Source organism: Rhodanobacter sp. DHB23, from assembly GCF_014842975.1.
In the GTDB taxonomy this organism is placed as follows: Bacteria; Pseudomonadota; Gammaproteobacteria; order Xanthomonadales; family Rhodanobacteraceae; genus Rhodanobacter_A.
The window spans coordinates 56483-283123 of the sequence record NZ_JACYXK010000026.1 but is presented as its reverse complement, the minus strand read 5'-3'; the positions used below and the strand labels follow the sequence as shown (position 1 = coordinate 283123).

Below are 226641 nucleotides of genomic sequence, written 5' to 3'. Positions count from 1 at the left end.
TTGCCAATAGCCGGGTAGCTCGATCCTGTCGCCCTGGACCGCGCCGCTGCGATAGGCATTGCGCAACCGGCCATCCTTGAAGCCGGGATCATGCGCGGCGGCCAGCAGCAGCGCATCGGCAATGCGCCGTGCCTGGCCCGGTTCACCGCAAGCGGTGAGGGCGATGCCGGCGAGTGCGTTGTCGTAGACGAAGGCCACGCCGGCGAGTGCGCGCGACGTGCCGCCGTCCTGCGCCACGGCGGGATAACTCGGCAGCAGCATGGGCCCGTCGCCAGGCACTGCCGCTGCAGCAGTGTGCAAGGCCTGGCAGCTGCTGTTCGCCAGCTGTTGCTGGCGGCTGTCCGCCGCGTGGCCTGGCGTGGTGGCGAGCATCGTGGAAAACAGTGCGACGCCGGCAGCGAAGTGTGTTCGCGCGAACATGCCGATCATTCTCCGTATTTTCGCCGGGCAGACGTCTAGCCGTCGCGTTCGGCCGCGTAAGGGTCGGCGATACCGAGCCTGGCAAGGATGCGTCTTTCCAGCGCCTCCATCACCTCGGCTTCGCCATCTTCGATATGGTCGTAGCCCAGCAGGTGCAACACGCCGTGCACGGTGAGGTGGGCCCAGTGGTCACGCTCCCGCTTGCCTTGTTCGGCGGCTTCGCGCGCCACCACGGGGGCGCAGATCACCATGTCGCCGATCAGCGGCAGCCTCAGTCCGGGCGGAAGGTCGGCCTCGAAGGAGAGCACGTTGGTGGCGTAGTCCTTGCCGCGGTAGTCGCGGTTGAGCGCGCGGCCCTCGTCGGCGTCGACGATGCGGATGGAAAGCTCGGTCGCCTTGCGCCGCTTCGCGCCGTGCAATGCGGCTTCCACCCAGCGGCGGAAGCTCGCGGGCGAGGGAAGGCCGGCGCGCGGCACCGCGTAGCCCACGTGGACGAGCGCGGGATTCGGGATACGGGATTCGGGATACGGAAGGGCGGGGCGAGGCATGGTGGGTATCCGTGACTGCGATGGAACTCAAGGTGCCGGTTTCGGCTTTTCCCGAATCCCGTATCCCGTATCCCGAATCTCGGCCTCATCCTCGAAGGCCTCGTAGGCGCGCACGATCTTCGCCACCAGCGGGTGGCGCACCACGTCGCGCGAGGTGAAGAAGGTGAAGCTGATGCCGTCGACGCCGCGCAGCACTTCCACTGCATGGCGCAGGCCGGAGCGCACGTTGCGCGGCAGGTCGACCTGGCTGACGTCGCCGGTGATCACCGCCACCGAGCCGAAGCCGATGCGGGTGAGGAACATCTTCATCTGCTCGACGGTGGTGTTCTGCGCCTCGTCGAGGATCACGTAGGAGTCGTTGAGCGTGCGACCGCGCATGTATGCCAGCGGGGCGATCTCGATCACGTTGCGCTCGATCAGCTTGGCGACCTTCTCGAAGCCGAGCATCTCGTACAGCGCGTCGTACAGCGGGCGCAGGTAGGGATCGACCTTCTGGCTGAGGTCGCCGGGCAGGAAGCCCAGCTTCTCGCCGGCCTCGACGGCGGGGCGCACCAGCAGCAGGCGCTGCACGCGGTTCGCTTCCAGCGCCTCCACCGCGCTGGCGACGGCGAGGTAGGTCTTGCCGGTGCCGGCCGGGCCTACGCCGAAGTTGATGTCGTGGCGCGCGATGGCGTGCAGGTAGCGCGCCTGGTTCGCGCCGCGGCCCTTGATCACGCCGCGCTTCACCTTGATGGCAACTTCCTGCGCGCCTTCGCCCGCGTCGCCGTTGAGCGCATCCACGCCGGATTCGGCCAGGTGCAGGTTGATCTTCGCACCGTTCAAGGTCTCGTTTTCGGTGACGGCATAGAGTGCGCGCAGCACCTTCTCGGCGCTGCGCGCGGCGGCTTCCTCGCCGATCGCCTTGAACAGGTTGCCGCGATGGTCGATCTCCACACCCAGGCGCAGCTCGATCTGGCGCAGGTGCTCGTCGAACGGCCCGCACAGGCTGGCGAGCCGGGCGTTGTCTTCCGGATCGAGGGCGAAGTCGCGTTCGTGGAGGCCGTTGGTCATGGGGCTGGCGTCATGCGTGTTGGCTTCTTTTGACTCCTCCCCCTGCTTGCAGGGGGAGGTTGGGAGGGGGTGTCTGGTGCTGGAAAAAGCGACCCCACCCCAACCCTCCCCAGCAGGCAGGGGAGGGGGTGAGATCAGGCAGCTTCCTCGGCCAGCGCGTGCACGCGGCCGCGCAGCGAGTTGGCCATGGCCTCGGTGACCAGCACGTCCACGAAGCGGCCGATCATGCGCGCGTCGCCGGGGAAGTTCACGTAGCGCATGTTCTCGGTGCGGCCGGCGAGTTCCTGCGGGTTCTTGGCGCTGGGCTTTTCCACCAGCACGCGCTGCACGGTGCCGACCATCGCCTCGTTGATCCGTTTCGCGTTGGCGTTGATCGTCGCCTGCAGGCGCTCCAGCCGCTGATGCTTCACCGCCATCGGGGTGTCGTCGGCGAGGCTGGCCGCCGGCGTGCCGGGGCGCGCGGAGAAGATGAAGCTGAAGCTCTGGTCGAAGCCGACGTCCTCGATCAGCTTCATGGTCTTGTCGAAATCCTCGTCGGTCTCGCCGGGGAAGCCCACGATGAAGTCGGACGACACGCAGATGTCCGGTCGCACCGCGCGCAGCTTGCGGATCTTCTGCTTGAACTCCAGCGCGGTGTAGCCGCGCTTCATCGCGCTGAGGATGCGGTCCGAGCCGGCCTGCACCGGCAGGTGCAGGAAGTTGGCGAGCTTGGGCACGCTGGCGTAGGCCTCGATCAGCGAGTCGGAGAACTCCAGCGGATGCGAGGTGGTGAAGCGGATACGGCCGATGCCGTCGATCTGCGCGATGGCATGGATCAGCACGGCGAGGTCGGCGATGCCGCCGTCGTGCATAGGGCCGCGGTAGGCGTTGACGTTCTGGCCCAGCAGGTTCACCTCGCGCACGCCTTGTTCCGCGAGCTGCGCCACTTCCACCAGCACGTCGTCGAACGGGCGGCTGATCTCGGTGCCGCGGGTGTAGGGCACCACGCAGTAGCTGCAGTATTTCGAGCAGCCTTCCATGATCGAGACGAAGGCAGTGGGGCCTTCGGCGCGCGGCTCGGGCAGCTTGTCGAACTTCTCGATCTCGGGGAAGGAGATGTCCACCTGCGGCTTGCCGCTTTCGCGGCGCGATTCGATCAGCGCGGGCAGGCGGTGCAGGGTCTGCGGGCCGAACACCAGGTCCACGAACGGTGCGCGCTTGATGATTGCCTCGCCCTCCTGCGACGCCACGCAGCCGCCCACGCCGATCAACACCGGCTTGCCGCCCTGCTTGTGCTCCTTCCAGCGGCCGAGCTGGCTGAACACCTTCTCCTGCGCCTTCTCGCGGATCGAGCAGGTGTTGACCAGGATCACGTCCGCCTCGGACTCGTCCTGGGTCAACTCCAGGCCGTGCGAGGCCTTGAGCACGTCGGCCATCTTGGCCGAGTCGTACTCGTTCATCTGGCAGCCGTGGGTCTTGATGAAAAGCTTGCCGCTCATGGTGCTGGTTACCGTGGTTGCGCGAGGCGCGGCGCGGGCTGCGCCGAACCGCGCATTTTACGCCGGCCAGCCGGTGTCCGCCATCGAGCGGGCTTGCCGGATCAGGGACTTGGGACGATCCCGTGCGCGGGCGTGGCGCACGGAACGATGCGGCCGCCCTTGGCGCCGGGGGCGCGCGGCGGCACACTGCCGCCATGTTCGACGCCGCGCGCCACAGGGGGAATGCCGGTCGCTCCGGCGCGGGTTCCCCGTCCACCCATTCGGTCCTTGCCCGGATCGCGTTCGGCTGCGCGTTGCTGGCCGCCGCGTTGTGGTGGCCGCAGGCACGGGCCGGCACCCTGTATCGCTGCACCGGCGCCAGCGGCGAGGCCGTGTTCACGGGCAGCACGGCGGGCTACCGGGATTGCCACAAGCTGGGCGATTACGCCGCGCCGGCGCGGCGGCAAGCCCCGGTTTCGCTGAAGGACGTGCGGGGCGTGGTGGTGGGCAGCCGCTCGCAGGCCGAGGTCGCCGCCGCCTTGCTGGCGACGGTCAAGGGCGGCGTGTTCACCACCGCGAACGCCCCGGCGGACGATGCGTTGCCGCTGGCCTCGGCGGTGCCGGTGGACCTGCGCGGACACTGGACCTATCGCCAGGCGAGCGACGGGGTCGCCGTCTTGCCCGGCGTGCCGGCCGCCACCGCGCCGGGCGACCGCGTGCTGCGTGGCGCGGTGTATCGCATCGCACGCGCCGACGGCAGCGTGGAATACACCAACATCCCGCCGGCCGGCCGCGCCGCGCAGACGGCGAAGATGCTGTTCACCTACATCGCCACCTGCTTCGCCTGCAACCTGCACTCGAACATCCACTGGGGCAGCGTGCCGCTCGACCTCACCGACTACGCCGATGCGATCCGCGCGGCCAGCGTGGAATACGGGGTGGACGAGGCCTTCATCCGCGCGATCATCCATGCCGAGAGCGCGTTCAATCCGCGTGCGATGTCGCTCAAGGGCGCGCAGGGACTGATGCAGTTGATGCCGGGCACCGCCGGCGACATGGGCGTGCTCGATGCGTTCGACAGCGGCCAGAACATCCGCGGCGGCGCGCGCTACCTCGCCCTGCTGCTGCGCGACTTCAATGGCGACGAGCACCTGGCCGCCGCGGCCTACAACGCCGGGCCTGGCGCGGTGCAGAAGTACAACGGCGTGCCGCCGTATGCGGAGACCCAGGTCTACGTGGAGCGCGTGGACACCTTGCGCAAGCGTTACGCGGTGGCACTGCATCCGCCGCTGGCAGTGGCCCAGCGGGGGTGATGGCTGGTCCGGGGTGGCGCAGGAGCGGCTTCAACCGCGGCTCGCGCCACGCGATCGCGGCTGAAGCCGCTACTACTCGTCGCTGGCGGTGGAGGTGTCCACGCTCATCGGCGGGCGCTCGGTCAGCTTGGCCGTGACGTGGAACGGACTGCCGTTGCGCAGGCCCGAGATCTCCACGCTGGTGCCGGGCTTGATCGCGGATTCGCGCCGGCGCAGGTCGGCCGGGTCGCGGATGTCGTCGTCGCCGATGCGCAGCAGGATGTCGTGCGGCTGGATGCCGGCCAGCGCGGCGGGGCTTCCCGGGTAGACGTCGGTCACCGAAGCGCCGCGCGCCGCAGCGGGCAAGCCGCCGTTGGCGGCCACCGGCACGAAGCTGTAGTCCGCGCCCAGCCAGCCGCGCACCACGTGGCCGGTGGCGACGATCTGGTCCAGCACGTTCTTGGCGGTGTCCGCCGGGATGGCGAAGCCGATGTTCTTGGTACTGGTGTTCCGGTTGATCAGCAGGGTGTTGATGCCCACCAGCTGGCCTTCGACGTTGACCAGCGCGCCGCCGGAATTGCCGGGGTTGATCGCCGCGTCGGTCTGGATGAAGTCCTCGGCGCTGGAGGCGTTCAACTGGCGGCCCATCGCGCTGAAGTCCTCGGCGCTGGAGACGTTCAACTGGCGGCCCACCGCGCTGACGATGCCCATCGACACGGTCTGGTTGAGGCCCAGCGGGTTGCCGATCGCCAGCACCACGTCGCCGGGGCGCGGCTTCTGTTCGGCGAGCTGGATCACCGGCAGGTTGCCGGCGTCGATCTTGAGCACCGCGAGGTCGGTCTCCTCGTCCGAGCCGACCACGTGGGCCTGCGCCACCCGGCCGTCGTACAGCAGCACCTGGATGTCGGTGGCATGCGAGATCACGTGGTAGTTGGTGAGCACGTAGCCCTGCGCGCTGACGATCACGCCCGAGCCCAGGGTCTGCTCGCGGCGTGCGTAGGTGGTGAGCGTGCCGCCGAGCATCTGCTGCAGGACGGGGTTGTCGTACATCTTGATCGCCGGCGCGTTGACGATCTTGTTGACGTAGATGTTCACCACCGATGGCGCCGCGGCGGCGACGGCATCGGCATACGAGGCCGGCGCGGGGGCGGCGGCCTGCGCGTTGGCCGCGGTGGCGCCGGGAAGATGCAATCGCGTGCGCAGGCGCTGGCCGCTGCTCGGCCAGAACAGGCCGATCACGAAGGCCGCGGCGAGGCCGACGACGACACAGCGGGCGAGGAAGGCGAGCGTGCCGGCGGCATGTTTCATGTCGTGCTACGGGTCCGTGACGGGCGGGCTGGCGGTAGGTTAGGCTTGCGACGGCAGGAGCGTCGAATAGCCGCAGCCCTTTTATTGTACGGTGTAGGGGCTGACGCTAGACTAACGCGATTCACAGGGGTTCCAATCTGATTGCTGGGCGCGAGCCCTTCTTGACGCAGCAAGTACCGGAGAGCCTGATGGCGAACGAAGTCGTCGATCATGGCCGCCGCCGGTTTCTCACGTCAGCCACCGCGGTGGTCGGTGGCGTGGGGATCGTGTCGGCAGCCGTGCCCTTCATCAAGTCGTGGGAACCCAGCGCGCGAGCCAAGGCCGCAGGGGCTCCGGTCACCCAATCCCTGAAGAAGATCGAATCCGGCCAGCAGTTGATCGTCGCCTGGCGCAGCCTGCCGGTGTTCATCGTCAACCGCACGCCGGACCAGCTGGCGACGCTGCCGAAGCAGGATCCGCGCCTCGTCGATCCCAAGTCCGACGGTTCCTCCGCCGACCAGCAGCCGAAGTACGCGCAGAACGGCACGCGCTCGATCAAGCCCGAATGGCTGGTGATGGTCGGCATCTGCACCCACCTTGGCTGCGTGCCGAACTACGTGGGCGAGATCAAGCCCGAGCCGTTCGACCCGGACTGGCAGGGCGGCTACTACTGCCCCTGCCACCACTCGCGCTACGACCTGGCCGGCCGCGTCTACCAGGGCGTGCCCGCGCCGAAGAACATGCAGATTCCGCCGTACCACTTCGTCGACGACACGACCGTGCAGATCGGCGTGGACCCGAAGGAGGGCGCGTGATGGCCAACGTATTCGCAAGCATCGGCGACTGGGTCAACGAGCGTGCGCCGGGCCTGATGCCCGTGTACCGCAAGCACATGACCGAGTACTACGCGCCGAAGAACTTCAACCTCTGGTACTACTTCGGTTCGCTCGCCTTGCTGGTGCTGGTCAACCAGATCGTCACCGGCATCTTCCTCACGATGAACTACGACCCGAGCGCGGCCGGCGCGTTCGACTCGGTGCAGTACATCATGCGCGACGTGGAGTGGGGCTGGCTGATCCGCTACATGCACACCACCGGCGCCTCGCTGTTCTTCGTGGTGGTGTTCCTGCACATGTTCCGCGGCATCATGTACGGCTCGTTCAAGAAGCCGCGCGAGCTGGTGTGGCTGCTCGGCATGCTGATCTTCCTGGTGCTGATGGCCGAGGCCTTCATGGGCTACGTGCTGCCGTGGGGCAACATGTCGTTCTGGGGCGCCAAGGTGATCGTGTCGCTGTTCGGCACCATCCCGAAGATCGGTCCTGCCCTGCAGGAGTGGATCATGGGCGACTTCCTGCCCGCCGACGCCACGCTCAACCGCTTCTTCGCGCTGCACGTGATCGCGCTGCCGATCGTGCTGCTGCTGCTGGTGGTGCTGCACCTGGCCGCGCTGCACGAGGTGGGTTCCAACAACCCGGACGGCGTGGACGTCAAGCACGGCCCCAAGGGCAACCGCTGGGACGCGCTGAAGCCGGCCGACGGCATCCCGTTCCACCCGTACTACACGGTGAAGGACCTGGTCGGCGTGGGCTTCTTCCTGCTGATCGCCGCCTTCATCATCTTCTTCGCGCCGACCTTCGGCGGCTGGTTCCTGGAGCACGACAACTCGATCGCGGCCAACAACCTGGTCACCCCCGCGCAGATCAAGCCGGTGTGGTACTTCACCGCCTTCTACGCCATCGTGCGCATGATCCCCTCGGCGTTCGGCACCGCGGTGTGGGGCGTGATCGGCATGTTCGGCTCGATCGCGCTGCTGTTCGCGCTGCCGTGGATCGACGCGGGTCCGGTCAAGTCGATCCGCTACCGCGGTACCGGCTACAAGGTGGCGCTCACGATCTTCGTGGTCGCGTTCCTGTGCCTGATGGCGATCGGCATGGACCTCACCGACGAATACTTCCCGAAGCTGTTCGGTGCCGGCATCGACATCACGCTGTGGGACAACGTCTTCGGCCGCATCATGACGCTGACCTACTTCGGCTTCTTCGTGTTCCTGTGGCTGTACACACACCTCGGCTGGGAAAAGACCAAGCCGGTTCCGGAGCGGGTGACGACGCATGACTAAGCCGACACTCCTGAAGCGACTCTTCCCCGCGTTCGCGCTGTCCCTGGGCCTGCTGCTGGCCGGCCAGCCGGCGGCGCACGCCGAGGACGACGGGCAGTTGATGGCGTCCGGCGCCAACATCCGCGACCAGGCCTCGCTGCAACGCGGCGCCAGGCTGTTCTTCAACTACTGCGTGGGCTGCCACTCGCTGAAGTACCTGCGCTACTCGCGCATGGCCGACGACCTCGGCCTGACCGAACAGCAGGTGATGCAGAACCTCGACTTCACCGGCGCCAAGTTCGACGACCCGGTGATCTCGCACATGCCGGCGGAAGATGCGGCCAAGTGGTTCGGCAAGGCACCGCCCGACCTCTCGCTGGAGGTCAGTGCAAAGGGTGCCGACTACATCTACACCTACCTCAACACCTTCTACCTCGACCCGAAGAGCCCGATCGGCTGGAACAACACCACGTTGCCGAACGCGGCGATGCCGTTCCCGCTGTGGGAGCTGCAGGGCGAGCAGACGGCGGTGACCAGGCCCGGTTCCGACGAGGTGGAGAAGCTGGAACTGGCCCACCCGGGCAAGCTGACCCCCGGCGAATACCAGCAGGCCACGCGTGACCTGGTGAATTTCCTGGAGTACGTTTCGGAGCCGGCCGCCTTGCAGCGGCACCACTATGGCGTCTGGGTGCTGTTGTTCCTGGCGCTGTTCACCCTGCTGGCCTACCTGCTCAAGAAGGAATACTGGAAAGACGTCCACTGACTTCCGGCAGCAACGCCCATCGAATGCGGCAGCCAGGGGCTGCCGCATTCGCGCAACCGCAACAGGAATACCGCGCATGGTTCCAAGCGCCCGCTCGCGCAACGCACTTACCCTCTACACCACGGCCGACGACGTCCAGTGTCATCGCGCCCGGCTGGTGCTGGCCGCCAAGGGCGTCAGCTACGAGCGCGTGCTGGTCGATCCGGGCAAGCCGCCGGAGGACCTGCTCGACCTCAACCCCTACGGCAGCACGCCCACCCTGGTGGATCGCGACCTGACCCTGTACGACGCCGGCGTGGTGTGCGAGTACCTCGACGAACGCTACCCGCATCCGCCGCTGATGCCGATCGACCCGCTTTCCCGGGCCCGGCTGCGCGTCGCCGCGGTGCGCATCGAGAAGGACTGGCTGGCCGAGGTGGATGTCATCCGTGCCGGTGGCCGTACCGCCGAGCCGGCGCGCAAGCGCCTGCGCGCGCACCTGCTGGCCGCGTTGCCGCTGTTCAAGGCGTCCAGGTTCTTCCTCAATCCAGAGATGAGCCTGGCCGACTGCCTGGTGGCGCCGGTGGTGTGGCGCCTGCCTTGGCTGGGCGTGGACCTGGGCCGCGAGGGCAAGCCGATCATGGATTACGGCGAACGCCTGTTCCACAGCCAGGGTTTTGCGCGCAGCATGACCGAGCAAGAAAAGGCCATGCGACCCTGATGAACGAAGCAGTGCAACCGATGACGTCCAACCGCCCCTACCTGCTGCGGGCGATCTACGACTGGATCAGCGACAACGGCCTGACCCCGTACCTGCTGATCGATGCCACCGGCGAAGGCGTGCGCGTGCCGCCGCAGGTGATCAAGAACGGCCAGGTGGTGCTCAACATCGCGATGCGCGCGGTGGCGAACCTGGAACTGGGCAACGACTGGATCGGCTTCTCCGCGCGCTTCTCCGGCGTGAGCCACGTGGTGCGCATCCCGGTGGGTTCGGTGCTGGCGCTGTACGCGCAGGAGAACGGGCAGGGGATGATGTTCCCGACCGACGAGGAAGGCGGCGACGCGCCGCCGCCCGCACCGGCGCCCGACGAACCGCCGTCCGGCCAGGGCGGTAGCGGCGACGACAAGCCCAAGCGCGGCGCCCCCTTCCTGCGCGTCATCAAGTAGGAGCGGCTTCAGCCGCGATCCACCCACGCTCCTAGTGCAGCGTATCGCCGCCCCCGGAACGCCGACGTGGCCGCAGCGGTATCACGTTGCCGCCGGACGCGGGTCCGTCATGCTGGTCGGCTGGCGGCTCGACCGGCGCGCGTCGTGGCTCCATGCCGGCGATCCGATCCGGTAGCGGGGATTCCGGTGGCGCGAGCACCACCGTAGGCAGCCGCAGCTCGCTGAGCGTATCGCCCAGCATCCACAGCGAAGCCTGTTCGCGATCCGCGCCGTCGATGCTCACTTCGAAGCCGTAGCAGCGCTCCAGCCGCAGGCGGCCGGCCACGCGACGCAGCCGCAGCGCGCGCAGGCCCACGGATTCGTCCAGCATCTGCAGGCCGTAGCGCTCGCATTGCTGGCGGGCCTCGCTGGCCGCGCGGTCGCGCGCGGCGCTCAGCTTCAGCCACGCGGCTATCGCGGCGACCAGCGCCAGCAGTATCAGCAGGTCACGGATGTTGCCCATGCCGGCAGTGTGTGGGCGGGCAGGGCGGTGCGCAAGTCAGCTCTGGTCCTTGCGATCATCCCTGATCGCAGAGATCAAACGGGCGGCCATCCCTGGCCGCACTTTTCAAACCACGCGCAGGCGCAGCGAAAGATCGACCGCGTGGACGTGCTTGGTCAGCGCGCCTACCGAGATGAAGTCGACGCCGGTGCGGGCGTAGCTGCCGATGGTGTCGAGGTCGACGTTGCCGGACACCTCCAGCGGCACGCGCCCGGCGGTGAGCCGCACGGCCTCGTGCATCAGCGGCACGTCGAAGTTGTCGAGCATGATGCGGTCCACGCCGGCGGCGAGTGCCTGCTGCAGTTCGTCGAGGTTCTCCACTTCGACTTCGAGCAGCAGGCCGGGATGCAGGCGGCGTGCCGCCATCACGGCCGGGGCGATGCCGCCGGCGGCAATGATGTGATTCTCCTTGACCAGGATCGCGTCGTACAGGCCGATGCGGTGGTTGTGGCCGCCGCCGCAGCGCACGGCGTACTTCTGCGCCAGGCGCAGGCCCGGCACGGTCTTGCGCGTGTCGAGCACGCGCGTGCCGGTGCCGGCCACGGCCGCCACGTAGGCAGCCGTGGCAGTGGCCGTGCCGGACAGCAACTGCAGGAAGTTCAGTGCCGAACGCTCGGCGCTGACCAGCGAACGGGCGTGGCCGGACAACCGGCAGAGCACCGTGCCGGGGGGTACGCGTGCTCCGTCGCGGACCTGCCAGTGGATTTGCACGGCGGGGTCCAGCTGCCTGAAGCAGGCGTCGAACCATGGCACGCCGGCGATCACCGCGTCGTCGCGGCAGGTGAGCGCGGCTTCGGCCACGGCATCGGCCGGCAGCAGGTCGGCGGTGGCGTCGCCCTTGCCGAGATCCTCGGCAAAGGCGCGCTCCACGTCGGCGATGATCAGTTCGGGGCCGGGTGGGTCGAACGGGAACGCGGGGCTCATCCTGCATCCGTGCCGTTGCTGGGCGCGTCGGACTGGCGCAGGCGGCTGACGATGGCGCTCATCGCGCGGTCGAACAGCGCATTGGTGGCCAGCACCTGGGCGTGGCCGCTGGCCAGCAGCACGGCCAGTTCCTGCGGCGAGTAATCCGCCACCTTCAGCCCGCGCCGGTTGACGAAGAGGTAGCGGCCGCTCATCGGGCTGATCCACGACAGCTTGGCGCGCACCATGGGCTCGTCGGGCAACTGGAACTCCAGCCATACGCCGGGCTGCAGCGCCTCCACCTGCTTCCACTCGGAACTGTCGGTGTCGACCGGCACGCTTTCCTCGGGCAACTCCTCCGGTTCGGCGTGCTGCTCGACGATGGGCTGGATGCTTTCCGGGATCGCGGCGACGGGAGCCGCTTCGGCGACGGCTGGCGTCACGGGAGCGGGATGGCGCGCCGGCTCGCCCAGCTGCTGGCCGTACCAGTCGCGCAGCTGGGCCAGCAGGCGCTCGATGTCCTGCGGCTGGAAGGCCACGTTGGCCAGGCCCTGGCGCAGCGCGCGTTCGATGCCCGGCAGCAGCTGGCGCAGCTGCTGGCGCGAAGCGGCGTCCGGCATCGGACGCGTGCTGGCGATGAAGTCGTCGACGAAGCGCAGGGCGTCGCGGAATTCGCCCGACTCCTCGCCCTGGCGCAGCAGCAGCAGCACCAGGTGGTTGGCCCAGGCGCGGGCCAGCACCTCGTGCACCAGCGGCGGCAGCTTGCGGCCGTCGATGCGCTCGACGATCTCGCGGGCGGCGCGGCGGCGAGCCTGCTCCAGCTTCTCGCGGCCGCGGGTGGACTCGGCCACGCGCTGCTCGGCCAGTTCGGAGCGGCGCCGGTTGGTTTCGATGAACTGCTGCAGGTCCAGCAGCAGGCGCTCGAAGATGCCGAGGTCGTCGTCGAACTCGTGCAGCAACTGGTCGACGATGCCCTTCATCTTGTCGTGCAGGCGGTTGTCGCGGTCGGACTCCGGCGACCAGCCCTTGGCCTGCTCGGCCAGCGCGTCGAGCAGGCGGCGTGCCGGGTGCTGACGATGCGCGAACAGCTTGCGGTCGAGGATCGCCGCCTTGAGGTAGGGAATCTGCAGCCGCGCCAGCAGCGCCTGCATCTCGGGCGGCAGGGTGTGGTCGTCGAGGATGAACTCGAACAGCATGCCGACCAGGTCGATGGTGTCCTCGTCGATGCCGGCGACGTGGCTGGGCCGCGCGCCGCGCAGCGCCCCGAGCTGGCCAAGCAGCTGTTCCTTGAGCTGCGAGACGGCCTCGCGGTCGAAGTTGCCGGTGCCGTCCACCATGGATGGCGACTGCTGGACGCTGCCGGCCGCCAACTGGGTCTGCAGCACGCTGAGCGCGCCCAGCAGCTCGTTGGCGGACGGGGGCGGCCCGCCAGCATTGCCGGCACGGGCCGTTGCGGGCGTTTCGCCGCCGCGCCGGGCGACGAACAGGTTGTGCAGGGTCTGCAGCAGTTCGACGGCGGCGGGGTCGGTCACCTCGTCCGCGCTGGCTCCGGTTGTCGCGGTCGCCGATGTCGTTGGCGCGGCGGTGCGCGACGCGCCGCCGCCGCGTGGCGCGGCGACGCGCAGTTGCGGCAGCACGCCGGCACGCGCCAGTGTCTCGTTCGCCTCGGCGTACAGTTCTTCCAGCGTGGACAGCACGTAGCGGTCGAACAGCTTGTAGATGAGCAGCTTGACGCGCATGTCCGCGGCAAGCTCCTTCAGCGCCAGGCGGAAGGCCTGCGACAGCGCCGACGGGGCGATCGGGTTGCTGGCATCCTCGATCTTGCGGCCGCCGCAGATCACCGAGAGGCGCTGGTTGATCGCGAACAGGTCGCGCGCCAACCGGCTCTCGTGCTTGCTGCCCATGCTGGTGATCGCCAGCGACTCCTCCAGTTCGGCGTCGGCCACCAGCGAAAGTTCGGCCATCGCGGGAGCCGCGGACGCGGCGGGCGTCGTCGCGGCGCGCCCGGCCAGGGCGCCCAGCTCGCGGTTCACCATGGCGAGGAAGCTGCGCTCGACCGCCGGCCGGCGCTTGCGCACCTCGCGCATGCCGTCGAAATAATGCGTCTGGGTGGCGTTGTTCTCGGCCTTCTCGGCGATGTCGAACAGCGCGTCGTCGACATGCTCGAACAGGTTGCCGAGGCACTGCTGCAGCCGCTTGCCGGCGATGCCACGCACGGCATTGAGCAGCTCGCCTACGCGCTCGCCCGTGGTGGCGTCGAGGCGTGACGCCAGCGGCACGATCTTTGGCGGTTCGAAGGCATCGGTCATGGCCATACCGGGAGTCTGTCGTTGGCGTGGAGGTGTCTTGCAGGCGGGCCGCCGGTCCGTCGGCGAGGGTTCATGGCGCGGGGGGCTGGCCTCAGGCGGCGGTCGGGAAATCGTGCAACTGGAGGGTGGCGATGCCTTCTTCCGGCAGCATCACGGGGATGCCGTCGGCCACCCGGTAGACCAGCTTGCGGTCGATCGTGATCAGGCCTTCGGCCAGGCGTTCATCCACGGCATGGCCGGCCGTCGTCAGCACGGCGCCGGTCGCGATGGCGCCATTGAGCGCGTCCAGCTCGGTGCGGCCGAGCAGGCGCAGCGGCGTCTTGCTGACGGGGCAGCACAGGATGTCGAGCAGGTGCTTGTCCATGGGCGAAATCGTTGCGGAACCGGAAAGCCCGTACAATAACCCCTTTTGGACGGCCGAACCATGACAGCAACGACGGAAACGCCGCGGGTGGGCGTGGTAATGGGCTCGCGTTCGGACTGGGAAACCATGGAGCACGCCGCCGCGGTGCTGACCGAGCTGGGCGTGGCGCACGAGGTGCAGGTGGTGTCCGCCCACCGCACGCCGGACCTGCTGTTCCGCTACGCCGAACAGGCGGCCGGACGCGGCATCCAGGTGATCGTGGCCGGCGCCGGCGGTGCCGCCCACCTGCCGGGCATGCTGGCGGCCAAGACCCGGCTGCCGGTATTCGGCGTGCCGGTGCAGTCCAAGGCGTTGAACGGCATGGATTCCCTGCTTTCCATCGCACAGATGCCGGCCGGCATCCCGGTGGGCACGCTGGCGATCGGCCGCGCCGGCGCGGTGAACGCGGGCCTGCTCGCCGCCGCGGTGCTGGCGCTGCACGATTCCCGCCTTGCGCAGGCGCTGGAACACTGGCGCGCCAGGCAGACGCAGGCCGTGCTCGACCAGCCGGATCCGCGCACATGAGCGAGTCGCGGCAGCCTGTGCTGGGCATCCTGGGTGGCGGCCAGCTGGCACGCATGCTGGCGCTGGCGGCTGCGCCGCTGGGCGTGAACAGCCTGGTGGTGGACAGCGCCGCCGATGCCTGCGCGGGCCAGGTGGCGCCGCTGGTCAGGGCGGACTGGACCGACTATGCCGCGCTGGAGGAATTCGCGCGCAAGGTCGACGTGGTCACCTTCGATTTCGAGAACGTGCCGGCCGAGACGGCGCAGTGGCTGGCCGGGCGCGTGGCGGTGTTCCCGAACCCGCGGGCGCTGGCGGTGGCGCAGGATCGCCTCGCCGAGAAAACCCTGTTCCGCGAGTGCGGCCTGGCCACGCCCGAATTCATGGCGGTGGGCGACCGCGCCGGCCTCGACCGTGCGCTGGCCGCGGTGGGCGCGCCGGCCATCCTCAAGACTCGTCGGCTGGGCTACGACGGCAAGGGCCAGTTCCGCCTGAAGTCGCTGGCCGATGCCGACGCGGCCTGGGCCGCGCTGGGTGCGCAGGCAGAGAAACACGGATTGATCCTGGAGGCCTTCGTGCCGTTCCAGCGCGAGCTGTCGGTGCTGGCGGTGCGTGGCCGCGACGGCGATTTCCGCACCTGGCCGCTGACCCGCAACTGGCACGTGGACGGCGTGCTGTCGATGAGCCTGGCGCCGGCGCCTGACATCGATGCGTTGCAGCCGCGCGCCACCGCGTTGGCGCGTACGCTGGCCGAGCGGCTGGACTACGTGGGCGTGTTCGCGCTGGAACTGTTCGTGAAGGACGGCGAGCTGCTTGGCAACGAGATGGCGCCGCGCGTGCACAACTCCGGCCACTGGACCATCGAGGGCGCACACACCAGCCAGTTCGAGAACCACGTGCGTGCCGTGCTCGGCCTGCCGCTGGGCGATACCGGCGCACGCGGGCAGTCGGCGATGTTCAACTGGATCGGCGAGCTGCCCGATCCGGCGCCGGTGTTGCGCGGCATCGATGCGCACTGGCACGACTACGGCAAGTCGGCGCGCGTCGGCCGCAAGGTGGGGCATGCCACGGTGTGCGCGCCGGATGCGAAGCAACTGGCGCAGCGGCTGGAGACCCTTGGGCGCGAGTTGAATCGCGAGGCGCAGGTGGCGCCGACGGTGGAAGCGTTGCGCGGATGAATTGTAGGAGCGCACCCTGTGCGCGAATGCCCTTGCTCTGATCCTGCATCAAAGCCATCGCGCACAGGGTGCGCTCCTGCGCAAGGCAAGCGAAAAAGCCGCGGTTTCCCGCGGCTTTTTCGTATCTGGCATTTGGAGGATCGAGGCAAGAGCGTTCGTGCCTGATGGTCAAAAAAGGGGCTCCTGCCCCTTTTTTGACTCGCCTGATCCGCAGGGCGAATCAGGCTCCGCTGCGCGTGCGCCCATCCATGGGCGGCGCGAAGCGCGTGAGCGCGCTCCTCAGCCCTGCATCGCCTTGGCGACTTCGGCCAGGTAGTCTTCCTGCACCTTCTCGATGCCTTCGCCCACGGCCAGGCGCACCACCGCGATCACGTCCGCGCCTTCCTTCTTCAGCGCGTCGCCCACGGTGACGTTGGTGTCCAGCACGTAGGGCTGGCCGACCAGGGTGACCTCGGAAACGATCTTGTTGATCTTGCCCGAGACGATCTTCTCCAGGATGTCGGCCGGCTTGTTCTTTTCCTTGTCCGACATCGCGGCCAGCGCGATTTCCTTTTCCTTGGCGATGAAGTCGGCGGGGACGTCCTCGGCCTTCACGTAGGGCGGGTTCATTGCTGCCACGTGCATGGCGATGCCCTTGGCCAGCTCGTCCGAGCCGCCCTTGAGCGCCACGATCACGCCGATCTTGCCGCCGTGCGAGTAGGTGGCCAGCGGGCCGTCGTTCTCGACGCGCGCCGCGCGGCGCACTTCGATCTTTTCGCCGATGGTCGCGGTCTGCGCCTTGGCGGCTTCCTCGATGCTGGTGGCGCCCGGGAACGCGGCGGCCTTCACGGCGTCGATGTCACCGGCGCTGGCCTGCAGGGCGGCCTCGGCGACGGCGTTGGTGAACTCGATGAAGTTCGGCGCCTTGGCGACGAAGTCGGTCTCGCTGTTGACCTCGACCAGCACGGCCTTGCCGTTGGCCTGGGCGGCGGTGACGCGACCTTCGGCGGCGATGCGGTCGGCCTTCTTCTCGGCCTTGACCATGCCGGTCTTGCGCAGCCACTCCATCGCGGCGTCGATGTCGCCGTTGTTCTCGACCAGCGCCTTCTTGCACTCCATCATGCCGGCGCCGGAACGCTCGCGCAGTTCCTTCACGAGTTGGGCGGAGATATTGCTCATCGGTATTCCTCGAATGCTTGAGGCGTCGTGACGGATCGCGCCACGACGCCGGGATGGGCCTTGTCGTTGTCACTGTGACGGCGGTTGCCCGCCGTCACATCGCCTTACTTGGCGTCGCGCGGGGCGCGGCCTTCGCGGCCACCGTCACGGCGCGGTGCACCGGCGCCCTTGCGGGGGGCGGCGTCACGCTCGCGGCGCGGGGCGGGCTTGCGCTCGCTGCGCTCGGCCTTCGCGACCGGGTTGCCTTCCTCGTCCAGCTCGACGAACTCGTCGGCGTCGCCCTGGGCAGCAGCCGGCGCGGCAGCCTTGCCTTCCAGGATCGAATCGGCGGCGGCGCGGGCGTACAGCTGGATCGCGCGGATCGCGTCGTCGTTGCCGGGGATCGCGTAATCCACCAGCTCCGGGTTGTAGTTGGTGTCGACCACCGCCACCACCGGGATGCCCAGCTTGCGGGCTTCCTGCACGGCGATGTCTTCGTGGCCGATGTCGATCACGAACAGCGCGTCGGGCAGGCGATTCATGTTCTTGATGCCGCCCAGCGAGTTCTGCAGCTTCTCGCGCTCGCGACGGCGGGCCAGCACTTCGTGCTTGACCAGCTTCTCGAAGCTGCCGTCGGTCTCGGCCGCTTCCAGCTCCTTGAGCTTGGCCACCGATTGCTTCACGGTGCGGAAGTTGGTGAGCATGCCGCCCAGCCAGCGCGCGGTGACGAAGGGCATGCCGGCGCGCGAGGCTTCCTCGGCCAGCGCCTCGCGGGCGGAGCGCTTGGTGCCCACGAACAGGATGGTGCCGCGCTTCTGCGCCAGACCCGACAGGAAGTTCATCGCGTCGGTGAACAGCGGCAGGGTCTTCTCGAGGTTGATGATGTGGATCTTGCCGCGGGCGCCGAAGATGTACGGACCCATCTTCGGATTCCAGTAACGGGTCTGGTGACCGAAATGCACGCCGGCTTCGAGCATTTCGCGCATGGTGACTTGAGCCATGGTGTAACTCCTTAACATTGGGCCTTTTCATGTGGCCCGGGGGTTGGGACCTCCACGCATCCCCGGCTTCGACCGCGGCAGCGAACGCTGCGCGCGGCACCCCGAAGAACGGTGCCGATGCGTGTGTGGCGTTGGGTTTGGGATGCTGCCGCGGCGCGGTTACAATCCCGTTTCGCCTTGCAGTGCGCGCCGCCCGAAAAGCTCGAGGACGGCCTGCAAAACTGTGAGATTGTAGCCGGTACGCCGGCGCGGCGGCAAGCTGCCTGCTGGGGCCGGGTTGATCGGCCGGGTACTGCCGCCATCTGGGTTCCCCATATGGCCATCACGTTGAAATCCCCGAAAGACCTCGAAGGCATGCGCGAGGCCGGCAAGCTGGCCGCCGAGGTGCTGGCGATGCTCAAGGAGCACGTCAAGCCCGGCGTCACCACCGAGGAGCTGGACCGGCTGGCCTACGAGCACATCGTCAACGTGCAGCAGGCGGTGCCGGCCAACGTGGGCTACCACGGCTTCCCGAAGACGCTGTGCACCTCGGTCAACCACGTGATCTGCCACGGCATCCCCAGCCCGGGCAAGGTGCTGAAGGACGGCGACATCGTCAACCTCGACGTCACCGTGATCAAGGACGGCTGGCACGGCGACACCAGCCGCATGTACTTCGTGGGCACGCCCTCGGTGCTGGCCAGGCGGCTGGTGGAGACCGCCCACGAGGCGATGATGCGCGGCATCCGCGCGGTGCGTCCCGGCGCCACGCTGGGCGACGTCGGCCATGCGATCCAGCAGCATGCCGAGGCGGCCGGCTTCTCCATCGTGCGCGAGTACTGCGGCCACGGCATCGGCAAGGTCTACCACGACGAGCCGCAGGTGCTGCACTACGGCAAGCCCGGCACCGGCGTGGAGCTGAAGGAAGGCATGACCTTCACCGTCGAGCCGATGGTCAACGCCGGCAAGCCGCAGACCAAGCAGCTGCCCGACGGCTGGACCGTGGTCACCAAGGACCATTCGCTCTCCGCGCAGTGGGAGCACACCATCGCGGTCACAGCCGACGGCTTCGAGATCCTCACGCCCTGGCCGGATGCCTGAAGAGCCGGGATCCGGGAGTAGGGATTCGGGATTCGTAGAGGGCGGCGGTGTCGCCAGTGTGCGGCATGTGATCGATGCGGCGTGGCAGACTGGCAGTTCCTTCCCGTCGCCCCGAATCCGCCGATGAGCGTTGCGCTTCCTCCCTTGCCGCGCCTGCCGCAGGCCGTGCCGCGCTCGGGCGTGTCCGTCGATGCGCGGCGCGCGCTGCGGCAGTTGCTGGGTGACGTGGGGCGCGACCTGGCCACGGCTTTCCGCGATGGGGCGGACGCCAGCGTGCTGGCGCGCCGGCGCGCCGAGGCGGTGGCGCGCATCGTCGTGCACGTGTGGATGGCCTGCCTGGGCGAGGTGAGCGGCGCGGCACTGTTCGCGGTGGGCGGCTTCGGCCGCGGCATGCTGTTCCCGCATTCCGACGTGGACCTGCTGGTGCTGGCCGAGCGCCCCGAGCCGGCACGCCTGCGTGCGCTGGAGCAGTGCTTCGCCACGCTGTGGGACGTGGGCCTCAAGGTGGGCCACGCGGTGCGCGCGCCGGCGCAGTGCCGCGCCCTGGCCGCCGAGGACGCCAGCGTGTTCACCAGCCTGCTCGATGCGCAGTGGATGGCGGGCGATGCGGCCCTGGAAGCCACGCTGCGCGCCATCGTGGACGATCCTGCGCTGTGGCCGCCGCGCGACTACCTCGCCGCGCGCCTGGCCGAGCGCGATGCCCGGCACGCGCGCCACAACGACACTTCCAGCAACCTCGAGCCCAACCTCAAGGACGGCCCCGGCGGCTTGCGCACGCTGGATTCGCTGCGCTGGCTGGGCCGCCGGCTGGCGCATGCCGGCGGCTTCGAGGCGATGCAGGACGCGGGCCTGCTCGATCCCGCCGAGCGCGCCAGCCTGTGCGACGCCGAAACCACGCTGCGGCGCTATCGCTGGGCCTTGCACCAGGAGGCGGGCCGGCCGGAAGAGCGCCTGCTGTTCGACTACCAGCGCGCACTGGCGGTACGGCTGGGCTTCGAGGACGAGCACGAGAAGAACCTCGGCGTCGAGCAGTTCATGCAGGGCTACTACCGCGCGGCCAGCCAGGTGGAGCGGCTGGGCGTGCAGATCGCCGAGCGCTTCGTCGAACTGCTGGAGCCGGCGGGCGAGGCGAAGCCGGTGGGCGAGGACTTCGTGCGCCACGGCACGCGGCTGGCGGCGCGCGATCCCGAACTGTTCACGCGGCGGCCGGCGGCGCTGGTGGAAATCTTCATCGCGAGGCTGGACGAGCCGGGTCTGATCGGCTTCTCCGCCGACACCATGCGGCGCATCCACCAGGCCACTGCGCAGCACGACGGCAGGCTGGCCGACGATCCCGCGGTGCTGGCGGCCTTCCTGCGCCTGCTCAGGCGCGGCGCGCCGGCGGTGGACGCGCTGTGGCGGATGAACCGGCACGGCCTGCTCGCCGCGATCCTGCCGGCGTTCGGCAAGGTGTTCGGGCGCATGCAGTACGACCTGTTCCACGTCTATACGGTGGACGAGCACACGCTGCGCGTGCTGCGCCAGATGGCGCGCTTCGCCGATCCCGATGCACGCCGCGAATTCCCCGTCGCCTGCGACGTCTGGGCCAGCCTGGGTCAGCCGGAGCTGATGCTGCTGGCCGGCCTGTTCCACGACATCGCCAAGGGCCGCGGCGGCGACCATTCCGTACTGGGCGAGGACGACGCGCGCGCGTTCTGCGCCAGGCTGGGCCTGCCCGCTGCCGACGGCGAGCGGGTGGCGTGGCTGGTGCGCTGGCACCTCCTGATGAGCACCACCGCGCAGCGGCAGGACATCACCGATCCCGAGGTGGTGCGCAAGTTCACCGACGCCGTGGGCGACCGCGAGCGGCTGGGACGGCTCTACCTGCTCACCGTGGCCGACATCATCGGCACCAGCCCGAAGCTGTGGAACGGCTGGAAGGACCGCCTGCTGGCCGACCTCTACGCGGCCGCGCGGCAGGCGTTGCGCAGCGATACGCGGCCGGGCCACGACGCCGCGGCACGCATCGACGCCTGCCGCGCGCAGGCGCTGATCCTGCTGCAGGACGAGGGCATCGCAGCGGCGACGGCCGAGCGCGCGTGGGGCGTGTTCCCGGCATCCAGTTTCCTGCGCCATCGCCCGGAACAGATCGCCTGGCAGACCGCGGCGATCGTGCGCGCGGACGGCGCGTGGCCGCTGGTCGCCGTGCACCCGCTGTCGGTGCGCGGCAGCACCGAGCTGTTCGTCTGCACGCCCGACCGCGACGGCCTGTTCGCCAGCGTCACCGCGATGCTGGACCGGCTGCACTTCTCGGTGGTGGAAGCGCGCATCCTCGGTTCCAGCGCCGGCATGGCGATGGACACCTTCCTGCTGCTGGAGGCGGACGGCCAGCAACCGGCCAACGCGGACCGCGCGGAAGAACTGCGCCAGCGCATGCATCGCGCGCTGGCGCAGGGCGGGCAGATCCTGCCGCCCCGGCGCAGCATGTCGCGCCAGCTGAAGCACTTCCAGATGCCGCCGCGCATCGACTTCCGGCAGGACGGCGGCCGCACGCGCATGGCCCTGGTATGCAGCGACCGCCCGGGCCTGCTGGCCGCGGTGGCGCAGGTGCTGGTGGCCTGCGACGTGCGCGTGCACGATGCCCGCATCGCCACCTTCGGCGAGCGCGTGGAGGATTTCTTCCAGCTCACCGACCGCCATGACGCGCCGCTGGACGAAGCACGGCAACAGGGATTGCGGCAGGCGTTGCTGGAACGGCTGGGCTAGGCGCCGGCGCGCGGCGCAGGTACGCCACCGCGGCAAGCCTCAGTCCGCCGCGTCGGCCCCCCACAGCGCTTCCATGCTCACGTCGAGGTTCAGGTTCCACAGGTTCGCCACCTCGACGATGCCGTGCGATTCCGCGTCGCCGCTGCGCCGGATCGGCGAAGCCAGGCGCAGGCCTTCCGGGGTGGTGAGCGAGGCCACCACGGGCTGGTGGCCGGCGTTGCCGCGCTGGACCACGATCGCGACCGAGCCGTTGCGCAGGCGTACGCCGGTGCCGGGCGGATAGACGCCCAGCGTCTTGATGAACACCCGGGCCAGTTGTTCGTCCAGCACGGCGTTCTCGTTGAGGAACAGCCAGCGCAGCGCCTGTTTCGGCTGCAGCGGCGAGCGGTGGTCGCGGCCGACGATGCGCGCGCAGTACACGTCCGCCATCGCCAGCAGGCGCGCGGCCTGGCCGATTTCCGCGCCGTGCTTGCCGGCGGGGTAGCCGCTGCCGTCGCCGCGTTCGTGGTGGTCGCGCACGGCATCCAGCCAGGTGGCGTCGTCGATGCCGAGTTCGCGCAGGCGCGCCACGCCGAGTTCGCAGTGCCCGCGCACCGCCGCCTTCTGGGCAGCGGTGAGCGAACCCTTGTGCGCGGCGAGTTCGTCCTGCAGGGCGGACATGCCGATGTTCATCGTCAGGGCGGCACGGACGGTGGAAGCCAGTTCGCCGGCATCGAACTCCAGCGCCATGCCGGTGATCTGGCAGGCGATCGCCACGTTCACCGCGTGACGGCTGCTGTAGGGGCCCTTGACGCACAGCAGGGCGCTGGCCAGCGCCACCTCGGGGTTGACCTCGCAGGCGACGCGCACCTGGATGGCGATGTCCGCCAGCGCGGCAGGGAAATCCGCCGGTGCGGGATCGGACAGCAAGGCATGCAGGCTGCGGCGTGCGCCCAGCACGCGCGCCAGCGGCGACGGCTGCGGTTCCAGCGGCTCCAGCGGCAAGGGGCCGCGGCATTCCTCCTCGGAGCCGTAGAACATGCCGTGCTGCAGCAGCAGGTCGCGCAGCGCATCGCTGGCGATGACCTGGCCGGAGCACAGCAGCAGCTTGCCCCGCGCGTCGTAGGCGTTGAAGCGCATGGGGCGGCCGACGATCAGCTCGCTAGTGTCGATGGGACGCCGCGGCACGGCTGCTCCTTCGGTTCGGTTGCGGTGGCGTGGAGGGTGTTCACTTCAGGGCTTCCGGCGGGTCGTTGCGGACCCACGACGCCAGGACGGGAAGCGGCCCTGGCCCGGGCAGGCGGGCGAGCGCCTCGCGCAGGGCGTCGACCACGTTGCCCGGCGGCGGCGAGGTCACCGGGGGCACGCCGACCCAGGCATTGCGGCCTTGCCGCTTGGCGGCGTACAGGCATTCGTCGGCGAGGTTCACCACCTGCTCCCAGTGCAGCTTTTCCAGTTCGCTGGCGAAGAACGGGTAGTTGGCAAAGCCGATCGAGCAGGTGAGCTGCACGTGCTGGCCGTCGCCGAGGTCGAAGCGCGCGGCGGCCACGGTCGCGCGGATGCGTTCGGCGAACAGCGGCCCGGCGTCCGCCGGGGCGGAGCGGGCCACGATCAGGAACTCCTCGCCGCCCATGCGCACGGGCGTGTCGGCGCCGCGGGTGGCCGACAGCAGCAGGTCGCGGAACTGCTGCAGCACGCGGTCGCCGCTGGAGTGGCCCCAGGTGTCGTTGATCCGCTTGAAGTGGTCGATGTCCACCATCAGGAACAGCAGGTGCATGGGCGGCTGGCCATGCTGCCGGGCGTGCTGGTGGGAGCGCCGCGCGCTGGCCAGGTCGGGCCCGATGTGCTCGCTGAGGTAGCGGCGGTTCTTCAGGCCGGTGAGCGGGTCGATCATGACCTGCCGCGCGAGCGCCTCGTTGGCCTGCTGCAATGCCTCGTTGGCCTGCGCCAGTTCGGCGGTGCGCTGCGCCACCAGGGTGGCCAGCGCCCGGTTGCGCCGGCGCAGCGTGGCCGAGCGCCACTGCATGAGCAGGCCCAGCAGCAGCGTGGCCGAGGCGATCCACAGCAGCCAGGCCCAGGTCGTGCGGTACCACGGCGGCAGGATGCGGAAGGCGAACGTGGCCTCCCGGCCCTGCTGGCCGTACACGTTGCGCGCGCGCACGTGGAAGCGGTAGAGGCCGTCGGGCAGGTTGGTGTAGTCGCGGTAGGTGCTGTCGTTCCACGGCGACCAGCCGTGATCCAGCCCCTGCAGCCATACCTGGTAGCGGGTGGCGTCGGACAGGGTGTAGCTGGGCAGGGCGAACTCGAAGCGGATCGAGTTCTGTTCCCAGGGGATCTCGGGCGGCCCCGCCGCCGCCGGGGCGTCGGTGGACAGCGCGCGGTTGTCCGATCCGGTCGCCCGGCGCAACAGCGTGGCCAACTGCGCGTCCCGCGGCATGGCGCGCGTGGATTCGTAGCGGAACAGGCCGGCGTCGCCGCCCATCCACACGGTGCCGTCGGCGTCGTCCAGGAACACGGAAATGTTGGTTCCCGTCAGCGGTTGCAGCGGCACGGCCTGCCAGCGCCAGCCCTGGGCGGCAGGCACGGCGTGGCGGACTTCCTTCGAGCCGGCGGCTGCGCCGGCATACATCCACAGTCCGCCGTCGTGGCCCTGGTGCAGCGTATCGATCTGCGGCGGCCCATGCGGGAACAGGCCGGCGAACGCCGCGTCGGGCACGAAGCGGTTGCCACCCTCGTCGAAACGATAGATGCCGTGCGCGGCGATGAAGTGCAGCGTGCCGTTGATGGCGACGATGTCGTTCTGCTCGGCCGGCAGGCCGGCCTCGTTGCCGTAGCGCTCGACCTTGGGGAGGCGCGGGTCGCGCGGGCCCTGCCAGTCCGGCGGCAGGCTCAGGCGGATCGCGCCGCCGCCCCACAGGCTCAGCCAGACATGGCCCGCCGCGTCCTGCCGGATGGTGCGCACCTGGTTCCGCACGCCGGGGATGTGGCCCTCGTCGACCCAGTGGCTGCCCTCGTATTTCAGCGTGCTGACGCCGTCCGGGCGGCCGACGAACACGCGCGAGGGATCGGTGGTGGACTGCCGCAGGGAAAGCGCCGGGGCCGCCAGTTCCGCCTGCGGCGGGGCAAGCAACTGCTGGAAGCCGCCGCCGGCCGTGGCGAACACGCCGGCATCGCTGGCGACCAGCATCTGGTCGCCGATCTCGGCGAAGCCCCAGATGACTCCCGGCACCTGCGGGATCTCCTCGAAATGGGGGTTGGTGCCCGCGACGAGTCGGTACAGGCCCTCGATGGATCCCGCGTAGAGCGTGCCGGCGTGGCGGTGCAGCGCCTGCACGCTGCCCGGCAGTCCGCTGATCCGGTCGTAGATGGTCAGCGGCGAGCCGATGTCGATGCGGGCGATGCCATAGCCTTCGGCAACCCACAGGCCGCCTTCGCGATCCTGCATCAGCGCCAGCACCGCGTTCGAGGACAGGCCGCTGTCGCGCGTCAGCGTGCGCAACAGGCGGCCCTGCGCGTCGAGCAGGAGCAGGCCGCTGCGCAGCGTGCCGACGGCGAGCCGGCCATCGGCCAGCCGGATGGCGTCGTACAGCTGGCCCTGCCGGATCGCCGCGTCGGCCTCGATGACCCAGGGGCGCCAGGTGCCGCCGTGGAGGACGAACCAGCCCTGGTTGCGCGTGCCGGCCAGCAGGTCGCCCGGCTGTGCGCCCGGGCCGCGCCATGCCAGCAGCGCGTAGATCCTCTCGTCGGCAAAGCGCCCGCTCCCGGGCACCAGCACCAGCTTGTCGCCGTCCAGCCGCATCAGGCCCACGCCCGTCTCGCGGATGTACAACCGGCCGTCGACCACGAAGCTGGTGTGGAAGGAGGTTGGCGGCTTCCACGTTTCCATGGCGCCGCCGCGGTAGCGGAACAGCGTCGTCGTCGTGGCGAAGACCACCCCGTCGGCCGTGACATGCGTGGCCCAGACGTCGGCGAAGTTGCGTTCGCCGGGCGGGATCCTGTCGCGCAGCGACACGAAGGCCAGTTGCCCGGTGGCGTCCGGCTGCAGGTAGCCCAGGTCGCCCACCGTGCCCATGTACATGCGGCCGTCCGCGCCCCGCGCCAGCGAACGCACCGTGGCGTGCTTGGGCGCGGTAATGCGCTGCCAGCGGGTGCTGTCCCAGATCAGCAGGGTGCCGTCGTCGTTGCCCACGTAGATCGCGCCCTGGCCATCCTGCGCCAGCGACCAGTTCTGCGCGCCGGCGCCGTAGCTCCTGGGGCTGAAGTTGTGGATGTAGTTCCGGCCTGCCTCGTAGGGCGTCGTCGCGGCGGTGGCCAGGGCGGGGGCGAGCCATGCCAGGGCGGCCAGCAGGCAGCACGCGACCAACGCCCGCGCGCGGGCGAGGTTTTGCGTTTGCTTGTCTATGGCGGCGGCCCTTTCATCCATTGCACCCTCGCGGCAGGCCGCGCAATCGGCTGGCTCTTGTCGCGGGAAATATCGGCCATCCGGCATGAATCTTGAGCGAAACGGCCCGTCCGCCGGTTTCGCCGCGCCGCGCGGGCGGGCACAATGGGCGTTCCCCACGACGGTTTGGACGTCCATTCGCCATGCAGAGCATCGAATCCCTGATCGACGACGCCTTCGAGCGCCGCAACGAGCTGACCCAGGCCGAGGTCGAGACCCACCTGCGACCCGCGCTGGGCCAGGTGCTGGACTTGCTCGAATCCGGCGAGCGCCGCGTGGCCGAGCCGGACGGGCAGGGCGGCTGGAAGGTCAACCAGTGGCTGAAGAAGGCGGTGCTGCTGTACTTCCGCATCAACGGCAACCGCGTGGTCGATGGTGGCCCGGCGCTGGCCTTCGACAAGGTGCCGCTGCGCTTCGCCCACGGCAACGACGCCGAGCTGCAGGACCTCGGCGCGCGCGTGGTGCCCGGCGCGCTGGTGCGCCGCGGCGCGCACATCGCCAGGGACGCGGTGCTGATGCCCAGCTACGTCAACATCGGCGCGCACGTGGGCGCCGGCACCATGGTCGACACCTGGGCCACGGTAGGCTCCTGCGCGCAGATCGGCGCGGGCGTGCACCTCTCCGGCGGCGTGGGCATCGGCGGCGTGCTGGAGCCGCTGCAGGCCAACCCCACCATCATCGAGGACCGCTGTTTCATCGGCGCGCGTTCCGAAGTGGTCGAAGGCGTGGTGGTGGAGCAGGGCAGCGTGATCGGCATGGGCGTGTTCCTCGGCCAGTCCACGCGCATCTACAACCGCGCCACCGGCGAGATCAGCTACGGCCGCGTGCCTGCCGGCAGCGTGGTGGTGGCCGGCAGCCTGCCCGCGAAGGACGGCTCGCACAGCCTGTACGCCGCGATCATCGTGAAGCAGGTGGACGAGAAGACCCGCGGCAAGACCTCGATCAACGAACTGCTGCGCAGCGGCGAGTAGGCGCACCCTGTGCGCGAACCTCAGCCTCCGATCGCCCACAGGGTGGGCTCCTACAGGAAATCCGCATGACCCAGCCAACCCTCTATGGCCTGCCCACCTGCGATACCTGCCGCAAGGCGCGCAACTGGCTGGACCGTTTCGAGGTGCCGTACACCTTCGTGGACTACCGCGCCAACCCGGTGCCGGCGGCCACGCTGAAGGCCTGGGCGGCACAGCTCGGCGGCTGGGAGGCATTGGTCAACAAGTCCTCCACCACCTGGCGCAACCTGCTGCCGCAGCGCAAGAACCCCGGCAGCGATCCGGAATGGACGCTGCTGCTGAAGGAATACCCGGCGCTGATCCGCCGCCCGGTGGTGCTGCAGGAAGGCGGCAGTATCAGCGTGGGTTTCAGCGACAACGGCTTCAAGAAGCTGTTCGGCCGCTGACGGATGCTCGTGCGCCTGTGCAAGGTCGCGGTGCTGGCGGCGATCGCGCTGTGGATCGCGCTGGTCGCCTTCGGCAACCTCGGCGACTACGGCAGCAACTGGCCGTTCGTGCAGCACGTGCTGGCGATGGATACGATCTTCCCTGACGCGCACATCCGCTACCGCGCCATCCGTTCGCCGCTGCTTCAGCATGCCGCCTATGCGCTGATCATCGCGCTCGAGGTGCTGGCTGCCGTGCTGTGCTGGCTGGGTGTGTGGCGGTTGTGGCGTGCGCGGCAGGGCACGGCCGCAGCATTCCAGCGGGCCAAGCGCATCGCCGTGCTGGGCCTGGCCACCGGCGTGCTGCTGTGGCTGGGCGGCTTCGTGGCGATCGGCGGCGAGTGGTTCGGCATGTGGATGTCCAGCCAGTGGAACGGCATCGAAAGCGCGTTCCGCTTCGCCATCGTGTTGCTGGCGATGCTGTTGTGGCTGGGGCAGCGCGACGACGAACTGGACGATTGAACCCGTGCCCGACCATCGCACACGCCGTTACCGCATCAACCTGCGCATCGAGCGCGACAACGCCGCGCTGTACGCGCGGCTGGCCGAGCTGGCCGCCGATCCGCGGCTGGCGCATGCGTACCGGCGCATCGCCGAGGGCGAGCGGAGCAATGCCGCGTTCTGGGAATCGCGCCTGCGCGAGCAGGGCGCGACCGTGCCGCCGCCGCGCACCGGCCTGCGCGTGCGCGCGCTGGGCTGGTTTGCGCGGGCCTTCGGCACCGAATTCGTGATGCCGACCGTGGTGCGGCTGGAGCATGCCGACCACGCCGCCACGCCGGTGGACCGCAGCGGCCACCGCGACCATTTCCTGCCGCCGCAAGCGCGCGTCGCGCGCGGCCACAACCATCGCGCGCAGAGCGGCAACACGCTGCGCGCGGCGGTGCTGGGCGCGAACGACGGCCTGGTCTCCAACGTCAGCCTGGTGATGGGCATGGCCGGCGCCGCTGCCAGCGACCGCGCCGTGCTGCTGGCCGGCCTGGCCGGGCTGGTTGCCGGCGCCTGCTCGATGGCGCTGGGCGAGTGGCTCAGCGTGAACAGCTCGCGCGAGTTCTACCAGGCGCAGATCACCGAGCGTGCGGAACGCCTTGCGGTGGCGCCGGAGGACGGCGTGAGCCACATCGCCGGCATCTACCGCGGGAAGGGGCTGGGCCGCGCCGAGGCCGAACACCTGGCCGAGCATCTCACCGAGACACCACGCGCCGCGCTGGATACCGTGGTGCGCGAGGACCTGGGCGTCGATCCCTCCGAGCTGGGTGGCTCGGCGTGGAGCGCCGCACTGTCCTCGTTCTGCCTGTTCGCGTTCGGCGCCGCGTTCCCGGTGGCGCCGTACCTGTTCCTGCACGGGCATCCCGCGCTGCTCGGCAGCGCCGTCGCCGCGGCGGCGGGACTGGCGCTGATCGGTACCGGCACTTCGCTGTTCACCGGGCGCGGCATGCTGTTCTCGATCGCGCGGCAGTTCGCCATCACCGTGGCCGCGGCGGCGATCACCTACGGCGTGGGACACCTGCTGGGCACGGTGATCGCCGGCTGAGCGATGCCGGCGCGCTGCTATGCTGCGGCACCGCCTCCCCGTCCGATCCGCCACCATGTCCGATGTGCTCGAGCTTGCCTGCGAACTGATCCGCCGCCGCTCGGTGACGCCGGACGATGCGGGCTGCCAGGCGCTGCTGGCCGGACGGCTGCAGCGCGCGGGTTTCCGCATCCAGCACCTGCGCCATGGCGACGTGGACAACCTCTGGGCCGTGCATGGCGACGGCGGGCCGACCCTGGCCTTCCTCGGCCATACCGACGTGGTGCCCAGCGGGCCGGAAGCGGCCTGGCACAGTCCGCCGTTCGAGCCGGTCGTCCGGGACGGAAAGCTGTACGGCCGCGGCGCCGCCGACATGAAGGGCTCGGTGGCGGCGATGGTCGTGGCGCTGGAACGATTCGTGGCGGCGCAGCCCGGCCATGCGGGTCGCGTGGCGCTGCTGCTCACCAGCGATGAGGAAGGCCCGACCAACCTCGACGGCGTGCGCAAGGTGGCCGCGGGCTTCCGCGCCAGCGGCGAGCGCCTCGACTGGTGCGTGGTGGGCGAGCCGTCGGCGAAGGCGACGCTGGGCGACCTGATCCGGGTGGGGCGGCGCGGCTCGCTCTCCGGCACGCTGGTCGTGCGTGGCGTGCAGGGGCACGTGGCCTATCCGGAGAAGGCGCTGAACCCGATCCACGCCTTCGCGCCCGCGCTGGCCGAGCTGGCCGCCGGGCGCTGGGACGAAGGCAACGCGGATTTCCCGCCCACCTCGTTCCAGGTGTCCAACCTCAACGCGGGCACCGGCGCCAACAACGTGATCCCGGGCGAGCTCAGCGCGCTGATCAACTTCCGCTACTGCACGGCCAGTCGCGCCGAGGACCTGCGTGCGCGCACAGAAGCGGTGCTGCGCAGGCACGCGCTGGATTTCGCGCTGGACTGGAACCTGTCCGGCGAACCCTTCCTCACGCCACCGGGCGGCCGGCTGCGCGACGTGGTGGTGGGCGTGTGCCGCGACCTGTGCGGCATGGAGCCCGAGCAGAGCACCGGCGGCGGCACCTCGGACGGCCGCTTCATCGCCCCGCTGGGGGCCGAGGTGGTGGAGCTGGGGCCGGTCAACGCCACCATCCACAAGGTGGACGAGTGCGTGGACGTGGCCGGGCTGGAGCGTTTGCCGGACCTGTACCAGGCGATCTGCGAGCGTTTGCTGGCCGGCTGACCGCGGCGGTTTCCCACGTCATCCATTCCGGACGGAGGCAAGACATGCGTATCGAATTCCACGGCGCGGCAGGCGGTGAAGTCACCGGCTCCTGCCATCTGGTCGAAGCGGCCGGCAAGCGCATCCTGTTCGACTGCGGCATGGTGCAAGGCAGTCGTGACGCGGAGGCGCGCAATGCCGAGCCGTTCGCGTTCGATCCCGCTTCCATCGATGTGCTGGTGGTCAGCCATGCGCACATCGACCACATCGGCCGCGTGCCGCTGCTGGTGAAGCGCGGTTTCAAGGGGCCGATCTACGCGCAGGCGGCCACCTGCGACCTGTTCCCTATCATGCTGCTCGACGCCGCCTCGCTGTCCGAACACAGCGCCGAGTTCGAGAACCGCAAGCTTGCGCCGGGCCAGCCGGAAGTCGAGCCGCTGTACTCCGCCGCCGACGTCACCGCAGCGCAGCAGCAGCTTCATCCGCTGCCCTACGAGACGGACACCGGGATCCTGCCCGGCGTGACGCTGCGCCTGCACGAGGCGGGGCACATCCTCGGTTCGGCGATGCTGGAGCTGCGCGCGGATGGCCGCTCGATGCTGTTCACCGGCGACGTCGGCATGCCCGGCACGCCGATCCTGCGCGACCCTGCGCCGGCGCCGCGCACCGACCTGATCCTGATGGAATCCACCTACGGCGACCGCAACCACAAGGACCGCGCCGCCACTGTGGCCGAGCTGGGGCGGATCCTCGCCGCGGCGCGCGCCGACGGCGGCAACGTGGTGATCCCCGCGTTCGCGGTGGGGCGCAGCCAGGAGCTGCTGTACTGGTTCGCTGAACACTTCGAGGACTGGAGCCTCGCGCACTGGACGATCTTCCTCGACAGCCCGATGGCGGCCAAGGTGATGGCGGTCTACGACCACCACGAGGAGCTGTTCGATGCCGATGCCGCGAAGGTCTGGCAGGGCCGCATCAAGCCGTTCAAGCTGCCGAACCTGCGCGTCAGCGCGAGCGTGGACGACAGCAAGGCGATCAACCGCATCCACGGCGGCGCCATCATCATCGCCGGCTCCGGCATGGCCAACGGCGGGCGCGTGCGCCATCACCTGGCCAACAATCTCGGCAATGCGCACAACCACGTGATCTTCGTGGGCTACCAGGCCGCCGGCACGCTGGGCCGCCTGCTGGTCAACGGCGTGCCGCACGTGCACCTGTTCGGCAACGACATCACGGTACGCGCGCGGATCCATACCGTGGGCGGCCTGTCCGCCCACGCCGACCAGCAGGGGCTGCTGGACTGGTACGGTAGCAGTCCCAACCACCCGCCGGTGGCGCTGGCGCATGGCGAGAACCCGGCGCGGGAAGCCCTGGCGGCGGCGCTGAAGCAGCGCTACGGCACCGCGGTGACCTTGTCGCAGCCGGGCATGCAGCTCGACGTCTGAGCGCCTCGGCGCGGATCTTCGCGCCGCGCGTAATCGGCCGGCGCGCAGCCGACCAGGCGGCGGAAGTCGCGGATGAAATGGGCCTGGTCGTAGTAGCCGAGCGCCAGCGCCAGTTCGGCCCAGGCCTGTTCGCGGCCCGCCTGCAGCTGCGCCACTGCCTCATGCAGGCGATAGCGGGCGATCACCCACTTCGGGCTGGCGCCCACGTAGTCGCGGAACAGCCGCTGCAGCGCGCGCAGGCCCATGCCAGCGCGTTCGGCCAGCTGTTCGGCGCGCAGCAGTTCGCGATCGCCCGCGACCTGCGCCACCAGGGCACGCGCCTGTGCCGCAAGCGGGTCATGCGCTGGAGCCGTTGCCCGCAGCAGGGGCTCGACCCGTGCCACCATCGCGGCGATGTCCGGGCAGGCGGGGATGGCCGGCGCGATCGCGTCGATCCCGGCGCCGAACACCTCGCGCGCCGGCCGCGAGCGATTCGCCAGCGCCGCCACCGGGCTGCGCAGGAAGGCATGGAAGCCGCCGGCGGCGAACTTCACCCCGAACACGGTTTCGCGGCCTTCCAGCATGCGGCGGTAGCGCCCGCCGTGCACGCCCCACAAGCGTGCCTCGCCATGCTCGACGATCAGGTGCACATTCGGATGCGGCAGCGTTTCCTGCAGTTGCGGCGGGCGGCCGCGCAGGTCCCAGCGCACGCACCAGTAGTGCTCGACGAAGTCGGCCAGCAACGGCGCGGGCGCCTGCCGCGCGTGCTCGAGCACGCCCTCGTCGAAGCGCGTGTGCAGCACGCCGCGCGGGGCATCGGCCAATGCAGCGGAGGGATGTCGCGTTTTTCCAATCATCGTGGAACCGATGGTGCTGGAGTGCGTGGGCGCCAGCAGCGATCATCGCAGAGGCCGCGCCGGGATGTTCTGCCGGCGGCATCCGCCGCCCCTTATCTACGGAGACATGTGCCATGCAAGCGAGCGGTACGTTCACGGTGAAGCTGGAGCCGCAGCTACCTGCACCGTCGATCGCGGAGGCGGGACTGGGCCGCATGACCCTCGACAAGCGGTTCAGCGGCGATCTCGAGGCACACGGCCTGGGCGAGATGCTGGCGTACCGCAGCGCGGTGGACGGCTCGGCCGGTTACGTGGCAATGGAGCGCGTGACCGGTGCGCTGCACGGCCGGCGCGGCGCCTTCGTGTTGCAGCACTCGGGCACGATGGATCGCGGCGCGCCCGCGCTCGTCGTGAGCGTGGTGCCCGACTCGGGCACGGATGAACTGGCGGGACTGGCCGGAACGCTGGCGATCCACATCGACGCGCAGGGCGGGCACTCGTACACGTTCGACTACAGCCTGCCCTGAGCGCCCGCCTCAGCGCGCCGGCTCCAGCGTCAGCGTGTGCTGCGCAGGACCGGGCAGCAGCGGGGTGGGGCGGCCGAGCACCCAGTCCCGGTGGCCGGCGCCGTAGTACGGCGACAGCGGGTTGTCGCTCTGCCCGCCGGGCATCTCCAGGATGCCCTGTGCCTCGTGGCCGGGCGACACGGCCAGGCGCTCGGAGGCGCCGAAGCCGGGGCTCGCCACGCGCGGCATGTTGTCGTCGCCGGGCAGCTCGTCGTCGGGCATGTCGAGGAAGCGCGCCACGAAACCGGGCAGCGCGCGGGACAGCGGGTGGCGTATGCCGGCATGGTTGAGCTCGCCCCAGCGGCGCGCGGCCAGCCCGCCAGGCTGGCTGCCCCGCGTGGCGGCCACCCGGCGCGCGGCATCGAGCAGCAGCGCATGCCAGTCGGCGTATGCCGGATCGAGCAGGTTCACCGGCTGGCGCTGCACCAGCATCCACACCGCGGCCTCCGGGCTGCCCAGGCCGGGCCAGGCGAAATCGGGGTAGGCCGCCTTGACGCGGGCGGCGAACGGCGCCAGCACCGCGTCTTGCACTTCGCCGCGGAACGCGCGCACCAGGCGGTAGTCCACGCTGTCGGGATCGGCGCGACCGCTCCAGTCGGCAGTGAGTTCGCGCAGCTGGCGCAGCGCCGGCTCCCGCGTGCCGGCCAGGGTGTCCTGCAGCAGGTGCTGCCAGCGGGCGAGGAACACCGCGTTGTCGTCGAGCTGGATGTCGAGCAGGTCGCCGGGCGTGAAGAAGGCATGTGCGAACAGGTCGTCGCGGATCTGCCGCGCCCGCGCGCCGAGGTCGTGGCCGCCGTTGCCGAGCAGGGCCAGGGCGTCGCCGCCCACGGTGCGGTTGTTCGCCGTCCACAGCCGGCCATCGGCCGGGTCGAGCACGCGCGGGTATTGCGCAGGCGCGGCCCAGCCGGTCCAGCCGTTGCCGGGCAGCGACCAGTCGGCGGGCAGCCGCGGGTCGTAGCCGTTGCGCAGCGGCACGCCGTTGCCGGCGATGGTCCAGCCGACATGGCCGGCGGCGTCGGCCACCAGGATGTTCTGCGGCGGCATGCCGAAGGTGGGGGCGAGGTCCAGCGCGGCCGCGGTGCTGGCGACATGTTCCAGCTGCATCAGGTCGAGGTTGTAGGAGCGCGGTTCCTGCGCGATCCAGGCCAGCGCCAGCGGCGTGCCGTCGGTGTCCTTCGCCACGATCGGGCCCCAGCGCGTGTCTTCCACCTCCAGCGTGCGTGGCGCCGCGCCTTTCACACGGATGACCTCCTGGTGAGGCTGCAGGGAGGCCCAGCCTTCGGGCACCTTGTAGCGCGAGGGATCGTGCGGATCGCGCTGCACGCGCACCCAGTCCATCCAGTCGCCGTAGCTGTTGGTGAAGCCCCAGGCGATCTGGCCGTTGGAGCCGACCACCATCGCCGGCGTGCCGGGCAGGCTCACCCCGGCCACGTCGCGCTCGCCGTGCGGGGCGGCGGGGTCGGGGTAGCGCAGGCGGGTGCGGAACCAGATGTCGGGCACGCGCAGGGCCAGGTGCATGTCGTTCGCCAGCATCGCCGCGCCGGTGCCGGTAAGCGTACCGGCCACCGCGAAGTTGTTGCTGCCGGGGCGGCGCGCGTCGTGGCTGGGCGCGAGCACGGCGGCGAGGCCGGCGACCGGCTTCGCCGCGGGCAGGCGGCGAAGGTCGAAGGTGCCGGCATCGGGCGGCACCGGCTGCGGCGACAGCGGCCCGTCGAGCGGCGCCTCCCACCCGGGATCGGGCGCGAGCAGGAAATCCGCCAGTGCGCCGGGCAGCGCCGCATGCATCTCGGCGATGCGCAGCTCGCGCGTGTTGCGGCCGTCGTGGTTGAGGTCGAGGTACATCGCGGCGATCACCAGCAGCGTGTCCTCCGAGCGCCATGGCCGGGGCTGCGCCCGCAGCAGCAGGTACTCCCAGGGGCGCACGCGCAGCGCGGCGAGGCCGGCGTTGACGCCGTCGCGGTAGCGGTCGAGTTCCCGGCGCCGGACCGGCGGCAGCTGCGCGTAGGCCGCCACGGCCACCGCGCGCAGGCGATGGCGGCGATGCTCGAGGTCGGTGGGCAGCGCCACCGGGCCGAACAGTTCGGCCAGTTCGCCCGCGGCGACGCGGCGCGCCAGGTCCATCTCGAACCAGCGCTCCTGCGCATGCACGTAGCCCAGCGCGAAGTCGAGGTCGCCGCGGCTCCTGCCGCTGAGCGTGACCGTGCCCAGCGCGTCGCGCTGGATCTCGACGGGGGCCTGCACGCCGGCCACCCGCATCCCGCCATCGAGCCGGGCGCGGCTGCCGGCGAGCAGGTACCAGCCGGTGCCGAACGCGCCAAGCAGCAGGATGGCCACGGCGGCCAGCAGGCCGCGCCACCCGCGGAAGCGGCGCGCGTTCATTGCGGCACGAACACCGCGAAGATGCCCGCATAGGGCTTGACCAGGAAGGCCGGCGCGCCGGCGTAGCCTTCGCCTTCCACGAAGATCTGCGAGATGCTGCCGTCGAGGTACAACGCGTCGCGGCAGCCCAGCCTGTCGCGGAACAGCTGGGCGAAGCCATGGAAATTCACCGGCACTTCGCTCACCGCGAACACCACTTCGGTGGGCGATTTCGCGCACACGCCGCTGCGCCACTTCAGGCTGCCCGAATCGTCCACGAAACTGGGATTGATCCGGCCGTCGATCACCAGCATCGGGCCGGACTGCGTGGCCCAGCGTACCGGCTTGTGGTCGGCCTTGAACCCGGCACTGGTGCGCACCGCGGCATGCCCGTCGGGATAGATCGCGAAGACGCCGTTCGGCAGCAGCGAGAAGTTGCCCGAGGCCGGGTTGCCGTGCGCCATGTTCAGCGGCACCAGGGTCTTGCCGTCCTCCACGTACAGGCCCAGCGGCGCGTTCTGGCGGTCGTAGATGCCGGCGTTGGCGGCGAACAGCAGCTGCTGGCCGCGCGACTCGCCCCATTGCTGCAGCGTTTCGATGTCGCCGTAGGCGTCGCCGCTGTCCGGGTCGCGCCAGTGCAGGCTGAGCGGATCGCGTTTCAGGTCCAGCGTCACCACGCGGTAGTTCTGTCCGCCGAACACCAGTTCGCGGCTCACCGGCACGCGCGACGGTGCGCCGCAACCGGCCGTGCCCGCGAGCAGCGCCAGCAGCGGGAGCCGGCGCAGGAAACGGGCAGTGCAGCGGGGGCGAAACGTCGTGCGCATCCGCCGATGGTCGCCGCCCGGCGCGGGTCGATGCAAGCCTGCGCCGAGGCCCTGGCGGCACCCGCTAGAATGGCCGCTTTCCGCGGCCGTTTCGCCATGCCCTACACGCCCATCGTCGCCACGCTCGGCTACGTGCTTTCGCCCGACCGCACGCAGGTGCTGATGATCCACCGCAATGCGCGGCCCGACGACCAGCACCTGGGCAAGTACAACGGCCTGGGCGGCAAGATGGAGCCGGGCGAGGACATCGCCGCCTGCATGCGCCGCGAGATCCGCGAGGAGGCCGGCATCGACTGCCTGGCCATGCAGTTGCGCGGCACGCTCAATTGGCCCGGCTTCGGCAAGCAGGGCGAGGACTGGCTGGGCTTCATCTTCCTGGTCGACCGCTACGAAGGCACGCCGCTGGCCAGCAACCCCGAGGGCACGCTGGAATGGGTGGCGCGCGACCGGCTGATGGAACTGCCGATGTGGGAGGGCGACCGCCACTTCCTGCCGCTGGTGTTCGACGAGGACGCGCGCCCGTTCCACGGCGTGATGCCGTACCGGGACGGGCGCATGCAGTCGTGGTCGTACAGCCGGCTGTGAAGCCGGTGGCCGCGGATGCGGTGGCGCGGGTCATCCGCATCGTCGCCGCGGTGATCCGCGACGATGCGGGACGCACCCTGCTGGTGCGCAAGCAGGGCGCCACGGTGTTCCAGCAGCCCGGCGGCAAGCGCGATCCCGGCGATGCCGACGACCTCGCCACGCTGGCGCGCGAACTGCACGAGGAGCTCGGCTGCACGCTGCGTCCCGGTTCCGCGCGGTTCCTCTGCCGCGCCAGCGCGCCTGCAGCCAACGAGCCGGGCCACGTGGTGGAAGCCGATGTCCATGAAGTCGGCGTGGACGGCGAACCGCGCGTGCAGGCGGAGATCGCCGAATTGCGCTGGGTCGATCCCGCCGCGCCCGGCGTGCCGGTGGCGCGCTTGAGCCTGGAGCACATCCTGCCGCTGTTGCATGGCTGAATCGCGCGGCCGCGCCTTTCCCGCCGATCCCGAAACGCGGTGCGGGGTGGCTGGCCCGGTCGGGTAAAATGGCGGCCTTTTCCGCAAGGTCGCAGCATGTCCAGCATTCCTCCCTGCCCGCAGTGCGCGCTCGAGAACACCTATCCCGACGGCGGCAACTACGTCTGCGCCGATTGCGGCCACGAGTGGCCGCAGGTGGAGCAGGCTTCCGCCGAAGCCGCGCCGGTCGTGCGCGATTGCAACGGCAACGTGCTGGCGGCCGGCGACACCGTCGTCGTCATCAAGGACCTCAAGGTCAAGGGTTCATCGATCCCGCTGAAGCAGGGCACGCTGATCCGCAACATCCGCCTGGTCGAGGACGACGCCGAACACATCGAAGGTCATTCGGACAAGATCAAGGGCCTGGTGCTGAAAACCTGTTTCCTGCGCCAGGCGTGAGCGGCGTCCGGGGTCGTCGTGTCCTGGATCTGTCCACGATTTCCGCTGCGGGCCGGACAGGTGCACGGCGCACAGGGCGCCCCCGCAAGGATAGCCCTGGCGCGAGAGCCATCGCGGATCCGGACAGGCTTTACCAGCCGCGCCCGTGGAACTGCCCCTGGCTCACGCCGACGGAGAAGCTGACGCCGCCGCTGGGGTGGTCGCAGTCGCCGAGGTTCTTGGTGACGCTGACGGCACCGCTCTGGTAGCTCCCGCTGGTGTGGCTGCCGGACATCACGCCCATGCCCACGTCGCCGTGCACCTGGGGCTGGCCGTAGGTGGAGTCGTCGCAGGTTTGCGACGAGCTGGCGACGTGCTCGTCGGTGTTGCCCATGCGGCCGCTGGTGTCGCCGTAGTACGCGCCGGGCGCGCTGCCGGGCCTGGTCGTGCCGGCGGTGCCGGAACCGCTGGCGGGCTTGGCCGAGGTGCTGCTGGCGGCGGGCAGGTCGGAAGGCATGTTGTTGACCTGCGGCAGCTTGAGGTCGAGCGGCGGCGGCGCCTGGTTGGAAGTCGTCTGCGCCCAGGCCGTGCCGGCGAGCAGGCTGGTGACGAGCAGGGCGGTGGCGATGCGGGGGGTCTTCATGGGGGAGCTCCGGGGCTTGCCGCTGACAACGCGCGAGGCAGTGTCGGGGAATACAACCTTGGACGCCTCGGCGCGCGGATGGTTCCGCATCCCACGGCTCAGCGCACGCCCACCAGTTCCACGTCGAACACCAGCGCGGCGTTCGGCGGCACCGTGCCGCGGACGCCACGGCTGCCGTAGGCCAGTCGCGCGGGGATGACGAGGGTGCGCCTGCCGCCCACGTGCATGCCGCGGATGCCCTGGTCCCAGCCGGCGATCACCTCGCCCGCGCCCAGCGTGAAGCTGATCGGCTCGCCGTTCTCTTCCGAGCTGTCGAACTCGGCGCCGCGGTGGTCCTTCGCGCCGGCGTCGTACAGCCAGCCGGTGTAGTTCACCTGCACCACGTCGCCGTCGCGCGCCAGCGTGCCGGTGCCGACCACCCGGTCGGTCTTCTGCAGCAGCACGACCTGGTCCGCCGCCAGCGCGGGCAGGGCGAAGGTGGCGAAGGCGAGCACGGCGACGAGCAGCAGGCGACGCATGGTGGATTCCCCGGCGATGATGCGCGCAGTCTATCGGGATCAGCGCGCCAACTGGCCCTGCACCTCGTTGATCGAATCGCGGATGCGCTTGGAGAACACCGAATCGAGGTGGTGGATCAGCACCAGACGCTCGGTGGCGCGGGTCATCGCCACGTAGAGCAGGCGCGCCTCGTCCACTTCGCGCTGGCCCTCGTGCGGCAGCGAGCCGAGGCCGGGCACGATCACGAACGGGAATTCCAGGCCCTTGCAGGAGTGCATGGTGAGCAGCTTCACGCTGTCCTTGACCACGAACAGCGCCTGCTTGCCGCGTTCGTCGGCGAGGCTGGAGGGGATGGCGATGCGCTCCAGCGCCTCGTGCAGCTTCTCGCCTTCCCAGTTGTTGCGGTAGATCACCGCCATCTCGCCCCACGGGCGGCCGTGTGCGTGTTCGTCGCGCAGCTGGGCGATCAACGCGTCGAGCTGGGCGGCGGCGGTGTCGGTGCGGATCAGCTCGGGCAGCGGGCCGCGGCGGCCGGCGCTTTCCGGGGCGATCAGCGGCACGCCGTCGTCGTCCTCGACGCGCGCGGCGAGCAGCTCGCTGGCGAAGTTGCGCGCCACCGCGAGGATCTCCAGCGTGTTGCGGTAGTTGAGCTTGAGGATGGTGGTGCGGCCCTGCGCCTGCACGCCCAGGCTTTTCCAGCTGATGCGGCGGCGGTCGGCCTTGCCGTAGATGTTCTGCGCGTCGTCGTACAGCACCAGCAGCGAGTTGGTGGCGGGGTCGATCATCTGCACGATCAGCTTGTACCAGTCCGGCTCGAAGTCGTGGCCTTCGTCCACCAGCACGGCGCCGTACTGGAAGCGCGGGATCTGGCCCTTGTCCACGCCCTCGATCACCCGCTCCACCATCTTTTCGAAGAAGCGCTCGCCCTTGGGCGGCAGTTCCACGTGGTAGCTGGTCAGCATGCGCCGGCACCAGCGGTGGAAGTTGTAGACCTGCACCTTGTCGCCGAGGCCGCGCTCGCCGATGAGTTCTTCCAGCCGTGCCGCCAGCGCCTTGTTGTAGCAGAGCACCAGGATCGGCCGGCTCATCGAGCGCGCCAGCTGCATCGCGCGGAAGCCGAGGATCATGGTCTTGCCGGAGCCGGCCACGCCGTGGATGATGCGGTGCTCGTCGCCCAGCGAGCGCGCCAGCTGCTCCTGCTGCGCGTCCATCACCTTCACCAGGTCGGGGATTTCCAGCGCGCGCGCATCCTTGCCCTCGGCGGCGAACAAGCCGAACTGGCCGCTGCCCGGCTCCACGCGGATCTCCGGGAACAGGTGCCAGCGCACGCGGTCGATCTGCGGCAGGGTGAGCGCCACCGGGAACACCTGCGGGAACATCGCCCACAGCTGCTCCTGAAAGGCTTCGGGATCCACCGTCTCGTACAACTCGTCGCGGCAGATCGCGAGGTGAGCGGGAATCACCGCGTCCAGCCCGCCTTCCCCGAACTGCTTGCGCGTGATGTTGGCCAGCACCACGCCGTAGCCCCACGGCATGACCAGCTTGCCGGCGTAGCGGTGGCCTTCCGGGTTGCGCAGGGCCGGGTCGTTCTCCAGCACCACGCCGATTTCCAGCGCATAGGCGCGCGCCTGCAGCAGCGGGCTGGTTTCCCTGGCCAGGCCGCGCTCGGTGACCAGGGTGAACTGGGTCTTGTCGGCCTGACGGATGGTGTCGGCCTTCCAGTCCTTCACCTCCAGCACCAGCAGGCCGCGGCGCGGGTGGAACACCACGAAGTCGGGCTGGCGCTGCTTCAGGCCCACCGGCACGTCGTACCAGAGCAGGTAGTCGTCTTCGAGCTTCTGCTCCAGCCGTTCGGACACGCGCTTCTCGCCGCCGGTCATGCGCGGCAGGCAGCTGTTGCGGGAGGGAATGAGCGTGGCCATGCCGGTTTCCGTGGGGTGCTGGCCGGAAAGTAGCCGAACGATGCGGGCTGTCAACGGCAGGCGGACGCCCCCGTTTCGGGGCCTCGGGCACCGGGAAAGTGTGAACTGCGTCTCAAGAAGGCCGGGCATTTGCCGATAACACCCTGATATCGCGGAGGCCGGACCCTGGGGAGGGTGGATGCCTGTTCTGGTGCAGAGCTTGTCTTTGCTTGGCGCGATGCAGGCCGCGACCGTGGCGTTGATGCTGTGGCTGGGCGTGCATTCGGACGAAAGCCGGGCGGTGCGCAGCCTGCATCTGCGGGCCAGCGCGCTGGCGGTGGAAGCGTTGGGCTATGGCACGGTGGCGTTCGGGCATTACCTGCCCGCGGACGTCCCGACCCTGGGCGGCAATGCGCTCAACCTGCTGGCGCAGGCGATGAGCGTGATCGCGCTGCGCATGCTGCTGGGCGCCCCCTTGCGCTGGCGCGCCGCCGTCGTGGTGGGCGTGGTCGGCTGGACGGGCGTGGCCTGGTTCGCCGTCGTCCAGCCCGACTACCAGAGCCGCGTGCTGTGGGGCTCGGTGGCCATCGCCTGCAACCTCATGCTCAACATCGAGGCCCTGCTGCGCGGCCGCTCGGATGGCTGGTCGCGGGCGCGCCATGCGCTGCTGTGGATCTTCGTGCTGTCGTTGCTGCTGCTGGTGTGGCGCAACGGCATGCTGTGGCTGGGGGGCGCGCGGCTGGACAGCGTGCTCACGCCCAGCCCGACCAACGTGTTCTGGATGCTGCTGTCGGGCATGCAGTCGCTGTTCTACGGCCTGGGTTTCCTGCTGCTGTACAACGAACTGCTGCAGCGCCAGCTGCACGTCATGGCGCGCGTGGATTCATTGACCGGCGTGCCGAACCGCCTGGCCCTGGAGGAACGATTCACCGGCATGCTTGCCGCGGATGTGGCCACGCATATGCCGTTCTGCCTGCTGCTGCTGGACATCGACCACTTCAAGAGCGTGAACGACCGCTTCGGGCACGATTGCGGCGACAAGGCGCTGAAGACGCTGACGCGCCGCGTCCGCGACGTGCTGCGCGGCACCGACATGGTCGGCAGACTGGGCGGCGAGGAGTTCATCGTGCTGGCGCCGGACGTGGGTCGGGCCGCCGGCGAGGCGCTGGCGGAGCGGATCCGCGAAGCGGTGGCAGGCTCGCCGGTGAGCATCGACGGCCTCGACCTGCCGCTCACCGTTTCGGTGGGCGTGGCCGAGGCCGAGCTGCACGAGCGGGACATGTCCACCACGCTGCGGCGCGCCGACAAGGCGCTGTACGTCGCCAAGCACGGCGGCCGCAACCGGGTGGTGGTGGCGCCGGCGCCTGCCGGCGGCGTGGCACGATAGTCGCACCGGTTATTTGCAGAGCGCCGTGCATGGTGCTATTGATGGAACCCATGACCCACACCGCCCGCCAGTATTTTTGGTTTTATGGCTATCCGAAGCCGCTGGCGGAGGCATGGGTGCGATCGTCCTGACGAAACACTGAAACCCCATCCCGAAAGCCGCCAGCACCATCGAGGCGGCTTTTTTCATGGCCGCCGCAGCCCACACGAGGAACCGCCGCCATGTCCCACGCTTCCACCGATGACCTGCGCATACGCAGTATCCAGCCGCTCGCCACGCCGCTCGAGGTGATGGACGAGTACCCCGCCACGGATGCGGTACTGGATACCGTGGGCCATGCGCGCACCGCATTGCAGCGCATCCTCGACGGCGCGGACGACCGTCTCGCGGTGGTGATCGGCCCATGCTCCATCCACGATCCGCGCGCGGCGCTGGATTACGCGCGGCGGCTGGTGGAGCAGCGCAGGCATTTTGGCGGCGAGCTGGAAATCGTGATGCGCGTGTACTTCGAGAAGCCGCGCACCACCGTGGGCTGGAAGGGGCTGATCAACGACCCCGACCTCGACGGCAGCTTCCACATCAACAAGGGCCTGCGCGTCGCGCGCCAGCTGCTGTGCGGCATCAACGCGCTGGGCGTGCCGGCGGGCTGCGAATTCCTCGACATCATCTCGCCGCAATACCTCGCGGACCTGGTGGCCTGGGGCGCGATCGGCGCGCGCACCACCGAGAGCCAGCTGCACCGCGAGATGGCCTCGGGCCTGTCGTGCCCGGTGGGTTTCAAGAACGGCACCGACGGCAACGTGAAGATCGCGGTGGACGCGGTGCAGGCGGCCTCGCATCCGCATCATTTCCTCGCCGTGACCAAGCAGGGCCAGGCCGCCATCGCCGCCACCCGCGGCAACCGCGACTGCCACGTGATCCTGCGCGGCGGCAAGCTGCCGAATTACGACGCGGCGAGCGTGGAGGCGGCCTGCGGCGCCATCGCCAAGGCCGGCCTGCCGGCGCGGGTGATGATCGATGCCAGCCATGCGAACAGCAGCAAGAAGCCGGAAAACCAGCCGCTGGTGGTCGCCGACATCGCCGCGCAACTCGAGGCGGGCGAGCGGCGCATCGTGGGCGCGATGGTGGAAAGCCACCTCGTCGCCGGCCGCCAGGACCTGGTGGACGGCCAGCCGCTGACCTATGGCCAGAGCATCACCGACGGCTGCATCGGCTGGGACGAATCGGTGCGCGTGCTGGAGCAACTGGCCGCCGCCGTACGCCATCGCCGCGCGATGGCACGGAAGGGGCTGGCGGCATAAAACCCTTGGTTTTCGCATGCGATGGTGCGTGGGGCAGGGCAACCCGGAGGCCGCCTGCGGGAGCCTTGGCCGAGTCCCGCGGGCGTTATGCTTGACGCCAACGTCCATGGAGTCCGCCATGCATCTGGAGATTCACCACGACCCTGCCGCGCAACGCTTCGAGGTGCGGGTGGCAGGCGTGCACTGCCTGCTCGACTACGGGCTGGCCGGCAGCGTGATGACGATCACCCACACCCTGGTGCCGCCACCCGCCGGTGGGCGCGGCGTGGCCGGTGAACTGGTGCGCGCGGCACTGGAATTTGCACGTGGCGAGGGCCTGCTGGTGCGGCCCGCCTGCTCGTATGCCGCGGCCTGGATGGAGCGCCATCCCGATTACGCGGAGCTGCGCGCATGAGCCGCGGCGTGCCCGGCGGCAACGGAGCTGCGAAGACCCGGCGCTGGCGGCCGTTCCGCTATGTGACGGCGCGGCCGCGGCTCAGCGTGTCGTTCGTGGTCTTCGTGGCGACCGGTGCCATGCTGATCGCGCTAGGCCTGCGCGTGGCCAGCGCGATCCTGCTGGGCTTCGACCTGGCCGCGGTGGTCTATCTGTTGGCGCTGGCGCGGCTGTTCAATCATTCCACGCCCGCGCACATGCGGCTGCAGGCGAAGGCGCAGGACACCGGGCGCTGGGGCGTGCTGTGGAGCGCAGTGGTGCTTTCCGGTGTGGTGCTGGTGGCGCTGGGCACCGAGCTGCATGCGGCGAAGGGCGGCGGCCTGCCGGCATTGGGCATCGGTGCGCTCAGCGTGGTGCTGAGCTGGTTGTTCCTCAACATCATGTTCGCGCTGCACTACGCGCACGGCTACTACGGCGACTTCGGCGAGAAGCATGCCGGACTGGAATTCCCCGACACGCCCAGGCCCGACTACTGGGACTTCGCCTACTTCGCCATCGTGATCGGCATGACCTTCCAGGTCTCCGACGTGCAGATCAGCAGCCGCTACCTGCGCCGCGTGGCCCTGCTGCACAGCGTGATCGCGTTCTTCTTCAACGTGTTCATCATCGCCATCACGGTGAACATCGTGGCGGGGATGGGCGGCTGACGATACGTCGCAGGAGCACCCTGTGCGCGATGGTCTTGCACCTTGATCGAAGCGCAAGGCCATCGCGCACAGGGTGCGCTCCTGCCGGTCATCGTCGTGCCGGCCCGTCAGTCGCGGAAATTGTCGAACTGCAACGGCAGTTCCACGTCAGCCTTGCGCAGTGCCGCCATCGCCAGCTGCAGGTCGTCGCGCTTCTTGCCCGTCACGCGCAGCTTGTCGCCGTTGATCTGCGCCTCGACCTTGAGCTTGGCCTCCTTCAGTGTGGCCGCCAGCTTCTTCGCCACCGGCTGCTCGATGCCCTGCTTCACGGTGATCTTCTGCCGCGCGCCGGCCAGGTTGGTCTCCACCTCGCCGATGTCCAGCGCGCGGATGTCGATCTTCCGCGTGGTGAGCCGGCCGCGCAGGATGTCCAGCATCTGCTGCAACTGGAAATCGCTGGGCGCGGTGAGCAGGATCTCCGACTTCTCCAGCGCGAACTTCGCGTCCGATCCCTTGAAGTCGAAGCGGTTCGCCAGTTCGCGGTTGGCCTGGTCCACGGCGTTGGTGAGTTCGTGCTTGTCGACTTCGGAGATCACGTCGAAGGAAGGCATGGCGGCGGCTCGCGGATGTAATGAGGCGGAAAGTGTAAGCGATGCGACTGGGCGATAATGCGCGCCTATCCGCCCGTCATCTCGAAGAAAGCCGGGATCCAGTAGCGCCACTGTGCGCATAGACACTGGATCCGGCTTGCGCCGGGATGACGGGCAACAGCATGGCGGAGCCGGTATGGTGGTGGCTTGAAAACGGATGTATTGATCGTCGGCGCCGGCGCCGCGGGCCTGATGTGCGCGATCGCCGCGGGACGGCGCGGCCGCCGCGTGCTGGTGGTGGACCATGCGAACCGCGTCGGCAAGAAGATCCTGATGTCCGGCGGCGGGCGCTGCAACTTCACCAATACCGGCGCGTCGCCGGCGAACTACCTCAGCGCCAATCCGCATTTCGCCAAGTCCGCGCTGGCGCGCTACACACCGGCGGATTTCATCGGACTGGTGGAGCAGCACGGCATCGCTTACCACGAGAAGGAACTCGGCCAACTGTTCTGCGACGATTCGTCGAAGCAGATCGTGCGCCTGCTGCTGGACGAATGCGCCGCGGCGGGCGTGCGTATCGAGACCGGCTGCGGCGTCGAGCGCGTGCGCAGGACGGACGAGGGCTTCGCCGTGCTCACCGCGCGCGGCGAGGTGCATGCGGAGTCGCTGGTGGTGGCGACGGGCGGCCTGTCCATTCCCAGCATGGGCGCCACCGGCTTCGGCTACGAACTGGCGCGCCAGTTCGGCCATGCGGTGCTGCCTGTGCGCGCCGCACTGGTGCCGTTGACCCTGAGCGGCAAGCACCAGGAGCACTACGCCGACCTCGCCGGCGTGGCGCTGCCGGTGGCCGGGGCGCGCGTGGGCAAGCGCGCGTTCCGCGCGGGCCTGCTGTTTACACATCGCGGCCTGAGCGGTCCGTCCATCCTGCAGATTTCCTCGTATTGGCAGCCGGGCGACGACCTGCGGCTGGACCTTGCGCCGGATGCCGACCTGGGCGAATGGCTGGTGTCGCAGCGTGGTGCGCGTCCGGCGGCGGAGTTGAAGAACGTGCTGGCCGATGCCTTGCCCAAGCGCCTCGCGCAGCGCCTCTGCGAACACTGGTTCGCCAGTCGCCCGATACGCCAGTACCGCGACGCCGAACTGCAGGGCATCGGCCGCCAGTTGCACGACTGGCCCATCGTCGCCAGCGGCACCGAGGGCTACCGCACCGCCGAGGTGACGCTGGGCGGCGTGGATACCGACGGGCTTTCGTCTTCGACGATGCAATCGAAGCTGGTGCCCGGCCTCTACTTCATCGGCGAGGTGGTGGACGTCACCGGCTGGCTGGGTGGCTACAACTTCCAGTGGGCCTGGGCTTCCGGGCATGCAGCCGGCGAGGTTGCGTAGGAGCACCCTGTGCGCGATTGCCCTGATGCTTCGATCGAAGCGCAAGGCCATCGCGCACAGGGTGCTCCTACACATGGAGCCTTGTGGGCGGGAGCGGCGCGTCAGCGCTGCCGCTGCTGCAACCAGCGGTCGAGCTGGTTCGCGAATGCCTGCCTGTCGCGCGCGTGGAACGGCGCATGGCCGCCGGTGTCGATGCCGGCGCCGCGCAGTTCATCCATGAAATTGCGCATGGTCAGGCGCTGGGCAATCGTCTCGGGCGTGTGCAGTTCGCCGCGCGGGTCGAGGGCCAGGGCGCCCTTGTCGATCACCGCCGAGGCCAGTGGAATGTCCTGCGTCACCACCAGGTCGCCGGCCGCCACGCGGCGCGCGATCTCGTGGTCGGCCACGTCGAAGCCGCCGGGCACCTGCACCGCGCGCACGTGGCGCGAGGGCGGCGTGCGCAGGTACTGGTTCGCCACCAGGGTCACCATCACCTGCTCGCGCTCGGCGGCGCGGAACAGGATCTCCTTGATCGCCACCGGGCAGGCGTCGGCATCGACCAGGATCTGCGCGGCCGGGCTCACGCCGCGTTCCAGTGCAGCGCGCCGTCGACGATGGTGTGGGTGCGGCCGCCGACCCACACCGTGCCGTCCACGATGTGGACGACGAGCTGGGCGTCGTGGCCGATCTCGCGGCCCTGGCTCACGACATAGCCGCCGGCCAGTGGCCCGCACGGCTCGGCCTGCGCGATGTACGCAGCGATCAGGCCGTTGGCGGCACCGGAGGCGGGATCCTCGACGATGCCCACGCCGGCGGGAAAGGCGCGCACCACCAGCTGGTAGCCGGGATGCGTGCTGCGCGCGAACGCGCACAGGCCCATGCTGTCGCTGGCATGGGCCAGCGCGCCGATGGCGCCGTGGTCGGGTTTCCAGGCGCGCAGCGCGGCCTCGCTTTCCAGCTCGGCCAGCCACCAGCGGCGACCGCCGTCGACCAGCGCAGGCGGCAGGGTGCCGCAACCGGTGCCGGCCAACGCGGCGGCCAGCAGGGGATGCGCGTCGCGGCCGGTATCCAGCACGCGCTCGCCGGGGGATTTCAGCAGCAGGCGGCGATCCGCGCCTTCGCCCTCCACGCGCATCGGCAACACGCCGGCACCGCATTCCTGCCACAGCAGGCCGTCGACGGGGCGCGCCAACCCGCATTCCAGCACGGCGTGCGCGCTGCCCACGCTGGGGTGGCCGGCGAACGGGATCTCCTTGTGCGGCGTGAAGATGCGCACGCGGTAGCTGGCCGCCGGGTCGGCGGGCGGGAGCAGGAAGGTGGTTTCGACCAGGTTCGTCCAGCGCGCGAAGCGCTGCATCGCCTCGCCGCTCCACTGCTCCGCGCCGACCACCACGCCGAGGTGGTTGCCGCCACCATGTGTAGCCGCAAAGACGTCCAAATGAAGATAGCGAGGCGCGGGCATGGCGATGGGGTTCGTGGGGGAGCGCGCATGATAGTCGCGTCCGCCGGCCGGCGGGGCGTTTTGCCGCGGATTCGACAAGCGCCCGCGCTGCGGCCAAGATGCCGCCACCTCATCAGCCGGGCGCGGAACCGTTCATGCCGATCACCCTCATCATCCTCGCGATCACCTGCGTCGTCTCGTTCATGGCGTTCAAGAACGGGCGGCTGATGGACGACCTGATCCTGTGGCCGCCGGCGATCAGCCGCCGGCGCGAGTACCACCGGCTGGTGACGTACGGACTGGTGCATGCGGACTTCAACCACCTGCTCTTCAACATGATCACGCTGTTCTTCTTCGGGCGGCAGATGGAACGCTTCTACACGCTGGAGATGGGCGCGTTCGGTTTCGCGCTGTTCTACATCGGCGCGCTGGTGGTCTCGATCCTGCCCACGTATTTCCAGAACCGCGATAACCCGAATTACCGCAGCCTAGGCGCCTCGGGCGCGGTGTCGGCAGTGCTGTTCGCTTCCATCCTGTTACAACCTTGGTCAAAGATTTACTTGTATTTTGCGCTCGGCATTCCTGCGATCATCTACGCCGTGCTTTACATCACTTACTCGATCTACATGGACAAGCGCGGGCAGGGCAACGTCAACCACAGCGCGCACCTGTGGGGCGCGGCCTACGGCGTGGCGTTCACCCTGCTGGTGGAGCCGCAGGTGCTGTCCAGCTTCCTCGGCCAGCTGTCGCATCCGCGGTTCTGAGTCCAGGGTCGTTTGCGACCTCCTTGCCCGGCATCGCATCCCTGGATCGCAAACGGACTCTCAGCGCCGGTTCAAGCGGATCGGCGCAAGCTGGCATCATCGTCTCCCAAGGAGGCCGCGTCATGAAACGCCTGCTTTCCGGTATCGCCCTCGTCGCCCTGGCTGCATTGCTGTCGGGCTGCTACTACGAGCCGGGTTACGGCTACGTGCGGGCCACGCCGTATGCCGGTGCGGCCTATTACGGCAATGGCGTGGTCTACGGCGATGGCTACTACGCGACGCCGGGCTGGTACGGCTACGGCGGCTGGTACGACGGTTACGGCTACGGTTGTTGCTACGCCCCGGGGCTGGTCGGCGGCGGCGTGTGGTACGACCACTGGGGCCATCGCCACTATCGCGGCGGTTACTACGGGCATGGCACCGGCCACCCGGCGGGCGGCATGCACGGCCACGCGACCAGCCACGCCAGCAGCGCGCACCACTGAGCATTGCTGCGGCATGATGGCGGGATGATCCGCCAGCATGCCGCAGTCCGCCGTTTCCGTCCCGGGTATCTCGCGCTCGCGATGTTGAGCCTCGTGCTGTGTGCCTGCAGCAGCCTGCGCTACTACGCGCAGGCGGTGCGCGGGCAGGGCGGGCTGGTGTTGCGACGGCAGCCGGTGGGCAAGCTGGTGCACGACCCGGCGACCGATCCGAAACTTGCCGCACGCCTGTCGCTGGCACTCGCGGCGCGCGAATTCGCCTCGCGGAAACTGGGCCTGCCCGACAACCGCAGCTACACCACATATGTGGCCTTGCAGAAGCCTTACGTGGTGTGGAACGTGTTCGCCACGCCGCGTTATTCGGTGGAGGCCGTGCGCCACTGTTTTCCCGTCGCGGGTTGCGTGGCCTATCGCGGCTGGTTCGACGAGGCCACCGCCGAGGCCGATGCGGCACGCCTGCGCGGCGCAGGCGACGACGTGTGGGTGGGCGGCGTGTCGGCGTATTCCACGCTGGGCTGGTTTGCCGACCCCATCCTCTCCAGCATGCTGCGCTGGGGCGACGACGAACTGGCCGGCACGATCTTCCACGAGCTGGCACACCAGCTGATCTACGCCAAGGGCGACACGGCATTCAACGAATCCTTCGCCACCTTCGTGCAGGCCGAGGGCCTGCGCGAATGGCGTGCCTCGCGCGGGTTGCCGCCGGACGACGGTCGCCTGCAGGCGATGGACGATGGCTTCACCCAGCTGGTGCTGGACCTGCGCGACCACCTGCGGGCGCTTTATGCCGGTGGCGTGGACGTCGAGGCGATGGAGGCGGGCAAGCAACGCGAGATCGCCGCGTTCCGCCAGCGTTATGCGCAGTGGCGCGACGCGCACTGGCCGGGCGACCACCGCTACGACGCGTGGGTGGCCAGGCCCATCAACAACGCGCGGCTGTTGCCGTTCGGCCTGTACGACCAGTGGACGCCGGCCTTCGCCGCGCTGTTCCGCGAGGGCGGCGGGCAATGGCCGGTGTTCTATGCGCGCGTGCGGGCGCTTGCACGCGAACCGCAGGCGGCGCGCGACGCGGCACTCCATGCGCTGCTGCCTTGAGGGTCAGTGCGCAGCCTTGTGCTTCGCCATGTAGCGCAGGTAGTCCAGCACCGCATCGAGGTCGGCATCGCTGAGCGATTCCTGCGTGGGAAAACCCATCATCCGTGCTCCAGGCCAGCGGTGCAGCGACTGCGGGTTGCGGACGTAGCCGCGCAGCAAGTCGGCACGCAGGTACTCGGTGGGGCTGTACGGCAGGTTGAGGTCGGGCCCCAGTTTCGAATCCCCCTCGCCATTCATGGTGTGGCAGGCGAAGCAGGTGCGCTTGAACACGTCGAAGCCCTGGCGCACCGCGGCGGTCGCGTCGACCGCAGGCACCATGGCAGGAAAGCGCGCATCCACGCCCGGGAGCGTGCGGATCGCGGCCAACTGGTAAGGCCATTGCTCGGGGCTGACGTGCGCGCCCTGCGGGTGCGTCCACACCAGGTAGAACGGGCCGGCGTCTTTGGCGTTCTCGGCCAGCGCAGGCCAGGGCTGCGCGGGATCCTCCACCGCCAGCCATGCCTGCGAACCCTGCCGGTTGAGGAGCAGCGCGGCGGGGATCTCCGCCGCGAAGCCATCGGCGGCAACGAACTGCAGGTGCTGGCCCGCGCTCAGGCCGGGCAGCAGCGCAAGCAGCGGCACGGCGCGGTAGCGCATGGGGCGCTGGAACGCCACGTCGTCCGGTATCGCCACCGTGGTGGCGTCGGCGCGGTCGAGCAGTTCCGCGGTGCTCCAGGTTTTCGCGCCGTGGCCCAGGTCGATGCGCAACTCCGCCGCATGGACGGCCAGCGGCAGGCAGAGCCAGAGCAGGCAGCAGCAAAGCAGCGATTTCATGGTGGCACCGGAGATGGGTGGCGAGAGCCCTGCCGCCATCTTCGCATGCCGGCATCAGCGCGAGCCTGCATCGAGCCGCCGGGCCACGGCGGGACCGAGACCGCGCATGAAGGCCTCCACCGCAGCGGTGTAGTCCGATGGCAGGCCGAGTTGCTCGTTGATCTGCTCGTGCGACAGATCCTCGGGGCGCACCCGCGCGAGCGTGCCCAGGCCGGCGGCCTGGGCCACGAAGTGTCGCGCCTGCGGGCAGGAGTCCGCGCGTCGCGTCGAGCACACGGCGAGGAAGGGCGCGATGCGCGAATCGAGTTGCTGCTCGGGCGAGGCAGCCGCCCAGTTGGAAGGGTCGTTGCCGAAGGCGGCATCGTAGAGGCGCAGATGACGGCTTTGCATGATCCCCGCCACGTCGTAGGCCGCGCTGTCCAGCGCCACCGTCCCCAGCCAGGGCGTGGCCCCCTGCTGCAGCGCCAGCGACGGCGCGGCGCTGATGAGGCTCACCAGGTGCGCGCCTGCCGAGTGACCCATCAGGATGAAGCTTTGGCGGTCGCCGCCCCAGCTGGCGGCCATGCGCTGCGCGGTGGCCAGTGCGAGGCCAAGGTCCCGGGCCTGTTGCAAGGGTGTTGCCGCGGGTATCAGCGGGTAGTTGGCCGAGACCACGATGAAACCGCGGGGCACCCAGCGCACCACCTTGTTCTCGACCACCCTGGCGGCGGCCTTGTCGCCGAACGCCCACGCCCCGCCATGCACCAGGAAAATCACCGGCGCGTCGCGCACGGGTTGCCGGGGAAGGTAGACATCGAAGCGCTCTCGCGCATCGACGCCGTAAGCCACGTCGTGGATGGCGCGCACGCCTGGCGGCAGCACGGCCATGGCGTCTTGCGTACCCTGCTGCAGGCGGCGCTGCATCAGCGCCTGACGGAACAACCCCGTCTGCGCCGATGCCGATGGCGGGGCCAGCATGGCCACGGTGAGCGCACCGCAGAACATCGCTGGCCAGTTTTGGGATTTCATCGCTGCTCTCCCGGAAGGCACGCCGCTGCGTGGTGGCCCGCTGGCGATGACGATCGCCGGGCGCGCTGCCGAAGACTGTAGCGGCGATACAGGTATGGCATGGACGGGGCCCGCTTCGTCAGCGCGGGCAGGAAATGGTGTTGCCGCTGGGGTCGGTGCAGGTTCCGCTGTGGGTGATGCCCTGGCCCTTGGTGTAGCTCGTCTGGCCGGTGTAAGTGTCGCCGGCGCTGTTGGTGATGGTGCTGCCGTGGGTCGCGGTGCCGTTGGAAGCGGTGGTGCTGCCGTCGTAGCTGCCGCGTGCGCCGCTGGCCGTGGTCTGCCTGCTGCTGTTCCAGTCGCCCGAGCTGTCGCGCGCATGGTTGCCGCTGCTGCCGTAGGTGGCGCCAGCCGCGTTGCTGCCGCTGCGCTGGAAACTGCCCTGGGCAGAGCCGTCGGCATTGCGCGTGTAGCTGTTGCTGCCGGTGAAGCTGCCGCCGTCGACGCCATTGGCCAGGGTGCCGCCGCGGTGGCTGATGCTGCCATCCGGGTTCACCGAGGTCACCGAGCCGTGCGTCGCCGCGCCCTTGGCGCCGGAGACGCGGGTGGCGCGGAAGTGTTCGAGGCCGCCCTGGCCGTTGCCGGTCGTGCCGCCCACGTGGCCCACGGTGTTGCCGTTGCGCTGCACGCGGAAACCATGGATGCGCGCCTGGGCTGGCAGGGCCATGCCTGCGGCCAGCAGGCCGGCCAGGGCGAAGGAAGCGAGACGGATGGGGTGGCAAGTGTTCATCGCGGGACTCCGGTGCGGGGGAGGGCCGGCCGCTCCTCTGGGCGACCGGTGCAGTGCGACTCTCGCGCGGATGCGTCGCCAGAGTGTTTCCGTGCAGGTGCCAGATGTGAGCACCTGTTGCGGTTCCACCGTCCGGAAACAATTGCTTGCAATTGCCGCCACGGTCCGCTTGCCGTTGCCGCCGGGCGCGCGGGATAGTCGCGCCATGGACACCCCCCACATCCTTGTCGTCGACGACGACCTGCGCCTGCGCGACCTGCTGGAGCGTTACCTCGCCCAGCAGGGCTTCCACGTGCGTGGCGCCGCGCATGCCGCGGCCATGCATCGGGAGCTGGCCATGCACCACGTCGACCTGATCGTGCTCGACCTGATGTTGCCCGACGCCGATGGCCTCGAGCTGTGCCGCGTGCTGCGCGCCGAAGGCATGGACATGCCCGTGATCATGCTCACCGCGAAGGGCGACGAGGTGGACCGCATCGTGGGGCTGGAGATCGGCGCCGACGACTACCTGCCCAAGCCATGCAATCCGCGCGAGCTGGTGGCGCGAATCCGGGCCGTGTTGCGCCGTCGCCCGCGCGTCCCCGCGGGCGCGCCGCTGGCCGAACGCGAGCCGGTGTACTTCGGTCGCTTCAGCTTCGATCCGGCCAGCCGCCAGCTGCTCGACGGCGACGAGCCGATCAGGCTGACCAGCGGCGAGTTCGCCGTGCTGGCGGCCCTGGTGGGCCATCCGTACGAGACGCTCAGCCGCGAGCGCCTGATCGCGCTGGCGCGCGGACGGGACCACGAATCCTTCGACCGCAGCATCGACGTGATGGTGTCGCGGCTGCGGCGCTGCCTGGAGGATGACCCGCGGCGGCCGCGCTGGCTGCAGACGGTGTGGGGCAAGGGCTATGTGTTCGTGCCGGACGGCGCGGCGCGGGACGGGGAAGGCGCATGAACCGCAAACCCACCACTTTTGCACTGGTGCTGGCGCTGCTCGCGCTCGCCCTGCTGCTGGCGCTGGGCCTGTCCGCCGTGCTGTCGGTGCACTTCAACCGGCTGATCGCGGCCGATATCTACGGGCGCCTCGCCAGCGCCGCCGCGGTGACCACCGACGAGCTGGCGCAGCGCCACGATGCCGGGGCCGGGCGCGTACTGGCGCGCCTCGCCGGATGGGGCGTACGCGTGGAGACGGGGTCGCCACCGCCGTCCACGGTACGCGTGGCCCCGGTCGCACTGGCGGTGGGCAGGCAAGTCGGCGAGCAGCTGCGGCCTGATGACCCTGCGCGCGTGGTGGTCGTGCAGACTCCCGACACGCACATCTGGGTGCCCAGTGCCCATGTGCCCGGCCAATGGATCGTCATGAGCGAGCCGAGCAACCGGAGGCGCCTGCAGGCCTCGTCGGTGGGCATTGCCGTACTCGCCGGCCTGATCGCACTCGCACTCGCGGCCCTGCTCGCGCGCCTGTTGACGCAACCGATCGAACGGCTCGCCGGGAGCGCCGGTGCGTTGCTGGCGGGCGAGCCGGTGGCGTTGGACGGCAGCTCGCGCGAGGTCGAGCGCCTGGCCCAGGCGTTCCGCGAGGCGGGAGCGCGCCTGCGCGGCAGTGCCCGCGAACGCGAGCTGATGCTGGCCGGCATCTCGCACGACCTGCGCACGCCGCTGGCGAGGCTGCGGCTGGCGCTGGAGCTGGGCGATGCCGCCGACCTGCGGCGCCGCGAAGCGATGGTGTCCGACCTGGAGGAGCTCGACGCCGCGCTGGAACAATGCCTTGCCTTCGTGCGCGACGGGCGTGACGAAGCCCCCGGTGCCATCGACCTCGCCACCCTGGCAGGCCAACTGCTGGGCTCGCGCCAGGAGCCGGATGCCTGGCAACTGGACGGCCCCGACAGCCTGCGCGTGGTCGCGCGCCCCCGTCTGTTGCGCCGCGCGATCGGCAACCTGATGGACAACGCCGAGCGCCATGGTGCCGCGCCGTTCCGCGTGGCCATTGGCCGTGATGCGCGCGGTGTTTTCGTCAGCATCGTCGACAAGGGGTTGGGCGTGCCGGAATTGCTGCTGCCGCAACTGGGTCGGCCGTTCCTGCGCGGCGACCGTGCTCGCAGCACCGCCGGCACCGGCCTGGGCATCGGCATCGCCATGCGCGCCGCCGAGCTGCATGGCGGCGCGCTGGAGCTCGCCAATGTTTCCGGTGGCGGCTTCGTCGCCACCCTGCGCCTGCCCGACCCGCCCCCTTCGCACTGACGAGACCATGGCCATGCTTCCGATCGCCCGCTTCGCGCTGTCGTGCCTGCTGCTGTCGCTGGGCGCTCTCGCACCGGCGCTGGCCGGCGAGGACACGCCCCACACATTGCGCGCCGATGGACTCGAACGCAGCTACCTGGTGCACACGCCGCCCGGCAATGCGGATTCACCGCATCCGCTGCTGCTGGTTTTCCACGGCGGCGGCAGCGTTGCGCGCGGCATGCCGCGCTTCACCCACCTGGACGGGATCGCCGATCGCGCCGGCATGATCGTGGTCTATCCGCAGGGCGTGGATCGGCACTGGAACGACGGCCGCGACTCGATCAAGCGCAAGGTGGACGACGTGGGCTTCGTGCGCGCATTGCTGGACGCCATGGAGCGCGACTTCGCCGTGGACCGCTCGCGTATCTATGCCGCCGGGATCTCCAACGGCGCGATCTTCGTCGAGCGGCTGGCTTGCGACATGTCCGGCCGCATCGCCGGCATCGCCACCGTGGCCGGCACGTTGGCGCGGGACTACCAGCCGCAGTGCCAGCCGCAGTATCCGGTATCAGTCGTGCAGTTCGACGGCACCGCCGACCCGATCGTGCCCTACGCCGGCGGCGAGGTGACCAGCTTCGGCGGCCATGGCGAAGGAGGCCAGGTGCTTGCGGTCGATGCCACCGCCGCATTCTGGGCGCGCATGGATGGTTGCGCGGCGGCGGACGCACCGGTCCCGCTGCCGCCGCAGGCGCCGCTCGACCCCACGCGGGTGTTCCGCAGCCAGTGGGGCCCCTGCCGGGGTGGCCGTGCCGTGGTGCTTTATTCCATCCAGGAGGGCGGCCATACCTGGCCGGGCGGGCCACAATACCTGCCGAAGTTCATCGTGGGCCGCGCCAGCCGGCAGATCGACGCCAGCGAGACGATGGTGCGCTTCTTCCTCGATCACCCGCGCGCCGATTCCTTGGCGCGCGTCATGCCGACGCCGCCATTGCCGCGACTGGCTGGAAACTGAACCAGCCACAAAATTCCTGTCGGATTACCTTGAACTTCAGCTTCATCGGCTACACTAAGCCCATGTATCGCCGTGAGGCGAAAGGAGACGGGGCAAGACATCGCACCGTCGAGGGGTCGGCCCCTCTCTCCCCTCTTGACGCGCCGACCTGACGAATCCCGGTAGCTACTCCCCTGGCTACCGGGATTTTTTATGCCTGCGATTTGCCGGAGCCTTCATAATCGGCCACTTGGCGCGACTGGCGCCGCCGTGCCGTACGGGCGACGCATGATTGTCGAATCGCTGCTGGACACCGACCTCTACAAGTTCTCGATGATGCAGGTGGTGCTGCACCACTACCCGGCCGCGCAGGTCGAGTACCGTTTCAAGTGCCGCAACCCGGGCATCGACCTGGTGCCGTACATCGCCGAGATCCGCGCCGAGCTGGAGGCGCTGTGCGAACTGCGCTTCAGCACGGAGGAACTCGACTACCTGCGCGCGATGCGCTTCATCAAGAGCGACTTCGTGGACTTCCTGGGCCTGTTCCGGCTCAACGCGAAATACGTGACCATTGTGCCGGCCGAGGCCGGCAACGGCGAGATCGAGATCCGCATCAAGGGGCCGTGGCTGCACACCATCCTGTTCGAGGTGCCGCTGCTCGCCATCGTCAACGAGGTGTATTTCCGCAACACGCAACCGCGGCACGATCTCGCCGAAGGCCGGCGCCGGCTGCAGGAGAAGATCGCGCTGCTGCACGGCACGCCCGGCTACGAACACTGCCGCATCGCCGACTACGGCACGCGCCGGCGCTTCTCGCGCACCTGGCACGAGGAAGTGCTGGTGGCCTTGCGCGACGGCCTGGGTACGCAGCTCGCCGGCACCAGCAACGTGTGGTTCGCCATGCGGCTGGGCCTCGTCCCGCTGGGCACGCTGGCGCACGAATACCTGCAGGCGCACCAGGCGCTGGGCCCGCGCCTGCGCGATTCGCAGGTGGCCGCGCTGGAGGCCTGGGCGAAGGAGTATCGCGGCGACCTCGGCATCGCGCTGTCGGACGTCTATGGGCTGGACGCCTTCCTGCGCGACTTCGACATGTACTTCTGCAAGCTGTTCGACGGCGCGCGCCACGATTCCGGCGACCCGTTCGACTGGGGCGAGCGCATGCTGGCGCACTACCGCGACAACCGCGTCGACCCGCGCAGCAAGGTGCTGGTGTTCAGCGACGGACTGGACATCCCCAAGGTGATGCAGCTCTACGAACACTTCCGCGGCCGCTGCCTGCTGGCCTTCGGCGTGGGTACCAACCTCAGCAACGACACCGGGCCTACGCCGCTCAACATCGTGATCAAGATGATCCGCTGCAACGGCCAGCCGGTGGCCAAGCTCAGCGACTCGCCCGGCAAGAACATGTGCGAGGACGCGGCCTACGTGACCTACCTGCGGCAGGTGTTCGGCATCCCCGATCCCGGTTGACCCGCACGGCGGGTCCGCATCTTTCGCTGCCCGCCTTCGTAGGGGCGCACAGGGTGCTCCTACGATGAAGAGCCGGGGCTGGCCTGCCGCGCCAGCGCCCAGGCCACGTGTTCGCGCACGAGGGGCGAGGGATGGTCGGCACGCGCGTTGAGCGCCTCGCGCACCGCTATCGATCCCGGCGCGTTGCCCAGCGCCACCGCGATGTTGCGCAACCAGCCTTCGTAGCCGGTGCGGCGGATCGCCATGCCCTCGGTGCGCTTCAGGAACTCGTCCTCGCTCCATGCGAACAGCTCGACCAGCTTCGCGCCGTCGAGGCTGTGTCGTGGCGCGAAATCCGGTTCGGCGGCGTCCTGCGCGAACTTGTTCCACGGGCAGACCAACTGGCAGTCGTCGCAGCCGAAGATGCGGTTGCCCATCGGCGCGCGCAGTTCCTCGGGAATCGAACCCTTCAGTTCGATGGTGAGGTAGGAGATGCAACGGCGCGCATCGAGCCTGTATGGCGCGAGGATCGCCTGGGTGGGGCAGACGTCGATGCAGCGGCGGCAGGAGCCGCAGTGCGCGCTGGCCGGCTCGTCCACCGGCAGCGGCAGGTCGGTGTACAGCTCACCGAGGAAGAAGTACGAGCCCGCGCGGCGGTTGATCAGCACGGTGTGCTTGCCGATCCAGCCCAGCCCCGCGTTGCGCGCCAGCGCCTTTTCCAGCACCGGCGCGGAATCGACGTAGGCGCGGTAGCCGAAATCGCCGACCACGGCGTGGATGCGCCCGGCCAGTTTCTGCAGGCGGTTGCGCATCAGCTTGTGGTAGTCGCGGCCCAGCGCGTAGCGCGCCACGTAGCCGGCCTCGCCGTCGCGGATGACATCCCAGGCGTTGCGCGTGCCGGGCGGCACGTAGTCCATGCGCACCGAGATCACCCGCTGCGTGCCCGGCTCCAGCTCGGCCGGACGCGCGCGCTTTGTGCCGTGGCGCGCCATGTAGTCCATCTCGCCGTGGTGGCCGTCGGCCAGCCAGCTTGCCAGGTGCTGTTCGTCCTCGCCGAGCGTCACGCCGCTGATGCCGGCCTCGGCAAAGCCCAGTTCGCGCGCCCATCGCTTGATGTCGCGGGCGAGGGCGGCGTGGTCGATGGTGTTGCAGGTGGACATGCGTGCATTGTAGGCGGGCTACGCATGTCGCATGCCTATAATCCGTGCATGTCCGATTGCCCGCACAGCCATCAGCTCTACACGGTCGCGCAGGTGCGCGCGCTGGATCGCCATGCCATCGAGGTGCTGGGCGTGCCGGGTTTCGAGCTGATGCGGCGTGCGGCATGGGCGGCGCTGTCCGGCCTGCGCCGGCATTGGCCGCAGGCGCGGCGCATCGCCGTGCATTGCGGGCCGGGCAACAACGGCGGCGACGGTTTCCTGCTGGCCGTGCTGGCGCGCGAGGCGGGGCTGCTGGTGGACGTGCTGGCGCCGGGCGAGGTGTCCGCGGGTGATGACGCCGCCACGGCGCGGCAGGCGTGGCTGGATGCCGGCGGTGCCGTGCGCCCGTGGCGGTCGGGCGATGCCTTGCCCGCCGTCGATGTCCATGTCGATGCACTGTATGGCACCGGCCTGCGGCGCGCGCCGGAGACGGCGGTGGCGGCGCTGATCGAGGCGGTCAACGCCAGCGGCGTGCCCGTGCTGGCGCTGGACGTGCCTTCGGGACTGGATGCCGATACCGGCCAGATGCCCGGTGCGGCGATCCGTGCCGACCTCACGGTGAGCTTCATCGCCGCCAAGCGCGGCCTGCACACCGGTCGCGCCGCGAATGTCGTGGGCCAGCTGGAGCTGGACGTGCTGGGCCTGCCCGAGTCGCTGTGGCGCGACGTGCCGTGCGATGCGCAGCTGCTGGCGGCAACGGCCCTGCCGCCGCGTCCGCGCGACGCAAACAAGGGCGACAACGGGCACGTGCTGGCGATCGGCGGCGAACATGGCATGGCCGGCGCGATCCGCCTGAGCGGCGAGGCGGCGTTGCGTGCGGGCGCCGGCCTGGTCAGCGTGGCGACCCGTGCCGAACACCTGCTGGCGCTGAACGCCGCGCGCCCCGAATTGATGGCGCATGGCGTGGACGGCCCGCAGGCGCTGGAACCGTTGCTGGCCCGCGCCAGCGTGCTGGCGGTGGGTCCGGGCCTGGGGCGGGGCGCATGGGGCCACGCGCTGTGGCTCACCGCGCTGGACAGCGGCAAGCCGCTGGTGCTCGATGCCGACGGGCTCAACCTGCTGGCGCGCGAGCCGCGCCGCTTCACGCAGCCGGCGGTGCTGACGCCGCACCCTGGCGAGGCCGCGCGCCTGCTGGGCGGCACGGTGGCCGAGGTGGAGGCGGATCGTTTCGCCGCCGCGCGTTTGCTGGCGGACCGCTTCCGTGCCGTGGTGGTGCTGAAAGGTTCGGGCAGCCTGGTCGCCGACCCGAATGGACGTCTGGACGTCTGTCCATGGGGCAACCCCGGCATGGCCGCGGGCGGCATGGGCGATCTGCTCACCGGCATCGTCGCGGCGCTGCTGGCACAGGGCTGCGATGCCTGGCAGGCCGCCTGCCTCGGCGTCGGCCTGCATGCGCGCGCCGGCGACCGCGCGGCGCGGCAGGGCGAGCGCGGCCTGCTTGCCACCGACCTGCTGGCGCCGCTGCGCGCGCTGGGCAACGGAATCGACGCATGAGCGGACAGCTCTGGCCCCTGGCCGACGAGGCCGCCACCGATGCCCTGGGGCGCCGCTTCGCCGCCGAGCTGGCCGGCGGCGGCATGGTGGTGTACCTGCATGGCGACCTGGGAGCGGGCAAGACCACGTTCGCCCGCGCCCTGCTGGGTGCGCTGGAGGTGGGCGAGCGCATCAAGAGCCCTACCTACAGCCTGATCGAAGGCTATGCCGCCCAGGGCCGTCCGGCGTGGCATCTGGATCTCTACCGCATCGCCGATCCGGGCGAACTCGAATGGCTGGGACTGGACGCATTGTCCGATCCGGCGGCGCTGGTGCTGGTGGAGTGGCCCGAGCGTGGCCGTGGCGCCTTGCCGGCCCCCGATCTCACCCTGCACCTGGCCTATGCCGGTGCCGGCCGGCAGGCGCGGCTCGAGGCGCACAGCACACGCGGCAAGGATTTCCTGCAGCGCCTGCGTTGATCGTTGGCGCCAACTTGCTGTTTTTCCTTGGGAAATCTTCATGGCTCGGCGGCTTCATGGGGGCATGCGGCGGCGACTTGCGACCCATAGCTAGATGTCGACTGATGAATGATTCGCAGGTTATGGATATTCAAGGGAAAACTTCTTGCATTCCCGGATCGGCTGCGATTCAATGCGCCCCATGCGGGGATACCTGAACAGCTTGGGTGGGATAGTCGTCGTCGCTTTTGCCGCGGCGATGTCGCCCGTGGGCGCACACGCGGCCGACGTGACGGCGGCGCGTGTCTGGGCCGACGCCAGCCACACCCGGCTGGTGTTCGATCTGGACGCTAAGCCGGACTACCGCATCGATCGCCGGGACGACCAGGTCGTGGTGGATTTCACCCGCGGCAGGATCGCCAGCGGCTACACCGATCCGGCCGCGCATGGCCTGTTCCGCGGCATGAGCCGCAGCCAGCAGGGCGGGGGACTGCAGCTCACCGCGAAAGTGATGGCCGGCAGCAAGCTGCGCAGTTTCGTGCTTCCCCCCGGCGACGGCGGCCATTACCGGCTGGTGCTGGACCTGCTGCCGGGCGCGGGCACGGACGTGGCGGATGCCGCCCCGGCGGCGCCTGCTCCGGCTGCAGCCGCCAGGCCGGCCACCGCGCCGGTGGCCGATGACGACACCGGGCCGACACCGCCCGTGGTCGCGACGGTCAGCGACCGCCGCAGCGGCAGGAAGACCATCGGTTCGAGCCGGCAGGTCACCCAGCAGGCGGCGACGCTGCTGAACGGCCAGCGCAAGGTGGTGGTGTGCGTGGATGCCGGCCATGGCGGCAAGGATCCCGGTTCGCATGGCCCGGACGGCACGCTGGAGAAGAACGTCACCCTGGCGGTGGCGCGCGACCTCGCCGCGCAGATCAACAGGCAGCCGGGCATGAAGGCCATCCTCACCCGCGACGGCGACTACTTCATCCCGCTGGCGCGCCGCTACCAGATCGCGCGCGAGCACGACGCCGACCTGTTCGTGTCCATCCACGCCGATGCGTTCACCAGCGGCGATGCGCGCGGTTCCTCGGTATGGGTGCTGTCCTCGCGCGGCAAGAGCTCGGTGGCGGCGCAGATGCTGGCCGACCACGAAAACAGTTCCGACCTGATCGGCGGCGTGTCGCTGGACGACAAGAGCGACGGCCTCGCCAAGGTGCTGCTGGACATGCAGCAGGGCTGGGCGGTGCAGGCCAGCGACACGGTGGCCGGCAACGTGCTGAAGTCGCTGGCGCAGCTCGGCCCCACCCACCGCGGCTACGTGGAGCGCGCGAACTTCGTGGTGCTGCGTTCGCCCGACGTGCCTTCGATCCTGGTCGAGACGGCCTTCATCAGCAATCCCGCCGAGGAGCGCAAGCTGCGCGATCCCGACCACCAGCAGGCGCTGGCCTCGGCGGTGATGAGCGGCGTGAAGGGCTACTTCGAATCCACGCCGCCGCCGGGCACGTGGTTCGCGGCGCAGGCGGCACGCGGCAATGGCGTCGAGCTGGCTTCAGCCAGGGTCGGCCGGCCGGCCGACGATGCCGCCACCGCGGTCGCCGATGCCCCGGCCGCTGCCGACGCCGGCGTGCGCGACCTGCACCGCGTGGGCGAGGGCGAGAGCCTGCGCAGCATCGCGCGGCAATACGGCATCAGCGTCGGCGCGCTGAAGAACGCCAACCACATCGACGGCAACGTGGTGCGCACCGGCACCATGCTGGCCATTCCGTCGGGGTGAGCGCCGGCAACTGCTAAAATCCGCGGATGCCCGTCATCCGTCCGCTGCCCCCCGAGCTCATCAACCAGATCGCCGCCGGCGAGGTGATCGAGCGCCCCTCGTCCGTGGTCAAGGAACTGGTCGAGAACAGCCTCGACGCCGGCGCCAGCCGCATCGAGGTGGACATCGAACAGGGCGGTGCGCGGCTGATCCGCGTGCGCGACGACGGCGGCGGCATCGCACCCGACGAGCTGCCGCTGGCGGTGGCCTCGCACGCCACCAGCAAGATCGGCAGCTTCGACGATCTCGAACATGTCGCCAGCATGGGCTTCCGCGGCGAGGCGCTGGCCTCGGTGTCTTCGGTGGCGCGCTTCGCGCTCACCTCGCGCCAGCGCGAGGCCGACGCCGCGTTCCGCATCGAGGTGGACGGCGGCCGGCTGCAGGCCGCGCGTCCCGCGCAGCATCCGGCCGGCACCAGCGTGGAAGTGCGCGACCTGTTCTACAACGTGCCCGCGCGCAAGAAGTTCATGCGCGCCGAGCGCACCGAGTTCGCGCATATCGACGACCTGCTGAAGTCGCTGGCGCTGGCGCGCGGCTCGGTGGAATTCCGGCTCAGCCACAACGGCAAGCCGGTGCGCATCTGGAAGGCCGCGCGCGACGCGCAGGCGCAGCTGGCGCGCGTGGCCGAGGTGCTGGGCGAGGATTTCCCCGCGCAGAGCCTGCGCGTGGACCACGCTGCCGCCGGCATGCGGTTGTCCGGCTGGGTGGGCCTGCCCACCGCCTCGCGCTCGCAGGCCGACCAGCAGTATTTCTACGTCAATGGCCGGCTGGTGCGTGATCGCGTGGTGGCGCATGCGGTGCGCCAGGCGTATGCCGACGTGCTGTTCCATGGTCGCCATCCCGCCTTCGTGCTGTACCTGGAACTCGACCCCGCCGGCGTGGACGTCAACGTGCACCCGGCCAAGCACGAGGTGCGTTTCCGCGAGCAGCGGCTGGTGCACGATTTCCTGTTCCGCACACTGCACGAGGCCTTGTCGCAGACGCGCGCTGGGCAGGTGGAATCGCACGCGCAGGACGACGATGGCCGCCTGCACATGAGTACTGCTGCGAGCGCATCCGCGCCCGGCCTGCCGGCGATCGCCCGCATGTCGTCGTGGCCTGCGCGCGCCGAGCAGAATCGCCTTGCGCTGGGCGTGCGCGACGAACCGCTGGCGGACTACGCCGCGCTGCTGGGTGAGCCGCCGCGTGCGATGCCCGCCGCCGTCGCCATGCCGGCCGCGGAGGAGGGCGAGGCGCCGCCGCTGGGTTATGCCATCGCCCAGCTCAAGAGCATCTACGTGCTGGCCGAGAATGCGCAGGGCCTGGTGCTGGTGGACATGCACGCCGCGCACGAGCGCATCACCTACGAGAAGCTCAAGGCCGGTCGCTCCGGCAGCAACCTGCGTTCGCAGCTGCTGCTGGTGCCGCTCAACCTCGCGGTGAGCGCGAAGGAAGCCGCTGCTGCCGAGGAGCATGCCGACGCGCTGGCCGACTGGGGCCTGGAACTGTCGCGCAGCGGCCCCTCCGGCGTGGTGGTGCGGCGCATCCCCGCACTGCTCGAAGGTGCCGACGTGACCCGGCTCACCCGCGATGTGCTGGCCGAACTGGCCCAGCATGGCAGCTCGCGCCGCCTGCAGGAGCTGGAGAACGAACTGCTTTCCACCATGGCCTGCCATGGCTCGGTGCGCGCGGGGCGCCGCCTCACCCTGCCCGAAATGAATGCGTTGCTGCGCGAGATGGAAGCCACCGAGCGTTCCGGCCAGTGCAACCACGGCCGGCCTACCTGGACGCAGCTTTCCCTGTCGGAGCTGGACCGGTTGTTCATGCGCGGACGGTGAGGCTGCGCTTGCCCGCTTGGCATTTGGACGTCCATACTCGAACCTTCCATTGCCGCGGATCGTCCCCATGTTGCGAATCGCCGCTTTCCTGTTTGCCTCGTTCTTCGGAGTCGTTGCCGTGTCTTCCGCCGAAACCCCGTCGTCCTACACGCATGAAATCCAGCAATGGCGCACCGACCGTGTGGCACGGCTCACCGGGCCGGACGGCTGGCTCAGCCTGATCGGGCTGGAGTGGCTGCACGAAGGCGTGAACCGCGTGGGTAGCGCCGCCGGCAACGACATCGTGCTGAAGGCCGGCCCCGCGCAGCTCGGCACGGTGACGCTGGCGGCGGATGGCACGGTGCACATCGTGCTGGACGAGCACAGCGGCGCGACCATCGACGGAAAGTCCGTCGGCGAAGCCACCCTGGTCGACGACATGCATGCCGCCGCCGGCGCCGAACCCACCACGGTGCGCTTCGGCAACGCGAGCTTCTTCGTGATCGTCCGCGACAACCGCAAGGCGCTGCGCGTGAAGGACACCGACGCCGAGGCGCGGCGCGACTTCCTCGGCATCGACTATTTCCCGATCGACGCCGGCTGGCGCATCGAGGCCGAGTGGGTGCCCTTCGTGCCGGAACACGATCTCGAGATCGGCACGGCGATCGGCACCATCGACAAGGTGAAGGTACCCGGCAAGGCGGTGTTCCAGCGCGGTGGCCATACGTTCGAGCTGCTGCCCTACCAGGAGGAGCCGGACGGCGAGCTGTTCTTCGTGATCGCCGACAAGACCTCCGGCAAGGAGACCTATGGCGCCGCGCGCTTCCTGTACGCCGCGCTGCCTGCAGGCGGCTTGGCCAGGCCGGGCAGGGTGGTGCTGGATTTCAACAAGGCCTACAACCCGCCCTGTGCGTTCACGCCGTTCGCCACCTGCCCGCTGGCGCCGCCGGAGAACCGCCTCGACGTCGCGGTGACGGCGGGCGAGAAGAAATACGCCGGCGGCCACCACTGAAGCGCGGGTTCGTCATTCCGGTTTTCGCCGGAATGACGGTGAGGCGAGGTTTCAGCGTCCCTTGAACTGCGCCTTGCGCTTCTCCAGGAACGCACTCGTGCCCTCGCGCATGTCCTCGGTGGAGAACACCAGCGCGAAGCCCTGCGTCTCGAATTCCAGGCCCTGGTCGAGCGAAGCCTCGCCGCCCTGCAGCACCGCGTCGAGGATGCCGGCGGCGGCCAGCGGCGCGGCGGCGGCGAGCTGGTCGGCGAGCGCGTCGACGGTTTCGTCCAGCGCTTCGGGCGCCACCACGCGGTTGACGACCCCGAGTTCGTAGGCGCGCTGCGCGTTGACGGTCGCGCCGGTGAGGCACAGCTCCAGCGCGGCACTGCGGCCGGCGAGGCGCAGCAGGCGCTGGGTGCCGCCGAAGCCGGGGATCAGGCCGAGGTTGATCTCGGGCTGGCCGAACTTCGCCTTCTCGCTGGCCACGCGCAGGTGGCAGGCCATCGCCAGCTCCATGCCGCCACCCAGCGCGAAGCCCTGGATGCGCGCGACCACCGGCTTGCCGAGGCGCTCGATGCCGCTCATCAGGCGCTGGCCGGCGCGCGAGAAGCCTTGTGCCTGCACCGGTGTGTAGCCGTTCATCTCGGCGATGTCGGCGCCGGCCACGAAGGCCTTTTCGCCCGCGCCGGTCAGCACCACGGCGCGCACGGCATCGTCCTGTGCGGCCTGGGCGAAGGCGAGGGTCAGCTCGTTGAGCGTCTCGCGGTTCAGCGCGTTGAGCTTGTCGGGGCGGTTCACCGTGATGGTGCGCACCGCGCCGCGGTTGGCGATTTCCAGGTTGCGATAGGCCATGGGCCGACTCCAGTGCTGCCGAAACGCGCATGGTAGCAGCGGGAACCTTTGTGGCCGCCGGGTTTCTCATGCCACGGGCGCTGCACGCGCCATGCGAAACACTTACGATGTGGCGCTTCGGTGCGCGATGGAGAACGGCATGACTCGACTGCGTTGGCTGCTGCCCTGCCTGCTGCTGGCGGGCGTCGCGCATGCGCAGGGCCAGGCGCAGCCGGCGGCGCCGGTGAAGCTGGACAAGGCCAAGCTCTCGTACGCCATCGGCTACCAGATCGGCAGCCAGTTCGCCGCGGGCCGCAACCAGCCCGGCGTGCCGGAGATCGACATCGCCGCCTTGCAGCGCGCGATCCAGGACGCCTACGACAAGCGCCAGCCCGCCGTGTCGATGCAGGCGATGCACCAGCAGCTGCGCGCCTTCAACCAGCAGCTGCGCACCGACGCGCAGGCGGAATTCGAGCAGGTCGCCGCCGCCAACGCGCGCAAGAGCGCCGAATTCATGGCGCGCAATGCCAAGGCGTCCGGCGTGGTGTCGTTGCCTTCCGGCATCCAGTACTCGGTGATGAAGCGCGGCGACGGCACGGCCAGCCCCACGGTCACCAGCACGGTGGTGGTGAACTACCGCGGCATGCTGGTGGACGGCACCGAGTTCGACAGCACCTGGGCGCATGGCGCGCCGGTGAGCTTCGCGGTGGACCACGTGATCCCCGGCTGGCGCGACGTGATCCCGCGCATGCACGTGGGCGACCGCTGGAAGGTGGTGATCCCGCCGCAACTGGCCTACGGCAAGGAAGGCGCGCTGCCGCGCATCGGTCCCAACGAGGCGCTGGTGTTCGAGATCGAGCTGCTGGCGATCAAGTCGGCCACGCCGGACCAGGGCGCGCCCTGAGCGCCCGCTGCCCTGCTGCTAAAATGGCGGGGCATGTCGAACGAACCTCCTCCCGCGCCGCCGTCCCCGGCCACGCCGTGCATCGGCGTCTGCCAACTGGATCCACGGGGCTACTGCATCGGTTGCCGCCGCACGATCGATGAAATCGGCCGCTGGCGCAGCATGAGCGATGCCGAGCGCCTGCGCGTGATGCGTGACGTGCTGCCCCTGCGGGCACGCCCATGAACGCGGATTTGCTGCAGGCCCTGCTGCCCCTGTCCGCCCCGCCCGTCGCGCCGGGCTGGAACCACGCCGACATGAGCGAGCTGCTGGGCACCACCCGGCGCCGGCCGGCCGCGGTGCTGCTGGCCCTGCGCGATGGCGGGTCGCCCCGGCTGGTACTCACCGTGCGCACCAACGACCTGCCGTCGCACGCGGGGCAGGTGGCGCTGCCCGGCGGACGCATGGATCCCGGCGACGCCGATGCGCTGGCCACCGCGCTGCGCGAGAGCGAGGAAGAGATCGGCCTCGACCGCACCCTGGTGACGCCGCTGGGCTATCTCGACAATTTCGACACGATCAGCGGCTACCGCATCACGCCGGTGGTGGCGAGCATCGCCGGGCATGCCCGGTTGACGGCCGCGCCCGCCGAAGTCGCCGAAGTGTTCGAAGTGCCGCTGGCCTTTTTCCTGGACCCGGCCAACCTGCGCCGCTACACCATGGAGTTCCGCGGCCACCGCCGCGAGATGGTGGAGTTCGTGCATGACGGCCATCGCATCTGGGGCGCCACCGCGGCGATCCTGCTCAACCTGCTGAAGAGGATGGGGCGCGCATGAAGACCACATTGATTTCCGTAGCCGAACTCGCCGCGCTGCCGGCGGACGACGTATTGGTCGTCGACTGCCGCAAGGATCTCGCCGATCCGGCCAAGGGGCGGCGCGACTACCTTGCCGGCCACCTCCCCGGCGCCGTGTACGCCGAGCTGGACACCGACCTCTCCGATCTCTCGCTGCAGTCGCAAGGACTGGGACGCCATCCGCTGCCATCGGCGCAGGCGTTCTCCGCGGTACTCGGCCGCTGGGGCTGGCGGCCGGGCCTGCAGGTGGTGGCCTACGACGCGGCCAGCGGCGCCTTGGCCGCGGCGCGCCTGTGGTGGCTGCTGCGCTTTGCCGGCGAACCTGCCGTGGCGGTGCTCGATGGCGGTTATGCCGCGTGGCAGGCGGCCGGCCTGACGGTGGAAACCGCCGTGCCGCAGCGCGTGGCGACGTCGGTGGCCGTGCGCTTCGATCCGGCCCGGGTCGTGCTCGACCATGCCGCCCTGCACGCCGCGCCCGCGCCGCTGCTGGTCGACGCCCGCGCCGCGCCGCGCTACCGCGGCGACACCGAGCCGCTCGATCCCGTTGCCGGGCACGTGCCCGGTGCGCGCAATCGTCCCTTCGCCGACAACCTCGATGCCGATGGCCGCTTCAAGGGCGCGGCGGAGCTGCAGCGCGACTTTCTCGTCGTGCTGGGGGCGCGCGCACCGGCCGAAGTCGTGCACATGTGTGGCTCCGGCGTCACCGCCTGCCACAACCTGCTGGCGATGGAACACGCCGGCCTCGCCGGGTCGCGGCTCTATGCGCCGTCGTGGAGCGGCTGGGTGAGCGACCGCTCGCGGCCGGCAGCGAAGGGCGAGGAGTGACCGTCGCGTTCCGCCGCCTGCGTCGCGGGCGCGGCGGCATCGGGCTGGTCGCGGGAACACCGACCCACGGTACACGCGCATGAACACGCCTGCACGATCGAACGGCATCCGCATCGTCGGCTTCGAGCCGCGCTGGCGCGCGGCGTTCGCCACGCTCAACATCGAATGGCTGGAGCACTGGTTCGTGGTCGAGGACTACGACCGCGAAGTGCTGGGTCATCCCGAGCAGTACATCCTCGCGAACGGCGGCCACATCCTGTTCGCCATCGACGGGGACGGGCGGGCGCTCGGCACCGTCGCCCTGAAGCACGAGGGCGACGGCGTCTACGAACTCACCAAGATGGCGGTGTCGCCGGAGGCGCGCGGCCGCGGTGTCGGGCGCCTGCTGATGGACGCGGCGCTGGAGTTGTACCGCACGCTAGGCGCGCGCGAACTGTTCCTGGAATCCAGCAGCCTGCTCGGGCCGGCGCTGGCTCTGTATGAGAGCGTCGGCTTCCGCCACCACCCCGCGCCGCGCGCGGGGTCGCACTACGCGCGGGCGGATGTGCACATGATCTGGGAGCCTTGAACGGCCCTCAGCCCTTGCTCTTGAGCCTGGCCACCAGTGCCTGCAGGGTGGCCTGCGTCTGCGGATGGTAGAAACCTTCGATGAAGTCGTCGACGGGCAGCGCGTCCACGTCGGCGTAGGTGGCGATGAGGTCGGCGCGGGCGACGCGGCGGGTGGCGAGCATGGCGTGCGGGGGCAGGGCGAGCAGGTCGTTCATCCAGTGCACGGCGCGCGTCACCACCAGGTCGATGCCGGTGGTCTCGTCCACGAAGCCGCAGGCCAGCGCCTGCTGCGCGTCGACCATCGTGCCGGACACCAGCAGGCGCTCGGCACGGTAGGCGCCCACCACGCGGCGCAGCGCGAGCTGGATGCAGTCGGGCACGGCCAGGCCCACCTGCACCTCGTTGAGGCCGATCTTGTACGGGCCCTGCGCCATCACGCGGTAGTCGCTCATCAGCGCCATCACCGCGCCGCCGGCGGGGCTGTGGCCGGTGATCGCCGCGGCTACCGGCACCGGCGAGCAGGCCAGCGCGGCGGCGGTGGCGAAGAACTCGCGCCAGAAGGCGCGCACGCCGGTGCGATCCGCCTGCAGCAGCGCCGGTACGTCCACGCCGGCGGAAAACATGCCCGGCACGCCGGACAGCACGATGCCGCGCGTGCCATCGGCCACCGCCTTGTCCAGCGCGGTATGCAGCGCTTGCAACATCTCCAGGTTCAGCGCATTGACGGGCGCGCGCGCGAGGTGGATTTCGGCGACGGCGTCGTGAAGGATGGTTTCGATCATGGTGGCTCCGGGTTCTTCCGCTGCGGCAGGAGCGCACCCTGTGCGCGATTTGCTTTTGCTCCGATCAGGCATCGGAGCCATCGCGCACAGGGTGTGCTCCTGCGGTTTTCTTCAAGGTTGTGGATTTTGCTCCGTGCTCCAGGTGTAGTGCACGGCGTAGTCCAGCACGGCCTTGCCGTTGGCGGGCACGTCGACGCGGAATTCCAGCGTGTCGGTGGTCTGCCTGCTGGGCGGGGCGCTGGACGAGGCCAGCTTCCACTCGCGCCAGCGGCTGGGGTGTTCGCGCACGGTGACGGTGCGGGTGCTGTCGCCGGCGTTGGTGAGGGTGATGCGGAAGGTTTCGTCCATCGTGCGACCGGCCTTGTCCGCGTGGAACGCGGTGCGTTCGCGCGTGGCGCGCAGGTCGAAGGCGGTGCCCAGCGCGATGCTGGCGTCGCTGCCCTTGGGCGTGTCGTTGATGCGGCCCTCGCCGATGAATTGCGGCGTGCCGTGGCTGTCCTGCGTGAGCACGCGCAGGTAGCCGGCGGGCAGGCTGTCGAAGGCGGTGAACTTGAGCGTGCTGACGATGCTGTCGTTGCCGCTGCCGCTGTTGAAGTCGGGGCCGAGCATCGGTTGCGGCGGCTGCCAGGTGCCGCCGCTCTCGACGAGGTTGGTGCGTTCGCACGAAAGCGAACGTGTTTCGTACAGAGGCGCCTGGCTCACGCTGCCATCGGGCAGGTCCACTGGCGCGGGCAGGGTGTAGCTGCGGTAGTTGTCCATCTGCGCCTGCTGCGGCATCGGTGCGTCGGCGGCAAACGATTTCGCCGCCATCATCACCACCGGGCGCGGTGTGGAGGCCTTGGCGAAGTTCGGCTCGCCCGCGATCAAGGTGAGCTTCGCGTCGTTCCAGTCGCGGCCGCTGCGGTTGGCGATGCTGGCGCGCGATTCGAACTGCATGCGGCATGCACTGCCCGGCAGCAGCGTGGCGACGTAGGCGGCGCGCCAGCCGAGGCCGGCAGTGGGGTAGCTGAGCACGGCTTCGCTGTTGCCGCCGCGCGCGGCGTCCACGCGCAGGCGCAGGCTGGAACCGGTCGGGAAGTTGCCGCCGTTCACGCGCACGCCGGCGTACTGGCGGATCCAGGTCGTGCCCAGCGCGCTTTTGCCCAGGGCGCTTTCGATCATCAAGCCATCGTCGCCGACACGCTTCAACGTGCCCGTGGCAAGCGCCTCGCCGCCGTCCCCCAGCACGGTGACCTCGCGTCCGATCAGCCCGGTGAGCGCGGCGCTGCCGCCCTGGCCCAGCAGCAGGCGTTGCGAAACCACTTTCGCGTTGCCGTCGGGAAAGCCCAGCGCCAGCGCCTCGGCATCGAGTTGGTCGGGCAGGTCGCCGAGGGTGATGTCCTGCACGCCGGGCTGCAGGGCGAGCGTGCGCCGCTCGCGGATCACCGCGTAGCCGTCGCCGACATTGCCGTCGCCGCTGCTTGCGTACAGTGCCGCGTTGTCGCTGCGGTACAGCGTGATGTCGGTACCGCTCGCGGTGGGCGTGGCTGCGCCGGCAGGGGTGGCGATGGCCAGGCCGGCGATGCAGGCCAGGGCGACGGCGGACAGGGCAGGCTGGTTCATGGCGGGGCTCCTTGCAGGTCCGGAATCTTCTTGTAGGAGCGCACCCTGTGCGCGATGGCCTTGTGCTCCGGTCGAAGCGCAAGGCCATCGCGCACGGGGTGTGCTCCTACGCGGGGTCAGCGCTTCTGCATGGCCGTGCCGTAATGCAGGATGTCGGAGATTTCCGCGGTGGCCTTGCACAATGCCGCGATGGTGCGTTGCTGCGTCTGCGCCGAGGCGCGCTGCGCGATGAAGGGCACGGTGAGCGCGCAGACGGCGCGCCCGTGCTGCAGCACCGGTGCCGATATGTCGGTGACCGCGTCCACCACGTGGCTGCGCGCGCAGGCGTAGCCCTGGTTGCGCACCTGCCCGAGCTGGCGCACGAGCTTCTTGCGGTCGAGGTCGGCCTCCAGGCCGGCGATGATGTCCAGCCAGTGCTCGCGCAGCTGTTCGTCCTGGAAGGCCAGCAGCACGTGGCCGGAGGTGGATTGCGACATCGGCCGGCGGTGGCCGATGCGCACCACCAGCGCGATCTCGCCCGGCGGATCGGCGCGGGCGATCACCACGATCTGCTCGCGCGAGGGCACCACCAGGTGGCAGGCCTGCTCGGTGGTTTCGGCGAGGCGGTGCATCACCGGCAACGCGGCTTCGATCGCGCTTTTCACCGGCGGTTGCTCCATCGCCAGCCGGAACAGCTGCGGCGTGATGCAGTAGCCGCCGTCGCCTTCGGCGCGGGCGAGGTAGTCGCGTTCCTCCAGCACCTGCAGCATGCGGAAGATCTCGCCGCGCGAGCGGCCGACACCTTCGGAGATTTCCACGATGCTCAGCGGCTTGTGCGCGCTGGCCAGCAGTTCGAGGATGTCCAGGCCCTTGTCGAGGGCGGGAGCGCGGTATTTGGAGTCGGGTTTCGTCATGATGTCCCTAAGCTTGCCGCATGTGGTGTGGGACTTCCATGCGGGGCCGCATGCTGCAGTGCGTCTTTGTGCTGGTGAATAACTGTTTCATATTTGCACCATCGTGTCCGGCAGTGTGCAAGGCGCAACGGGAGATCGGGGTGGATGCACGAATGACGACGGAATACCCGGCCATGCCGGAAGCCGCAGCGCCGCAAGGCTTCTCCCGCTGGTTGCCGCTGTTCCTGATCGTGGGCCTGTTCTTCCTGTGGGGCGCCGCGAACAACCTCAACGACGTGCTGATCGCGCAGTTCAAGAAGGCCTTCGTGCTGGACGATTTCCAGGCCGGCCTGGTGCAGAGCGCGTTCTACCTCGGCTATTTCCTGGTGGCGATGCCCGCGGCGATGTTCATGCGCCGCTACGGCTACAAGCAGGCGGTGGTGCTGGGCCTGGTGCTGTACGGCGCTGGCGCGCTGCTGTTCTGGCCGGCGGCGGAACTGCATACCTATGGCGTTTTCCTGTTCGCGCTGTTCGTGATCGCCACCGGGCTGGCCTTCCTGGAAACCTCGGCCAACCCGCTGATGACCGTGCTGGGCTCGCCCGATGGCGCGACGCGCCGGCTCAATTTCGCGCAGGCATTCAATCCGCTGGGCTCGATCGCCGGCGTGCTGATCGGCCAGCATTTCATCCTGGCGGGCGTGGAGCACACGCCCGAACAACTGGCCGCGATGGGCGCCGCCGAACGCACCGCGTATTACGCGGATGCGACGCATGCGGTGCAGCTGCCCTATCTCTGCATCGGCCTGGTCGTGCTGGCCTGGGCGGTGCTGGTGCTGCTGGCCCGCTTCCCCGCGGTGACCGCGCCGCATGTGCTTGCAACGCATGCCACTGGCCGCGATGGCGTGCTGGCGCGGCTGCTGCGCGACCGCGGCTTTACCGGCGCGATGGCCGCGCAGTTCTTCTACGTCGGTGCGCAGGTCGGCGTGTGGAGCTACACCATCCGCTACGTGCAGGCGACGATGCCGGGCACCTCGGCAGCGTCGGCGGCCAATTTCATCCTCGCCGGGCTGGTGTGCTTCATGCTCGGCCGCTTCGCGGGCACGGCGCTGATGAAATACCTGGCGCCGGTGCGCCTGCTGCTGGCCTTCGCCGTGATCAATATCGTGCTCGCGTTGTACGCGCTGGCCTGGCCCGGCCTGGGCGGTGCCTGCACGCTGGTGGCCTGCAGTTTCTTCATGTCGGTGATGTACCCAACCATCTTCGCGCTGGGCGTGGAAGGCATGGACGATGACGAGCGCAAGCTCGGCTCGGCCCTGCTGGTGATGACCATCATCGGCGGCGCAGTGCTCACCGCGGCGATGGGCAAGGTGTCCGACCTTGCCGGCATTGCGCGTGCGCTGAGCGTGCCGGCACTGGGCTTCGCCGTGGTGGCGTGGTTCGCATGGCGGCGCCTGCCGCGTGCCGGCAAGGCGGGCAACTGATGCCGCGCCTCTACTACGCCCTCGACCTGCGCGACGACGCGGCGGCCATCGCCGAGTACGAGAACTGGCACCGGCCCGGCGTGGTCTGGCCGGAAATCGTCGCCTCGATCCGCGCCGCCGGCATCGAGGACATGGAGATCTTCCGCACCGGCAACCGACTGGTGATGGTGATGCAAGTACCCGACGACTACTCCGCCGCTGGCAAGCAGGCGGCCGATGCGGCCGATCCACGCGTGCAGGCGTGGGAGCAGCTGATGGATGGTTACCAGCAGCGCCTGCCGTGGGCGAAACCGGGCGAGAAGTGGGTGGCGATGCGCGGGATTTTTTCGCTGAAGGACGCGCTGGCGGCCAGCGACGAACGTCGCTAGCGAACGCTGGTGGTGACGACCAGCACGGTGTCGATCGGATCCAGCGGCTTGGCCGGCAATTGCACGTCGAGCTGCGTGCCGTGCTGTGCGAACTTGAGCGGTGTGTGCCGCGGATCGGCCAGCAGGTAGGCGCCGGTGGCGTGGATGGTCGCGTCGGCGACGTGGAACGAGCTGCCGGGCCATTCGAGCAGGTGGATGTAGACCTTGCCGGGCCGGCTGGTGGCGCGCCAGTCCCAGGTGGGCACCCATGCAGGCTTGCCGTCGGAATCCTTCTGCGTGGCGGAGTAATCGCCATGCGGATCAGCGAACGGCGTGGGGCGGGTGCCGTAGATCGATTCGCCGTTGACCTTGAGCCACTGGCCGATGGCCTGCAGGCGTTCGGCTTCGGCCGCGGGGATCACGCCGTGCGCGTCGGGTCCGACGTTGAGCAGGTAGTTGCCGCCCTTGCTGGCGATGTCGACCAGGTTGTGCAGCAGCACGGTGGTCGACTTGAAATCGGTGTCGGCGGACTTGTAGCCCCAAGTGTCGTTGATCGTCATGCAGGTTTCCCAGTCCTTGCCGGGAAAGCCCTGCGGCGGGATGTGCTGCTCGGGCGTCTCGGTGTCGCCGGCGTAGCCGCCGCCCAGCCGGTTGTTCCAGACCAGCTGCGGATACTGGTCGAGCAGCTTCACGATCTCCGACGCGAGCTGCGGCGTCATCTCGCGGGTGGGCGTGTCGAACCACAGCACCGCCGGGTGGTACTTCGCCAGCAGCTCCTTGATCTGCGGGATCGCCTTGGTGTGCAGGTAGGTGGCGAAGTCGCCGTCCTGCGCCTTGTCCCAGTGGCCGCCGATCGCGGCGCCGCCGGGTGCGGTCCAGTCCTGGTCCTGCGAGTAGTAGACGCCGAACTTGATGCCCTGCCGCTTCGCCTCGTCGGCCAGTGCGCGCAGCGGGTCGCGCTTGAACGGCGTGGCGTCGACGATGTTGAACGCGTTCGCCTTGGAGTCGAACATCGCGAAGCCATCGTGGTGCTTGGCGGTGATCACGATGTACTTCATGCCCGCGGCCTTGGCCAGCGAGACCCAGGTGTGCGCGTCGAACTGCGTGGGGTCGAAGCGCGCGGGCAGCTGTTTGTATTCGGCCACCGGGATGCGCGCGTCGTGCATGATCCATTCGCCCGCGCCGTCCACCGGCTTGCCCTGCCATACGCCCGCCGGCACCGAATACACGCCCCAGTGGATGAACATGCCGTAGCGTGCCGCGCGCCACCAGGCCATGCGCGCGTCGCGCTGCGCCGGCGTTTCGGTGTCCTGGATCGCGGCGACCGGATGCGTGCCGGTGTTTGCCGGCGTCGCGGCGTGCACCATGGCGCACGTGGAGGCGAGCGCACAGGCGAGGGCGGATTTCACGAGGCGGTACGGCATGTTCATCATGCGACTCCGATTTGTCAGGATTGCCACACCACGCCTTGCGGAAAGGCATAGTCGCGCAGCGAGCTTTCCTTCATCTCCGCGGAAAAACCCGGCACCGTGGGTGCGATGTAGCGGCCTTCGCGGATCACCACCGGATCGATGAAATGCTCGTGCAGGTGGTCGACGAACTCGATGGCGCGGTCTTCCTTCTTGCCGGTGATTGCCACGAAGTCGGCCATCGCCAGGTGCTGCACCAGTTCGCACAGGCCCACGCCGCCGGCGTGCGGGAACACGCGCACGCCGAACTTGGCGGCCAGCAGCAGGATCGCCAGGTTCTCGTTGACGCCGCCCACGCGGGCCGCGTCGATCTGCACCAGATCCACCGCGCCGGCCTGGAACAGCTGCTTGAACATCACGCGGTTGTGGGTGTGCTCGCCGGTGGACACCGGCATCGGCGCGACCGCGCGGCGGATCGCCGCGTGGCCGAGGATGTCGTCGGGGCTGGTCGGCTCCTCGATCCACGCGATGTCGAAGGCGATGAGCTGCTTCAGCCACGCGATGGCGTCGGGCACGTCCCAGCGCTGGTTGGCGTCGATGGCGATGCCGATGTCGGGACCGACGGCCTCGCGCGCGAGGCGGCAGCGGCGCACGTCGTCCGCCGCGTCGAGACCCACCTTGAGCTTGATCGTACGGAAACCGTCGGCGACCGCTTCTCGCGCCAGCCGCTGCATCTTCTCGTCGCTGTAGCCCAGCCAGCCGGGAGAGGTGGTGTAGGCAGGGTAGCCTTCGGCCAGCAGCTGTTCGATGCGCTGCTGCCGATGCGGCACCGCCGCGCGCAGGATGGCCAGCGCCTCCTCGGGCGTGAGCGCGTCGCTGAGATAGCGGAAGTCGATGGCGGCGACGATTTCCTCCGGCGACAGCTCGGCGATGTAGCGCCACAGCGGCTTGCCGGCGAGGCGTGCAGCGAGATCCCAGGCGGCGTTGATCACCGCGCCGATCGCCATGTGCATCACGCCCTTCTCGGGGCCGAGCCAGCGCAGCTGCGAATCGCCGACCAAGCGCTTGGCGAAGCCGCCGAGGTCGTTGACGATGGCGTCGACGGAGAGGTCGGTAACGTGTTCGGCCAGCGCCGCCAGCGCGGCGGTCTGCACGTCGTTGCCGCGGCCGATGGTGAACACGAAGCCGTGGCCGACCACGCCGGGACGGTCGGTGCGCAGCGTGACGCAGGCGGCCGAGTAGTCCGGGTCGGGATTCATCGCATCCGAGCCGTCCAGCTCGCGCGAGGTGGGGAAGCGCACGTCCAGCGTATCGAGTGCCACGATACGCGCGGCATTGAGATCGATGGCGCTGCTCATGATTGCGCCGCGTCGCTGTAGGCCACGGTGCGCTGGCGCTGCCGGCCAAGGCCGTCGATGCCGAGCTCGATCACGTCGCCGGCGCGCAGGTACACCGGCGGCTTGAAGCCCAGGCCTACGCCCGCCGGCGTGCCGGTGCTGATGACGTCGCCCGGCTGCAGGGTCATGTAGCGGCTGATGTAGCTCACCAGCTCGGCCACGCCGAAGATCATGTTGCGCGTGTTGCCGTTCTGGTAGCGGTGGCCGTTGACCTCCAGCCACATCGCCAGGTCCTGCGGGTCGGCCACTTCGTCGGCGGTGAGCAGCCACGGGCCGATGGGGCCGAAGGTGTCGCAGCTCTTGCCCTTCACCCACTGGCCGCCATGCTCGAGCTGGAACTCGCGTTCGGAAAGGTCGTTCACCACCACGTAGCCGGCGACGTGATCCAGCGCATCGGCCACGCTCACGTGGCGCGCGGTGTCGCCGATCACCACGCCGAGCTCCACTTCCCAGTCGGTCTTGACCGAATCCTTGGGGATGATGACGTCGTCGTTCGGGCCCATGATGGCGCTGGTGGCCTTCATGAACAGGATGGGTTGCTCCGGCGGCGTCGCGCCGGTCTCGGCGGCGTGGTCGGTGTAGTTCAGGCCCACGCAGATCATCTTGCCCACGTGCGCCACCGGTGCGCCGTGGCGCGGCGTGCCGGCGACTTCCGGCAGCGTGGCCGGATCGATCGCCGCCAGCCGTGCGCGGCCTGCGCGCACCAGCGTAGCGGCGTCGATGTCACTGACGTGGGCGGAGAGGTCGCGCAGCTTGCCCTGCGTGTCGATCAGGCCGGGGCGTTCCTGTCCGGCAGTGCCGTAACGGACGAGTTTCATGATGCTGTTTCCGTGTTCAGTTGGACCAGCCGCCATCCACGACGTGGGTGGTGCCGGTGGTGAAGGAGGATTCGTCGGAGGCGAGATACAGCGCGAGCGCGGCGATCTCCTCCGGCGTGCCAAGGCGGCCCATCGGCTGGCGGTCGGTGAAGCTCTTCCACACCGCCTGTTCGTCGCCGCCGAGCGCGCGCACGCGATCGGCCAGCGACGGCGTCTTCACCGTGCCGGGACAGATCGCGTTGCAGCGCACGCCGCGCGCCACGTAGTCGGCGGCGATGGAGCGGGTGAGGCCGATCACCGCGGCCTTGGTGGTGCCGTAGGCGAAGCGGTTCGGTACGCCCTTGATGCTCGAGGCCACCGAGGACATGTTGATGATGCTGCCGCGGCCACGCTCCAGCATCGCCGGCAGCACCGCGCGGCACAGCCAGTACATGCCGTCCACGTTGATGCGGAACGAGCGCTGCCAGGCGTCGTCGTCGGTGTCGAGGATGGTGCCCGCGTGCACGAAGCCTGCGCAGTTGAACAGCACGTCGAACGGCGCATTGGCTTCGACCAGCGCGCGGATCGCTGCGTTGCTGGTGACGTCCAGCGCCTGTGTGCGGATCGCCGGGTGCTCCTGCGCGAGGCTGGCCAGCGCAGCGGCGTCGATGTCGGTGGCCAGCACCTGCGCACCTTCGCGCGCGAAGACGAGCGCGGTAGCACGGCCGATGCCTGCGCCGGCGGCGGTGACCAGGGCATGCTTGCCTTGCAGCCGGGTGCTCATGCGCGTGGCCTCAGTTGGGTATTCATGGCGTGTCTCCTGCGGAAGCGGTGGATGCGGGGGTGCGTTGCGGCCGATAGAACGCCAGCGCGTTGCGGCCGAAAATCTTGTCGAGTGCGTGCGGCGCGCGCTGCCGCGCCAGCGTGCGGGCGAGTTCCAGCCAGTGCGTGTAGCTGTCGCGCAGCGTGAGCACCGGCCAGTCGCTGCCCCAGACCAGCCGGTCCGCGCCGAAGCAGGCGAACAGGTGGTCGACATAAGGATCGAGTGCGTCGACCGGCATGCCGGGCGCGAGTTCGGTCAGCAGGCCTGAGAACTTGCAGTGGACGTCGGGCAGTGCGGCGAGTGCGCGTATGTGCGCCGCCCAGTCGTCGAAACTGCCGTGCGCGATATCCGGCTTGCCGGCGTGGTCGAGCACCACCCGCAGTCCGCGTTCGCGTTGCAGGCGTTTTTGCAGCGCCGGCAGTTGTGTCGGCTTTACCAGAGCATCGAAAGCAAGGCCCTGTTCCTGCATGCGGTCGAACGCCGCATCGAGTGTGGGACGCGCCAGCCAGTCCGGATCGGGATGGTCCTGCGCCATCGGCCGCAGCCCGAGCAGCAGGCCGCCGCCGTCGCGCCGCAGCGCGTCGATGCGCGATGGCGCGTCAGGCGCCTCGAAATCCACCCAGCCAACCACGCCGAGGATGCTGCGATCGGCACGCGCCAGTTCGAACAGGTAGCGTGTCTCCGCTTCAGTCGCCGCCGCCTGCACCAGCACGCTGCCGGTCACGCCGACGGCGGTGCGTTGCGCTTGCAGGTCGGCAGGCAGGAAGTCGTGTTGCAACATGGCGGGCGCATCGTGCAGCCACGCGTAATCGCCGCGGTCCACGCGCCAGTAGTGCTGGTGGGCGTCGACCAGGTTCATGGCGTGATTGCGTCCGCGACCAGCAGGCCGGTCTGGCGCAGTTCCGTCCACAGCGCGGGCGGCAGGGGGGCGTGCAGGCGTTGCACGGCGCTGTCCACTTCCGCATTCGAACGCAGGCCGCAGACCACGGTGGCGACGGCGGGATGGCCCAACGGGAATTGCAGTGCGGCGGCGCCGACGCTGGCGCCGAACTGGCCGCAGACGTCGTAGAAGCGTTGCGCGCGGGCGCGCGTCGCGGCGTCGGCAGGCGCGTAGTTGTAGGTGTCGCCGGGGCCGCCGTCCGCGCCGAGCAGGCCGGAGTTGTACGGGCCGGCCGCCATCACCGCCACGCCCTGTCGCGCGGCCAGCGTCATCAATTGCGCGCTGTCGTGCTGTTCGAACAAGGTGTAGCGGCCCGCCAGCATGATCACGTCGAGCGGGAACTCCGGCATGACCTGCAGGCACACGTCCTGCTCGTTGACGCCGAGGCCGATCGCGCCGCACACGCCCTGGCTGCGCAGCTCGGTCATCGCGGGCAGGGCTTCGTCCAGCGCCTGCCGCAGCACGCTCGCGTGGTTGGCGCCGTGGGTGAGTGCGCCGATATCGTGCAGCAGCAGGATCTCGACGTGGTCGGTGCCGAGGCGGCGCAGGCTGGATTCCACCGAACGCAGGATGCCGTCGCGGCTGTAGTCGAACACGGCGCGGCGACCGCGCACGGCGAAGCCGTCGTCCGCGGTGGGCGCGCCGTCATCGGCATCCAGCAGCAGGCGCCCCACCTTGGTGGACAGGCTGTAGTCCCCGCGCGGAACGCCGGCCAGTGCGGCACCGAGCCGTGATTCGCTGAGACCGTAGCCGTAGTAGGGCGCGGTGTCGAAATGGCGCACGCCCTGCTGCAGGGCATGGCGCACGGTGGCCAGTGCGTCGTGCTCTTCCACGCCTGCATACAGGTTGCCGATGGGCGCGCCGCCGAAGGACAGCCGTGGCAGTTGGTGCGCTACGGGCTTCCGCGTTTTCGCGGTGTGTGTGGACTCAGGGGCCGTACTGGCGTGCGTCATGGATTCAAACCGCCTTGTGCCTTGCATGCTAGTGTGCACATATGAAACGATGATTTACAAGTGAGAATGAACGGCCGCGCCACGGACTGCGACCCTATACGCAAACGAGGGGATGTACCGATGTCGAAGATGCTTGCGCGATACCTGCTGGGTTTCTCCATCTTGCTGCCGGCCCTGGGCACGGCGGCGGATATCTCGATCATCCCCGAGCCACAACACCTGCAGGCGGGGCAAGGCAGTTACCGGCTGGATGCGCACACCCGCGTGGCGGCGCCGCAGGATGCCCGCGGCCGTGAAATCGCCACCTTCCTGCGTGAGGCGATCCATGCGCAGACCGGTATCACGGTGCAGGAGGGCGCTGCCGCGCACGGCATCGAGCTGAAGCTCGACCCGGCCGTGAAGGGCGGGGAGGCCTATCGCCTCGCGGTGACGTCATCGAACGTCACGATCAGCGCTTCCACCGAGCAGGGCCTGTTCTGGGGCGTGCAGACCTTGCGCCAGTTGCTGCCGATGGAGCATGCGGCGCAAGTGGCGATCCCCGCCGTCGAGATCGAAGACGCGCCGGCCTATCCGTGGCGTGGCGTGATGCTGGACGTCAGCCGGCATTTCTATCCGGTGGGCTTCGTCGAGAAGCAGCTCGACCTGCTCAGCTACTACAAGATCAACACCTTCCATTGGCACCTCACCGACGACCAGGGCTGGCGCATCGAGATCAAGCGCTATCCGAAACTCACCAGCGTCGGCGCATGGCGCACCGAGGCGGACGGCACGCGCTATGGCGGCTTCTACACGCAGGCGCAGATCCGCGAAGTGGTGGACTACGCGCGCCAGCGCAACATCACCGTGATACCCGAGATCGAGATGCCGGGCCACAGCGTGGCGGCGATCGCGGCCTATCCCGAACTGTCGTGCAGCAAGCAGCAGGTGGCCGTGACCACTGCCTGGGGCGTGCACAAGAACATCGACTGCGTAGGCGACGAGGGCACCTTCACCTTCCTGGAGAACGTGCTGGACGAAGTGCTGCCGCTGTTCCCGTCGCAGTACGTGCACATCGGCGGCGACGAGACGCCCAAGGTCGCCTGGCACGAGTGCGCCTCCTGCCAGGCGCTGATGCACAAGCTGGGATTGAAGGACGAAGACGGCTTGCAGAGCTACTTCATCAAGCGCATCCAGCATTACCTGGAAGGCAAGGGCAAGACCCTGGTCGGCTGGGACGAGATACTCGAGGGCGGTGCCGACACGCAGGCCATCATCGAAGCCTGGCGCGGCGCGGACGAGCAGGCCAAGGCGCTGGCGAACGGCAACCACGTGGTGGTCGCCGGGCCGTTCTACATCGACCGCGCGCTGGACTCGCTGACGGTGAAGGACGTGTTCCACACCGACATCGCCAATGACAGCAGTCCCGATGACGCGAAGGCGGACGCCGCCGTGTTCGCCGCGCATCGCGCGCAGTTGCTGGGCGGCGAGGCGCCGCTGTGGAGTGAGCGCGCGAACCCGTACAACGCCGAGTCCAAGTTGTATCCGCGCGTGCTGGCCTTCGCCGAGAACCTGTGGCGCGGCAACGCGCACGACGATGCGGCATGGGCGGATTTCCAGCAGCGCCTGCTGGCGCAGTATCCGCGGCTGGATGCGTGGCACGTGGCCTACGGCCCCAAGGACCATGTGGTGGTCCAGTATTCGTTGACGGTGGCTTCGCCGGGCGGTTGGCAGTTGCACGCGCAGCGCGGCTTCGATGATCTGGTTAACCGCTACACATTGGACGGCAGTGTGCCCACGGCGAGTTCCCCGTCGTTCACCGACGCAGTGACGCTGCGCCACGCCGGCACGCTGCAGGTGGTGCCGTTCCGCAAGGGCCTGCGTTACGACAACCCGACCCGCTTCACGCTGGTCGACAACCTCGCCACCGGCAAGCCGCTGAGCCTCGCCCAACCGCCTTCGAAACAGTACGCGCCCGCTGCCGCGCTGACCGATGGCGTGCTGGGTGGTGGCGACTTCCACAACGGGCAATGGTCGGGCTGGAACGACGCCGATGTGGACGCCACCATCGACCTGCAGAAATCCACCACGATCCATTCGATCGCCATGGACTTCCTGCAGGACAGCGGCTCGCGCATCCTGCCGCCGCAGCAGGTGAGTTTCCAGGTTTCGAGCGATGGACAGCACTGGAACACGGTCGATACCGAGCAGCCGCAGGCCGACCTGATGGACTCGAGCCCGCACGTATTCCACCTGGCGTTCAAGGCTGGCAAGCCGGTGAGCGCGCGCTACGTCCGCGTCGTCGCGAACCGCCACGCCACGGTGCCGGCGGCCTTCCCGGATGGTGCCGCGAACACCTGGCTGTTCGCGGACGAGATCCTGGTGAAGTAGCAGCGGCGCGGCGCGCGTGGTGACGGGATCAGGGCCATCCAAGCGCGCGATGATCGCCTCCGGCAGACTGGTGCGACAACCGGCTGGTGGAGGCATCAAACATGTCGACAACATCGGGCATCAGCATTGCGCCGGCCAGCTTCCCCGCGGACGGCGCGGTGGTGCGCGAGCTGTTCGCGGAATATGCGGACAGCATCGGCGTCGACCTTTCCTTCCAGGGCTTTGCGGCGGAACTGGCGCAACTGCCCGGCAAGTATGCGCCACCGCTGGGCGACATCCTGCTCGCCCGCGACGCCGCGGGCATGGCATGGGGTTGCGTGGCGCTGCGGCCCACGACGGTGCCGGGCACGGCCGAGATGAAACGCCTGTACCTGCGCCCCGCCGCGCGCGGGCAGGCGTTGGGGCGCCGGTTGGCGGAGGCGATCATCGGGCGCGCCCGCGAGGCGGGCCATGCGCGCGTGCTGCTGGACACGCTGGCCACGATGCATGCCGCGCGGCAGTTGTATGCGGAACTGGGTTTCCGGCCGGTGCCGCCGTACTACGACAACCCGTTGCCGGGCACCTTGTACATGGCGTTGGAGTTGCCGGTAACGTCCTGAGAGGCAGGAGTAAGAGCGCACTTTCGCGGCGGCCATCCCATGTGCCGCGAGTGGCCCAGCGTGGGCGCAAGTCCGGTCAAGCAAATCCGCCGCACTCGTGTCGCCGGTGGCAGCATGTTCGTCATGGGCTTTACGGTGTGCCGCAGTCCACCTTGCTGATGCCGGTGTCGGCGCTGCGCGGACGCGAGTTCATGCTGGACGCATGTCGGCATGCGGTGGAGCGGTTTCGCTTCTTCCTCGCGTGGGGATGCGACGCTGGTTTTGCCGCAGGCAGTTTGATTTTCCGATTCCCCGCAGGGCATCGGCGACCCGATGGCCGGCTTTAAGTACACTCTGGAGCGTGCTTTTCCAAACCCAGGAGGGGAGTATGCGCAAGTACTTGCTTGTCGTTCTTGGCCTGTTGCTGGCGGCCACTGCTCACGGACAATCCATTTTCAAATGCAAGCAGAAGGACGGAACCACGGCATACCAGGACCATCCGTGTCCTGATGCACCGAATGCCCGTCCCGCCATGGTGATCAAGCCCGGCGATGAAGCGGGTGACGATTCGTCGCAATCGCGGCAACTTACGCCGCAGCAGCAGGCGCAACTGGCGCAAGCCCGCATACGCTTGAGGCAATCGCTGGAGCGTTTGCAGGCCGACCTGCAGCGGATCCAGGCGAAGCAGGCACAAGCCGCTGGATCTGCGCAACAGGGCGAGACAGCCAATACACACTGACGAAAACACGAGTCAGGGTGAATTGATGCGAAGAATCGAGCGCCCACGCCTGGCGCGCGACGCAAAAAGTCCGGGAAAGCGAAGCCGGCTTCAGTGACTCGTTGAAGCCCTCCCCTTGCAGGGAGGGCGCAAAAACCACGGCGCTCAACCCACCGCTGCGCGAATGGCCTCGGGCAGCGGCACCGGCTTGCCGCTGGCGGGGTCCATCCACACCATCACCACGTTGCCGTCGCAGTAGAGGCGGGTGTTGTCGTGCGCGTCCACGATGCGGTGGGCGATGGTCATCGAGCTGTTGCCGATGCGTTCGCAGAAAAGCTCGATGTGCAACTGCGCGGGCCATTCGATGGGGCGGCGGTAGTTGAGTTGCGTGGCGGCCATCACCGGCATGGCGTGTTCGCTGAACCACGGGCCGGGCACGTGGCTCAGCCATTGCAGTCGCGCTTCTTCCAGGTAGGTCAGGTAGTTCGAGTTGTTGACGTGGTTGAAGGCGTCGAGGTCGCGCCAGCGCGCGGCGATGTCCGCCGTGAACAGTGGCTGCGGCGCGGCTTGGGTGGCTTCGGCGGTTGCGGGCGCGGTGGCGGCGGGTTCGGCCTTCTTGCCGCGGCGAGCCGGCCTGGGGGATGTTTTGTCGGTGTTGCTCATGAGGTTTTCTTCTTCCCGCGCATCGGCTTGTGCTTGTCGGCCGAGGCGATGTGCTTGAGTTCGTTCTTCGTGCGCTTTGCAGCGGTTTGCTTGATGGGTTTCAGGTGCGGCGCGAGGAAGCGGCCGGTGTGCGATTCGGGCGTGGCCGCCACGGCTTCCGGCGTGCCGCTGACCAGGATGCGGCCACCGCCCGCGCCGCCCTCGGGGCCGAGGTCGACCACCCAGTCGGCGGTCTTGATCACGTCGAGGTTGTGCTCGATCACCACCACGCTGTTGCCCTGGTCGACCAGCTGGTGCAGCACGTCGAGCAGTTGCTCGATGTCGTGGAAGTGCAGGCCGGTGGTCGGTTCGTCGAGGATGTACAGCGTGTTGCCGGTGTCGCGCTTGCTGAGTTCCTTGGAGAGCTTCACGCGCTGCGCCTCGCCGCCGGACAGCGTGGTCGCGCTCTGGCCGAGCTTGATGTAGTCCAGGCCCACCGCGCGCAGCGTGTCGAGCTTGCGCGCGATCACCGGCACGTTCTCGAACAGCTTGAGCGCATCCTCCACCGTCATGTCGAGCACGTCGGCGATGGTGTGGCCCTTGTAGTGGATCTCCAGCGTCTCGCGGTTGTAGCGCTTGCCGTGGCAGACGTCACAGGGCACGTAGACGTCGGGCAGGAAGTGCATCTCCACCTTCAGCATGCCGTCGCCTTCGCAGGCCTCGCAGCGGCCGCCGCGCACGTTGAAGCTGAAGCGGCCGGGCTCGTAGCCACGCGCGCGCGCCTCCGGCACCTGCGCGAACAGCTCGCGCAGCGGCGTGAACAGGCCGGTATAGGTCGCTGGGTTGGAGCGCGGCGTGCGGCCGATCGGCGACTGGTCGATGTCCACCACCTTGTCGAACAGCTGCAGTCCCTGCACCGATTTGTACGGCGCGGGTTGCGTGCCGGCGCCGTTGAGTTCGCTGGCGGCGAGGCGAAACAAGGTGTCGTTGATCAGCGTCGACTTGCCCGAACCGGACACGCCGGTGACGCAGGTGAACAGCCCAGCGGGGATGTCCAGGTCCACGTTCTTCAGGTTGTTGCCGCTGGCGCCGTGCAGGCGCAGCCAGTACGCGTCGTCGTTGGGCTGGCGCCGTTGCTTCGGCACTTCGATCGCACGCGCGCCGGACAGGAACTGGCCGGTGACCGAGCGCTTCGAGGCAAGCATGTCCTTCACCGTGCCCTGTGCCACGATCTCGCCGCCGTGCACGCCGGCGCCGGGGCCGATGTCGAGCACGTGGTCGGCCATGCGGATGGCGTCCTCGTCGTGCTCGACCACGATCACCGTGTTGCCGAGGTCGCGCAGGCGGGTGAGCGTGCCGAGCAGGCGCTCGTTGTCGCGCTGGTGCAGGCCGATGGACGGCTCGTCCAGCACGTACATCACGCCGACCAGGCCGGCGCCGATCTGCGAGGCGAGGCGAATGCGCTGTGCCTCGCCGCCGGACAGCGTGTCGGCCTGGCGGTCCAGCGTGAGGTAGTTGAGGCCCACGTCGTTGAGGAAGGTGAGGCGCTCGCGGATCTCCTTGACGATCTTCGCCGCGATCTCGCCGCGCCAGCCGTCGAGCTTGAGCTTGGCGAAGAAGGCCAGCGCATCGTCGATGGAGCGGTTGGTGAGCGCGGGCAGCGCGTGGTCGGCCACGAACACGTTGCGGGCCGAGCGGTTCAGGCGCTGGCCTTCGCAGGTCGGGCAGGGCGTGTCGCTGATGTACTTCGCCAGTTCCTCGCGCACGGCGGCGGACTCGGTTTCCTTGTAGCGCCGCTCGAGGTTGGGCAGGATGCCTTCGAACGCATGCTCGCGGGTGACGCGGCCGCCGCGTTCGGTGAGGTAGCGGAAGGCGATTTTCTCCTTGCCGCTGCCGTGCAGGATCGCCTGCTGCGTGGCCTTCGGCAGATCCTGCCAGTGGGTGTCCACGTCGAAGCCGTAGTGCGTGGCCAGCGACTGCAGCATCTGGAAGTAGTGCGGGTTGCGCCGGTCCCAGCCGCGGATCGCGCCGCCTGACAGCGGCAGTTCCGGATGGCCCACCACGCGCGCCGGGTCGAACACCTGGGTCACGCCGAGGCCGTCGCAGCTCGGGCAGGCGCCGACCGGCGAGTTGAACGAGAACAGCCGCGGTTCCAGTTCCGGCAGCGAGTAGTCGCACACCGGGCAGGAATAGCGCGAGGAAAACAATTGCTCCTTCGCGGACGGGTCGTCCATGTCGGCCAGGATCACCAGTCCGTCGCCGAGCCGCAGCGCGGTCTCGAAGGATTCGGCCAGGCGCTGCTTGATGTCATCGCGCGGACGGAAGCGGTCGATCACCGCCTCGATGGTGTGCTTGATGCGCAGGCCCAGCGGCGGCACCGCGTCGAGGTCGTACACCGCGCCGTCCACGCGGGCGCGCACGAAGCCCTGCGCGCGCAATTGCTCGAACACCTGCACGTGTTCGCCCTTGCGCTCGCGCACCACCGGCGCCAGCAGCATCCAGCGCTTTTCCGGGTCCAGCGCGAGGGTGGCGTCCACCATCTGGCTGATCGTCTGCGCTTCCAGCGGGATGCCGTGGTCGGGGCAGCGCGGCGTGCCCACGCGGGCGTACAGCAGGCGCAGGTAGTCGTACACCTCGGTGATCGTACCCACGGTGGAGCGCGGGTTGTGCGAGGTGGATTTCTGCTCGATGGAGATCGCCGGCGACAGGCCCTCGATGTGGTCGACGTCGGGCTTCTCCATCATCGAGAGGAACTGCCGCGCATAGGCCGACAGCGACTCGACGTAGCGGCGCTGGCCCTCCGCATAGATGGTGTCGAAGGCCAGCGAGGACTTGCCGGAGCCGGACAGGCCGGTGATCACGATCAGCTTGTCGCGCGGCAGGTCGAGGTCGATGTTCTTGAGGTTGTGCGTGCGCGCACCGCGGATGCGGATGGTGTCCATGCGTGGGGAGTCGCGAGGGGGAAAAGTAAACTATACCAAACTGGATAGGTCAGTTATTGCCCGTCCCGGCACGCGCTTTTCGCCTTGGTCACGATTTGACCAGTGCCGCCTGTGCGGGCTACAATCCCAAGTTCGTCCGACCCGAAAGGTCGTGACGGAACCCAAGAGAATAACGACAGAAGGGCTTTTCCCATGAGTTACGCAGTCATCAAGACTGGCGGCAAGCAGTATCGCGTGCAGCAGGGCGACGTCCTGCGCGTGGAGCTGCTGACCGCCGAAGAAGGCGCCAGCGTGAGCTTCGACCAGGTGCTGCTGGTCGGTTCCGGCGAGTCGGTCACCGTCGGTGCGCCGGTTGTCGCGGGCGCCACCGTCAGTGCCACCGTGCGCAAGCATGGTCGCGCCGACAAGGTCCGCATCATCAAATTCCGCCGCCGCAAGCACTACAAGCGTCAGCAGGGTCACCGCCAGCACTTCACCGAAATCGAGATCACGGGCATCAACGCCTGAGCAACTGGAGCATTGAGTCATGGCACATAAAAAAGGCGTAGGTTCCAGCCGCAACGGTCGCGATTCGAACCCGAAATACCTCGGCGTGAAGGTCTACGGCGGCCAGGCCATCGAGGCCGGCAACATCATCGTGCGCCAGCGCGGCACCCAGTTCCATCCGGGCGCCGGTGTCGGCCTTGGCCGCGACCACACCCTGTTCGCCCTGGTGGACGGCAAGGTGGAATTCAAGGTCCGCGGCGAGAACAACCGCCGTTTCGTCAGCGTCGTGAAGGCCTGATCCTTTCCGAAGCTGCTGCAAGGGCCCCGCTCCGGCGGGGCTTTTGTTTTTGAGAGCCGGGATTGGGGATTCGGGATTCGCAAGAGCGTCATCCCGGCAGCCTGTTACCGTATTGCCCGGATGTCGCACGAACCCGCTTTTCCGAATCCCGAATCCCCAATCCCGAATCCCGGCCCTATACCCATGAAATTCGTCGACGAAGCAATCATCAAGGTCCAGGCCGGCGACGGCGGCAACGGCTGCGCGAGTTTCCGGCGCGAGAAGTTCATCCCGTTCGGCGGCCCGAACGGCGGCGACGGCGGCAGTGGCGGCTCGGTATGGCTGGTGGCCGACGAGGGCATCAACACCCTGATCGATTTCCGCCACCAGCGCAGCTACAAGGCGGAGCGCGGCGAGAACGGCAGGGGCAGCGACATGTATGGCAAGGGTGGCGAAGACACCACGATCCGCGTGCCGGTGGGCACCATGATCACCAACGTCGATACCGACGAGACCATCGGCGACCTCACCGCGCATGGCCAGCGCCTGCTGGTGGCACAGGGCGGCAAGGGCGGCCTCGGCAACATCCATTTCAAGAGCTCGGTGAATCGTGCGCCGCGCCAGTTCACCAACGGCACGCCGGGCGAGTCGCGTGAGCTGAAGCTGGAGCTGCGCCTGCTCGCCGACGTGGGCCTGCTCGGCTTCCCGAATGCAGGCAAGTCCACCTTCATCCGTGCGGTCTCGGCGGCCACGCCGCGGGTGGCGGATTACCCGTTCACCACGCTGCACCCGAACCTCGGCGTGGTGAGCCTCGGTACCGACCAGAGTTTCGTGATCGCCGACATCCCCGGCCTGATCGAAGGCGCGGCGGACGGCGCCGGGCTGGGCATCCAGTTCCTGCGCCACGTCTCGCGCACCAGCCTGCTGCTGCACCTCGTCGACATCGCGCCGATCGACGGTACCGACCCGGTGGAGCAGGTGCGCGCGATCGAACACGAGCTGGCGAAATTCAACCCGGAACTGCTGGAGCGCCCGCGCTGGCTGGTGCTGAACAAGTCGGACGCGCTGCCCGAGGAGGAGCGCCAGCAGGTGGCCGAAGACATCGTCCGCCGCCTCGACTGGAAGGAGCCGTGGTTCCTGGTCTCCGCGCTGGCGCGCGAGAACACCATGGCGGTGTGCCAGCAGGTGCAGCGCTTCTTCGAGGAGCAGCGTGCGGCGCGCGCGGAAGAGCGTGCAGAAATTGCGCCCGGCGACGTGCGTCTGCGCGGCGAATGAGCTGAGTTACACCGTGCGGTGCAGGATCAGTTCCAGCACCGCCTTGCTGCCGAAGAAGGCCAGCAACAGCACGGCCATGCCGATCAGGCACAGGTTCACCGCGCTGCGCCCGCGCCAGCCGTGCTTCCAGCGTCCCCAGAGCAGGGTGCCGAAGATCAGCCACGCCAGCACGCTGAGCACCGTGGTGTGGATCAGGTGCTGTGCGCGGATGTTCTGGATGAACAGCAAGCCGCTCAGCAGGGTGAGCGTGAGCAGGGCGAAGCCGGCACCAATCAGCCGGAACAGCAGCGACTCGGTCTGCGTCAGTGGCGGCAGCGCGCGCACAAGCCGGATCGGGCGGTGCGTGCGCAGCGCGCGTTCCTGCACCGCCAGCAGCACCGCCAGCACCGCGGCGATCGACAGCAGGCTGTAGCCGAACAGGGCGATCGCCACGTGCAGGCTGATCTGCCAGTCCAGCGGATTTGGCGTGGTGGGCGGCGCGAGGAAGGTGTCCAGCCCCAGCAGCAGCGCAGCCAGCGGGAACACGATCACGCCCAGTCCGGCCACCGGCTTCGACAGGTTCACCAGCAGGGTCAGCGCCGCCACCACGCAGGCGACCAGCGACAACGCGGCGAAGAAGTGCAGGTCCACTCGTCCGCCGTGCGCGCCCAGCAACACCGCGATGTGCAGCAGCACGGCCAGCGTGGCGGCGCCCAGGCCAAGGCGCTGCGGCGTGCGCGGACAACCGGTCAGCGGTGCGGCCAGCAGGCTGGCGCCGCCGAGGTAGAACACGATGGCGAGGATGGAGAGTAAGGCGAGCGACATGGTCCGGCAGTGTCGCACACGCCTCCGCGGGTGGTGAACGCGGCTGGTCGTGCAACGGCACTTGCAATATTTAGAAAAATATCTAAGTATCTAGAAACACTCTCCGGACGAACTCGCTCATGAAGCAGCAGGAAGTCTTCAAGGCCATGGCCGACCCCACCCGGCGCGCGATCCTCAAGCGCCTGCAGGGCGGGCCGCTCACCGCCGGTGAAATCGGCGAGGCATTCGACATCACGCCGGCCTCGCTGTCGCACCACTTCGCCGTGCTCAAGCACGCCGACCTGGTGCGCACCGAGCGGCGTGGCCAATACATCGTTTATTCGCTCAACAGCACCGTGTTCGAGGATCTCGCGCGGATGCTGATGGATCTGTTCCCCACCAAGGGCAAGGTTGGAGGCAAGTGATGAAACCCGCACGTACCTTGATCGTTTCCGCCGTTTTCGTGGCCATCGCCGTGGGTGTGGCGGTTTGGCTTTATCCGCAGATGCCGGCACGCGTGGCGACCCACTGGGGCGTCGGCGGGCAACCGAATGGCTATTCGCCCCGATTCTGGGCCGCGGCCATGTGGCCGTTGCTGATTGCCGCCCTAGCCGTGTTGACGGTGACGTTGCCGCGGATCTCGCCGAAGCGTTTCGAAATGGAATCCTTCGCCGGCGTCTATGGCGTGCTGATGCTGGTGATTCAGGGCGTGATGCTGGTACTGGGCGTCACCGCGATGCTGGCCGGGGCCGGCCATGCCGTACCCATGGCGACCATAGCGCCACTGGGAGTCGGCGTGCTGCTGATCGTACTGGGCAATTACATGGGCAAGTTGCGCCGCAACTTCTTCGTCGGCATCCGCACGCCATGGACGTTGGCCAGCGAGGCAGCGTGGGAACGCACGCACCGGCTGGCTGGCTGGGTGTACGTGCTGGCCGGCGCGGCGATGGTCGTGCTGGGGCTGATCGGTGCCATGGCGGGATGGATGCTGGCTGCGGTGGTGGTCGTGCTGCTGATCCCGCACGTGTGTTCGTACTTCATCTATCGACGCCTCGAGGGGCATCATTCGTCAGAGGGAGATTCGCCATGAAACTGCGTTCGATCCCGCACGTCACGCTTGCTGCGGGCATGTTGCTGGCCACTCCGTTCGTGCACGCAGCAGCGGGAGAGCCGGCAGAGCCGTGCGCGGCGCGTTCCGCAACCCTGCTGGATGCGCTGGTGCATGCCGAGTACGCCGGGGCCGGCAGGAACTTCGGTCCGGAACTGGCTGCGAAGTTGGATGAGGACAAGCTCAAGCAGGCTTGGGCCGCCCTCCAGGGGCAGAGCGGCTCCTACGTCTCCAGTACTCCGGTACAAAAGCTGTACGCGAACGACCAGCCGGTATTCGTCACGCAGCTGAACCTTGCCAAGGGGCCGCTGGACATGGTGACCGCGTGCGATGCGCAGGGCCGGATCGCAATGTTGCGCTTCGCGCCCCCGACGATGGTGGCGATAACGACGCAGAAGACTGCGCCGCATGGCGTGGAGGCGCATGTCGAGGCTGACGGTGTTCGGGTTTCGCCGCTGGACGTGCCGACACCGTTCGGCCCGCTGCGCGGGGCCTTGACCTTGCCGGCGGGCCATGGACCGTTCCCTGCGGTGGTGCTGGTGGCGGGTTCCGGATCACACGACATGGACGAAACCATCGGCCCGAACAAGCCGTTGCGTGACATCGCCGAGGGACTGGCGCGCGCCGGTATCGCCACGCTGCGCTACGACAAGCGCCCCTACGATCATCCTGAAAGCGCCCGCGGCATGGTGATCGACACGGAGGTGACCGATGACGCCGTGGCGGCGGCCCATCTGCTGGCGCAGCAGGATGGGATCGATCCGAAGCGCGTGTTCGTGCTCGGCCACAGCCTGGGCGCGATGATGGCGCCGCGCATCGGCCAACGTGATCCGCAATTGGCCGGGTTGGTGCTGATGGGGGCGCCGGCGCGGAACATTCTCGATGTCATGGAGCAGCAGGGGCACGAGCAGCTTGCCAAGGAGCATGCTTCGCCCTCGGCGATTGCGCAGGACGACCAGGACTATGCGAGGGAGCGGCAATTGCTGGCCACAGTCGGTACCGGGCAGCCGGCGCCACCGGGCAACTTCAATGGTGGCCCGCAGGAGTATTGGCTGAGCTGGTCGCGGATTGATTCGGTTGCCGATGCGAAGTCGATTGCGACGCCCATGCTGATTCTGCAAGGCGGCAGCGACTTCCATGTATCGCCCACGCTGGACTTCGCGCGCTGGCGGCAGGAGCTGGCTGGCCGGCCGCATACGTCGTTCCATCTGTACCCCGGCCTCAGCCACCTGTTCATGCCTGCCGGCAAGACGGGGACGCTGGCCGATTACAAGACGCCCGGCCATGTGGATGCGAAGGTGATCGACGACATCGCGGCCTGGGTGAAGGCGCAGCCCGCGCATTGAGCGTCAAACAGGCCCCGCGCGGCCTCGGTTATAATCGCCCGTTCGCTCATACCGATGCCGCGCCCATGTTCGAATCGCTCAGCCAACGCCTCTCCGCCACCGTCAACCGCCTGCGCGGCCGCGGGCGGCTGACCGAGGAAAACATCCGCGAGGCCCTGCGCGAGGTACGCATCGCGCTGCTGGAGGCCGACGTGGCGCTGCCGGTGGTGCAGGCGCTGATCCAGCGCGTGAAGGTGCGCGCGGTGGGTCAGGACGTGATGAAGAGCCTGTCACCGGGCCAGGCGCTGGTGAAGGTGGTCAGCGACGAGCTGACCGCGGTGATGGGCACGGCCAACAGCGAGCTGAACCTCGCGGTCACGCCGCCGGCGGTGGTGCTGATGGCTGGCCTGCAGGGCGCCGGCAAGACCACCACGGTGGCCAAGCTGGCGCGCCTGCTGACCGAGCGCAAGAAGAAAAAGGTGATGGTGGTGAGCTGCGACGTGTACCGTCCGGCCGCCATCGAGCAGTTGCGCACGCTGGCCGAACAGGTGGGCGTGAAGTTCTTCCCGTCCGAGGCCGGGCAGGATCCGGTGCAGATTGCCAGGGACGCGATCGCCGCCGCGCGCCGCGAGGTGGTCGACGTGCTGCTGGTCGATACCGCCGGCCGCCTGCACGTGGACGAGGCGATGATGGCCGAGATCAAGGCGCTGCACGCCGCGATCACGCCGGTGGAAACCCTGTTCGTGGTCGATTCGATGACCGGCCAGGACGCCGCCACCACCGCCAAGGCCTTCGCCGACGCGCTGCCGCTGACCGGCGTGGTGCTGACCAAGACCGACGGCGACGCCCGCGGCGGCGCGGCGCTGTCGGTGCGCTACATCACCGGCCGGCCGATCAAGTTCCTCGGCGCGGGCGAAAAGACCGACGCGCTGGAGCCGTTCCATCCGGACCGCCTGGCGCAGCGCATCCTCGGCATGGGCGACGTGCTGTCGCTGGTCGAGGAAGTCGAGCGCAAGGTCGACCAGGAAAAGGCGCAGAAGCTGGCCCAGAAGGTGATGAAGGGCAAGCGCTTCGACCTCGAGGACATGCGCGACCAGCTGGAACAGATGAACAACATGGGCGGCCTGGCCGGCCTGATGGACAAGCTGCCCGGCGTCTCCGGCTTGCCCGACAGCGTGAAGTCCAAGGTCAACGACGGCGAGATCAAGCGCATGGTGGCGATCATCGGCTCGATGACGCCGCGGGAGCGCCGCCACCCCGACCTGCTGAACGGCTCGCGCCGCGCCCGCGTGGCGAGGGGCTCGGGCACCCAGCCCGCCGACGTCAACCGCCTGCTCAAGCAGTACATGCAGATGGAGAAGATGATGTCCAAGCTCTCCAAGGGCGGCGGCAAGGGCCTGCTGCGCCAGATGAGCGGCGCGCTGAAGGGCATGGGCGGGATGGGCGGCATGCCGCCCATGCGCTGACGGGCAGAGCCCGTCAGCGCGGGCCATGGATGGCCCGCTCGTCACCCGGCGCGTAGCGACGGGTGACGGAGCCAAGACCAGCTTGCTGGCCTTGGCGAGCCTTGGAAGGGCAGGAACGCCCTTCCAAGGCAATCAGGCAACCGCTCTGGCTTTCGATAGCCAAAGCATCGCCAACTCTTCCTTTTTTGTGTCCATCCCCCTAAAATGCCGGATTCACCACGCACGATACGCGTGCGCGAGGCCGGCAATCCGGCATCTCTGGAGCTTTCATCATGGTCAAGATTCGTCTTTCGCGCGGTGGCGCCAAGGGCCGTCCGTTCTACCACGTCGTGGTCACCGATCAGCGCAACAAGCGCGATGGCCGCAACATCGAGAGCGTGGGTTTCTACAACCCGGTCGCCTCGGGCAAGGACAAGCGCCTCGAGCTGAATGTCGCGCGCGTGCAGGAGTGGGTGGGCAAGGGCGCCCAGCTGAGCGACAAGGTCGCCGCGCTCGTCAAGGAAGCCGGCAAGCAGCAGGCGGCCTGAACGTGACGGCAGCCGGTCGGCGCGTCCCCGTCGGGCGCATCGTCGGGCTGTATGGCGTGCAGGGCTGGGTCAAGATCGAATCCTGGACCGAGCCACGCGCGAAGATCTTCGACTACCACCCTTGGTTGCTGGCAACGGCGCCGGGCGTGGTCAAGGAGATCACGGGAGCCAAAGGGCGCCCGCAGGGCAAGGGCTTGGTGGCCTGCCTGCCCGGCGTGGACGACCGTGACACGGCAGCCGCCCTCGTCGGCAGCGACATCCACGTCGCCCGCGAGCAGCTGCCGCCTCCCGGCAAGGACGAGTATTACTGGGTCGACCTCGAAGGGCTTGAGGTCGTCACCACCGAAGGCGCGGTGCTCGGGCGGGTCAGCCACCTGTTCGCCACCGGTGCCAACGACGTGGTGCTGGTGCGGGACGGCGAGCGCGAGCGGCTGATCCCCTTCGTCCAGGGTGTGTACGTGCGTGCGGTGGACTTGTCCGGCGGGCGCATGGTGGTGGACTGGGACCCCGAATTCTGAAGACTGGAGTTTGAGGTCCATGCGCATCGACGTCGTCACGCTGTTTCCCGACTTCATGCGCCAGTGCGCCGCCGTCGGTGTGGTGGGACGCGCGCAGCAACGCGAGTTGCTGCAGGTGGAGACCTGGAACCCGCGCGACTACGCCACCGACAACTACCGTACCGTGGACGGCCGCACCTGCGGCGGCGGACCCGGGATGGTGATGCTGATCGAGCCTTTGCGGGTGGCCCTGAAGGCCATGCGCGAGGCGGCACCGGAACCGGTGCACGTGATTTACCTCAGTCCGCAGGGAGCGCGGCTGACGCAGGGCAGGGTGGAAGCGCTGGCGAAGCTGCCGCGCATCGCCTTGCTCTGCGGGCGTTACGAGGGTGTGGACGAGCGTCTGCTGGCGCACGAGGTCGACGAGGAGCTTTCCATCGGCGACTATGTGCTGTCCGGTGGTGAGTTGGGTGCCGCGGTGGTGATCGATGCGGTGGGCAGGTTGCAGGACGGTGCGTTGAACGACGCACAGTCCGCCGAGCAGGACTCGTTCTCGAGCGGCCTGCTGGACTGCCCGCACTACGCGAAGCCGGTGCGGGATGCCTACGGCGAGGTGCCGGCGGTGCTGCTCTCCGGCGACCACGCGGCGATCCGCCGCTGGCGCCTGAAGCAGGCGCTGGGCCGGACCTGGCTCAGGCGCCCGGAGCTGTTGGCGCAACGCGCGCTGGATGCGGAATCCCGCGCGTTGCTGGAAGAATTCCGTCGCGAATACCGCGCGGCGGGTGGACAATAAACAATGCGGCTTTGGATTGCCGCCACCAGAACTACCGCGGCAGGGATGCCGCAAACCACTGAGGTCGCCATGAACAAGATCATCCAGCAGTTCGAAGCCGAGCAGATCACCCGTCCCTTGCCGGAGTTCGGCGCCGGCGACACCGTGGTGGTCAACGTCAAGGTGAAGGAAGGCAATCGCGAGCGCGTGCAGGCTTTCGAGGGCATCGTCATCGCCAAGCGCAACCGTGGCCTGCATTCCGCCTTCACCGTGCGCAAGATCTCGCACGGCACCGGCGTGGAGCGCGTGTTCCAGGCGCACAGCCCGGCGATCGAGTCGCTGGAAGTGAAGCGCAAGGGCAAGGTGCGCGGCGCCAAGCTGTACTACCTGCGCAACCTGGAAGGCAAGGCTGCCCGCATCAAGGAAGACGTCGCCGCCGCCGCCGCGATCAAGGCCGCGAACAAGGCGGCTGCCCGCGGCGAGTAAGCGCGAGCGCCTGCCACGAGGCAAGACAAGAAACCCGCGGATCGCTCCGCGGGTTTTTTGTTGTTTGCTGGTTGTTGCCGGAATGTGCCCTTGTGCGGGGCACCCGACCCGGGACCGGGCTGCCCGGGCTCAATCCAGCCGCTGCGGCACCTGCAGGAAGTTACCCTGCACGAAATCCACGCCAGCGGCGAACAGCAGCGAGGTGCTGGTGGCGTCCTCGACCCATTCGGCGATGGTCTGCTTCTTCAGTTCGCGCGCCTGCTGGCAGATCTCGGTGACCTTTTTCTGGTTGTCGGGCGACTTCGGCAGGTCGGCCATGTAGCTGCGGTCGATCTTGAGGTAGTCCGCGTCGATGTGGCTGAGCAACTGGAACGAGTTGAGGCCCGAGCCGAACTGCTCCAGCGCGAAACGGCCGCCCAGCTTCTTCCAGCCGGCGAGGAACTCCTGCGCGGGGCGCAGCAGGGTCATCACCTTGCTCTCGGTCATCTCCAGCACCAGGCGGCCGCGCTTCAGCCCGGCTTGCGCCAGGCGTTCGCCCAGCCAGTCGAGGAGGCTGGGGTCCTGCAGCGAGGCGGCGGTGAACTTGACGAAGAACGTGGTCTGCTGGCCCATGCCCTCGCGCCGTTGCAGCGCGGCGATGGCCTGGTCGAGCACCCAGCGGTCGATGGCGCCGGTGAGGCCGTGCTTGTCGGCGATCGGCATGAAGAAGCCCGGCAGCACCTCGCCCTGCGGGCCGTCCATGCGCAGCAGGATCTCCGAGTAGTCGCCCTCGGCGTCCTGCAGGCTGATGGTGTGCTGGTGGTAGAGCATCAGGCCCTTGTCGTCCAGCGCCTTGCGCAGCAGGTCCAGCCAGTAGCGCTCGCGTTCCTCGTCGGCCTTCTCGCGCGCGGAGGGATCGTGCAGGTCGGCCTGGTTGCTGCCCAGGCTCTGTGCCGTGCGCAGGGCCTGGCTGGCCTGGTTGAGCAGCAGCTCGGTATTGGCGTTCTTTTCGCCCAGCAGGCTGCCGCCGATGCTGGCGGTGGCGGTGATCGAGCGCGAGCCGGCGTCGAAGATCGCGCCGGCGATGCTCTGCTGCAGCTTGGCGATCCATTCGCGGATGGCCTCGTCCGGGCGCGAGTCGAGGATCACGCCCAGCGTGTGTTCGGCCAGCATGCCGGCGGTGTCGTTCGCGCCCAGCAGGATGCGCACGCGGTCGGAAAAGCTGGCCAGCAGTTCGTCGGCCTTGGCCAGGCCGATGCCGCCGACCATGCTCGACCAGTTGTCCGGCTCGATCAGCAGCAGCGCCTGGCCCTTCTTGCCCTTGGCCGCGTCGATCACCGCATGGTCGATGCATTCCAGCATGTGGGCGCGGTTGTACAGGCCGGTGACCGGGTCGCGCTGCAGCTGTTCCAGCATGGCCGGGTCGATCGTCTGGCGGCGGAACACGATCTGCAGGCAGGGTTCGCCCTCGAAGGTGGCCGGGGCGAATTCCACGGTGGCGTCGAACGGGCTGCCGTCGGCGCGGCGGGCGCGCAGGCTGACCTGGTTCGGCAGCTTCTCCTGGCGGGTATGGCCGCGCAGCAGGTTCTTGAATTCGTCGACGCTGGCGGCGTCGATCATGTCGAGGATGGGCATGCCGAGCAGGTCGTCGAAGCTCTCGTGGCCGAAGGCTTCCAGGTAGGCCTGGTTGGCGCGCACGTGCACGCCTTCGTGCACATAGGTGATGGCATCGCGGGACGAGTCGAGCAGGGCATCACAGCGGCGCTCCAGTTCGCGCTGGGTGCTTTCCAGCCGGCGCAGCATGCGGCGGTTCTGCAGGGCGTCGAATTCGCGCCGCAGCACGGCCAGCAACTGGCCCGGCATGCCGCGCGTGACGATGCCATGCACGCCCTGCTCGAACAGGGTGGCCACCTGCTGGTTGTCCAGGGTCCCGACCAGGCCGAGCACCGAATAGTCGCTGCCCTGCGCATCCAGCATGCGGATCACCTCGGGCAGGGTGATGGCGCCATTGCCGGGGTCGAACATCACCAGGTCCGGTTCCAGCTCGGCCAGCGCGGTCTGCACCTGCCCGGCGGCCGTGGCGCGCGCCGGACGCACCGCGATGCCGGTATTGCGCAGCAGGCTGATGATCTGCTCCGCATCTTCGACCGAGTGTTCGATGAAGAGGATCTTGATGACGAAATCTTTTTTCATGGGTGTCGGCGTCGCGAGAAGCTGGTGGTGGTCGTTCGCGTCCCGCGCGAGACGACCCGCATGGGCGGTTTTAGCGGATTGGCGCCGGAACCGCCAGCCGTGGATGCAACGAGCGCGGGTGCAACGGGGTCTACAGCGGGCGTTTCGAGGGATCGCCGCCCACCTCGCGCACCAGTTTCGGCACGAGGTAGCCGGGCAGGCGCGCGCGCAGCGCATCGAGCAGCGCCAGCGCGCGGGCATCGTCGACCTCGAAATGCGCCGCGCCCTGCACCCGGTCGAGCTGGTGCAGGTAGTACGGCAGCACGCCGGCGGCGAACAGGCGCTCGGACAGCGCGGCCAGCACGCCGGCGTCGTCGTTCACTCCGCGTAGCAGCACCGACTGGTTGAGCAAGGTGGCGCCGGCGTCCCGCAGGCGGGCGCAGGCGGCATCCACGCTGGCGTCGAATTCGTTGGCGTGGTTGGCGTGCAGCACCACGACCTTCTGCAGCGGCAGCGTAGCGAGCCAGTTCGTGAAGGCGTCGTCGATGCGCTCGGGCAGCACCACCGGCAGCCGGGTGTGGATGCGCAGGCGGGCGACGTGCGGGAGGTCGGCCAGGCCGCGCGACAGCTCCTCCAGCTTGGCGGTGGACAGCGCCAGCGGGTCGCCGCCGGAGAGGATCAGTTCGCCGATGCCGGGATCCTGCCGCAGGTGCTCCAGCGCCTTGCGCCACTGGCCGGCCGCGGCCATTTCCTCGCCATAGGGGAAATGCCGGCGGAAGCAGTAGCGGCAGTTGATCGCGCAACTGCCGCTGGCGATCAGCAGGGCGCGGCCGTGGTACTTGTGCAGCACGCCCTGCGCCTCGCGGGCGGCGAGGTCGCCCACCGCGTCGGTGACGAAGCCCGGCACCTCGTCCAGCTCGGCCAGTTGCGGCAGGACCTGCAGCAGCAGCGGGTCCCGCGCATCGCCATGGCGCATGCGGGCCACGAAGCCGCGCGGCACGCGCAGGGCGAAGCCGGCATCCGCAGGCGGCAGGCGCACGGCAAGCGGCGACAGGCCCAGCAGGGCGAGCAGTTCGCCGGCATCGGTGACGGCTTCGCGCCAGGCCTGCCGCCAGTCGCCGGCGGGCATGGCGGCAGCCTCTGTAATGCGTGCGCCGGGGCTTGCGGTTATCATGTGCGACCTTGTCCGGGTCGTACCGGACCCTCGAACCGCCCATTTTAGCCGCCGTTGCGGCACGAGGGGCGCTCGGGACCCGAACCATTCACCTTTGGAGTTCATCGCATGGCCACCGCTGGTCTCAACGACGTCAAGAAGGGCATGAAGATCCTTCACAACAACGATCCGTGGATCATCACCGAAGCCGAGTTCATCAAGCCCGGCAAGGGCCAGGCGTTCACCCGCATCTTCATCCGCAACCTGAAGACCGGCCGCACCACCGAGCAGACGATGAAGTCCAGCGACAGCTTCGAGGTCGCCGACGTCACCGACACCGACATGCAGTACCTGTACTCCGACGGCGAGTTCTGGCACTTCATGCACCAGGAGAGCTTCGAGCAGCACCAGGCCTCCAAGGCAGGTATCGGCGACACCGCCAAGTGGCTGAAGGGCGAGGAAGAGTGCGTGGTAACCCTGTTCAACGGCGAGATCATCGCGGTGCAGGCGCCGAACTTCGTCGAACTGAAGATCACCGAGACCGACCCCGGCGTGCGCGGCGACACCTCCGGCGGCGGCGGCAAGCCGGCTACGCTGGAAACCGGCGCCGTGGTGCGCGTGCCGCTGTTCGTGGGCCAGGACGAAACCATCAAGGTCGACACCCGCACCGGCGAATACGTCAGCCGCGTCGGCAAGTGACGAACCGGCGCGCGGGCTGAGCCCGCGCCTTTGCCGGTTCGTCATCCCGGCGAAAGCCGGGATCCAGTGAAGCACTCGTGCGCAGCACGCAAAGCCCCTTCGCACGACTGCACAAAGTCACTGGATTCCGGCCTGCGCCGGAATGACGGGCAAAACGACGAGCCGAGGGGCGGCGCCGCAAGGTAGGCCGCCCTTCGCTTATCCGCTTACTGGAGTTCTGCATGAGCGATACCCAGCCCCAACCCATCGACCTGCTGATCGAAGCCCGCTGGGTCGTTCCGGTGGAGCCGCATGGCGTGGTGCTGGAAGACCATGCGGTGGCGATCAGCGGTGACCATATCGTCGCCTTGTTGCCGATTGCCAAGGCGCGCACCACCTACGCACCACGCGAGACCGTGTTCCTGCCCGAACACGCCCTGATCCCCGGCCTGGTCAACGCCCACACGCACAACCCGATGACCCTGCTGCGCGGCCTGGCCGACGACCTGCCGCTGATGGTCTGGCTGCAGCAGCACATCTGGCCGGCCGAGGCCAAGGTGATCGGCCCGGAATTCGTGCGCGACGGCGTGGAACTGGCGGTGGCAGAGATGCTGCGCGGTGGCACCACCTGCGCCAACGAGAACTACTTCTTCCCCGATGCCATCGGCGCCACCTACCGCAAGCTGGGCTTCCGCGCCGTGGTCGGCCTGCCGGTGATCGAGTTCCCCACCGCGTGGGCGAAGTCGCAGGACGAATACTTCGAGCGCGCCAGCGAGGTGCACGACAGCTTCCGCGGCGACGCGCTGGTCAGCACCGCGTTCGCGCCGCACGCGCCGTACACCGTCTCCGACGAAAGCTTCGCGCGCATCCGCGTGCTGGCCGACCAGCTCGACATCCCGGTGCACCTGCACCTGCACGAGACCGCGCACGAGGTCGAGGAAGAGAAGCGGAAGAGCGGCCTGCGCCCGTTCCAGCGACTGCAGAAGCTGGGCCTGGTCAACGACCGCCTGATCGCCGTGCACATGACCCAGCTCACCGGCGGCGAGATCGCCGCCTGCGCCGAGGCCGGCGTGTCGGTGGTGCACTGCCCGGAATCCAACCTCAAGCTGGCCTCCGGCTTCTGCCCGGCGGAGAAGCTGCGCAAGGCAGGCGTGAACCTCGCCATCGGCACCGACGGCTGCGCGTCCAACAATGACCTCGACATGTTCGGCGAACTGCGCACCGCCGCACTGCTGGCCAAGGCCGTGGCGCAGGACGCAGCCGCGCTCGATGCCGCCAGCGCGTTGCATGCGGCCACGCTGGGCAGCGCGAAGGCGATGGGACTGGACGCGAAGATCGGCTCGATCGAGCCGGGCAAGCAGGCCGACCTCGCCGCGGTGCGGCTGTCCGACCTGGAAACCCAGCCGCTGTACCATGTGGCCTCGCAACTGGCGTATGCCGCGGGGCGCCACCAGGTCAGCGACGTGTGGATCGCCGGCCGCCGCAAGCTGGCCGCGCGCGAACTGGTGGGCATGGACGTGGACGCCATCATTGCCCGCACGCGCGCCTGGCGCGAACGCATCGCGAGGAGTTGATCCTTGCGCCCGTCTCGGGCGGTATTTTTCAACGGGCTTCCGCCATGAACCGCTATCTCGTGCTTCTCGTGCGCCGGCCGCAACTCGATCCGGCCGCGGTACCGTTGCACAGGCAATTCCTTGACGAACTGCGCACGCAGGGGCGCAACGAGATGAGCGGCCCGTTTGGCGACAAGAGCGGCGGCGCCTACCTGCTGCGTGCCGAATCGCTGGCCGAGGCACTGGCCATCGCCCACCGCGATCCCGCGCACACCAGCGGCGGCTGGGACATCACGGTGCATGAATGGCTGGTTTGAGCTTTTGCGCTCGTCCATGAGCGCGAAGATCAGGAAGCGGTCATCCGTGGCCGTACTTTTCAATAGACTCATAGACCCACCGTGGATTCGAACATGACCAGCGCCAACGTCAGTCCCGCCGAGATCGCCCGCTTCGACCAGCTCGCCGCGCGCTGGTGGGACCCGGACGGCGAATCGCGTCCGCTGCACGACCTCAACCCCGTGCGTGCCGACTACGTGGCCGCCCGCGTGAACCTGCGTGGCGCGAAGGTCGCCGACGTGGGCTGCGGTGGTGGCCTGCTCAGCGAGGCCCTGGCGCGCGCGGGAGCGCAAGTCACCGGCGTCGACCTGGGCGACAAGGTGATCGGCATCGCCCGCTTGCACCTGCACGAATCCGGCCTGTCCGTGGACTACCGCAAGCAATCCTCGGCGGAACTCGCGGCGGCCGAACCGGAGGCGTTCGACGCCGTGTGCTGCATGGAGCTGATCGAGCACGTGCCCGATCCCGCGGCCCTGGTGCACGATCTCGCCGCCATGCTCAAGCCGGGCGGGCGCCTGTTCCTGTCCACGCTCAACCGCACGCCGGCCGCCTTCGGCGCGGCCATCCTGGGGGCGGAATACGTGATGCGCCTGCTGCCGCGCGGCACCCACCACTACGCGCAGTTCCTCAAGCCTTCCGAACTGGCGCGCCTGCTGCGCAACGAGGATCTGGAGCTGGAGGACGTCAGCGGCCTGGGCTACAACCCGCTCAACCGCAAGGCGTGGCTGAGCCGCCGCACCGCGGTGAACTACATCCTCTGCGCAAGGAAGCCGGCGTGAAGCCCCTGCCTGCGGATATCGAAGCCGTGCTGTTCGACCTCGACGGCACCCTGCTCGACAGCGCGCCGGACCTGCATGCCGCGCTGGTGGCCTATTGCGCGGAAGCCGGCGCCCCCGCGCCGGACTACGCCGCGGTGCGCGAGGTGGTCTCGCGCGGCAGCCGCGCGATCCTGCGTTGCGCCTTCGACGAGGACGACGCGGCCCTGCTCGCGCGCATGCCGCGCTATCTCGAGCTTTACCAGGGCATGCTGGCCACGCATACGCGGCCGTTCGACGGTATCGCGCCGCTGCTGGAAGGCATCGAGGCGCGCGGGCAACGCTGGGGCATCGTCACCAACAAGCCCGGCTTCCTCACCGAGGAGCTGATCGCCCGCATGGACTGGGACCTGCGCGCCAGCGCGGTGGTCTGCGGCGACACCCTGCCGGTGAAGAAGCCCGACCCGGAGCCGGTATTGTTGGCCTGCGAGCATGCCCGGGCCGAACCCGCGCGCTGCGTGTTCGTGGGCGACGATGCGCGCGACGTCGAGGCCGGGCGCGCCGCCGGCCTGTACACGGTGGCGGTGCGCTGGGGTTACCTCGATGGCGGCGACCCGGACGGCTGGGGCGCCGACGCGGTGGTCGACCACCCGCGCCAGCTGGCCGAACTGCTGGGATTGCAGGTGGCCGCGTGAGCGGGCCGGCGATCCCGCACGGCGCGCTGCAGAGCTACGTCGACAAGTGGCTGGCGGTGCAACCGGCGCAGCGCATGGCGCTGGCCTTCGTCGATCCGGCGAAGTACCCGGGCCACGTCGCGCTGGCCGCGCTGGAGCAGGAGCTGCTCGCCGCCGCCTACGGCATCCGCGAGCCGCACGTGGCGCTGGGCAAGCTCAACTGGTGGGCCGAGGAATTGTCCGGCGCCGCCGCCAGTGGCGGCCGCCATCCCTTGACCCAGGTGCTGTTCGACGACGAGCGTGCGCATGCCATTGCCACCGAGCGCTGGCTGGCGCCGGTGCTGGCCGCGATGGCGCAACTGGAAGAGGGCACGGCGGCGGATTTCCCGGCCCAGGTCGCCGCCGCCGGCTCGTTGCACGGTGCGTTGGCGGCACTGGAAACCGCCTGGTGGTACGGCGAGGGCGCGGCAGCGGAGCGCGCCGCGCGCGTGGCCGCGCTCGCCCATCTGTTGCATGCGCTGCGCCGGCTGCAAGACGACGCCGAGCGCGACCGCCTGCCATTGCCGATGGCGCGGCTGGCCCGTTACGGCCTCGCCCGCGGCGCCTTGCGCCAGCGCAGCGCGGCGCGCGACGAGGCGATCGAGGCACAACTGGCCGACCTGCAGTCGGGCTGGCGCGAGGCGGCGCGGTTGCCCGGGCCGCTCAGCGTGTTCCGCGCACTGGAGTCGCGCGAGGCCGGGCGCCTGTTGCGCCGCGCGCGTGGCGCGGACGATCCGTTGGCCGTGTTGCAGCAGGGCGGGCAGGGCGGTTTCGGCGCCACCTTTGCCGCATGGCGGGCGGCGCGTCGCTGGCGGACGGCCGTGGCCGATTGAACGCAGCGTTTCCCGCTGCCGCCTGTTGCAATGCGCCAGACCGGCCCAAAATAGACGACTCCGCGCCACGAGTACGCCCATGCACAGCCACGAGAACACCAGCCGCCTGATGCCCGACGTCGCCGCCCAGGCGCAGCCGCATCTGCGTGGCGCGCTGGACTGGGTGGGCATGGACGGCATCGAGGTGCCGGTGCGCTTCGATGCCGGCGACGGCGAGGTGCAGCGCGCCAGCGCGCAGGTCGGCGCCTTCGTCAATCTCGTGCAGCCCGACAAGCGCGGCATCCACATGTCGCGGCTGTACCTGCTGGTCGACCATCACCTGGGCGCGCAGCCGCTCAGCGCGGCGGTACTGGAGGGCCTGCTGCGCGCCTTCCTCGAGTCGCACGGCGAATTGTCCGACCGCGCCCGCCTCAGCATCCGTTTCGACGCGCTGGTGCGCCGCAGCGCCCTGCGCAGCGCGCACAGTGGCTGGCGCAGTTACCCCGTGTCGGTCGAGGCGAGCCTCGGGCCGGAGGGGTTCCGGCTGGAGCTGGGCACCGAGGTGGTCTATTCCTCCACGTGCCCGGCTTCCGCCGCGCTCTCGCGCCAGTTGATCCAGGAGCAGTTCGCACGTGACTTCGACGCGGCCGGGCCGGTCGACCACGCCGCCGTGCTGGCATGGCTGGGCAGCGAGCGCGGCATCGTCGCCACGCCGCACGCGCAGCGCAGCGTGGCGCGGCTGCTGGTACGGCTGAAGGAAGGCGTGCCGTTCGACCTCATGGCCACGCTGGATCGCGTGGAACATGCCTTGGGCACGCCGGTGCAGACGGCGGTGAAGCGCGAGGACGAACAGGCCTTCGCGCTCGCCAACGGCGGCAACCTGATGTTCTGCGAAGACGCGGCCCGGCGCATCCAGCTTGCGCTCGACGCCGACGAACGCCTCGCCGATTTCCACGTGCGCGTGGAGCATCAGGAGAGCCTGCATCCGCATGACGCGGTGGCCTATGCCAGCAAGGGCGTGGCGGGCGGCTTCGGCTCGCCTTGATTCCTCCGGGTCCGTTCCCGGTCTACAGGCGTCCCGTGCCGGGGAGGGTCTCAGTTCCCACCGTCCGCTTGCGGGGGAGGTGGCGGCGAGCCAGCTTCCTCGTGATGCCGGCAGCGCACGAAGTGGAATCGCCCAGGCACGGGGTCCTCGCCCCCCGCGCACAGCGGCTGGCAGCGCAGCAGCCGCCACGCGGCGAGCAGGCCGCCGCGCCAGGGGCCGAAGCGCACGATCGCGCCGCGTGCATAATCGGAGCAACTAGGGTAGAAACGACAATGCTGTCCGATCAGGGGGCTGAGCCAGCGCTTGTAGAGGCGCAGCAGGAGCAGCAGGAAACGGGTCGGCGCATTCACGTTGCTGGAACGACTTGTCGCTATTCAGTGGGGCGAGTATCCCAGAAGCCGGCTTGCCGGTGCAGGGTACATGGGCTATAACACCCGGCCGCCAAGGCCAATAAATGGTGAAGGAAGATGGCGAAAACCACGCGCAGTTCGACCGCCGCCAAGGCTTCGAAGGGGAAGGCCGCAGGCAGCAGTGCATCCGCCAAGGCGAAAGCCGCTGGCGCGAAGGCGGCTGCGAAGAAGGTCGCCGTGAAGAAGGCAGCCAAGCCCGCCGCGAAGAAACCGGCGGCGAAGAAGCCTGTCGCGAAAAAGGCCGAGGCGAAGAAGGTCGCGGCGAAGAAGGCCCCGGCCAAGAAGCCGTCGCCCGCGGGCAAGCCCGCTGCGAAGAAGCCGGGGAAGCCGGTCGCGAAGAAAGCGGCCAAGCCCGTGGCCAAGAAGCCGGCAGCCAAGCCCGCCGCCAAGTCCGTCGCGAAGAAGGTGGCGAAGCCGGTCGCCAAGCCTGTGGCGAACAAGGCCGCGGCCAAGCCGGTCGCCGTTGCCAAGCCGGTCAAGGCCGCCGCTCCCCAGCCGGTGGCCGCACCGGCCAAGGCGGCGCCTGTCGAGAAGAAAACATCCCCGTCGCCCGCCGCCCTGCCGATCAAGGGCAAGGTTGCGAGCGCCACCGCCATGGTGTTGCCACGTACCACAGATACCCTGGCCAACGCATCCCACAAGTCATCGAAAAACGCATCATCCGCAATGAATAAAAAGGCAGACAAGAATTCCGACAACGGCGTCACCCGCGAAGACGGGCGCTACGCCTTGCCAGCCACCACTCAGATCGCCTTGCCCAAGGGTTACCGTCCCTCCTCCAAGGAGGAGTACATGAACCCGATGCACCTGGCCTACTTCCGCAACAAGCTGCGCGACTGGCGCGACCAGCTGGTCGAGGAATCGCGCCAGACCATGGACAACCTGCGTGACGAAGTGCGCGACGTGGGCGACGAGGCCGAGCGCGCCACCCGCGAAACCGAAAACTCGCTGGAGCTGCGCACCCGCGACCGCTACCGCAAGCTGATATCCAAGATCGACAAGGCCTTGCGCCGCATCGAGGAAGGCAGCTACGGCTACTGCGAGGAGACCGACGAGGAGATCGGCGTCGAGCGCCTCGACGCGCGTCCGATCGCCACGCTGTCGCTGGATGCGCAGGAGCGTCGCGAGCATCTGCAGAAGCAGATGGGGGATTGATGGCGGTTCCTTTGCGCTACTCCATGAGCGCAAAGATCGAACCGGCATCCATGCCGGACTCTTCAACAAAAGCCCCGCTTCGAGCGGGGCTTTTTGTGCGCGTGAACGAAAGGGAGTCCGCTCTTACACCTCGCGGCTTGCGGCCGCGGCGGCATAGCCCTTCAGTTTCGCCAGCATCGCCGCCAGTCCGTTCGAGCGCGTGGGCGAGAGGTGCTTGGCGAGGCCGATGGCCTGGATGAAGTCCGGCTCCGTGGCCACGATCTCCGCGGCCGGCCGGTCGGAATACACGCGCAGCACCAGGGCGATCAGGCCGGACACGATGGCCGAGTCGCTGGCCGCCGCGAAGTGCATCCTCGACGCGTCTCCGCCGGGCACCAGCCAGACCATCGACTGGCAGCCGTGCACGCGCCACGCCTCGGTGCGGTACTCGTCGGGGAAGGGCGGGAGTTGCCTGCCGAGGTCGATCAGGTACTGGTAGCGCTCGCTCCATTCGCTGAAGTAGGCGAATTCCCCTGCGATCTCGCGCTGCGCCTCGGCAGCGCTGCTGGTGGTGTTCGTGGCGATATCGTTCATGCGCGCATTATCGCGCGCATGCCGGCGATGCGCTAAGAACCTGCCCGGCGCCGCCTTGCGGCCCGCGCCGTGAGCTTGCGCGCAGGCCATGCGCCTCCTTCATGGCGGTCACGCCTTGGCCACGCTCCAGCGCGTGCCCTGCGCGCCGTCCTCGATGGTCACGCCCATGGCGGAGAGCTCGGCGCGGATCGCGTCGGCGCGGGCGAAGTCGCGCGCGGCGCGCGCGGCGCGGCGCTCCTCCAGCAAGGCTTCCACCCTGGCGGCATCGACCTCGTTGCCGCCGGCCTGCTTGAACCACGTCTCGGGGTCCTGCTGCAGCAGGCCGAGCAGGGCGCCGCCGCCGAGCAGGGCGGCTTTGGCCACGGGCGTGCCCTGCGCGCGGGCGGCATCGGCCAGCACGGACAGCTCGGCCAGCGCCTGCGGGGTGTTGAGGTCGTCGCACAGCGCGGCTTCGATGGCGGCGGGCACCGGCAGCTGCGCGGTGTCCACCGCGACATGCGCGAGGTCGCGCAGCACGCGGTACCAGCCGTCCAGCGTGTTCACCGATTGCGCGATGGCGGCGTCGGACCAGTCCAGCGGCTGGCGGTAGTGGCCGCTCATCAGGCGCAGGCGCAGCGCCTCGGCGGGGTGGTGCTTCAGGATCTCGTGCAGCTGCAGCACGTTGCCCAGCGACTTGGACATCTTCCTGCCGTCGAAGGTGAGCATGCCGTTGTGCAGCCACCAGCGCGCGAAGGTCTTGCCGCCGTGGGCGCAGGTGGACTGGGCGATCTCGTTCTCGTGGTGGGGGAACAACAGGTCGTTGCCGCCGGCGTGGATGTCGATGGTCTCGCCCAGGTGCTTCCCGGCCATCGCCGAGCACTCGATGTGCCAGCCGGGCCGGCCGCGGCCCCAGGGGCTGTCCCAGCCCGGCAGTTCGGGCGTGGAGGGCTTCCACAGCACGAAGTCGACGGGATTCTTTTTGTACGGCGCCACTTCCACGCGCGCGCCGGCGATCAGCTCCTCGGTGTCGCGGCCGGAAAGCGTGCCGTAGTCCGGATAGCTGGCCACGTCGAACAGCACGTGGCCTTCCGCCACATAGGCGTGGCCGCCGGCGATCAGCCGCTCGATCATCGCGACGATGGGGCCGATATGCGTGGTGGCGCAGGGCTCCACGTCCGGCGGGGCGATGCCGAGCGCCGCCATGTCCTCGCGGTAGGCGGCGGTGAACCGGCCGGTGATCGTCTCGATGCCCACGCCCTGTTCCAGCGCGGCGGCGTTGATCTTGTCGTCCACGTCGGTGATGTTGCGGGCGTACACCACGTTCGGGTAGTGCCGGCGCAGCAGCCGGGCCAGCACGTCGAACACCACCGGGCCCCGGGCATTGCCGATATGCACGTAGCTGTATACCGTAGGCCCGCACACGTACATCGTCACCCGCTGCGGATCGAGCGGGACGAAGGTCTCGGTGCGGCGGGTCAGGCTGCTGTAGAGCGAAATCGGCATCGTCGGAGTTTCCTGCGGTGGCCATGGGGGCAGGCCAGCCGCGCATCTTAACAAGGAGCCAGCGGGGGAGGCGGCACGGTGCCGCAGCCAAGGGATTCTAAGCCGCGATTCAGTGTCCCTTTGCTGCAATTCGCCATGCGGCGATTTGCGCCTGAAACACCATTCCCGGAGTCTGCAATGCTCAAGTTTCCCGTTGCCGCGCTGATGTTGGCGCTGGCCGCCACCGGCGCCCAGGCGCAGGATGCGAATTACCCGCCGCAACCGCCACCGCCGCCGCCCGGCGCGCAGTATGGCCCTCCGCAGGACGACAGCGCGCATTTCGGCTGGGCCGACGTGCTGCGGGTCGATCCGGTCTACGGTGTCACGCAGGCCGCGCCGCACCAGGAGTGCTACAACCAGCAGGTGGTGCAGCAGAACCCGGGCAACACCGCGGCCGGCACCATCCTCGGTGCGGTGGTCGGCGGCGTGCTCGGCAGCACCATCGGCAAGGGCGACGGCCGCCGCGCCGCCACGGTCGCCGGCGCGGTCGCGGGTGGTGCAGTGGGCAACAGCGTTGCCAGCAAGGGCAGCAGTTACGAAACCACCCAGACCAACTGCACCATGGTCGGTGGCCGCGAGCAGCGCCAGATCGTGGGCTACGACGTGGAATACCGCTATCGCGGCGAAGTCTACGAATCGCGCCTGGGCTACGACCCCGGCGAGCGCCTGCGCGTGCGGGTAAGCGTGACCCCCGCCGAGTGAGCGAAAGCGCCGCCTCCGGGCGGCGCCTTCGTTTTTGCCTTTGTGATCGTCCTTGGTCGCAAGGATCGCGCGGATAGCCATCCGCGGCCGCACTTCCAAAGGCATGTTGCATGGCAGCGAGAATCCCGTCATGATGATGACTCACCCGCCTGGTACTTCCATGTCCACAGCCGTCTATACCGCCAATGTCCTGACCAGCGCCCGCATGGCTGCTGGCATGACGTCGCGTGCGCGCCGACCGCTGGACGAACATTCGGCCGGGTAGGCTGTCGCGCGCTGCTGCATCACGTATCGACGAAAAACCCGGCCGGCGCGCCGGGTTTTTTTGTTTCCGGTTTCTGGTTTTGTTTCACGCGGAGCCATCCGCAAAAAAACGGCCATCCATACTGTTCACCAAGAGTGATTCCACCCATGACCATCCGCCACTTCCTCACCACCCAGGACTGGAGCCGCGCCGAGATCGACGCGCTGCTGGAGCAGGCCGCCGCGTTCAAGCGTTCGCCCGCGGGCGCGCAGCTGGCCGGCAAGTCGGTGGCGCTGCTGTTCTTCAATCCCTCGATGCGCACGCGCACCAGCTTCGAGCTGGGCGCGTTCCAGCTGGGCGGGCATGCCGTGGTGCTGTCGCCCGGCAAGGATGCATGGCCGATCGAGTTCGAACCGGGCACGGTGATGGACGGCGACACCGAGGAGCACATCGCCGAGGTGGCGCGCGTGCTGAGCCGCTACGCCGACCTGATCTGCGTGCGCGCCTTCCCGAAGTTCCAGGACTGGTCGGTGGACCGCGAGGACAAGGTCATCAAGGCGTTCGCGAAGTACGCCACGGTGCCGGTGATCAACATGGAGACGATCACCCATCCCTGCCAGGAACTGGCGCATGCGCTGGCGCTGCGCGAACACCTGGGCGACCTCACGAAGAAGAAGTACGTGCTGACCTGGACCTACCACCCCAAGCCGCTCAACACCGCGGTGGCCAACTCCGCGTTGCTGATCGCCACCAAGATGGGCATGGACGTGACCCTGCTGTGCCCCACGCCGGAATACGTGCTGGACGAACGCTACATGGAGTTTGGCCGCCTGAACGCCGAGCAGAACGGCGGCTCGCTCAAGGTCAGCCACGACATCGAGGAGGCCTACAGCGGCGCCGACGTGGTGTACGCCAAAAGCTGGGGGGCGCTGCCGTACTTCGGCAAGTGGGAACAGGAGAAGCCGATCCGCGAAGCCAACAAGCACTTCATCGTGGACGAGGCCAAGATGGCGCTGACCAACCACGGCCTGTTCAGCCACTGCCTGCCGCTGCGCCGCAACGTCAAGGCCACCGACGCGGTGATGGATGCGCCGTACTGCATCGCCATCGACGAGGCCGAGAACCGCCTGCACGTGCAGAAGGCGGTGATGGCGTCGCTGGTCGGCCAGCGCTGAGCTCGCCATGTACACGCCCAAGTCGTTCGTCGAGACGCGCGCGGAAGCCCTGCACGGGTTGATCCGCGACTACCCGTTCGCCACCGTGGTGGCGAACGCGGCGGATGGTGTCGTCGCCAATCATTTTCCGCTGGAGCTGGTGGACGGTGCGCTGCACGGCCACGTCGCACGCGGCAATGAACTGGCGAAGATGGGCGGCGCCGAGGTGCTGGCGATCTTCCAGGGGCCGCAGGGCTACGTCAGCCCGAACTGGTATCCGAGCAAGGCGGAGACGCACCGCGAAGTGCCGACCTGGAACTACGCGGTGGTGCACGTGCGTGGCCGCCTGAAGGTCGTCGAGGACGCGGCCTGGCTGCGCGCGCTGCTGGAGCGCCTCACCGACCACCACGAAGCCGCCGAGCCGCAGCCGTGGCGCGTGGCCGATGCGCCGGATGACCACGTCGAGAACCTGCTGCGAGCCATTGTCGGCATCGAGATCGCCGTCGAGCAGGTCGAGGGCAAGTTCAAGCTCAGCCAGAACCACCCGGAGCGCAACCGCCTCGGCGTGATCGCCGGCCTGCGCCGCCGCGGCAGCGACGGCGATGCGACGCTCGCCGAATGGATGGCTAGGCTGGAAGAGGGCGCGCCGTGAGCCACATGCACCGTTATCGCGTGGACGTGCTCTGGACCGGCAACCGCGGCACCGGCACCGACGGCTACCGCAACTACAGCCGCAACCACCTGATCCGCGTACCCGGCAAGCCGGAGCTGGCCGGCTCGTCCGATCCGACCTTCCGCGGCGACGCCACCCGATACAACCCGGAAGACATGCTGGTGGCCGCGTTGTCCACCTGCCACATGCTGTCCTACCTGCACATGGCCACCGTGGCCGGCGTGGTGGTCGTGGCCTACGACGACGCGGCCGAAGGCACGATGGCCACCGAGGGTGACGGCGGCCGTTTCACCGAAGTGGTGCTGCGCCCGGTGGTCACCATCCGCGCCGACAGCGACCCCGCCAAGGCGCTGGCCGCGCACGAGACTGCGCACCACGCCTGCTTCATCGCCAACTCCGTGAATTTCCCGGTGCGCTGCGAACCGCGCATCGTCGTTTCCTCCAACTGACATCTTCCCCGACCAGGATTCGCAAGCCATGAGCAAAGACATCGTCCTCGCCTTTTCCGGCGGCCTCGACACCAGCTTCTGCGTGCCCTACCTCAAGGAGCGCGGCTGGGCCGTGCACACCGTGTTCGCCGACACCGGCGGCGTGGATGCCGAAGAGCGTGCTTTCATCGAGAACCGCGCGAAGGAACTGGGCGTGGCCAGCCATGTCACCGTGGACGGCGGCCCGGCGATCTGGAGCGGTTTCGTGAAGCCCTTCGTGTGGGCGGGTGAGGGCTACCAGGGCCAGTATCCGCTGCTGGTGTCGGACCGCTACCTGATCGTGGAGGCCGCGCTGAAGCGCGCCGCGGAACTGGGCACGCGCGCCATCGCGCACGGCTGCACCGGCATGGGCAACGACCAGGTGCGCTTCGACCTCGCGGTGAAGTCGCTGGGCGACTACGAGATCGTGGCGCCGATCCGCGAGATCCAGAAGGAGCACACGCAGACGCGCGCCTACGAGCAGAAGTTCCTCGAAGAGCGCGGCTTCGGCGTGCGCGCCAAGCAGCAGGCCTACACCATCAACGAGAACCTGCTCGGCGTCACCATGTCCGGCGGCGAGATCGACAAGTGGGAAGCTCCGGGCGAGGGCGCGCGCGGCTGGTGCAAGCCGCGCGCCGAATGGCCGGTCGCGCCGCTGCGCGTGAAGATCGGTTTCGAAAAAGGCGAGGCGGTGTCGCTGGACGGCGAGAAGCTCGCCGGCCACAAGATCCTGGCCAAGCTCAATGCGCTGTTCGCGCCCTACGGCGTGGGCCGCGGCCTCTACACCGGTGACACCACCATCGGCCTCAAGGGCCGCATAATCTTCGAGGCACCGGGCCTGATCTCCCTGCTGACTGCGCACCGCGCGCTGGAAGAGGCCGTGCTGAGCAAGCAGCAGAACCGCTTCAAGCCGGACGTGGCGCGCAAGTGGGTGGAAGTGGTGTACGAAGGCTTCTTCCACGATCCGCTGAAGGCCGACCTGGAGGCCTTCCTCGCTTCCAGCCAGTCCACCGTCAACGGCGAGGTCACGCTGGAGACCAATGGCGGCGTGGTCAACGCCGTGGCGATCGAATCGAAGCACATCCTCAACGCCAAGGGCGCCACCTACGCGCAGTCGGCCGATTGGGGCGTGGCCGAGGCCGAAGGCTTCATCAAGCTGTTCGGCATGAGCAGCACGCTGTGGGCGGAGGTCAACCGCTGACATGTTCGCCTCCCTGTTCGCGTACAAGGCGTGGGCGAATGCGCAGATGCTGGAGGCCATGGCCGCCATCGACGGTGATCGTCATGCGGAGCAGCGCCGCAAGGCCATCCGCGTGATGAACCACACGTTCGTGGTGGACCGGATCTTCGCCGCACATCTGCTGGGCGAGCCGCACCCGTACACCGCCACCAACACCGAGGAAACGCCGGAACTTCCGGCGTTGACGGCAAGCATCCGCGCCAGCGATGCGTGGCTGGTCGGCTATGCGCGCGATTTGCCCGTGGAACGCATGGACGAACGCATCCGCTTCCGTTTCACCGACGGCAAGGCGGGCGAGATGTCGCACGCCGAAATGCTGCAGCACCTGATCGTGCATGGCGCGTATCACCGCGGCGCGGTCGGGCAGATCCTCGATGCCTTGTCGCTGCCGCGCCCCGCCGACACGATCAACGTCTACCTGCACGCGGCGGAGCCGTCGCGCCGCGAACACGGGAGCGTTGCCTGATGGGCGCACTGCAGATCAGTACGGACAAGGAGCGGCTCGATATCGGGCTGATCCACCGCTTCCTCACCACCGAGGCTTACTGGAGCCGCGGCATTCCGCGCGAGACGGTGGAACGGGCCATCGCCGGTTCGCTGTGTTTCGGCGGCTATGTCGATGGACGCCAGGTGGCGTTCGCACGTGTGGTCACCGATTGCGCCACGTTTGCCTACCTGGCGGACGTGTTCGTGCTGTCGGAACACCGCGGGCAGGGCCATTCCAAGGCGCTGATGACGGCAGTGATGGCGCATCCGCAATTGCAGGGGCTGCGCCGCTTCAGCCTGGCCACCGGTGACGCGCATGGCTTGTATGCCGGCTTCGGTTTCACCGCGCCCGCGCGGCCGCAGAACCTGATGGAAAAACTCGATCAGGACGTCTACACCAGAGCATCAGGCCAGCCATGAATCCGTTGCTGCAATCCACACTGGAACACCTCAAGGCGCTGGTGTCGTTCGACACCCGCAATCCGCCGCGTGCGATCACCACGGGTGGCATCTTCGACTACATCCGCGCGCAATTGCCCGGCTTCGACATCACGGTGACCGACCACGGCGCTGGTGCGGTCGGTCTGCACGCGGTGCGCGGCCAGCCGAAGTTGCTGTTCAACGTGCACCTGGACACGGTGCCCGATTCGCCGGCGTGGACGGCCAGCCCGCACGAACTGCGCGTGACGGCGGACCGTGCTATCGGCCTCGGTGCCTGCGATATCAAGGGCGCGGCGGCGGCGCTGCTCGCGGTGGCGAACGCCAGCTCTGGCGACATGGCGTTGCTGTTCACCACCGACGAAGAGGCCAATGATCCGCGTTGCATCGCCGGCTTCCTGCGCGATTTTCCCCCTCTCCCTCCGAGAGAGGGGAGTTATCAGGCGGTGATCGTGGCCGAGCCCACTAAGGGCGAAGCCGTACTGGCCCACCGTGGCATCCAGTCCGTATTGATGCGCTTTGCCGGCCACGCCGGCCACGCCTCGGGCGAGCAGAAACCCAGCGACAGCGCGCTGCACCAGGCAGTGCGCTGGGGCGATGCCGCGCTGGATTTCGTGGCCGCGCAATCGCATGAGCGCTTCGGCGGGCTCACCGGTCTGCGCTTCAACATCGGCCGCATCGAAGGCGGCATCAAGGCCAACATGATCGCGCCCAGTGCCGAGGTGCGCTTCGGCATGCGGCCGTTGCCGACGATGCATCCCGACGGCCTGCTCGAACGCTTCCGTGCGCTGGCCGAGCCCGCGCCCGCGCATTTCGAGGAAACCTTCCGCGGACCCTCGCTGCCGGCAGGCGACACCGCCACTGCCGAGGCGCGCCGGTTGGCCGCGCGCGACCTGGCCGACGAGCTGGAGATCCCCGTGGGCAACGCGGTGGATTTCTGGACCGAGGCCTCGCTGTTCTCGGCCGCCGGCTACATCGCCTTCGTCTATGGACCCGGTGACATCGCGCAGGCGCATACCGCCGACGAGTGGGTGGCGCTGGATCAGTTGCAGCATTACGCCGAAACGATTTTTCGCCTCATTGAGAAGTGCGGCCACGGAAGGCCGCTTTTTGACTCTGGCGTTCACGGATGAGCGCACGGGAAAACACAAAAATGGAAACGCACAAGCACACCCGCAAGACCATCGTGCGCCTGTTGTCGAGCATGGGCAGCGCGAAGGAAATCCAGCAGTACCTCAAGCGCTTCTCCGAGCTGGACTCCAAGCGCTTCGCCGTGGTGAAGGTCGGCGGCGCGGTGCTGCGCGACGAGCTGCAGGACCTCGCCTCCTCGCTCACCTTCCTGCAACAAGTGGGCCTCACGCCCATCGTGCTGCACGGCGCCGGCCCGCAGCTGGACGAGGAGCTGTTCGCCGCCGGCATCGTCAAGCAGACGGTGAACGGCCTGCGCGTCACCTCGCCGAAGGCACTGGGCATCGTGCGCAAGGTGTTCATGCAGCAGAACCTCAAACTGGTCGAGGCGTTGCAGGCGATGGACACGCGCGCCACCGCCGTGCCTTCGGGCGTGTTCATGGCCAGCTACCTCGATCGCGATCAGCTCGGCATGGTGGGCAAGGTGGAGGGCATCAACCTCGCGCCGATCGAGGCCAGCTTGCGTGCGAACTCGATCCCGGTGATCGCGAGCCTGGGCGAAACCGACGAAGGGCAGATCCTCAACATCAACGCCGATGTCGCCGCCAACGAACTGGTGCGCGTGCTGCAGCCGTACAAGATCGTGTTCCTCACCGGCACCGGCGGCCTGCTCGACGGCGAGGGCAGGCTGATCGACTCGATCAACCTCAGCACCGAGTACGAACACCTGATGGCGCAGCCGTGGATCAACGGCGGCATGCGCCTGAAGATCGAACAGATCGCCGACCTGCTGAACAGCCTGCCGCTCACCTCGTCGGTGTCGATCACGCGCCCCGCCGAGCTGGCCAAGGAACTGTTCACCCACAAGGGCTCGGGCACGCTCGTGCGGCGTGGCGAGAAGGTGCTGCGTCTCGAGTCGTGGGACGGCATCGACCGGGCGCGCATGCGCGAGCTGATCGAATCCAGCTTTGGCCGCGAACTGGTGGCGGATTACTTCGATCGCACCACGCCGTACCGCATCTACGTGAGCGAGAACTACCGCGCGGCGATGATCCTCACCATGGAGGGCGGCTTGCCTTACCTCGACAAGTTCGCCGTGCTCGACGACGCGCAGGGCGAAGGCCTGGGCCGCGCCGTGTGGCAGGTGATGCGCGAGGAGAATCCGCAGCTGTTCTGGCGCTCGCGCCACGGCAACCAGGTCAACATCTTCTACTACGCCGAATCCGAGGGCTGCCTCAAGCAGCCGAAGTGGAAGGTGTTCTGGTACGGCCTCGACGGCAACTTCGACACCATCGCACGCTGCGTGGCGCATTGCGCGCAGCGGCAGCCGACGCTGATTGGATGACAGAAATGACGCAGCAGAAGAAAAGCATCGGCATCGTCGGCGCGCGCGGCCACACCGGCGCGGAACTGATCCGCCTGGTCGCGGCGCACCCGGCACTGGAGCTGCGCTTCGTCTCCTCGCGCGAGCTGGATGGCCAGCGCGTCAGCGAACACAGCGACGCCTACACGGGTGAGCTGCGCTACGAGAACCTCGATCCCGCCGCCGTGGCGGCGAAGCGCGCCGACGTGGTGATCCTCGCCTTGCCCAACGGCAAGGCCGCGCCCTACGTGGAAGCCATCGACAAGGCCGCGCCGGATACCGTGGTGGTCGATCTTTCCGCCGATTACCGCTTCGACAAGGCGTGGTACTACGGCCTGCCCGAGCTCACGCGCAACAAATGGCGTGGCGAGAAGCGGATCAGCAACCCGGGTTGTTATGCCACCGCGATGCAGCTTTCGATCGCGCCGCTGAAGGACCTCCTTGCCGCGCCGCCGGTGTGCTTCGGCGTGTCCGGCTATTCCGGCGCGGGCACCACGCCTTCGGACAAGAACGATCCGGAAAAACTGCGCGACAACCTGATGCCGTACGCGCTCACCGGCCACACGCACGAAAAGGAAGTCAGCTTCCAGCTCGGCCTGCCGGTGGAGTTCATGCCGCACGTGGCGCCGCATTTCCGCGGCCTTACTGTCACCACCAATCTCTACCTCGCCAAGCCCTTGAAGCGCGAAGACGTGCTGGCGCGTTTCCATCATGCCTACGGCGCCGAGAAGCTGGTGAGCGTGCTGGACGAGGCGCCGTGGGTAAGCCGCATCGCCCACAAGCACCACGTCGAGATCGGCGGCTTCGCGCTCTCGGCCGACGGCAAGCGCGTGGTGGTGGTGGCCACGCTGGACAACCTGCTCAAGGGCGCGGCCACGCAGGCCATGCAGAACGTCAACCGCGCGATCGGCGTGGACGAATACACCGCCATTCCCGCGTAGGAGCGCACCCTGTGCGCGAAACACGTCGCCGTAACTCACATCAAAGCCATCGCGCACAGGGTGCGCTCCAACAGGACCTTTCACGATGACGCAGCCGTTGTGGCAAAAATCCGGCATCCAGATCGACGCGAAGATCATGCGTTTCCTCGCCGGCGACGACGTGATCCTGGATCGCGAGTTCTTCCTGCACGACATCGCCGCCAGCAAGGCCCATGTGGAAGGGCTGGCCAACATTGGCGTGGTGAGCGCTGACGAAGCCGCCGCGCTGAAGCGCGAGCTCGATGCATTGGCGGATGACTTCAAGAGCGGCGCCTTCGTGCTGGACGAGCGCTACGAGGATTGCCATTCCGCCATCGAGGCCCGGCTCACCGAGCGGCTGGGCGATGCCGGCCGCCGCGTGCATACCGGGCGCAGCCGCAACGACCAGATCCTGGTCGCCACGCGGCTGTGGCTGAAGGAAAAGCTCGAAGCACTGGAGACGCACTGCCGCGCGATCGCGCAGGTCTGTCTCGAACGCGCCGCGCAGCCGGCGATCCCGCTGCCGGGCTACACCCACCTGCAACGCGCCGTGGTCTCGTCCACCGCGATGTGGTTCGCCGGCTTCGCCGAGGGCTTCATCGACAACGCCTTCCGTGCCCGCGGCACGCGCGAGCTGATCGACGCCAACCCGCTGGGCACCGCCGCCGGCTACGGCGTCAACCTGAAGCTGGACCGCGAACACACCACCGCCGCGCTCGGCTTCATGCGCATGCAGGTGTCGCCGATCTATGCGCAGCTTTCGCGCGGCAAGTACGAGATGGCGGTGCTGGAGGCGATCGGCGCGGCCATGCTCGACACGCGCCGGCTGGCCTGGGACCTGTCGCTGTTCACCACCGCCGAATTCGATTTCGTGAAGCTGCCGTCGCAATACACCACCGGCAGCTCGATCATGCCGAACAAGCGCAACCCCGACGTGGTGGAACTGCTGCGCGCCAGCTACGCCAGCGTGGCCGCCGCGCGCACCGAGATCGAGCAGCTGTTGTCGCTGCCGTCCGGCTACCAGCGCGACCTGCAGTTCTCCAAGGGCTCGATCTTCCATGGCGTGCGCCATGGCCTGATGGCGCTGGAACTGGTGCCCGACCTGCTGGCGCGGCTGGAGTGGAACGAGGGCGCGATGCGCGCGGCGATCGAGCCGGCGATGTACGCCACCGACGTGGCGATCGAGCAGGCCGCCGCCGGCGTGCCGTTCCGCGACGCCTATCGCGCCGCGGCCGACGCGGCGGCTTCGGCGGGGCAGGGGCGCAGCCCCGAGGCCAGCCTCGCGCAACGCGTGTCGCCGGGTGCCGGCCACGACCTGCGGCTGCAGGAATTGCATGCTAGGCTTGGACGTCTGGACGTCTAAACGGAGAAGGTCATGGGTGCGGTCGGTACGCACAATGCCGGTCATTGCCGCTGGGGGCGGGGCTGCGACGGCTGGCACCTGCTGGCAGGCGACGACCTCGGCGTGATCGAGGAGCGCATGCCGCCCGGCACGGCCGAGCAGCGCCATCGCCACGCGCATGCGCGGCAGTTCTTCTGCTTGCTGGAAGGCGAGGCTGTGCTGGAGCTGGAGGGTGCGCCGCACCGGCTGCGGCATGGCGAAGGCCTGCACGTACCGCCCGGCGCGGCGCACCAGATGCGCAACGACAGCGGCGCCGACGCGCGCTTCCTGGTGGTGTCGGCGCCGAAGAGCCACGGCGACCGCATCGCCGCGCCATTGGAGGATGCACCATGAGCGCGCTGTTGCCCGAACAGCCGTTGCCGGAATGGCGCTGCGCCGTGCTCAAGGTCGGCAGCAACCTGCTGGCGGCGGATGGCGGCGGCCTGACGGAGCGCTATGCCGCGGCGCTGGCCGGCTTCATCGGCGCCAGCCACGCCGCGGGACGCAAGGTAGTGCTGGTGTCCTCCGGCGCGGTGGCCGCGGGGCGCGCTCTGCTGCGCGAGCATGCGCCGGCCGCGGGCGACCTGGCGGCGCGGCAGGCCCTGGCCGCGCTGGGGCAGGCGCCGATGATCGCCCTGTGGCAGTCGCTGTCCGCGCGCCCGGTGGCGCAGGTGCTGCTCACCCACGACGACCTGCGCAACCGCCGCCGCTACCTCAACGCGCGCGCCACGCTGCGCGGTTTGCTGGCGCTGGACGTGCTGCCGGTGGTGAACGAGAACGACACCGTGGCGGTGGACGAGCTGAAGCTGGGCGACAACGACAACCTCGCCGCCATCGTCGCCGCCCTGGTCGATGCCGACCTGCTGCTGATCGCCTCGGACATCGATGCGCTGTACAGCGCCGATCCGCGCCGCGATCCGGAGGCGGCCCCGATTGCCCGCGTCGAGGCGCTCACGCCGGAAGTGCTGGCGATGGCGGGCGGCAGCGGCAGCGTGGTCGGCACCGGCGGCATGCGCACCAAGCTGGAGGCGGCGGGCAAGGCCGCCACGGCGGGCATCCCCACCGTGCTGTTCAGCGGACGCGATGCGTCGACGGTGGAAGCGCTCGGCCGCGACCGCCTGCTCGGCACCTTGGTCGATGCCGCCGCGACGCGCATGCAGGCCCGCAAGTACTGGCTGCGCCATGCGCCGGCCGCGACAGGGTGCATCAGCGTGGATGCCGGCGCGGCGCGTGCACTGGCCGGCGGCCGCGCGTCGCTGCTGCCGGGCGGCATCGCCGGCGTGCAGGGCGAGTTCCAGCGCGGCGACCTGGTGGAAATCGTGGATGGCGACGGCAAGGCCGTGGCGCGCGGTCTCTGCCAATACGCCGCGGGCGAGGTGCGCCGGCTCGCCGGCCGGCACAGCCGCGACATTGCGGCCGTGCTGGGTTACAGCTACGGCAACGAGGTGGTGCATCGCGACGACCTCGTCGCCATCGAAACCGCGGGAGGCATGGCCGCATGAGCGGAATCCGTACCCAGGCCCTGGCCTGCCGTGATGCCGTGCCGGCGATTGCCGCGCTGGACAGCGCCGCCAAGGTCGCGCTGCTGCGCGACATGGCCGTGGCCCTGGAGGCCCGCTGCGCCGACGTGCTCGCCGCGAACGCGCAGGACATGGCGCAGGCGGCCGCCAAGGGCGTGCAGGGCGCGATGCTGGACCGCCTGCGGCTGGACGAAACGCGCGTGGCGGGCATCGCCAACGCCTTGCGCGAAGTGGCCGAACTGCCCGATCCGGTCGGCCAGGTGACGCGGCGCGAGACGCGCCCGAACGGCCTCGCGGTGGAGCGCGTGCGCATACCGCTGGGCGTGGTGGCGATGATCTACGAGGCGCGCCCCAACGTCACCGCCGATGCCGCCGCGCTGTGCCTGAAGGCCGGCAACGCGGTGGTCCTGCGCGGCGGCTCCGAGGCGATCCATTCCAACGCCGCCATCGCCGCCGCGCTGCACGACGCCTTGCGCGCGCACGGCCTGCCGACGGCGGCGGTGACGCTGGTGGAAGACCTGCGCCGCGAGACCATGGTCGAGTTGCTGCAACTGACCGACATCGTCGATCTCGCCATCCCGCGCGGCGGCGAAGGCCTGATCCGCTTCGTCGCCGAGCATGCCCGCGTGCCGGTGATCAAGCACTACAAGGGCGTGTGCCACTTGTACGTGGACCGCGGCGCCGACCTCGATCTCGCGCTGGACCTGCTGGTCGACGGCAAGACCTCGCGCCCCGGCGTGTGCAACGCGCTGGAAACCCTGCTGGTGCATCGCGACGTGGCCGCCGATTTCCTGCCGCGCGCCGGGCAGGCTTTGCGCGAACGCGGCGTGGAACTGCGCGGCGATGCGCGCACCCGCGAACTGCTGCCTGACGCGAAGCCCGCCACCGACGACGACTACGCCGCCGAATTCCTCGCGCTGGTCATCGCCGTGCGGGTGGTGGACGATCTCGATGCCGCCATCGCCCACATCCGCCGCCACGGCTCCGACCATACCGAAGTCATCGCCACCCGCGACGAGGCCGCCGCGCGGCGCTTCGTGCAGGCGATCCGTTCCGCCGTGGTGATGGTCAACGCCTCGTCGCGCTTCAGCGACGGTGGTGAACTGGGGCTGGGCGCGGAGATCGGCATCTCCACCACGCGCCTGCACGCCTATGGGCCGATGGGGGCGGAGTCGCTCACCATCGAACGCTTCGTGGTGCGCGGCGCGGGGCAGGTGCGGCACGCGGCAAGCCGCGTGAAGTAGTGCAGGGCATGCGGCGGCGGGGGAGGATCGCCGCCGCATGCCCCGGCACCGGGGGAATCAATAGCCCGCGGCGAGTCCGGCGGGGCGCCTGGGATCGTTGGCGCCTTCCAGCAGGCCGGTCCCGGGATCGACCATGATGGCCTCGTCGGCGCCGATCGAATGGCGCGTCTTGAACGTGTAGCCCTGCGATTCCATCGTCTTCTGGGCCTGCGGCGTGATCAGTCCGGGTTCCACGTACACCACGTCGGGGAACCACTGGTGGTGCATGCGCGGCGCGTCGATGGCCTGCTGCAGGTTCATGCCGAAGTCGATCACGTTGAGGATGCTCTCCGTCGTGGTCGAGATGATGGTGGCGCTGCCGGGGCTGCCGGTGATCATGAACGGCTTGCCGTCGCGCAGCACGATGGTGGGCGTCATCGAGCTGAGCGGGCGCTTGCCCGGCTCGACCTGGTTGATCACGCCCTGCACCAGCCCGGCGCCGTTCGCCTCGCCGGGTTTGCCGGTGAGGTCGTCCATCTCGTCGTTGAGGAAGAAGCCGGTGTCGCCGGCGATCTGCCGGATGCCGAACAGGTAGTTGATGGTGTAGGTCACCGCGACGGCGGTGCCGTCCTTGTCCATCACCGAGTAATGCGTGGTGTGATCGCCCTCGGGCTGGCCAAGGCTGCCCTGGACCTCGGACGAGGGCGTGGCCTGGTCGGGCAGGATGGTGGCGCGCACCTTGGCCAGGTGCCCGGCCGACAGCAACTGGTCGACCGGGTTGTGCACGAAGGCGGGGTCGCCGAGGTAGGTGTTGCGGTCGGCGAAGGCGCGGCGCTCCGCCTCGACCAGGTAGTGCAGGCTCCTGGCCGAGCCGTAACCCCACTGGCCGAGCGCATAGGGCTCGACCAGCTTGAGGATCATGCACACGGTGACGCCGCCGGAGCTGGGCGGCGGCGCGGACACGATGGTGTAGCCGCGGTAGTCGCACTGCACCGGCTTGTCCCATTGCACGGTGTAGCTGGCGAAGTCCTGCATCGAGAGGATGCCGTGGCTGGCCTGGCTCGCCGCGACCAGCTTGCGCGCGATCGGGCCCTTGTAGAACGCGTCGGTGCCACCTGCGGAAATCTGTTCCAGCGTGTGCGCGAGCTGCGCCTGCACCAGCCGCTGGCCGGCCACGTACGGCTTGCCATGGTCGAGGAAGATCGCCGCCACGTTCGGATGCTTGGCGAAGTCCTGCACGCTGTCGTCGAGGATGTCCACGTCACCCTGTTCGAGCACGTAGCCTTCCTTCGCCAGCTTGATCGCCGGCGCGATCACCTGCTGCAGCGACAGCGTGCCGTACTTCTTCAACGCCTCGTCCAGCCCCATCACCGTGCCGGGCACGCCCACCCCGAGCCAGGTATCGGTGCTGAGCCCCGGGACCAGGTTGCCCTTGGCGTCCTGGAACATCGTCGGCGTGGACTTCAGCGGGGCCTTTTCGCGGAAGTCGAGGAAGACGTTGCGGCCGTCCTTGAAGTGGATGGTCATGAAGCCGCCGCCGCCGATGTTGCCGCAGCAGGGATGCACCACGGCCTCGGCGTAGCCGACGGCCACCGCGGCGTCGATGGCGTTGCCGCCCTGCTTGAGGATGTCCAGCCCGACCAGGGTGGCCATGTGCTGCGCGCTGACCACCATGCCGTGTTTCGCGGTGACCGGCCTGGCCTGTTCCAGTGCCGCCTGCGTGGCGGCGGGTGCGCTGGCTATCGCGGCGGTTTGCGGCGGGTTGGCATCGCGCGCGTGCAGCGGCAGGCAGCAGGCGGCGATGGCGGCCGCCAGGGCGCAGGGGCGCCATCGCGGCAGGGCGCGGTGCCGGTGGCTCGATCCGCATTGCGGTTGCGCCGTGCTGTGGTCGGACATGCGTTCGGTCTCCTTGCGTGTCCCGGAAGCATAGTCACGCCCGTGAGGGCCGCACCAATGAAAAGACGCACGAGAGGCATAACCGGTGGTTGTCGGCGCGCCGCGCCTGCCGCCATCGGGGCGCGATGTTCAATCCGTCCATACACCTGCATCGCGCAGGCGTTTGCGCAGGCCGTCCAGCTTGTCGCCGTAACGCGCGCTGCGCGCGGTATCACGGCGCATGGGCTGCCGCACCTGCGCCGCGCTGGGCGCGCTCAGCACGGCACGCGAGGTCTTGTGGAATTCCAGGCAGGCAGGGTCGAACGGCAGGCCGCAGAAATCCAGCAGGCGGCGGATGGTCGGCTCGGGCTCGGCGGTCAGGGTTTCGTATTCGAGATCGAACACCTGGCCCGGATACCGCTGCAGCCAGAAGCGCGTCAGGCGGGTGAAGTCGATGCAGTAGTCGGCCATCTCGTCGAGATCGCAGGTGAAGCTGCTCTGCTCGGTGAAGAGCTGGCGGAAGCAGGCCAGGCAGGTTTCCAGCGGATCGCGCCGCACCACCACCATGCGCGCCGCCGGCAGCATCGCCAGCGCGGCGCCCACCAGGTACCAGTTCACCAGGCTCTTGTCGGTGAAGCGTGGCCTGGCCTTGCGCCACGGCGCGGTGCGCGCGAGGTATTCCCTGCCCAGGCGCTGCCAGTCCGCCGCGCTGGCATGCGGCGTCCACAGCGGGAACGCGGAATGGCGGCGGTGCGTTTCCGCATCGATCACCTGCGACAGGTCCTTGATCTCGTTCGCGCCCTCGACCTCGGGATGCGAGGCCAGGATCTGCTCGACCAAGGTGGAGCCGGAGCGCGGCACGCTGACGATGAAGATCGCTTCGCGGCCGAGCGCGGGATCCAGCGGAGCCGGCATGTCGTGCGCGAAGATGTTCCGGATCGCCTCCACGCGCCGCCGCTCACCCGCGGCATCCCAATGCACGCGCTGGCGCCGCGAGGCATTGGCTTGCCGGAACAGCTCGAAGGCCTGCGCGTGCTCGCCCTGGTCCTCCAGCGCCTTGGCCAGCGCGAAGCCGAGCAGCTCACGGTGGCGCGGCGGTTGGCCGCCACGCGCCAGAGCCTGCCGCAGCTGCGCCGCATCGGTGGCGTCGAAGCGCACGGTGTTGAGGTTGGACAGCCCGAACCACGCCTCGGCGTTGCCCGGGTCGTGCCGCAGTACTTCGCGGAAGCCGGCCACGGCGGCATCGATTCCGCCCTGGCTGGCCAGCGCCTTGGCCAGCGACAGGCGGGCGGGGAGGTGCGCGGGGGCAAGCGCCAGTGCACGTTGCAGCGTGGCGATGGCCTCGTCGGCGCGGGCATGCCGCCACAGGGCCTCGCCCAGGTTGAAGGCGGCGGATGCGGAAGCGGGATCCAGTTCGCAAGCGCGCCGCAGGTGCGCCATGGCGGCTTCGATCTCGCCGCGTTCGTGCAGGGCGATGCCCAGCCCCACGTGCAGGTCGGAGTCGTCGGGCCACACCGGCAGCACGCGCAGGAAATACTCGGCGGCCCTGGCCTGGTCGCCGCGGAGCTGGGCCATGACGCCGTACATGCGCAGCGCATCCGCGTTGTCGGGTGCGAGTGCCAGTACTTGCCGGATCGAGCGTTCCGCGGCATCGGGTTGCCGTTGCTGCCATTCCGTGCGTGCCTTCGCCAGCAGGTCGGCGACGGTTTGCGGTGACAGGTGATCGGTCGGAGAACTCATGTCGTCACGGGCGCGTCTGGTTGAAAACGCAGGCTACTACATCCACAACGAAGCACCGTGAGTCGGTCAGGGCAGCTCCGGATGCGACTCGGAGCGCAGCTTTTCTAAAAAGTGCGACCAAGGATGGCCGCCCGTTTGACCTTCGCGTTCACGGACGAACGCACAGGCACACTCACGCAAAAAAACGCCGGGCACGGGGCCCGGCGCGTAGGGGAGCGGAAGGCATCCGGTCAGAAATCGTAGGCAACCGAGAAGCGCACGCTGCGCGGCGGATAGGTGTCCTGTATGCGGCCGTAGTCCGGGTTGGGCGAGCTGGTGGTGCCGTAGAAGTCGTTGTAGAAGATCGTCGTCTGGTCGTTGAGCACGTTGAACACGGTGAGGTTGAAGTCGAGCTTCTGCTGGGCCCACTTCGGCTTGTAGTCCAGGCTGAGGTCGATGTCGTGCACCCACGGCGTGAAGCCGAGCGAGCCGGGCGGCACGGGCACGCCGCCGCACCAGTAGTAGGTGTGCGAGCCGTGCAGGGGCTCCTGGTCCGGGCCATAGCCGCCGCGGCACATCACCGGTGTGCCGGAGGTGATGTAGAGGTTGGCGCCGACCGTCCACTCCGGCGTGAGCGCATAGGCGCCGAAGATCTTGAACTGGTGCTTGCGGTCGTTTGGCAGCACGCCGCCCGAATAGTCCATGCGCTCCGGGAAATCCCACGCCGTGGTGAGGGATTCGTATGAACCGCCCTGCTGCGAATACGTGCTCACCGGGCCCTCGTCGTTGCCCCAGCTGCGCGAGAACACGTAGTCGAACTTGGCAAACCACTTGCCGTCCCATGCATGTTCCAGCGACAGGTCCAGCGAGTAGTAGCGGCGCTCGGGCCCCTTCGGGAAGCCCTGGTCGGCGCCGGTCAGCGTCACCGGCACGAGGTTGCCGCCAGGAGACTGCATCCAGATGTAATTGGTCACCCCGGGATTGATCAGCACCAGGCTCTGCGCGTAGTCGGAGCAGTTCTGCGGCGTCATCCAGGAGTAGCCCTGGGCGCGGCCGGCCGCGCATTCGATCTGCTCGTCGTCGAAGTCGTCGATGATGCGGTTCATGCGCTGGTAGGTGCCGGTGGCGCTGAACACCCAGTTCGTGCCGAGCATGTTGAATTGCTGCTGCAGGCCCAGCACGTAGTTGTCGGAGAACTCGGCCCTCGCGTTGCGTGCGGCGGAAACGCGCGGGTCCTTTGCCTGGCCGTATTCGTTGTCGATCGAAACCCCCGTCGAGGGGCTCTGCGGCAGCGGGGTGAAGCCGGTGGGTATGCCGGTGACGGGATCGATGCCGGTGTAGGTTCCGTAGATGCCGGCGTTCGTCACGGGGGCGGCTATGGACAGGGCCACATTGGTCGGCAAGGCCAGGTAGTAGCGCCCCGCGTTGCCGAACACCTTGAGCGAGGCATCGCCGTGCACGTCCCAGCTGAAGCCGAGGCGCGGTGCCCATTGCGGCTTGGTCTCGCGGATATACGGCACGCCGGAGGCGTCGTAGTTCACGAACTGGTCGTTGCGCAGGCCCAGGTTGAGCAGCAGGTTCGGGGTGACCTGCCAGTTGTCCATGACGTACTGCGCGCGCTGCGTGACGCGCACGGAGGCGGCGCTGATGTCCGTGTGCTTCTGCACGTAGTAGCAATGCATCTTGCCGTCCGAGCCCAGCCCGCATTGCGGGGATGGCGCGACATAGGGCGGGACGTTGGGGTCGGTGCCGAACACCGGTTGGCCGGGCGTGCTCTCGCCGTACATCCACTGGTAGCCGGGTCCGGTGTCCAGCGAGCCGTCGTCGATGTCGTATGAGTTGATGTTGTCGATGCCGACCTGGAGATCGTGGTTGCCCAGCTTCCAGTCGAGGCTCAGGCGGTAGTTGGTGATCGATTCGCGGTGATCGGGGTCGGAGAGCGTCGAGTTGGACTGCGAATTGATGATGCCGCCCGGGGGGACGAAGGCCGGATCCTGCATGGAATGGCTGGCGATAAACGGCAGGTTGGGGTCGTATCCAGGGTAGGCCGGCTGCGTCGAGTAGTACTGGCCGTGCATCTTGCCGTAGGTCGCATTCAGCGTGATGTCGTCGGTGATGTAGGAGGTGTAGTTCAGCACCCCCATCTTGAACACGGTCTTGTTGTATTGGCCGAGGTGGTCGAAGGCGCCGTTCTGCAGCGTGTCGTAATCGAAGTCGTAGTAGGTGCCCAGCGTCTGGTGCGCGTTCTGCAGGTAGCTCAGCGTCAGCACGTTGCTGTCGTTGATGTTCCAGTTCAACTTGCCGTAGAGCTTCGGATCGTGCTCGGTGAAGGTGTCGGAGAAGCCGCCGAGCTCCTGGGTGCTGTGGTACTGGCTGTCGTCCTTCTCCGCGCTCAGGAAGAAGAACAGCTTGTCCTTGATCAGTGGGCCGCTGACGTAGGCGTCGTAGATCTTTTCGTCGGAAGTGTTGCCGTTGCGGTAGACAGCCATGTCGCCGGGCGAATAGACCGGGTCCCCCGCCTCCAGCGGATTGGCGTAGTGGATGTTGTCCGGCTCGGCGCGCATGCTGGCCGGCTGCCATAGCGCGCGCACGCCGAAGTGCCAGTCGTTGGTGCCGCTCTTGCCGATCTGGTTGATCACGCCGCCGATGGAGCGGCCGTAGCGGGCGTCGTAGCCGCTGATGTAGGTCTGCTGCTGGTCGATGGCGCCGTAGGGCAGCGCGATGCCGCCCGAGCTGTTGAGCGCCTCGGTGGTGTTCATGCCGTCGACGTAGTACGCGTTCTCCGCCGTGGAGGCGCCGCCGAACACGTTCATCGGCGCGCCGAGCGGGCCGGTGCCGAGTTCCGGCGAGCCCATGTTGACCCCCGGCGCCAGCATGGCGATGTCCTCGGCGGTGCGCGCCAGCGGCAACTGCTGCAGCTGCTTGGAGGTGATCGTGGTGACCTGGTTGGTGGTGGTCACGTCGATCGGTGGCGCGCTGTTGGCCGTGACGCGGATCGAATGGAGGTTGGTCGCGTTGACGGCGTTGCCGGACGCGGACGTGAAGTCGACCGCCACTGCGCCCGCCGCCACCGGCGTGACGTCGGTGCGGGTCTGCACGACCTGGCCGTCCTGCAGCAGCGACACCGTGTAGGTGCCCACCGGCAGGGTGATCGAATACTTGCCGGATGCGCTCACCGGGATGCTGCGATTGAAGCCGCTGCCGCTGGTGATCTGCACGGTTTCGCCTGGGGCCGTCGGCGCCGTGCCGTAGATGGTGCCGTTGGTGGCCTGTGCCCAGGCCGTGCCCGCGGCGCCGCAAGCGAGCAGGCCGATGGCAAGGGGCAATGCCTTGCGCTTGAGGACGTCGTTACGGTGCGACACGCGCCGGGATTTGCCCTTCATGTACTCACTCCACTGTGGTGTAACGCCGGATACAGCGACCTGGGTTCGCGAGCGGGACTGTCATCGTCCAAACGCTCGCGCGCCGAATGTCGCTGGCGGATGTGCTTGTCGTCGGATCGAATACGGGCGTGGAGATGCCGGAACGTGGCGGCATCGCGGCATGTCGCGGCGCTGGCGTTCCCCTGGGTTCGCCATGCGCCTGGCAGCGATGCGCATCGAGCGGACATCCTCCATGCCCACAGTGCCGGTCGAGCGTAGTCCGCGCTGTGTGACAGCCGCCAATGAAAAGTCTTGGTACGGCCATAACTGCGGGTTATGCGTGTCGTTTGGCGCTTGAAATATTCCCCGGCGTGCGCTTCATTCGTGCACTCTCGATCATTCCGACGCACGGGGAATACGCATGAAACGATGGCCATCGCTGGTCGGCGCAGTCGCCTTCGCCGCGTCCGCATGCTGCACGGCGCACGTCGACGCAGGCGCTCCCGCCAACTCCGTCGCGTTGACGGTGAGCCTGCCCGACCCCGCGCAGAAAGTGCTTTACGTGCACGAGGTGATGCCCGTCGCGCCGGGCAAGCTCACGCTGTACTACCCGAAGTACATCCCCGGCGACCATGCACCGGACGGCCCCATCGGCGCGATGATGGGCCTGCAGATCAGCGCTGGCGGCCAGCGCATTGCGTGGCAGCGCGATCCGGTGGACATGTTCACCCTCCACCTGGACGTGCCGGCCGGCGTGGACAGCATCGACATCCGCTTCCAGTTTCCCGACACGGACCGGATCACGCCGGACCTGATGGACCTCACCTGGGACCACGTGGCGCTGTATCGCGCCGGCGAGCCGACCAGGGATCAGCTGTTCCAGCCCACGCTGGAGATGCCGGCGGACTGGGGCTACGGCACGGCACTGGAGACGGGCGCGCGCGACGGCGGGCGCATCCGCTTCAGGCCCGTGCCGTTCAACACGCTGGTCGATGCGCCGGTGATCGCCGGCAGGTATTTCCGGCAGATCGACGTCACCCCGGCGGACTCAAGCGTGCATCGCTGGCTCGACCTGGTGGGCGACAGCGAGGCCGCGCTGCAGATCAAGCCCGAGCAACTGGCGGGCTATCGCAACCTGGTCGTGCAGGCGCAGGACCTGTTCCATTCGCACCACTACACGAACTACCACTTCCTGCTGACGCTGAGCGATCACACCTCGGTCGGCGGCCTGGAACACCACCAGTCCAGCGACGACCGCGCGCGCGGCGGTTCGCGCATGTTCGCCGACCCCGGGCACTTCCTGCTCGACGGCTCGCTGCTGCCGCACGAGTACACGCATTCGTGGAACGGGAAATTCATGCGCCCGGAGGGCTTGTGGCAGCCCGACTTCGAGCAGCCCGAGATCGCCGACGGGCTGTGGGTGTACGAGGGCCTCACGGTCTACCTCGGCGATGCGCTGACCGCGCGCAGCGGCCTGTGGTCGGCGCAGGACTGGCGCGACGCGGTGGCCTACCGCGCGGCGTCCTTCGCGCACCGCCCCGGTCGCGACTGGCGCCCGCTGTCGGATACCACCCGCGCCGCGCAACTGCTCTACGGCGGCGATCCGGGCTGGGAGAACTGGCGCCGCGGCACCGACTTCTACCGCGAAGGCCAGTTGCTGTGGCTGGCGGTGGACACCAAGATTCGAGCGCTCAGCCGCGACAAGCACACGCTGGACGATTTCGCGCAACGCTTCTTCGGCCAGGACGATGGCAGCTACGTCACCCGCACCTACACCTTCGACGACGTCGTCGCCGGACTGAACGCGGTGCAGCCCTGGGACTGGGCGAAGTTCCTGCACGGCTGGCTGGACGGCGTGGGCGACGAGGTGCCGCTGCTGTCGGGCATCGAGCAGAGCGGCTGGAAGCTGGTCTATACCGACACGCCTTCGCGCTACCAGTCCGCCGTCGAGAACGTGGGCGCCGAGGAACTGAGCGCGTCCGGCGTCAACGAGATGTTCTCCGTGGGCCTGTTCATCAGGCATGACGGCAGCATCATGGACGTGTTGTGGCAGGGACCGGCCTTCAAGGCCGGGCTCGCGCCGGGCATGAAACTGCAGGCCATCGATGGCCACGCGTACACGCCGACCGCATTGCGCGATGCCATCGCGCGTGCGCAGAAGGACGGGCAGCCGGTCCGGATACAGGCGACGATGGATGGCGTCAACCGCACGTACGCAGTGGATTACGACGGCGGGTTGAAGTATCCGCACCTGGTGCGCATACCGGGCACGCCGGACTACCTCAGCGAGATCCTTGCGGCGAAGAAGTGAGGAGACTTTGATTCTGCCCGTCATCCCGGCTTTCGCCGGGACGACGGGCAAAAACATCTGTCCGGACTTTCCCGTTTGCTTCGACAGGGGCGTAGCCATGAAAACCGCGCGAGTGCTGTTGGCCAGTTGCTTGCCGTGCCTGTTCCTCATGGCTGGCCTCGCCCATGCGGACGGCCCCGTGGCCACCGTGCGCGTCGCCTTCGATCGCCAGGGCATCACCTCCGTCCAGACCGAGGGCTTTGCCGACAAGGCCATCGTGCGCAAGGTCACGGCGGACGACCCGGTGCGCATCGCCTCGATCTCCAAGATGGTTACCGCCATCGGCGTGATGCGTCTAGTCGAGGCCGGCAAGCTGGATCTGGATGCGGATGTTTCCAGCTACCTTGGCTGGAAATTGCGCAACCCGACTTTTCCAGATGTTCCGATCACATTGCGCCTGCTGATGTCGCACCGCTCCAGCCTTACCGACGAAGCCGGTTACTGGCAGACGCCGCTGGGCGAGCCGTTGCGCGACATCCTCGACAACCCGCACGCATGGGACGCCAGACACGCGCCTGGCACGTATTTTCGCTACACCAACCTCAACTATCCGGTGGTGGCGCAGGTGATGGAGCGCGTCACCGGTGAGCGCTTCGATCGTCTGGTGCAGCAACTGTTGCTGAAGCCGTTGGGCATCGATGCCTGCTTCGGTTTTGCCACCTGCGACGATGCGATTGCCGCGCGCGTCATCGTGCTGTACGACGGCAACGGCAAGCCGGTGATGGACGATAACCACGGCCACAGGCCGGCTTGCCCGGTCAGGCCCGCGCGCGACGGAAGTTGTGATTTGGCCGTCTATCGTCCGGGCGAAAACGGCGCGTTGTTCGGGCCGCAGGGCGGCTTGCGCATTTCAGGCATCGGACTCGCACGCATCGGCATGCTGTTGCTCAACGACGGCACGCTCGACGGCATGCAACTGCTGAAGCCCGCCTCCGTGCAGGCGATGGCAACACCGACCTGGGAATACAACGGCCACAACGGCCTGACCTACGAATGGGACGACGCCGATCACCAAGGCAGCTTCTTCTGCCACTGGGGCATGGGCCTGCAGATTCTGGCCACCCAAGTCGATGGCTGCCGCGACGACCCGTTCGGCGACGGCGTGGCCCGCGTCGGCCACTCCGGCACCGCCTACGGCTTGCAGGCGGGCGTGTGGCTGGATCGCGAACATGGTATTGGCGTGGTGTGGATTGCCACGGGCATGCCGGAGAAGCGTGTTGGTGGACGTTCGGCTTTCAGTGGTGTGGAAGAAAAGTTGGCGCGCGGCAAGTAAGTATTGCCGCGGCTCGTTTTATCGACACGCTGCCACGGCATCGTCCGCGCTGGGCGTGGCTTGCGACAGCAGGCGAAGTCGAAACGTCTTGCATGGCTGCCCTTCGACTTCGGTCCTGCAGGCCTGCGCTCCAGGCGAACGGTCGAGAAATCCTCAAGCCGCCGATATGCCCGCCTCACGCAAACGCTGGCGCAAACGATCCAGCTTGTCGCTGTAGTGCGCACTGCGTGCGGTGTCGCGGCGCAAGGGCTGTCGCACTTGCGCGGCACTGGGTGTCAGCACGGCGCGTTTCGTCCGGTGGAAATCGAGGCAGGCGGAATCGAAGGGCAGGTCGCAGAAATCCAGCAGGCGGCGGATCGCCGGCTCCGGTTCGGCCACCAGCGATTCGTAGGGGAGGTCGATCACACGGCCGGGATGGTGATCCAGCCAGAAGCGCGTCAGGCACAGGAAGTCGATGCAGTAGTCGGCGGCTTCGTCGAGGTCGCTGGCGAAGCCGATTTCCTCGGTGAAGCATTGGCGATAGCACGCCAGGCAGGTTTCCACCGGATCGCGTCGCACCACGATCACGCGCGCTGCCGGCAGCATCGCCAGGGCCGCGCCTACGAGCCGCCAGTTCAGCAGGTTCTTGTCGGTGAAACGTGGTTTGGTCTGACGCCAGCGCGAGGTGCGCGCAAGGTAGTCGTGGCCGAGGCGTTGCCAATCGCCTGCCGTCGCGAGTGGCACCCACTGCGGAAACGCCGTGCCGTGGCGCCGCGTCTCTGCCTCGATCACCTGCCGCAGATCCTTGATCTCGTTCGCGCCCTCGATCTGCGGATGCGAGGCGAGGATGTGTTCCACCAGCGTCGAGCCGGAGCGCGGCATGCTGACGATGAAGATGACTTCGCGGCCAAGCCCGGTGTTCAGCGGTGATGGCATGTCGCCAGCGAATGCGCGCCGGATGGCATCGACGTGACGGCGTTCGCCCGCGGCGTCCCACTTCATCCGCGTGCGACGCGATTCGTTGACCCGCCGGAACAGATCGAAGGCTTGTGCGTAATCGCCCCGGCTTTCCAGTGCCTTCGCGAGCGCGAAGCTGAGCAGGTCACGATCATTTGCCGGCACGTCCGTGCGTGCGCAGGCGCGTTGCAGGCATGTCACATCGGCGGCGTCGAAGTGCGAAGCGTTGAGCGACAACCCGTGCCATGCCTCGGCGTTGAACGGCGCGCAGCGCAGCACGTCGCGGAACCCGGCTACTGCGGCATCGACTTGCCCCAGGCTGGCCTGCGCCTTGGCCAGCGACAGTCGTGCGGAAAGATGCGCGGGATCGAGTTCGATGGCGCGCCGCAAGGGGGCGATTGCTTTCGTCGTGCAGGCCTGGCGCTGCAACGCTTCGCCGAGGTTGAACCACGCCTGCGCGGAAGCCGGCGCGAGTTCGCAGGCGTACCGCAGATGCGTGATGGCTTCATCCGTCTCGCCCTGCTCGAACAAGGCGATGCCCAGCCCGATGCGCAGGGCCGGGTCGGCGGGCCATGTCGCCAGCACACGCTTGAAGCATTCGGCAGCCTTGGCGTGGTCGCCGCGCCGCTGCACCGCCGTGCCCAGCATGCGGGTGGCTTCCGCATCTTCGGGTGCCAGGGCCAGTGCGGCGGCGATGGAACGCTCGGCAGCGTCGAACTGCCGTTGCGCCCATTCCTGTCGTGCTTTTGCCAGCAGGCGTGCCGTCATTCAGAAATCATAAGCCACGGTAAACCGGAACATGCGTGGCGATTCGGTGGCCTGGACCTCGTTGTAGTCGTTGTTCGGATAGAGCGTCGAGCCGTACCGGTCGTCCTTGAACAGCGGCGTCTGCTTGTTGAACACGTTGAACACGGCAAGGCCGAAGTCGAGTTTGCCGCCGGCCCACTTCGGCTTGTAATCCAGATTGAAGTTGTAGAGGTGCACCCACGGCATGAAGCCGTTGGAGCCGATGGGCGAGGGCACGCCGCCGCACCAGTGGTAGTCCGAGCCGTAGCCCAGTGGATCGCTTTCGCCGGGGCCGTAATAGCCCTGGCAGATGTTCGGCACGCCGGAGGCGATGTAGATGTTGCCGGCGATCTTCCATTCCGGGGTGAGGGCATAGGCGCCGTAGATCTTGATCTGGTGCCTGCGGTCGTTGGGTAGCAGGCCGTTCGAGTACTCCATCAACTGCGGGAAATCCCACGCCGTGGTGTGCGACACGTAGGATGCGCCGCTGGTGCCGGTCTGCGTTTCCACCGGGCCTTCGTCGTTGCCCCAGTTGCGCGCGAACACGTAGTCGATCTTGGCGAACCACTTGCCGTCCCACACATGCTCCAGCGAGAGGTCAAGCGAGTAGTAGCGGCGCTTCGGCCCCATCGTGAAGCCCTGGTCTCTCCCCGTGAGTACGACCTTGTGCAACTGGCCGTCCGGACCGGGCATCAGGATGTCGCTGGTCGATCCCGGATTGAGCAGCAGCAGGCCGGTCGCATAGTCGCCGCAGTTTTCCGGAGTCAGCCACGAGTAGCCCTGCGACAGGCCCGCCGCGCACTCGGCCTGGATGTCGTCGAAGTCGTCGATGATGCGGTTCATCTTCTGCCACGTGCCGGTGGCGGTGAACACCCAGCTCGTGCCCAGCATGTGGAACTGCTGTTGCAGGCCAAGCACGTAGTTGTCCGAGTACTCGGCCTTGATGTTCTGCGAGGCGACCGTGCGCGGATCGGCGGCTTCGCCGTATTGGTTGTAGAGCGACACGCCCGTCGCGGGGTTCTGCGGCAGCGGCGTGAAGCCGGTGGGTATGCCGGTAGTCGGATCGACACCCGTGTAGGTGCCGTAGATGCCGGTTTTCAGCGTGGGTGCCGACACATCCGCGCCCACCGCGGACGGCAGTGCGAGGAAGTAGCGGCCCGCGTTGCCGAACACCTTGAGCGAGGCATCGCCGTGCACGTCCCAGCTGAAGCCGAGGCGCGGCGCCCATTGCGGCTTGGTCAGCCGGATGAAGGGGATGCCCGCCGAGTTGTAGTTGGTGAACTGATCGTTGCGTATGCCGAGGTTGAGCAACAGGTTCGAGGCGATCTGCCAGTTGTCCTCGATGTATTGCGCGCGCTGCGTGACGCGCACGTTGGCGGCTTCCTGGTTGATCATCTTCGCCACGTAATAGCCATCCGTACCGGCGGCGTTCGTGCCGGGCGGTGCCACATAGGGCGCGACATCGGGGTTGGAACCCACGAGCGGCAGGTTGGGGTTGGATAGGCCATAGGCCCAGAAGTAGCCCGGTCCCGTGGTCGAGTAGCCGTCGTCGATGTCGTAGGTGTTGATGTTGTCGATGCCGGCCTTGAGGTCGTGGTCGCCCAGCTTCCAGTCGAGGCTCAGGCGATAGTTGGTGGCATCGACGGTATGCCCGGAATTCGGCATTGCCGAGTTGTTTTGCGCATTGCGTATGCCCAGCGTGTCGCCGGGCGGCAGGAACGCCGGATTCTGCAGGCTGGCGCTGGCGATGTACGGCAACGCGGGGTTGTAGCCGGCGTAGGCCGGTTGCTGGGTCCAGTATTCGCCGCGCGTCTTGCCCAGCATGGCGTTGAAGGTCAGGTTGTCGGTGAGGTAGGAGGTGTAATTCGCCACCCACATCGTGAAGCTGGTCTTGGCGGTCTGGCCGAGGCCGTCGAAATCCCCCTTCTGCAACGTGCCGTAATCGAAGTCATACACCGACTGCCAGATCTTGTAGGAGTTCTGCAGCGCGCTCACGTTCAGCACATTGCTGTCGTTGATGTTCCAGGTGATCTTGGCGTACAGCTTGGGGCTGTGGGTGGTGTAGTCGTAGGTGTAGGGGTTTTCGTAACGCCCGGTGTTGCTGCCAGTCGCGTCGTCCTTCTCGATGCTGGCGAAGAAGAACAGCTTGTCCTTGATGATGGGGCCGCTGGCGTAGGCGTCGTAGATCGTTTCCAGATAGCGGTCGTCGCGGTTGTAATCCTCGATCTGGCCGAACTGTTGCCCCGGCTGGGTCCAGCGCGGGTTGGCCCAGGTGTAATTGACGTCATCGCTGCGCAGGCTGGCGGGTTCCCATTGCGCGCGCACGCCGAAGTGCCAGTCGTTGGTGCCGCTCTTGCCGATCTGGTTGATCACGCCGCCGATGGAACGGCCGTATTCGGCGCCGTAGCCGCTGATGAAGGTCTGCTGCTGTTCGATCGTACCGTAGGGCAGGGCGACGCCGCCTTGTCCGGCGAGCGCATCGGTGGTGTTCATGCCATCGACGTAGTAGGCGTTCTCCGCCGTCGATGCGCCGCCGAACACGTTGATGGTGTTGCCCAGCGGGCCGCTGGCCAGATTGGGCGAACCCATGCCGACGCCCGGTGCCAGCATCGCGATGTCCTCGGCGGTGCGGCCCAGCGGCAATTCCTGCAACTGTTGCGCGGTGATCGTGGTGACCTGGTTGGTGGTGGTCACGTCGATCGGCGGGATGGTATTGGCGGTGACGTGGATCGAGTCGAGGTTGGTCGCGTTTGCCGCGCTGGCGGTTGTGAAATCCACCGCCACCGCACCCGCTGCCACCGGCGAGACGTTGCTGCGGCTCTGCACGACTTGCCCGTTTTGCAGCAGTGACACCGTGTAACTGCCCACGGGCAGGGTGATCGAATACTTGCCGGATGCTCCCACCGGCACGCTGCGATTGAAGCCGCCGCTGCTGGTGATCTGCACGGTTTCGTCGGGCGCCACCGGTACCGTGCCGTAGATCGTGCCGTTGGTGGCTTGCGCCCACGCCGTGCCCGCGGCGCCGCAGGCGATCAGGCCGATGGCGAGAGGCAGTGCCTTGCGCTGAAGGCCGTTGTGACGATGCAACGTGCACAGGAATTTGCCCTTCATGTATCCACTCCACTGAGGTGATATGCCGGATATGGCGAACGGGATCCGCAGGCAGCTCGAACGCGGGCGTGGAGATGCCGGGACGCGTGGCGGCATCGCGGCATGTTGCGGCGCCGGCGTCCCCTCGCCATGCGTCGGTCAACGATGCGCATCGAGCAGACACCCTCCATGCCCACAGTGCCGACCGAGCGTAGTTCGTGCTGCGCGATGGCCGCCAATGAAAAGACGTGTGCACGCCATAACTACGGGCTATGCGCATCGTTTCGTGTCCCGCACGGACGCGGCCAAGGCATGCACGCGGCCCGTGCCGGCGGGCGTCGCGGCGCTTGCTGAGTCGGCAGGCAAACGTGGCGATTTCGACCGGCGCGGCAATCAGTGCCAGCTGTTGACGAACCCCGTGATGATGATCGCGTTGGTGAAGTCGATCAGGAATGCGCCCACCACCGGTGCCACCAGGAAAGCACGCGGCGCCGGTCCATAACGCTCGGTCAACGAACTCATGCAAGCCACGGCATTCGCGGTGGTGCCCAGCATGAAGCCGGTGAAGCCGCTGGCCATCACGGCGGCGTCGTAGTCGCGCCCCATCAGCTGCAGCAGCGGCCAGCAGCAGAACGCGAGCACCAGGATCGACTGCACCGCGAGGTTCGCCAGCAGCGGCAACGCCAGTCCGGCCAAATCCCACAGGTGCAGGTTCATCAGCGCCACGACCAGGAACAATGACAACGCGGTGTTGCCGATCAGCTCCATGCCACGCGTCGACAGGCCGAAGCAGCCCAGCCAGTCGTCGATGTTGCGGATGGCCGCACCGGCCAACATCGCGCCGATGTAGCTGGGCAGCGTCACGCCGAGGCGGCCCAGGCCGCCGCTGATCCACGCGCCGATGCCCATCGCCAGCAGCATGAACACCAGGCTCTTGAGTCCCGCATAGGTGGGATCGACCGTGCGCCCGGGTTCCGCCGCAGCGACCACGGCTGGTACATCCACGCCGGCATCGGCGGTGGCATCGGCCACGCGCAGGTTGAAGCGCCTGATCAGCATCACCGCGATCGGCGAGCCGAAAATGGAGCCGAGCACGATGCCGGCCATCGCGTTGGCCAGCGCCACGCTTTGCGCGCCGTGTACGCCTGCCTTCTCGAACAGCGGCGCGAAAGCCAGGCCGGTGGCGGGCCCGCCCGCGAGCGTGACCGAGCCGGTGACCACGCCGAACAGCGGCGGCAGGCCGAAGGCCCTGGCCATGGCGATGCCGAGGAAGTTCTGCACGATCGCCAGTACGCTGGCCAGGGCGAGGAACAGCAGGATCTGGCGGCCGCCGACCTTGAGCAGGGTCGCGCTGGCGTTGAAGCCGATGCCGGTGAAGAACGCGATCATCAGCGGCTGCTGCCACGCGGTGTCGAAGCGCAGCGGCGTGACGCCCCAGTGCTTGCAGGCGAGCATGGACAGCGCCACCAGCAGGCCGCCGATCACCGGCGCGGGAATGCTGAAGCGCATCAGCAGCGGCACGCGCCGCCGGATCAGGTAGCCGACCAGCAGGAACAGGCCGCCGCAGGCCAGGGTCTGGATCGGATCGAACGTCAGCACGTGCAGTCGCTCCAGGCGGCGCCATTCATGCCGGCAAGGAACCACGATGCCGGATGTTCAACCCGGGAAGCATGCGACGAGGTTGTCCACGATGGCTTCGACGCCCATGGTGACCGGGTCCTGGCAGGGCAGCCCGAACAGTGCGCCGACTTTCTCGCAGGCGGCCTGCGCCTCGTGCGCCGGCATCTTCGAGGTGTTCAACGCGATGCCGACGGGGCGCACCGCGGGGTTGGTCAGGCGCGCGGCGGCGAGGTTCGCCTCCATGCAGGCCACCAGCTCCGGGATCGGGTAGTGCGGCAGCCCGCGCATGTGCCGGCGCGTGGGCTCGTGGCAGAGCACGAGGGCGTCGGGTTGCGAGCCGTGCAGCAGGCCGAGCGACACGCCGGCGAAGGAGGGATGGAACAGCGAGCCCTGGCCTTCGATCAGGTCCCAGCCACCGTCGTCGCGCGCGGGCGAGATCGCCTCGGCGGCGCCGGAGATGAAGTCCGCCACCACCGCGTCCACCGGTATGCCCGCGCCGGCGATCAGGATGCCGGTCTGCCCGGTGGCGCGGAAATCCGCCGCCTGGCCGCGCGCGCGCAGCGCGCGCTCCAGTGCCAGCGTGGTGTACATCTTGCCGACCGAGCAGTCCGTGCCCACCGTGAGCAGGCGCCGGCCGGCGCGCGGTTTGCCGTTGCCGACCGGGACGTCATGGCCTGGCGCGCGCGCGTCGAACAGTGCGCGGCCGTTGCGTTGCGCTGCGGCCACGATGTCGGCGTTGTCGCGCAGCTTGTGGTGCAGGCCGGAGACCACGTTGAGCCCGGCGTCCAGCGCGGCCACGGCATCGGCGACGATCTCCGGGCCCATCACGCCGCCCGCGTTCGCCGCACCGATCACCATGGTGCCGGCGCCTTGCGCCTTTGCCTGCGCGAAGCCGAGTTCGGGAAGGCCCAGCGTCACCGCGCAATCGGGGCGGCGATGCTGGCCGAGGCAATGCTCCGCCCGCCAGAACGCCAGGCCGCGCGCGGTCTTGATCGACAGGTCGTCGACCGCGCTGCCCAGGTACAGCAGGTACGGCGGGCCCCAGCGGACTGCGGTTTCTGCACCTTGGTTCGACATGGGGACACGGGCTCCTTGGGTTGCGCTATCGCCTCGCACAGCGTGCCGAGCATAGTCAGCGGCGAATACGGGTCGCCAATGAAAAGACTGGCAGAGGGCATAACCGGCGGTTGTGGGCGGTGGACGATCCAGGTGCGGAGTTTGCCTGCAAAAACGTAATGTGTTGCACTCGGATGCGCATGCCGAAGGCCGGGGGAGTGAGATGCGACTGCGCTACATCGAGTTGTTCCATGCCGTATTGAGCACCGGCAGCCTGACCGGCGCGGCGAACCTCCTGAACATCTCGCAGCCCGCCGCGAGCAAGGCCCTGCAGCAGGCGGAAAACCACCTGGGCTTTCCCCTGTTCGGTCGCGTGCGCGGCCGCCTGCAGCCCACCCAGCAGGCGCTGCTGATGCGCCACCACATCGACCGCATCATGCGCGAGATGTACGACCTGCAGCGCCTGTCGGCGAACATCACGCGGCCCGAGAGCCATCCGTTGCGCGTCACCTGCACGCCCACGCTGGCGCAGACCCTGGTGCCCGACGTGATCGCGCGGCTGGGCAAGGTCTATCCCGACACCAGCGTCGAGCTGTTCACCCAGCACTCGGCGCCGATGTGCGAGTCGCTGATGCTGCGCGAGAGCGACATCGGCCTCACCCTGCAGGACATGAGTCACCACGGCCTGGTCCAGCAGCCGCTGTGCGGCGGCAACATCATGGTGATCGCGCCGCCGGGCTGGTGGCCTGACCGCGACCTCGCCAGGCCGTTGCCGATCGCAGCGCTGGCCGGCCAGCCGATGATCGGCATCACGGTGCAGGATGCGATGGGCAACATGCTGCAGGGCCATCTCGCCAAGGTCGATCCCGCGCCGCGCGCGCACGTCTGGGTACAGACCTACCAACTGGCATGCTCGCTGGTCGCGCGCGGCGGCGGCCTGGCGCTGGTGGACCCCTTCACCGCGCGATGCAGCAGGGAACCCCTGCAGATGCGTCCGCTGAAGCTGCAGCTCGATGTCACGCTGCGCGCCGTCTACCGCCCGGACAGCCCGTTGAACGGCGTGCAGACGCGCTTCCTCGACTACGTGCGCGAGTTGGCGCAAGGGTTGCTGGCGAACGCCGGAGCGTAGGATCTTGCTCCAAATCTCCCGGGCAGGGGCCAAGGCGGCGATTGTGATGTTGAGCCTGCGCAGACGGCTTCGAGCAGTCATTTGGACCATCAAGGAGGGCGGCATGGCCGCCGATACCCATGGCGGTAAGCCTTACGTGGCCAACGGAGAAACGCAACGTGGATATCGAAAGGTTCAAGAAGGAGCACGTGGATCTGCTCGCAGCCGTGACGCTCCTGCGTGAGCTGGTACAGCAGGGGTGCAAGGAGCACGCCGAGGCGATACACCGGCAACTGTCGGCAATGAGTTCCGCGATCAAGCTGCACCTCGCTGCGGAAGACCGGATGCTCTACCCGGCCCTGATGAGGGCGGCCGATCCGGCGATTGCGCAAACCGGGCAGCGATTCCAGGAAGAGATGGGCGGATTGGCCGCCGCCTACATGGCGTTCTCCACGCGTTGGGGCTTGGCCACCAAGATCGCCGCGGACCCACAGGGTTTCAGGGACGATGCCAACGAAGTCTTCAAGGCGCTGCACCAGCGCGTGCAACGGGAGAACAGGGAACTGTATCCGTTGGCGGAGCGCTTGTAGGCACGTCCGGCCGGCTTGGTGGCCTGCTGGATGGCCGCTTGCCGCGAGGCTGCGCGCGGTCCGCCGAGCGGGCAATTTCTTGGGCGATATGCCGACGCGCCCCTGCATTGCGCATACCTGTCGGCGCACGGGTTTGGGCGAAGTTTCCGCGGCGGCGCGCGTCAGGCGGCACGCTCCGTCGTGGCCTGCGCGCGACCAGCCTGACCAGGCTGATAAGAGCCGTAGTAGCGGAGTCGCCGACGTCGTCGAAGAAGAGGAAGTTGTAGAGCGCAGGGTGTCCGTAGTCGATCCCGAACGGCTTGCCCATCCAGCCCAGGCTCCATGCCGTAAGTGAATGGGAGTATTCGCGGGTCAGATAGGGGATGCGTGGGTTACCAGCAGCACGAATGAAACGATGCCGAAGCGGATGTTCTCGACGGTGATCTTCCCTCCCATGGCTGTCCCCGGAGTGATCCTTTTGCTTGATTAAACCCGTAGGGCGCCGATGTGATGGAGCATCAGCCCGCTTGATGCCAGTCGCGCACCGTTTCCGCGAACGTCAGGCAATCCGCGAAACGGTTGTACAGCGGCGCGGGCGAGATGCGGATGACGTCGGGCTCGCGCCAGTCGCCGGTCACGCCGTGCTCCATGAGGTGCTCGAACAGGGCGCGGCCGCGTTCGCGGCCGCCGTGCACGCGCAGGGAAAGCTGTGCGCCGCGGCGCGCAGGATCGGCGGGCGTCAGCACGTCCAGCACGTCGGCGAGCTGCGTGTTGACCAGCCATTCCAGGTAGCCGGTGAGCTTGAGCGACTTCTCGCGCAGCCGCGCCATGCCGGCGCGATGGAAGATTTCCAGCGATGTGCGCAGCGGCGCCAGCGCGAGGATGGGCGGGTTGCTGAGCTGCCAGCCGTCCGCGCCGGGGGTGGGCACGAACTCGGGACCCATGCGGAAGCGCGTGGTCTTGTCGTGGCCCCACCAGCCGGCGAAGCGCGGCAGCGCGGCGTGCGCATGGCGCTCGTGCACGAAGGCGCCGCCGACCGCGCCGGGGCCGGCGTTCATGTACTTGTAGCTGCACCAGATCGCGAAGTCGGCGCCGCTGTCGTGCAGCCGGATCGGCAGGTTGCCCACGGCGTGCGCGAGGTCGAAGCCCACCACGCAGCCATGCCGGTGGCCGAGTTCGGTGATCGCCTTGAGGTCGAAGGCCTGCCCGGTGCGGTATTGCACGCCGGGCAGCATCACCAGCGCGATACGCGGGCCGTACTCGGCCAGCGCGCGTTCGATCGCCGCCATCGACAGCGTGCCGTTCGGCTCGTCGGCCTCCAGTTCGATCAGCGCGGTGGCCGGGTCGAAGCCGTGGAAGCGGACCTGCGATTCCAGCGCGTAGCGGTCGGTGGGGAAGGCGCCGGCCTCCATCAGGATCGCGGGGCGCTCGGCGGTGGGGCGGTAGAAGCTCACCATCATCAGGTGCAGGTTCACGCCCAGCGTGTTCATCGCCACCACTTCGGACGGCAGCGCGCCGACCACTTCGGCGAGGTGGTCGCGCACGAATTCGTGGTAGTCCATCCACGGCAGGCGACCCTTGAAGTGGCCTTCCACGGCAAGTTGCGCCCAGTCGTCCAGCTCGGCGGCGAGCGCGGCGCGCACGGCGCGCGGCTGCAAGCCCAGCGAATTGCCGCAGAAATACGCGCTGTCGCGGCCGTCGTGCGGCGGTATCAGGAATTCGTCGCGGAACGCGCGCAGCGGGTCGGCGGCATCGGCGGCTTGCGCCCACTCGGCGCTGGCTTGGTAATCGGTCATCGGAAGGGCCTGCATGGACGCATGCTGTGCGTGTAGGAGCGCACCCTGTGCGCGAATGCCCTGATGCTTCGATCAGAGCCAAAAGCATTCGCGCACAGGGTGCGCTCCTACATGGTTTATGTCATTGCAACCGCGCGGCGATCGCCGCGCAGCCGCGGTCGAACGCGGTGATCCATGCCGCGCCGGCCTGGCTCTGCTGCGGACGCACGCAGCGCAGCTGGATCGCGTAGCTGCCCTTGAACCAGTAGCGCTCGTGGTAGCTGGAGGCGACGCCGGATTCCTGCGCGGTGTAGCTGAGGTCGCCCGGGTCGGAGCCGGCGCCGGCCCTGTAGCCCGTCAGCGTCGTTGCCCTGGCGGCGGCCTGGCTCTGATAGGCGCGGAATGCGTCGAGGTCGGCCACCTGCGTCACCGTCACCGTGACGCGCGCCAGCACGATCTGGCCGGTGGGCGAGGGGTCGGGCACCTCGAATGCACGCACCTCCGGGTCGCCGTCCTTCTCGAGGATTTCCATCCATCCATCCGGCGTGCTGAAGCTCACGCTGCCGTTGGCCATGCTGACGTCGGCGGCCGGTGCCGGCGTGGCGGCGAGCAGGCCGATCGCGAGTACGACGGCGGCAAGGGCGGTACGCGGAAAATCCATGCGGGGTCCTAGTGTCATGAGCAGGCGGTGGTGTCGGGTGCGAAGCGGTGCATGGGCAGGCCCAGCCATTCCAGCGCGGTGCCATGGAACAGGCGGGCACGGTCGGCATCGCCCAGCCCCAGGGCCTCGATGCTTTCGCCGGGCGCCTGTTCGCCCAGCGGGAAAGGATAGTCGGTGCCCAGCATCACCTGACGGACGCCCGTCACATCCAGCAACCAGCGCAGCGCCTGGTCGTCGTGCACGCAGGAGTCGTAGTAGAAGCGGCCGAGGTATTCGCGCGGGTTGCGCGGGTTGTCGGTGGCCACCAGGTCGGGGCGCATCTTGAAGCCGTGCTCGATGCGGCCGATCGTCCACGGGAAGCTGCCGCCGCCGTGGGCCAGCATCACGCGCAGCTTCGGCAGGCGCTCCAGCACGCCGCCGAAGGCGAGGCAGCAGGCGGCGCGCGCCTGCTCGGCAGGCATGCCCACCAGCCACGGCAGCCAGTACTTGGGCATGCTGGCCATGCCCATCATGTCCCAGGGGTGCACCAGCACCGCGGCGCCGAGGTCGGCGGCGGCCTCGAAGAACGGGAACAGCTCCGGCGCGTCGAGGTTCCAGTCGTTGCAGTGCGAGCCGATCTGCACGCCCTGCAGGCCGAGTTCGTCGATGCAGCGCTCCAGCTCGCGCACGGCGAGCTCGGGCGCCTGCAGCGGCACGGTGCCGATGCCGGCGTAGTGGCGCGGGTGGTCGCGGCACATGCCGGCCATGTGGTCGTTGAGGTGCCGGTGCAGCTCCAGCGCCTGATATCCCGGCGCCCAGTACGAGAACAGCACCGGCACGGTGGAGATCACCTGCACGTCCACGCCGAAGCGGGCGTAGTCGGCGATGCGCATCTGCGCGTCGAAGGCCGAATCCCACACCTCGCGGAAGAACTTGCCGTCCTTGTAGATGCGGTGGCGGCCATCGGTATGGGTCATCACCGGGAAGCGCTCGTCGCCGAACCTGGCGGCGAGGTTGGGCCAGTCCTTGGGCAGGATGTGAGCATGGGTATCGATCTTGAGCATCCGCCAAGTCTAGAGCCTGGGGGCATGGGCGTCGTGCGGCGGCCGCACATCGCGGGCGGCACATGCGCGCCGGTTTCGGGGAGGCCTATAATTCCCGTTCTGTGAGGCGCATCACGGAAAATGCGCCCGGGGATCACAGGGGGAGCCGTGAACGAGGAATGCCGAACACGCTACCTACGCGCGAAACCGATCGCCTTGGCGGCGCTGGATCTGGTCGAAGCGGAGCGTGAGCGCTACGTCGCCGCGAATTGCGGCGACGACGAGTTCCTGCGCAACGAGGTGCGCTGGATGCTGGAGGCCGCCGAGGCGACCGTGGGCACCACCCTGCCGCGGCTGGTCGTGGAATCGGCGGTGGTCGGTTCCACGGTCAATACCGCCGCCAGCAGCAGCGGCTACCGCATCCTGCGCCAACTGGGCGAGGGCGGCGGCGGCGTGGTGTATCTGGCCGAGCGCGCGCTGGGCGAGGGCACCCCGGACGAGCTGCGCCAGCAGGTGGCGATCAAGTTCCTGCACACCAAGGGCGTGCCCGGGCGCGAGCCGCTGAAGCGTTTCGCGGAGGAGCGCCGCATCCTCGCCACGCTCAACCATCCCAACATCGCGCACCTGATCGACGGCGGCACCACCAGCGACGGCCGTTCGTTCCTGGCGCTGGAATACGTGCAGGGCGAACGCATCGACCGCTGGTGCGAACACCGGCAGTTGCCGTTGCGCGAGCGGGTGGCGCTGTTCCTCAAGGTGTGCTCGGCGGTGCACTACGCGCACCAGCGCCTGGTGATCCATCGCGACCTCAAGCCGGGCAACATCCTGGTAACCGACGAAGGCGAGCCGAAGCTGCTGGATTTCGGCATCGCCAGGCTGCTCGACCACGTCGGCGGCGTGGCCGCCTCGCAGACGCGTACCGACATGCGCACCCTGACGCTGGCCTATGCCAGCCCCGAGCAGTTGCGCGGCCGGCCGCTGGGCACCAGCGCCGACGTGTGGTCGCTGGGCGTGGTGCTGTACCAGCTGGTCTGCGGCATGCGCCCGTTCGGCGACGAGGAGGAGGTTTCCCCGGTGAGCCTGTCGCTGGCCATCGACACCGGCAAGCTGCTGCCGCCGAGCCGGCGCCTGCGCCAGTCCGGCGGCGCCACGCCGCTGCGGCGCGAGGTGCCGGCGGACCTCGACGCCATCGTGATGAAGGCGTTGCGGCGCGACCCGTGCGACCGCTATGCCGGCGTGGACGCGCTGGCCGACGACCTGCAGCGCTTCCTGTCGGCACGGCCGGTGCGCGCCCGGCACGGCGCGGCCTGGTATCGCGCGCGGCTGTACCTGCGCCGCCATGCGGTGGGCACCGGCATGCTGGTGCTGGTGCTGGTGCTGCTGGGCAGCTTCACGGTGCAGCGCATGCAGCAGGTGCGGCGGCTGGAACTGGAGCGCGACAAGACCACGGCCATCGCCGGCTTCCTGCAGAACCTGTTCGAGAACGCCGACCCGACGCACGCGCACGGCAGCAACATCACGGTACGCGAGGTGCTCGACCGCGGCGCGGCGACCCTGATGTCGCGGCACGACATCGCGCCGCCGGTGCGGGTCAGCCTGCTGTTGTCGATGGGGCGTTCCTACAACCAGCTGGGACTGGGCGGCCAGGCGATTCCGCTGCTGCGGGAGGCGCGCAAGCTGCAGAATCTCTACGGCGCCGGCGCGCTCGAACGGGGCCAGGTACTGGCCGCGCTGGGCCGCGCGTATTCGACGGTGATCAACCTGGCCGCGGCGGTTCCGCTGGATCGCGAGGCGCTGGAATTGCTGGCGCAGGCGCCCGGCGACCATGCGGGGGAGATCCTGCGGGTGCGCATCAACCTGCTGTACAACGAGCTGGGCGGCCCGGGCATGCCGGCCGCGGCCGTCGCGCGCGAGACGCGCCAGATCCTCGCCCGGCTCGACGCGGATCCGTCGTCGGATCGCGAGCTGCACCTGCAGGCGCAGGCCGTGCTGGCCATGGCGCAGGGCGCGACGGGCGACGGTGCCGGCTCGATCGCCAGCGCCCAGGCGGCACTGGGCGAGGCCCGGCGCCTGTATGCACAGGACGATCCCGCGCTGGTCTACTACCGCTTCGTGCTGGCGCTGGTGTCGATGCGGCACGACCCCGCCGGGGCGATGCAACTGTTCCGCCGCTCCATGGCCGACTACGACCGGCAGGTCGGTTCGGTCGGTCCCAGCATGTCCGGGATGCTCACCTATTTCGGCATCGCATTGGCACAGGCCGGCGACCTGCCGGATGCGCGCGACGCCCTGGAGCGTTCGGCGAAGCTGGCGCAGTCCTTCGCGGAGGTGTCGCCCGATTTCGAGCTATATACGGTGACCGAGCTGGCCAGGGTGTACGTGGCGATGGGGCGCACGGCCGATGCCGCGGCCCTGCTGCAACCCCGCCTGGCGCAACTGGACCTGCGCGCGGGCACCGGGTTGCCGTGGGCCGAAGCGAACCGCGTCAACGCCCTGGTCGCGCTGGGCGAGGCGGACCTGGCGCGCGGGGACGCCGCGTCGGCCACCCGGGACTTCGGCGCGGCCATGGCGCAGATGGGCGCGAAGGGGGCGCGCGACATGCCCGAAGCCTGGGCCGGCACGCTGGCCGGGCTGGGCGAGGCGGCCCTGCTCGACCAGCGGCTCGACCGGGCGGGGCAATGGCTGGCGCAACTGGTGGAATTCAACCGCGCGGGCAAGGCTGCGCCCGCCGACCCGGGCGTGGCCGCGGCGACCCTGCTGGACGCCAGGCTGCGCCAGGCGCGCAACGGTGCCGGGATCGTGGCCGAGCTTGCCGGGCGCGCGCATGGCACGTCGTCACAGAACGGCGATTGCCGCGCGACGACGGCCGCACCGGCAGTCGCTTCGTCGCCACCGTCGTGTCACGATCCGGCGGCTGGCAGCGCCGGAAAGGCGGCCGAGGAACGGGGAGCGGAACATTGAACGAAACGGTCGAGGTGACCCGCCTGCTGCATGACGCCCAGGCTGGCGACCCGGCGGCGTTGAACGAGGCGCTGCGCCAGATGTACGACGCGCTGCGCGGCATCGCGCGCGCGCAATTGAGCGGCGAGCAGATGGAACGCACGTTGAGCGCCACGGCCCTGGTCAACGAGGCCTACCTCAAGGTCTTCGGCGGCTCGCAGCCGCCGGACTGGGCCAATCGCCGGCACCTGCTGGGCGTGGCGGCCCGCGCGATGCGCGAGGTGCTGGTGGACTCGGCGCGCCGGCGCAACGCCGCCAAGCGGCCGCAGGAGGCGGATCGCCTGCAGCTCACCGAAATCTCCATGGAGCTGTCCGATGGCGTGGACTACGGCGCCCTGGTCGAATGCCTGGACATGCTGGCCACGCTGGACCGCCGCCAGGCGGACATCGTGGCGATGCGCTTCTTCATGGGCATGAGCGTGGAGCAGATCGCCATGGCGATGGAGATCTCCACCAGCACCGTGCAACGCGAATGGCGGCTGGCGCGGGCCTGGCTGCAGCGCGAACTGGGCGGGTAAGGCCAAGGCTGGAACGCGCTCCTGAAGTGCGGGCCGGAGGCGATCCCCGCCCGGGCCTTCGTCCGGCTGCTTCAGGCCACGGTATCGACGAAGACCCCGCGCAGCCCCGAAATGCCGCTTTCGCCGAAATTGCTCGCCAGCGACTGCAGGAACGTGGGCAGGCTGGGGATGGAGGCGCTGGCGGAGGTTTCCGACGCCGCGCCCAGGGTGGCCCAGAGGTTCTGGAACACCGAGGTCAGGCCACTGGAGCTGCTGGCGGTGGCTGGCGTGCCGCCCGCATTGGCATCCAGCGCACGGGCGAGGCTGGAGAAGGTGGCGGCCATGTCCTTGTACTGCCGCACCTGGCGCGATCCGGGCGAGGCATCGCCCTGCGTCGTCGCGCTGCCGGTCGCGGGCTGGCCCGGCGCGGCCGTCAGCCCGAGTTGCGTCATTGCGGCGGCGATGGCGGCGGCCATCTGGCCGGCGTTTTCGGCGCTGAGATTCGATCTGGCGGCGGGTGCGGCTTGCGATCCGGCAGGCTGCTTTTGCTGCTGCGCGTAGCCGGATGCGACCAGCCCGTTCGCGGACTGCCAGCGGGTACCGTAGATGCTGGAAACATTCATGGCAGGCGGCAGGTTGCGGAGTGGTCGGCCTCCGCCATGCTACCCCACCGGCTTGCCGGCGGAGCGTCCATCACGTGCCTGCGGAGACCGCCTGCGCGCGCCTGAGCACGTGGGCGAGCGTGTTGATGTTGTTGGCGAGCCGGTCGCCGAGCTGGAGCAGGGCCTCGCCGGTGGCCGGCTCGCCGGCTTGCGCCAGTGCGCCGGGCAGCGACTGCTGCAGGGCGCGCAGGTCGGGCAGGTTTTCGGGCGCGCGCCGTTCGCGCAGGGCATCGGCGATGGATTGCGTGGCGCTGGCGCAACTGGCGACGAAGTCGTTGACGGCGGCGGGACGCGACGACGGATCGTTGCCCAGCGCCTCCAGCGCCATCGCCGTGCGCGCCAGCCGGTTGCCGTTGGCGAACAGCGTGCGCGCCAGTTCCAGCAGGGCCTGCGGCGTGGCCGGTTCGGTGCGCATGCGCTCGAGTGAGGCGGCCGCGTTGCTGCGCGCGGTGCGCGCCAGGCTGCGCGTCTCGCGCTGCGCCTCGCGTTGTCCGGGCACGGCCAGCGCGCGCAGGTAGCTGGCGTAGGCATCCAGCATCTCGGCCAGCGCGGCGCGCGCACGGCCCCGCTCCCAGGTGGGCCACATCAGGTAGGTGGCCATCGCCATGGCGCAGCCCAGCACGGTGTTGATCACGCGGTCGGTCACCGCCACGCCGGAATTGACGCCCTCGTACGACAGCAGGATCACCACGGTGCCGGTGAGCGCGGCCACCGCGATGCCGTAGTGCGCGTTGGCCAGCCAGCGGAACGCCATGCACAGCACCGCCATCAGCGCGAGATGCGCCCATGGCGAGGCCGGCGTGAGGTGCAGCAGGGCCGTGGTCAGCACGAGCCCGAGCACCGTGCCCACCACGCGCAGCAGGCCGAAGTTGAAGGTGGCGGCGAAGTCGGCGCGCAGCACGATGGCCGTGGTCATCGGCAGCCAGTAGCCGTGCGGCAGCTTGAGCAGGCGGGAGACCAGCAGCGCCATGCTGAGGCAGGCCGCCGTGCGTATCGCGTGGCGGAAGGCCACCGAGCGCGGCGTGAGGTTGGCGTGCAACACGGCCCAGGCCGAACCGCTCTGCAGCGTGCGCGGCAATTGCGTTTCCGCGGCCGCGGCGCGCAATTCGCCGCGACTGCCCGCCCAGTTGGCATTGCGTACCGCGGCCGCGAGCTGGCCATCCAGCGCACGCAGATGCGAAGCCAGGCCGTCGGGCACGGCGCGGCTGTCGTTGCGCAGGGCTTGCAGCGCGCGTTCCGCCTGCTGCGGAGGCTCGGCCGTCTCCAGCGCGTGCGCGATGGCGTCCAGCACGTGCGCGGCGTCTTCGCGGTAGCGGGCGTGCATGGCGGGATTGGCATGCAGCGCCGAAATCGCGGTCAGTTCCAGCCGGATGCGCTCGGCCAGTTCCAGCAGCACGGCGAACGCCTCCATCGCGCGACCATGCGCGCGATAGCGTCCGAGCAGGGTGTGCTGCAGCGAAGTCATGGCGTCGGTGAGCGCGGGGTTCGCGTTCTCGTCGTCGCCCGGTTGGCGCGCCAGCGTGGCGAGGCCCGCGTACACGCCGGCCAGCGCATGGCGTTCCGGGCGATAGCGCTGCAGCGGCCATGCGGCCACCGCGAACAGGGTGAGCAGCAGGCCGCCGCTGGCGATCAGGCCGGAAGCGAGCAGGGCGTTCCTGGGCGAGACCGGCGTGGCGGCGGCGATCACCAGCAGGATCATGCTGGTCATGCCCACGCGTGCCGCGTCCGTGCCGAACACCACCAGCATGCCGCCGCAGAAACCGAACACGGCGGTGACCAGCAGCATCGGCAGCAACTGGCCGCCGATGGTGAAGCCCAGCAGCGCGGCCACCCCCGCCACCAGCGCCGCCAGCAGCAACAGGCGCATGCGTTGGCGGTAGGGGCCGGGCTGGTCGGAGAACATCGTGTCCAGCGCGCCGGCGCCCACGCCGAGGCCGACCTCGGGGTAACCCGTCGCCAGCCCCGCGGCCAGCGGCAGGACCACGGCCAGCGTATTGCGCAGCACCACCCGCAACGGCACGTCCGGGCGCTTGATCAGCGTCAGGGTCTCGATGAACTGCACGCGCAGGGAATAGCCGCTCGATGACATGGCGCCGCGTTTGCTCCTGGACGAAGCGTTCGATTGTGCCTCAGAGCCTGCTCAAGGTCTCCGCATGGACCGGTCGACGCCAGGCGGGTGCGACAGGGAGTCGGGGATGCGCATCGGGAGCGGCGTCGCCCGTTGCACGCCGGCGCCGATGCGCAGCCGGCCGGCGGCACGGCATGGCTGCCGGCAGGTAACGATGCCGGGACTTCGACGGCGCCGCGTCCCGGCCGGCGGATGGGTCAGGCGCGGCCGGCGAACTCGCCGGTCAGCGTGTTCACCCACACCTTCTCGTCGTTGGTGATGTACTCGGGCACCTGGATCTCCACGCCGGTGTTGAGCTTGGCCGGCTTGGTGCGCTTGGTGGCGCTGGCGCCCTTCAGCTCGGGCGCGGTGTCCACCACGGTCAGCACCACGCTGGTGGGCACCTGCAGGCCCACCGGCGCGTCGTCGATCAGCTGCACGTAGAAGCCTTCCACGTCTTCCACGATGTAGCCGGCGTTGTCGCCCACCAGCTCGGGGCCGAGCAGGTATTGCGTGTAGTCCTCCGCGTCCATGAACACGAAGGCCTCGCCGTCCATGTAGGAATAGTTGGCGGCGCGGCGCACCAGGTCCATTTCCTTCAGGTCGTCGTCGGCGCGCAGGCTCAGGTCGAACTTGCGGCCGCCCGGGATGGAGTACAGGGTGAAGCGGAAGGTGACGTTGCCGCCACGCGCGGTGGGCGAGCTACGCTCGATGTCGCGCACCTGGTACACGGTGCCTTCGTGCTCGACCACGTTGCCTTTCTTGACGTCGGAAGCTTTCATGGGTTTGAACCGGGATTCGTGATTGGGGGTCGGGGATTCGGGAAAAGCGGAGCGCGCGAGATGCGGGCTCTTGTCGAATCCCGAATCCCGTCTTCCGAATCCCGGCTATTTGGGCTGCAAGCGCACCGCGCCGTCGAGGCGGATGGTCTCGCCGTTGATGTAGCGGTTGCCGAGGATGAAGGCCACGGTCTGCGCGAACTCCTCCGGCTTGCCCAGGCGCGAGGGGAAGGGGATGGAGGCGGACAGCGACTCCTGCACCTGCGGCGGCATGCCGTCCACCATCGGCGTCCAGAAGATGCCCGGCGCGATGGTCGCCACGCGGATGCCGAAGCGCGACAGCTCGCGCGCCATCGGCAGGGTCATGCCGACCACGCCGCCCTTGGAGGCGGAATACGCCGCCTGGCCGATCTGGCCTTCGTAGGCGGCGACCGAGGCGGTGTTGACGATCACGCCGCGCTCGCCGTCCTCGCCCGCCTCGTTGTGCTGCATCAGCGCGGCGGCGGCCTTGGCCACGTTGAAGCTGCCGACCAGGTTCACCATCACGGTGCTGGCGAAGGTGGACAGCGGCATCGGGCCTTCCTTGCCCAGCACGCGGCCGGCGCCGAGGATGCCGGCGCAGTTCATCACCACGTTGAGCCCGCCCATCGCCTCGCGCGCGGCGGCCACGTTGGCGGCGACGCCGTCCTCGCTGGTCACGTCGGTCTTGTAGAAGCGGGCGACTTCGCCCAGCGCCCTGGCGGCGGCCTGGCCCTTCTCCTCGTTGACGTCGAACAGCGCCACCCTGGCGCCGTGGGCGACGAGGTGCTGCGCCACCGCGTGGCCGAGACCGGAGGCGCCGCCGGTGATGATCGCCTTGACCTGATCGAGCTGCATGTCGGGTATTCCGTGGGTGACGAAACGGACATTTTAGCAGCCCCGACTCACCTCGATCGCTTGCCTTGGGCGCGAAGGCACCTGGTCTCCGGGGCGTGGCCGGGCGCGGACACGCGCAACGCGCTGGCCCACTCTTCCCGGCCTGATTAGCGTCGAGTCTCAGTCGTGCCATGTTCGGTCTCCCTCCCCTGCATGCAGGGGAGGGCTGGGGTGGGGTCAGGCTCTTGCGAAAGCCATCCAGTCTTTCGCAGGGTTTCACCCCCTCCCAACCTCCCCCTGCAAGCAGGGGGAGGAGCAAATCGGCTTGCCGCTGAGACTCGACGCTAATCAGGTCTTCCCGGAGGGGAGAGGGAAAAACGCTATGCCGCCGTGCGCGCCCGCGTCACGCGGCTGGCGGTGTCCTTGTGCAACTGCGCGGCCAGCCAGGCGCCGGTGGCGACCAGCAGGTCGAGATCGACGCCGGTCTGCATGCCCATGCCGTGCAGCATGTACACCACGTCCTCGCTGGCCACGTTGCCGGTGGCGCCCTTGGCGTACGGGCAGCCGCCGGTGCCGGAGACGGCGCTGTCCACCACGCGCACGCCCTCATCGAGGCAGGCGAGGATGTTCGCCAGCGCCTGCCCGTAGGTGTCGTGGAAATGCACGGCCAGCGCGGCCATCGGCACTTCCTGTGCCACTGCGTGCAGCATCGCGCGCGCCTTGGCCGGCGTGCCGACGCCGATGGTGTCGCCCAGCGAGATTTCGTGGCAGCCGAGTTCGTGCAATCGTTGCGCCACGCGCACCACGTCGCGCACCGGCACCTCGCCCTGGTAAGGGCAGCCAAGCACGGTGGAGACGTAGCCGCGCACCGCCACGCCATCGGCCTTCGCGCGCTCCAGCACCGGCATGAAGCGTTCGATGGATTCGTCGATCGAGGCGTTGATGTTCTTGCGGTTGAACGCCTCGCTGGCGGCGGTGAACACGGCGACCTCGCCGGCGCCGGCCTCGCTCGCTCGCTCGTAGCCCTGCAGGTTCGGCACCAGCACCGGATAGCTCACGCCAGGCACCTTGCGGATGCCAGCAAACACCTCCGCCGCGTCGGCCAGTTGCGGCACCCATTTGGGGCTGACAAAGCTGGTCGCCTCGATGGTCTTCAGGCCAGTGGAGGAAAGCCGGTCGATCAGCGCGATCTTCACCTCGGCCGGCAGCAGGGTCTTCTCGTTCTGCAGGCCGTCGCGGGCGCCGACTTCGACGATGCGGACGTGGTTGGATGCGGTCATGGCGGCTCCGGATGATGTTTCCTTCTCCCTCCGGGAGAAGGTGCCCGAAGGGCGGATGAGGGTACGGGCGAAGCGTCGCGTTTCAACCGGACCCTCACCCCAGCCCCTCTCCCGGCGGGAGAGGGGCTAAAGCTCAGGTGTCGAGGCGAACCAGCACGGCGTCTGCTTCGACAAAATCGCCCTGAGTGGCGTTGACGCTTTCGATGGTACCGGCGCGCGGTGCCTTCAAGGCCAGCTCCATCTTCATCGCCTCCATCACCAGCAGCTCCTGGCCTTCCTCGACACTGTCGCCCGGCTTGGCCTTCACCAGCACGATGCGGCCCGGCATGGGCGCGACGACCTGGTTGCCGCCGGCGCTGTCCTTCGACTGCCACGCGAACGCGGCGGTACGGTCGAGGCGCCAGCGGCGACCGTCGGTGTCATGCAGCAGTACGCGATGCGCGCTGCTGCGCAGGGCGTAGCGCTCGGCTTTTTCGTCGAAGCGGGCGCTGAGCGAGTCGCCGTCCAGCCGCGCGCCGCGTACTTCGCTGGCGATGTCGCCATGGCGCAGGCGGTAGTCGCCGGCGTGGCCGTGCGCCTCGACCTCGAAGCGCGACTCGCCGCGCGTCAGCGCCACGATGCGCTTGCCGGCATGGCCCACGCGCCACGCGTCGGCACCGGCCCAGGGCGAGTGCGGATCGGCGGGATTCGCGGTGACGTGTGCCTCGTCGTGCAGCAGCGCGGCGGTGGCGGCGGCGAACAGGGTGCGTGTATCGGGTTCGCCGTGGCCGGTGACGAATTCGTCGAGGTGGCGGTCGAGATAGCCGGTGTCGATGCGTGCTCCGGTGACCGCCGGGTGGCGCACCAGCCGTTCGAGGAAGGCGATGTTGGATTTCGGTCCCTCGATCTCGCATCCGGCCAGCGCTTCGCGCAGGCGCTGCAGGGCCTGCGGACGGTCCTCGTCCCACACGATCAGCTTGGCGATCATCGGGTCGTAGAAGATCGTCACCGTGTCGCCCTGCGCAACGCCGTCGTCGATGCGCACGTGGCGCGAGGGCGCGGGCAGGCGCAGGGTGAGCAGCTTGCCGGAGCCGGGCAGGAAGTTCTGCTCGGGGTCTTCCGCGTACAGGCGCACCTCGATGGCGTGGCCGTGCGAGGCGACCTGTTCCTGCGCGAGCGGCAGCGCCTCGCCATGCGCGATGCGCAGCTGCCACTCGACCAGGTCGATGCCATGGGTGAGTTCGGTGACCGGATGCTCCACCTGCAGGCGCGTGTTCATTTCCATGAAGAAGAACGTGCCGTCCTGCGCGACGATGAATTCCACCGTGCCCGCGCCCACGTAGTTCACCGCCTTGGCCGCGGCCACCGCGGCGGCGCCCATCGCCGCTCGTGTTTCGTTCGTGAGGAAGGGCGAAGGCGTTTCCTCCAGCACCTTCTGGTAGCGGCGTTGCGCCGAGCATTCGCGCTCGTCGAGGTGGATCACGTGGCCGTGGCGGTCGCCGAAGACCTGGAACTCGATGTGGCGCGGATGCTCGACGTAGCGTTCCAGCAGCATGCTGGCGTCGCCGAATGCGGCCTGCGCCACGCGCTGCGCGGTGGCCAGCGCCTCGGGGAACTCCGCGTCGCTGCGCACGATCTGCATGCCCTTGCCGCCGCCGCCTGCCGAGGGCTTGATGATCAGCGGATAGCCGATGGCGTGTGCCTGTTCCGCGAGGAAGGCGTTGTCCTGGTCGTCGCCGTTGTAGCCGGGCACCAGTGGCACGTCGTGTTTCGCCATCAGTACCTTGGCGGCGGACTTCGAGCCCATCGCCTCGATGCTTGCGGGATCCGGCCCGATGAACACGATGCCGGCTTCCTTGCAGGCGCGCGAGAACGCGGTGTTCTCGGACAGGAAGCCGTAGCCGGGATGGATGGCCTGCGCGCCGCTCTTCTTCGCGGCCTCGATGATCGCGGCTATGCGCAGGTAGGACTCCGCCGGGCGCGGCCCGCCGATCGGCCAGGCCTCGTCGGCGAGGCGCACGTGCTGCGCGTCGCGGTCCGCTTCCGAATACACCGCGATGCTGCGGATGCCGAGCCGCCGGCAGGTGCGGATCACGCGGCAGGCGATCTCGCCGCGGTTGGCGATCAGTACGCGTTCGAACATGCGGGTTCCTTGCGATGCCTTGGTCTTGTCGCCATCCCGGGGTGGGCCGGGATGGCGGTGGCTGCAGGCGCGCCTTTGGCCTGGCGCGCGATGCAAAGCCCCGGAAAACTAGCAGATGCGCCGGCTTGCGCCGATGCGCAGCGCAGCATGGCGGGTCAGCCGGCAGCCCATCGCGGCGCGCGCTTGTCCAGGAAGGCGGTGAGCCCTTCCTGGCCTTCCGGCGACACGCGCAGGCGGGCGATCAGCGCGGCGTTGTCGCGGTCGATGCGCTCGGCGGCGGTTTCGTCCAGGCCGCCCATGCGGAAGGCGAGTTGCTTGGCTTCGCGCTGCGCTTCCGGGCCGGCCTTGGCCAGCAGCTTCAGCGCGAAGGCCACGGCGTTGTCCAGGGCTTCGGGCGCCACGACCTGGTGCAGCAGGCCGATGCGCTGCGCCTCGGCGGCGTCGAACACCTCGCCGGTGAGGAACAGCTTGCGTGCGTGGCGCAGGCCGACGGCGGCGAGCACGTAGGGCGAGATCACCGCGGGCACCAGGCCCAGCTTCACCTCGGTGAGGCCGAATTTCGCGCCCTCCGCGCCGATGGCGATGTCGCAACAGGCGACCAGGCCCACGCCGCCGCCGTAGGCCGCGCCATTGACGCGGGCGACGGTGGGCTTGGGGCAGAACTGCAGGCTGCGCATCAGCCGTGCGAGCCGCAGCGAGTCGTCGCGGTTCTCAGCCTCGCTGGCCTTGGCCATGCCGCGCATCCAGTTGAGGTCGGCGCCGGCCGAGAAGCTGGCGCCGCTGCCGGTGAGCACGACGGCACGCACCGCCGGGTCGCGACTGGCGTCCTCGATGGCGGCGGTGAGCCCGGCGATCAGCGCGTCGTCGAAGGCGTTGTGCACCTCGGGGCGGTGCATGGCCAGCGTGCGCACGCCGGCGAGGTCGGTGGTCCGTACGGAGGAAGCCATCGGGGGATCCTGCGGAGAAAGGCGCCATCTTAAATCGTCGCGCCGTCCGCGCCCGGAAACCCCGGGATGCGCGCGTAACAGGGATACCCTGCAACACGCGCGTAATACGGATACAATGCGAACCATTCTTATTTGTACTCGGATTGACCGTGCGCTTGTCCGACTTGCCGAAGGGTGTCACCGCCGTGGTGGACCGCGTGGACGACGCGCACGCGGACGACGCGGTGGCGCAGCGCCTGCGCGACCTCGGCTTCGTCGACGGCGAGCCGGTGCGCGTGGTGGCGCGGGCGCCGCTGGGCGCCGACCCGCTGCTGATCCAGATCGGCTTCACCCGCTTCGCCCTGCGCCGAGCCGAGGCCGCGCGCGTAGCCGTGCGCCAGGAGGCGGCATGAGCGCCGACGCCCTGCGCATCGCCCTGGTGGGCAACCCGAACTGCGGCAAGACCGCGCTGTTCAACCTGCTCACCGGCGGCCGGCAGAAGGTGGCGAACTACGCGGGCGTCACCATCGAGCGCAAGGAAGGGCGCTTCGTGGCGCCGTCCGGGCGCATGCTGCAGATACTCGACCTGCCGGGCGCGTACAGCTTCGACGCGGTCAGCCCCGACGAGCAGATCACCCGCGACGTACTGCAGGGCAACTACCCCGGCGAGGCGCCGCCCGACCTGATCGTGTGCGTGGCCGACGCCACCAACCTGCGCCTGCACCTGCGCTTCCTGCTGGAAGTGCGCCGCCTGGGCCGCCCGGTGGTGCTGGCCCTGAACATGATGGACGCGGCGCGCCGGCGCGGCATCGAGATCGACGTGCCGGAGCTGTCGCGCCGGCTGGGCCTGCCGGTGGTGGAGACCGTCGCGGTGAAGCGCGGCGGCGCGCAGGCGCTGGTGGAGCGCGTGGACGGCGAATTGCCCGAACCCGCGCCTGCGCAGGCCGACGACGCGGCCAGCCGCGCCGACCTGCATGCCGAAGTGCGCGCGCTGCTCGCCGCCACCGTGCGCATGCCGCGCCACACGGCGGAACTGGACGACACGCTGGATCACTGGGCGCTGCATCCGGTGTTCGGCCTCGCCATCCTCGCCGTGGTGATGTTCCTGGTGTTCCAGGCGGTGTACGCCGCCGGCAAGCCGATGACCGACCTGATCGGCGACGGCTTCGGCTGGCTGGGCGCGCATGTCGCCGCGTGGTTGCCGCCGGGGCCGCTGCAGGGGCTGATCACCGACGGCATCTTCACCGGCCTGGGCACGGTGCTGGGCTTCATGCCCGAGATCCTGGTGCTGTTCTTCTTCATCCTCGTGCTGGAGGAGTCCGGCTACCTGCCGCGCGCGGCCTTCCTGCTGGACCGGCTGATGCTGTCGGTGGGGTTGACCGGGCGTTCCTTCATCCCGCTGCTGTCCAGCTTCGCCTGCGCCATCCCCGGCATCATGGGCACGCGCTCGATCACCGATCCGCGCGACCGCGTCGCCACCATCCTGGTGGCGCCGCTGATGACCTGCTCGGCGCGCCTGCCGGTGTACGCGCTGCTGATCGGCGCCTTCATCCCGGCGCACCGTGTGCTTGGCCTGTTCAACCTGCAGGGGCTGGTGCTGTTCGCGCTGTACCTCGCGGGCATCCTCGGCGCGATGCTGGTGGGCTGGGTGATGAAGCGCATGCGCCGCGACCAGGGCGACCACGCGCTGCTGATGGAGCTGCCCTCGTATCGCCTGCCCAAGGCGCGCGACGTGGCGATCGGCCTGTACGAGCGCGGCATGATCTTCCTGAAGCGGCTGACCGGCGTGATCCTCGCGCTCACCGTGCTGATGTGGGCGCTGTCCACGTTCCCCGCGCCGCCGGCGGGCGCCAGCGGGCCGGCCGTCGACTACAGCTTCGCCGGTCACCTGGGACACTGGCTGGCATATCCGTTCGCGCCGATCGGCTTCAACTGGCAGATGAGCCTGGCGCTGATCCCCGCCTTCGCCGCGCGCGAGACCGCGGTGGCCGCGCTGGCCACGGTGTACGCGGTGGGCGGCGACGCGGGCCAGCTCGCACCGGCGCTGGCCTCGCACGTGTCGCTGGCTTCCGCGCTGTCGCTGCTGGTGTGGTTCGCCTACGCGCCGCAGTGCATGTCCACGCTGGCGGTGATCAAGCGCGAGACCGGCGAGTGGCGCAACGTGGCGGTGTCGTTCGGCTACCAGTTCGTGATGGCCTACGCGGCGTCCTTCCTCGTCTACCAGGCCGCGAGTGCACTGGCATGAGCAAGGGCCTGCTGATCCAGTACGTCGTGCTTGGCCTGATCGTGGCGGCCAGCGTGCTGGTGGTGTTGCGCAAGCTGGCGCCGCAGCTCACCAGCCGCTGGCTGGCGGCGGCGTCGATCCGCCTGTCGCGCAGCGATTCGCGCCTGCTGAAGGCCCTGGGACGACGCCTGCAGCCGAAGCAGGGCACGGGCGATTGCAGTGACGGTTGCAGCACCTGCGGCGCTTGCGGGCCGAAGAAGCCGGTAGCGGCTTCGACGGAGTCGCGTGCTCCCGGTTCATCCGGGCAGGCGCGCACGGCGGTGGAGCCGATGCCGCTGCATTTCAGGTCGCGTTCGCGCTGACTCGGACAGCGTCAGCCCCTGGCTTGCTTCACCCGCCAATGCGCGCGGTGACGAAACATGTCGATGCCCCAAATGACGAGCGTCGTGGCTGCGGCCATGGCCAGCAGCGGAACGTTGTCGAGTGCTCCCCCATTCACGGCCTGGGTTGCCACGCTGCCGATAACGGATGCGCAGGCCAGCAAGAGGTACGTGAGGGCACGCGGACTGAGGTTGAGGATGGGTTTCCTGCTGCGTTTCGGCGTGCGAAGCCTGTACCGACGGATGGCCAGGGCCAACGCGCCAAGTACGATCGGCGTCGCCACGATGGGCTTGTCCAGCAGGTAGTCCATTCCAAGTCCAAGGGCGCACAGCGAAGGGATGAGTAATCGCCGCCGCCATGGATTGGCCTCGCTTGAAGACTCCGGCGCGCCTTGCCAGCGATTGATCCACCTGACGCCGATCAGGGCGGACAGAAAGAGCGCGATGCCAGCGAACATCACGACCGAGACGGACCCGATGCCTAGCCAGGCGGCCGGCTTGGTGATGTCGCCCTGTTGCGATGCCGCCCAGAACAGCACGATGGCGGTGATGGCAGCGCCTGCCAGGGCCATGGCGAGCACGCGGATGGCGACGAGTGTCCAGTATTCGCGGCTATTGCCATTGCTGCCCACGGCACGCAACCAGAATTGCGCATGTTCCCGATTCAACGTGGCTGGCAATTGCTCGGGGACGCCCAGGCAAAGCGCGTGCGCGATGCGCGCGAGGTTCGCGGATTTTTCGCGCGTCAGGGTCACGCCGATGGTTCGGTACCAGCTGCGCGGCTGTTGCAGCAGGGCGATGCAACTGCGCACCCTCCAAGGATGAGGCTGGCCTTTCTCGGTCAGGGTGCGCGATCGTCTTGCCAGCGATGTATGGTCGTTGAACATCTCCCAGTGTGCCGCCAGCCTGCTGCGTAATTTTTCCAGGGCAACCGGGTTCAGGCCTGTCAGCACGTTGTTGAGATCGAAGAAGCCCAGCAGTGCATCGAAGTTGGCGGACTGCATGGGACGTGACTCTTGCGCCAGTCCCTGCATCATCCGCTGCCCGGTGAGTTGCTTGATGCGGAACGACCATAGTTCCGGGCAGCGGGCCAGCCAGTTGGCAAGCACCACCGGGCCTTCGGCGCGGCATGCTTCGTCGATCACGCGCTTGGCCAGTTCGGCGATATTGACCGCCGGCGCTGGTCGCGACGCCGCCGGTCGCAGGGTCTCGACCGGTGGAAGCACTCGGGCCGGCGTGGAGGCGGGGCCCGCCGGCTTCAGGATTTCCACTGGCGCAGGCGCCAGGCCGGGCCTGGAGGTTTCGGGTGGCGACAGGGTTTCGAGCGCGTGCGCTGCCTTGGGTGCGATCGATGGCCCGGGCTTGAGCGTTTCCAGCGGCGGGGGCACCAGGTCGGGCCCGGAAATTTCGGGTTGCGACAGGGTTTCGAGCACATGCGGTGCCCTGGGTGCGATCGATGGCCCGGTCCTGAGCGTTTCCAGCGGTACAGCGGGGCGGCTGGGTTGGACGACCACATGTAGCGGCGCTGCTGGCGGCTGGGTGTCGCCGGTGGATACGGGGATGACGTGGGTATCGCGTTTCGGTGTCGCCGGGGGCGGGATAGGTGCGGGTTGTGCCATCGGGGGGCGGGTCGTCTGCCTGCCCGCTTGCGTGAGTGCTATCTGGTATGCGGTGTTCAGGCGCTGGAACGCTTCAGCATCCTCGTCCGGCCGCGTCGTGCGCAGCAGGCGCGCATAGGCGCGCTTGATCGTGGCGGCATCGGCATCGGCGGCAACGCCGAGCAATTCGTGGACCCAGGTCAAAGCTGGCGTTCCAGTTCGTCCATGGCCTGGCCGAAGCGCGTGCGGTGTTCGCCGATCAGCCGCTCGTCCTGCGATTCCAGCGTCTGCGTGAAGCGGCCTATCCATTCGCGCAACACGTCGCGCGCGGCGATGTATTCCTCGAACAGGCGCTCGGCGCGCGCCAGCAGCGCGAGGTTTTCCTGCTTGGAGCGGGGGTGGATCTTCAGTTCCGACAGGGCATCCAGCCTGGCGCGGATTTCCTCCTTGCTCAGGATGCCCGGGTTCTGCTCCAGCACCAGTTCGTGGCGCGTGCCGCTGGCGGCGGGCGCGGCCTCCACCTGCAGCACGCCGTTGATGTCGTAAGTGAAGCGGACGACCACGGCGTTGTCCGCGATGGGCAGGGTGGGGTTGAGCGGCACGTCCAGTTGCCCGAGCTTGATGTTGCGCGCCACCATCGGGCTTTCGCCCTGGTAGATCTTGAGCGACAGCAGCTTCTGCCGCTCGGTCATCGGGAAATAGGTGGATTCGCGGCTGATCGGCACCACGCTGTTGCGCTGGATGAGGGGCGAGAACAGCCCGTTCTGCACGTTCCCGTGCTCGTCCTTTTGCCCAACTTCCACGCCCAGCGTGTACGGGCAGACGTCGGTGAGGATGATCTCGTCCAGCTTGACGTTGCGGCTCTTGAGGCCGGCGGCCACGCAGGCGCCCATGGCGATGGCTTCGTCCGGGTTGATGTGGCGCAGCGGCAGCCGGCCGAACATGCGCGCGATCAGCCGCGACACCAGCGGCATGCGGCTGGCGCCGCCGACCAGCACGATCTCGTTGAGTTGTTCCGGTTGCAGCCGTGCGTCGCGCAAGGCGCGTTCGAGCGGGGCGCGCATGCGCTGCAGCAGCGGCTCGGCCAGTTGCAGGAAACGGTCCTGGTCGATCTGCCAGCGGATGACGCGTTCGCCGACCTGGCAATCGATGCGCTGCTCGGATTGCTGGCTCAACGCGCGCTTGAGTACTTCCAGGCGTCGGCGCAGCAGGCCGCGTTCGACGGGCGAGAAGTCCGCGGCATTCAACTTGAGGTCGGCGAGGCAGGTGTTTTCCAGCAGGTCGAGGAAGTCCTCGCCGCCCAGGAAGTTGTCGCCGGCGCTGGCATGCACTTCGACCACGCCTTCGAAGGTCTCCAGCACCGAGACGTCAAACGTGCCGCCGCCGAGGTCGAAGACCAGGAAACGCGTGCCCTCGGGCTTGGCTTCCAGGCCGTAGGCGAGGGCGGCGGCGGTGGGTTCGTTGATCAGGCGTTCCACCTTGATGCCGGCCAGTTCGCCGGCCGCGCGCGTGGCCTTGCGCTGCGCATCGGAAAAATAGGCCGGCACGCTGATCACGGCTTCATCCACTTTCTCGCCGAGCGCGGCTTCGGCGTCGGCGATCAGCGAGCGGAGCACCAGGGCCGACAACTCCTCGGGGCGAAACTGGCGGTTGCCGAGCGGCGTCTCGCGCGACGACCCCATCCAGCGCTTGAAGGCCGCAACGGTGCTCTTGGGATGGCTCACCAGGCGGTCGCGCGCGGCTTCGCCGACGATCATGTGGCCGTCGTCGTCGATGCTGACGACGGAGGGCGTGAGCAATTCGCCCAGCGCATTTGGGAAAAGCCGCGGGCCGTCCTCGCCGAAACAGCCGATCAGCGAATGCGTGGTGCCCAGGTCAATGCCGACGATCACTGGTTGTTCCCCCTTGGTCTTGCATCCATGGCCGTCCGGCCAGTGTGTTACATCCGGAACACGCCGTAGCGCTGCGGCTCGATCGGCGCATTCATCGAAGCGGAGATGGCGAGCCCCAGCACGCGGCGCGTGTCGGCCGGGTCGATGATGCCGTCGTCCCACAGCCGCGCGCTGGCGTAATAGGGATGCCCCTGGTGCTCGTACTGTTCGCGGATCGGCGCCTTGAAGGCGTCCTCTTCTTCCGCGCTCCACGACTTGCCGGCGGCCTCGATGCCGTCGCGCTTCACTGTGGCCAGCACCGACGCGGCCTGTTCGCCGCCCATCACGCTGATCCGCGCGTTCGGCCACATCCACAGGAAGCGCGCGCCGTAGGCGCGGCCGCACATCGCGTAGTTGCCGGCGCCGAAGCTGCCGCCGATCACCACGGTGAACTTCGGTACGTGGGAACAGGCGACCGCCGTCACCATCTTGGCGCCGTCCTTCGCGATGCCGGCCTGTTCGTACTTCTTGCCTACCATGAAGCCGGTGATGTTCTGCAGGAACACCAGGGGCACGTTGCGCTGGTTGCACAGCTCGATGAAGTGCGCGCCCTTGAGCGCGCTTTCGGCGAACAGGATGCCGTTGTTGGCGACGATGCCCACCGGATAGCCGTGGATGTGCGCGAAGCCGCAGACCAGGGTCTTGCCGTAGCGCGCCTTGAACTCGTGGAATTCCGAGCCGTCGACGATGCGCGCAATCACCTCGCGGATGTCGAACGGGCGGCGGGTGTCCTCGGGGATCACGCCGTACAGCTCGCTGGACGGGTATTTCGGTTCGGCGGGTTCGCGCAGCGCCAGCGGCATCGCCTTCCTGCGGTTGAGGCTGGCCACGATGTCGCGGGCGATGGAGAGCGCGTGCGCGTCGTTCTCGGCGTAGTGGTCGGCCACGCCCGAGATGGATGTGTGCACGTCCGCGCCGCCCAGCGTCTCCGCATCGACCACCTCGCCGGTGGCGGCCTTCACCAGCGGCGGGCCGCCCAGGAAGATCGTGCCCTGCTCGCGCACGATGATGGTCTCGTCGCTCATCGCCGGCACGTAGGCGCCGCCGGCGGTGCAACTGCCCATCACCACCGCGATCTGCGGGATGCCCAGGCCCGACATGCGCGCCTGGTTGTAGAAGATGCGGCCGAAGTGCTCCTTGTCCGGGAACACCTCGTCCTGCATGGGCAGGAAGGCGCCGCCGGAATCGACCAGGTAGACGCAGGGCAGCCGGTTTTCCAGCGCCACTTCCTGCGCGCGCAGGTGCTTCTTCACCGTCATCGGGAAATAGGTGCCGCCCTTCACCGTGGCATCGTTGGCGACCACCACCACCTCGATGCCGTTGACGCGGCCGATGCCGGTGACGATGCCCGCGGCGGGCGCGGCATCGTCGTACATGCCGTGCGCGGCCAGCGGCGAGAGCTCGAGGAAGGGCGAGCCGGGGTCGAGCAGGGCGCGGATGCGCTCGCGCGGCAGCAGCTTGCCGCGCGCAGTGTGCTTCTCGCGCGCCTTGGCACCGCCGCCCTCGGCGCTGCGCGCCAGTTCGCGACACAGGTCCTCGGTGAGCGTGCGCAGGCGTTCGCCGGCGGACTGGAACTCGGGGGAACGCGGATCGATCTGCGAGACGATGACACTCATGCGCGGCTGCCGTCGGAAGGAACCCGCGGATGATACCGAGAGTGCAGCGCAGCAAAGCCGGCCCCGCGCGACGCTTCTCGAAAAGTGCGGCCATGGATGGCCGCCCGTTTGATTCTCGCGTTCAAGGACGAACGCACAAGTACAGCCCGCACAAGTAAATCAAATCCCGCAAAAAAACGGCCGCGCGAGGCGGCCGTTTTTCCGGACTGCGAAACGAGGATCAGTGACCCTTCATCGCGTCCTTGGCCTTGTCGGCGGCATCCTTGGCGGCGCCAGCGGCGTCCTTGGCGGCGTCGGCAGCCTTGCCGGCGGCAGCGGCGGCGTCGCCAGCAGCGCTGGCAGCAGCAGCCGGAGCAGCAGCGGCGGTGGAGGCCGGGGCGGCAGCCGGAGCGGCAGCGGTGGAAGCCGGGGCAGCAGCCGGAGCAGCAGCGGTCGAAGCCGGGGCGGCGGCAGCCTGCTGAGCCTGGTCGGCGGAGGCCTGCTGGGCCTGGTCGCTCGACTGGGCGTTCTGCGCGGAGTCCTGCGCGCCGTTGCTGCAAGCCGCCAGCAGCGCGACGAGCGCGGAGGCGAGAAGGGTACGCGTCAACTTCATGGTGTATCTCCTAAGCCGTGGAATGCCGAATGGCGGATTATTATTAGCGCTTTCCCGCGTTGTGCGCCATAACTTTCGGCGCGCCGCTTCAGGCTGGGTTGAAAGCCGGCACGGCGCGCCGGGGGGTCAGTCGAGGCGCTCCACCGCGATCGCGGTCGCCTCGCCGCCGCCGATGCACAGGCTGGCGACGCCGCGCTTGAGGCCGCGCACCTTCAGGGCGTTGAGCAGGGTCACCACCAGGCGGGCGCCGCTGGCGCCGATCGGGTGGCCCAGCGCGCAGGCGCCGCCGTTGACGTTGACCTTCTCGTGCGGGATGCCGAGTTCCCTGATCGGCGCCATGGCCACCACCGCGAACGCCTCGTTGATCTCGAACAGGTCGACGTCGGCCACCTTCCAGCCGGCCTTGTCCAGCACCTTCTGGATGGCGGCGACCGGGGCGGTGGTGAACCACTCCGGCTCCTGCGCATGGGTGGCGTGGGCGACGATGCGCGCCAGCGGCTGCAGGCCGCGCTTGTGCGCGTCGTCGGCCGACAGCAGCACCACGGCGGCGGCGCCGTCGGAGATGCTGGAGGAGCTGGCCGCGGTGACGGTGCCGTTCTCCTTGCGGAAGGCGGGCTTCAGCGTGGGGATCTTGGTGACATCGGAGCGGCCGGGCTGCTCATCGGTATCCACCAACACGTCGCCTTTGCGGCCAGCGACGGTGACGGGGACGATCTCGCCGGCGAAGGCGCCGGACTGCTGGGCGGCCTGCGAGCGCTTGACCGACTCGATCGCGAACGCGTCCTGGTCCTCGCGGCTGAAGTGGTACTTGTCGGCGCAGGATTCGGCGAACACGCCCATCGACTTGCCGTCATAGGGATTGGTGAGGCCGTCCCAGGCCATGTGGTCGACCAGCTTGCCGTCGCCATAGCGGATGCCGGTGCGGGCCTGGACCAGGTGCGGGGCGTTGGTCATCGACTCCATGCCGCCGGCCACCACCACGTTGACCGAGCCGGCCTTGATCAGGTCGTGGCCCAGCATGATCGCCTTCATGCCCGAGCCACACACCTTGTTGATGGTGGTGCAGCCCGCGGACTTCGGCAGGTCGGACTCCAGCGCGGCCTGGCGGGCCGGCGCCTGGCCGAGGCCGGCCGGCAGCACGCAGCCCATGATGACCTCGCCGACGTCGGCGGGCGCCACGCCGGACTGTTCCAGCGCGGCGCGGATCGCCGTGGCGCCCAGCTTCGGCGTGGGCACGCCGGTGAACTGGCCGAGGAAGGAACCGATGGCGGTGCGCTTGGCACCGACGATGACAACGCTGACGTCGGACATGGGGATCTCCACGGAATCACGGATGGCGCACGGCGCCGGAGGGGACAGGGCGGGATTATCGCAGCCGGCGGCGAAACCCGGCAAACCGCCCGGCCCGGCCGCAAGGTCTTGCAGGGCGTTTGTCGCCTCCCGGTGTTGTGACACACTGGGCTTCCACCGGATCCGCGTCGGTAGCCGCGGCTTTTCGAGGTGGCGAGCGCTGTTCGTGGATCGGGGGAGAGATCATGAAGCCATATGGAGAGATGGCCACTCGTGGCCTGCGTCATTGCCGGTTGGCCGCTGCTGTCGGCCTTGCGTTGGGTCTGGCTGCCTGCGGCGGGGGAGGCGGCGGCAACGTCAAGACGACCACCCCGTCGACGCCTGCGTCGTCCTCGACCGCGCCGGCGCAACCGCCGATAGACGCCCAGCTTTCGATCACCAACACCTATGCCGCGCACAGCCAGGGCTACACCGGCGCGGGCGTGACCATCGGCGTCGTGGACACCGGCATCATGGCGAGCAACCCGACGGTGTCGGGGCGCGTGACGCAGGAGCTGATCTACGTCGACCCCAGCACCAACAACACCAGTGTCGACGACGTGGTGGGCCACGGCACCTGGGTGTCGGAGATCGCGGCGGGCACGCCGTTCGCCCAGTTCCCCGGCGGCATCGCGCCGGGCGCCGACCTGGTGTCGGCGCGCATCATCGACGACAACGCACCGGACGACAACGGCTCCACGGCGCCGTCGACGGTCACCGCCAGCGACGCGCAGTTCTTCGGCCAGGTCAATGCGGACCTGATCAGCGCCGGCGTCAAGGTGATGAACAATTCCTGGGGCGGCATCACCTGGGACACCACCAACACCAGCCTCAACCAGGCCTTCGACCAGGCCTACAGCCCGTTCGTGAACCAGCAGGGCGGGCTGGTGGTGTTCGCCGCCGGCAACGATTCGGAGACCAACCCCAGCACCATCGCGATGCTGCCCAACGTGGCGCCCGACCTGGCCAAGGGTTGGCTGGTGGCGGTGGCGGTCAACAGCAACAACCCGACCCAACTGGAGAGCTATTCCAACCAGTGCGGCGCGGCGATGAACTACTGCCTCGCCGCGCCGGGCGACGTGATCGTGCTGGACAAGGACACCACGGCCGGCACCACCAACCCCACCTACTACATCGTGGAGGGCACCTCGTTCGCGGCGCCGCAGGTCTCGGGCGCGGCGGCGCTGGTGTGGCAGGCCTATCCGTATTTCAGCAACGACCTGGTGCGGCAGACCCTGCTCGGCACCGCCGACCCGCTGGGCGGCTCGCAGCCCAACCCGACCTACGGCTACGGCGAACTGGACGTGGGTCGCGCGGTGAACGGCCCGATGCAGTTCAACTGGGGCGACGTCACCGTCAGCTTCAGCGGCAGCTCCAGCTGGAACAATCCGATCTCCGGCGCCGGCGGCCTGATCAAGCAGGGCAGCGGCACGCTCAACCTCACCCAGCCTTCCAGCTACACCGGCGAGACGCAGGTGCAGGGCGGCACCCTGACCGCCATGTCGCTGGCCGGCGCGGCGGCGATCAGCAGCGGCGCCACGCTGAGCGGCATGTCGGCCATCGGCGGCAACGTGAGCAACGCCGGCACGCTTTCGATCGCGAACACCAATGTCAGCGTGGGCGGCAACTACACGCAACCGGCCGGGGGCCAGCTGGCGGTGTCGCTGGGTTCCACGCTCAACGTGGCCGGCACGGCCAGCATCGCCGGCAACCTGCTGGTGACCGGCGCCAACTCGGGCTACACCCCCAACGCGCAGACCAACGTGATCGTCGCCAAGGGCGGCCTCAGCGGCACCTTCGCCGGCATGACCACGGCGTCGAACGTGCTGCTCACCGCCTCGCTCAACTACAGCACGACCACGGCGTGGCTGGACGTGCAGCAGGTGCAGGTGAGCGCGGTGCAGGGCAGCAGCTACAGCGTCGCCTCCTACGGCGCGGCGCAGCGCGTGGACGCGGCCTTCAACCAGATCAACGCGCAACTGGCCAACCCCGCGGCGACCGGCTCGCCGGCGAGCAGCAGCTTCATCGCCGGCGCGGCCACGCTGCAGCAGACGGCCACGCTGGGCAACCTGCAGCAATCGCTGGAAAGCCTCTCCGGCCAGCTGCATGCGGCCAGCGCGGCGATGACCTTCGAGGCGATCGACGCCGGCACGCGCGCCCTGACCGACCACTTCGACCAGCTGTTGTCCGCGCCATCGCAGCAACCCATCGGCGCATGGATGCAGAGCCTCGGCTACCAGGGCTCCATGTCGCGCAGCGGCTACAGCGACGTGGCCTACGACCTCAACGGCTGGATGGTGGGGCAGGACTTCCGGGTGGACGGCAGCGGCGTGGCCGGCTTCGCGCTGAGCGGCACGCATGGCCTGGGCCGCCTGACCGAAAGCGCGGACCAGGGCTACAGCCGCGCCGTGGAAGGCATGCTCTACGGCGGCACGATGCGCGGCAACTGGTACGCGATGGGCCGCTTCGGCTTCGGCACCTACCAGGAAACCATGCAGCGCCAGGTGCAGCTGGGCGGCCAGGCCACCGGCGTGGGCAGCGACGACAGCGGCCGTTACGGCGTGGCCTACGGCGAAAGCGGCTACCGCATGCTGCTGGGCGACACCCGCGTCATGCCCTACGCGAGCCTGGAATACGCGCAGATCCAGCGCGACGGGTTCGACGAGATGGGCGGCGACGGCTTCGGCCTGAAGGCCGATGCGCTCACCACCGCGCGCTGGCAGGCAGGCCTGGGCCTGCGCGCCAGCCGCGACTGGCAACTCGGGCGAGCCGGCAGCCTGGGCCTGCAGGGCCAGCTGGCGTGGCAGCAGTCCTTCGGCCTGCGCGGCGAGGTGTTCGAGGCCAGCTTCACCGGGGTGAACCAGTGGGCCCCGCTGGGCGGCATCGGCCTGGCGCGCTACGGCGGCCTGGCCGGCGCCACGCTCGACTGGCGCATGAATGCGCGCAGCAGCCTCGCGCTCGACTGCGAGCAGTACTTCGGCCAGGGCCAGCAGGCGACGATGGCGATGCTGAACTACCGCTGGTCGTTCTGACCGGTCCCGGTGGCGGCGCCGCAACGCGTCGCCACCGGGGGGCGGCCGCGGCGGCACGCCTGCGCTGCGGCAGTCCGCCCATGGCCCGGCCGTTCAGGGCCGCGTGCCTCGTGCCGCCCATCCGATGCCGCGACACGAACACCAGGCGCCGAACCCAATCGGGCCGGTTCATACCAGACAATGGATCGCGCCATCGCAACGGGTTTCGTTGTGGGCAGCCCGCCGACGCTCAGACCAGCTCGACCTGCACGCCGGCGCTGCGCAACGCTTCCACGACTTCCGCCGGCGCGCCGGCGTCGCTCAGCACCTTGTGCACCTGGCGTACCGGTGCGATCACCGACAGGCTGCGCTGGCCCAGCTTGCTGGAGTCACACACCGCCACGGTCTGCCGTGCCACGCGGATCATCAACGCGTTGAGCGCGGATTCCAGCGGATCGGGCGTGGTCACGCCCACCTCGGGGTCGAGGCCGTCCACGCCGAGGAACAGGCGGTCGGCGGAAAGCTTGGCCAGCGCGTGTTCCGCGTCGGGGCCCACCAGCGAGTAGGAGGTCTGGCGCAGCAGGCCGCCCAGCATCATCACGCGGATGTGCGGCAGGCCCGACAGTTCCAGCGCGATGTTCAGCGCGTTGGTGATCACGGTGAGCGATTCGAAGCGGCGCTGGCGGATCTGCCGCGCGATCTCCACCGTGGTGGAGCCTGAGTCGAGGATGATGGTCTCGCCGTCGCGGATCATCGCCGCCGCCGCCTGGCCGATGCGCAGCTTCTGCGCGTGGTGGCGGGTTTCCTTGATGTTGAGCGGGATGTCGCTGCTGACCGGCACCACCGGCAGCGCGCCGCCGTGCGAGCGCACGATGGCCGAGGCATTCGCCAGCGCCTCGAGGTCGGCGCGGATGGTGACGGCGGAGGTGTGGAACTTCTTCGCCAGTTCCTCGACCGTGGCGCGGCCCTGCTCCTCGATGTGCTCGACGATGAGGCGCCGGCGTTCGCCGAGCAGCAGGCGGTGGCGGGGTCTGGCGGCGGGCTTGGCGGTCTGGGCTTTGCTCATGCGGTGGGAATATGCAGGAGTCGGGCGGCGTTGTCATGATAGACCTTGCGCAGCACGGCGTCCGGCAGCTTCAAACCGTAGATCGCCCAGCGCCCCTGCGGCGGCACGTCCGCGGGCGCGTAGTCGAAGTATTCGTCCTCGGTTTCGAGGAACCGGTAGTAGATCTCGTAGAGGGCATCGCCGAACAACTGCTGCGGCACGTCGTCGCCCCAGGGCGAGGGCACCGCGTCGGTGCCGAACAGGATGCGGTCCTGGAATCGGTCGAAGAAGCGCTGCGCGATGCGCGGCTGGCGGCCCAGTTCGCCGATGCGCGCGCTGATGTCCACCAGGGTGTTGGGGAAGCGTTCCAGGCAGGATTCGACGGCGGCGAGGTTCTCGGCGTTGTTGCCTACGTGCAGCAGCACGAAGGTGGTCTTCGGGTGGCGCGCGATCATGCGGTCGCGCGCGGCGATCAGTTCCGCGTGGCTGGGGAACTCCGGGCCGTAGAACGACCAGTCCGGGTGGTTGGCCAGTTCCTCGTAGCGTTCGTTCCCGCCGTCGGTGGGCAGGAAGAACGCCTCGGGGTCGGAAACGTGCAGGAACACCGGCATGTCGTGCGCGGCGCAGGCCTCCCACATCAGGTCGAAACGGCGGTCGTCCACGCCCACCAGCGGGCCTTCGTCGATGCCTTCGCGCAGGTACAGGCCCAGCGTCTTGAGCAGCTTCAGGCCGCGCGCGCCGATGCGGTGGGCGTGCGCGATGGCGTCGGCCTGGCGTTGCGGGTAGTCCGCTTCGGGGAACAGCGCGAACGAAGGCTCGGTGAGGGTGAGGAAGCGCCCCGGCGCGGCCTGGTCGAACAGCCGGATGCTTTCCTCCAGGCCCTTGCCGACGCCGCCGGTGAGGTTCACCAGCGTGCGCACGCCCTTGCGGTCCATCACCGGCAGCAGTTCCTCCGGCGTGGTGAACACGGTGATTTCGTCGCCCACCGACACGCCGCTGCGCACGTTCTTCGACCAGGTGAGGTGCGCATGCACGTCGATCACCGGGAAACGCGGGTGCTCGATATGCGTCTGCGGCACGCGCAGCATGCTGCGCGGCTTGAAGTCCTTGAGGCGCAGCTCGCCCTTGCTGTCGTCGCGCGCGGTCTGCAGCGGGTTCTTGCCGCTGTTCTCGATGCGCACGGTGCCGGCGCCGGTGGGCGGGGCGCAGCAGAGGCAGGCTTTCTGGTGGGTCATGGTGCTCTCTTTCTCATCATGCGCTGCCAGAGTCTAGCGTCGGACTTCAAAACTCCCTCCCCTGCTTGCAGGGGAGGGTTGGGGTGGGGTAAACGGGCTTGCGGAAACCTTCTTTTGGAGTCGGCCATGCAACGCAAATGGATGCTTGCGCGCCAGCTCCGTCACGCGGCTACCGACGCCGAACGGCACCTGTGGCAACGTTTGCGGCATGAGCAGTTGGGCTGTTTCAAGTTCCGTCGCCAATATCCGCTTGCCGGCTACATCGTCGATTTCGCATGCGTCCCCGCAAGGCTCGTGCTGGAACTCGATGGCGGGCAGCATCTGGAAGCTGCTCGTTATGACATGGAACGCACGCAGGTCATCGAAGCACTGGGTTATCGCGTGCTGCGCTTCTGGAATGACGACGTGCTGCTGCGAACCGAAGCGGTGCTGGAAGAAGTGTGGCGGCATCTGGAACCGCGCAAGGATTGAAGAGCGACCCCACCCCAACCCTCCCCTGCAAGCAGGGGAGGGGGCATGCAACATCAGCGCGGGTACTTCGCCATGATGCCGTGCACCTGGCGCACCAGGGCGACCGCCTGGTCGAACGGCCGCAGCCACATGTTGCGGCCGAACATCACGCCGGTGGCGCCGCTCTGCATGTAGTGCTCGACCTTGCGCAGCACGGCCGCGTCGTCGTCGTTCTTCTCGCCGCCGGAGAACAGCACCATGGTGCGGCCGGCCGAGCGCACCACGCGGGCGCAACGGGCGGCAGAGTCTTCCTGCAGCTTGTCGTACGGCGCCGGGACGTTGGCCACGCTGTCGTTCGGCTCGTGCAGCTTCACCAGGTCGGCGCCCATTTCCAGCGCCACGCGCGCGGCGTAGTCCTGCGCGTAGAGCGTGTTGGTGCCGCCCTTGGCGTTGACCGCGCTGCCGCGCGGGTAGGACCACACCACCAGCGGCATGCCGTAGCGCTCGCAATCCTGGCGCACCTTCTCGAACTGGCGGAACTCGTCGCCCTGGCGCGGCGAGCCCACGTACATGGTGTAGCCCACCGCCTCGGCGCCGAGGCGCACGGCGTCCTCCACCGAGGCGAACAGCGGCGAGGTGGCCTCGGCATCGCTGGGGATGTTGGTCTTGCCGTTGAGCTTGAGGATCAGCGGTACCCGGCCGCAGTACTCGGTCATGTACTTCTCGGCCAGGCCGATGCCCAGCGCGATGGCGGAAAAGCCGCCCGCCGCGGCCATCTCGAACTGGTAGCCGGGATCCACGGCGGGCGGATGGGGAAAGAAATCGGTGGGGCCGTGCTCGAGGCCCTGGTCCAGCGGGAGTACCAGCAGGCTGCCGTTCTTCGGGCCGGAGCCGTACAGAAGGCGCCACAGGCGCGTGCGCTTGCCGTGCGAGAGCGGCAGTTTCGAAAACTTTTCGGAAGCTTGCGAAGGGACTTGTAAGTTCTGATTCATTTCGAATACGCTGGGCTGGTGGACGAATGGCTTCACATTCGGACGAATTGAATCAAATGTCAATACTCGAAAACAAAACGAAAGAAATCGACAGTCTTGCCACATTGACGTCGGCCGCCCCCGCGGCGCAGCGCGAACGCGGCTACGCCGATACGCTGCGCGAGATCCTGCAGCAGCCGGCGACCTGGCAGGCCACGGCGGCGCTGCTGCGCGAGCCTGCGGTGCGTGCGCAACTGCAGTCGGCGCTGACGCCGCGTCCCGCGCACGTGGTGCTGACCGGTTCGGGCAGCTCGATCTACGCTGGCGAATGCATCGCGCCGGACCTGCAGCGGGCGCTGGGCGTGCCGGTGCTGGCGATTCCCGCGGGCACCCTGCTCACGCACCGTGGCGCGCTGCCGCCGGGCGGCGGCCTGCTGATCTCGATCGCGCGCTCGGGCGACAGCCCGGAAAGCGCCGGCGTGGTGGACCAACTGCTGGCGCACGAGCCGGGCTGGAGCCACCTCGCCATCACTTGCAACGCCAGCGGCAAGCTCGCCACGCAGTACGCCGGCGCGCCGCATTACGCCGCGCTGGTGCTGGACGAGCGCACCAACGACCGCAGCCTGGTGATGACCAGCAGCTTCACCAACCTGGTGCTGTCCGGCAGCGGCCTGGGCGGTCGCGCCGACACCGACGAATGGCAGGCTGGCGTGAAGCGCCTCGCCGGCTGCGTGCAGCAAATGTTCGACCACCAGTCCGGTGCGCTGGCGGCCATCGCCCGGCGCGACTTCGACCAGGCCGTGTACCTCGGCAGCGGCGGCGCGCTGGGCGCGGCGCGCGAGGCCGCGTTGAAGATGCTGGAGATGACCGGCGGCCAGGTCATCACGATGGCCGAGACCTTCCTCGGCCTGCGCCACGGCCCGATGTCCAGCCTCGACGGGGACACCCTGGTGGTGGCCTACCTCTCGCCCGATCCCGCGGTGCGCGCCTACGAGTACGACCTGCTGCGCGAGCTCACCCGCAAGCAGTTGGGCACGGTGCGCGTGCTGGTCGGCGAGGGCATCGCCGACGACGTGGCCGGCGCGCAGGACGTGGTGGTGGACCTGCAAGGCCTGCAGGCTGCCGACGACGCGCTGCCGCTGCTGGCCGACGTGGTCGTGGGCCAGGTGCTGGCGTTCTTCCGCTGCCTGGCCCTGGGCGGCAGGCCGGACACGCCCTCGCAGGGCGTGCTCACCCGCGTGGTCGAAGCCTTCGCGCTGCACGCAGGAGGCAAGGCGTGAAACGCATCCTCGTCGCCGGCGAACTCAACGTCGATCTGGTGTTCCGGGATTGCCGGTCGTTCCCGACGCCGGGCCACGAGGTGCTGGCCGAGGACGCGCAGGTCGTGCCGGGCAGTTCCTCGATGATCTGCGCGATGGGATTGGCGCGGCTTGGCGACACGGTGGCCTTCGCCGGCAAGGCGGGCGCGGACGGCTGGGGCGATTTCTGCGTGGCGGCGCTGCAGGGCGCAGGCATCGACGTGGCCGCGGTGCGGCGCGATCCCGCGCTGCGCACCGGCATCACCGCCTCGTTCTCCACGCGCGGCGACCGCGCGCTGGTCACTTTCGCCGGCGCGATCGGCGCGCTGCGCGCCGACGACATCGACGACGCGCTGCTGGCGGGCGCCGGCCACCTGCACGTGTCGTCGTATTACCTGCAGGGCGCGCTGCGGCCTGACCTCAAGTCGCTGTGCGCGCGCGCGCGGGCGCACGGGCTGAGCACCTCGCTCGACCCGGGCTTCGATCCCGAGCAACGCTGGGGCAACGAATGGCCCTGCCTGCTTTCCGAGGTCGACCTGTTCCTGCCCAACGACGTGGAATTCGCCGCCATCAGCGGTTGCGGGTCGGTGCTCGATGGCCTGCGCGCGCTGGACAACGGCCGCACCTGCATCGTGGTGAAGCGCGGCCGCCAGGGCTGCGCCACGCTGGGCCGCGACGGCAACCTGCTCGAATCGCCGGCCTTCGCGCTGGATGCGGTGGACAGCACCGGCGCCGGCGATTCCTTCGACGCCGGCTTCCTGCACGCCTGGCTGCGCGGACACCCGCTGGCGGAAGCCATGCGCTGGGGCAATGCCTGCGGCGCGCTTTCCACGCGCGGCGTGGGCGGCACGGCGCGGCAGGCCGACGCGGGCGAGGCGAAAGCCTTGCTGGAGACCTCGCCTTGATCACCGTGCTCGGCATCAACACCGCCATCGACCACCTGATGCAGGTGGGCGAGCTGCGCCTGGGCGAGGTCAATCGCACGGTGCACGAGCAGGTGTTGCCGGGCGGCAAGGGCCTGCACGTGGCGCAGACCATCGCCGCGCTGCGCGAGCCGGTGCAGCTGATCGGCCTGATCGACGCCGCGCACCGCAACCTCACGGCACGCCGCATGAGCGAGCGCGGCGTGCTGTTCCACGGTGTGGAAATCGACGCGCCGGTGCGCCATTGCATCGCGCTGCAGGACGCGAGCGGACAGATCACCGAGGTGCTGGGGCAGGGGCCGGAGCTGGGCGAACGCGACCGCGCGACCTTGCAGCGCGTCTTCCGCCGTGCGCTGGAAGAGAGCGCGCTGGTGGTGCTCTCGGGCAGCCTGCCGCGCGGCCTCGCCACCGATACCTATGCCGAGCTTGCGCGGCAGGTGCACGCCGCCGGCAAGCGCTGCCTGGTCGACGCCAGCGGCGAGGTGCTGCGGCAGGCGGTGGCGGCGCGGCCCTTCCTGCTGAAGCCGAACCGCGACGAGGCCGAGGCCTTGTTCGGCCGCAGCATCGACAGCATCGACGCCGCCGTCGCCGCGCTGCGCGAACTCCATGCGCGGGGCGTGGCGATGCCGGTGCTGAGCCTCGGCGCGCTGGGCGCGGTGGGCATGGACGACGGCAGAGCGTGGCATGCCGCGGTGGAACTGGCGCAGGTGCGCAACACCGTCGGCTCGGGCGATTGCTTCCTGGCCGGCATGGCCGTGGCGATCGCGCGCGGCGAGCCGCTGCGCGAGGCATTGCGCCTGGCGGTGGCCTGCGGCGCCGCCAACGCGATGGATGTGGAAACGGGTTACGTACGTCCGGATCAGGTCGAGGCCTTGCTCGGCCGGATCCAGGTGAAGGAATGGACACGCTGAGCATAGACGGAGCCAGCCAGCTTGCCGGTGAGGATGAGCCATCGGCGTTTGAACAGTTAGCGGGCGCGGGGAGTGAGCGGCTCGCGGCTACCTACATGTAAAGCGATCCTAGAGAGGGGCAATCATGAAATCCGGCAGAAGCGTTTTACTGCGACAGACCAGCCTGGCATCGGCGCTGGGCCTGCTCCTGGCATCCATGGCCGCGCACGGCCAGTCGACCACCAGCAGCATCTTCGGCCACGTGCCGGTGCAGGCTGGCGAGAGCGTGACGGTCAGCAACGGCTCGGGCCTGTCGCGCACCGTCGGCATCGACAGCCAGGGCCGCTACAACGCCAACCAGCTGCCCATCGGCACCTATACGGTGAGCCTGATGCGCGATGGCCAGGTGATCCAGCAGCGTGCCGACGTGCTGCTGAAGGTGGGTGTCGGTTCGGAGGTTTCCTTCAGCGGCGAAGCGGCCGCGGGCGGCGCGACGAACGCGAAGCAGCTTTCGGGCGTGAGCGTGTCGGCCAACGCCGTGCCGCCGATCGACGTGAGCTCGGTCGACTCGCGCACGGTGATCACCGCCGACCAGCTGGCCAAGCTGCCGCTGGCGCACACGGCGGAAGCGGTCGCGCTGCTGGCGCCGGCGACCAACCTCGGCGCGGGCGGTGCGGCGAGCACCACGGGCGAGCCGCTGATCAGCTTCGGCGGTTCGTCCTCCACGGAGAACGCGTACTACCTCAACGGCTTCAACACCACCGATCCCAACAACGCCGAGGGCGGCATCACCCTGCCGTACGGCTCGATCGACCAGGAAGAGGTCTACACCGGCGGCTACAGCGCGCAGTACGGCCGCAGCGACGGCGGCGTGATCAACATGATCGGCAAGAGCGGCACCAACGACTGGCACTTCGGCGGGCAGTTCCTGTACGAGCCGTCGTCGATGGTGGCGAGTTCGAACGACACCTATTACGTGAGCGGTCCGGCGCCGTTCCCCGTGCCCGGCAACCCGTCGCTGTACGACCCCAGGAACCAGAACAGCACGTGGTCGTCCGTCTACGACCTCTACTTGGGCGGCCCGATCATCAAGGACAAGCTGTTCTTCTTCGCCTCGGCGGAGATGACCCATACGCAGGGCAACTCGGTCAACAGCGTCGAGTCCGGCACCGACTCGCACTACAAGGACACGCTGCCCAAGTGGTACGCCAAGGTGAACTGGAACATCACCGACAGCAACCTGCTGGAACTGACCGGCGCGTCGGAGAAGAGCCTGACCAGCGGCACCGTCTACAACTACGACTACAGCAACCTCAGCGACAACGGTTTCAAGGCCTATGCCAACGACACCAAGCACGGCGGCGACCTGTGGCTGGCCAAGTTCACCAGCTACATCACGGACAAGCTGACCTTCACCGCCTCGTACGGCAGCATGAAGACGCGCAGCTACAGCGAGAATCCCGAGTACGACCCGAGCCTGACGTATGTCGGCGGCCAGGTGTGGCAGAACCCGGCGCTGAACGGCGGCACGCCGATCACCAACAGCCAGACCGTCAGCGAGATCAACAACCCCGGCCAGAACTTCGTGACCACCAACCTGCGCATGGCATTGACCTACGCACTGGGCGACCACACGATCACCGCGGGCATCGACAACCTGCGCACGGCGGCCACCGACCAGGACGAGCTGACCTCCGGGCCGGGCGGCTACCAGTGGATCTACGGCTATACGAAGACGCCGACGGTGGCGATCAACCCGGGCATCGGCGTGGGCGCGCCGGCCGACTATCCGAACGGCGCATCCGGCTACTACGCCTACAAGTACATCTTCAACCAGGGCGGCAACCTGTTCTCCGCCGAGCACGCCGAGTACATCGAGGACCAGTGGCAGGTCAACGACCGCCTGCTGCTGTCGATCGGCCTGCGTGACGACGGCTTCACCAACTCCAATGCCAGCGCCACCCCCTACATGCGGCAGACCAAGCCGCAGTGGGCGCCGCGCCTGGGCTTCAGCTGGGACGTGTTCGGCGACAGCTCGTTCAAGGTGTTCGGCAACGCCGGCCGCTACTACCTCGGTTCGCCGATCGCCCCGGGCGATCCCGCCAACGGCTACCTGGCCACGCAGCAGTTCTACACGTACAGCGGCATCGCGGCGGACGGCACGCCGACCGGCCTCACCCAGATGTCGGCGCCGGTGTCGGCGAACGGCGCCTATGGCCAGACGCCCGACCCGCGCACCATGACGGCGACCAGCCTCAAGGCCGAGGACCAGGACGAGTTCATGCTCGGCTTCCAGAAGACGGCCGGCCCGAACTGGGTCTACGGCGCCAAGCTCACCCGGCGCATCCTGCGCCACGTGATCGACGACTGGTGCGATACCGGGGCGCTGGCGGCCAAGGCCGCCTCGGAAGGCATCACCGACGCCAACACCGACACCTGCTACTACATCAACCCGGGCGAGGCCAACACTTTCGCGGTGCAGGATCCCAGCGGCGCGTTCCACAGCGTGACGATGTCGAACGCCGACATGGTCTTCCCGCGCGCGGTGCGCCGCTACTACGGCCTGGAGACCTTCCTGGAGCACCCGTTCGACGGCAAGTGGTACGGCAAGATCAGCTACACCTTCTCGCGCAGCTACGGCAACAGCGAGGGCGAAGGCCAGTCCGACATCCGCGCCATCGGCGGCACGCAGAACGAGGACTGGGATTTCCCGTCGCTGATGGTCTATGCCGATGGCCCGCAGGGCAACGACCACACGAACGTGATCAAGGCCTATGGCTATTACGCGATCACGCCCGAGTGGCTGGTGTCGGCCAACCTCAACCTGACCTCGGGCGGGCCGAAGTATTGCCTGGGCTTCTTCCCGACCGCGACTTATCCGGCCGATCCGACCGATCCGGTCTCCTACGGTTCCAACTACCACTTCTGCAACGGCCAGCCGTCGCCGCCGGGAGCGAGCGGGCGCCTGCCGTGGATGAAGCAGCTTGACGTGGGCGTGCATTACCGCCCGGCGTTCGCCGATCACAAGATGTCCCTCGGCGTGGACGTGATCAACGTGTTCAACGGCCAGGCGCCGCTCAACCTGGATGCCAACTACAACGGCGACAGCGCGGGCACGCTGAACTCGCTCTACGGCACGCCGATGGTGTTGCAGCAGCCACGCTACGTGCGGTTCGGCGTCACCTACGACTACTGAGCACGCTTGCGACAACCCACGCCGCCCGGTCACCCCGGGCGGCGTTTTACATCATTCGCATCGATGGACCTGTCCGCCTGAAGGTTCGCCGATGCCGGTCGACCAACACGAGAGGCAACCATGACAGCACCGCATCCGCACACCCTTCGTTCGCCGCGCATGAACGTGCTGGCTTCCTGCCTGCTGGCCGTGCTGGCGGGCTTCGGCACGGCACATGCCGAGGACGGTGTCGCCACCGGCAAACTGGTGCTCGAGCCCGGCGTTGCGGCGTTCGCCGACCAGCAGGGCACGGCGAGCTTCGGCAATGCCGCGATCGAGGCGAAGTGGAAGCTGGACGGCAGGCACCTCGTCGGCATGACGGTGACGGATCGCGTGCACAACCGCACGTTCGAGGTGCCTGCGCCGTTCGCGCTGGCGATGGCCGACGGCGGCACGCTCAAGGCGTCCGACATGAACCTGCTGTCGGCGCCGAAGGTGGTCGCGTTGCCGGTGGACGCGCAGGCTTCGCGCTATTCCTCGCGCCTTCCCGGCAAGGCGGTCGAGGCCAGCTTCGCCGATGTGGACGGCCGCTTCCGCATCGACTGGAGACTCGTGCAGCGCGACGGCTCGCCCTACCTGCGCGAGGAAGTCAGCATCACCGCGCTGAAGCAGGACGAGAAGATCGCCAAGGTGTCGCTGCTGCAGTCGAAGGTGGAGGCGCCCGAAGTGGTGGGCACGGTGAACGGCTCGCCGATCGTCGACGGCGATGTCTACCTCGGCTTCGAGAACCCGTTGTCCGACAGCACGGCGTACCACCGCGAAGCGAGGTTGACATTGTCGCGCACGCTGCCGCTGGAAAAGGGCAAGACGGTGGATTACTCCGCGGTGGTCGGCGTGGTGCGTGACGGCCAGTTGCGCCGCGATTTCAACAGCTACGTCGAGCGCGAGCGCGCGCATCCGTACCGCACCTTCCTGCACTACAACTCCTGGTACGACATCGGCTACTTCACGCCGTACACCGAGGCGGAGGCGCTGGACCGCATCAACACCTTCGGCGAGGAGCTCGCCGTGAAGCGTGGCGTGAAGCTCGACTCCTTCCTGTTCGACGACGGCTGGGACGACCGCAGCGGCGCGTGGAACTTCAGCAAGGATTTCCCGCACGGCTTCGTGCCGCTGCGCGATGCCGCCGCGAAGTACGGCGCGGCGCCGGGCATCTGGCTGTCGCCGTGGGGCGGCTACGGCAAGCCGCACGACGAGCGCATCCGGAACGGCAAGGCGGCCGGCTACGAGATCATCGACGACGGCCTCGCGCTGTCCGGGCCGAAGTACTACCCGCGCTTCCACCAGGTCGTGATGGACATGATCGACAAGCAGGGCATCAACCAGTTCAAGTTCGACGGCACCGGCAACGTCAGCAGCGTGTTCCCCGGCAGCCGCTTCGACAGCGATTTCGCCGCGGCGATCCAGCTGATCAGCGACATCCGCAAGGACAAGCCGAACACCTTCATCAACCTCACCACCGGCACCTGGGCCTCGCCGTTCTGGCTGCGCTACGCCGACACCATCTGGCGCGACGGCGAGGACGACTGGTACACCGGCGTGGGCACGATGCGCGAGCAGTGGATCACCTACCGCGACCAGCAGACCTACCAGAACATCGTGCTGAAGGGTCCGCTGTTCCCGATCGACTCGCTGATGCTCCACGGCATCATCTACGCGCAGAAGAACCCGCGCCTCGACACTGACCCGGGCCACGATTTCGCCAACGAGGTGCGCTCGTACTTCGCCACTGGCACCGAGCTGCAGGAGATGTACATCACGCCTTCGCTGCTGACGCCGCAGGACTGGGACATGCTGGCCGAGGGCGCGAAGTGGTCGCGCGCGAACGCCGGCGTGCTGCGCGACAACCACTGGATCGGCGGCGACCCCGGCCGCCTCGATGTCTACGGCTGGGCCGCGTGGTCGCCGAAGAAGGCCATCGTCACCTTCCGCAACCCCGACGACAAGCCGCAGATTGCGGTGGTCGACCTGCAGCGCCAGCTGCAGCTGCCGCCGGGTGTGGCGCGCCATTTCAGCGTGCGCGACGTGTGGAGGAACGGCGGCGCCAACGTGCCGAAGACGCTGGATGCCGACCACGCCAGCACGATCACGTTGGCGCCATTCGAGGTGCTGACGCTGGAACTGACGCCGGAGTGAGCAGGCGAGTAGTGTCGAGTGACTCCCTCTCCCGCTTGCGGGAGAGGGTGCCGGCAGGCGGGAGAGGGTTCGGCTTTTTGCAGCGTTGCAAAAAAGCACCCTCTCCACAGCCCCTCTCCCGCAAGCGGGAGAGGGGTGCAGGTCGCGATGGTTGCCCGTTTGATTCTCGCGCCCAAGGATGAGCGCAAAACCAAAGAGGACTGAAGCATGGTGAACACATCCCGTCGCAACCTGCTCAAGGCCGCCGCGCTGCTGCCGCTGGCCGCCGCCTGCAACAGCCTCGCGTGGAGCGCGGATGCCAACGCGGCACAGGCCAGCTTCGCGCTGGATCTGGCCCGACCCGGGCGACGCGTCGATCCCAGTCTCGCCAGCCTCAGCTACGAAACGCTGGAGTTGTCCGACCCCACGTTCTTCGCCGCGGACAACCACGGCCTGGTGCGCCTGTTCCGCGAGATGAATCCGCACGGCGTGCTACGCATCGGCGGCAATACCAGCGACGACACCGTGTGGGGCGGCTACAAGGGCGGGATGCCGACCTATGTCCCGCGCAGGCACGGCAAGCTGCTGCAGCCGCACGTATTGGAAATGGAGGGCTTGCAGGCGCTGGCAGGCTTCGTGCGCGCCACCGGCTGGAAGCTGGTGTTCGGCGTGAACCTGCGCATCGGCTCGCCGGAGATGGCGCTGGACCTGGCGCAGACCGTGCAGAAGCTCGTGGGCGACCAGTTGCTGGCGATCCAGATCGGCAACGAGGCGAACAACTACGAGCACGATTATGCCGAGTTCGATGCGGCGTGGCTGCCCTACGCCAAGCTGCTGCATGCCGCCGGGCTACCCATCGCCGGACCTGACACCGGCGCGAACACCGACTGGGTGATCGAATACGCCAAGCAACACGCCAAGGAAAACGTGTTCCTCAGCCGGCACTACTACCGCGAGGCGGCGGAGAACGGCTCGATCCCGGACATGCTCGCCGGCGATCCCGGTTTCTTCGGCGAGGTCGAGCAGATCATGCAGGTGGCGGACCAGTATGCGCTGCCGTTACGCATCTCCGAGGGCAACTCGTACTACAACGGCGGCCGCGACGGCACCAGCAACGTGTTCGCCTCCGCGCTGTGGGGAGCGGATTTCATGCTGGCGCTGGCGCAGCGCGGCGTGGCGGGCATGCACTTCCACGGCGGCACGCTGCTTTCGGTGGAAACCTCGCTGGGGCGCGTGGCGAAGGCGCCCACCGGCGGCGACATCGTGGCGCGGCGCGATGCGCAGGCCTCGCGTTATTCCGCCATCGCCGGCAGCCGCGCGCTGGGTTACCAGCAGCGGCCGCTGTTCCATGGCATCACGTTGGCGCAGCGGTTCGCCGGTGCGCAGATGCTGCCTGGCCGGCTCGACGCCGGCGGCGCCAACCTCACGGCCTATGCGGCGAAGCAGGGCGATGCGGTGCTGGTCGCGTTGATCAACAAGGATGCGCAGCGCGATGCCGCGGTTGCGTTGAGTGGCTTTCCGCAGGGGGCGAAGGGCGAGCTGATGCGGTTGCGTGCGCCTGCGCTGGACAGTCGGCGCGACGTGAGTTTCGCGGCGGATGGGCATGTGTCGGCCGATGCGGGCGGTGCGTGTCGCATCGCCGTGCCGAAAGCCAGTGCTGTCTGGGTGCGCTGGGCGTGATGCCCGCCGTGGCCCGGTTGCGTAAGACCGAGCCTTGTCTCCCCTCGCCCGCTTGCGGGAGAGGGGTTGGGGGAGAGGGGCTTTTGCTTGCGGGCTTACGCAAGCGACAAAGCGGTTTCGTCCACCTGTCGGTGGCCGAGCTACTTCTCTTTTGCTTGTCCAAAAGAGAAGTAGCCAAGAGAAAACGACACCCCGATGCAGCGCTCTCCGGGCATCCTGCCCTCCGAGTCCGTGAGGCGTGGCCGGGCTTTTCGGCCGGACTCCTGTCCGGTCGAAAAGGCATCGCCATCCATGGCGATGCCCGCTGCGCGGCCTGATCGTCCACGCCTCACCGCCACATAGGGGCCCCGGAAAAGCAGCGCGCTCCAAGCGCGCAGAAGCAACGGCCAAAGCCGGCGGTTCACTGATTACGGTGGAGCAGCATTGAGGAGCGACCAATGAGAACCATCAAGCGAACGATCCTGGCGGCGGCACTGGCATGCCTGCTTCCGGCCCTCCTGTTCGCCACCACCGTTAGCGACCGGCCACTGCCGCTGCCAGGTCCACGCCCCAGCGCCGCCACCGTGCAAGCCTGGCAGGCGCGCAAGTTCGGCCTGTTCATCCATTTCGGGCTGTACTCGGAACTGGGCGGCGTGTGGGATGGCCGCAAGGTCACGAATGGCTACAGCGAGCAGATCCAGTCCTTCGCGCCGGTGCCGATAGCCCAGTACGAGGCATTGGCCAAGCGCTTCGATCCGGAGAAGTTCGATCCCGATGCCATCGTGGCATTGGCGAAAGCCGCGGGCATGAAGTTCATCGTGATCACCGCCAAGCACCACGACGGCTTCGCGATGTTCCACACCGCGCAGGACGGCTACGACATCGTCGACGCCACGCCGTACAAACGCGACGTGGTGAAGGAACTGGCCGACGCCTGCGCGCGGGCGCAGATGCCGTTCGGCGTGTACTACTCGACCATCGACTGGCACTGGATGCACGGCCGGTACCGCCCGGACAACGACAATCCGATCACACCTGCGCAGGCCAACTTCAACGTGGCGCAGATCCGCGAGCTGATGAGCCATTACGGCCCGATCAGCGAAGTGTGGTTCGACATGGGAAAGCCCACGCCGGCGCAGAGCGCGCGCTTCGCCCGCACCGTGCATGAGCTGCAGCCGCAGACCATGGTGTCCGGCCGCGTGTGGAACCACCAGGGCGACTTCAGCGTGATGGGCGACAACAGCGAGCCGGGGGAGGGCATGGAGAAGCCCTGGCAGTCGCCGGCGTCGATGTTCCCCGAGACCTGGGGCTACCGTTCCTGGCAGGTGCGCGACGACCTGCCGGGCAAGGTGCGCGAGAACATCGCGCGGCTGGTGCGCGTGGTGAGCGGCGGCGGCAACTACATCCTCAACATCGGCCCGGAGGGCGACGGCTCGGTGGTGCCGTACGAGGCCGACGTGTTGCGCGGCATCGGCGCATGGCTGAAGCCGCATGGCGAGGCGATCTACGGCACGCATGCGTCGCCGTTCGAGAAGCTGGACTTCGGCTACGCCACGCTGGATGCCCACACGTTGTACCTGTTCGTGGAGAAGCCGCCGGCGGACGGCGTGCTGCACCTGCCCGGCGTGGTCGATACGCGCTTCGGGCAAGGGCTCGTGCTGGGCGATGCGCAGGCGAGCGTCGGCAATGTCGCGGTCGATGCGGCGGGTGCGAGCGTGAAAGTGGACGGCCTGGCCAAGGCGGGCTACATGCCGGTGGTGGCGATCCAGCTGGCTGGCGCCCTGCACGTGCGGCCCGACGCCGTGGCGCCGGGTGCGGACGGCCGCGTGGATCTCGTGGCCGCGCAGGCCGAGCATTTCCTCAACTACAACGGTTACGGCTACGACGATCCGGCCACGCTCTACAAGCTGCGCTGGCATGCGCAGGCCGGCGCGGGCGATTACATGTTGACCGTGCATTACCGCGACGCGCATGCGCCGGCGCAATTGGATGTCTGGGTGGACGGCCATCCCCGCAGGCTGGCGCTGCCGGCAGGCAAGGGCGCCGCCAGCCTGCACGTGAGCCGCGACCTGCATGCCTTCCCGTATGCGATGCAGGTCGAGCTGACGCCGGTGGCGCCCTTCCACAAGGGCGACCGCCTGCCGGCCAGCATCGAGTCGGTGGAACTGGCGCCGCTGATGCACCCCGACCAGTCCGCTTCCCGGAAGATGAAGATCGATGGCTGATGCTCGTTGCCCGCCCCGCCGATTCGGCCTCGCTGTCATCGGCCTGCTGCTGGCTTTGCCTGCACTGGCTGCCACGAAGCAGGCCCGGCCCTTCCACGATGACGACGCGGATGCGCCCTACAAGGTGTGGAACAGCACGCCCGCGATCACCATGCCGCCATTGCTGCTCGATGTCTCCGGCACGTCGGTGGTGGTGGAGTGGATGACCGACAGCGACGCCGACGGCAGCGTGCGCTACGGTGAGCACGGGCTGGACCACACCGCGGTGGCCGCACACGACGGACTGCTCGACGTCGGCACCTTCCACCGCGTGGTGATAGCCGGCCTCGAACCGGGCCACGGCTACCAATACCAGGTGGCCTCGCGTCGCGTGGTGGCGGTCAAGCCCTACTGGCCCGAGCGCGGCAACACCGTGCAGGGCGAGACGCTGCACTTCACCACGCTGGATGCCACGCGTGGCACGGCACGTTTCGCGGTGATCACCGACACCCACGAAAAGGTCTCGCGCATCCACACCATGCTCGGCGAGATCCGCAAGACGCCCGAGGACTTCGTGGTGCACCTGGGCGACACGGTGAACTGGGCGGCGAGCGAGCAGCAGTTCAAGGACGTGTTCCTCTCGCCCACCGCGGAGGATCTCGGCGGCAGCACGCCGCTGCTCTACGTGCACGGCAACCACGAATACCGTGGCCCGTTCGCGCGGCAGCTCGGCCCCTACCTGCACGAGCAGGGCGGTCGCTACGACTACGCCCGCGACGACGGCCCGCTGCACCTGATCGCGGTGGACACCGGCGAGGACAAGCCCGACGACACCAACGTCTACGCCGGCCTCAACGACCTGCGCGACTACCGCCGCGAAGGGCTGGCCCGCTTCGGCGCGGCATTGTCCGAGGCGCGCACGCATGGCGCGCCGTTCACCGTGGTGCTCGGCCACCAGCCGGACTGGGGCTGGACCAGCGGCGACAACGCGAAGTGGACGCAACTGGCCAACCAGGCGCACGTCGACCTGTTCATTGCCGGTCATCTGCATTATTTCAAGTACATCAAGCCCGGCGAACAGGGCAACGACTTCCCCATCCTCATCGTCGGGCAGGACCAGGTGGCGTGGGTGGAGGCCGCCGACACCGCGCTGAAAGTCAGGGTGACCGACAGCAACGGCAAGCTGATCGACGCGTTCACGCTGGCGCGCAAGACGAAATAGACACAGAGGCCTGCACATGAATCCCATCCTGACACGCCGGCAATTCACCCAGGCCATCGGCGGCCTCGTGGCGGCCTGTGCCGTTCCGCTGGCTGCGGAAACGCGCGCGGCAACTGCCGCAGCCACGGGCGCGCAAGGCAGCTCTGCGAAGCGTGCTTTCCCCAAGGGCTTCGTGTGGGGCACCGCCACCGCGGCCTATCAGGTGGAAGGCGCGGTCAAGGCGGATGGACGCGGCGAGTCGATCTGGGACGTGTACGCGCACACGCCGGGCAGGATCGTGCATGGCGACACCGCCGACGTGGCCGACGACAGCTACCACCGTTACCCCGAGGACATCGCCCTGATGCGCGGGTTGGGCGTGGGTGCATACCGGTTTTCGGTGGCGTGGCCGCGCATCTTTCCCGATGGCACGGGCAAGCCCAATGCCAAAGGCGTGGATTACTACAAGCGCCTCGTCGATGCGCTGCACGCGGCCGGCATCGAGCCATATTGCACGCTGTACCACTGGGACCTGCCCGAGGCATTGCAGCGCAAGGGCGGCTGGCAGAACCGCGACACCGCCAGGGCCTTCGCCGATTACGCCGGCTACATGGCCGGCCAGCTCGATGGCCGCGTGCAGCACTTCATGACCATGAACGAGATCAGCACCTTCATCGGCAACGGTTACGGCAGCACCGCGATGGCGCCGGGGCTGGGGCTGAAAGGGCAGGCTTTGGAGCAGGCGCGGCACTACGCCTTGCTGGGCCACGGCCTGGCCGTGCAGGCGATACGCGCGACCACCCATGCGAAGACCAGGGTGGGTTCGGCCGAAGGCATCAACGCAGCCATGCCGGCCTTCGACGCACCCGAGCACGTGGCTGCCGCGCGCAAGGCCGCGGTGGAGGAGAACGCCGGCTACCTGACCGCCATGCACACCGGTCGCTATACCGACCTGTACCTCAAGACGCTGGGCGCGGACGCGCCGAAGTTCACGGCCGAGGAAATGCGCATCATCGGCAGCAAGACCGATTTCCAGGGTCTCAACATCTACACCGGCGATTACTACATCGCGGCCGACAACGAGCGCGGCTACGAGGCCGTGCCGTTCCCCTCGTCGTACCCGCGCATGCAGAGCAGTTGGATCCAGTTCGCGCCGGATGCGCTGTACTGGGGGCCCAAACTGATGGCCGAGGCGCTGGGCATCGGCGACATCTACATCACCGAGAACGGCACCTCCAGCACGGCGGTGCCGGATACCGAGGGTCGCGTGCTGGACATCGACCGCGTGATGTTCCTGCGGCAATACCTCGGTGAGCTGCAGCGCGGGATCGGCGATGGCGCGCCGGTACGCGGCTATTTCCTGTGGAGCCTGCTGGACAACTTCGAATGGAGCCGCGGCTATTCCGAGCGCTTCGGCATCACGTATGTCGATTTCGCCACGCAGAAGCGCACGCCGAAACTCAGTTCGCGGTTCTACCGCGACGTGATTGCGGGCAATGCGATATGAAACGAGCACTGCAACGATGGCTGGTGTGCCTGCTGCTGGTCGGTGCCGGCGCACCTGCCGCCTTCGCTGCCGAATCGGCAACGCCGGCCTTTGACATCGCGCCTGCACGCGCGGCCCTGCAGCGCCTGCTGCCGAAGCAACAGGCGCAGTTCGCCCTGGTTGCGCTGGATCGCGGCCAAGGCGCGGATCGCTTCGAGGTCCGCGGCACGCCGGGCCATATCGTGGTGGCGGGTACCTCACCAGCAGTCATCCTCACCGGCGTGGAAACCTATTTGCAGCAGGCGGCGCACGTCGACATCGGTTGGCCGGGTGACAGCCTTGCGCGCTTGCCGGCCACGCTGCCCGCGCCGGCGTCGCCCATCGAGCACCGCGCCGCGGTGCCGGACCGCTACGCGCTCAACGACACCGACGACGGTTATTCCAATGCCTACCTGGCCTGGCCGGCGTGGGAGCACAAGATCGATCTGCTCGCCTTGCACGGTATCGACGAAGTGCTGATGACGGTCGGCACTGAGGAAGTGTATCGCCGCACCTTCCAGGATTTCGGCTACAGCGATGCGGCGATGCGCGCGTGGATTCCCGCCACCGCGCACCAGCCGTGGTGGCTGCTGCAGAACATGTCCGGCTTCGACGCGCCGCTGTCGCCGCAGCAGTACGCGCGGCGCGTGGCGCTGGCACGGAAGATCGTGGCGCGCCTGCGCGAGCTGGGCATCACGCCGGTGTTTCCCGGCTGGTTCGGCACCGTGCCGCCGGGTTTCGCGGCGAAGCATCCCGGTGCCAACGTGGTGCCACAGGGCAGGTGGGCGGGCTTCACGCGTCCGGACTGGCTCGACCCGCGCGATCCGCTCTATGCGAAGGTCGCGGCGGATTTCTACCGCCAGCAGCGCGCGCTGTTCGGCGACAGCACGATGTACAAGATGGACCTGCTGCACGAGGGCGGCCGCGCCGGCAACGTGCCGGTGGCGGATGCTGCGCGCGGCGTGATGGCTGCGCTGCAGGCCGCGCACCCGGGTGCGCGCTGGGTGCTGCTGGGGTGGCAGCACAACCCGCTGCCGGCAGTGCTCGATGCGGTGGACAAACAGCGCTTGCTGATCGTCGACGGCCTGTCGGATCGCTACGGCAACCTGGATCGCGAGAAGGACTGGCACGGCACGCCGTATGCCTTCGGCAGCATCCCCAACTTCGGCGGCCATACCACGCTGGGCGCGAATGCCGGCGTGTGGCTCAAGCGCTTCGCCGCGTGGCGCGACAAACCCGGCAGCAAGTTGCGCGGCATCGCCTGGATGCCCGAGGCCAGCGGCATCGACCCGGCGGCGTTCGCCCTGTTCACCGCGCTGGCGTGGGAGCCGGTGCCGCATGATGAAACTGCATGGTTCACCGCCTATGCCGACAGCCGCTACGGCGGCACCGATGCGCATGCCGAAGCCGCGTGGCGCATCCTCGGCGAAACCGCCTATGCGATGCCGTCCGACGGCGACTCGGAGCCGCAGGACAGCCTGTTCGAGGCGCGCCCCTCGCAGGACGTCTCCACGGCGGCGAGCTGGTCGCCCAGGGCGATGCGCTACGACGCCGGGCATTTCCAGCAGGCCATCTGCGAACTGCTGCAGGTGGCGCCCGCGCTGCGCGATACCAGCGCCTGGCGACACGACATGGTGGACGTGGCGCGGCAGACGCTTGCCAACCGTGCCCGCGTGCTGCTGCCGCAGATCGAGGCAGCGTACGGTGCGAAGGATGCCGCACGCCTGCATGCACTCGATACCGAATGGCTGGACGACATGGCCCTGCTCGACCGCCTGCTCGCCAGCGATCCGGACTTCCTGCTCGGCAACTGGCTCGCACCGGCACGCGCGGAGGCGGGCAACGAGGCCGAAGCAGCGCAGTTCGAGTACGACCAGCGCGCGATCATCACCGTGTGGGGCGAACGCGAAGGCGCCGACGAAGGTGGCCTGCACGACTACGCGAACCGCGAGCTGTCCGGCCTGGTGAGCGGTTTGTACGAGCCGCGCTGGCGACGTTTCTTCGCTTCGCTGGAACAGTCGCTGGCGACGGGCAAGCTGCCGGAGAAGATCGACTGGTACGCGATGGAGCATGCGTGGGCGGTCTCGCACACGGCGGAGCCGACCACGCCGCAGGGTGATCCGTGGCAGCTGGCGACCGAAGTGACGCAGCGGCTGGGGGTATGCAAGCCGTGAGACTGCCAACGAAAGAGGTAATGCTCCATGCATTTGGATGAGTACATGTCATTTGCGCAAACGTTGCCGAGTGAATCCCTCTCCCTCCGGGAGAGGGTGGTGACCTGCAGGCGCAGGAGCGCTTGCGGAACGGCGAAGCCGGCCCCGAACGGGGTGAGCGCCATGGATGGCGCGAATCCAGCCGGGAGAGGGTTCGGTCGAAGCGAGGCGCAGCGGTGTACCCGAACCCTCATTCCCAACCCCTCTCCCGAGGGGAGAGGGGCTTTGCGTCACGGACTTGCGTTTGCTGCGTTGTTGCTGTTGCCGCTCGCATCCCATGCGCAAACCCTGCACGTCGCGCCTGGGGGGACGGCCAACGGCACCTGCGATGCGTCATCACCTTGCACGCTGCAGTCCGCGCAGGCGCGGGTACGCACGTTGCGTGCCCAAGGCCGCAATGACATCACCGTTCAATTGCAGGACGGCACCTATCGCCTGCAACAGCCCTTGCAATTCGATGCCTCGGACAGCGGCGCAGACGGCCATCCGGTGCACTGGCAGGCCGCGCCGGGCGCGCATCCGCTGCTGTCCGGCAGCCGGCTGGTGCAGGGGGCGCGTGATGGAGTGTTGTGGAGCTTTACTCTGCCGTCTGACGCAGCACCGTCGAGCATCTACATTGACGGCCAGCGCCGCTGGCCGTCGCGCACCGAAGCCTGCCCGCATTGCGTGGTGGATGCGAAGGGCTTGTCGAACGTGCCGCCGGCGATCCTGCACAGCCTGCAGGTGGGCTCGCTGGCGGTGATGCACGAGCGCTGGCGCGATTTCCGCTGCAGTGTGGTTGCGTTGGGACAGGGCCGTGTCGACTTGGCGCAGCCGTGCTGGCACAACGCCACGCTGGACTCGGCCAAGAACGGTTGGTCGGTGGCCAGCCCCGTGGGCAAGTACTACGCCGGCGTGGACTGGTTCGAAAACCTTGCCGGCGATCCGTCCGCCCCCGGTGGCTATACGGTGGATACGGCGCACCACGTGCTGCGCTATCGGCCGCTGCCCGCTGAAGCCGCGCATGCGCCTTCCATCGAACTGCCCGCACTCGAACAACTGCTGGTGTTGAAGGGCGTGTCCAAGACGCCGGTGCACGACCTGGTCTTTAGCGGCATCACCTTCGCCGGCACCGAATGGCGCAAGCCGGCATCCGCCGATGGCTATGTGCCGCTGCAGGCGGGCTATCTGGTCGACGGCAGCCGCCGCACGGCACTGCCCGACAACGGCGAGGGCATGACGCGCATAGCCAGCGCGGTGGCCGTGGAGGCCGGCCGCGACATCGTGTTCGATCGCGACAGCTTCCAGCATCTTGCGGCGGCGGGCATCGCCCTGGCGGGCGGCACGCACGGTGCGGCGGTGACGAACTCGCGCTTCACCGACATCGGTGGCGGCGGCATTTTCGCGGGCGATACGGAGGGGCATCCCGTCGACCCTGCCAGCAAGACCTCCGACATCTTGATCACGGACAACCGCATCGACCACGTGGCGCTGGCGTATCGCGACAACGTGGCGATCATGGCCGGTTTCGTCGACGGACTCGTCATCGCGCACAACACCATCAGCGACTTGCCGTACAGCGGCATCTCGGTGGGCTGGGGCTGGGATTACGAGGGCGAGACGCCGGTGCAGTCGTCCATCCACATCGAGGCCAACCGCATCGAGCGCGTGATGCTGCAGCTCGCCGATGGCGGCGCGATCTACACGCAGGCGCAATCGACGCCGGGCACCTCGTGCGTGGTGCGCAACGTCACCGACATGCGCCACAGTGGCGAAGGCAACGGCATCTACCTCGACGAGCACAGCACGTATTTCGATGTGCAACACAACGTGGTGCTGGGCGCCTGGGTCAGCGCGTGGGCCTCGTGGAGCGGCCACCTGCGCATCACCGACAACTGGACGGGCGGCGCCGGCAAGCCGCACAACGCCGGCCCCACCAAAGTGTGGTCGCCGAACTTCACGAACCTGAAAACGCTGCCGACAGCGGCGCTGGCGGTGCAGGGCGCGGCGGGCGCAAGGGACGGCCAACCCGAGCCGGCGTTGCCCATCCGCGTGCCGGCTGCCTGTCCGAAACCGTAGGAGACATGCAGATGCAACGCAGGCACTTCCTGAAACTCGGTGCGCTCGGCGTGACCGGCACGCTGGCTGCGGATTTCCGACTGCGTGCAGATGCGCTTCCCGCACTGGACGAACACGCGCCGCTACCCAACGACGGCAAGTCGCATCGTTTCAGCTTCGGCAAGCGAGAGTTCCTGCTCGACGGCAAGCCGTTCCAGATCAAGAGTGGCGAGATGCACCCGATCCGCATCCCGCCCGTGTACTGGCGGCAGCGCATCCGCATGGCGAAGGCGATGGGCCTCAACACCGTCAGCCTGTACCTGATGTGGAACGCCTACGAATCCGAGCCCGGCGTGTTCGACATGACCAGTGGCGCGCGCGATTTCGTGCGCTTCATCCGCCTGTGCGCGGAGGAGGGCATGTGGGTGTACCTGCGCCCAGGCCCCTTCGTCGCCGGCGAATGGGACTTCGGCGGATTGCCGCCATACCTGCTGCGCGACCCGACTATCGTCGTGCGCACCAAGGACGACGCGCGCTACATGGCCGCGGTGCGCCGCTACTTCGACCACGTCGCGCCGCGCATCGCGCCGCTGCTGGTGGCGAACGGCGGCCCGATCCTGATGCTGCAGATCGAGAACGAATACGCCTCGTACGGGCGCGACCTCGGCTATCTCGAAGTGCTGCGCCAGCTGTGGCTGGAGCGTGGCATCGATGGCCCGTTCTCGATTTCCGACGGGCTGAGCCAGATCCAGTCCACGCACACCTACCTGCCGGGCGTGGCGCTGGGCCTGGACGGCGACACCGATTTCGAGGCGGCGCAGGCGATCGCCGGAGACCGTCCGGTATGGATGGGCGAGGGCTACCCCGGCTGGATTTCCTCCTGGGGCGAGAAGGATTTTCCGAAGGACGATTTCGAGCCGACGCTGAAGCAACTGCTGGCTGCCGGGCGCTCGTTCAATCTCTACGTGGTGCACGGTGGCACCAACTTCGGCCTCACCTCCAGCGGCATTTCACGCGCGGACGGCAGCGGTTTCCTGTCGGTGACCACGAGCTACGACTACGGCTCGCCGATCAACGAGCATGGTGCGCCCGCGCCGGCCTATCACCGCTTCCGCGCCTTGCTCGCGCAGCACTCATCGCACAGCCTGCCAGAAGTGCCGGCGACGCCACCCATCGCGGGGTTCGATCCGGTGCAGGTGAAGCCGGTGGCCTCGCTGTGGGATCTTCTCCCGGCACCGCAGAAGGTGCACGCGCCGCGCTCCAACGAGGAACTGTTCGCGCAGAACCAGGGCATGGTGCTCTACCGCAAGCGCGTGCGCGGCCGGCAGCTGCAGCTCACCGGCGTGCACGACTACGCCACGGTGTTCACCGATGGCAACTACGTGGACTACTTCGCGCGCGTCGTCGATCCCCGCCTGCACACCACGGGCAAGTTCGCGCTGGACGGGCAGGAGCGCGTGCTCGACCTGCTGATCGACAGCTTCGGCCACATCGGCAACGCGCAGATATACAACGACCGCAAGGGCCTGGTCGGCAGCGCGCAACTGGACGGCCAGACGCTGCTGGACTGGGACGTGTACAGCCTGCCGGTGGACGATGCGCTGCTGCAGCGCGTGCGCAATGCGCCAGCGCCGTCGGCACCCGGCCGGCCGGGCTTGTTCTTCCGCGCCGAAGTCGTGCGCGACGTCGAAGCCGATGCCTATGTGGACATGAGCGCGTGGCGCAAGGGCTACCTGTGGGTCAACGGCCACCTGCTCGGGCGCTACTGGAGCCTGGGCCCGCAGCAGCGGCTGTATTGTCCCGCGCCATGGTGGCGCAAGGGCGCCAACGAAATCCTCGTGCTGGATTTCCACTGCACGAGCGGTGCGCCTATTGGCGGAGCCACCAGCCTGCACGACTGAAGCGCGTCGAGGTTAGCCTTTCTCCCCTCTCCCTTCGGGAGAGGAGTTGGGGGTGAGGGTTCGGACTTGCCATAACCTTCGTTGATTGAGGCCCGAAGTTTGCTGACTTGAGCCCTGCCATATCGAACGGTGGTGAGCTTTCATCCGGACGATGCCGCGGATGGGCGACGCCTACGGCAAGCCAATATGCCTCGTGCCCAGCGTTTTCGGCCCGCTGGCCGCGCTGCCATTGATGGCTGCATACGGAAGGTTCGCGCCGGGCTGATCGACACGCTGGATCAGATATGCCTTGCCGGCCTGGGCATCGAAGCTCAGCACGTTCTGCTTGCCGGCTTCGGCGACGTGCCTGCCGCTGCCAGATTCGACGGCTTCGATCGTTTTCCCGGGCCACGGATTGCGCACCTGCATGTGCCCATCGGTACCTGCCTCGACCACCACCGTGCCCGGCACCCCATCGCGTATCTGCAGGTCGACCTTGCTGCGCTGCTGGATGTAGACCGTGGCGTTGGCGTCCCAGTCTTTCGGCCAGGCAGGCGCGATGCGGATCAGGCCGTCGTGTTCTTGCACCAGCGCATCCTGCAGGGCGACAGCGACCACGCCGATCTGCTCGACGTAGAACTCGTTGCCGGTGAACTTGGCAAAGCCGGATGGGTATTGCTGGTATTTGCCGGTGAGCGTGAGCAGGGCGGTTTTCACTTCGTCGGCGAGGCCGAGGTGGGCGGCCTGCAGCGGGTCGTAGCTCCAGTCGTTCTCGAACTTGTTCGGGCGCTGCATGAAGGTGCGCACACCGAGCGCGTGCAACGGGCCGCTGTCACCGATCAGGCCATAGGGCCAGACGGGTTCAAGGCCGATGTTCTCGGTGTTCTGGATTTCCGCGCCGGCGTCGTATGACGGACCGATCACGCTGCCGTCGCCGGATTTCTGCAGCGGGAACGCGGGGATCTTTGGCAACGCCTGCTGCAATTCGGCGACCAGCGCGGCATCGGTGTGCAGGGCCTGCGCCGCCTCGATGATGATGGGGAACACCGCCTTCATCGCCGCGATGTCGGTGGTGGGGTCGTGTACGTCCCACTGCGTTTCGTGCGCGTTGGATGGGAAGGTGTGCAGCAGGCCATCCGTGCCGGGCTTGGCGTAGGCGAGCAGGAAGCGCGCGGCGGCGGCCATCACCGGGTAGTTGGCGGCGAGGAAGGCGCGGTCCTGCGTGGCGAGGTATTGCCGCCAGATCCACAGCGACACTTCGGCGCCGGTGGTCAGCGTGCGCGCGTTGTAGTACGGCGGCGACTTGGCGCTGCAGTTCACGCCGGGCTGCTTCAGCCAGTCCACGTTCTCGTAGCCGCGGCCGTTGAAGCGCATGGTTTCCGGCACGCAGGCGCCGGGGCGGCCGTCCATCTGCGCGCGGGTCCACGCCTCGATGTTGGCGAGGTTGCTGCGATAGAGGTTGAAGTAGGGCGCGTTCAGTTCGTACAGGCCGGCGCCGAGGTTGGCGGCGACCTGCATGCGCAGGTTCCAGTGCCAGTACGCGGAAGGCGCCCAGCGATGCTGGTCGCGCGTAGAGGCAAACAGGTCGGCGATGCCGGCCTGCGAGCCGGGCAGCGGGCCGCGGCTTTCGGCGGCGGTGGCGTACAGGTCGATAGCGCGCAGGTTCTCCATGTACTCGGCGCTGCCGTCGGTCGAACCGAGCTTCATCAGGCCGGCGCGTTGACAGAAGGCATTCCACCAGTCGTGGTGCGCGGCGTCGGGAATCCTGCCGGCATCGGCGAGCAGTGCCTGCGCGCGCTGAAGGGCATCGCCGCCTTTCCATTCCGGCGCGGCGACCAGTACGCGGAACGAGCCGTCCGCCCCGGGCTTGAACGATAGTTCCACCGTCTCTGGCCCTTGCACCCGGGCATGCACATCGCGGGCCTGCGCCGTGATCGCGGCCAGCGAACCGAAGGTCTGCCCGGACGCACCCGCCTCGCTGTCGTCCTTCCACGTTTCGGCAAGCACGGCCACGCCCCGTTGCGCGATGGTCCGCGGCTTGCGTGGTTGCCACAGGTGCAGCAACACCGATTGCCGTGCGTCGGGATCGGCGCCGTGCACTTCGACCACGGCAACGTCGGTGTCGGGTTGCACGTAGACCGTGGCACGCATGCCCGCGCCGCTTTCGCGTAGCTCGCCGTCGTGGAGGGCGAGCCGGCCCGCGTAGTCGGGTGCCTCGGCCAGAGGCTTGAGGCCAGTCAGCACGACCTGGCCCGGCGACAGGCGTCCCGGCAAGGTGTCCGCGCGGTTGAGTTGCAGGGTCAGGCCATCTTCCGACCACACGGCGAGGCCCAGGCGCCCGTTGCCCAGCGGCATCGCTTCGTCGGCGCGCAGGTTCGCGTGCTTCAGCACGATGTCGGAACGGCTCACCACGCCGCCGACGTCCGCGTTGAAGCGCTGGTCGTGCCATGCGGTGGTGGCGTCGGCGGCATGGCATGCGGGCATGACCAGACCAGTGGCGAGTGCGAGCGCGGCAGGCACGATGCACTTCATCACTTGCGCTCCGGCGATGGCGCACAGGCTTGCAGCACGGGCGGTGCATCGCCCAGTTGCTCCGCCAGCGCACGGTACTTCGGCAGCAGCACCGCCGCCTGTGCATACAGCGCGGAGCTGTTGCGCGGGTCCCAGGTGCCGCCGTAGCCCTTCAGCCCGGCCTTCTGCCGCTCGACGTCGAACGGTTCGCTGGTATGCACGAACTCCTGGTGCGTGCGTTGGCCTTTGGCCCAGGGCGCCAGCCAGTCCAGCGCGGCGGCGAGGGAGCTGCCGGTGGCCGAGCGCGCTTCGAGCAGGTTGTCCTTGCCATAGGGCGAGAGCGCCAGCGCGGCCTGCACCAGCGGCTCGAGGTCGTAGGTGACGTAGTGCAGGGCGTCGCGCTGCGCGAAGTCCACCGTGCTGCCGTCGGGGCGGATGTTCGCGGCCACCTGCAGCATCAGCCGCTCGCGTGCGGCCTCGACCAGCTGTGGATCGCCCAGCGCGGCGGCGCTGATGGCGAGCAGCTTGATGCGATGGCTCTGCCAGTTGTTGATGTCGTTGATGTAGGTGGAGCCGACCTTGGCCCGCAGGCGCGTGAGATAACCCTCGGCGATGCGGCGGATCAGCACGGCCATCGCGTCGCGCGTGGAGGCCGGCAGCGCATCGCGGGTGAGTACATAGGCCTGGAACAGCTCGGCGAGGTTGGTTTCGTCGATGGGGTTGAAGTCGGGCTGGTAGGTGGTGGCCCAGGCATCGAGGTAGCGCGTCACCTGCTGCAGCAGTTCGGGCTTGCCGCTCAGGCGCCAGGCCACCGCGGCACGCAGTGCCAGCGGCCAGTCGCGTTCGGCTGCGGTGCTGGCGTCGTGGATGCCCTGGTGCGGTAGCAGGCCTTGCGTGTGCAGGTGGGCCATGGGCTGCGGCTGATCGTGCAGGTGCGCCAGCGCATCGGTCACCACGGCATCGTTCGCGTGGGCGGGCGATGGCGTTGCCAGCGGACACCACCAGCGCGGCGCGTCGGTGGCCTGCGTGGTCGCGCAGGCGAGGGTAAGCAGGGCGGCGGGAAGGAGCTGGCGCGTGTTCATCGTGATTTTTTCTCGCTCAAGGCTTCCACTTCGCCGGCGGCGAACAGGAAGGCGCCCACGCCGTACACGTAGCTGGCGCCGGGCGGGTAGTCGCCGGGGGCGGCGCCGATCGGCTGGATGTCGCCGAGGCGGCCATCGGCGTAGATCTCGCCGACCAGGCCGCGCCAGCCGCGTGCTATCACCGGGCGATAGCTGGCGCGGTCGAGCACACCGTGGTGCACGCCCCAGGCCAGCGCGTAGACGATGAAGGCGGAGCCGGAGGTTTCGGGGCGCGGGTAGGCATCCGCATCCAGCAGGCCCGCGCGCCAGAGGCCGTCACGGCCTTGCAGTTGCGCCAGCCGCGTGGCCATTTCGCGGAACTGCTCCACGTAACGCGGGCGTTGCGGATAGTCGTCGGGCATCAGCGTCAGCACGCGTGCGAGGCCGGCCATCACCCAGCCGTTGCCGCGGCTCCAGAACAGTTTCTGCCCGTTGCGCTCGCGCTTCTTCAGGTAGGAGGCGTCGCGGCTGTAGAGGTGTTCCATCGGGTCGTACAGTAACGCGCTGGTGATCCACCACTGGCGATCCATGTAGTCGAGATAGGCCTGATCGTGCGTGGCATTGGCGAGGCCGGCCCAGGTCGCCGGTGCCATGAACAGCGCGTCGCACCACCACCACAGCGGACGCTGTGGGTCGTCGGGCGTGCGCATCTGCATGTCGTAGCGCTCGCGCAGCGGTTTGATCATCGCGGGATCGGGCGTGCGTGCGTACAACGCGAGCCAGGCCTGCGCCACCGCCTGGTCGTCGGCGTGGTGCACGCGCGGGCCCAGGCCCCAGTCGAAATGCACGCCTTCGCGGCGCACGTAGTCCGCATAACGCGGGTCGTGCAGCAGGTCGCTGGCGCCGAGGAAGCCGAGGTAGAGCGGGGCGAAGGTCCAGTCCAGGCTGTCGTGATGCTCGACGCGCGGGAGCTGCCAGGCGGCGACCAGGGCCGCGGCGCGGCGGATGTCGACGGACTTCATCGCACCGGAGAGCTGCGCGCGCGGCCCGGGGTTGGCTGGCGCATCGCCGGCCTGCGGATCGTCGGCGCGCGCCGGCTGGGGGGACAGCGCGAGCAACACGCTGGCCAGCAGGCACAGCACGCCTGTCGACAGACGCGATGAAAGCGAGGACGAAACAGGACGTGCGGTCGACATGGCAATCCGTGATCCGAGCGTGTTGTGGGCCGGGTCGAGCTTAGGCTAGAGTTTCAAAAGGTTTCAATAACTTTTGGAACTTTCGATTTCTTTCTGTCGGACGAGGCGGGCATGGCGATGGCGACACGCGGTATCGGGAGCGGCATCGCGTTGCTGGCGGCACTCTGGGTGCGCACGGCGAGTGCGGTGCCGACTTCATCGACGCCGCTGGAAGTGGCGGTGAACAACCCGCTCGCGCTGGCCCGTCATGGCGAAGTGCTGACGCTGCCCATGGCCGAGGTGCTGCAACGGCGGCCGCAGTGGCGCTCGCGCCCATTGGCCGCGCGCGTCGAGGGCAGTGCCAGCTGGCTGCCCGTGCAGGCGTATGCCAGCGATGGTGGTGCCGTGCCGGACCAGTTGCTGGTGCAGCTCGACATCGCGCCCAAGGCCACCGCGCGACTGGAGATCCTGCCCGCGCCCGCTTCGATGCCTACGATTCCGAATCCGCTGTTCGCGCGCCTCGTACCCGAACGCGACGACGACTTCGCGTGGGAAAACGGGCAGGTGGCGTACCGCATCTATGGCACCGCGCTGGAAAAGACTGGCCAGGTGTTTCCCGGCATCGATGTGTGGTCGAAGCGGCCACCGCGGCACGTGGTCGACGCCTGGTACAAACGCGACGCTGAAGGGCAGCGTCTGAACGATCCCTCGATGTCGTACCACATCGACCACGGCGACGGCCTGGACAGCTACGACGTGGGCCACACGCCCGGCGACGGTGGCACCGCGGGTTGGCTGGATGGCGCGCCGGTCGCCTCGCGCAACGCCTCGCAGGTGCGCATCACCGCACAGGGGCCGGTGCGGTTGCGCTTCGAGGTGGACTATCCGGCGTGGCGCGTGGGCGACGTGACGCTGCACCAGCACAAGGTCGTCACTCTGGATGCCGGCTCGCATCTCAACCGGCAGGTGGTGACCTGGCGCATCGAAGGCGCGCCGCGCGCCACCGTGGCCGCCGGCGTGGCCGTGCATGCCGGCGCGGATCTCGTGCATGACGGCGCCACGCGGATTGCCGTGTGGGACACGCCGCAAAAAGCCAGCGCCGGCCGCATTGCCACCGCGCTGCTGCTGGCGCCCGGTGAAACCGCACGTTACGCGGGCACGCGCGACGCGGCCTGGACGCTGTTCGACGTGGCCGACGGCGGCAGCATCCGCTTCGCCTCCGGCTCCGGCTGGTCGCAGGGCGACATGCCTGATTTCCGCAGCTGGCAAAACTATTTGTATGATTATTTTATGCGCTGGTCGCATCCGCTGCAGGTACATTGGCCGGCAGCCCGGCACTGACGAAACCATCGAGGAATCCGCATGCAACGCCGAACCTTCCTGCGCCTGAGCGCCTTGGCCCCGCTGGCAGCCCTGGGCTGGCGCGTCGATGCCGGCCAACGTCCAGCAGGCGGATTCGTCGAACGCTTGCCGGACGGCCGTGCGCACCGCTTCGAGCTTTCCGCGCAGCACTTCCTGCTCGACGGCAAGCCGTTCCAGATCCGCAGCGGCGAGATGCACCCGATCCGCATCCCGGCCAGGTACTGGCGCCAGCGCATCCGCATGGCGAAGGCGATGGGGCTCAACACGATTTCCATCTACCTGATGTGGAACGCGCTGGAGTCCGAGCCCGGCGTATTCGACCTCAAGAGCGGCAGCCGCGACTTCGCGAAGTTCATCCGCATCTGCCAGGAAGAAGGCATGTGGGTATACCTGCGCCCCGGTCCCTACATCTGTGGCGAATGGGATTTCGGCGGGCTGCCGCCGTACCTGCTGCGCCATCCGGACATCCGCGTGCGCGACAAGGACGATGCCGACTACATGGCCGCGGTGCGCCGCTACATCGCCACCGTCGCGCCGGTGGTGAAGCCGTTGCTGGCGGCGAACGGCGGCCCGATCCTGATGGTGCAGGTGGAGAACGAATACGCCTCGTTCGGCCATGACCTCGCCTATCTCGAAACGATTCGCGCGCTGTGGCAGCAGCACGGCGTGCAGGGGCCGTTCTCGATTTCGGACGGTCTGGGCCAGGTCCGGAAGCAGAAGACCTATTTGCCAGGCACCGCTCTGGGCCTGGACGGCGACACCGATTTCGCGGGCGCGCAGGCGATTGCCGGCGAGATGCCGGTATGGATGGGCGAGGGTTATCCGGGCTGGATCACCCACTGGGGCGACAAGGATTTCTCGCGCGGCGACTTCGCCGGCACGCTGGCCACGTTGTTGGCAGAGGGCCGCTCGTTCAACCTGTACGTGGTGCACGGCGGCAGCAACTTCGGCTTCGGCGCGGGTGCCAACGCGAACAACGACTACTCGGACTTCCAGCCTGTCATCACCAGCTACGACTATGGCGCGCCCATCGACGAACACGGCGCGCCCACGGCGGACTACCACGTGTTCCGCAAGCTGATCGCCGCGCACACGACGCAACCGTTGCCCGCCGTACCGCCCGTACCGCCGATGGCGGGTTTCGCGGACATCACGCCGCAGCCGCACGCCTCGCTGTGGGACAACCTGCCGGCGGCGAAGCCGGTGCAACAGCCGCAAGCCAACGAACTGCTGTTCGGCCAGGACCACGGCATGGTGCTGTATCGCCGTACCGTGCGGGGTGGTGGCGAACTGGCCGTGGACGGCGTGCGCGATTACGCCACGGTGTTCCATGGCGGCCAGTACGTCGATTACGTCTCGCGCGTGCGGCATCCGAAGCTGCGCGCGGGCAGCACGCTGCGCCTGCCGGCGGGCCAGGGCGAGGCAGCGCTGGAAATCCTCATCGACAGCTTCGGCCATGTCGGTTTCGGCCAGGCGATGGCCGATCGCAAGGGCCTGGTCGGCGAGGTGCGGCTCGACGGCAAGTCGCTGCAGGGTTGGGAGGCCGTGAGCCTGCCGCTGGACGACGCGTGGCTGGCTGCGCTGAAACCGCTGAGTGGCAAGCCCGCGCGCCCCGGCGTGTTCTTCAAGGGCACGTTTTCACTCGCGCAGGTGGGCGACTGCTACCTCGACATGGCGGACTGGGCCAAGGGCTACCTGTGGGTCAACGGCCACTTGCTGGGCCGCTACTGGAACCTCGGCCCGCAGCAGCGCCTGTATTGCCCTGCGCCATGGCTGCGCGCCGGCGACAACGAGGTGCTGGTGCTCGACCTGCACCGCACCGAGGCGGCGGCGATCCGCAGCGCGGCGTCGTTGGGTGGTTGATCCCTCCCTGGGCGGGGCATGCGGCCAACGCCGCAGGCATCGACGCCGTTGACTGTTGCACGGCTGCGCGGCGTTCGAAGGCTGCGCGGCTTTTCGGGTCGGTATCCCCTTGTCCGCAAAAGTCGAAGTAGGCATGATCGGCAGAAAGGAACGGGCATCATTTGTCTTCGGGCCGCAGGAGCAAATGGAGCGCGGACCAGGTGGTGGCGCATCTCGATGTTGTTCAACAACACGCGGGTTAAAGGGGCGAATATATGAAGTTGTATCGAACTGCCGTGTCCGCGGCTGTTGCAGTTGCATATCTGATGCTCGCGGGCTGCGCGCAAGATACTCCGAAATCGGCATTCCAGAATGGCGATGATTACGCCCAGCGGGTGTTCGTGCCATCTGCGCTGGACAGCTCCGTGAAAAAAGCCGTTTCAGATGGTCGGTCGCTGGCGTTCAATAAAATTACTTTCACGCAGAATGCGAAGGTGTTGGTTCAGGGCAATTCCGTTGAAATGTCGCGGGACATGACCTACGAGAATGCTGGAGATGGTGGTCTGGTTCGCGTTATCGATCTCAATTATGTCAATGGCGTGGTCAGCGGGAAGATGTTTTCCCTGACATATCGCGGTCTGGTAAATCTTTACTGGAAAGACGTTGCGCCAAATTCACGAGTGATGCCGTATTCCCGGCGTGCTGATTCGGTGTCGCATTTCGATACGTCATTTGACCAGTCGGCATTGAGTTATTCCTATCAGGTGAGTTCCAATGCGCCACACTCCAGGACGCTGGATCGCAGTATATCTTGCGCACTTACAGGCACTTACGTGGCATCAAAGGTGGCGACTGGAATACAGGGCGATGCCAGGGAATTTAATTGCAAGTTCTACAATGACAATGGCGTGCTGGATATGGATGCGAACGTGGTTTATCTGAATGCGTACGGAATCGTCATCCTGCAGGACATGACTAAGACGTATGGCCATGTGCATTTTATAACGTCGAATTTCAAGGTGGGCTGATTCGGAAGGCATGTTGACGCGATGGCTTGGCGTTGACTGACCCGCCGCGGGTGTCGCCCCGTGCGTGGGCGTGATCATGGCTTTCCCGCTCCACCAGTACCGGGGGCACGCCTTGTCGCGGAGCGGCTCGTGGCCGATTAGCGATTAGCATGTGATGGATCTCATTGATGCTGGAGCCGATCCCGTAGTGCTTTGGCGTCATGCAGCATTTGCCCGGCAGGGACCTCATTGATGTAGCCGTTGCCCATCGCCTCCAGCGCCACCTCCACCGCGCTGGTTGGGGGGTATTGGGGGGGGGGCTGGCGACAGGATCGGTGCGTGACTTCACGCTGGTATCGACCTGCTGTACCAACGTATAGGCGCAGCCGCGCGCCCCGAGGTGGCGCCGATCCATGGTGCCGTGGGGTTGCGGTAGCGACCACGGCTGCGTGCCCTGCAATAGAATCAGCAGCCTGCGCGCCTCGGGGCGCGTCCCGTCGCATCCGCATGAGCCACCCCTGCCTGACCTGCGGCGCCTGCTGCGCCTATTTCCGCATTGCCTTCCACTGGGCCGAGACCGACCCGTCGCTGGGCGGCACCGTGCCCGCCGAGCTCACCGAGCAGCTCGACCCGCACCGCGTGGTGATGCGCGGTACGCAGTCGAAGACGCCGCGCTGCGTGGCGCTGGTGGGCGAGATCGGCGTGGCCGCGCATTGCGGCATCCACCCGATCAAGCCCTCGGTATGCCGCGAGGTGGAGCCGTCCTGGGAGTTCGGCCGGCACAGCCCGCAATGCGACAAGGGGCGCCTCGCGCACGGCTTGACGCCGCTGACGCCGCAGGACTGGCCGGCGGCGTAGGAGCACCCTCTGCGCGATGGCTTTTCGCTTCGATCGGGATACAAGGCCGTCGCGCACAGGGTGCGCTCCTGCGCCTTGTTTCCATCCGCTCAATCGAAGCGGTAGATGTCCATCGCCAGGAAGCCCAGGTCGATGCCGGCATCGATACGCTGGACGTGCGCGCCGTCGCCCGCCGCGCCCAGGGCGAAGAACAACGGTAACAGGTGCTCGTCGGTGGGATGGGCGCGCTGGGCGAACGGCGCCTGGCGGCGGTAGTCGAGCAGGGCATCGACGTCGCCGGCGGCGAGCTTCTGTTCGATCCAGCCGATGAACGGGCGCACGTAGGGCGCCTCGCGCTCCGCGCTGTAGCCGGCGCGGAAGTCGTGCAGGTTGTGGGTGATGCTGCCCGAGCCGATCAGCAGCACGCCCTGCTCGCGCAGCGGCGCCAGCGCGCGGCCCAGCGCGTACTGGTGGGCAAGGCCGAGCCCGGGCTGGATGGAAACCGGCACCACCGGAATGTCGGCGGCCGGATAGAGCAGGCGCAGCGGCACCCAGGCACCGTGGTCCAGCCCGCGCTGCGGGTCCAGCCGCGGCGCGAGGCCGGCGTGGTCGAGCAGCCCGGCCACCTGCGCGGCAAGCGCGGGTGCGCCCGGCGCGGGGTAGCGCAACTGGTACAGCTCGGGCGGGAAACCGTGGAAGTCGTGGATGGTTTCCGGTTGCGCGGCGGCGCCGACCAGCGGCGTGCGTGCCAGCCAGTGTGCGCTGGCGATCACGATGGCCCCGGGTCGCGGCAGCGCCTGCGCCAGCTCGGCCAGCCGTTCGCCGGTCGCGCCGGGTTGCAGCGCGGTCATCGGCGAGCCGTGGGAGATGTACAGGCTGGGCAGGGCAGGCATGGCGGGTAGCCTCGTGGGGAACCTCCCCAGAGTAAGGGCTGCTGCCGGATTTGCAGCGGGCCCGACCGGAACGCTGCGTTGCCGTCTGCGAACGCTGGTGCTTCCCTCCTGCCGGAGAGCCTGTTCACGCTCTCATGGCATCCGGATCAGCGTCGAGTCCCAGTCGTGCCATGTGCTGTCTCCCTCCCCTGCGTGCAGGGGAGGGCTGGGGTGGGGTCAAGCGCTTGCGAAAGCCATCCATGAGCGTCTTTCGCAAGGTTTCACCCCCACCCAGCCGCCCCCAGCCCGGAGGGGGGGGGGGCAATCGGCGCATAGGGGGGGCTCGACGCCAATCAGGTCACGGCATGCGGTGCCGGGAGAGCGCGAACAGAGCCTTGGGAAGCGGCCGGACTTATTTGCGCGGCGGCTTGCCGCCGTGCGGGCGTGGCTTGCGCGCGTCGGGCCTGGCGCCGCCGGGCTTGAAGCCGCCGGGCTTGCGGAAGCCGCCCGGGCGGCGCGCGGGATGCGCGCCCTGTTCGCCGGCGCCGTCGTCCTTGCCGTCCCACGCATGGATCTGCAACTGCTGGCGCGCCACCCAGACCTTCTTCAGGTGCTCGAAGATTTCCTTCGGCATGCCTTCGGGCAGGTCGATCAGGCTGTGGTCGCCGCGGATGCTGAGGCGGCCGATGTACTGGCTGTCCAGCCCGGCCTCGTTGGCGATGGCGCCGATGATGTTGCCGGGCTTCACGCCGTGGTCGTGGCCCACTTCGATGCGGTAGGTGATCTTGCCCGTCTCGGTGTGGTGCGGGCGCGGCGCATGGCCGGCGGCGGGTTCGCGCGCCTGCTCGCGCGGTGCGTGCTCGCGCGCGGCGGTGCGTTCGGGCCTGCCGCGGTCGCGGCCGGGGGCGTCGGGTTCGCGCGGGGCGAATTCGCGTTTCGGCGGCGGCGTCAGCAGCAGCGGCTGGTCGCCCTGCGCGATGCGCGCCAGCGCGGCGGCGATCTCGATGGCGGGGATGTTGTGTTCCTGCTCGTACTGCTCGATCAGCTGCTGGAACAGGTCGAGCTCGCCGACCGCCAGGGTGTCGCTGATGCGCTGCTTGAACTTGCCGATGCGCACGTCGTTGACCGCTTCCACCGTCGGCAGCTTCATTTCCTCGATCGGCTGGCGCGTGGCGCGCTCGATCGCGCGCAGCATGCCCTTCTCGCGCGGGGTGACGAACAGGATCGCCTCGCCGCTGCGGCCGGCGCGGCCGGTGCGGCCGATGCGGTGCACGTAGCTCTCGGTGTCGTACGGGATGTCGTAGTTCATCACGTGGCTGATCCGCTCCACGTCCAGGCCGCGCGCGGCCACGTCGGTGGCGACCAGGATGTCCAGCTTGCCGTCCTTCAGCTGCTGGATCACCCGCTCGCGCTGCGGCTGCGCGATGTCGCCGTTGATCGCGGCGGCGGCCAGGCCGCGCGCCTGCAGCTTCTCGGCCAGTTCCTCGGTGGCCTGCTTGGTGCGCGCGAAGATGATCATCGCGTCGAACGGCTCGGCCTCGAGGATGCGCGTCATCGCGTCCAGCTTGTGCATGCCGCTGACGAACCAGTAGCGCTGGCGGATGTTCGCCGCGGTGGTGGTGGAGGACTTGATGGTGACCTCGACCGGGTCCTTCAGGTGCTTCTGCGCGATCTTGCGGATCGGCGCCGGCATGGTGGCGGAGAACAGCGCCACCTGGCGGGTGGGCGGGGTGGCTTCCAGCACCTTCTCCACGTCGTCGATGAAGCCCATGCGCAGCATCTCGTCGGCTTCGTCGAGCACCAGGTACTTCAGCTCGGAGAGGTCGAGCGTGCCCTTGTCCAAGTGGTCGATCACGCGGCCGGGCGTGCCCACCACGACCTGCACGCCGCGGCGCAACGCGTGCAGCTGCGGGCCGTAGCTCTGGCCGCCGTAGATCGGCAGCACCTGCAGGCCGGGCAGGTGCGCGGCGTAGCGCTGGAACGCCTCGGCCACCTGGATCGCCAGCTCGCGGGTGGGCGCCAGCACCAGCGCCTGCGGCTTGCCGGGCCTGGGGTCGATGCGCGACAGGATCGGCAGCGCGAACGCGGCGGTCTTGCCGGTGCCGGTCTGCGCCTGGCCCAGCACGTCGCGGCCTTCCAGCAGCGGCGGGATGGTGGCGGCCTGGATCGGCGAGGGCGATTCGTAGCCCACGTCGGCCAGCGCCTTCTGCACCTCGGGCGAAAGCGCGAGCGCGCCGAAGCCGGCGGAGGCCGGGGCGGAATCGGGAGACGGGGCGGACATGGGGAACCTCAGGGGTGGCATGCGCGGCGGCATGCGGGAGAATGCGGCATTGTACCAGTCCCCACGCCGTCCATCGGGAGAGAACCATGCAGAACCGTTTGAAAGACCGCATCGCGCTGGTGACCGGCGCCTCCTCGGGCATCGGCGAGGCCACCGCGCTGGAGCTGGCCAGGCAGGGCGCCAGGGTGGCGATCGCGGCGCGCCGCCGCGATCGGCTGGATGCGCTGGCGCAGGAGCTGGCCGCGCTTGGCGCCGAGCCGCTGGTGCTGGTGGCCGACCTCGCCGACGAGGCCGATGCGCAGCGCATCGTGCACGAGACCGAGCAGCGCTTCGGACGCCTGGACATCCTCGTCAACAACGCCGGCGTGATGTATCTGGAGCCGATCGCCGAAGCCGACCTCGGCCGCTGGCGGCGCATGCTGGAGCTCAACGTGCTCGGCCTGATCGCCGCCACGCAGGCGGCGCTGGCCGGCATGCGCGCGCGGCGCGACGGCCACATCGTCAACATCTCCTCCACCGCCGGCCGCATCGCCAACCCGAACGCGGGCGGCTACGCGGCCACCAAGTTCGGCGTGGTGGCATTCTCCGAATCGCTGCGCCGCGAGGTGTACAAGGACAACATCCGCGTCAGCGTGATCGAGCCGGGCGCGGTGGCCACCGAGCTGCGCGAGCACATCGGCCACGCCGCCACCAAGGACGCGCTGAACGCCTGGGCCGACAACATGCGCCAGCTGCAGAGCCAGGACATCGCGGAGGTGATCGCGTTCTGCGTGGGCCGTCCCGCGCACGTCAACATCAACGAGGTGCTGGTGCGGCCGACCGACCAGGAGCGCTGAGGTGGGTTTCCCGCCGCGACTGCACACCAAGCGCACCCGCATCCGCCTCGCCGGCGAGGCGGATGCGCCGGCGCTGCTGCACTATCGCATGGAGAACCGCGCGCACCTCGCGCCGTGGGAACCGCTGCGCGACGAGGCCTACTGCACGCTGGAGCATTGCGTGCAGGCCATCGCCGAGGGGGGCGAACATGCGCGGCTGGACCGCGGCTATCCGCTGCTGGTGTTCGACCGCGACGAGCGGGAAATCCTCGCCACCTTCACCCTTGCCAACGTGGTGCGCGGCGCGTTCCAGGCCTGCCACCTCGGCTACGGCGTGGCGGCGCGCGCGCAGGGGCAGGGGATCATGCACGAGGCCCTGCAGGCAGGCCTGGCCTGGGCCTTCGGCGAGCTGGACCTGAATCGCGTGATGGCCAACCACCTGCCGTGCAACGAACGCAGCGCACGCCTGCTGGCGCGACTGGGCTTCGAGCGCGAAGGCTACGCGAAGCGCTACCTGCAGATCGCCGGCGTGTGGGAAGACCACGTGCTCACCGCCCTGGTCCGGCCGTAGGGGCGCACCCTGTGCGCGATGGCTCCGATGCTTCGATCAGAGCCAAAAGCATTCGCGCACAGGGTGCTCCTACGCAAAGGCGCGTGTGTCGCACATGTCGATTTTCCGGTGTGCCGTCCGTCGTGTCCGTATCGAACGGGTTCGCGGCAACGCCGGTGCGGCGGCCTGATGTGCCGCCGTGTGCCGCAGCCGTGGCCCGTTTTCCGTGGGTGGCCGATACGAGAGAGGTGACGCCAGATGCCGTATTCCCGATATCGCTGGGTGATCGTCGCCGCAGGCGGCCTGATGGGTTGTGTCGCGATCGGCGCGATGTTTTCGCTGCCGGTGTTCCTGCGCTCCATCGCGCGCGACACGGGCTGGTCGATGACTGGCATCTCCGCCGCGATGACGCTGGCCTTCATCGCGATGGCGTTCGGCAGCATGGCGTGGGGCAGCCTGTCGGACCGCATCGGCACGCGCGCGGTGGTCATGGCGGGCGCCGTCCTGCTTCCGGCGAGCGTCGCGCTGGCGAGTCGCGCGCCGTCGCTGCCCGTGTTCCAGCTGGTCTTCGGCCTCGCCGTCGGCGGTTCGACGGCCGCGGTGTTCGCGCCGATGATGGCCTGCGTGACGGGCTGGTTCGACACGCACCGCAGCCTTGCGGTGTCGCTGGTGTCGGCCGGCATGGGCATGGCGCCGATGACGATGTCGCCGCTGGCCGCGTGGCTGGTGTCGGCGCACGGATGGCGCACGTCGATGCTGGTCATCGCCGCGTTGGCGGCCGTCGTGATGATCCCCGCGTCGCTGCTCGTGCGCCGGGCGCCCATGCTTGAAGTCGCGCAGCCGGCGCCGGTCGAAGCACCCGCAGCGATGTCGGTCGCGGGCGCGTTGCGCTCGCCGCAGTTCATCATCCTGCTGCTGACCAACTTCTTCTGCTGCGCGACGCACTCCGGCCCGATCTTCCACACGGTCAGCTATGCGGTGACCTGCGGCATCCCGCTGATCGCCGCGGTGTCGATCTACAGCGTCGAAGGGCTCGCCGGCATGGGCGGTCGCATCGTGTTCGGCTTGCTCGGCGATCGCCTAGGCGCGAAACGCATGCTGGTGGCGGGGCTGCTGGTGCAGGCGCTCGGTGCGCTCGGCTATTACTTCGTGCACACGCTGGACGGGTTCTATGCGGTGGCGACGCTGTTCGGCTTCATCTACGCGGGCGTGATGCCGTTGTACCCGGTGATCGCGCGCGAGAACTTCCCGCTGCGGATGATAGGCACGGTGATCGGCGGCTGCGCGATGGCCGGCAGCCTGGGCATGGCCACGGGGCCGGTCGCCGGCGGCCTGATCGTCGACACGTTCGGCAGCTACGGCGGGCTGTACCTCGGTTCGGCCGTGCTCGGCCTCGGCGCCTTCCTGATCGCGACGATGTTCCGTCCGTTCCCTAAAGATCGGACGGAAGCCGTCGCCGCGTGACGGCGTCGCACCATCCCGCAGCGGCAGCGGGGTGGTCGTGATTTCGCCGAAGCGCGTCGACCCACCTTGAAGAGGGGGCGCGCTTCGGCGAAGGCGTCGATCAGGCCTTCGCGGCAGGCCGCGGGCGATGGCGACGCTTGCGGTTGCCCGCGGCGTGTTCGCCATTGCCCTGCTTCTGCTGTGCATGGCCGTGCGGACGGTGCGCCTGCGACGAGCCCTGCGGGCGTTGCGACTGCCCGCCCTGCGAACGCTGCGGCGAGCGCGGCTGGCGCTGGCCCTGCTTGGGACGCGGCGCGCCGGCATCCAGGCGCAGCGGCGAGGAGGGTTCGAAACCGGCCACGTTGTCGATGGCGATCTCGTCCTTGAGCAGCTTGCGGATGTCGCGCAGCAGGCCGGATTCGTCGTGGCTGACCAGCGACACCGCCATGCCTTCGCTGCCGGCGCGGCCGGTGCGGCCGATGCGGTGCACGTAGTCCTCGGCCACCATCGGCAGGTCGAAGTTGATCACCATCGGCAACTGGTCGATGTCGATGCCGCGCGCGGCGATATCGGTGGCCACCAGCACGGTGATGCGGCCGCTCTTGAAATCGCCCAGCGCCTTGGTACGCGCGTTCTGGCTCTTGTTGCCGTGGATCGCCGCGGCGCGCAGGCCGGCCTGTTCCAGGTACTTCACCAGCTTGTCGGCACCGTGCTTGGTGCGGCTGAACACCAGGGTCTGGCGGCGGCTGTCCTGCGCCAGCACGTGCAGCAGCAGGTCGCGCTTGCGCTCGGCGTCGACCGGGTGCACGTGATGGCTGACCAGGGCGGCCACGGTGTTCGGCGGCGTCACCGTGACCTCGCGCGGCTCGCGCATGAACTGCATCGCCAGCGCCTTGATCTCGGGCGCGAAGGTGGCGGAGAACAGCAGGGTCTGCCGCTGCTTCGGCAGCGCGCCGAGGATGCGCTTCAGCGCCGGCAGGAAGCCCATGTCGAGCATGCGGTCGGCCTCGTCCAGCACCAGCGTCTCGACGCCGGACAGGTCGATCGTGCGCTGCTGCATGTGGTCGATCAGGCGGCCGGGCGTGGCGATCACGATGTCCACGCCGCGGCGCAGCGCGTTGATCTGCGGGCCCATGCCGACGCCGCCGAAGATGGTGGTGGCGCTGATGCGCAGGTGCTTGCCGTAGGCCTGCGCGTTGTCGAGGATCTGTGCGGCCAGTTCGCGGGTGGGGGTGAGCACCAGTGCGCGCGGGCGGCGCGTCATGGTCGGGCCGGCATCGACGAGCTTGTGCAGCAGCGGCAGCGCGAACGCGGCGGTCTTGCCGGTGCCGGTCTGCGCGGCGGCGAGCAGGTCGTGGCCGGCGAGCACCAGCGGAATGGATCCGGCTTGCACCGGGGTGGGTTCGGCGTAGCCCTGTTCGGCAAGCGCACGCAGCAACGCGGGCGCAAGGCCCAGCGATTCGAAAGACATTGGAACGACTCCTGTGCAACCCGGAGCGTTCAAGCGGAACCGTGTTGCGATCTTGGGGAATGGGGGCGGCGAAACCGCCAACGGTCGGGGAACCGTCCGCATAGTGTAACCGATAAGCGTGGCGGCTGCGTTTCTGCCGCGTGCTAGCCTGCGGACCTTGCCTCGCGGAGTGCCCATCATGTCGCTGCTGTCGTCGCTGCGGGAACTGAACCACGAGCAGCGCCACACCGTGCTGGCCAGCTTCCTGGGGTGGACACTGGATGCGTTCGACTACTTCCTGCTCACTCTGGTGATCGTGGGCGTGGCGCAGGAATTCCATACCGACACCAGGGCGGTCACCTACGGCCTGTTCCTCACGCTGGCGGCGCGGCCGCTGGGCGCGCTGGTCTTCGGCCGGCTGGCGGATCGCTACGGGCGGCGCCCGGTGTTGATGGTGGACGTGGTGCTGTTCTCGCTGTTCGAGCTGGCCACCGCGTTCTCGACCTCGCTGACCATGCTGCTGGCGCTGCGCTTCCTGTTCGGCGTGGCGATGGGCGGCGAATGGGGCATCGGCGCCTCGCTGGCGATGGAGTCGATCCCGCCGAAGTCGCGCGGCCTGGTTTCCGGCCTGCTGCAGAGCGGCTATCCCTGCGGCTTCTTCCTCGCCGCACTGGCGAACTGGCTGCTGGTCGATGCGATCGGCTGGCGCGGCCTGTTCGTGGTGGGCGCATTGCCGGCGGTGCTGGTGCTGTACATCCGGCGCAAGGTGCCGGAGTCGCCGGTGTGGCAGGCCGGACGGCACGAGCACGCCCGCGCGGACGTGTGGCAGGCGATGCGCGGGCACTGGAAGCTGTTCGCCTACATGATCGTGCTGATGTGCGCGTTCAACGCCTTCAGCCACGGCTCGCAGGACATGTACCACACCTTCGAGGAAGTGAACCTGCACCTGCCCACCGGCTCGGGCACGGCCTTCCTGCTGGTGGCGCTGCTCAACCTTGGTGCGCTGGTGGGCGGCCTGTGCTTCGGCGCGTGGTCGGAGCGGGTGGGGCGGCGCAGGGCGATGATCGTCGCCGCGCTGCTGGCGATCCCGGTGATCCCGCTGTGGATGTACGGCGGCTCGCTGTGGCTGCTCGGCCTCGGCGCGTTCCTGATCCAGGTGATGATCCAGGGTGCCTGGGGCGTGGTGCCCACCCATCTCAACGAACTGTCGCCGGACGCGGTGCGCGGCACCCTGCCGGGCTTCGCCTACCAGCTGGGCAACCTGCTCGCCGCCGGCACCGCCACCGCGCAGACCTGGCTGGCGCATGGGCACGGCGGCGATTTCGCCTGGGCGATGTCGCTGTGGATCGCGGCGGTGGCCGTGCTGCTGGTCTTGCTGGTATGGCTGGGGCCGGAGGCGCGCGGCGTGGGCTTCGGCCGGCGGTCCACCTGATAGAATCGCCACTTTGCACCATTCGAGAGACAGGCAATGAAGGCTGGCAAGGACAAAGTCGTCGCGCTGCATTACACGCTGCACGTGGACGGCGAAAAGGTGGAAAGCTCGCACGACAACGGCGAGCCGTTGTGGATCCTGCTCGGCCACGGCCAGCTGATCGCGGGCCTGGAAAAGGCGCTGGAAGAGCATGCCGCCGGCGACGAGGTCAAGGCCACCATCGCCCCGGCCGACGGCTACGGCGAGCGCCAGGAAGGCCAGGTCCAGCGCGTGCCGAAGAAGTATTTCCAGCATGCCAAGCACCTCAAGCCGGGCATGACCACCGTGCTGGCGCTGAAGGAAGGCGGCCACCGTGCCGTGACCGTGCACAAGGTCGGCATGAGCACCATCGACGTCGACCTCAACCACCCGATGGCCGGCAAGACGCTGGACTTCGACGTGAGCATCCAGGAAGTGCGCGAGGCCACCGAGGAAGAAATCCAGCACGGTCACGCCCATCCGCCGGGCAGTGCTCCGCACTGACCGGCGGATCAACGGTAAAAGCAAAACGGCGCCCCTGGCGCCGTTTTTCGTTTGCCCCCCTCTCCCGCCTGCGGGAGAGGGTTGGGGAGAGGGAACGGCCTTGCGTAAAACCCTCTTCTCCCAGTCCACGTCCGCAAGCGAGCGAGGAAACCCAAGCAACCAAGCTTGCGTGAGAGAGCGGCGCCAAGCGCAGGCTCAATCCAGCACCCTTCTCCCGAACGCGAAATGCTCGGCCCAATACGGCCCGTCGATGTCATCCAGCCGCACGGTGCCGCCGCTGTTGGGCGCATGCACGAAGCGGCCCTTGCCCACGTACACGCCCACATGGCTGATGCGGCCGCGGCTGCCGAAGAACACCAGGTCGCCGCTGACCAGGGCGGCCATGCGCTTGACCTTGCGCACGTCCATGTCGGCCATTTCGTACGAGGTACGCGGCAACTGCAGGCCGGTGGCGTTGCGGTAGATGTAATCGACCAGGCCGCTGCAATCGAAGCCGCCGGCGGGCGTGTTGCCGCCCCAGTGGTAGGGCGTGCCGACCAGGGCCATCGCACGGAACAGCACGTCGTTGGCGGCGGTGGCCTGGCCGTCGGGGGCACGCGCGGGTTCGTTGGCGAGGGCGGATGGGGCAACACCGCTGCGGCGCGGCGCGCTGGCGCAGGCGGCGAGCAAAGCGATGGCGAGAGCAGTCAGCGCCAAGCGTGCAATGCGCGCGGGCGAGGCGGCGAACCGGGTGGCGAAGGGCTGGTTCACGCGACAACCTCGGCACGGGATGTGTCGAGGTTATCAATTCAACAATTCACATGCAAATCAATTGGATTTCTTGTATTTCGAAGCCTGTTTCTCAGCTTTCTTGTTGAACGTGGCCCTGCGTAATGATGACTTTGTGTTCCGAGGCCGGTTCCTCGATTTTCTTGCTGGGCAAGTCATCGATCGAGAACGTGATGGGGACGCGTGCGTAGCCATCGACTGGCTTGCCGTCCTTGACCCGCGGCAGGAAATGCCACTGCCTCGCATCCTGGGTAGCCGCCGTGATCAGGTCGGCTGAACTGGTGGTACTGCCCTTGGCATCGTAGGTGATCGTGCCTACGGAGCCATCGGAGCGCACTTGTATGTCCAGCATCACCGTGCCTTGTTCGTGGTTCTTGATGGCTGCAGCCGGATAACGGGGATTGGCGTTTACGACGTCATTGAGGCTTGGCGTGGCCGTGTGATCCGGTGTCGGAGGGTTGTCCGTGGCCGCTTGCGCCACGACCACGCCGCCCGCCAGCAACGCGGCAAGCGCAATGAAACCCGCACGGCGGCGCAGCGCACCGGGCCGATGATGCTGGATCATGGTGAGTCGCTCCTTCAGTTGGGGCTCGGCGAGCCAGGGAATCAACGCCGGCATGGGCGACAAGCCGGCGCTGTGCAGCAGGGTGTGGGCGTAGCGGGCCTCGTCGTGCGGCGTGTCGCGCAGCACCCGTTCGTCGCAGGCCAGTTCCTGGTCGAGCCGGAAACGCGAACGCGCCAGCCAGGCCAATGGGTGGAACCACAGCAGCGCGAACGCCAGCTCGGCGACGAGGCTCCACAGTGCATCGCCACGGTGCAGGTGGGTGAGCTCGTGGCGCAGCACCATACGGCGTTCGCTGGCGTCGAAGCGCTCGAGGAAGTCCGCCGGCAACAACAGCAGGCTGCGCGGCGCCCACAGCAGGGCGGGGCCGGCCGGGTGCAGGCGGACGCGGCGCGGATCGAAGCCGTCCAGCTCGTGTCGCAGGCGGGCCGCCATCGCCGCCGGCAGTCGGCGGCCCTGCCGGCGCAGGCGCAGGTAATGCGCGATCAGCCGCAACGCCATCGTGGCCGTACCGGCCAGCCACGACCAGCGCAGCCACGGCGTGGAAGCGGGCGCCGGTGCAGTCGCGACGCTACCGGCAACCGCATCGGGCAGGATGCGGATGGCCGGCAGCGTGAACCAGTGCACGTGCAGTTCGGGCAGGCAAGGCAGCACCAGGGCCAGCGCGGGCAATGCCCACAGGCCGAAGGCGGGGCCGGCGCCGAAGGCGCGCCGGGCGGAGCGGCGCGCCAGCAGCACCAGCACCAGCGCCGCGGTGGCGAACGACAGGCCGCGCAGCAACAGGGCGTCCATGTCAGCGCCCCTTTTTCTCGATGGCGTCGAGCAGCTTGCGCAGCTCGGCGACGTCCTTCGCGCCCAGCTTCTCGTGCTCGCTGAAGTGCGCCAGCAGCGGGCCGAGCCGGCCGCCGAACACGCGGTCGAGCAGGCTGCGGCTTTCCTGCGATTGCCACTGCTCGCGGCTCAGCATGGGCGAGTACAGGTAGCGGCGGCCGTCCTTCTCCGCGCGCACCGCGCCCTTGCCCAGCAGGCGGCCGAGCAGGGTGCGGATGGTCTTCTCGTGCCAGTCGCTGGCCTGCTGCACGGCGGCGACGATGTCCTCCGAACTCTGCGGCGCGTGGCGCCACAGCGGTTCCATCACGCGGCTTTCGGCTTCGCTGATCGTCGGGGCGGGGGCAGGAGCGGCCATGGGGTCACCGGAAAGAGATTACGCATGTAGTTTCATGGAGACTACACCTGTAATCTTTTGAGCGCAAGGCCGGCCGCTACGGCATGTCGATCTCGCTTTCCGACAGCGTATGGCCGTCGCTGTCGCTGGCGCGCAGCCGGTAACGGCCGGGGCGCAGGTAAAGGTTGGTGAATTCGTTGTAGCCGGTGATGGCGTAGCGGTCGGCGGCGATGGCATCGTCGGGTTCGCCCAGGTAGTGCGCATCGACGACGCAGGGGACGGTGCCCCGGCACAGCATCGCGTTGATTGGGTGGGGGCTGCGCTTGCCGTCCAGCGAGAGCCAGCCGTCCCGCTCCATCTCGTTGCGGTCGATGACGTGCGACATGGCCTCTCCCTGCAGCGTGATCCGGTACCCGTACTTGTACATGCCGAAGGCATCCAGGCTCAGGCTGTCGGGCAGGATCACGTTGATGTCGTAGGCCGTCGGCCGCGCGCTCCATGGCTGGCCGGTCTGCCGGCTGAGCAGGACCTCGGGTTTTTCCGACGGGAACGCACGCACGAGTTGATGGTAGGGGTCCGAGGTATCCAGCCCGGTTTCGAGGAAGTCGGTCTGGTCGATGCACAGCGGCACCTGGCCGGTCAGCGCCTGCAGCCGCATCGCCATGGGCTGTATGCCGCCGAGGCGCCCGGCGACCTTGTCGATGTGCGCATAGCCGGCGTGCACGAACAGGCGCGCGTTGGGGTCCTTCGCAAACACCGCCTGGTACAGGGTGTCGGCTTGCGCGTTCTCGCGCGCCTGCCCGTTGAGCGCGTTGTCGTAGGGCACGAGGGTGAAGCCCAGCCGGATCGCCTCGCGCACGATGTCGCCGTACAGCGGATCGCGCAGGTACTCCGTGCCGCTCTTGCGGACGGGATAGCCGCGCCTGGCCAGGTCGGGATCGTCCGTGCCCAGCGCCTCGGCGGCGAAGTAGTTGAAGCCCAGGGCACGCAGCCGCGGCAGCAGCTCCAGCGTGAGCTGGCGGGTATGCGCGTCGTGGTGGGCCTCGTTGACCATCACGATGCGCCGCTGCGCCGCCAGCGCGGCGATGGCATCGACCGCGTCGGCCGCTCGCCAGTCCGCGGGCGTCGGCAGCTTGAGGTCGTCGGGCAGGCTGTTCTTCAGCGGGAAACTGAAGACGGCCTGGTCGTACAGGCCGAGTTCGTCCTCCGAGAAGGACAGGAACTGCAGCGCCAGGATCCGGTCGTCGGCCCGCAGCGAAGGCTCCACCTGGATGAGGTACTGGTAGCGGGCCAGCGTGGTGGGTTGGCGCCCCATCGACTGCAGCAGCTTCAGTGCGGAAGGGTCGAACGACTGCGCGGCGGCGCTGGCGCAAGCCAGCAGCGCGACGGCAAGGCCTGCACGGACGGCGGAACGAGCCAGCATGGCGACGCCTTTGGGGAGTAGGCGATTCGCATGGTGCATGCGCCGAGCGATGCGCGCATGACGCGGCGCAGCAGAAGGTTACAATCGGCGGATGAATGCGACTCGTGCGGATGTACTGATACTCGGCGGCGGGGTGATCGGCCTTGCCAGCGCATTGCACCTGCTGCGCAGGGGCGTGGCGGTGCGTGTGCTGGAACAGGGGACGCCAGGGTGCGGTGCCTCGCACGGCAATTGCGGCACGATCACGCCCAGCCATGCCGCGCCGCTGGCGATGCCGGGCACGCTGGGCGTGGCCCTGCGTTCGATGCTGCGCGCCGATGCGCCGCTCTACCTCAACCCGCGGCTCGACGGCCCGCGCCTGCGTTGGCTGCTGGGGTTCGCCCGGCACTGCAACTGGGCCGATTTCCAGCGTGCCGCCGTCGCGCGTTCGGCGATCCTGCAGCGCTCGCGCCGGCATCTGGGCGAGCTGGTGCGCGACGAAGGACTGGAGTGCGAATTCGCCGAGGAAGGCGAGTTGTACGTGTATCGCACCGCGCGGGCGCTGGCGGCCGACGAGCATCATCATGCCGCCGTGCTCGACCGCCTGGGCGTCGAAGTACGGCGTTTGCGCGGCGACGAGGTGGAGGCGATGGAGCCGGCGCTGAAGCCGGGCGTGACGGGCGGCCTGTTCCATCCCGGCGACGCGCGCCTGCGACCGGATCGCTACGTCGCCGAACTGGCGCGGCGCGTGCGGGAACTGGGCGGCGGGATCGAGTGCGGCGCCCGCATCGAGGGCTTCGACACCCACGACGGGCGCATCGCGCGGGTGCGCACCTCGCGTGGCGTGTTCGCCGGCGAGCGGGTGCTTCTGGCGCTGGGGGCGTGGTCGCCGCTGCTGGCCCGTTCGCTGGGCCTGCGTCTGCCGATGCAGCCGGGCAAGGGCTATTCGATCACCTACACGCGCCCCGCGCGCGCGCCGCGCCACGCGCTGGTGCTGCGCGAGGCGCAGGTATGCGTCACCACCTGGGCCGACGGTTACCGGCTGGGCAGCACGATGGAGTTCTCCGGCTACGCCGAGGGCCTCAACCGTGCGCGCCTCGATGCCTTGCGCCGCGGCGCCGCGACGGGCCTGCATGAGCCGGAAGGGCCACGGCAACTGGAGGAGTGGTGGGGCTGGCGGCCGATGAGCGTGGACGAGGTGCCGATCATCGGCCCCAGTGCGCGCTGGGCCAACCTGCATCTCGCCACCGCGCACGGCATGCTGGGCGTGAGCATGTCGGCGGCCACCGGTGAACTGGTCGCCGACCAGTTGTGCGGCAACACGCCGGCGATCGATCCCCGGCCTTACGCACCGTCGCGCTTCGGGCTCTGAGCCGGCCGCTGGGGCTGGCCACCGTCGCCAGGCGCTTCGTGCCGTGCCTGGAGATCGCTGGGAGGCCACAAGCTGAAGCGTGGATATCTGCGCCCGGAGCTGGCCGGGAAAACCTGGCCCCATTCAGTCTCGGTATGCCGGCAGTGCTGTTATGGTGGCTCCGTCGCGCCACCCGTGGCGCCGGGTTCCGGCCGGGTTCGCGATATAAAAAAATCATCGAGGTTCGCCATCATGCGCAAGTTCGCGATCGCTTCCCTGCTCGCCGCCGGCGTGGCCCTGTCCGCTTCCGTGTTTGCCCAGCAGGCCGCCCCGGCCGCGGCTCCGGCTGCTGCCCAGCAGACTGCTCCGGCTGCCGACGCTCCCGCCGCTGCCTCTTCCACCCACAAGGCCGCGCATCACAAGTCCGGCACCAAGCACCACAGCAGCAAGACCCACAAGAAGGCCGGGACCAAGACCGACGCCGCACCCGCGTCGACCGCCTCCGGCGGCTGATCGCAGCGGATTCCGGCTGCACGAAAAACCCGCCGGTTTGCCGGCGGGTTTTTTTGTGCACGTACCGGGATCGCAGGAGTGCGCCTGATTTTCGCGGTCAGGGATGGCCGCAGGGATCGATGCTCGCCACGCATTTCAGTTCGATGGCGATGGGCGTGGGCAGGGCCGTGATGCCCAGTGTGGTGCGGCAGGCGTCCACGCCGGCGAAATGCTCGGCGTAGAGGCGGTTGTAGGCGGGGAAGTCGCGCGCCATGTCGGTGAGGAACACGGTGACGTCCACCAGGTCCTCCCAGCGCGCGCCGCTGGCTTCCAGCACCGCGCGCACGTTGGCGAACACCTGGCGGCACTGCGCCTCGATGTCGTAGGCGAGCAGTTTGCCGTCGACGTCGTACGCGTTGCCAGGGATCGCGTTCGTGCCCGGCTGGCGCGGCCCCACGCCGGACAGGAACAGCAGGTTGCCCACGCGCCGCGCATGCGGATAGGCGCCCACCGGCGCCGGCGCCGCGTCGGTGCGCACGACCTCGCTCACGGTGCGCCCCAGCGCTCGGCGAGCTTGGCCAGCACGCCTTCGTAGGCGCCAGGCAGCTGCTCATGGCTACGCACGTCCAGGCCGAGGTCGTGGATGTGGCCGTCCTTCAGGCCGTAGATCCAGGCGTGCACGGCCAACTGCTGGCCGCGTTCCCAGGCATCCCGCACGATGGTGCTGTGGCACACGTTTATCGCCTGCTCGATCGCGTTGAGCTCGCACAGGCGCGAGTGGCGCACTTCGAACGCGGTGGCGGGGTCGAGCTTGTCGCTGTGCTTGAGCGCGACGTCGCCGATGTGGCGCAGCCAGTTGTCGATCAGGCCCAGCCGCGACTGCCGAAGCACCGCGCCGATGCCGCCGCAACCGTAGTGGCCGACCACCAGGATGTGCTTCACCTGCAGCACGTCCACCGCGAACTGGATGCAGCCGAGTGCGTTGAGGTCGGTGTGCACCACCACGTTGGCCACGTTGCGATGCACGAAGATCTCGCCCGGCGGCAGGTCCACGATCTGGGTGGATGGCACGCGCGAATCGGCGCAGCCGATCCACAGGTATTTCGGGGCCTGCTGGTGCACCAGCTTCTCGAAGTAGTCGGGCTCCTGTGCAGTGACTGCGGCGGCCCAGCGCCTGTTGTTGGCCAGCAGGTCTTTCAGCGAGTTCATTGGCGTTTCCGTGGCGGGGTGTTCAGTAGCGTATGCAGACATTTTTCGGCTCGGTGAAGAAGCGCAGCGCCTCGCTGCCGCCCTCCCGGCCGAGGCCCGAGTGCTTCACGCCGCCGAACGGCGTGCGCAGGTCGCGCAGCATCCAGCAGTTGATCCACACGATGCCGAATTCCAGTTGCGCGGCAAGCCGGTGCGCGCGGTCGAGGTCGCGCGTCCATAGCGATGCGGCGAGGCCGTAGCCGGTGCCGTTGGCGATGGCCAATGCTTCCGCTTCATCCTCGAACGGGACCAGCGTGACCACCGGTCCGAAGATTTCCTGCTGGTTGGTGGCGGCTTCGTTCGCCAGTCCCTCGATCACCGTGGGTGCCACGAACCAGCCGCGTTCGCAGCGGCCGGGCACCGTCACTGCTTCGCCGCCGCACGATACGCGGCCGCCTTCGGCGCGCGCCCGGGCGATGCAGGCCATCACCTTGTCGAAGTGCGGTCGCGAGACCAGGGCGCCGAGGTCGCTGGCGTCGTCGCCCGGATCGCCCACGCGCAGTGCGCGCACGCGGGCGAGGTAGCGCTCGCGGAAGGCCGCGTAGATCGAGCGCTGCACCAGCAGGCGCGAACCGCACAGGCAGATCTCGCCCTGGTTGGCGAAGCCCGAGCGCACGATGGTATCGAGGTCGGTGTCGGAAAGCGCGGCGTCGGCGAACACGATGGCCGGGTTCTTGCCGCCCATCTCCAGCGACACCTTCTTGAACTGCGTGGCGGCCACTGCGGCGATGTGCGCACCGGTGGCGGTGCTGCCGGTGAAGGACACGGCCTTGATGCGCGGATGTTCGACGATGGCCTGGCCCACCGTGGGGCCGCGGCCGTGCACGATGTTCAGCACGCCGGGCGGGAAGCCGGCTTCGGTGCTCAACTCGCCGAGCAGGGCCGCTGTGCAAGGTGTGATTTCCGAAGGCTTGGCCACCACGGCGTTGCCCGCGGCCAGCGCGGGCGCGATCTTCCAGGTGAACAGGTACAGCGGCAGGTTCCACGGGCTGATGCAGCCGACCACGCCCAACGGCTGGCGCAGCGTGTAGTTGATCGCGCCGTGGTCCGGCCGGCCGAGTGCCATCGCGTGCGACTCGCCACCCCAGGTCTCGATGGCGGCGGCGAAGAAGCGCAGGTTGCTCACCGCACGCGGGATGTCCACGCCGCGCGCGAGTTTCACCGGCTTGCCGCTGTCGCGCGATTCCAGCAGGGCGAACTCGTCCAGCCGCGCCTCGACCAGGTCGGCGAGGCGTTGCAGCAGGCGCGCACGCTGTTCGGCGGGCGTGCTGGCCCAGGCTGGCGCGGCGCGTTGCGCGGCTTCGACGGCGGCGGCGACGTCGTCCGCGTCGGCATCGGGGCAATGGGCGAAGATCTCGCCGGTGGCGGGCTCGAACACATCGAGCCAGCGATCGCCGCGCGGCGGCACGAGGCGGCCGTCGATCAGGTTGGCGAGGCGCGTGATGGGCATCCGTGCAAGCTTACGCCGCGCCTCCGGCGATTGCACCGGACGCGGGGGTACGTTGAACCGGGATTCGTGATTGGGGATTCGGTAGAGCAAAAGTGCGGCGAGCTGGTGGCCCTGCCGAATCCCGCCATCCCCCATCCCGTCGCTCAAAGCGAACGCATGCGCCCGCCGTCCACCGGCAGGCTGACACCGGTGATGTAACTCGCGGCGGGCGAGGCGAGGAAGGCCACCGCGGCGGCGATTTCCGCGGCGTCGGCGAAGCGCCGCATCGGCACCTCGGCTTCCATCGCCTGCTGCACTTCGGCCGGCGGCTTGCCGCTCTTCTGCGCGCGCGCGGCGACGATCTGCTCGATGCGCGGGGTGCGGGTGGAGCCGGGCAGCACGTTGTTGACGGTGATGCCGAACGGCGCGAGTTCGCCGGCCAGGGTCTTGGCCCAGCTCGCCACCGCGCCGCGCGTGGTATTGGACACGCCGATGCCGGGGATCGGCTCGCGCACCGAGGTGGAGATCACGTTGACGATGCGGCCCCAGCCGGCCGCGCGCATGCCCGGCACCACCGCCTGCGCCAGCGTGTGGCAGGCCAGCAGGTGCTGCTGCCACGCGGCGAGGAAATCCTGCGGCGTGGCGTCGAGCACGCTGCCGGGCGGCGGGCCGCCGCTGTTGTTGACGAGGATGTGCACGGGCGCACGGGCGACCAGCGCTTCCGCCTGCGTGCGCAGCGCGGCGGTATCGCCCACGTCGACAGCGATGAATCCGTGGCGCTGGTCAGTGTGCGTGCGCGGCAGTTCCGCGGCGAGGGCTTCCAGCATTTCGGCGCGGCGTGCCAGCAGGGTGACGTTGGCGCCAAGCAGCGCCAGCTCGATCGCGCTGGCGCGGCCGATGCCTTGCGAGGCGCCGCAGACCAGGGCATGACGGCCGTCGAGGTGCAATTGCATGGGAAGCTCCGGTGGTCTCAGCCCCAGCGCAGGCGCATGCCCAGCGCGGCCAGCCAGCACAGCCAGCCGAGCCACTGGCTGTAGCGCCAGATGCCGCGCCAGCGGTTGATGTCGCGGTCGTCCAGCAGGGCCAGCGCGGGCGAGCGCAGCACGTATTGCATGCGCATCCAGGTTTGCAGCGTGCCGATCCTGCCCTTGGCCGATTCGACGATGACCTGCCAGTGCTGCGGGTGGCGCTGGCGCAGCAGCGCGGCGGCCCGGAACGGCGCCACGTAGGAGAGCACGAACAGGACGACGCCGGTGGCCAGCAGGCCAAGATAGAGGGCCAGCACGCTCAGCTTTCCTTGGCCTTGGCGGTGGCGGGATCGGTCCCCGTGTTCGCGCCCTGCTTGCTGCCGCCATTGCCGCCCCAGGGCAGGGCGGTACGCAGGGAGTTCAGCAGGCCGTCGCCTTTCGGCGGCTTCTTGCAGATCGCGTTGTCCACGGCCTTGGCGTAGGTGGCATTCATCATGCCTACCCAGATCGTGCCGTCGGGGCCGTGCGGCACGCCGAAGGTGCCGCTGGCGCTCATGTCCAGCGAGGGCATGCTGGTCGCGGTGGGCTGCGCGGAAAACGTCGTGGGCGACTGTTCCCAGTAGGTCTTGCCCTTCTGCTGGTCGGCCGAGCTGTAGATCAGCAGGTAGCGCGCCTGCTTGCTGCTGACGGTATAGGCGCCGAACGCGCCGGAGCTCGCGTCGCTCCAGCCCATGTGCTCGCACAGCCCGACGTCGTCGGCGCCGATCGGCTGGAAGCCGCTGTCCAGCAACACGACGGTGGGAGCGAACAGGTAGCTGGACTTCAGCCAGCGGCCGTTCAATTCCGACTTGAACGCCACGCGATAGGGCAGTTTGGCGTCGTCCGGCAGGCGGAAGGCGAGGAAGTAGCTGTGCGTGCCGTTGATGTTGGCCACGCTGCTGCCGCTGCCCAGCGTGTACGCCTGCGGCTGCCACGGCAGCATGTCCTGGTAGGAGAAGTCGGCGAAGCTGCTGCAGCAGGGCGAGGCGTCGAGCAGGCGCTGTTGCGCCTGCTTGAGCGGATCGTCGGCGCTGGCCGGCGCGCGCAGGTTGGGCGGCACCAGCGTCTTCACGGTGTGGCAACCGGCCAGCAGCACGCCGGCGGCGAGGATGAGGGGCAGGGTGGGGAGCCGGCGCTTCATTCGCATCAGTTAACTCAGAATTCGGCCGTCCCCGCCGCACGCGGATAGGGGATGGCATCGCGGATGTTGGAAAGGCCGCACACGTAGACCAGCAGGCGCTCGAAACCGAGGCCGAAGCCCGCGTGCGGCACGGTGCCATAACGGCGAAGGTCACGGTACCAGCCATACGTGGCAGGATCGAGTCCGAATTTGGCCATCCGGGCGTCCAAATGGTCCAGGCGCTCCTCGCGCTGGCTGCCGCCGATGATCTCGCCGATGCCGGGCGCCAGCACGTCCATCGCCGCCACGGTCTTTCCATCGTCGTTCAAACGCATGTAGAAGGCCTTGATCGCCTCGGGGTAGTTCATTACGACAACGGGACGGCCGATATGTTTCTCGGCGAGGTAGCGTTCGTGCTCGGTCTGCAGGTCGATGCCCCAGGCCACCGGGTATTCGAACTTCTGCCCGGACTTCTTGAGGATTTCCACGGCCTCCGTGTAGTCGATGCGCTCGAACGGCTGGGCGATGAAGGCCTCCAGGCGGCTGACCGCATCCGGCTGGACGCGCTCGGCGAAGAACGCCATGTCGTCCGCGCGCTCCTCCAGCACTGCCTTGAAGATGGCCTTGAGGAAGCCTTCCGCACAGTCCGCATTGTCATTGAGGTCGGCGAAGGCGATCTCCGGCTCCACCATCCAGAACTCGGCCAGATGGCGCGGCGTGTTGGAGTTCTCCGCACGGAAGGTGGGGCCGAAGGTATACACCTTGCTCATCGCGAGGCAGTAGGCCTCCACGTTGAGCTGGCCGGATACGGTGAGGAAGGCTTCGCGGCCGAAGAAGTCCTTGCGGAAATCGATCTTGCCGTCCGGCGTGCGCGGCAGGTTGGCCAGGTCCAGCGTGGACAGGCGGAACATGTCGCCCGCGCCTTCCGCGTCCGAGGTGGTGATGATCGGCGTGTTGATCCAGAAGAAGCCCTGCTCGGTGAGCCAGCGGTGGATCGCCGTCATCATGGTGTGGCGCACGCGCGTCACCGCGCCGAACAGGTTGGTGCGCGGGCGCAGGTGCGCCACTTCGCGCAGGAACTCCATGGTGTGCGGCTTGGGCTGGATCGGATAGGTCAACGGGTCGTCCACGAAGCCGGTGACTTCCACCGTCTCGGCCTGGATCTCGAAGCGCTGGCCCTTGCCCTGCGACGGCGCCA

198 protein-coding genes and 2 pseudogenes (2 of these 200 only partly in view) are annotated in these 226641 nt (G+C 68.5%); 114 read left to right on the top strand and 86 right to left on the bottom strand.

Annotated elements, in window-relative coordinates:
• The 4 genes from IHE47_RS09710 to miaB all read right to left on the bottom strand — a co-directional run.
• Positions 1-420, bottom strand: the start of a protein-coding gene (locus IHE47_RS09710; RefSeq protein WP_225561734.1) for a hypothetical protein. The gene continues 867 nt to the left of window position 1, outside the view; 420 of the gene's 1287 nt are visible here — the first part of the coding sequence; its start codon is at positions 418-420; the stop codon falls past the left edge of the window.
• Between the two features lie 35 nt (positions 421-455).
• Entirely contained in the window at positions 456-968 is a 513-nt protein-coding gene (ybeY, locus tag IHE47_RS09705; protein WP_192105693.1) for an rRNA maturation RNase YbeY, read from the bottom strand.
• A gap of 27 nt (positions 969-995) precedes the next feature.
• A complete protein-coding gene (locus IHE47_RS09700; RefSeq protein WP_192105692.1) occupies positions 996-2018 on the bottom strand; it encodes a PhoH family protein in 1023 nt (340 codons plus the stop codon).
• A gap of 134 nt (positions 2019-2152) precedes the next feature.
• Positions 2153-3496 (bottom strand): tRNA (N6-isopentenyl adenosine(37)-C2)-methylthiotransferase MiaB, encoded by a 1344-nt coding sequence (miaB, locus tag IHE47_RS09695; RefSeq protein WP_192105691.1) that lies wholly within the window; start codon positions 3494-3496, stop codon positions 2153-2155.
• A 194-nt stretch (positions 3497-3690) separates the two neighbouring features.
• On the opposite strand from miaB, the gene IHE47_RS09690 reads away from it, so the two are divergent.
• On the top strand, positions 3691-4788 hold the full coding sequence (locus IHE47_RS09690) for a lytic transglycosylase domain-containing protein (RefSeq protein WP_192105690.1): 1098 nt from the start codon (positions 3691-3693) through the stop codon (positions 4786-4788).
• 72 nt (positions 4789-4860) lie between these two features.
• Here the strand turns inward: IHE47_RS09690 and IHE47_RS09685 are convergent, their stop codons facing one another.
• Complete coding sequence (locus IHE47_RS09685) at positions 4861-6075, bottom strand: trypsin-like peptidase domain-containing protein (RefSeq protein WP_192105689.1); 1215 nt, start codon at positions 6073-6075, stop codon at positions 4861-4863.
• A 188-nt stretch (positions 6076-6263) separates the two neighbouring features.
• Between IHE47_RS09685 and petA the strand changes: the two genes are divergently transcribed.
• From petA to IHE47_RS09660, 5 genes are all read left to right on the top strand, one after another.
• On the top strand, positions 6264-6869 hold the full coding sequence (petA, locus tag IHE47_RS09680; RefSeq protein WP_192105688.1) for a ubiquinol-cytochrome c reductase iron-sulfur subunit: 606 nt from the start codon (positions 6264-6266) through the stop codon (positions 6867-6869).
• A complete protein-coding gene (locus IHE47_RS09675; RefSeq protein WP_192105687.1) occupies positions 6869-8173 on the top strand; it encodes a cytochrome bc complex cytochrome b subunit in 1305 nt (434 codons plus the stop codon). The genes petA and IHE47_RS09675 overlap by 1 nt, the downstream gene beginning before the upstream one ends.
• A complete protein-coding gene (locus IHE47_RS09670) occupies positions 8166-8915 on the top strand; it encodes a cytochrome c1 (protein ID WP_192105686.1) in 750 nt (249 codons plus the stop codon). Before IHE47_RS09675 ends, IHE47_RS09670 begins: the two co-directional genes overlap by 8 nt.
• Before the next feature lie 76 nt (positions 8916-8991).
• Positions 8992-9615, top strand: coding sequence for a glutathione S-transferase N-terminal domain-containing protein (locus IHE47_RS09665; RefSeq protein WP_192105685.1), 624 nt, complete (start codon positions 8992-8994; stop codon positions 9613-9615).
• A 20-nt stretch (positions 9616-9635) separates the two neighbouring features.
• Positions 9636-10061, top strand: a complete 426-nt coding sequence (locus IHE47_RS09660) for a ClpXP protease specificity-enhancing factor (RefSeq protein ID WP_192105729.1) — start codon at positions 9636-9638, stop codon at positions 10059-10061.
• Between the two features lie 31 nt (positions 10062-10092).
• On the opposite strand, the gene IHE47_RS09655 is transcribed toward IHE47_RS09660, so the two are convergent.
• The 4 genes from IHE47_RS09655 to IHE47_RS09640 all read right to left on the bottom strand — a co-directional run bounded on the left by IHE47_RS09655 (position 10093) and on the right by IHE47_RS09640 (position 14178).
• Positions 10093-10563, bottom strand: a complete 471-nt coding sequence (locus tag IHE47_RS09655; RefSeq protein WP_192105684.1) for a DUF3301 domain-containing protein — start codon at positions 10561-10563, stop codon at positions 10093-10095.
• Positions 10564-10668: 105 nt separating this feature from the next.
• On the bottom strand, positions 10669-11526 hold the full coding sequence (gene nadC / locus IHE47_RS09650; protein ID WP_192105683.1) for a carboxylating nicotinate-nucleotide diphosphorylase: 858 nt from the start codon (positions 11524-11526) through the stop codon (positions 10669-10671).
• The gene (locus IHE47_RS09645) at positions 11523-13814 is read right to left on the bottom strand and encodes a DUF1631 domain-containing protein (protein WP_192105682.1); all 2292 of its coding nucleotides are present in this window, start codon (positions 13812-13814) and stop codon (positions 11523-11525) included. Before IHE47_RS09645 ends, nadC begins: the two co-directional genes overlap by 4 nt.
• A 91-nt stretch (positions 13815-13905) precedes the next feature.
• A complete protein-coding gene (locus IHE47_RS09640) occupies positions 13906-14178 on the bottom strand; it encodes a Trm112 family protein (protein ID WP_192105681.1) in 273 nt (90 codons plus the stop codon).
• A 60-nt stretch (positions 14179-14238) separates the two neighbouring features.
• Between IHE47_RS09640 and purE the strand changes: the two genes are divergently transcribed.
• Positions 14239-14742, top strand: coding sequence for a 5-(carboxyamino)imidazole ribonucleotide mutase (gene purE, locus IHE47_RS09635; protein ID WP_192105680.1), 504 nt, complete (start codon positions 14239-14241; stop codon positions 14740-14742).
• Complete coding sequence (locus IHE47_RS09630) at positions 14739-15896, top strand: 5-(carboxyamino)imidazole ribonucleotide synthase (protein ID WP_192105679.1); 1158 nt, start codon at positions 14739-14741, stop codon at positions 15894-15896. The genes purE and IHE47_RS09630 overlap by 4 nt, the downstream gene beginning before the upstream one ends.
• A gap of 279 nt (positions 15897-16175) precedes the next feature.
• On the opposite strand, the gene tsf is transcribed toward IHE47_RS09630, so the two are convergent.
• Positions 16176-17054, bottom strand: a complete 879-nt coding sequence (gene tsf / locus IHE47_RS09625) for a translation elongation factor Ts (protein WP_192105678.1) — start codon at positions 17052-17054, stop codon at positions 16176-16178.
• A 104-nt stretch (positions 17055-17158) separates the two neighbouring features.
• Positions 17159-18034 (bottom strand): 30S ribosomal protein S2, encoded by an 876-nt coding sequence (gene rpsB / locus IHE47_RS09620; protein ID WP_192105677.1) that lies wholly within the window; start codon positions 18032-18034, stop codon positions 17159-17161.
• Between the two features lie 315 nt (positions 18035-18349).
• Here rpsB and map point away from each other — a divergent pair, with 315 nt between their 5' ends.
• Both map and glnD read left to right on the top strand, forming a co-directional pair.
• Positions 18350-19114 carry a type I methionyl aminopeptidase gene (map, locus tag IHE47_RS09615; protein WP_192105676.1) on the top strand — a complete coding sequence of 255 codons (765 nt, stop codon included), beginning with the start codon at positions 18350-18352 and terminating at the stop codon, positions 19112-19114.
• A 123-nt stretch (positions 19115-19237) separates the two neighbouring features.
• Positions 19238-21859, top strand: coding sequence for a [protein-PII] uridylyltransferase (glnD, locus tag IHE47_RS09610; RefSeq protein ID WP_192105675.1), 2622 nt, complete (start codon positions 19238-19240; stop codon positions 21857-21859).
• Between the two features lie 39 nt (positions 21860-21898).
• Here the strand turns inward: glnD and IHE47_RS09605 are convergent, their stop codons facing one another.
• Positions 21899-23026: an HD domain-containing phosphohydrolase gene (locus IHE47_RS09605; protein WP_192105674.1), complete on the bottom strand. Its 1128-nt coding sequence runs from the start codon at positions 23024-23026 to the stop codon at positions 21899-21901.
• A 40-nt stretch (positions 23027-23066) separates the two neighbouring features.
• The gene (locus IHE47_RS09600; protein ID WP_192105673.1) at positions 23067-26261 is read right to left on the bottom strand and encodes a ligand-binding sensor domain-containing diguanylate cyclase; all 3195 of its coding nucleotides are present in this window, start codon (positions 26259-26261) and stop codon (positions 23067-23069) included.
• A gap of 161 nt (positions 26262-26422) precedes the next feature.
• Between IHE47_RS09600 and dapD the strand changes: the two genes are divergently transcribed.
• The 6 genes from dapD (at position 26423) to IHE47_RS09570 (ending at position 31858) form a co-directional block, all read left to right on the top strand.
• Positions 26423-27250: a 2,3,4,5-tetrahydropyridine-2,6-dicarboxylate N-succinyltransferase gene (gene dapD / locus IHE47_RS09595; protein WP_192105672.1), complete on the top strand. Its 828-nt coding sequence runs from the start codon at positions 26423-26425 to the stop codon at positions 27248-27250.
• 65 nt (positions 27251-27315) lie between these two features.
• Entirely contained in the window at positions 27316-27675 is a 360-nt protein-coding gene (locus IHE47_RS09590) for a Spx/MgsR family RNA polymerase-binding regulatory protein (RefSeq protein WP_192105671.1), read from the top strand.
• 3 nt (positions 27676-27678) lie between these two features.
• Positions 27679-28176: a DUF2165 domain-containing protein gene (locus IHE47_RS09585; RefSeq protein WP_192105670.1), complete on the top strand. Its 498-nt coding sequence runs from the start codon at positions 27679-27681 to the stop codon at positions 28174-28176.
• Positions 28177-28180: 4 nt separating this feature from the next.
• Complete coding sequence (locus IHE47_RS09580; RefSeq protein ID WP_192105669.1) at positions 28181-29245, top strand: VIT1/CCC1 transporter family protein; 1065 nt, start codon at positions 28181-28183, stop codon at positions 29243-29245.
• A 55-nt stretch (positions 29246-29300) separates the two neighbouring features.
• Complete coding sequence (dapE, locus tag IHE47_RS09575) at positions 29301-30437, top strand: succinyl-diaminopimelate desuccinylase (RefSeq protein ID WP_192105668.1); 1137 nt, start codon at positions 29301-29303, stop codon at positions 30435-30437.
• Between the two features lie 44 nt (positions 30438-30481).
• Entirely contained in the window at positions 30482-31858 is a 1377-nt protein-coding gene (locus IHE47_RS09570) for an MBL fold metallo-hydrolase (RefSeq protein ID WP_192105667.1), read from the top strand.
• Here IHE47_RS09570 and IHE47_RS09565 read toward each other — a convergent pair.
• Positions 31807-32694 (bottom strand): helix-turn-helix domain-containing protein, encoded by an 888-nt coding sequence (locus tag IHE47_RS09565; RefSeq protein WP_192105666.1) that lies wholly within the window; start codon positions 32692-32694, stop codon positions 31807-31809. The genes IHE47_RS09570 and IHE47_RS09565 overlap by 52 nt on opposite strands.
• A 113-nt stretch (positions 32695-32807) precedes the next feature.
• Between IHE47_RS09565 and IHE47_RS09560 the strand changes: the two genes are divergently transcribed.
• Positions 32808-33200: a DUF3224 domain-containing protein gene (locus IHE47_RS09560; protein ID WP_192105665.1), complete on the top strand. Its 393-nt coding sequence runs from the start codon at positions 32808-32810 to the stop codon at positions 33198-33200.
• 9 nt (positions 33201-33209) lie between these two features.
• Here IHE47_RS09560 and IHE47_RS09555 read toward each other — a convergent pair whose 3' ends face one another.
• Positions 33210-35618, bottom strand: coding sequence for a penicillin acylase family protein (locus IHE47_RS09555; RefSeq protein WP_192105664.1), 2409 nt, complete (start codon positions 35616-35618; stop codon positions 33210-33212).
• A complete protein-coding gene (locus tag IHE47_RS09550) occupies positions 35615-36421 on the bottom strand; it encodes a phosphodiester glycosidase family protein (RefSeq protein WP_192105663.1) in 807 nt (268 codons plus the stop codon). The genes IHE47_RS09555 and IHE47_RS09550 overlap by 4 nt, the downstream gene beginning before the upstream one ends.
• Before the next feature lie 96 nt (positions 36422-36517).
• Here IHE47_RS09550 and IHE47_RS09545 point away from each other — a divergent pair, with 96 nt between their 5' ends.
• The 3 genes from IHE47_RS09545 to IHE47_RS09535 all read left to right on the top strand — a co-directional run bounded on the left by IHE47_RS09545 (position 36518) and on the right by IHE47_RS09535 (position 37860).
• The gene (locus IHE47_RS09545) at positions 36518-37006 is read left to right on the top strand and encodes an 8-oxo-dGTP diphosphatase (RefSeq protein ID WP_192105662.1); all 489 of its coding nucleotides are present in this window, start codon (positions 36518-36520) and stop codon (positions 37004-37006) included.
• Positions 36985-37422 (top strand): NUDIX domain-containing protein, encoded by a 438-nt coding sequence (locus IHE47_RS09540; RefSeq protein WP_343227466.1) that lies wholly within the window; start codon positions 36985-36987, stop codon positions 37420-37422. The genes IHE47_RS09545 and IHE47_RS09540 overlap by 22 nt, the downstream gene beginning before the upstream one ends.
• Positions 37423-37518: 96 nt before the next feature.
• Positions 37519-37860 (top strand): zinc ribbon domain-containing protein YjdM, encoded by a 342-nt coding sequence (locus tag IHE47_RS09535; protein WP_192105661.1) that lies wholly within the window; start codon positions 37519-37521, stop codon positions 37858-37860.
• Positions 37861-37990: 130 nt separating this feature from the next.
• Here the strand turns inward: IHE47_RS09535 and IHE47_RS09530 are convergent, their stop codons facing one another.
• From IHE47_RS09530 to IHE47_RS09520, 3 genes are all read right to left on the bottom strand, one after another.
• Positions 37991-38482, bottom strand: a complete 492-nt coding sequence (locus IHE47_RS09530; protein WP_192105660.1) for a hypothetical protein — start codon at positions 38480-38482, stop codon at positions 37991-37993.
• A gap of 98 nt (positions 38483-38580) precedes the next feature.
• Positions 38581-39000, bottom strand: a complete 420-nt coding sequence (locus tag IHE47_RS09525) for an FKBP-type peptidyl-prolyl cis-trans isomerase (RefSeq protein ID WP_192105659.1) — start codon at positions 38998-39000, stop codon at positions 38581-38583.
• 39 nt (positions 39001-39039) lie between these two features.
• Entirely contained in the window at positions 39040-40902 is a 1863-nt protein-coding gene (locus IHE47_RS09520) for a 3'-5' exonuclease (protein ID WP_192105658.1), read from the bottom strand.
• Between the two features lie 190 nt (positions 40903-41092).
• On the opposite strand from IHE47_RS09520, the gene IHE47_RS09515 reads away from it, so the two are divergent.
• The 4 genes from IHE47_RS09515 to IHE47_RS09500 all read left to right on the top strand — a co-directional run bounded on the left by IHE47_RS09515 (position 41093) and on the right by IHE47_RS09500 (position 44649).
• Positions 41093-42268, top strand: coding sequence for a GGDEF domain-containing protein (locus tag IHE47_RS09515; RefSeq protein WP_192105657.1), 1176 nt, complete (start codon positions 41093-41095; stop codon positions 42266-42268).
• A gap of 221 nt (positions 42269-42489) precedes the next feature.
• Entirely contained in the window at positions 42490-43569 is a 1080-nt protein-coding gene (locus IHE47_RS09510; protein WP_192105656.1) for a 3-deoxy-7-phosphoheptulonate synthase, read from the top strand.
• Between the two features lie 118 nt (positions 43570-43687).
• A complete protein-coding gene (locus tag IHE47_RS09505; RefSeq protein ID WP_192105655.1) occupies positions 43688-43963 on the top strand; it encodes a GNAT family N-acetyltransferase in 276 nt (91 codons plus the stop codon).
• The gene (locus tag IHE47_RS09500; RefSeq protein WP_192105654.1) at positions 43960-44649 is read left to right on the top strand and encodes a DUF1345 domain-containing protein; all 690 of its coding nucleotides are present in this window, start codon (positions 43960-43962) and stop codon (positions 44647-44649) included. Before IHE47_RS09505 ends, IHE47_RS09500 begins: the two co-directional genes overlap by 4 nt.
• A 107-nt stretch (positions 44650-44756) precedes the next feature.
• Here IHE47_RS09500 and IHE47_RS09495 read toward each other — a convergent pair whose 3' ends face one another.
• Positions 44757-45239: a YajQ family cyclic di-GMP-binding protein gene (locus tag IHE47_RS09495; protein ID WP_192105653.1), complete on the bottom strand. Its 483-nt coding sequence runs from the start codon at positions 45237-45239 to the stop codon at positions 44757-44759.
• Between the two features lie 186 nt (positions 45240-45425).
• Here IHE47_RS09495 and IHE47_RS09490 point away from each other — a divergent pair, with 186 nt between their 5' ends.
• Positions 45426-46604, top strand: a complete 1179-nt coding sequence (locus IHE47_RS09490) for an NAD(P)/FAD-dependent oxidoreductase (protein ID WP_192105652.1) — start codon at positions 45426-45428, stop codon at positions 46602-46604.
• Positions 46605-46705: 101 nt separating this feature from the next.
• Here the strand turns inward: IHE47_RS09490 and IHE47_RS09485 are convergent, their stop codons facing one another.
• Positions 46706-47167: a YaiI/YqxD family protein gene (locus IHE47_RS09485; protein WP_192105651.1), complete on the bottom strand. Its 462-nt coding sequence runs from the start codon at positions 47165-47167 to the stop codon at positions 46706-46708.
• Positions 47164-48045: a PhzF family phenazine biosynthesis protein gene (locus IHE47_RS09480; protein WP_192105650.1), complete on the bottom strand. Its 882-nt coding sequence runs from the start codon at positions 48043-48045 to the stop codon at positions 47164-47166. Before IHE47_RS09480 ends, IHE47_RS09485 begins: the two co-directional genes overlap by 4 nt.
• A gap of 134 nt (positions 48046-48179) precedes the next feature.
• On the opposite strand from IHE47_RS09480, the gene IHE47_RS09475 reads away from it, so the two are divergent.
• The 3 genes from IHE47_RS09475 to IHE47_RS09465 all read left to right on the top strand — a co-directional run bounded on the left by IHE47_RS09475 (position 48180) and on the right by IHE47_RS09465 (position 50365).
• Positions 48180-48788, top strand: a complete 609-nt coding sequence (locus IHE47_RS09475) for a rhomboid family intramembrane serine protease (RefSeq protein ID WP_192105649.1) — start codon at positions 48180-48182, stop codon at positions 48786-48788.
• Positions 48789-48910: 122 nt separating this feature from the next.
• A complete protein-coding gene (locus IHE47_RS09470; RefSeq protein ID WP_192105648.1) occupies positions 48911-49273 on the top strand; it encodes a hypothetical protein in 363 nt (120 codons plus the stop codon).
• Positions 49274-49297: 24 nt separating this feature from the next.
• Positions 49298-50365 carry an aminopeptidase gene (locus tag IHE47_RS09465; protein WP_192105647.1) on the top strand — a complete coding sequence of 356 codons (1068 nt, stop codon included), beginning with the start codon at positions 49298-49300 and terminating at the stop codon, positions 50363-50365.
• Between the two features lie 3 nt (positions 50366-50368).
• Here IHE47_RS09465 and IHE47_RS09460 read toward each other — a convergent pair whose 3' ends face one another.
• The 3 genes from IHE47_RS09460 to IHE47_RS09450 form a co-directional block, all read right to left on the bottom strand.
• Entirely contained in the window at positions 50369-51178 is an 810-nt protein-coding gene (locus IHE47_RS09460; protein ID WP_192105646.1) for a cytochrome c, read from the bottom strand.
• A gap of 54 nt (positions 51179-51232) precedes the next feature.
• A complete protein-coding gene (locus IHE47_RS09455; RefSeq protein WP_225561733.1) occupies positions 51233-52186 on the bottom strand; it encodes an alpha/beta hydrolase in 954 nt (317 codons plus the stop codon).
• Positions 52187-52304: 118 nt separating this feature from the next.
• Positions 52305-52952, bottom strand: coding sequence for a hypothetical protein (locus tag IHE47_RS09450; RefSeq protein ID WP_192105645.1), 648 nt, complete (start codon positions 52950-52952; stop codon positions 52305-52307).
• A gap of 205 nt (positions 52953-53157) precedes the next feature.
• Here IHE47_RS09450 and ompR point away from each other — a divergent pair, with 205 nt between their 5' ends.
• From ompR to pncB, 4 genes are all read left to right on the top strand, one after another.
• On the top strand, positions 53158-53889 hold the full coding sequence (gene ompR / locus IHE47_RS09445; protein ID WP_192105644.1) for a two-component system response regulator OmpR: 732 nt from the start codon (positions 53158-53160) through the stop codon (positions 53887-53889).
• The gene (locus IHE47_RS09440) at positions 53886-55175 is read left to right on the top strand and encodes an ATP-binding protein (protein WP_192105643.1); all 1290 of its coding nucleotides are present in this window, start codon (positions 53886-53888) and stop codon (positions 55173-55175) included. The genes ompR and IHE47_RS09440 overlap by 4 nt, the downstream gene beginning before the upstream one ends.
• A gap of 13 nt (positions 55176-55188) precedes the next feature.
• The gene (locus tag IHE47_RS09435; RefSeq protein WP_192105642.1) at positions 55189-56169 is read left to right on the top strand and encodes a PHB depolymerase family esterase; all 981 of its coding nucleotides are present in this window, start codon (positions 55189-55191) and stop codon (positions 56167-56169) included.
• A gap of 267 nt (positions 56170-56436) precedes the next feature.
• Complete coding sequence (gene pncB / locus IHE47_RS09430; protein WP_192105641.1) at positions 56437-57618, top strand: nicotinate phosphoribosyltransferase; 1182 nt, start codon at positions 56437-56439, stop codon at positions 57616-57618.
• Positions 57619-57677: 59 nt separating this feature from the next.
• Here the strand turns inward: pncB and queG are convergent, their stop codons facing one another.
• The gene (queG, locus tag IHE47_RS09425) at positions 57678-58757 is read right to left on the bottom strand and encodes a tRNA epoxyqueuosine(34) reductase QueG (protein ID WP_192105640.1); all 1080 of its coding nucleotides are present in this window, start codon (positions 58755-58757) and stop codon (positions 57678-57680) included.
• A 48-nt stretch (positions 58758-58805) separates the two neighbouring features.
• Between queG and IHE47_RS09420 the strand changes: the two genes are divergently transcribed.
• The 5 genes from IHE47_RS09420 (at position 58806) to IHE47_RS09400 (ending at position 65336) form a co-directional block, all read left to right on the top strand.
• A complete protein-coding gene (locus tag IHE47_RS09420) occupies positions 58806-60290 on the top strand; it encodes an NAD(P)H-hydrate dehydratase (protein ID WP_192105639.1) in 1485 nt (494 codons plus the stop codon).
• Positions 60287-60748 carry a tRNA (adenosine(37)-N6)-threonylcarbamoyltransferase complex ATPase subunit type 1 TsaE gene (gene tsaE / locus IHE47_RS09415; RefSeq protein WP_192105638.1) on the top strand — a complete coding sequence of 154 codons (462 nt, stop codon included), beginning with the start codon at positions 60287-60289 and terminating at the stop codon, positions 60746-60748. The genes IHE47_RS09420 and tsaE overlap by 4 nt, the downstream gene beginning before the upstream one ends.
• A 238-nt stretch (positions 60749-60986) precedes the next feature.
• Complete coding sequence (locus IHE47_RS09410) at positions 60987-62489, top strand: N-acetylmuramoyl-L-alanine amidase (protein WP_225561752.1); 1503 nt, start codon at positions 60987-60989, stop codon at positions 62487-62489.
• A 26-nt stretch (positions 62490-62515) separates the two neighbouring features.
• Positions 62516-64345, top strand: a complete 1830-nt coding sequence (gene mutL / locus IHE47_RS09405; protein ID WP_192105636.1) for a DNA mismatch repair endonuclease MutL — start codon at positions 62516-62518, stop codon at positions 64343-64345.
• Between the two features lie 67 nt (positions 64346-64412).
• Positions 64413-65336 (top strand): DUF1684 domain-containing protein, encoded by a 924-nt coding sequence (locus IHE47_RS09400; RefSeq protein ID WP_192105635.1) that lies wholly within the window; start codon positions 64413-64415, stop codon positions 65334-65336.
• A 51-nt stretch (positions 65337-65387) separates the two neighbouring features.
• Here IHE47_RS09400 and IHE47_RS09395 read toward each other — a convergent pair whose 3' ends face one another.
• Positions 65388-66170 (bottom strand): enoyl-CoA hydratase-related protein, encoded by a 783-nt coding sequence (locus IHE47_RS09395; protein ID WP_192105634.1) that lies wholly within the window; start codon positions 66168-66170, stop codon positions 65388-65390.
• Between the two features lie 139 nt (positions 66171-66309).
• Here IHE47_RS09395 and IHE47_RS09390 point away from each other — a divergent pair, with 139 nt between their 5' ends.
• The 4 genes and pseudogenes from IHE47_RS09390 to IHE47_RS09370 all read left to right on the top strand — a co-directional run bounded on the left by IHE47_RS09390 (position 66310) and on the right by IHE47_RS09370 (position 69281).
• Entirely contained in the window at positions 66310-67053 is a 744-nt protein-coding gene (locus tag IHE47_RS09390) for an FKBP-type peptidyl-prolyl cis-trans isomerase (protein WP_192105633.1), read from the top strand.
• A 33-nt stretch (positions 67054-67086) separates the two neighbouring features.
• A pseudogene (locus tag IHE47_RS09380) lies at positions 67087-67868 on the top strand (DUF1289 domain-containing protein).
• Positions 67865-68713 (top strand): sulfurtransferase, encoded by an 849-nt coding sequence (locus IHE47_RS09375; RefSeq protein WP_192105630.1) that lies wholly within the window; start codon positions 67865-67867, stop codon positions 68711-68713. Before IHE47_RS09380 ends, IHE47_RS09375 begins: the two are co-directional and overlap by 4 nt.
• 79 nt (positions 68714-68792) lie before the next feature.
• Entirely contained in the window at positions 68793-69281 is a 489-nt protein-coding gene (locus IHE47_RS09370; RefSeq protein WP_192105629.1) for a GNAT family N-acetyltransferase, read from the top strand.
• Positions 69282-69288: 7 nt separating this feature from the next.
• Here IHE47_RS09370 and IHE47_RS09365 read toward each other — a convergent pair whose 3' ends face one another.
• The 3 genes from IHE47_RS09365 to IHE47_RS09355 form a co-directional block, all read right to left on the bottom strand.
• On the bottom strand, positions 69289-70044 hold the full coding sequence (locus IHE47_RS09365; protein ID WP_192105628.1) for an enoyl-CoA hydratase/isomerase family protein: 756 nt from the start codon (positions 70042-70044) through the stop codon (positions 69289-69291).
• 111 nt (positions 70045-70155) lie between these two features.
• Positions 70156-71646, bottom strand: a complete 1491-nt coding sequence (locus IHE47_RS09360) for a DUF4139 domain-containing protein (RefSeq protein WP_192105627.1) — start codon at positions 71644-71646, stop codon at positions 70156-70158.
• A gap of 116 nt (positions 71647-71762) precedes the next feature.
• Entirely contained in the window at positions 71763-72539 is a 777-nt protein-coding gene (locus IHE47_RS09355; protein ID WP_192105626.1) for an IclR family transcriptional regulator, read from the bottom strand.
• Between the two features lie 173 nt (positions 72540-72712).
• On the opposite strand from IHE47_RS09355, the gene fucP reads away from it, so the two are divergent.
• A complete protein-coding gene (fucP, locus tag IHE47_RS09350; protein WP_192105726.1) occupies positions 72713-73999 on the top strand; it encodes an L-fucose:H+ symporter permease in 1287 nt (428 codons plus the stop codon).
• On the top strand, positions 73999-74367 hold the full coding sequence (locus IHE47_RS09345; protein WP_192105625.1) for an L-rhamnose mutarotase: 369 nt from the start codon (positions 73999-74001) through the stop codon (positions 74365-74367). The genes fucP and IHE47_RS09345 overlap by 1 nt, the downstream gene beginning before the upstream one ends.
• Here IHE47_RS09345 and IHE47_RS09340 read toward each other — a convergent pair.
• From IHE47_RS09340 to IHE47_RS09315, 6 genes are read right to left on the bottom strand one after another with little or no spacing between them, the layout of a single operon-like run.
• Complete coding sequence (locus IHE47_RS09340) at positions 74364-75776, bottom strand: alpha-L-fucosidase (protein WP_192105624.1); 1413 nt, start codon at positions 75774-75776, stop codon at positions 74364-74366. The two genes, IHE47_RS09345 and IHE47_RS09340, sit on opposite strands and share 4 nt — an antisense overlap.
• Positions 75777-75793: 17 nt before the next feature.
• Positions 75794-77113, bottom strand: a complete 1320-nt coding sequence (locus tag IHE47_RS09335; RefSeq protein WP_192105623.1) for an L-fuconate dehydratase — start codon at positions 77111-77113, stop codon at positions 75794-75796.
• Entirely contained in the window at positions 77110-77970 is an 861-nt protein-coding gene (locus IHE47_RS09330; protein WP_192105622.1) for a fumarylacetoacetate hydrolase family protein, read from the bottom strand. Before IHE47_RS09330 ends, IHE47_RS09335 begins: the two co-directional genes overlap by 4 nt.
• 16 nt (positions 77971-77986) lie before the next feature.
• The gene (locus IHE47_RS09325; RefSeq protein ID WP_192105621.1) at positions 77987-78733 is read right to left on the bottom strand and encodes an SDR family oxidoreductase; all 747 of its coding nucleotides are present in this window, start codon (positions 78731-78733) and stop codon (positions 77987-77989) included.
• A 22-nt stretch (positions 78734-78755) separates the two neighbouring features.
• Positions 78756-79631: an amidohydrolase family protein gene (locus IHE47_RS09320; protein WP_192105620.1), complete on the bottom strand. Its 876-nt coding sequence runs from the start codon at positions 79629-79631 to the stop codon at positions 78756-78758.
• The gene (locus IHE47_RS09315) at positions 79628-80665 is read right to left on the bottom strand and encodes an aldo/keto reductase (RefSeq protein ID WP_192105619.1); all 1038 of its coding nucleotides are present in this window, start codon (positions 80663-80665) and stop codon (positions 79628-79630) included. Before IHE47_RS09315 ends, IHE47_RS09320 begins: the two co-directional genes overlap by 4 nt.
• A 120-nt stretch (positions 80666-80785) precedes the next feature.
• Between IHE47_RS09315 and IHE47_RS09310 the strand changes: the two genes are divergently transcribed.
• The 4 genes and pseudogenes from IHE47_RS09310 (at position 80786) to IHE47_RS09300 (ending at position 84349) form a co-directional block, all read left to right on the top strand.
• A complete protein-coding gene (locus IHE47_RS09310; RefSeq protein WP_192105618.1) occupies positions 80786-83032 on the top strand; it encodes a family 20 glycosylhydrolase in 2247 nt (748 codons plus the stop codon).
• 101 nt (positions 83033-83133) lie between these two features.
• Entirely contained in the window at positions 83134-83631 is a 498-nt protein-coding gene (locus IHE47_RS09305) for a GNAT family N-acetyltransferase (protein ID WP_192105617.1), read from the top strand.
• 33 nt (positions 83632-83664) lie between these two features.
• A pseudogene (locus tag IHE47_RS17750) lies at positions 83665-83910 on the top strand (S-adenosylmethionine:tRNA ribosyltransferase-isomerase); the annotation flags it as partial.
• An 88-nt stretch (positions 83911-83998) separates the two neighbouring features.
• Positions 83999-84349 carry a DUF4124 domain-containing protein gene (locus IHE47_RS09300; protein ID WP_225561732.1) on the top strand — a complete coding sequence of 117 codons (351 nt, stop codon included), beginning with the start codon at positions 83999-84001 and terminating at the stop codon, positions 84347-84349.
• A gap of 144 nt (positions 84350-84493) precedes the next feature.
• Here IHE47_RS09300 and IHE47_RS09295 read toward each other — a convergent pair whose 3' ends face one another.
• Entirely contained in the window at positions 84494-84991 is a 498-nt protein-coding gene (locus IHE47_RS09295; RefSeq protein ID WP_192105616.1) for a thioesterase family protein, read from the bottom strand.
• Entirely contained in the window at positions 84988-87912 is a 2925-nt protein-coding gene (gene uvrA / locus IHE47_RS09290; RefSeq protein ID WP_192105615.1) for an excinuclease ABC subunit UvrA, read from the bottom strand. Before uvrA ends, IHE47_RS09295 begins: the two co-directional genes overlap by 4 nt.
• A gap of 192 nt (positions 87913-88104) precedes the next feature.
• Between uvrA and rplU the strand changes: the two genes are divergently transcribed.
• From rplU to cgtA, 3 genes are all read left to right on the top strand, one after another.
• A complete protein-coding gene (gene rplU, locus IHE47_RS09285) occupies positions 88105-88419 on the top strand; it encodes a 50S ribosomal protein L21 (RefSeq protein WP_192105614.1) in 315 nt (104 codons plus the stop codon).
• Between the two features lie 19 nt (positions 88420-88438).
• On the top strand, positions 88439-88696 hold the full coding sequence (gene rpmA, locus IHE47_RS09280; protein WP_192105613.1) for a 50S ribosomal protein L27: 258 nt from the start codon (positions 88439-88441) through the stop codon (positions 88694-88696).
• A 183-nt stretch (positions 88697-88879) separates the two neighbouring features.
• Positions 88880-89950, top strand: coding sequence for an Obg family GTPase CgtA (gene cgtA, locus IHE47_RS09275; protein WP_192105612.1), 1071 nt, complete (start codon positions 88880-88882; stop codon positions 89948-89950).
• A gap of 6 nt (positions 89951-89956) precedes the next feature.
• Here the strand turns inward: cgtA and ccsA are convergent, their stop codons facing one another.
• Entirely contained in the window at positions 89957-90754 is a 798-nt protein-coding gene (gene ccsA / locus IHE47_RS09270) for a cytochrome c biogenesis protein CcsA (RefSeq protein ID WP_192105611.1), read from the bottom strand.
• Positions 90755-90873: 119 nt separating this feature from the next.
• Here ccsA and IHE47_RS09265 point away from each other — a divergent pair, with 119 nt between their 5' ends.
• From IHE47_RS09265 to rplS, 8 genes are all read left to right on the top strand, one after another.
• Positions 90874-91158 carry an autorepressor SdpR family transcription factor gene (locus tag IHE47_RS09265; protein ID WP_192105610.1) on the top strand — a complete coding sequence of 95 codons (285 nt, stop codon included), beginning with the start codon at positions 90874-90876 and terminating at the stop codon, positions 91156-91158.
• A gap of 17 nt (positions 91159-91175) precedes the next feature.
• Entirely contained in the window at positions 91176-91823 is a 648-nt protein-coding gene (locus IHE47_RS09260; protein ID WP_225561731.1) for an SdpI family protein, read from the top strand.
• A complete protein-coding gene (locus IHE47_RS09255; protein ID WP_192105608.1) occupies positions 91820-93187 on the top strand; it encodes an alpha/beta fold hydrolase in 1368 nt (455 codons plus the stop codon). The genes IHE47_RS09260 and IHE47_RS09255 overlap by 4 nt, the downstream gene beginning before the upstream one ends.
• Positions 93188-93252: 65 nt before the next feature.
• Entirely contained in the window at positions 93253-94632 is a 1380-nt protein-coding gene (gene ffh, locus IHE47_RS09250) for a signal recognition particle protein (RefSeq protein ID WP_192105607.1), read from the top strand.
• A 272-nt stretch (positions 94633-94904) separates the two neighbouring features.
• Positions 94905-95159, top strand: a complete 255-nt coding sequence (gene rpsP, locus IHE47_RS09245) for a 30S ribosomal protein S16 (protein WP_192105606.1) — start codon at positions 94905-94907, stop codon at positions 95157-95159.
• Positions 95160-95161: 2 nt separating this feature from the next.
• Entirely contained in the window at positions 95162-95677 is a 516-nt protein-coding gene (gene rimM / locus IHE47_RS09240) for a ribosome maturation factor RimM (RefSeq protein WP_192105605.1), read from the top strand.
• Positions 95678-95696: 19 nt separating this feature from the next.
• Positions 95697-96449, top strand: coding sequence for a tRNA (guanosine(37)-N1)-methyltransferase TrmD (trmD, locus tag IHE47_RS09235; RefSeq protein WP_192105604.1), 753 nt, complete (start codon positions 95697-95699; stop codon positions 96447-96449).
• 69 nt (positions 96450-96518) lie between these two features.
• On the top strand, positions 96519-96914 hold the full coding sequence (gene rplS, locus IHE47_RS09230; RefSeq protein WP_192105603.1) for a 50S ribosomal protein L19: 396 nt from the start codon (positions 96519-96521) through the stop codon (positions 96912-96914).
• A 129-nt stretch (positions 96915-97043) separates the two neighbouring features.
• Here the strand turns inward: rplS and IHE47_RS09225 are convergent, their stop codons facing one another.
• Positions 97044-99086 (bottom strand): GGDEF domain-containing phosphodiesterase, encoded by a 2043-nt coding sequence (locus tag IHE47_RS09225; RefSeq protein ID WP_192105602.1) that lies wholly within the window; start codon positions 99084-99086, stop codon positions 97044-97046.
• 130 nt (positions 99087-99216) lie between these two features.
• On the bottom strand, positions 99217-100239 hold the full coding sequence (gene epmB, locus IHE47_RS09220) for an EF-P beta-lysylation protein EpmB (protein ID WP_192105601.1): 1023 nt from the start codon (positions 100237-100239) through the stop codon (positions 99217-99219).
• A 108-nt stretch (positions 100240-100347) separates the two neighbouring features.
• Between epmB and efp the strand changes: the two genes are divergently transcribed.
• The 7 genes from efp (at position 100348) to folE2 (ending at position 106110) form a co-directional block, all read left to right on the top strand.
• Complete coding sequence (gene efp, locus IHE47_RS09215) at positions 100348-100917, top strand: elongation factor P (RefSeq protein ID WP_192105600.1); 570 nt, start codon at positions 100348-100350, stop codon at positions 100915-100917.
• A 221-nt stretch (positions 100918-101138) separates the two neighbouring features.
• Positions 101139-102470 carry a TRZ/ATZ family hydrolase gene (locus tag IHE47_RS09210; protein ID WP_192105599.1) on the top strand — a complete coding sequence of 444 codons (1332 nt, stop codon included), beginning with the start codon at positions 101139-101141 and terminating at the stop codon, positions 102468-102470.
• A 44-nt stretch (positions 102471-102514) separates the two neighbouring features.
• Positions 102515-102766, top strand: a complete 252-nt coding sequence (locus IHE47_RS09205) for a YciI family protein (RefSeq protein ID WP_192105598.1) — start codon at positions 102515-102517, stop codon at positions 102764-102766.
• A 93-nt stretch (positions 102767-102859) separates the two neighbouring features.
• Positions 102860-103564 (top strand): bifunctional 2-polyprenyl-6-hydroxyphenol methylase/3-demethylubiquinol 3-O-methyltransferase UbiG, encoded by a 705-nt coding sequence (gene ubiG, locus IHE47_RS09200; protein WP_192105597.1) that lies wholly within the window; start codon positions 102860-102862, stop codon positions 103562-103564.
• A complete protein-coding gene (gph, locus tag IHE47_RS09195; RefSeq protein WP_192105596.1) occupies positions 103561-104235 on the top strand; it encodes a phosphoglycolate phosphatase in 675 nt (224 codons plus the stop codon). The genes ubiG and gph overlap by 4 nt, the downstream gene beginning before the upstream one ends.
• Positions 104232-105086: a squalene/phytoene synthase family protein gene (locus tag IHE47_RS09190; protein WP_343227465.1), complete on the top strand. Its 855-nt coding sequence runs from the start codon at positions 104232-104234 to the stop codon at positions 105084-105086. Before gph ends, IHE47_RS09190 begins: the two co-directional genes overlap by 4 nt.
• 79 nt (positions 105087-105165) lie before the next feature.
• Entirely contained in the window at positions 105166-106110 is a 945-nt protein-coding gene (gene folE2 / locus IHE47_RS09185; protein ID WP_192105595.1) for a GTP cyclohydrolase FolE2, read from the top strand.
• A 50-nt stretch (positions 106111-106160) separates the two neighbouring features.
• On the opposite strand, the gene yidD is transcribed toward folE2, so the two are convergent.
• Positions 106161-106460, bottom strand: a complete 300-nt coding sequence (gene yidD, locus IHE47_RS09180; RefSeq protein ID WP_192105594.1) for a membrane protein insertion efficiency factor YidD — start codon at positions 106458-106460, stop codon at positions 106161-106163.
• Between the two features lie 117 nt (positions 106461-106577).
• Here yidD and dksA point away from each other — a divergent pair, with 117 nt between their 5' ends.
• On the top strand, positions 106578-107675 hold the full coding sequence (gene dksA, locus IHE47_RS09175) for an RNA polymerase-binding protein DksA (protein ID WP_192105593.1): 1098 nt from the start codon (positions 106578-106580) through the stop codon (positions 107673-107675).
• A 123-nt stretch (positions 107676-107798) separates the two neighbouring features.
• Here the strand turns inward: dksA and IHE47_RS09170 are convergent, their stop codons facing one another.
• Positions 107799-108248, bottom strand: a complete 450-nt coding sequence (locus IHE47_RS09170) for a SufE family protein (RefSeq protein WP_192105592.1) — start codon at positions 108246-108248, stop codon at positions 107799-107801.
• 108 nt (positions 108249-108356) lie between these two features.
• Entirely contained in the window at positions 108357-109730 is a 1374-nt protein-coding gene (cysS, locus tag IHE47_RS09165) for a cysteine--tRNA ligase (RefSeq protein WP_192105591.1), read from the bottom strand.
• A 177-nt stretch (positions 109731-109907) separates the two neighbouring features.
• Between cysS and IHE47_RS09160 the strand changes: the two genes are divergently transcribed.
• The 14 genes from IHE47_RS09160 (at position 109908) to IHE47_RS09095 (ending at position 122768) form a co-directional block, all read left to right on the top strand.
• Positions 109908-110471 (top strand): glycine zipper 2TM domain-containing protein, encoded by a 564-nt coding sequence (locus tag IHE47_RS09160; RefSeq protein WP_192105590.1) that lies wholly within the window; start codon positions 109908-109910, stop codon positions 110469-110471.
• Between the two features lie 411 nt (positions 110472-110882).
• Positions 110883-111890, top strand: coding sequence for an N-acetylornithine carbamoyltransferase (locus IHE47_RS09155; RefSeq protein WP_192105589.1), 1008 nt, complete (start codon positions 110883-110885; stop codon positions 111888-111890).
• 7 nt (positions 111891-111897) lie between these two features.
• Positions 111898-112521: an FMN-binding negative transcriptional regulator gene (locus IHE47_RS09150; RefSeq protein WP_192105588.1), complete on the top strand. Its 624-nt coding sequence runs from the start codon at positions 111898-111900 to the stop codon at positions 112519-112521.
• Entirely contained in the window at positions 112518-112991 is a 474-nt protein-coding gene (locus IHE47_RS09145) for an OsmC family protein (protein WP_192105587.1), read from the top strand. Before IHE47_RS09150 ends, IHE47_RS09145 begins: the two co-directional genes overlap by 4 nt.
• Positions 112992-113019: 28 nt before the next feature.
• Positions 113020-114210 carry an argininosuccinate synthase gene (locus IHE47_RS09140; RefSeq protein ID WP_192105586.1) on the top strand — a complete coding sequence of 397 codons (1191 nt, stop codon included), beginning with the start codon at positions 113020-113022 and terminating at the stop codon, positions 114208-114210.
• A 1-nt stretch (position 114211) separates the two neighbouring features.
• Positions 114212-114715 carry a DinB family protein gene (locus IHE47_RS09135; RefSeq protein WP_192105585.1) on the top strand — a complete coding sequence of 168 codons (504 nt, stop codon included), beginning with the start codon at positions 114212-114214 and terminating at the stop codon, positions 114713-114715.
• Positions 114715-115155: a GNAT family N-acetyltransferase gene (locus IHE47_RS09130; RefSeq protein ID WP_192105584.1), complete on the top strand. Its 441-nt coding sequence runs from the start codon at positions 114715-114717 to the stop codon at positions 115153-115155. Before IHE47_RS09135 ends, IHE47_RS09130 begins: the two co-directional genes overlap by 1 nt.
• The gene (locus IHE47_RS09125) at positions 115152-116306 is read left to right on the top strand and encodes an acetylornithine deacetylase (RefSeq protein WP_192105583.1); all 1155 of its coding nucleotides are present in this window, start codon (positions 115152-115154) and stop codon (positions 116304-116306) included. Before IHE47_RS09130 ends, IHE47_RS09125 begins: the two co-directional genes overlap by 4 nt.
• Before the next feature lie 20 nt (positions 116307-116326).
• The gene (locus tag IHE47_RS09120; protein ID WP_192105582.1) at positions 116327-117646 is read left to right on the top strand and encodes an acetylglutamate kinase; all 1320 of its coding nucleotides are present in this window, start codon (positions 116327-116329) and stop codon (positions 117644-117646) included.
• Between the two features lie 5 nt (positions 117647-117651).
• Complete coding sequence (argC, locus tag IHE47_RS09115; RefSeq protein ID WP_192105581.1) at positions 117652-118605, top strand: N-acetyl-gamma-glutamyl-phosphate reductase; 954 nt, start codon at positions 117652-117654, stop codon at positions 118603-118605.
• An 85-nt stretch (positions 118606-118690) separates the two neighbouring features.
• Positions 118691-119986, top strand: a complete 1296-nt coding sequence (argH, locus tag IHE47_RS09110) for an argininosuccinate lyase (protein WP_192105580.1) — start codon at positions 118691-118693, stop codon at positions 119984-119986.
• A gap of 12 nt (positions 119987-119998) precedes the next feature.
• Positions 119999-120358, top strand: coding sequence for a cupin domain-containing protein (locus tag IHE47_RS09105; RefSeq protein ID WP_192105579.1), 360 nt, complete (start codon positions 119999-120001; stop codon positions 120356-120358).
• Positions 120355-121506 (top strand): glutamate 5-kinase, encoded by a 1152-nt coding sequence (gene proB, locus IHE47_RS09100; protein WP_192105578.1) that lies wholly within the window; start codon positions 120355-120357, stop codon positions 121504-121506. Before IHE47_RS09105 ends, proB begins: the two co-directional genes overlap by 4 nt.
• Positions 121503-122768 carry a glutamate-5-semialdehyde dehydrogenase gene (locus IHE47_RS09095; protein WP_192105577.1) on the top strand — a complete coding sequence of 422 codons (1266 nt, stop codon included), beginning with the start codon at positions 121503-121505 and terminating at the stop codon, positions 122766-122768. Before proB ends, IHE47_RS09095 begins: the two co-directional genes overlap by 4 nt.
• A gap of 57 nt (positions 122769-122825) precedes the next feature.
• Here IHE47_RS09095 and ggt read toward each other — a convergent pair whose 3' ends face one another.
• The 3 genes from ggt to IHE47_RS09080 all read right to left on the bottom strand — a co-directional run bounded on the left by ggt (position 122826) and on the right by IHE47_RS09080 (position 129724).
• Entirely contained in the window at positions 122826-124643 is a 1818-nt protein-coding gene (ggt, locus tag IHE47_RS09090; protein WP_192105576.1) for a gamma-glutamyltransferase, read from the bottom strand.
• 129 nt (positions 124644-124772) lie between these two features.
• Positions 124773-126362, bottom strand: a complete 1590-nt coding sequence (locus IHE47_RS09085) for a tetratricopeptide repeat-containing sulfotransferase family protein (RefSeq protein WP_192105575.1) — start codon at positions 126360-126362, stop codon at positions 124773-124775.
• A 230-nt stretch (positions 126363-126592) separates the two neighbouring features.
• Positions 126593-129724, bottom strand: coding sequence for a TonB-dependent receptor (locus IHE47_RS09080; protein ID WP_192105574.1), 3132 nt, complete (start codon positions 129722-129724; stop codon positions 126593-126595).
• A gap of 400 nt (positions 129725-130124) precedes the next feature.
• On the opposite strand from IHE47_RS09080, the gene IHE47_RS09075 reads away from it, so the two are divergent.
• The gene (locus IHE47_RS09075) at positions 130125-132014 is read left to right on the top strand and encodes a M61 family metallopeptidase (protein WP_192105573.1); all 1890 of its coding nucleotides are present in this window, start codon (positions 130125-130127) and stop codon (positions 132012-132014) included.
• Between the two features lie 7 nt (positions 132015-132021).
• Positions 132022-133326 carry a serine hydrolase domain-containing protein gene (locus tag IHE47_RS09070; protein WP_225561730.1) on the top strand — a complete coding sequence of 435 codons (1305 nt, stop codon included), beginning with the start codon at positions 132022-132024 and terminating at the stop codon, positions 133324-133326.
• 153 nt (positions 133327-133479) lie between these two features.
• Here IHE47_RS09070 and IHE47_RS09065 read toward each other — a convergent pair whose 3' ends face one another.
• The 4 genes from IHE47_RS09065 to dgcN all read right to left on the bottom strand — a co-directional run bounded on the left by IHE47_RS09065 (position 133480) and on the right by dgcN (position 140835).
• Entirely contained in the window at positions 133480-135030 is a 1551-nt protein-coding gene (locus IHE47_RS09065; protein WP_192105572.1) for a sulfotransferase family protein, read from the bottom strand.
• Positions 135031-138159, bottom strand: a complete 3129-nt coding sequence (locus IHE47_RS09060) for a TonB-dependent receptor (protein WP_192105571.1) — start codon at positions 138157-138159, stop codon at positions 135031-135033.
• Between the two features lie 372 nt (positions 138160-138531).
• Positions 138532-139737 carry a sodium/glutamate symporter gene (gene gltS / locus IHE47_RS09055; protein ID WP_192105570.1) on the bottom strand — a complete coding sequence of 402 codons (1206 nt, stop codon included), beginning with the start codon at positions 139735-139737 and terminating at the stop codon, positions 138532-138534.
• Positions 139738-139794: 57 nt separating this feature from the next.
• Positions 139795-140835, bottom strand: a complete 1041-nt coding sequence (gene dgcN / locus IHE47_RS09050; RefSeq protein WP_192105569.1) for an N-acetyltransferase DgcN — start codon at positions 140833-140835, stop codon at positions 139795-139797.
• A 202-nt stretch (positions 140836-141037) separates the two neighbouring features.
• On the opposite strand from dgcN, the gene IHE47_RS09045 reads away from it, so the two are divergent.
• Both IHE47_RS09045 and IHE47_RS09040 read left to right on the top strand, forming a co-directional pair.
• A complete protein-coding gene (locus IHE47_RS09045; protein ID WP_192105568.1) occupies positions 141038-141943 on the top strand; it encodes a LysR substrate-binding domain-containing protein in 906 nt (301 codons plus the stop codon).
• Between the two features lie 158 nt (positions 141944-142101).
• A complete protein-coding gene (locus IHE47_RS09040) occupies positions 142102-142512 on the top strand; it encodes a hemerythrin domain-containing protein (protein ID WP_192105567.1) in 411 nt (136 codons plus the stop codon).
• A gap of 497 nt (positions 142513-143009) precedes the next feature.
• Here the strand turns inward: IHE47_RS09040 and kynU are convergent, their stop codons facing one another.
• The 3 genes from kynU to IHE47_RS09025 all read right to left on the bottom strand — a co-directional run bounded on the left by kynU (position 143010) and on the right by IHE47_RS09025 (position 145970).
• A complete protein-coding gene (gene kynU, locus IHE47_RS09035; RefSeq protein WP_192105566.1) occupies positions 143010-144287 on the bottom strand; it encodes a kynureninase in 1278 nt (425 codons plus the stop codon).
• A gap of 121 nt (positions 144288-144408) precedes the next feature.
• Positions 144409-144927 (bottom strand): hypothetical protein, encoded by a 519-nt coding sequence (locus IHE47_RS09030; RefSeq protein WP_192105565.1) that lies wholly within the window; start codon positions 144925-144927, stop codon positions 144409-144411.
• Between the two features lie 14 nt (positions 144928-144941).
• Positions 144942-145970: an amidohydrolase family protein gene (locus tag IHE47_RS09025; protein ID WP_192105564.1), complete on the bottom strand. Its 1029-nt coding sequence runs from the start codon at positions 145968-145970 to the stop codon at positions 144942-144944.
• Positions 145971-146165: 195 nt separating this feature from the next.
• Between IHE47_RS09025 and IHE47_RS09020 the strand changes: the two genes are divergently transcribed.
• Entirely contained in the window at positions 146166-148910 is a 2745-nt protein-coding gene (locus tag IHE47_RS09020) for a serine/threonine-protein kinase (RefSeq protein WP_192105563.1), read from the top strand.
• On the top strand, positions 148907-149467 hold the full coding sequence (locus IHE47_RS09015) for an ECF-type sigma factor (protein WP_192105562.1): 561 nt from the start codon (positions 148907-148909) through the stop codon (positions 149465-149467). Before IHE47_RS09020 ends, IHE47_RS09015 begins: the two co-directional genes overlap by 4 nt.
• 71 nt (positions 149468-149538) lie before the next feature.
• Here IHE47_RS09015 and IHE47_RS09010 read toward each other — a convergent pair whose 3' ends face one another.
• From IHE47_RS09010 to IHE47_RS08980, 7 genes are all read right to left on the bottom strand, one after another.
• Complete coding sequence (locus IHE47_RS09010; RefSeq protein ID WP_192105561.1) at positions 149539-150069, bottom strand: hypothetical protein; 531 nt, start codon at positions 150067-150069, stop codon at positions 149539-149541.
• 70 nt (positions 150070-150139) lie between these two features.
• Positions 150140-152197: an FUSC family protein gene (locus IHE47_RS09005; RefSeq protein WP_192105560.1), complete on the bottom strand. Its 2058-nt coding sequence runs from the start codon at positions 152195-152197 to the stop codon at positions 150140-150142.
• Between the two features lie 236 nt (positions 152198-152433).
• The gene (gene yeiP, locus IHE47_RS09000; protein WP_192105559.1) at positions 152434-152997 is read right to left on the bottom strand and encodes an elongation factor P-like protein YeiP; all 564 of its coding nucleotides are present in this window, start codon (positions 152995-152997) and stop codon (positions 152434-152436) included.
• A gap of 105 nt (positions 152998-153102) precedes the next feature.
• Positions 153103-153870, bottom strand: a complete 768-nt coding sequence (locus IHE47_RS08995) for an SDR family NAD(P)-dependent oxidoreductase (protein WP_192105558.1) — start codon at positions 153868-153870, stop codon at positions 153103-153105.
• 359 nt (positions 153871-154229) lie between these two features.
• Positions 154230-155129, bottom strand: coding sequence for a hydroxymethylglutaryl-CoA lyase (locus IHE47_RS08990; protein ID WP_192105557.1), 900 nt, complete (start codon positions 155127-155129; stop codon positions 154230-154232).
• Positions 155130-155262: 133 nt separating this feature from the next.
• Positions 155263-157251 (bottom strand): acetyl/propionyl/methylcrotonyl-CoA carboxylase subunit alpha, encoded by a 1989-nt coding sequence (locus tag IHE47_RS08985; protein WP_192105556.1) that lies wholly within the window; start codon positions 157249-157251, stop codon positions 155263-155265.
• A gap of 155 nt (positions 157252-157406) precedes the next feature.
• Entirely contained in the window at positions 157407-158198 is a 792-nt protein-coding gene (locus IHE47_RS08980) for an enoyl-CoA hydratase-related protein (protein ID WP_192105555.1), read from the bottom strand.
• Positions 158199-158347: 149 nt separating this feature from the next.
• Between IHE47_RS08980 and IHE47_RS08975 the strand changes: the two genes are divergently transcribed.
• The 3 genes from IHE47_RS08975 to IHE47_RS08965 are packed head-to-tail and all read left to right on the top strand — an operon-like array spanning position 158348 to position 160763.
• Positions 158348-158590 carry a FeoA family protein gene (locus IHE47_RS08975; RefSeq protein ID WP_192105554.1) on the top strand — a complete coding sequence of 81 codons (243 nt, stop codon included), beginning with the start codon at positions 158348-158350 and terminating at the stop codon, positions 158588-158590.
• A complete protein-coding gene (locus IHE47_RS08970) occupies positions 158587-160422 on the top strand; it encodes a ferrous iron transporter B (RefSeq protein WP_192105553.1) in 1836 nt (611 codons plus the stop codon). Before IHE47_RS08975 ends, IHE47_RS08970 begins: the two co-directional genes overlap by 4 nt.
• Positions 160419-160763, top strand: a complete 345-nt coding sequence (locus IHE47_RS08965) for a DUF6587 family protein (RefSeq protein WP_225561728.1) — start codon at positions 160419-160421, stop codon at positions 160761-160763. Before IHE47_RS08970 ends, IHE47_RS08965 begins: the two co-directional genes overlap by 4 nt.
• 11 nt (positions 160764-160774) lie before the next feature.
• On the opposite strand, the gene IHE47_RS08960 is transcribed toward IHE47_RS08965, so the two are convergent.
• The 5 genes from IHE47_RS08960 to IHE47_RS08940 form a co-directional block, all read right to left on the bottom strand.
• Positions 160775-162583: a DnaJ domain-containing protein gene (locus IHE47_RS08960; protein WP_192105552.1), complete on the bottom strand. Its 1809-nt coding sequence runs from the start codon at positions 162581-162583 to the stop codon at positions 160775-160777.
• Positions 162580-164271, bottom strand: coding sequence for a molecular chaperone HscC (locus IHE47_RS08955; RefSeq protein ID WP_192105551.1), 1692 nt, complete (start codon positions 164269-164271; stop codon positions 162580-162582). The genes IHE47_RS08960 and IHE47_RS08955 overlap by 4 nt, the downstream gene beginning before the upstream one ends.
• A 47-nt stretch (positions 164272-164318) precedes the next feature.
• The gene (locus tag IHE47_RS08950; RefSeq protein ID WP_192105550.1) at positions 164319-165926 is read right to left on the bottom strand and encodes a carboxyl transferase domain-containing protein; all 1608 of its coding nucleotides are present in this window, start codon (positions 165924-165926) and stop codon (positions 164319-164321) included.
• Positions 165927-166146: 220 nt separating this feature from the next.
• Positions 166147-166518, bottom strand: a complete 372-nt coding sequence (locus IHE47_RS08945) for a hypothetical protein (protein ID WP_192105549.1) — start codon at positions 166516-166518, stop codon at positions 166147-166149.
• 126 nt (positions 166519-166644) lie between these two features.
• The gene (locus tag IHE47_RS08940; RefSeq protein WP_192105548.1) at positions 166645-167829 is read right to left on the bottom strand and encodes a thiolase family protein; all 1185 of its coding nucleotides are present in this window, start codon (positions 167827-167829) and stop codon (positions 166645-166647) included.
• Between the two features lie 224 nt (positions 167830-168053).
• Between IHE47_RS08940 and IHE47_RS08935 the strand changes: the two genes are divergently transcribed.
• Positions 168054-170879: a S8 family serine peptidase gene (locus IHE47_RS08935; RefSeq protein WP_225561727.1), complete on the top strand. Its 2826-nt coding sequence runs from the start codon at positions 168054-168056 to the stop codon at positions 170877-170879.
• Between the two features lie 229 nt (positions 170880-171108).
• On the opposite strand, the gene IHE47_RS08930 is transcribed toward IHE47_RS08935, so the two are convergent.
• Both IHE47_RS08930 and IHE47_RS08925 read right to left on the bottom strand, forming a co-directional pair.
• Positions 171109-171924 (bottom strand): DeoR/GlpR family DNA-binding transcription regulator, encoded by an 816-nt coding sequence (locus tag IHE47_RS08930; RefSeq protein WP_192105547.1) that lies wholly within the window; start codon positions 171922-171924, stop codon positions 171109-171111.
• On the bottom strand, positions 171921-173138 hold the full coding sequence (locus IHE47_RS08925) for an amidohydrolase family protein (RefSeq protein WP_192105546.1): 1218 nt from the start codon (positions 173136-173138) through the stop codon (positions 171921-171923). The genes IHE47_RS08930 and IHE47_RS08925 overlap by 4 nt, the downstream gene beginning before the upstream one ends.
• A gap of 126 nt (positions 173139-173264) precedes the next feature.
• Between IHE47_RS08925 and IHE47_RS08920 the strand changes: the two genes are divergently transcribed.
• The gene (locus tag IHE47_RS08920; protein WP_192105545.1) at positions 173265-173609 is read left to right on the top strand and encodes a DUF559 domain-containing protein; all 345 of its coding nucleotides are present in this window, start codon (positions 173265-173267) and stop codon (positions 173607-173609) included.
• A 53-nt stretch (positions 173610-173662) separates the two neighbouring features.
• Here IHE47_RS08920 and IHE47_RS08915 read toward each other — a convergent pair whose 3' ends face one another.
• Complete coding sequence (locus IHE47_RS08915) at positions 173663-174580, bottom strand: fructose-bisphosphate aldolase (protein WP_192105544.1); 918 nt, start codon at positions 174578-174580, stop codon at positions 173663-173665.
• Between the two features lie 56 nt (positions 174581-174636).
• On the opposite strand from IHE47_RS08915, the gene IHE47_RS08910 reads away from it, so the two are divergent.
• The 12 genes from IHE47_RS08910 (at position 174637) to IHE47_RS08855 (ending at position 195760) form a co-directional block, all read left to right on the top strand.
• A complete protein-coding gene (locus IHE47_RS08910; RefSeq protein ID WP_192105543.1) occupies positions 174637-175839 on the top strand; it encodes a tagatose-6-phosphate ketose isomerase in 1203 nt (400 codons plus the stop codon).
• The gene (locus IHE47_RS08905; protein WP_192105542.1) at positions 175836-176762 is read left to right on the top strand and encodes a carbohydrate kinase family protein; all 927 of its coding nucleotides are present in this window, start codon (positions 175836-175838) and stop codon (positions 176760-176762) included. Before IHE47_RS08910 ends, IHE47_RS08905 begins: the two co-directional genes overlap by 4 nt.
• 5 nt (positions 176763-176767) lie before the next feature.
• The gene (locus IHE47_RS08900; RefSeq protein ID WP_343227467.1) at positions 176768-177691 is read left to right on the top strand and encodes a 1-phosphofructokinase family hexose kinase; all 924 of its coding nucleotides are present in this window, start codon (positions 176768-176770) and stop codon (positions 177689-177691) included.
• 124 nt (positions 177692-177815) lie between these two features.
• Complete coding sequence (locus IHE47_RS08895; RefSeq protein ID WP_192105540.1) at positions 177816-180866, top strand: TonB-dependent receptor; 3051 nt, start codon at positions 177816-177818, stop codon at positions 180864-180866.
• Positions 180867-180986: 120 nt separating this feature from the next.
• Positions 180987-183041, top strand: a complete 2055-nt coding sequence (locus tag IHE47_RS08890) for an enterotoxin (RefSeq protein WP_192105539.1) — start codon at positions 180987-180989, stop codon at positions 183039-183041.
• A gap of 207 nt (positions 183042-183248) precedes the next feature.
• Positions 183249-184700, top strand: a complete 1452-nt coding sequence (locus tag IHE47_RS08885; RefSeq protein WP_192105538.1) for a hypothetical protein — start codon at positions 183249-183251, stop codon at positions 184698-184700.
• Between the two features lie 437 nt (positions 184701-185137).
• Positions 185138-186904, top strand: a complete 1767-nt coding sequence (locus IHE47_RS08880) for an alpha-L-fucosidase (RefSeq protein ID WP_192105537.1) — start codon at positions 185138-185140, stop codon at positions 186902-186904.
• Positions 186897-188105 (top strand): FN3 domain-containing metallophosphoesterase family protein, encoded by a 1209-nt coding sequence (locus IHE47_RS08875; RefSeq protein WP_192105536.1) that lies wholly within the window; start codon positions 186897-186899, stop codon positions 188103-188105. Before IHE47_RS08880 ends, IHE47_RS08875 begins: the two co-directional genes overlap by 8 nt.
• 16 nt (positions 188106-188121) lie before the next feature.
• On the top strand, positions 188122-189591 hold the full coding sequence (locus tag IHE47_RS08870) for a GH1 family beta-glucosidase (protein ID WP_192105535.1): 1470 nt from the start codon (positions 188122-188124) through the stop codon (positions 189589-189591).
• On the top strand, positions 189588-191783 hold the full coding sequence (locus IHE47_RS08865) for an alpha-N-acetylglucosaminidase (RefSeq protein ID WP_192105534.1): 2196 nt from the start codon (positions 189588-189590) through the stop codon (positions 191781-191783). Before IHE47_RS08870 ends, IHE47_RS08865 begins: the two co-directional genes overlap by 4 nt.
• Before the next feature lie 417 nt (positions 191784-192200).
• On the top strand, positions 192201-193880 hold the full coding sequence (locus IHE47_RS08860; protein ID WP_192105533.1) for a right-handed parallel beta-helix repeat-containing protein: 1680 nt from the start codon (positions 192201-192203) through the stop codon (positions 193878-193880).
• 11 nt (positions 193881-193891) lie between these two features.
• Positions 193892-195760, top strand: coding sequence for a beta-galactosidase (locus IHE47_RS08855; protein ID WP_192105532.1), 1869 nt, complete (start codon positions 193892-193894; stop codon positions 195758-195760).
• Between the two features lie 171 nt (positions 195761-195931).
• Here the strand turns inward: IHE47_RS08855 and IHE47_RS08850 are convergent, their stop codons facing one another.
• The 3 genes from IHE47_RS08850 to IHE47_RS08840 are packed head-to-tail and all read right to left on the bottom strand — an operon-like array spanning position 195932 to position 200507.
• Positions 195932-198271, bottom strand: coding sequence for a DUF5703 domain-containing protein (locus IHE47_RS08850; protein WP_192105531.1), 2340 nt, complete (start codon positions 198269-198271; stop codon positions 195932-195934).
• Entirely contained in the window at positions 198271-199332 is a 1062-nt protein-coding gene (locus tag IHE47_RS08845) for an alginate lyase family protein (RefSeq protein ID WP_192105530.1), read from the bottom strand. Before IHE47_RS08845 ends, IHE47_RS08850 begins: the two co-directional genes overlap by 1 nt.
• On the bottom strand, positions 199329-200507 hold the full coding sequence (locus IHE47_RS08840; RefSeq protein WP_192105529.1) for a glycoside hydrolase family 88 protein: 1179 nt from the start codon (positions 200505-200507) through the stop codon (positions 199329-199331). The genes IHE47_RS08845 and IHE47_RS08840 overlap by 4 nt, the downstream gene beginning before the upstream one ends.
• 117 nt (positions 200508-200624) lie before the next feature.
• Between IHE47_RS08840 and IHE47_RS08835 the strand changes: the two genes are divergently transcribed.
• From IHE47_RS08835 to IHE47_RS08820, 4 genes are all read left to right on the top strand, one after another.
• Complete coding sequence (locus IHE47_RS08835; protein WP_192105528.1) at positions 200625-201827, top strand: DUF4861 family protein; 1203 nt, start codon at positions 200625-200627, stop codon at positions 201825-201827.
• Between the two features lie 21 nt (positions 201828-201848).
• Positions 201849-203711 carry a beta-galactosidase gene (locus IHE47_RS08830; RefSeq protein ID WP_192105527.1) on the top strand — a complete coding sequence of 621 codons (1863 nt, stop codon included), beginning with the start codon at positions 201849-201851 and terminating at the stop codon, positions 203709-203711.
• A gap of 254 nt (positions 203712-203965) precedes the next feature.
• Positions 203966-204718 carry a hypothetical protein gene (locus IHE47_RS08825; RefSeq protein WP_192105526.1) on the top strand — a complete coding sequence of 251 codons (753 nt, stop codon included), beginning with the start codon at positions 203966-203968 and terminating at the stop codon, positions 204716-204718.
• A gap of 486 nt (positions 204719-205204) precedes the next feature.
• A complete protein-coding gene (locus IHE47_RS08820) occupies positions 205205-205555 on the top strand; it encodes a YkgJ family cysteine cluster protein (RefSeq protein WP_192105525.1) in 351 nt (116 codons plus the stop codon).
• Positions 205556-205644: 89 nt separating this feature from the next.
• Here the strand turns inward: IHE47_RS08820 and IHE47_RS08815 are convergent, their stop codons facing one another.
• Positions 205645-206427 carry a class III extradiol ring-cleavage dioxygenase gene (locus IHE47_RS08815; protein ID WP_192105524.1) on the bottom strand — a complete coding sequence of 261 codons (783 nt, stop codon included), beginning with the start codon at positions 206425-206427 and terminating at the stop codon, positions 205645-205647.
• A 391-nt stretch (positions 206428-206818) separates the two neighbouring features.
• Positions 206819-208687, bottom strand: a complete 1869-nt coding sequence (locus tag IHE47_RS08810) for a DEAD/DEAH box helicase (RefSeq protein ID WP_192105523.1) — start codon at positions 208685-208687, stop codon at positions 206819-206821.
• 86 nt (positions 208688-208773) lie between these two features.
• Between IHE47_RS08810 and IHE47_RS08805 the strand changes: the two genes are divergently transcribed.
• The 3 genes from IHE47_RS08805 (at position 208774) to IHE47_RS08795 (ending at position 211516) form a co-directional block, all read left to right on the top strand.
• A complete protein-coding gene (locus IHE47_RS08805; RefSeq protein ID WP_192105522.1) occupies positions 208774-209523 on the top strand; it encodes an SDR family NAD(P)-dependent oxidoreductase in 750 nt (249 codons plus the stop codon).
• Position 209524: 1 nt separating this feature from the next.
• Complete coding sequence (locus tag IHE47_RS08800; RefSeq protein WP_192105521.1) at positions 209525-210073, top strand: GNAT family N-acetyltransferase; 549 nt, start codon at positions 209525-209527, stop codon at positions 210071-210073.
• Between the two features lie 237 nt (positions 210074-210310).
• Positions 210311-211516, top strand: coding sequence for an MFS transporter (locus IHE47_RS08795; protein ID WP_192105520.1), 1206 nt, complete (start codon positions 210311-210313; stop codon positions 211514-211516).
• 100 nt (positions 211517-211616) lie between these two features.
• On the opposite strand, the gene IHE47_RS08790 is transcribed toward IHE47_RS08795, so the two are convergent.
• Positions 211617-212966: a DEAD/DEAH box helicase gene (locus IHE47_RS08790; protein ID WP_192105519.1), complete on the bottom strand. Its 1350-nt coding sequence runs from the start codon at positions 212964-212966 to the stop codon at positions 211617-211619.
• A 178-nt stretch (positions 212967-213144) separates the two neighbouring features.
• Here IHE47_RS08790 and IHE47_RS08785 point away from each other — a divergent pair, with 178 nt between their 5' ends.
• Entirely contained in the window at positions 213145-214377 is a 1233-nt protein-coding gene (locus IHE47_RS08785; RefSeq protein ID WP_192105518.1) for an MFS transporter, read from the top strand.
• A 36-nt stretch (positions 214378-214413) separates the two neighbouring features.
• Positions 214414-214899 carry a peptidylprolyl isomerase gene (locus tag IHE47_RS08780; protein ID WP_192105517.1) on the top strand — a complete coding sequence of 162 codons (486 nt, stop codon included), beginning with the start codon at positions 214414-214416 and terminating at the stop codon, positions 214897-214899.
• Between the two features lie 195 nt (positions 214900-215094).
• Here the strand turns inward: IHE47_RS08780 and IHE47_RS08775 are convergent, their stop codons facing one another.
• From IHE47_RS08775 to IHE47_RS08760, 4 genes are all read right to left on the bottom strand, one after another.
• Positions 215095-215649, bottom strand: coding sequence for a C40 family peptidase (locus IHE47_RS08775; RefSeq protein ID WP_192105516.1), 555 nt, complete (start codon positions 215647-215649; stop codon positions 215095-215097).
• A 91-nt stretch (positions 215650-215740) separates the two neighbouring features.
• Positions 215741-217021, bottom strand: coding sequence for a TonB family protein (locus IHE47_RS08770; protein WP_192105515.1), 1281 nt, complete (start codon positions 217019-217021; stop codon positions 215741-215743).
• A 1-nt stretch (position 217022) separates the two neighbouring features.
• A complete protein-coding gene (locus IHE47_RS08765) occupies positions 217023-217415 on the bottom strand; it encodes a BlaI/MecI/CopY family transcriptional regulator (protein ID WP_192105514.1) in 393 nt (130 codons plus the stop codon).
• A gap of 76 nt (positions 217416-217491) precedes the next feature.
• Positions 217492-218817 carry a hypothetical protein gene (locus IHE47_RS08760; protein WP_192105513.1) on the bottom strand — a complete coding sequence of 442 codons (1326 nt, stop codon included), beginning with the start codon at positions 218815-218817 and terminating at the stop codon, positions 217492-217494.
• Positions 218818-218908: 91 nt separating this feature from the next.
• Between IHE47_RS08760 and IHE47_RS08755 the strand changes: the two genes are divergently transcribed.
• Both IHE47_RS08755 and IHE47_RS08750 read left to right on the top strand, forming a co-directional pair.
• Positions 218909-220168 carry an FAD-dependent oxidoreductase gene (locus tag IHE47_RS08755; protein WP_192105512.1) on the top strand — a complete coding sequence of 420 codons (1260 nt, stop codon included), beginning with the start codon at positions 218909-218911 and terminating at the stop codon, positions 220166-220168.
• Between the two features lie 231 nt (positions 220169-220399).
• Positions 220400-220660: a hypothetical protein gene (locus IHE47_RS08750; RefSeq protein WP_192105511.1), complete on the top strand. Its 261-nt coding sequence runs from the start codon at positions 220400-220402 to the stop codon at positions 220658-220660.
• Between the two features lie 97 nt (positions 220661-220757).
• Here IHE47_RS08750 and IHE47_RS08745 read toward each other — a convergent pair whose 3' ends face one another.
• The 7 genes from IHE47_RS08745 to asnS form a co-directional block, all read right to left on the bottom strand.
• The gene (locus IHE47_RS08745; protein WP_192105510.1) at positions 220758-221189 is read right to left on the bottom strand and encodes a Rid family hydrolase; all 432 of its coding nucleotides are present in this window, start codon (positions 221187-221189) and stop codon (positions 220758-220760) included.
• The gene (gene can / locus IHE47_RS08740) at positions 221186-221848 is read right to left on the bottom strand and encodes a carbonate dehydratase (protein WP_192105509.1); all 663 of its coding nucleotides are present in this window, start codon (positions 221846-221848) and stop codon (positions 221186-221188) included. The genes IHE47_RS08745 and can overlap by 4 nt, the downstream gene beginning before the upstream one ends.
• 22 nt (positions 221849-221870) lie before the next feature.
• Positions 221871-223337, bottom strand: coding sequence for an aldehyde dehydrogenase (locus tag IHE47_RS08735; RefSeq protein ID WP_192105508.1), 1467 nt, complete (start codon positions 223335-223337; stop codon positions 221871-221873).
• 143 nt (positions 223338-223480) lie between these two features.
• Complete coding sequence (locus IHE47_RS08730; RefSeq protein ID WP_192105507.1) at positions 223481-224269, bottom strand: SDR family oxidoreductase; 789 nt, start codon at positions 224267-224269, stop codon at positions 223481-223483.
• Positions 224270-224286: 17 nt separating this feature from the next.
• Positions 224287-224601, bottom strand: a complete 315-nt coding sequence (locus tag IHE47_RS08725) for a hypothetical protein (RefSeq protein ID WP_192105506.1) — start codon at positions 224599-224601, stop codon at positions 224287-224289.
• A 2-nt stretch (positions 224602-224603) separates the two neighbouring features.
• A complete protein-coding gene (locus tag IHE47_RS08720; RefSeq protein ID WP_343227464.1) occupies positions 224604-225470 on the bottom strand; it encodes a MalM family protein in 867 nt (288 codons plus the stop codon).
• An 8-nt stretch (positions 225471-225478) separates the two neighbouring features.
• Positions 225479-226641, bottom strand: the 3' portion of a protein-coding gene (asnS, locus tag IHE47_RS08715; RefSeq protein WP_192105505.1) for an asparagine--tRNA ligase. The gene runs 238 nt beyond the window's last position; only the last 1163 of its 1401 coding nucleotides appear in the window; its start codon lies beyond the right edge, outside the window; the stop codon is at positions 225479-225481.

What these genes read in the sequence shown, in the direction of transcription:
- ybeY (WP_192105693.1), bottom strand. Translation starts at nt 968, where the DNA reads ATGCCTCGCCCCGCCCTTCCGTATCCCGAATCCCGTATCCCGAATCCC.
- IHE47_RS09700 (WP_192105692.1), bottom strand. Translation starts at nt 2,018, where the DNA reads ATGACCAACGGCCTCCACGAACGCGACTTCGCCCTCGATCCGGAAGAC.
- miaB (WP_192105691.1), bottom strand. Translation starts at nt 3,496, where the DNA reads ATGAGCGGCAAGCTTTTCATCAAGACCCACGGCTGCCAGATGAACGAG.
- IHE47_RS09690 (WP_192105690.1), top strand. Translation starts at nt 3,691, where the DNA reads ATGTTCGACGCCGCGCGCCACAGGGGGAATGCCGGTCGCTCCGGCGCG.
- IHE47_RS09685 (WP_192105689.1), bottom strand. Translation starts at nt 6,075, where the DNA reads ATGAAACATGCCGCCGGCACGCTCGCCTTCCTCGCCCGCTGTGTCGTC.
- petA (WP_192105688.1), top strand. Translation starts at nt 6,264, where the DNA reads ATGGCGAACGAAGTCGTCGATCATGGCCGCCGCCGGTTTCTCACGTCA.
- IHE47_RS09675 (WP_192105687.1), top strand. Translation starts at nt 6,869, where the DNA reads ATGGCCAACGTATTCGCAAGCATCGGCGACTGGGTCAACGAGCGTGCG.
- IHE47_RS09670 (WP_192105686.1), top strand. Translation starts at nt 8,166, where the DNA reads ATGACTAAGCCGACACTCCTGAAGCGACTCTTCCCCGCGTTCGCGCTG.
- IHE47_RS09665 (WP_192105685.1), top strand. Translation starts at nt 8,992, where the DNA reads ATGGTTCCAAGCGCCCGCTCGCGCAACGCACTTACCCTCTACACCACG.
- IHE47_RS09660 (WP_192105729.1), top strand. Translation starts at nt 9,636, where the DNA reads ATGACGTCCAACCGCCCCTACCTGCTGCGGGCGATCTACGACTGGATC.
- IHE47_RS09655 (WP_192105684.1), bottom strand. Translation starts at nt 10,563, where the DNA reads ATGGGCAACATCCGTGACCTGCTGATACTGCTGGCGCTGGTCGCCGCG.
- nadC (WP_192105683.1), bottom strand. Translation starts at nt 11,526, where the DNA reads ATGAGCCCCGCGTTCCCGTTCGACCCACCCGGCCCCGAACTGATCATC.
- IHE47_RS09645 (WP_192105682.1), bottom strand. Translation starts at nt 13,814, where the DNA reads ATGACCGATGCCTTCGAACCGCCAAAGATCGTGCCGCTGGCGTCACGC.
- IHE47_RS09640 (WP_192105681.1), bottom strand. Translation starts at nt 14,178, where the DNA reads ATGGACAAGCACCTGCTCGACATCCTGTGCTGCCCCGTCAGCAAGACG.
- purE (WP_192105680.1), top strand. Translation starts at nt 14,239, where the DNA reads ATGACAGCAACGACGGAAACGCCGCGGGTGGGCGTGGTAATGGGCTCG.
- IHE47_RS09630 (WP_192105679.1), top strand. Translation starts at nt 14,739, where the DNA reads ATGAGCGAGTCGCGGCAGCCTGTGCTGGGCATCCTGGGTGGCGGCCAG.
- tsf (WP_192105678.1), bottom strand. Translation starts at nt 17,054, where the DNA reads ATGAGCAATATCTCCGCCCAACTCGTGAAGGAACTGCGCGAGCGTTCC.
- rpsB (WP_192105677.1), bottom strand. Translation starts at nt 18,034, where the DNA reads ATGGCTCAAGTCACCATGCGCGAAATGCTCGAAGCCGGCGTGCATTTC.
- map (WP_192105676.1), top strand. Translation starts at nt 18,350, where the DNA reads ATGGCCATCACGTTGAAATCCCCGAAAGACCTCGAAGGCATGCGCGAG.
- glnD (WP_192105675.1), top strand. Translation starts at nt 19,238, where the DNA reads ATGAGCGTTGCGCTTCCTCCCTTGCCGCGCCTGCCGCAGGCCGTGCCG.
- IHE47_RS09600 (WP_192105673.1), bottom strand. Translation starts at nt 26,261, where the DNA reads ATGGATGAAAGGGCCGCCGCCATAGACAAGCAAACGCAAAACCTCGCC.
- dapD (WP_192105672.1), top strand. Translation starts at nt 26,423, where the DNA reads ATGCAGAGCATCGAATCCCTGATCGACGACGCCTTCGAGCGCCGCAAC.
- IHE47_RS09590 (WP_192105671.1), top strand. Translation starts at nt 27,316, where the DNA reads ATGACCCAGCCAACCCTCTATGGCCTGCCCACCTGCGATACCTGCCGC.
- IHE47_RS09585 (WP_192105670.1), top strand. Translation starts at nt 27,679, where the DNA reads ATGCTCGTGCGCCTGTGCAAGGTCGCGGTGCTGGCGGCGATCGCGCTG.
- dapE (WP_192105668.1), top strand. Translation starts at nt 29,301, where the DNA reads ATGTCCGATGTGCTCGAGCTTGCCTGCGAACTGATCCGCCGCCGCTCG.
- IHE47_RS09570 (WP_192105667.1), top strand. Translation starts at nt 30,482, where the DNA reads ATGCGTATCGAATTCCACGGCGCGGCAGGCGGTGAAGTCACCGGCTCC.
- IHE47_RS09565 (WP_192105666.1), bottom strand. Translation starts at nt 32,694, where the DNA reads ATGATTGGAAAAACGCGACATCCCTCCGCTGCATTGGCCGATGCCCCG.
- IHE47_RS09560 (WP_192105665.1), top strand. Translation starts at nt 32,808, where the DNA reads ATGCAAGCGAGCGGTACGTTCACGGTGAAGCTGGAGCCGCAGCTACCT.
- IHE47_RS09555 (WP_192105664.1), bottom strand. Translation starts at nt 35,618, where the DNA reads ATGAACGCGCGCCGCTTCCGCGGGTGGCGCGGCCTGCTGGCCGCCGTG.
- IHE47_RS09550 (WP_192105663.1), bottom strand. Translation starts at nt 36,421, where the DNA reads ATGCGCACGACGTTTCGCCCCCGCTGCACTGCCCGTTTCCTGCGCCGG.
- IHE47_RS09545 (WP_192105662.1), top strand. Translation starts at nt 36,518, where the DNA reads ATGCCCTACACGCCCATCGTCGCCACGCTCGGCTACGTGCTTTCGCCC.
- IHE47_RS09535 (WP_192105661.1), top strand. Translation starts at nt 37,519, where the DNA reads ATGTCCAGCATTCCTCCCTGCCCGCAGTGCGCGCTCGAGAACACCTAT.
- IHE47_RS09530 (WP_192105660.1), bottom strand. Translation starts at nt 38,482, where the DNA reads ATGAAGACCCCCCGCATCGCCACCGCCCTGCTCGTCACCAGCCTGCTC.
- IHE47_RS09525 (WP_192105659.1), bottom strand. Translation starts at nt 39,000, where the DNA reads ATGCGTCGCCTGCTGCTCGTCGCCGTGCTCGCCTTCGCCACCTTCGCC.
- IHE47_RS09520 (WP_192105658.1), bottom strand. Translation starts at nt 40,902, where the DNA reads ATGGCCACGCTCATTCCCTCCCGCAACAGCTGCCTGCCGCGCATGACC.
- IHE47_RS09510 (WP_192105656.1), top strand. Translation starts at nt 42,490, where the DNA reads ATGTCCCACGCTTCCACCGATGACCTGCGCATACGCAGTATCCAGCCG.
- IHE47_RS09505 (WP_192105655.1), top strand. Translation starts at nt 43,688, where the DNA reads ATGCATCTGGAGATTCACCACGACCCTGCCGCGCAACGCTTCGAGGTG.
- IHE47_RS09500 (WP_192105654.1), top strand. Translation starts at nt 43,960, where the DNA reads ATGAGCCGCGGCGTGCCCGGCGGCAACGGAGCTGCGAAGACCCGGCGC.
- IHE47_RS09495 (WP_192105653.1), bottom strand. Translation starts at nt 45,239, where the DNA reads ATGCCTTCCTTCGACGTGATCTCCGAAGTCGACAAGCACGAACTCACC.
- IHE47_RS09480 (WP_192105650.1), bottom strand. Translation starts at nt 48,045, where the DNA reads ATGCCCGCGCCTCGCTATCTTCATTTGGACGTCTTTGCGGCTACACAT.
- IHE47_RS09475 (WP_192105649.1), top strand. Translation starts at nt 48,180, where the DNA reads ATGCCGATCACCCTCATCATCCTCGCGATCACCTGCGTCGTCTCGTTC.
- IHE47_RS09470 (WP_192105648.1), top strand. Translation starts at nt 48,911, where the DNA reads ATGAAACGCCTGCTTTCCGGTATCGCCCTCGTCGCCCTGGCTGCATTG.
- IHE47_RS09465 (WP_192105647.1), top strand. Translation starts at nt 49,298, where the DNA reads ATGATCCGCCAGCATGCCGCAGTCCGCCGTTTCCGTCCCGGGTATCTC.
- IHE47_RS09460 (WP_192105646.1), bottom strand. Translation starts at nt 51,178, where the DNA reads ATGAAATCGCTGCTTTGCTGCTGCCTGCTCTGGCTCTGCCTGCCGCTG.
- IHE47_RS09455 (WP_225561733.1), bottom strand. Translation starts at nt 52,186, where the DNA reads ATGAAATCCCAAAACTGGCCAGCGATGTTCTGCGGTGCGCTCACCGTG.
- IHE47_RS09450 (WP_192105645.1), bottom strand. Translation starts at nt 52,952, where the DNA reads ATGAACACTTGCCACCCCATCCGTCTCGCTTCCTTCGCCCTGGCCGGC.
- ompR (WP_192105644.1), top strand. Translation starts at nt 53,158, where the DNA reads ATGGACACCCCCCACATCCTTGTCGTCGACGACGACCTGCGCCTGCGC.
- IHE47_RS09440 (WP_192105643.1), top strand. Translation starts at nt 53,886, where the DNA reads ATGAACCGCAAACCCACCACTTTTGCACTGGTGCTGGCGCTGCTCGCG.
- IHE47_RS09435 (WP_192105642.1), top strand. Translation starts at nt 55,189, where the DNA reads ATGCTTCCGATCGCCCGCTTCGCGCTGTCGTGCCTGCTGCTGTCGCTG.
- pncB (WP_192105641.1), top strand. Translation starts at nt 56,437, where the DNA reads ATGATTGTCGAATCGCTGCTGGACACCGACCTCTACAAGTTCTCGATG.
- queG (WP_192105640.1), bottom strand. Translation starts at nt 58,757, where the DNA reads ATGTCCACCTGCAACACCATCGACCACGCCGCCCTCGCCCGCGACATC.
- IHE47_RS09420 (WP_192105639.1), top strand. Translation starts at nt 58,806, where the DNA reads ATGTCCGATTGCCCGCACAGCCATCAGCTCTACACGGTCGCGCAGGTG.
- tsaE (WP_192105638.1), top strand. Translation starts at nt 60,287, where the DNA reads ATGAGCGGACAGCTCTGGCCCCTGGCCGACGAGGCCGCCACCGATGCC.
- IHE47_RS09410 (WP_225561752.1), top strand. Translation starts at nt 60,987, where the DNA reads ATGTCGCCCGTGGGCGCACACGCGGCCGACGTGACGGCGGCGCGTGTC.
- mutL (WP_192105636.1), top strand. Translation starts at nt 62,516, where the DNA reads ATGCCCGTCATCCGTCCGCTGCCCCCCGAGCTCATCAACCAGATCGCC.
- IHE47_RS09400 (WP_192105635.1), top strand. Translation starts at nt 64,413, where the DNA reads ATGTTGCGAATCGCCGCTTTCCTGTTTGCCTCGTTCTTCGGAGTCGTT.
- IHE47_RS09395 (WP_192105634.1), bottom strand. Translation starts at nt 66,170, where the DNA reads ATGGCCTATCGCAACCTGGAAATCGCCAACCGCGGCGCGGTGCGCACC.
- IHE47_RS09390 (WP_192105633.1), top strand. Translation starts at nt 66,310, where the DNA reads ATGACTCGACTGCGTTGGCTGCTGCCCTGCCTGCTGCTGGCGGGCGTC.
- IHE47_RS09375 (WP_192105630.1), top strand. Translation starts at nt 67,865, where the DNA reads ATGAAGACCACATTGATTTCCGTAGCCGAACTCGCCGCGCTGCCGGCG.
- IHE47_RS09370 (WP_192105629.1), top strand. Translation starts at nt 68,793, where the DNA reads ATGAACACGCCTGCACGATCGAACGGCATCCGCATCGTCGGCTTCGAG.
- IHE47_RS09365 (WP_192105628.1), bottom strand. Translation starts at nt 70,044, where the DNA reads ATGATCGAAACCATCCTTCACGACGCCGTCGCCGAAATCCACCTCGCG.
- IHE47_RS09360 (WP_192105627.1), bottom strand. Translation starts at nt 71,646, where the DNA reads ATGAACCAGCCTGCCCTGTCCGCCGTCGCCCTGGCCTGCATCGCCGGC.
- IHE47_RS09355 (WP_192105626.1), bottom strand. Translation starts at nt 72,539, where the DNA reads ATGACGAAACCCGACTCCAAATACCGCGCTCCCGCCCTCGACAAGGGC.
- fucP (WP_192105726.1), top strand. Translation starts at nt 72,713, where the DNA reads ATGCCGGAAGCCGCAGCGCCGCAAGGCTTCTCCCGCTGGTTGCCGCTG.
- IHE47_RS09345 (WP_192105625.1), top strand. Translation starts at nt 73,999, where the DNA reads ATGCCGCGCCTCTACTACGCCCTCGACCTGCGCGACGACGCGGCGGCC.
- IHE47_RS09340 (WP_192105624.1), bottom strand. Translation starts at nt 75,776, where the DNA reads ATGAACATGCCGTACCGCCTCGTGAAATCCGCCCTCGCCTGTGCGCTC.
- IHE47_RS09335 (WP_192105623.1), bottom strand. Translation starts at nt 77,113, where the DNA reads ATGAGCAGCGCCATCGATCTCAATGCCGCGCGTATCGTGGCACTCGAT.
- IHE47_RS09330 (WP_192105622.1), bottom strand. Translation starts at nt 77,970, where the DNA reads ATGAAACTCGTCCGTTACGGCACTGCCGGACAGGAACGCCCCGGCCTG.
- IHE47_RS09325 (WP_192105621.1), bottom strand. Translation starts at nt 78,733, where the DNA reads ATGAGCACCCGGCTGCAAGGCAAGCATGCCCTGGTCACCGCCGCCGGC.
- IHE47_RS09320 (WP_192105620.1), bottom strand. Translation starts at nt 79,631, where the DNA reads ATGAACCTGGTCGACGCCCACCAGCACTACTGGCGCGTGGACCGCGGC.
- IHE47_RS09315 (WP_192105619.1), bottom strand. Translation starts at nt 80,665, where the DNA reads ATGACGCACGCCAGTACGGCCCCTGAGTCCACACACACCGCGAAAACG.
- IHE47_RS09310 (WP_192105618.1), top strand. Translation starts at nt 80,786, where the DNA reads ATGTCGAAGATGCTTGCGCGATACCTGCTGGGTTTCTCCATCTTGCTG.
- IHE47_RS09305 (WP_192105617.1), top strand. Translation starts at nt 83,134, where the DNA reads ATGTCGACAACATCGGGCATCAGCATTGCGCCGGCCAGCTTCCCCGCG.
- IHE47_RS09300 (WP_225561732.1), top strand. Translation starts at nt 83,999, where the DNA reads ATGCGCAAGTACTTGCTTGTCGTTCTTGGCCTGTTGCTGGCGGCCACT.
- IHE47_RS09295 (WP_192105616.1), bottom strand. Translation starts at nt 84,991, where the DNA reads ATGAGCAACACCGACAAAACATCCCCCAGGCCGGCTCGCCGCGGCAAG.
- uvrA (WP_192105615.1), bottom strand. Translation starts at nt 87,912, where the DNA reads ATGGACACCATCCGCATCCGCGGTGCGCGCACGCACAACCTCAAGAAC.
- rplU (WP_192105614.1), top strand. Translation starts at nt 88,105, where the DNA reads ATGAGTTACGCAGTCATCAAGACTGGCGGCAAGCAGTATCGCGTGCAG.
- rpmA (WP_192105613.1), top strand. Translation starts at nt 88,439, where the DNA reads ATGGCACATAAAAAAGGCGTAGGTTCCAGCCGCAACGGTCGCGATTCG.
- cgtA (WP_192105612.1), top strand. Translation starts at nt 88,880, where the DNA reads ATGAAATTCGTCGACGAAGCAATCATCAAGGTCCAGGCCGGCGACGGC.
- ccsA (WP_192105611.1), bottom strand. Translation starts at nt 90,754, where the DNA reads ATGTCGCTCGCCTTACTCTCCATCCTCGCCATCGTGTTCTACCTCGGC.
- IHE47_RS09265 (WP_192105610.1), top strand. Translation starts at nt 90,874, where the DNA reads ATGAAGCAGCAGGAAGTCTTCAAGGCCATGGCCGACCCCACCCGGCGC.
- IHE47_RS09255 (WP_192105608.1), top strand. Translation starts at nt 91,820, where the DNA reads ATGAAACTGCGTTCGATCCCGCACGTCACGCTTGCTGCGGGCATGTTG.
- ffh (WP_192105607.1), top strand. Translation starts at nt 93,253, where the DNA reads ATGTTCGAATCGCTCAGCCAACGCCTCTCCGCCACCGTCAACCGCCTG.
- rpsP (WP_192105606.1), top strand. Translation starts at nt 94,905, where the DNA reads ATGGTCAAGATTCGTCTTTCGCGCGGTGGCGCCAAGGGCCGTCCGTTC.
- trmD (WP_192105604.1), top strand. Translation starts at nt 95,697, where the DNA reads ATGCGCATCGACGTCGTCACGCTGTTTCCCGACTTCATGCGCCAGTGC.
- rplS (WP_192105603.1), top strand. Translation starts at nt 96,519, where the DNA reads ATGAACAAGATCATCCAGCAGTTCGAAGCCGAGCAGATCACCCGTCCC.
- IHE47_RS09225 (WP_192105602.1), bottom strand. Translation starts at nt 99,086, where the DNA reads ATGAAAAAAGATTTCGTCATCAAGATCCTCTTCATCGAACACTCGGTC.
- epmB (WP_192105601.1), bottom strand. Translation starts at nt 100,239, where the DNA reads ATGATAACCGCAAGCCCCGGCGCACGCATTACAGAGGCTGCCGCCATG.
- efp (WP_192105600.1), top strand. Translation starts at nt 100,348, where the DNA reads ATGGCCACCGCTGGTCTCAACGACGTCAAGAAGGGCATGAAGATCCTT.
- IHE47_RS09210 (WP_192105599.1), top strand. Translation starts at nt 101,139, where the DNA reads ATGAGCGATACCCAGCCCCAACCCATCGACCTGCTGATCGAAGCCCGC.
- IHE47_RS09205 (WP_192105598.1), top strand. Translation starts at nt 102,515, where the DNA reads ATGAACCGCTATCTCGTGCTTCTCGTGCGCCGGCCGCAACTCGATCCG.
- ubiG (WP_192105597.1), top strand. Translation starts at nt 102,860, where the DNA reads ATGACCAGCGCCAACGTCAGTCCCGCCGAGATCGCCCGCTTCGACCAG.
- folE2 (WP_192105595.1), top strand. Translation starts at nt 105,166, where the DNA reads ATGCACAGCCACGAGAACACCAGCCGCCTGATGCCCGACGTCGCCGCC.
- dksA (WP_192105593.1), top strand. Translation starts at nt 106,578, where the DNA reads ATGGCGAAAACCACGCGCAGTTCGACCGCCGCCAAGGCTTCGAAGGGG.
- IHE47_RS09170 (WP_192105592.1), bottom strand. Translation starts at nt 108,248, where the DNA reads ATGAACGATATCGCCACGAACACCACCAGCAGCGCTGCCGAGGCGCAG.
- cysS (WP_192105591.1), bottom strand. Translation starts at nt 109,730, where the DNA reads ATGCCGATTTCGCTCTACAGCAGCCTGACCCGCCGCACCGAGACCTTC.
- IHE47_RS09160 (WP_192105590.1), top strand. Translation starts at nt 109,908, where the DNA reads ATGCTCAAGTTTCCCGTTGCCGCGCTGATGTTGGCGCTGGCCGCCACC.
- IHE47_RS09155 (WP_192105589.1), top strand. Translation starts at nt 110,883, where the DNA reads ATGACCATCCGCCACTTCCTCACCACCCAGGACTGGAGCCGCGCCGAG.
- IHE47_RS09150 (WP_192105588.1), top strand. Translation starts at nt 111,898, where the DNA reads ATGTACACGCCCAAGTCGTTCGTCGAGACGCGCGCGGAAGCCCTGCAC.
- IHE47_RS09140 (WP_192105586.1), top strand. Translation starts at nt 113,020, where the DNA reads ATGAGCAAAGACATCGTCCTCGCCTTTTCCGGCGGCCTCGACACCAGC.
- IHE47_RS09135 (WP_192105585.1), top strand. Translation starts at nt 114,212, where the DNA reads ATGTTCGCCTCCCTGTTCGCGTACAAGGCGTGGGCGAATGCGCAGATG.
- IHE47_RS09130 (WP_192105584.1), top strand. Translation starts at nt 114,715, where the DNA reads ATGGGCGCACTGCAGATCAGTACGGACAAGGAGCGGCTCGATATCGGG.
- IHE47_RS09125 (WP_192105583.1), top strand. Translation starts at nt 115,152, where the DNA reads ATGAATCCGTTGCTGCAATCCACACTGGAACACCTCAAGGCGCTGGTG.
- IHE47_RS09120 (WP_192105582.1), top strand. Translation starts at nt 116,327, where the DNA reads ATGGAAACGCACAAGCACACCCGCAAGACCATCGTGCGCCTGTTGTCG.
- argC (WP_192105581.1), top strand. Translation starts at nt 117,652, where the DNA reads ATGACGCAGCAGAAGAAAAGCATCGGCATCGTCGGCGCGCGCGGCCAC.
- argH (WP_192105580.1), top strand. Translation starts at nt 118,691, where the DNA reads ATGACGCAGCCGTTGTGGCAAAAATCCGGCATCCAGATCGACGCGAAG.
- IHE47_RS09105 (WP_192105579.1), top strand. Translation starts at nt 119,999, where the DNA reads ATGGGTGCGGTCGGTACGCACAATGCCGGTCATTGCCGCTGGGGGCGG.
- proB (WP_192105578.1), top strand. Translation starts at nt 120,355, where the DNA reads ATGAGCGCGCTGTTGCCCGAACAGCCGTTGCCGGAATGGCGCTGCGCC.
- IHE47_RS09095 (WP_192105577.1), top strand. Translation starts at nt 121,503, where the DNA reads ATGAGCGGAATCCGTACCCAGGCCCTGGCCTGCCGTGATGCCGTGCCG.
- ggt (WP_192105576.1), bottom strand. Translation starts at nt 124,643, where the DNA reads ATGTCCGACCACAGCACGGCGCAACCGCAATGCGGATCGAGCCACCGG.
- IHE47_RS09085 (WP_192105575.1), bottom strand. Translation starts at nt 126,362, where the DNA reads ATGAGTTCTCCGACCGATCACCTGTCACCGCAAACCGTCGCCGACCTG.
- IHE47_RS09080 (WP_192105574.1), bottom strand. Translation starts at nt 129,724, where the DNA reads ATGAAGGGCAAATCCCGGCGCGTGTCGCACCGTAACGACGTCCTCAAG.
- IHE47_RS09075 (WP_192105573.1), top strand. Translation starts at nt 130,125, where the DNA reads ATGAAACGATGGCCATCGCTGGTCGGCGCAGTCGCCTTCGCCGCGTCC.
- IHE47_RS09065 (WP_192105572.1), bottom strand. Translation starts at nt 135,030, where the DNA reads ATGACGGCACGCCTGCTGGCAAAAGCACGACAGGAATGGGCGCAACGG.
- IHE47_RS09060 (WP_192105571.1), bottom strand. Translation starts at nt 138,159, where the DNA reads ATGAAGGGCAAATTCCTGTGCACGTTGCATCGTCACAACGGCCTTCAG.
- dgcN (WP_192105569.1), bottom strand. Translation starts at nt 140,835, where the DNA reads ATGTCGAACCAAGGTGCAGAAACCGCAGTCCGCTGGGGCCCGCCGTAC.
- IHE47_RS09045 (WP_192105568.1), top strand. Translation starts at nt 141,038, where the DNA reads ATGCGACTGCGCTACATCGAGTTGTTCCATGCCGTATTGAGCACCGGC.
- kynU (WP_192105566.1), bottom strand. Translation starts at nt 144,287, where the DNA reads ATGACCGATTACCAAGCCAGCGCCGAGTGGGCGCAAGCCGCCGATGCC.
- IHE47_RS09030 (WP_192105565.1), bottom strand. Translation starts at nt 144,927, where the DNA reads ATGGATTTTCCGCGTACCGCCCTTGCCGCCGTCGTACTCGCGATCGGC.
- IHE47_RS09025 (WP_192105564.1), bottom strand. Translation starts at nt 145,970, where the DNA reads ATGCTCAAGATCGATACCCATGCTCACATCCTGCCCAAGGACTGGCCC.
- IHE47_RS09010 (WP_192105561.1), bottom strand. Translation starts at nt 150,069, where the DNA reads ATGAATGTTTCCAGCATCTACGGTACCCGCTGGCAGTCCGCGAACGGG.
- IHE47_RS09005 (WP_192105560.1), bottom strand. Translation starts at nt 152,197, where the DNA reads ATGTCATCGAGCGGCTATTCCCTGCGCGTGCAGTTCATCGAGACCCTG.
- yeiP (WP_192105559.1), bottom strand. Translation starts at nt 152,997, where the DNA reads ATGAAAGCTTCCGACGTCAAGAAAGGCAACGTGGTCGAGCACGAAGGC.
- IHE47_RS08995 (WP_192105558.1), bottom strand. Translation starts at nt 153,870, where the DNA reads ATGCAGCTCGATCAGGTCAAGGCGATCATCACCGGCGGCGCCTCCGGT.
- IHE47_RS08990 (WP_192105557.1), bottom strand. Translation starts at nt 155,129, where the DNA reads ATGACCGCATCCAACCACGTCCGCATCGTCGAAGTCGGCGCCCGCGAC.
- IHE47_RS08985 (WP_192105556.1), bottom strand. Translation starts at nt 157,251, where the DNA reads ATGTTCGAACGCGTACTGATCGCCAACCGCGGCGAGATCGCCTGCCGC.
- IHE47_RS08980 (WP_192105555.1), bottom strand. Translation starts at nt 158,198, where the DNA reads ATGGCTTCCTCCGTACGGACCACCGACCTCGCCGGCGTGCGCACGCTG.
- IHE47_RS08970 (WP_192105553.1), top strand. Translation starts at nt 158,587, where the DNA reads ATGAGCGCCGACGCCCTGCGCATCGCCCTGGTGGGCAACCCGAACTGC.
- IHE47_RS08965 (WP_225561728.1), top strand. Translation starts at nt 160,419, where the DNA reads ATGAGCAAGGGCCTGCTGATCCAGTACGTCGTGCTTGGCCTGATCGTG.
- IHE47_RS08950 (WP_192105550.1), bottom strand. Translation starts at nt 165,926, where the DNA reads ATGAGTGTCATCGTCTCGCAGATCGATCCGCGTTCCCCCGAGTTCCAG.
- IHE47_RS08945 (WP_192105549.1), bottom strand. Translation starts at nt 166,518, where the DNA reads ATGAAGTTGACGCGTACCCTTCTCGCCTCCGCGCTCGTCGCGCTGCTG.
- IHE47_RS08940 (WP_192105548.1), bottom strand. Translation starts at nt 167,829, where the DNA reads ATGTCCGACGTCAGCGTTGTCATCGTCGGTGCCAAGCGCACCGCCATC.
- IHE47_RS08935 (WP_225561727.1), top strand. Translation starts at nt 168,054, where the DNA reads ATGAAGCCATATGGAGAGATGGCCACTCGTGGCCTGCGTCATTGCCGG.
- IHE47_RS08930 (WP_192105547.1), bottom strand. Translation starts at nt 171,924, where the DNA reads ATGAGCAAAGCCCAGACCGCCAAGCCCGCCGCCAGACCCCGCCACCGC.
- IHE47_RS08925 (WP_192105546.1), bottom strand. Translation starts at nt 173,138, where the DNA reads ATGACCCACCAGAAAGCCTGCCTCTGCTGCGCCCCGCCCACCGGCGCC.
- IHE47_RS08920 (WP_192105545.1), top strand. Translation starts at nt 173,265, where the DNA reads ATGCAACGCAAATGGATGCTTGCGCGCCAGCTCCGTCACGCGGCTACC.
- IHE47_RS08915 (WP_192105544.1), bottom strand. Translation starts at nt 174,580, where the DNA reads ATGAATCAGAACTTACAAGTCCCTTCGCAAGCTTCCGAAAAGTTTTCG.
- IHE47_RS08910 (WP_192105543.1), top strand. Translation starts at nt 174,637, where the DNA reads ATGTCAATACTCGAAAACAAAACGAAAGAAATCGACAGTCTTGCCACA.
- IHE47_RS08895 (WP_192105540.1), top strand. Translation starts at nt 177,816, where the DNA reads ATGAAATCCGGCAGAAGCGTTTTACTGCGACAGACCAGCCTGGCATCG.
- IHE47_RS08890 (WP_192105539.1), top strand. Translation starts at nt 180,987, where the DNA reads ATGACAGCACCGCATCCGCACACCCTTCGTTCGCCGCGCATGAACGTG.
- IHE47_RS08885 (WP_192105538.1), top strand. Translation starts at nt 183,249, where the DNA reads ATGGTGAACACATCCCGTCGCAACCTGCTCAAGGCCGCCGCGCTGCTG.
- IHE47_RS08880 (WP_192105537.1), top strand. Translation starts at nt 185,138, where the DNA reads ATGAGAACCATCAAGCGAACGATCCTGGCGGCGGCACTGGCATGCCTG.
- IHE47_RS08875 (WP_192105536.1), top strand. Translation starts at nt 186,897, where the DNA reads ATGGCTGATGCTCGTTGCCCGCCCCGCCGATTCGGCCTCGCTGTCATC.
- IHE47_RS08870 (WP_192105535.1), top strand. Translation starts at nt 188,122, where the DNA reads ATGAATCCCATCCTGACACGCCGGCAATTCACCCAGGCCATCGGCGGC.
- IHE47_RS08865 (WP_192105534.1), top strand. Translation starts at nt 189,588, where the DNA reads ATGAAACGAGCACTGCAACGATGGCTGGTGTGCCTGCTGCTGGTCGGT.
- IHE47_RS08855 (WP_192105532.1), top strand. Translation starts at nt 193,892, where the DNA reads ATGCAACGCAGGCACTTCCTGAAACTCGGTGCGCTCGGCGTGACCGGC.
- IHE47_RS08850 (WP_192105531.1), bottom strand. Translation starts at nt 198,271, where the DNA reads ATGAAGTGCATCGTGCCTGCCGCGCTCGCACTCGCCACTGGTCTGGTC.
- IHE47_RS08845 (WP_192105530.1), bottom strand. Translation starts at nt 199,332, where the DNA reads ATGAACACGCGCCAGCTCCTTCCCGCCGCCCTGCTTACCCTCGCCTGC.
- IHE47_RS08840 (WP_192105529.1), bottom strand. Translation starts at nt 200,507, where the DNA reads ATGTCGACCGCACGTCCTGTTTCGTCCTCGCTTTCATCGCGTCTGTCG.
- IHE47_RS08835 (WP_192105528.1), top strand. Translation starts at nt 200,625, where the DNA reads ATGGCGACACGCGGTATCGGGAGCGGCATCGCGTTGCTGGCGGCACTC.
- IHE47_RS08830 (WP_192105527.1), top strand. Translation starts at nt 201,849, where the DNA reads ATGCAACGCCGAACCTTCCTGCGCCTGAGCGCCTTGGCCCCGCTGGCA.
- IHE47_RS08825 (WP_192105526.1), top strand. Translation starts at nt 203,966, where the DNA reads ATGAAGTTGTATCGAACTGCCGTGTCCGCGGCTGTTGCAGTTGCATAT.
- IHE47_RS08820 (WP_192105525.1), top strand. Translation starts at nt 205,205, where the DNA reads ATGAGCCACCCCTGCCTGACCTGCGGCGCCTGCTGCGCCTATTTCCGC.
- IHE47_RS08815 (WP_192105524.1), bottom strand. Translation starts at nt 206,427, where the DNA reads ATGCCTGCCCTGCCCAGCCTGTACATCTCCCACGGCTCGCCGATGACC.
- IHE47_RS08810 (WP_192105523.1), bottom strand. Translation starts at nt 208,687, where the DNA reads ATGTCCGCCCCGTCTCCCGATTCCGCCCCGGCCTCCGCCGGCTTCGGC.
- IHE47_RS08805 (WP_192105522.1), top strand. Translation starts at nt 208,774, where the DNA reads ATGCAGAACCGTTTGAAAGACCGCATCGCGCTGGTGACCGGCGCCTCC.
- IHE47_RS08795 (WP_192105520.1), top strand. Translation starts at nt 210,311, where the DNA reads ATGCCGTATTCCCGATATCGCTGGGTGATCGTCGCCGCAGGCGGCCTG.
- IHE47_RS08790 (WP_192105519.1), bottom strand. Translation starts at nt 212,966, where the DNA reads ATGTCTTTCGAATCGCTGGGCCTTGCGCCCGCGTTGCTGCGTGCGCTT.
- IHE47_RS08785 (WP_192105518.1), top strand. Translation starts at nt 213,145, where the DNA reads ATGTCGCTGCTGTCGTCGCTGCGGGAACTGAACCACGAGCAGCGCCAC.
- IHE47_RS08780 (WP_192105517.1), top strand. Translation starts at nt 214,414, where the DNA reads ATGAAGGCTGGCAAGGACAAAGTCGTCGCGCTGCATTACACGCTGCAC.
- IHE47_RS08770 (WP_192105515.1), bottom strand. Translation starts at nt 217,021, where the DNA reads ATGGACGCCCTGTTGCTGCGCGGCCTGTCGTTCGCCACCGCGGCGCTG.
- IHE47_RS08765 (WP_192105514.1), bottom strand. Translation starts at nt 217,415, where the DNA reads ATGGCCGCTCCTGCCCCCGCCCCGACGATCAGCGAAGCCGAAAGCCGC.
- IHE47_RS08760 (WP_192105513.1), bottom strand. Translation starts at nt 218,817, where the DNA reads ATGCTGGCTCGTTCCGCCGTCCGTGCAGGCCTTGCCGTCGCGCTGCTG.
- IHE47_RS08755 (WP_192105512.1), top strand. Translation starts at nt 218,909, where the DNA reads ATGAATGCGACTCGTGCGGATGTACTGATACTCGGCGGCGGGGTGATC.
- IHE47_RS08750 (WP_192105511.1), top strand. Translation starts at nt 220,400, where the DNA reads ATGCGCAAGTTCGCGATCGCTTCCCTGCTCGCCGCCGGCGTGGCCCTG.
- can (WP_192105509.1), bottom strand. Translation starts at nt 221,848, where the DNA reads ATGAACTCGCTGAAAGACCTGCTGGCCAACAACAGGCGCTGGGCCGCC.
- IHE47_RS08735 (WP_192105508.1), bottom strand. Translation starts at nt 223,337, where the DNA reads ATGCCCATCACGCGCCTCGCCAACCTGATCGACGGCCGCCTCGTGCCG.
- IHE47_RS08730 (WP_192105507.1), bottom strand. Translation starts at nt 224,269, where the DNA reads ATGCAATTGCACCTCGACGGCCGTCATGCCCTGGTCTGCGGCGCCTCG.
- IHE47_RS08720 (WP_343227464.1), bottom strand. Translation starts at nt 225,470, where the DNA reads ATGCGAATGAAGCGCCGGCTCCCCACCCTGCCCCTCATCCTCGCCGCC.